183 protein-coding genes, 1 tRNA gene, 1 pseudogene and 1 riboswitch (1 of these 186 cut by a window edge) are annotated in these 230,686 nt (G+C 68.7%); of the genes and pseudogenes, 107 read left to right on the top strand and 78 right to left on the bottom strand.

Going from position 1 to position 230,686, the window contains the following annotated elements; genetic code table 11:
- Window positions 1–307, top strand: the end of a protein-coding gene (locus NA3_RS02535; RefSeq protein WP_062961945.1) for a phytoene desaturase family protein. 1,112 nt of this gene lie to the left of the window's left edge; 307 of the gene's 1,419 nt are visible here — the last part of the coding sequence; its start codon lies beyond the left edge, outside the window; it ends in the stop codon at window positions 305–307.
- Between the two features lie 25 nt (window positions 308–332).
- Here the strand turns inward: NA3_RS02535 and NA3_RS02530 are convergent, their stop codons facing one another.
- From NA3_RS02530 to NA3_RS02490, 9 genes are all read right to left on the bottom strand, one after another.
- Window positions 333–1,019, bottom strand: coding sequence for a DUF1345 domain-containing protein (locus NA3_RS02530; protein WP_062961944.1), 687 nt, complete (start codon window positions 1,017–1,019; stop codon window positions 333–335).
- Between the two features lie 120 nt (window positions 1,020–1,139).
- Window positions 1,140–2,018 (bottom strand): DUF1295 domain-containing protein, encoded by an 879-nt coding sequence (locus NA3_RS02525; protein WP_062961943.1) that lies wholly within the window; start codon window positions 2,016–2,018, stop codon window positions 1,140–1,142.
- Between the two features lie 46 nt (window positions 2,019–2,064).
- On the bottom strand, window positions 2,065–2,808 hold the full coding sequence (locus NA3_RS02520) for an enoyl-CoA hydratase/isomerase family protein (RefSeq protein WP_062961942.1): 744 nt from the start codon (window positions 2,806–2,808) through the stop codon (window positions 2,065–2,067).
- Between the two features lie 6 nt (window positions 2,809–2,814).
- Window positions 2,815–3,477, bottom strand: a complete 663-nt coding sequence (locus NA3_RS02515; RefSeq protein ID WP_062961941.1) for a TetR/AcrR family transcriptional regulator — start codon at window positions 3,475–3,477, stop codon at window positions 2,815–2,817.
- A gap of 73 nt (window positions 3,478–3,550) precedes the next feature.
- Window positions 3,551–4,699: an acyl-CoA dehydrogenase family protein gene (locus tag NA3_RS02510; RefSeq protein ID WP_062961940.1), complete on the bottom strand. Its 1,149-nt coding sequence runs from the start codon at window positions 4,697–4,699 to the stop codon at window positions 3,551–3,553.
- Window positions 4,700–4,710: 11 nt separating this feature from the next.
- On the bottom strand, window positions 4,711–5,898 hold the full coding sequence (locus tag NA3_RS02505) for an acyl-CoA dehydrogenase (protein ID WP_062961939.1): 1,188 nt from the start codon (window positions 5,896–5,898) through the stop codon (window positions 4,711–4,713).
- Complete coding sequence (locus NA3_RS02500; protein WP_062961938.1) at window positions 5,895–7,538, bottom strand: class I adenylate-forming enzyme family protein; 1,644 nt, start codon at window positions 7,536–7,538, stop codon at window positions 5,895–5,897. Before NA3_RS02500 ends, NA3_RS02505 begins: the two co-directional genes overlap by 4 nt.
- A 27-nt stretch (window positions 7,539–7,565) precedes the next feature.
- Window positions 7,566–8,300 (bottom strand): SDR family NAD(P)-dependent oxidoreductase, encoded by a 735-nt coding sequence (locus NA3_RS02495; RefSeq protein WP_062961937.1) that lies wholly within the window; start codon window positions 8,298–8,300, stop codon window positions 7,566–7,568.
- A 13-nt stretch (window positions 8,301–8,313) separates the two neighbouring features.
- On the bottom strand, window positions 8,314–9,123 hold the full coding sequence (locus NA3_RS02490) for an enoyl-CoA hydratase/isomerase family protein (protein ID WP_062961936.1): 810 nt from the start codon (window positions 9,121–9,123) through the stop codon (window positions 8,314–8,316).
- 202 nt (window positions 9,124–9,325) lie between these two features.
- On the opposite strand from NA3_RS02490, the gene NA3_RS02485 reads away from it, so the two are divergent.
- Window positions 9,326–9,505: a hypothetical protein gene (locus tag NA3_RS02485; RefSeq protein WP_036497946.1), complete on the top strand. Its 180-nt coding sequence runs from the start codon at window positions 9,326–9,328 to the stop codon at window positions 9,503–9,505.
- Between the two features lie 66 nt (window positions 9,506–9,571).
- On the top strand, window positions 9,572–10,327 hold the full coding sequence (locus NA3_RS02480) for a polyprenol monophosphomannose synthase (protein ID WP_062961935.1): 756 nt from the start codon (window positions 9,572–9,574) through the stop codon (window positions 10,325–10,327).
- Window positions 10,328–10,376: 49 nt separating this feature from the next.
- Here NA3_RS02480 and NA3_RS02475 read toward each other — a convergent pair whose 3' ends face one another.
- Together NA3_RS02475 and NA3_RS02470 are read right to left on the bottom strand one after the other, a co-directional pair.
- Window positions 10,377–11,825, bottom strand: coding sequence for an HAD-IB family hydrolase (locus tag NA3_RS02475; protein ID WP_062961934.1), 1,449 nt, complete (start codon window positions 11,823–11,825; stop codon window positions 10,377–10,379).
- Complete coding sequence (locus tag NA3_RS02470; protein ID WP_084490900.1) at window positions 11,822–14,200, bottom strand: glycerol-3-phosphate 1-O-acyltransferase; 2,379 nt, start codon at window positions 14,198–14,200, stop codon at window positions 11,822–11,824. Before NA3_RS02470 ends, NA3_RS02475 begins: the two co-directional genes overlap by 4 nt.
- Before the next feature lie 177 nt (window positions 14,201–14,377).
- Here NA3_RS02470 and NA3_RS02465 point away from each other — a divergent pair, with 177 nt between their 5' ends.
- Window positions 14,378–15,766 (top strand): salicylate synthase, encoded by a 1,389-nt coding sequence (locus tag NA3_RS02465; protein ID WP_227995392.1) that lies wholly within the window; start codon window positions 14,378–14,380, stop codon window positions 15,764–15,766.
- 118 nt (window positions 15,767–15,884) lie between these two features.
- On the opposite strand, the gene NA3_RS02460 is transcribed toward NA3_RS02465, so the two are convergent.
- Window positions 15,885–17,531 (bottom strand): (2,3-dihydroxybenzoyl)adenylate synthase, encoded by a 1,647-nt coding sequence (locus tag NA3_RS02460; RefSeq protein ID WP_062961933.1) that lies wholly within the window; start codon window positions 17,529–17,531, stop codon window positions 15,885–15,887.
- Window positions 17,532–17,696: 165 nt separating this feature from the next.
- Between NA3_RS02460 and NA3_RS02455 the strand changes: the two genes are divergently transcribed.
- From NA3_RS02455 to NA3_RS02445, 3 genes are all read left to right on the top strand, one after another.
- On the top strand, window positions 17,697–18,578 hold the full coding sequence (locus NA3_RS02455; protein ID WP_062962039.1) for an oxidoreductase: 882 nt from the start codon (window positions 17,697–17,699) through the stop codon (window positions 18,576–18,578).
- 121 nt (window positions 18,579–18,699) lie between these two features.
- Window positions 18,700–19,170, top strand: a complete 471-nt coding sequence (locus NA3_RS02450) for a carboxymuconolactone decarboxylase family protein (RefSeq protein ID WP_062962038.1) — start codon at window positions 18,700–18,702, stop codon at window positions 19,168–19,170.
- Window positions 19,171–19,458: 288 nt separating this feature from the next.
- Entirely contained in the window at window positions 19,459–20,547 is a 1,089-nt protein-coding gene (locus tag NA3_RS02445; protein ID WP_062961932.1) for a 3-deoxy-7-phosphoheptulonate synthase, read from the top strand.
- Between the two features lie 61 nt (window positions 20,548–20,608).
- Here the strand turns inward: NA3_RS02445 and NA3_RS02440 are convergent, their stop codons facing one another.
- Window positions 20,609–21,778, bottom strand: a complete 1,170-nt coding sequence (locus tag NA3_RS02440; RefSeq protein WP_062961931.1) for a pyridoxal phosphate-dependent aminotransferase — start codon at window positions 21,776–21,778, stop codon at window positions 20,609–20,611.
- 229 nt (window positions 21,779–22,007) lie between these two features.
- Here NA3_RS02440 and NA3_RS02435 point away from each other — a divergent pair, with 229 nt between their 5' ends.
- On the top strand, window positions 22,008–22,208 hold the full coding sequence (locus tag NA3_RS02435; RefSeq protein ID WP_062961930.1) for a hypothetical protein: 201 nt from the start codon (window positions 22,008–22,010) through the stop codon (window positions 22,206–22,208).
- Between the two features lie 35 nt (window positions 22,209–22,243).
- On the opposite strand, the gene NA3_RS02430 is transcribed toward NA3_RS02435, so the two are convergent.
- Window positions 22,244–23,185, bottom strand: a complete 942-nt coding sequence (locus tag NA3_RS02430; RefSeq protein WP_062961929.1) for a sigma-70 family RNA polymerase sigma factor — start codon at window positions 23,183–23,185, stop codon at window positions 22,244–22,246.
- Between NA3_RS02430 and NA3_RS02425 the strand changes: the two genes are divergently transcribed.
- From NA3_RS02425 to NA3_RS02410, 4 genes are all read left to right on the top strand, one after another.
- On the top strand, window positions 23,147–23,842 hold the full coding sequence (locus NA3_RS02425) for a GNAT family N-acetyltransferase (RefSeq protein WP_084490964.1): 696 nt from the start codon (window positions 23,147–23,149) through the stop codon (window positions 23,840–23,842). The genes NA3_RS02430 and NA3_RS02425 overlap by 39 nt on opposite strands.
- Before the next feature lie 151 nt (window positions 23,843–23,993).
- Window positions 23,994–25,652 carry a DNA repair helicase XPB gene (locus NA3_RS02420; RefSeq protein ID WP_062961927.1) on the top strand — a complete coding sequence of 553 codons (1,659 nt, stop codon included), beginning with the start codon at window positions 23,994–23,996 and terminating at the stop codon, window positions 25,650–25,652.
- A 70-nt stretch (window positions 25,653–25,722) separates the two neighbouring features.
- Complete coding sequence (locus NA3_RS02415; RefSeq protein ID WP_062961926.1) at window positions 25,723–26,388, top strand: DUF3239 domain-containing protein; 666 nt, start codon at window positions 25,723–25,725, stop codon at window positions 26,386–26,388.
- 86 nt (window positions 26,389–26,474) lie between these two features.
- Window positions 26,475–27,905, top strand: a complete 1,431-nt coding sequence (locus NA3_RS02410; RefSeq protein ID WP_084490897.1) for a M1 family metallopeptidase — start codon at window positions 26,475–26,477, stop codon at window positions 27,903–27,905.
- Between the two features lie 44 nt (window positions 27,906–27,949).
- Here the strand turns inward: NA3_RS02410 and NA3_RS02405 are convergent, their stop codons facing one another.
- Window positions 27,950–28,738, bottom strand: coding sequence for a hypothetical protein (locus NA3_RS02405; RefSeq protein ID WP_062961925.1), 789 nt, complete (start codon window positions 28,736–28,738; stop codon window positions 27,950–27,952).
- Between the two features lie 276 nt (window positions 28,739–29,014).
- Between NA3_RS02405 and NA3_RS02400 the strand changes: the two genes are divergently transcribed.
- The gene (locus tag NA3_RS02400; protein ID WP_128145062.1) at window positions 29,015–29,533 is read left to right on the top strand and encodes an LppU/SCO3897 family protein; all 519 of its coding nucleotides are present in this window, start codon (window positions 29,015–29,017) and stop codon (window positions 29,531–29,533) included.
- A gap of 18 nt (window positions 29,534–29,551) precedes the next feature.
- On the opposite strand, the gene NA3_RS02395 is transcribed toward NA3_RS02400, so the two are convergent.
- Window positions 29,552–31,906 (bottom strand): helicase-associated domain-containing protein, encoded by a 2,355-nt coding sequence (locus NA3_RS02395; protein WP_062962035.1) that lies wholly within the window; start codon window positions 31,904–31,906, stop codon window positions 29,552–29,554.
- A 41-nt stretch (window positions 31,907–31,947) separates the two neighbouring features.
- Between NA3_RS02395 and NA3_RS02390 the strand changes: the two genes are divergently transcribed.
- Window positions 31,948–32,136, top strand: a complete 189-nt coding sequence (locus NA3_RS02390; RefSeq protein WP_030513263.1) for a hypothetical protein — start codon at window positions 31,948–31,950, stop codon at window positions 32,134–32,136.
- Window positions 32,137–32,355: 219 nt separating this feature from the next.
- On the opposite strand, the gene NA3_RS02385 is transcribed toward NA3_RS02390, so the two are convergent.
- Entirely contained in the window at window positions 32,356–32,997 is a 642-nt protein-coding gene (locus NA3_RS02385) for a resuscitation-promoting factor Rpf1 domain-containing protein (RefSeq protein ID WP_062961924.1), read from the bottom strand.
- A gap of 9 nt (window positions 32,998–33,006) precedes the next feature.
- Window positions 33,007–33,158, bottom strand: a riboswitch (cyclic di-AMP (ydaO/yuaA leader).
- A gap of 321 nt (window positions 33,159–33,479) precedes the next feature.
- Window positions 33,480–33,713, bottom strand: coding sequence for a hypothetical protein (locus NA3_RS02380; protein ID WP_062961923.1), 234 nt, complete (start codon window positions 33,711–33,713; stop codon window positions 33,480–33,482).
- A gap of 206 nt (window positions 33,714–33,919) precedes the next feature.
- On the opposite strand from NA3_RS02380, the gene NA3_RS02375 reads away from it, so the two are divergent.
- Window positions 33,920–34,348 carry a cold-shock protein gene (locus NA3_RS02375; RefSeq protein WP_174553987.1) on the top strand — a complete coding sequence of 143 codons (429 nt, stop codon included), beginning with the start codon at window positions 33,920–33,922 and terminating at the stop codon, window positions 34,346–34,348.
- 7 nt (window positions 34,349–34,355) lie between these two features.
- On the opposite strand, the gene NA3_RS02370 is transcribed toward NA3_RS02375, so the two are convergent.
- From NA3_RS02370 to NA3_RS02360, 3 genes are all read right to left on the bottom strand, one after another.
- Window positions 34,356–34,895 (bottom strand): DUF2771 domain-containing protein, encoded by a 540-nt coding sequence (locus NA3_RS02370; protein ID WP_062961922.1) that lies wholly within the window; start codon window positions 34,893–34,895, stop codon window positions 34,356–34,358.
- Complete coding sequence (locus tag NA3_RS02365; RefSeq protein WP_062961921.1) at window positions 34,892–36,622, bottom strand: MFS transporter; 1,731 nt, start codon at window positions 36,620–36,622, stop codon at window positions 34,892–34,894. The genes NA3_RS02370 and NA3_RS02365 overlap by 4 nt, the downstream gene beginning before the upstream one ends.
- 91 nt (window positions 36,623–36,713) lie before the next feature.
- Complete coding sequence (locus NA3_RS02360; protein ID WP_062961920.1) at window positions 36,714–37,493, bottom strand: glutaminyl-peptide cyclotransferase; 780 nt, start codon at window positions 37,491–37,493, stop codon at window positions 36,714–36,716.
- Window positions 37,494–37,510: 17 nt separating this feature from the next.
- Here NA3_RS02360 and NA3_RS39185 point away from each other — a divergent pair, with 17 nt between their 5' ends.
- Together NA3_RS39185 and NA3_RS02350 are read left to right on the top strand one after the other, a co-directional pair.
- Window positions 37,511–39,163 (top strand): DUF3027 domain-containing protein, encoded by a 1,653-nt coding sequence (locus NA3_RS39185; RefSeq protein WP_308189564.1) that lies wholly within the window; start codon window positions 37,511–37,513, stop codon window positions 39,161–39,163.
- Window positions 39,164–39,189: 26 nt separating this feature from the next.
- Window positions 39,190–42,024 (top strand): sacsin N-terminal ATP-binding-like domain-containing protein, encoded by a 2,835-nt coding sequence (locus NA3_RS02350; protein ID WP_227995391.1) that lies wholly within the window; start codon window positions 39,190–39,192, stop codon window positions 42,022–42,024.
- 12 nt (window positions 42,025–42,036) lie between these two features.
- Here the strand turns inward: NA3_RS02350 and NA3_RS02345 are convergent, their stop codons facing one another.
- Together NA3_RS02345 and NA3_RS02340 are read right to left on the bottom strand one after the other, a co-directional pair.
- Window positions 42,037–42,663: a TetR/AcrR family transcriptional regulator gene (locus NA3_RS02345; protein ID WP_063917263.1), complete on the bottom strand. Its 627-nt coding sequence runs from the start codon at window positions 42,661–42,663 to the stop codon at window positions 42,037–42,039.
- An 87-nt stretch (window positions 42,664–42,750) separates the two neighbouring features.
- Window positions 42,751–42,987, bottom strand: a complete 237-nt coding sequence (locus NA3_RS02340; RefSeq protein WP_227995390.1) for a DUF2530 domain-containing protein — start codon at window positions 42,985–42,987, stop codon at window positions 42,751–42,753.
- 36 nt (window positions 42,988–43,023) lie between these two features.
- Here NA3_RS02340 and NA3_RS02335 point away from each other — a divergent pair, with 36 nt between their 5' ends.
- On the top strand, window positions 43,024–43,488 hold the full coding sequence (locus NA3_RS02335; protein WP_062961917.1) for a MarR family winged helix-turn-helix transcriptional regulator: 465 nt from the start codon (window positions 43,024–43,026) through the stop codon (window positions 43,486–43,488).
- A gap of 13 nt (window positions 43,489–43,501) precedes the next feature.
- Here NA3_RS02335 and NA3_RS02330 read toward each other — a convergent pair whose 3' ends face one another.
- The 5 genes from NA3_RS02330 to pdxH form a co-directional block, all read right to left on the bottom strand.
- Window positions 43,502–43,891, bottom strand: coding sequence for a YccF domain-containing protein (locus tag NA3_RS02330; RefSeq protein WP_084490958.1), 390 nt, complete (start codon window positions 43,889–43,891; stop codon window positions 43,502–43,504).
- Window positions 43,892–44,113: 222 nt separating this feature from the next.
- Window positions 44,114–45,316: a GNAT family N-acetyltransferase gene (locus NA3_RS02325; protein WP_062961915.1), complete on the bottom strand. Its 1,203-nt coding sequence runs from the start codon at window positions 45,314–45,316 to the stop codon at window positions 44,114–44,116.
- A gap of 407 nt (window positions 45,317–45,723) precedes the next feature.
- Window positions 45,724–47,079, bottom strand: coding sequence for a citrate synthase (locus NA3_RS02320; protein ID WP_084490894.1), 1,356 nt, complete (start codon window positions 47,077–47,079; stop codon window positions 45,724–45,726).
- 183 nt (window positions 47,080–47,262) lie between these two features.
- A complete protein-coding gene (locus NA3_RS02315; protein ID WP_062961913.1) occupies window positions 47,263–48,558 on the bottom strand; it encodes an MFS transporter in 1,296 nt (431 codons plus the stop codon).
- 143 nt (window positions 48,559–48,701) lie between these two features.
- On the bottom strand, window positions 48,702–49,475 hold the full coding sequence (pdxH, locus tag NA3_RS02310) for a pyridoxamine 5'-phosphate oxidase (protein WP_084490891.1): 774 nt from the start codon (window positions 49,473–49,475) through the stop codon (window positions 48,702–48,704).
- Window positions 49,476–49,649: 174 nt separating this feature from the next.
- Between pdxH and NA3_RS02305 the strand changes: the two genes are divergently transcribed.
- Both NA3_RS02305 and NA3_RS02300 read left to right on the top strand, forming a co-directional pair.
- Window positions 49,650–50,792, top strand: coding sequence for a citrate synthase 2 (locus tag NA3_RS02305; protein WP_062961912.1), 1,143 nt, complete (start codon window positions 49,650–49,652; stop codon window positions 50,790–50,792).
- An 81-nt stretch (window positions 50,793–50,873) separates the two neighbouring features.
- The gene (locus tag NA3_RS02300) at window positions 50,874–51,764 is read left to right on the top strand and encodes a polysaccharide deacetylase family protein (protein WP_227995388.1); all 891 of its coding nucleotides are present in this window, start codon (window positions 50,874–50,876) and stop codon (window positions 51,762–51,764) included.
- A gap of 20 nt (window positions 51,765–51,784) precedes the next feature.
- Here NA3_RS02300 and NA3_RS02295 read toward each other — a convergent pair whose 3' ends face one another.
- Window positions 51,785–52,621, bottom strand: coding sequence for a hypothetical protein (locus tag NA3_RS02295; protein WP_227995387.1), 837 nt, complete (start codon window positions 52,619–52,621; stop codon window positions 51,785–51,787).
- A gap of 138 nt (window positions 52,622–52,759) precedes the next feature.
- Between NA3_RS02295 and serC the strand changes: the two genes are divergently transcribed.
- From serC to NA3_RS02280, 3 genes are all read left to right on the top strand, one after another.
- Window positions 52,760–53,887 carry a phosphoserine transaminase gene (serC, locus tag NA3_RS02290; protein ID WP_062961911.1) on the top strand — a complete coding sequence of 376 codons (1,128 nt, stop codon included), beginning with the start codon at window positions 52,760–52,762 and terminating at the stop codon, window positions 53,885–53,887.
- 306 nt (window positions 53,888–54,193) lie between these two features.
- A complete protein-coding gene (gene sepH / locus NA3_RS02285; RefSeq protein WP_062961910.1) occupies window positions 54,194–55,276 on the top strand; it encodes a septation protein SepH in 1,083 nt (360 codons plus the stop codon).
- Between the two features lie 354 nt (window positions 55,277–55,630).
- Window positions 55,631–56,362 carry a DUF6928 family protein gene (locus tag NA3_RS02280; RefSeq protein ID WP_063917275.1) on the top strand — a complete coding sequence of 244 codons (732 nt, stop codon included), beginning with the start codon at window positions 55,631–55,633 and terminating at the stop codon, window positions 56,360–56,362.
- Window positions 56,363–56,390: 28 nt separating this feature from the next.
- On the opposite strand, the gene NA3_RS02275 is transcribed toward NA3_RS02280, so the two are convergent.
- A complete protein-coding gene (locus NA3_RS02275; RefSeq protein ID WP_062961908.1) occupies window positions 56,391–56,681 on the bottom strand; it encodes a DUF2537 domain-containing protein in 291 nt (96 codons plus the stop codon).
- Window positions 56,678–57,481 carry a TrmH family RNA methyltransferase gene (locus NA3_RS02270; RefSeq protein ID WP_062961907.1) on the bottom strand — a complete coding sequence of 268 codons (804 nt, stop codon included), beginning with the start codon at window positions 57,479–57,481 and terminating at the stop codon, window positions 56,678–56,680. The genes NA3_RS02275 and NA3_RS02270 overlap by 4 nt, the downstream gene beginning before the upstream one ends.
- 140 nt (window positions 57,482–57,621) lie before the next feature.
- Here NA3_RS02270 and NA3_RS02265 point away from each other — a divergent pair, with 140 nt between their 5' ends.
- Window positions 57,622–57,984 carry an FKBP-type peptidyl-prolyl cis-trans isomerase gene (locus NA3_RS02265; protein WP_062961906.1) on the top strand — a complete coding sequence of 121 codons (363 nt, stop codon included), beginning with the start codon at window positions 57,622–57,624 and terminating at the stop codon, window positions 57,982–57,984.
- A gap of 8 nt (window positions 57,985–57,992) precedes the next feature.
- Here NA3_RS02265 and NA3_RS02260 read toward each other — a convergent pair whose 3' ends face one another.
- The 5 genes from NA3_RS02260 to NA3_RS02240 all read right to left on the bottom strand — a co-directional run bounded on the left by NA3_RS02260 (window position 57,993) and on the right by NA3_RS02240 (window position 64,051).
- The gene (locus NA3_RS02260) at window positions 57,993–59,156 is read right to left on the bottom strand and encodes a YhgE/Pip domain-containing protein (protein ID WP_062961905.1); all 1,164 of its coding nucleotides are present in this window, start codon (window positions 59,154–59,156) and stop codon (window positions 57,993–57,995) included.
- 66 nt (window positions 59,157–59,222) lie between these two features.
- Complete coding sequence (locus NA3_RS02255) at window positions 59,223–60,605, bottom strand: sensor histidine kinase (protein WP_062961904.1); 1,383 nt, start codon at window positions 60,603–60,605, stop codon at window positions 59,223–59,225.
- A 37-nt stretch (window positions 60,606–60,642) separates the two neighbouring features.
- Window positions 60,643–61,347, bottom strand: a complete 705-nt coding sequence (locus tag NA3_RS02250) for a response regulator transcription factor (protein ID WP_372464252.1) — start codon at window positions 61,345–61,347, stop codon at window positions 60,643–60,645.
- A 76-nt stretch (window positions 61,348–61,423) separates the two neighbouring features.
- A complete protein-coding gene (locus tag NA3_RS02245; RefSeq protein ID WP_062961902.1) occupies window positions 61,424–61,804 on the bottom strand; it encodes a hemophore-related protein in 381 nt (126 codons plus the stop codon).
- 135 nt (window positions 61,805–61,939) lie between these two features.
- The gene (locus NA3_RS02240) at window positions 61,940–64,051 is read right to left on the bottom strand and encodes an AMP-binding protein (protein ID WP_062961901.1); all 2,112 of its coding nucleotides are present in this window, start codon (window positions 64,049–64,051) and stop codon (window positions 61,940–61,942) included.
- 318 nt (window positions 64,052–64,369) lie between these two features.
- Here NA3_RS02240 and NA3_RS02235 point away from each other — a divergent pair, with 318 nt between their 5' ends.
- From NA3_RS02235 to NA3_RS02210, 6 genes are all read left to right on the top strand, one after another.
- Window positions 64,370–67,966: an ATP-binding protein gene (locus tag NA3_RS02235; protein ID WP_063917273.1), complete on the top strand. Its 3,597-nt coding sequence runs from the start codon at window positions 64,370–64,372 to the stop codon at window positions 67,964–67,966.
- Window positions 67,963–68,376 carry a roadblock/LC7 domain-containing protein gene (locus NA3_RS02230; RefSeq protein WP_011207200.1) on the top strand — a complete coding sequence of 138 codons (414 nt, stop codon included), beginning with the start codon at window positions 67,963–67,965 and terminating at the stop codon, window positions 68,374–68,376. The genes NA3_RS02235 and NA3_RS02230 overlap by 4 nt, the downstream gene beginning before the upstream one ends.
- A 7-nt stretch (window positions 68,377–68,383) precedes the next feature.
- Window positions 68,384–68,758 carry a DUF742 domain-containing protein gene (locus NA3_RS02225; protein WP_025347064.1) on the top strand — a complete coding sequence of 125 codons (375 nt, stop codon included), beginning with the start codon at window positions 68,384–68,386 and terminating at the stop codon, window positions 68,756–68,758.
- Window positions 68,739–69,341, top strand: coding sequence for a GTP-binding protein (locus NA3_RS02220; protein ID WP_174372252.1), 603 nt, complete (start codon window positions 68,739–68,741; stop codon window positions 69,339–69,341). The genes NA3_RS02225 and NA3_RS02220 overlap by 20 nt, the downstream gene beginning before the upstream one ends.
- A gap of 93 nt (window positions 69,342–69,434) precedes the next feature.
- Complete coding sequence (locus tag NA3_RS02215) at window positions 69,435–70,949, top strand: carboxyl transferase domain-containing protein (protein WP_062961900.1); 1,515 nt, start codon at window positions 69,435–69,437, stop codon at window positions 70,947–70,949.
- A gap of 101 nt (window positions 70,950–71,050) precedes the next feature.
- Window positions 71,051–71,905, top strand: a complete 855-nt coding sequence (locus NA3_RS02210) for an aldo/keto reductase (protein WP_062961899.1) — start codon at window positions 71,051–71,053, stop codon at window positions 71,903–71,905.
- A gap of 13 nt (window positions 71,906–71,918) precedes the next feature.
- Here the strand turns inward: NA3_RS02210 and NA3_RS02205 are convergent, their stop codons facing one another.
- Window positions 71,919–73,145 carry an NAD(P)-binding domain-containing protein gene (locus NA3_RS02205; protein WP_062961898.1) on the bottom strand — a complete coding sequence of 409 codons (1,227 nt, stop codon included), beginning with the start codon at window positions 73,143–73,145 and terminating at the stop codon, window positions 71,919–71,921.
- Window positions 73,146–73,222: 77 nt separating this feature from the next.
- Here NA3_RS02205 and NA3_RS02200 point away from each other — a divergent pair, with 77 nt between their 5' ends.
- From NA3_RS02200 to NA3_RS02185, 4 genes are all read left to right on the top strand, one after another.
- Window positions 73,223–73,948, top strand: a complete 726-nt coding sequence (locus NA3_RS02200) for an enoyl-CoA hydratase (RefSeq protein ID WP_062961897.1) — start codon at window positions 73,223–73,225, stop codon at window positions 73,946–73,948.
- The gene (locus tag NA3_RS02195) at window positions 73,948–75,099 is read left to right on the top strand and encodes an MBL fold metallo-hydrolase (protein ID WP_062961896.1); all 1,152 of its coding nucleotides are present in this window, start codon (window positions 73,948–73,950) and stop codon (window positions 75,097–75,099) included. Before NA3_RS02200 ends, NA3_RS02195 begins: the two co-directional genes overlap by 1 nt.
- A gap of 32 nt (window positions 75,100–75,131) precedes the next feature.
- Window positions 75,132–75,416, top strand: a complete 285-nt coding sequence (locus tag NA3_RS02190) for an antitoxin (protein ID WP_063917262.1) — start codon at window positions 75,132–75,134, stop codon at window positions 75,414–75,416.
- A 112-nt stretch (window positions 75,417–75,528) separates the two neighbouring features.
- The gene (locus NA3_RS02185; RefSeq protein ID WP_062961895.1) at window positions 75,529–77,820 is read left to right on the top strand and encodes an ATP-dependent DNA ligase; all 2,292 of its coding nucleotides are present in this window, start codon (window positions 75,529–75,531) and stop codon (window positions 77,818–77,820) included.
- 137 nt (window positions 77,821–77,957) lie between these two features.
- Here NA3_RS02185 and NA3_RS02180 read toward each other — a convergent pair whose 3' ends face one another.
- The 9 genes from NA3_RS02180 to NA3_RS02140 form a co-directional block, all read right to left on the bottom strand.
- Window positions 77,958–78,626, bottom strand: coding sequence for a DUF8020 domain-containing protein (locus tag NA3_RS02180; protein ID WP_227995386.1), 669 nt, complete (start codon window positions 78,624–78,626; stop codon window positions 77,958–77,960).
- A gap of 225 nt (window positions 78,627–78,851) precedes the next feature.
- Window positions 78,852–79,589, bottom strand: coding sequence for an energy-coupling factor transporter transmembrane component T family protein (locus NA3_RS02175; RefSeq protein WP_062961894.1), 738 nt, complete (start codon window positions 79,587–79,589; stop codon window positions 78,852–78,854).
- A complete protein-coding gene (locus NA3_RS02170) occupies window positions 79,586–81,880 on the bottom strand; it encodes an ABC transporter ATP-binding protein (protein WP_084490882.1) in 2,295 nt (764 codons plus the stop codon). The genes NA3_RS02175 and NA3_RS02170 overlap by 4 nt, the downstream gene beginning before the upstream one ends.
- Window positions 81,881–81,959: 79 nt before the next feature.
- A complete protein-coding gene (locus NA3_RS02165; protein WP_062961893.1) occupies window positions 81,960–83,438 on the bottom strand; it encodes a flavin-containing monooxygenase in 1,479 nt (492 codons plus the stop codon).
- Window positions 83,439–83,519: 81 nt separating this feature from the next.
- A complete protein-coding gene (locus tag NA3_RS02160) occupies window positions 83,520–84,299 on the bottom strand; it encodes a metallophosphoesterase (RefSeq protein WP_062961892.1) in 780 nt (259 codons plus the stop codon).
- A 187-nt stretch (window positions 84,300–84,486) separates the two neighbouring features.
- Window positions 84,487–85,263: an RluA family pseudouridine synthase gene (locus NA3_RS02155; RefSeq protein ID WP_227995385.1), complete on the bottom strand. Its 777-nt coding sequence runs from the start codon at window positions 85,261–85,263 to the stop codon at window positions 84,487–84,489.
- A gap of 71 nt (window positions 85,264–85,334) precedes the next feature.
- Complete coding sequence (locus NA3_RS02150; protein ID WP_062961891.1) at window positions 85,335–87,134, bottom strand: acyl-CoA dehydrogenase; 1,800 nt, start codon at window positions 87,132–87,134, stop codon at window positions 85,335–85,337.
- A 114-nt stretch (window positions 87,135–87,248) separates the two neighbouring features.
- The gene (locus NA3_RS02145; protein WP_062961890.1) at window positions 87,249–87,815 is read right to left on the bottom strand and encodes a TetR/AcrR family transcriptional regulator; all 567 of its coding nucleotides are present in this window, start codon (window positions 87,813–87,815) and stop codon (window positions 87,249–87,251) included.
- Between the two features lie 70 nt (window positions 87,816–87,885).
- Window positions 87,886–89,103 (bottom strand): cytochrome P450, encoded by a 1,218-nt coding sequence (locus NA3_RS02140; RefSeq protein ID WP_062961889.1) that lies wholly within the window; start codon window positions 89,101–89,103, stop codon window positions 87,886–87,888.
- 153 nt (window positions 89,104–89,256) lie between these two features.
- On the opposite strand from NA3_RS02140, the gene NA3_RS02135 reads away from it, so the two are divergent.
- From NA3_RS02135 to NA3_RS02125, 3 genes are all read left to right on the top strand, one after another.
- On the top strand, window positions 89,257–90,693 hold the full coding sequence (locus NA3_RS02135; RefSeq protein ID WP_062961888.1) for an amino acid permease: 1,437 nt from the start codon (window positions 89,257–89,259) through the stop codon (window positions 90,691–90,693).
- 289 nt (window positions 90,694–90,982) lie between these two features.
- Window positions 90,983–91,462 (top strand): C40 family peptidase, encoded by a 480-nt coding sequence (locus NA3_RS02130; protein ID WP_372464272.1) that lies wholly within the window; start codon window positions 90,983–90,985, stop codon window positions 91,460–91,462.
- Window positions 91,463–91,605: 143 nt separating this feature from the next.
- Entirely contained in the window at window positions 91,606–91,878 is a 273-nt protein-coding gene (locus NA3_RS02125; protein ID WP_062961887.1) for a hypothetical protein, read from the top strand.
- Window positions 91,879–91,912: 34 nt separating this feature from the next.
- On the opposite strand, the gene NA3_RS02120 is transcribed toward NA3_RS02125, so the two are convergent.
- The gene (locus NA3_RS02120; RefSeq protein ID WP_227995384.1) at window positions 91,913–92,794 is read right to left on the bottom strand and encodes an MHYT domain-containing protein; all 882 of its coding nucleotides are present in this window, start codon (window positions 92,792–92,794) and stop codon (window positions 91,913–91,915) included.
- Between the two features lie 355 nt (window positions 92,795–93,149).
- Between NA3_RS02120 and NA3_RS02115 the strand changes: the two genes are divergently transcribed.
- From NA3_RS02115 to NA3_RS02105, 3 genes are all read left to right on the top strand, one after another.
- The gene (locus NA3_RS02115; protein ID WP_218021760.1) at window positions 93,150–93,593 is read left to right on the top strand and encodes a nitroreductase family deazaflavin-dependent oxidoreductase; all 444 of its coding nucleotides are present in this window, start codon (window positions 93,150–93,152) and stop codon (window positions 93,591–93,593) included.
- Window positions 93,594–93,658: 65 nt separating this feature from the next.
- Window positions 93,659–94,147 (top strand): MarR family winged helix-turn-helix transcriptional regulator, encoded by a 489-nt coding sequence (locus tag NA3_RS02110; RefSeq protein ID WP_062961886.1) that lies wholly within the window; start codon window positions 93,659–93,661, stop codon window positions 94,145–94,147.
- A gap of 146 nt (window positions 94,148–94,293) precedes the next feature.
- Window positions 94,294–95,523 carry a fatty acid desaturase family protein gene (locus tag NA3_RS02105; RefSeq protein WP_062961885.1) on the top strand — a complete coding sequence of 410 codons (1,230 nt, stop codon included), beginning with the start codon at window positions 94,294–94,296 and terminating at the stop codon, window positions 95,521–95,523.
- 15 nt (window positions 95,524–95,538) lie between these two features.
- On the opposite strand, the gene NA3_RS02100 is transcribed toward NA3_RS02105, so the two are convergent.
- The 3 genes from NA3_RS02100 to sigJ all read right to left on the bottom strand — a co-directional run bounded on the left by NA3_RS02100 (window position 95,539) and on the right by sigJ (window position 97,971).
- Window positions 95,539–96,765 carry a cytochrome P450 family protein gene (locus NA3_RS02100; protein ID WP_062961884.1) on the bottom strand — a complete coding sequence of 409 codons (1,227 nt, stop codon included), beginning with the start codon at window positions 96,763–96,765 and terminating at the stop codon, window positions 95,539–95,541.
- 149 nt (window positions 96,766–96,914) lie between these two features.
- Complete coding sequence (locus tag NA3_RS37500; RefSeq protein ID WP_501193617.1) at window positions 96,915–97,070, bottom strand: hypothetical protein; 156 nt, start codon at window positions 97,068–97,070, stop codon at window positions 96,915–96,917.
- A 13-nt stretch (window positions 97,071–97,083) separates the two neighbouring features.
- Window positions 97,084–97,971 carry an RNA polymerase sigma factor SigJ gene (sigJ, locus tag NA3_RS02095; protein WP_062961883.1) on the bottom strand — a complete coding sequence of 296 codons (888 nt, stop codon included), beginning with the start codon at window positions 97,969–97,971 and terminating at the stop codon, window positions 97,084–97,086.
- Between the two features lie 171 nt (window positions 97,972–98,142).
- Here sigJ and NA3_RS02090 point away from each other — a divergent pair, with 171 nt between their 5' ends.
- Complete coding sequence (locus NA3_RS02090; RefSeq protein WP_128145063.1) at window positions 98,143–98,916, top strand: hypothetical protein; 774 nt, start codon at window positions 98,143–98,145, stop codon at window positions 98,914–98,916.
- A 17-nt stretch (window positions 98,917–98,933) separates the two neighbouring features.
- Here the strand turns inward: NA3_RS02090 and NA3_RS02085 are convergent, their stop codons facing one another.
- On the bottom strand, window positions 98,934–100,700 hold the full coding sequence (locus tag NA3_RS02085; RefSeq protein ID WP_084490876.1) for an ABC transporter ATP-binding protein: 1,767 nt from the start codon (window positions 100,698–100,700) through the stop codon (window positions 98,934–98,936).
- A 424-nt stretch (window positions 100,701–101,124) separates the two neighbouring features.
- Here NA3_RS02085 and NA3_RS02080 point away from each other — a divergent pair, with 424 nt between their 5' ends.
- Window positions 101,125–102,387 (top strand): diguanylate cyclase domain-containing protein, encoded by a 1,263-nt coding sequence (locus NA3_RS02080; RefSeq protein WP_062961880.1) that lies wholly within the window; start codon window positions 101,125–101,127, stop codon window positions 102,385–102,387.
- 1 nt (window position 102,388) lies between these two features.
- Here NA3_RS02080 and NA3_RS02075 read toward each other — a convergent pair whose 3' ends face one another.
- The 7 genes from NA3_RS02075 to NA3_RS02050 all read right to left on the bottom strand — a co-directional run bounded on the left by NA3_RS02075 (window position 102,389) and on the right by NA3_RS02050 (window position 107,144).
- Window positions 102,389–103,594: an FAD-dependent monooxygenase gene (locus NA3_RS02075; protein WP_062961879.1), complete on the bottom strand. Its 1,206-nt coding sequence runs from the start codon at window positions 103,592–103,594 to the stop codon at window positions 102,389–102,391.
- A gap of 106 nt (window positions 103,595–103,700) precedes the next feature.
- Window positions 103,701–104,030 (bottom strand): hypothetical protein, encoded by a 330-nt coding sequence (locus NA3_RS35670; RefSeq protein ID WP_128145064.1) that lies wholly within the window; start codon window positions 104,028–104,030, stop codon window positions 103,701–103,703.
- A 238-nt stretch (window positions 104,031–104,268) separates the two neighbouring features.
- Window positions 104,269–104,526: a hypothetical protein gene (locus tag NA3_RS02070; RefSeq protein WP_062961878.1), complete on the bottom strand. Its 258-nt coding sequence runs from the start codon at window positions 104,524–104,526 to the stop codon at window positions 104,269–104,271.
- A gap of 36 nt (window positions 104,527–104,562) precedes the next feature.
- The gene (locus NA3_RS02065) at window positions 104,563–104,823 is read right to left on the bottom strand and encodes a hypothetical protein (protein ID WP_062961877.1); all 261 of its coding nucleotides are present in this window, start codon (window positions 104,821–104,823) and stop codon (window positions 104,563–104,565) included.
- Between the two features lie 188 nt (window positions 104,824–105,011).
- Entirely contained in the window at window positions 105,012–105,845 is an 834-nt protein-coding gene (locus NA3_RS02060; protein ID WP_084490871.1) for a PucR family transcriptional regulator, read from the bottom strand.
- An 81-nt stretch (window positions 105,846–105,926) separates the two neighbouring features.
- Window positions 105,927–105,999, bottom strand: a tRNA-Arg gene (locus tag NA3_RS02055).
- A gap of 170 nt (window positions 106,000–106,169) precedes the next feature.
- Window positions 106,170–107,144: an Acg family FMN-binding oxidoreductase gene (locus NA3_RS02050; protein ID WP_062961875.1), complete on the bottom strand. Its 975-nt coding sequence runs from the start codon at window positions 107,142–107,144 to the stop codon at window positions 106,170–106,172.
- A 136-nt stretch (window positions 107,145–107,280) separates the two neighbouring features.
- Here NA3_RS02050 and NA3_RS02045 point away from each other — a divergent pair, with 136 nt between their 5' ends.
- Window positions 107,281–108,135, top strand: coding sequence for a universal stress protein (locus NA3_RS02045; RefSeq protein WP_062961874.1), 855 nt, complete (start codon window positions 107,281–107,283; stop codon window positions 108,133–108,135).
- A 74-nt stretch (window positions 108,136–108,209) separates the two neighbouring features.
- Here the strand turns inward: NA3_RS02045 and NA3_RS02040 are convergent, their stop codons facing one another.
- A complete protein-coding gene (locus NA3_RS02040) occupies window positions 108,210–109,070 on the bottom strand; it encodes a TIGR03564 family F420-dependent LLM class oxidoreductase (protein WP_227995383.1) in 861 nt (286 codons plus the stop codon).
- Between the two features lie 140 nt (window positions 109,071–109,210).
- Between NA3_RS02040 and NA3_RS02035 the strand changes: the two genes are divergently transcribed.
- Window positions 109,211–111,448, top strand: coding sequence for a M20/M25/M40 family metallo-hydrolase (locus NA3_RS02035; protein WP_084490868.1), 2,238 nt, complete (start codon window positions 109,211–109,213; stop codon window positions 111,446–111,448).
- 14 nt (window positions 111,449–111,462) lie between these two features.
- On the opposite strand, the gene NA3_RS02030 is transcribed toward NA3_RS02035, so the two are convergent.
- Window positions 111,463–112,929 carry a flavin-containing monooxygenase gene (locus tag NA3_RS02030; RefSeq protein WP_062961872.1) on the bottom strand — a complete coding sequence of 489 codons (1,467 nt, stop codon included), beginning with the start codon at window positions 112,927–112,929 and terminating at the stop codon, window positions 111,463–111,465.
- Between the two features lie 458 nt (window positions 112,930–113,387).
- On the opposite strand from NA3_RS02030, the gene NA3_RS02025 reads away from it, so the two are divergent.
- The 3 genes from NA3_RS02025 (at window position 113,388) to NA3_RS02015 (ending at window position 117,639) form a co-directional block, all read left to right on the top strand.
- Complete coding sequence (locus NA3_RS02025; RefSeq protein ID WP_062962024.1) at window positions 113,388–115,022, top strand: long-chain fatty acid--CoA ligase; 1,635 nt, start codon at window positions 113,388–113,390, stop codon at window positions 115,020–115,022.
- A gap of 248 nt (window positions 115,023–115,270) precedes the next feature.
- Entirely contained in the window at window positions 115,271–115,756 is a 486-nt protein-coding gene (locus NA3_RS02020) for a YiiD C-terminal domain-containing protein (protein ID WP_062961871.1), read from the top strand.
- Window positions 115,757–116,004: 248 nt separating this feature from the next.
- Window positions 116,005–117,639, top strand: a complete 1,635-nt coding sequence (locus tag NA3_RS02015) for an acyl-CoA synthetase (RefSeq protein WP_062961870.1) — start codon at window positions 116,005–116,007, stop codon at window positions 117,637–117,639.
- Between the two features lie 45 nt (window positions 117,640–117,684).
- Here the strand turns inward: NA3_RS02015 and NA3_RS02010 are convergent, their stop codons facing one another.
- Together NA3_RS02010 and NA3_RS02005 are read right to left on the bottom strand one after the other, a co-directional pair.
- Window positions 117,685–118,077, bottom strand: a complete 393-nt coding sequence (locus tag NA3_RS02010; protein WP_030513337.1) for an SCO5389 family protein — start codon at window positions 118,075–118,077, stop codon at window positions 117,685–117,687.
- 57 nt (window positions 118,078–118,134) lie between these two features.
- The gene (locus NA3_RS02005; RefSeq protein WP_174561038.1) at window positions 118,135–119,178 is read right to left on the bottom strand and encodes a nitronate monooxygenase; all 1,044 of its coding nucleotides are present in this window, start codon (window positions 119,176–119,178) and stop codon (window positions 118,135–118,137) included.
- 202 nt (window positions 119,179–119,380) lie between these two features.
- Here NA3_RS02005 and NA3_RS02000 point away from each other — a divergent pair, with 202 nt between their 5' ends.
- The 6 genes from NA3_RS02000 to NA3_RS01975 all read left to right on the top strand — a co-directional run bounded on the left by NA3_RS02000 (window position 119,381) and on the right by NA3_RS01975 (window position 148,455).
- Complete coding sequence (locus tag NA3_RS02000) at window positions 119,381–120,247, top strand: M23 family metallopeptidase (RefSeq protein WP_062961869.1); 867 nt, start codon at window positions 119,381–119,383, stop codon at window positions 120,245–120,247.
- A gap of 53 nt (window positions 120,248–120,300) precedes the next feature.
- Window positions 120,301–121,278: a helix-turn-helix transcriptional regulator gene (locus tag NA3_RS01995; RefSeq protein ID WP_062961868.1), complete on the top strand. Its 978-nt coding sequence runs from the start codon at window positions 120,301–120,303 to the stop codon at window positions 121,276–121,278.
- 214 nt (window positions 121,279–121,492) lie between these two features.
- Window positions 121,493–128,854: a non-ribosomal peptide synthetase gene (locus tag NA3_RS01990; protein ID WP_062962022.1), complete on the top strand. Its 7,362-nt coding sequence runs from the start codon at window positions 121,493–121,495 to the stop codon at window positions 128,852–128,854.
- A 105-nt stretch (window positions 128,855–128,959) separates the two neighbouring features.
- Window positions 128,960–145,870: a non-ribosomal peptide synthetase gene (locus NA3_RS01985; RefSeq protein WP_439956163.1), complete on the top strand. Its 16,911-nt coding sequence runs from the start codon at window positions 128,960–128,962 to the stop codon at window positions 145,868–145,870.
- 195 nt (window positions 145,871–146,065) lie between these two features.
- Window positions 146,066–147,094 carry an alpha/beta hydrolase gene (locus NA3_RS01980; protein ID WP_062961866.1) on the top strand — a complete coding sequence of 343 codons (1,029 nt, stop codon included), beginning with the start codon at window positions 146,066–146,068 and terminating at the stop codon, window positions 147,092–147,094.
- A gap of 113 nt (window positions 147,095–147,207) precedes the next feature.
- Complete coding sequence (locus tag NA3_RS01975; RefSeq protein ID WP_062961865.1) at window positions 147,208–148,455, top strand: Nramp family divalent metal transporter; 1,248 nt, start codon at window positions 147,208–147,210, stop codon at window positions 148,453–148,455.
- A 6-nt stretch (window positions 148,456–148,461) separates the two neighbouring features.
- Here the strand turns inward: NA3_RS01975 and NA3_RS01970 are convergent, their stop codons facing one another.
- Window positions 148,462–149,328, bottom strand: coding sequence for a polysaccharide deacetylase family protein (locus NA3_RS01970; RefSeq protein ID WP_062961864.1), 867 nt, complete (start codon window positions 149,326–149,328; stop codon window positions 148,462–148,464).
- 65 nt (window positions 149,329–149,393) lie between these two features.
- Between NA3_RS01970 and NA3_RS01965 the strand changes: the two genes are divergently transcribed.
- Window positions 149,394–149,768: a MerR family transcriptional regulator gene (locus NA3_RS01965; RefSeq protein ID WP_062961863.1), complete on the top strand. Its 375-nt coding sequence runs from the start codon at window positions 149,394–149,396 to the stop codon at window positions 149,766–149,768.
- 27 nt (window positions 149,769–149,795) lie between these two features.
- Here NA3_RS01965 and NA3_RS01960 read toward each other — a convergent pair whose 3' ends face one another.
- The 4 genes from NA3_RS01960 to NA3_RS01945 all read right to left on the bottom strand — a co-directional run bounded on the left by NA3_RS01960 (window position 149,796) and on the right by NA3_RS01945 (window position 153,281).
- The gene (locus NA3_RS01960) at window positions 149,796–150,212 is read right to left on the bottom strand and encodes a hypothetical protein (protein WP_062961862.1); all 417 of its coding nucleotides are present in this window, start codon (window positions 150,210–150,212) and stop codon (window positions 149,796–149,798) included.
- A gap of 278 nt (window positions 150,213–150,490) precedes the next feature.
- On the bottom strand, window positions 150,491–151,357 hold the full coding sequence (locus tag NA3_RS01955) for an ABC transporter permease (protein ID WP_258562121.1): 867 nt from the start codon (window positions 151,355–151,357) through the stop codon (window positions 150,491–150,493).
- Window positions 151,354–152,163, bottom strand: a complete 810-nt coding sequence (locus NA3_RS01950; protein ID WP_062961861.1) for an ABC transporter permease — start codon at window positions 152,161–152,163, stop codon at window positions 151,354–151,356. Before NA3_RS01950 ends, NA3_RS01955 begins: the two co-directional genes overlap by 4 nt.
- Window positions 152,160–153,281 carry an ATP-binding cassette domain-containing protein gene (locus NA3_RS01945; protein WP_084490865.1) on the bottom strand — a complete coding sequence of 374 codons (1,122 nt, stop codon included), beginning with the start codon at window positions 153,279–153,281 and terminating at the stop codon, window positions 152,160–152,162. Before NA3_RS01945 ends, NA3_RS01950 begins: the two co-directional genes overlap by 4 nt.
- A 477-nt stretch (window positions 153,282–153,758) precedes the next feature.
- Between NA3_RS01945 and NA3_RS01940 the strand changes: the two genes are divergently transcribed.
- Window positions 153,759–155,222 (top strand): aldehyde dehydrogenase family protein, encoded by a 1,464-nt coding sequence (locus NA3_RS01940; RefSeq protein WP_084490939.1) that lies wholly within the window; start codon window positions 153,759–153,761, stop codon window positions 155,220–155,222.
- A gap of 23 nt (window positions 155,223–155,245) precedes the next feature.
- On the opposite strand, the gene NA3_RS01935 is transcribed toward NA3_RS01940, so the two are convergent.
- A complete protein-coding gene (locus NA3_RS01935; protein ID WP_062961858.1) occupies window positions 155,246–156,505 on the bottom strand; it encodes a TetR/AcrR family transcriptional regulator in 1,260 nt (419 codons plus the stop codon).
- 141 nt (window positions 156,506–156,646) lie between these two features.
- Here NA3_RS01935 and NA3_RS01930 point away from each other — a divergent pair, with 141 nt between their 5' ends.
- A complete protein-coding gene (locus tag NA3_RS01930) occupies window positions 156,647–157,441 on the top strand; it encodes an enoyl-CoA hydratase (protein ID WP_062961857.1) in 795 nt (264 codons plus the stop codon).
- 35 nt (window positions 157,442–157,476) lie between these two features.
- On the opposite strand, the gene NA3_RS01925 is transcribed toward NA3_RS01930, so the two are convergent.
- Window positions 157,477–158,724 carry a lycopene cyclase family protein gene (locus tag NA3_RS01925; RefSeq protein ID WP_062961856.1) on the bottom strand — a complete coding sequence of 416 codons (1,248 nt, stop codon included), beginning with the start codon at window positions 158,722–158,724 and terminating at the stop codon, window positions 157,477–157,479.
- 230 nt (window positions 158,725–158,954) lie between these two features.
- Between NA3_RS01925 and NA3_RS01920 the strand changes: the two genes are divergently transcribed.
- Window positions 158,955–159,953, top strand: a complete 999-nt coding sequence (locus tag NA3_RS01920) for an alpha/beta hydrolase (RefSeq protein ID WP_062962020.1) — start codon at window positions 158,955–158,957, stop codon at window positions 159,951–159,953.
- Between the two features lie 3 nt (window positions 159,954–159,956).
- A complete protein-coding gene (locus NA3_RS01915) occupies window positions 159,957–160,901 on the top strand; it encodes an esterase/lipase family protein (RefSeq protein WP_084490862.1) in 945 nt (314 codons plus the stop codon).
- Window positions 160,902–160,916: 15 nt separating this feature from the next.
- On the opposite strand, the gene NA3_RS01910 is transcribed toward NA3_RS01915, so the two are convergent.
- Entirely contained in the window at window positions 160,917–161,393 is a 477-nt protein-coding gene (locus tag NA3_RS01910; protein ID WP_062961855.1) for a hotdog fold domain-containing protein, read from the bottom strand.
- Window positions 161,394–161,858: 465 nt separating this feature from the next.
- Between NA3_RS01910 and rpsJ the strand changes: the two genes are divergently transcribed.
- The 13 genes from rpsJ to NA3_RS01845 all read left to right on the top strand — a co-directional run bounded on the left by rpsJ (window position 161,859) and on the right by NA3_RS01845 (window position 169,400).
- Complete coding sequence (gene rpsJ, locus NA3_RS01905) at window positions 161,859–162,164, top strand: 30S ribosomal protein S10 (protein ID WP_003938093.1); 306 nt, start codon at window positions 161,859–161,861, stop codon at window positions 162,162–162,164.
- 14 nt (window positions 162,165–162,178) lie between these two features.
- Complete coding sequence (gene rplC, locus NA3_RS01900) at window positions 162,179–162,868, top strand: 50S ribosomal protein L3 (protein WP_062961854.1); 690 nt, start codon at window positions 162,179–162,181, stop codon at window positions 162,866–162,868.
- Window positions 162,865–163,536, top strand: a complete 672-nt coding sequence (rplD, locus tag NA3_RS01895; RefSeq protein ID WP_036498167.1) for a 50S ribosomal protein L4 — start codon at window positions 162,865–162,867, stop codon at window positions 163,534–163,536. The genes rplC and rplD overlap by 4 nt, the downstream gene beginning before the upstream one ends.
- A complete protein-coding gene (rplW, locus tag NA3_RS01890; RefSeq protein WP_030513360.1) occupies window positions 163,533–163,838 on the top strand; it encodes a 50S ribosomal protein L23 in 306 nt (101 codons plus the stop codon). The genes rplD and rplW overlap by 4 nt, the downstream gene beginning before the upstream one ends.
- 33 nt (window positions 163,839–163,871) lie before the next feature.
- Window positions 163,872–164,702: a 50S ribosomal protein L2 gene (gene rplB / locus NA3_RS01885; RefSeq protein ID WP_030513361.1), complete on the top strand. Its 831-nt coding sequence runs from the start codon at window positions 163,872–163,874 to the stop codon at window positions 164,700–164,702.
- A 14-nt stretch (window positions 164,703–164,716) separates the two neighbouring features.
- Complete coding sequence (gene rpsS / locus NA3_RS01880) at window positions 164,717–164,998, top strand: 30S ribosomal protein S19 (protein WP_030513362.1); 282 nt, start codon at window positions 164,717–164,719, stop codon at window positions 164,996–164,998.
- Window positions 164,995–165,402, top strand: coding sequence for a 50S ribosomal protein L22 (gene rplV / locus NA3_RS01875; RefSeq protein ID WP_025347178.1), 408 nt, complete (start codon window positions 164,995–164,997; stop codon window positions 165,400–165,402). Before rpsS ends, rplV begins: the two co-directional genes overlap by 4 nt.
- Entirely contained in the window at window positions 165,403–166,200 is a 798-nt protein-coding gene (gene rpsC / locus NA3_RS01870; RefSeq protein ID WP_039776445.1) for a 30S ribosomal protein S3, read from the top strand.
- Between the two features lie 3 nt (window positions 166,201–166,203).
- Window positions 166,204–166,620 carry a 50S ribosomal protein L16 gene (gene rplP / locus NA3_RS01865; RefSeq protein ID WP_030513364.1) on the top strand — a complete coding sequence of 139 codons (417 nt, stop codon included), beginning with the start codon at window positions 166,204–166,206 and terminating at the stop codon, window positions 166,618–166,620.
- Window positions 166,620–166,859, top strand: coding sequence for a 50S ribosomal protein L29 (rpmC, locus tag NA3_RS01860; RefSeq protein WP_025347181.1), 240 nt, complete (start codon window positions 166,620–166,622; stop codon window positions 166,857–166,859). The genes rplP and rpmC overlap by 1 nt, the downstream gene beginning before the upstream one ends.
- Window positions 166,856–167,152, top strand: a complete 297-nt coding sequence (rpsQ, locus tag NA3_RS01855) for a 30S ribosomal protein S17 (protein ID WP_030513365.1) — start codon at window positions 166,856–166,858, stop codon at window positions 167,150–167,152. The genes rpmC and rpsQ overlap by 4 nt, the downstream gene beginning before the upstream one ends.
- A 164-nt stretch (window positions 167,153–167,316) precedes the next feature.
- Window positions 167,317–167,976, top strand: coding sequence for a YdcF family protein (locus NA3_RS01850; protein WP_062961853.1), 660 nt, complete (start codon window positions 167,317–167,319; stop codon window positions 167,974–167,976).
- Window positions 167,977–168,122: 146 nt separating this feature from the next.
- The gene (locus NA3_RS01845) at window positions 168,123–169,400 is read left to right on the top strand and encodes a flavin-dependent oxidoreductase (protein WP_062962018.1); all 1,278 of its coding nucleotides are present in this window, start codon (window positions 168,123–168,125) and stop codon (window positions 169,398–169,400) included.
- On the opposite strand, the gene NA3_RS01840 is transcribed toward NA3_RS01845, so the two are convergent.
- The 5 genes from NA3_RS01840 to NA3_RS01820 form a co-directional block, all read right to left on the bottom strand.
- Window positions 169,361–170,665, bottom strand: coding sequence for an acyltransferase (locus tag NA3_RS01840; RefSeq protein WP_167354945.1), 1,305 nt, complete (start codon window positions 170,663–170,665; stop codon window positions 169,361–169,363). The genes NA3_RS01845 and NA3_RS01840 overlap by 40 nt on opposite strands.
- 196 nt (window positions 170,666–170,861) lie before the next feature.
- A complete protein-coding gene (locus NA3_RS01835) occupies window positions 170,862–172,613 on the bottom strand; it encodes a hypothetical protein (RefSeq protein WP_128145066.1) in 1,752 nt (583 codons plus the stop codon).
- 308 nt (window positions 172,614–172,921) lie between these two features.
- Window positions 172,922–173,680 carry a CPBP family intramembrane glutamic endopeptidase gene (locus tag NA3_RS01830; RefSeq protein WP_062961850.1) on the bottom strand — a complete coding sequence of 253 codons (759 nt, stop codon included), beginning with the start codon at window positions 173,678–173,680 and terminating at the stop codon, window positions 172,922–172,924.
- Between the two features lie 100 nt (window positions 173,681–173,780).
- Window positions 173,781–174,722 (bottom strand): RluA family pseudouridine synthase, encoded by a 942-nt coding sequence (locus NA3_RS01825; protein ID WP_062961849.1) that lies wholly within the window; start codon window positions 174,720–174,722, stop codon window positions 173,781–173,783.
- A gap of 145 nt (window positions 174,723–174,867) precedes the next feature.
- Window positions 174,868–175,332 (bottom strand): MTB12 C-terminal domain-containing protein, encoded by a 465-nt coding sequence (locus NA3_RS01820; protein WP_062961848.1) that lies wholly within the window; start codon window positions 175,330–175,332, stop codon window positions 174,868–174,870.
- A 216-nt stretch (window positions 175,333–175,548) separates the two neighbouring features.
- On the opposite strand from NA3_RS01820, the gene NA3_RS01815 reads away from it, so the two are divergent.
- The 8 genes and pseudogenes from NA3_RS01815 to NA3_RS01780 all read left to right on the top strand — a co-directional run bounded on the left by NA3_RS01815 (window position 175,549) and on the right by NA3_RS01780 (window position 191,934).
- A complete protein-coding gene (locus NA3_RS01815; RefSeq protein WP_062961847.1) occupies window positions 175,549–176,850 on the top strand; it encodes a SidA/IucD/PvdA family monooxygenase in 1,302 nt (433 codons plus the stop codon).
- A gap of 33 nt (window positions 176,851–176,883) precedes the next feature.
- Window positions 176,884–177,825: a methionyl-tRNA formyltransferase gene (locus tag NA3_RS01810; protein WP_062961846.1), complete on the top strand. Its 942-nt coding sequence runs from the start codon at window positions 176,884–176,886 to the stop codon at window positions 177,823–177,825.
- Window positions 177,822–180,947, top strand: a pseudogene (locus tag NA3_RS01805) (non-ribosomal peptide synthetase); the annotation flags it as partial. The gene NA3_RS01810 and the pseudogene NA3_RS01805, both read left to right, overlap by 4 nt.
- Before the next feature lie 94 nt (window positions 180,948–181,041).
- Complete coding sequence (locus NA3_RS01800; RefSeq protein ID WP_062961844.1) at window positions 181,042–182,043, top strand: ABC transporter substrate-binding protein; 1,002 nt, start codon at window positions 181,042–181,044, stop codon at window positions 182,041–182,043.
- 13 nt (window positions 182,044–182,056) lie between these two features.
- Window positions 182,057–183,757 carry a condensation domain-containing protein gene (locus NA3_RS01795; protein ID WP_084490855.1) on the top strand — a complete coding sequence of 567 codons (1,701 nt, stop codon included), beginning with the start codon at window positions 182,057–182,059 and terminating at the stop codon, window positions 183,755–183,757.
- Window positions 183,754–188,283: a non-ribosomal peptide synthetase gene (locus NA3_RS01790; RefSeq protein WP_227995382.1), complete on the top strand. Its 4,530-nt coding sequence runs from the start codon at window positions 183,754–183,756 to the stop codon at window positions 188,281–188,283. Before NA3_RS01795 ends, NA3_RS01790 begins: the two co-directional genes overlap by 4 nt.
- Before the next feature lie 22 nt (window positions 188,284–188,305).
- Entirely contained in the window at window positions 188,306–190,207 is a 1,902-nt protein-coding gene (locus NA3_RS01785; RefSeq protein ID WP_062961843.1) for an ABC transporter ATP-binding protein, read from the top strand.
- Entirely contained in the window at window positions 190,204–191,934 is a 1,731-nt protein-coding gene (locus tag NA3_RS01780) for an ABC transporter ATP-binding protein (RefSeq protein ID WP_062961842.1), read from the top strand. Before NA3_RS01785 ends, NA3_RS01780 begins: the two co-directional genes overlap by 4 nt.
- Before the next feature lie 85 nt (window positions 191,935–192,019).
- Here NA3_RS01780 and NA3_RS01775 read toward each other — a convergent pair whose 3' ends face one another.
- Window positions 192,020–192,718: a siderophore-interacting protein gene (locus NA3_RS01775; protein ID WP_062961841.1), complete on the bottom strand. Its 699-nt coding sequence runs from the start codon at window positions 192,716–192,718 to the stop codon at window positions 192,020–192,022.
- Between the two features lie 145 nt (window positions 192,719–192,863).
- Between NA3_RS01775 and NA3_RS01770 the strand changes: the two genes are divergently transcribed.
- The 12 genes from NA3_RS01770 to NA3_RS01715 all read left to right on the top strand — a co-directional run bounded on the left by NA3_RS01770 (window position 192,864) and on the right by NA3_RS01715 (window position 217,035).
- On the top strand, window positions 192,864–196,349 hold the full coding sequence (locus NA3_RS01770; protein ID WP_062961840.1) for a non-ribosomal peptide synthetase: 3,486 nt from the start codon (window positions 192,864–192,866) through the stop codon (window positions 196,347–196,349).
- A gap of 51 nt (window positions 196,350–196,400) precedes the next feature.
- Window positions 196,401–202,574, top strand: coding sequence for a non-ribosomal peptide synthetase (locus tag NA3_RS01765; RefSeq protein ID WP_062961839.1), 6,174 nt, complete (start codon window positions 196,401–196,403; stop codon window positions 202,572–202,574).
- Between the two features lie 23 nt (window positions 202,575–202,597).
- A complete protein-coding gene (locus NA3_RS01760) occupies window positions 202,598–203,350 on the top strand; it encodes a thioesterase II family protein (RefSeq protein ID WP_062961838.1) in 753 nt (250 codons plus the stop codon).
- Complete coding sequence (locus NA3_RS01755) at window positions 203,347–204,645, top strand: beta-ketoacyl [acyl carrier protein] synthase domain-containing protein (protein ID WP_062961837.1); 1,299 nt, start codon at window positions 203,347–203,349, stop codon at window positions 204,643–204,645. The genes NA3_RS01760 and NA3_RS01755 overlap by 4 nt, the downstream gene beginning before the upstream one ends.
- A complete protein-coding gene (nbtC, locus tag NA3_RS01750) occupies window positions 204,638–207,685 on the top strand; it encodes a nocobactin polyketide synthase NbtC (protein ID WP_062961836.1) in 3,048 nt (1,015 codons plus the stop codon). The genes NA3_RS01755 and nbtC overlap by 8 nt, the downstream gene beginning before the upstream one ends.
- A 72-nt stretch (window positions 207,686–207,757) precedes the next feature.
- Window positions 207,758–208,735 carry an ATP-binding cassette domain-containing protein gene (locus NA3_RS01745; RefSeq protein WP_227995381.1) on the top strand — a complete coding sequence of 326 codons (978 nt, stop codon included), beginning with the start codon at window positions 207,758–207,760 and terminating at the stop codon, window positions 208,733–208,735.
- Complete coding sequence (locus NA3_RS01740) at window positions 208,732–209,517, top strand: ABC transporter permease (protein WP_062961834.1); 786 nt, start codon at window positions 208,732–208,734, stop codon at window positions 209,515–209,517. Before NA3_RS01745 ends, NA3_RS01740 begins: the two co-directional genes overlap by 4 nt.
- Complete coding sequence (locus NA3_RS01735) at window positions 209,514–210,341, top strand: ABC transporter permease (protein WP_227995380.1); 828 nt, start codon at window positions 209,514–209,516, stop codon at window positions 210,339–210,341. Before NA3_RS01740 ends, NA3_RS01735 begins: the two co-directional genes overlap by 4 nt.
- A gap of 404 nt (window positions 210,342–210,745) precedes the next feature.
- The gene (locus tag NA3_RS01730) at window positions 210,746–211,819 is read left to right on the top strand and encodes a lipase family protein (RefSeq protein ID WP_062961833.1); all 1,074 of its coding nucleotides are present in this window, start codon (window positions 210,746–210,748) and stop codon (window positions 211,817–211,819) included.
- Window positions 211,820–211,920: 101 nt separating this feature from the next.
- Window positions 211,921–213,237, top strand: coding sequence for a lipase family protein (locus NA3_RS01725; protein ID WP_128145068.1), 1,317 nt, complete (start codon window positions 211,921–211,923; stop codon window positions 213,235–213,237).
- 266 nt (window positions 213,238–213,503) lie between these two features.
- Window positions 213,504–214,658 (top strand): alkane 1-monooxygenase, encoded by a 1,155-nt coding sequence (locus tag NA3_RS01720; RefSeq protein ID WP_062961831.1) that lies wholly within the window; start codon window positions 213,504–213,506, stop codon window positions 214,656–214,658.
- A gap of 268 nt (window positions 214,659–214,926) precedes the next feature.
- On the top strand, window positions 214,927–217,035 hold the full coding sequence (locus NA3_RS01715) for an amylo-alpha-1,6-glucosidase (RefSeq protein ID WP_062961830.1): 2,109 nt from the start codon (window positions 214,927–214,929) through the stop codon (window positions 217,033–217,035).
- 18 nt (window positions 217,036–217,053) lie between these two features.
- Here NA3_RS01715 and NA3_RS01710 read toward each other — a convergent pair whose 3' ends face one another.
- Window positions 217,054–219,096 (bottom strand): M13 family metallopeptidase, encoded by a 2,043-nt coding sequence (locus tag NA3_RS01710; protein ID WP_308189562.1) that lies wholly within the window; start codon window positions 219,094–219,096, stop codon window positions 217,054–217,056.
- Between the two features lie 406 nt (window positions 219,097–219,502).
- Between NA3_RS01710 and rplN the strand changes: the two genes are divergently transcribed.
- The 13 genes from rplN to map all read left to right on the top strand — a co-directional run bounded on the left by rplN (window position 219,503) and on the right by map (window position 226,950).
- Window positions 219,503–219,871, top strand: coding sequence for a 50S ribosomal protein L14 (gene rplN / locus NA3_RS01705; protein WP_030513395.1), 369 nt, complete (start codon window positions 219,503–219,505; stop codon window positions 219,869–219,871).
- A gap of 1 nt (window position 219,872) precedes the next feature.
- Window positions 219,873–220,187: a 50S ribosomal protein L24 gene (rplX, locus tag NA3_RS01700; protein WP_036498213.1), complete on the top strand. Its 315-nt coding sequence runs from the start codon at window positions 219,873–219,875 to the stop codon at window positions 220,185–220,187.
- Between the two features lie 2 nt (window positions 220,188–220,189).
- On the top strand, window positions 220,190–220,762 hold the full coding sequence (gene rplE, locus NA3_RS01695; protein ID WP_062961828.1) for a 50S ribosomal protein L5: 573 nt from the start codon (window positions 220,190–220,192) through the stop codon (window positions 220,760–220,762).
- A 4-nt stretch (window positions 220,763–220,766) separates the two neighbouring features.
- Entirely contained in the window at window positions 220,767–220,952 is a 186-nt protein-coding gene (locus NA3_RS01690) for a type Z 30S ribosomal protein S14 (RefSeq protein ID WP_025347225.1), read from the top strand.
- Between the two features lie 436 nt (window positions 220,953–221,388).
- Entirely contained in the window at window positions 221,389–221,787 is a 399-nt protein-coding gene (rpsH, locus tag NA3_RS01685) for a 30S ribosomal protein S8 (protein WP_062962014.1), read from the top strand.
- A 14-nt stretch (window positions 221,788–221,801) separates the two neighbouring features.
- Window positions 221,802–222,341 (top strand): 50S ribosomal protein L6, encoded by a 540-nt coding sequence (gene rplF / locus NA3_RS01680; protein WP_062961827.1) that lies wholly within the window; start codon window positions 221,802–221,804, stop codon window positions 222,339–222,341.
- Between the two features lie 3 nt (window positions 222,342–222,344).
- On the top strand, window positions 222,345–222,752 hold the full coding sequence (gene rplR, locus NA3_RS01675; protein ID WP_062961826.1) for a 50S ribosomal protein L18: 408 nt from the start codon (window positions 222,345–222,347) through the stop codon (window positions 222,750–222,752).
- A gap of 49 nt (window positions 222,753–222,801) precedes the next feature.
- Complete coding sequence (rpsE, locus tag NA3_RS01670; protein WP_039776501.1) at window positions 222,802–223,446, top strand: 30S ribosomal protein S5; 645 nt, start codon at window positions 222,802–222,804, stop codon at window positions 223,444–223,446.
- A 1-nt stretch (window position 223,447) separates the two neighbouring features.
- A complete protein-coding gene (gene rpmD, locus NA3_RS01665; protein WP_030513404.1) occupies window positions 223,448–223,633 on the top strand; it encodes a 50S ribosomal protein L30 in 186 nt (61 codons plus the stop codon).
- A complete protein-coding gene (gene rplO / locus NA3_RS01660; protein WP_030513405.1) occupies window positions 223,630–224,076 on the top strand; it encodes a 50S ribosomal protein L15 in 447 nt (148 codons plus the stop codon). Before rpmD ends, rplO begins: the two co-directional genes overlap by 4 nt.
- 194 nt (window positions 224,077–224,270) lie before the next feature.
- Window positions 224,271–225,590 carry a preprotein translocase subunit SecY gene (gene secY / locus NA3_RS01655; protein ID WP_062961825.1) on the top strand — a complete coding sequence of 440 codons (1,320 nt, stop codon included), beginning with the start codon at window positions 224,271–224,273 and terminating at the stop codon, window positions 225,588–225,590.
- A complete protein-coding gene (locus tag NA3_RS01650; protein WP_039776504.1) occupies window positions 225,587–226,144 on the top strand; it encodes an adenylate kinase in 558 nt (185 codons plus the stop codon). The genes secY and NA3_RS01650 overlap by 4 nt, the downstream gene beginning before the upstream one ends.
- Window positions 226,145–226,149: 5 nt before the next feature.
- The gene (map, locus tag NA3_RS01645) at window positions 226,150–226,950 is read left to right on the top strand and encodes a type I methionyl aminopeptidase (protein WP_062961824.1); all 801 of its coding nucleotides are present in this window, start codon (window positions 226,150–226,152) and stop codon (window positions 226,948–226,950) included.
- Window positions 226,951–227,011: 61 nt separating this feature from the next.
- Here map and NA3_RS01640 read toward each other — a convergent pair whose 3' ends face one another.
- Window positions 227,012–227,209 carry a hypothetical protein gene (locus tag NA3_RS01640; RefSeq protein WP_030513409.1) on the bottom strand — a complete coding sequence of 66 codons (198 nt, stop codon included), beginning with the start codon at window positions 227,207–227,209 and terminating at the stop codon, window positions 227,012–227,014.
- Window positions 227,210–227,445: 236 nt separating this feature from the next.
- Here NA3_RS01640 and NA3_RS01635 point away from each other — a divergent pair, with 236 nt between their 5' ends.
- The 3 genes from NA3_RS01635 to NA3_RS01625 form a co-directional block, all read left to right on the top strand.
- Complete coding sequence (locus tag NA3_RS01635) at window positions 227,446–228,249, top strand: DUF6585 family protein (protein ID WP_062961823.1); 804 nt, start codon at window positions 227,446–227,448, stop codon at window positions 228,247–228,249.
- Window positions 228,250–228,283: 34 nt separating this feature from the next.
- Window positions 228,284–228,799 carry a YbaB/EbfC family nucleoid-associated protein gene (locus NA3_RS01630; RefSeq protein WP_062961822.1) on the top strand — a complete coding sequence of 172 codons (516 nt, stop codon included), beginning with the start codon at window positions 228,284–228,286 and terminating at the stop codon, window positions 228,797–228,799.
- A gap of 6 nt (window positions 228,800–228,805) precedes the next feature.
- Window positions 228,806–230,686 (top strand): WXG100-like domain-containing protein (locus NA3_RS01625; RefSeq protein ID WP_501193616.1); only part of this gene is annotated, 1,881 nt, incomplete at its 3' end.

Below are 230,686 nucleotides of genomic sequence, written 5' to 3'. Positions count from 1 at the left end.
CGAGGCGATCATCGCGCAGATCGAGCGGTTCGCGCCCGGCTTCCGGGAACGCATTGTGGGACAGGCGGTTCGCTCGACGACCGAGATGGCCGTCTACAACCCGAACTACGTCGGCGGCGACATCATGACCGGCGCCAAGGACATCCGCCAGCTGGTGTTCGGGCCGCGAACCACATTGTCCCCCTATAGTCTCGGCGTTCCCGGCATGTACATCTGTTCGGCGGCAACCCCACCCGGGCCGGGAGCGCACGGGATGTGCGGCGCCAATGCGGCCGAGCTCGCGCTCGCCGAGGTGGGGCGCGGGTAGCGGCCGAGGCGCCTGCCCCGCCCGATCACTTCAAGACGTTGACCGCCCGCGCGATGACCAGCGCCGCGGTGATCAGCGACAGCGCGGATTCGGCCATCATCAGCGTCTTGGCCCAGCGCGACATCGGCATCACGTCGGTGGGGCTGAAGGCGGTGGCATTGGTGAACGACAGGTAGAGGTAGTCCACGAATTCCGGTTCCCAGTCGGCGGGGGAGAGTCCGGGATTCTGCATCTGGACGAACAGGAAATCGGGTAGTTGTTTGCGAGCGTGCGCTCGCGCTGCCGGGCCGCCGCGATCGAGTTCCCAGAACCAGAGCGCGAAGACGGTGACGTTGGTCAGCCAGATCGCCGCACCCGAGCCGAGTAGCACGGGCGGATCATTGCTGAGGGTGCCGTCGATGAGCCCGGCCACGAGGCGGAACACCGACCACGCGGTGGCGATGCCGAGCAGCGCCGACAATCCCAGACCGCACCAGCGCAGCCAGATCTCCTCCCGGTTCAACCGCACCGGGCTGCTCACCACCAGCACAACCAGCAGCACTGTTTCCAGCATCGGCAGCAGCCAGACCGGGCGCAGCTGAAAGTGGCCGGGTAGCAGCAGTTGCAGGACGATGATGCCCACCATCGCGGCGGTGGCCGCCCAGCGTGATTCGCCGGCCGTGCGGCGCGCCCACGCCGGAACGTCGTCGGTGTCGTTCTCGGAACCGCTCACCCGTGCAGTATCGCCCGCTCCGCGCCCGCCGGCAGCGTGGCACGCGCTCGGGTTGCTACCTGCGCTCAGCGGGGCCGGACCCCGGTATCGCCCGGTCCGCCAGGACGACCCGCGGTGCCGTCAGACCGCTCGTTTCCGGGGTGGCAGGGGTACGAAGGCCGAAACCCGCTGCACCACATCCCGATACGCGGGCCGCCTCTGGAGACTGCGCTGCTCCATCATCGGAATGCTGACGCCCACGAACATCGCCACCATGGTCACCACACCCGTGAGAACCCACCAGCTGTCCGGGGCGGCGGAGAGTCCGAACAGGCCGAACGACAGCCAGACGCCGCACTCACCGAAGTAGTTCGGATGCCGCGACCACGCCCACACTCCGCGGTCCATGACCTCGCCGGGAGATTTGGTGGCGGCGAAGCGATGCATCTGCAGGTCGGCGACGGCTTCCAGCGCCACCGCGCCCGCGCCGATCACGAAGGCGACGACGTCGAGCACGCCGAACGGTTCGCCGGCTCGCGTCGCCACCACGTACACCGGAATCATCCCGGCGAACACCTGCAGCGTCGGAAAGACGTGAATGCCGAACAGATCCGCGGCGAAGGCGAATCTGCCCGCGCGTTCGCGCACCATCGGGTAGCGCCAATCCTCGTGGTGCATACCGGGAAAGGTCGATATCCAGTTGGCGGTGAGCCGCACCGCCCACACCAGCATGACCGCCATCATCAGCCACCAGCGAGCCGTATTCGACGGCTCGTCGCTGCGGATCCACCAATAGAAGGCCAGCAGCGGCGGGATCACGCTCCAGTACGGGTCGTAGAAACTGGAATTCTCGTAGATCCGGCTGAAGACGAAGACCACGACGGTCGCGATCAGATCGGCGATCAGCCCGTCCAGCCACAGCTGCCCGGTGCCCGGACCCCACAGCAGCCACACCAGTGCGACCGCGACGGCGACCACATAGGCCGCCGTCACTCGAATCAGGGAGCCCGTTCTGCTCATGTGCGCACTCTATGCACCATGCGGCTGGGCCGAGCGGGAATTCGCCCTAGCGGGACACGAACCGGTCCAAGCGGCGGGCGGTTTCCGCAGTGTGGAGCAGTGCGCCGATCTCGGTGCGCTCCAGCGCATATCCCTCTTCGGTGTGCGCCGCGTCGATACATCGTTTGGCGGCGGCGTAGGCGTCCCCGGGGAGATCGGCCAGGCGTTCGGCGAGTGCCATCGCCGTAGCCGCGGCATCGTCGACCGACCGGTGCACCACGCCGAGCCGTTCGGCCGTCGTCGCGTCGATCAGCTCCGCGCCGAGAATCAGCCGATACGCGGTGGCGGGCCCGGCCAGGCGGGTCAGCCGCTGGGTGCCGCCCGCGCCCGGTAGCAGGCCGATCCCCACCTCGGGCAGGCCGAGCCGGGCCGTCCCGCGTGCGACGCGGAAGTCGCAGGCCAGAGCCAGTTCGAAGCCACCGCCGGTGGCGGCGCCGTCGATCGCCGCGATCGTCGGTTTCGGCAGGTCCGCCAGGGCGGCGAACGCGTCCTGCAACAGCTGGCAGAAATTCTGCAAGCGTTGTCCGCGGTCGGGCAGTTCCCGCCAGGAATCCATCATCGCGATATCGGCGCCCGCGCAGAACACCTTCGCCGCACTGCGCACCACGACCGCACGCACCGCCGTATCGGCGCCGAGTTCGGCCACCGCCGTGGCGAATTCGCGAGCCTGCTCCTCGTCGAAGGCATTGACCGGCGGGCGGTCGAGGGTGAGGACGCCGACGGCGCCGGTACGAGACAGCGTGACCGACAAGGTATTTCACTCCATGAGATGTCGATACGCGTCCACGGCACCGGGAGTGAGCAGAGTGGGCAGCACGAAACGCACCTGTGCCCGGATGTACTGCTCCACGGTGTAGCGCGGCGCGAAATGCCAATGTTTGAGGGCCCAGGCGTGGGCGAGCATCATCAGATTGAAGACGACGAGGTCCGGATCGAGGTCGTTCATCAGCCCGGCCGCGATACCCGCCTCGACGGCGTCCCGCAGCGGTGCGGAGGTTTCGACCTCGAGCTCCTTGATCCGTTCGCGGCCTTCCGGATCGAGGGTGCGGCTCTCCCGGTAGGTCAGGACCACGGCATCGAGGTTCTCGTCGACGATTTCCACATAGTGGCGGAAACCGGCGACGAGCCGCTCCACCGGATCCGCGCCGGCCGCGTCCATGGCCGGAGCCAGTTCGTCCCGGAAGGCATCGAGAATATCGACGATGGCCGCGAGCAGCAGGTCTTCCTTACCGCCGAAATACTTGTAGATGAGCCCGACGCTCACATCGGCCCGATCGGCGAGCGCCTGCATCGACATCTGATGAAAGCCCGTGGTCTGCATGACGGCGACGGCCGCGTTGAGGAGTTGACGCCGGCGCGAGCTGGTTCGCACCGCGCGCACCGCCTCCTCGAGTTCCATCGGTGCGGATCGCTTCGCCATCGGGCATACCCTTCCGTATCTGCGCAGTCGAATGAACGACGGTTCACTCAACTCTAGAGTGGTCCATCGACGATCAGATGCCCAGTTCCTTCGCGATGATCGTCTTCATGATCTCGGTGGTGCCGCCGTAGATGCTCTGGATGCGCGCATCGACGAAGGCCCGCGACACCGCGTATTCGCGCATATAGCCGTAGCCGCCATGCAATTGCAGGCAGCGGTCGGCGACCCGCATCTGCAATTCGGTGGTCCACCATTTCAACCGGGCGGCGCGGTCCGCGGTGAGGCCGCCGGAGATGTGTTCGGCGAGGCAGTCGTCGAGGAAGGTGCGCGCGATATCGAGTTCGGTCGCCAATTCCGCGAGCACGAATCGCGTGTTCTGGAAGCTCGCGATCGAGGTGCCGAAGGCCTTGCGTTCGCGCACGTAGTCCAGCGTGTGCGCGAGCACGCCCTCGGCCGCCGCGACCGCGCCGACCGAGAGCGACAGCCGTTCCTGCGGCAGATTGCGCACCAGCTGATAGAAGCCCTCGCCCTCCGCGCCGAGCCGGTTCGCCACCGGCACCCGCATCCCGGTGAAGGTGAGCTCACTGGTGTCCTGGGCGTGCAGGCCGATCTTCTCCAGGTTGCGGCCGCGGCCGAATCCCGGTGTCCCGGCCTCGACGACCAGCAGCGTCAACCCCTTGTGCTTGTCCTCGCCGGTGCGGACCGCGACCACGAACAGATCGCCGTTCTGCCCGTTCGAGATGAAGGTCTTGCTGCCGTCGACCACGTAGTACTCGCCGTCGCGGACGGCAGTGGTGCGAATACCGGTGAGATCGCTGCCCGCACCCGGTTCGGTCATGGCGATCCCCAGGACGGTCTCACCGGTGACGACGCCGGGCAGCCAGCGGGCCTTCTGCTCCTCGTCGGTGAGATCGGTCAGGTAGGGCAGCACCACATCGTTCTGCAGGGAGAACGCGATACCCGCCGCGGCCGCACCCGCCCGCGTGATCTCCTCGATCACGATGGCGTGGTAGCGGAAATCCTCGACCCCCGGCCCGCCGAAACGTTCCGGGACCGGGAAGCCGAGCAGTCCCAGCTTGCCCGCCTCGGTGAACAACGACCGGTCCAGGCGGCCGGCGTGTTCCCAGTCCTCGTGGGCCGGGGCGACCGTCTGCCGTACGAAATCGCGGACCACGGAACGGAATTGGCGGTGTTCGGAGTCGTACTCCAGTCGTGCGTTCATGGGACCTCTTGTCAGCGGAAGGCGTTCTGGCCGGTGAAGGCCTGGCCGAGCACGAGTTGATGCATCTCCGGCGTCCCCTCGTAGGTGAGGACGGACTCGAGATTCACCATGTGCCGGATGATCGGATATTCGAGCGAAATACCGTTGCCGCCCAGGATCGTTCGCGCGGTGCGGCAGATCTCGATCGCCTCGCGGGTGTTGTTGAGTTTGCCGAAACTCACCTGTTCGGGCCGCAGTCCGACCGAATCCTTGAGCCGGCCCAGGTGCAGCGAAAGCAGCTGGCCCTTGTGCAGTTCGACGGCCATATCGGTGAGTTTGGCCTGGGTCAGCTGAAATCCGGCGATCGGACGGCCGAACTGGTTGCGCTGCATCGAATAATCGCGGGCCGCCTGCCACGCCGAGCGCGCCGCGCCCATCGAACCCCAGATGATGCCGTAGCGCGCCTCGGACAGACTCGACAGCGGCGCCTTCACCCCCCGGCCCTCGGGCATCATCGCCTCGGCGGGCAGGCGCACGTCGTCGAGGACCAGTTCGCTGGTGATCGAGGCGCGCAGCGACAGCTTGTGTTCGATGGTGTGCGCGCTGAATCCCCGGGTGTCGGTGGGCACGATGAAACCGCGGATGCCCTCGTCGGTATCGGCCCACACCACCGCGACATCGGCGATCGAGCCGTTGGTGATCCACATCTTGCGGCCGTTGAGGATCCAGTCGTCACCGTCGCGCTTGGCGCGGGTCTGCATGGCCGACGGATCGCTTCCGACATCCGGTTCGGTGAGGCCGAAGCAGCCGATGATCTCGCCCGCGGCCATACCCGGCAGCCACCGCTGCTTCTGTTCTTCCGAACCGTTGTTCCAGATGGAGAACATGGCCAGCGAGCCCTGGACCGAGACCAGGGAGCGGATACCGGAATCGCACGCCTCGAGTTCCAGACAGGCCAGGCCGTAGTGCACGGCCGAGGCGCCGCTGCATCCGTAACCCTCGAGATGCATGCCGAGTAGGCCGAGCCTGCCGAATTCGCGGGCCAGATCGCGCGCGCCGGGCAGATCGCCCGCCTCGAACCAGTCGGCGATATGCGGGGTGATGTGCTCGGCGCAGAAGCCGCGCACACTGTCGCGCACCGCCCGCTCGTCCTCGGACAGCAGCGAATCGATGGCCAGTGGGTCGAGTGCGTCGAATGCGGGGGGACGTTTCGCGCTCATGTTCTTTCCTTGTCCGGATAGGTGAACAGGCCGGCCGCGGCGTCGTCGCGGGCCTGTTCGGTGAGTTTGTAGTGCAGTTTCTTGCCGGTGGCCGACACCGGCAGCGAATCCACGAAGCGGTAGGCGCGCGGGCGTTTGAACGCCGAGAGCATGGGATGAGTGCGGCAGTGCCGATCCAGCTCTGCCACGCCCACTCCGGGCTCGGCCGCGACCACATAGGCCACCACCACCTGCCCCCAGCGCTCGTCGGGAATGCCCACCACGAGGCAGTCGTCTACGCCGGGATGTTCGTTGAGCGCCTCCTCGACCTGGACGGGATGGACGTTCTCGCCGCCGGACAGCAGCATGTCGTCCTTACGTCCGACGATGGTGACGAATTCCTGCTCGTCCCAGGTGGCGAGGTCACCGATATACAACCAGCCGCGATGGAACTTGCGGGCCTCCTGGTCGGGCGAGTCGACGTAGGCGCCCGCGCCCTTCGGGGAGCGGACGATGACCTCGCCCACTTCCGTCCCGTCCTTGGCGACGGTCTCCTCGGGCTCGGCCCGCCGGCCGTCGAATACCCGCACCACCGCCACATCGTCGTCGATGCACGCGCGCCCGGCGGTTCCGGCCATGGCCGGCAGATCGGCCGGGCGCAGGAAGGTGTTCCAGAATCCCTCGGTACTGCCGTATCCGTTGAAGATATTGGGATTCAACACCTTCTGATAGCGCAGCGCTGCCTCGCGTTCCAGCGGAGCGCCCATCGTGACGATGCCGCTCAGGCTCGACAAATCGCGGCGCCGGGCCTCCTGTGCCTGGGCGAGCATGGCCAGATTGGTCGGCGCGCCGATCAGGAAGGTCAGGCCGTAGCGCTGCACATGATCCAGGGTGGTGTCGGCGTCGAAGGCGCGCATCGGCACCAGGGACGAACCGAGGTAGAACGTGGGATTCGGTCCCGCGCAATACAATCCGCCGCGGTGGAACCACGGGGTCATGTTGAGCGTCTTGTCCTCGGGCGACAGCGGGAAGTGCATGATGACGTCGTGTGCGCTGAAGATCTCCACCAGGCTGTTGAGCGGGACGCCCTTCGGCATCCCGGTGGTGCCGGAGGTATAGAGGCGCGTGGTCTCGTCCCACACCGTGCGCTGGGTGTCGAGCGGCCGCGCCGTCGCCGCGAACAACTCGTCGAAGCGGAGCGCGCCCGGTAGCGGCTCGCCCGGGCCCGAAGCCACCAGCAGTGCGGGACGAAACTCGCTGCGCTCCAGCGCGTCTCGCACCATCGCCGTGAGGTCGGTGTCGTAGACGAAGACCCGCGGACGGTTCGACGCGAGGATGTAGGACGTCTCACCGGCGGCGAGCCGGAAGTTCATCGGCGAGCCGACGGCTCCGGCGGCCTGCGTCGCCAGATAGAGCGCGGCGAACTCGACCCCGTTGAACAGCTGATACGCCACGACGTCACCCGGCTCGACGCCGGCGTCGGCGAGGCCGGTGGCCAGCCGGTCGACCCGGTCGCCCAGTTCGGCGTAGGTGACGGTGGTCCCGGTCGCCGGATCCTCGATCGCCGGGTGGTGGGCGTAGCGGTGGACGTTGCGCCGGAAACCGTTGAGATAGGTGAAATCGTGTTCGAAGTACTGCCGGTAGGCATGCGCGTCGTACATCTGGTCCTCCGAAGGTCGGCTCGGCGCTCAGCCGGCCATGGTGAGTCCGCCGCTGACGCTGAGCACCTGACCGGTGATGAACGACGCGTCGGGGGAGGCGAAGAACAGGGCCGGGGCGGCGACCTCCTCCGGCCGGGCGAGGCGGCGGAACGGAATCGCCTTGATCAGCGCCTCTTTCAGCTTCTCGTCCTGAGCCTGGAACAGCGGGGTGTCGGTCGGCCCGGGGCAGATGCAGTTGACGGTGATGGAGTAGCGGGCCATCTCGCGCGCCAGTGATTTGGTCAGGGCGATCACTCCACCCTTGGCGCCGGCGTAGATGGTCTCCCCGGAGCTGCCGACCCGCCCGGCGTCGCTGGCCAGGTTGACCACCCGCCCGCCGCCGGCCTCCACCATGCCCGGCAGGAACGCGCTGCACATGTGCACCGGTCCCAGATAGTTGATCGCGACCACCTTCTGCGCGAATTCCGGTGTGGCGTCTAGGAACTTGTCCGTGCGATCCCAGCCGGCGGCATTGACCAGGATGTCCGGCACATCGACCTCGGCGTGCACCTGATCGCGCAGGGCCGCCACCTGCGCGGCGTCGGCGATGTCGACCTTCATCGCGACGATGCGATCGGGTTGCTGTTCGGCGGTGCGCTTGGCGGCGTCGAGATCCAGATCGGCGGCCACGACCCGGTCGCCGCGTGCGGCCAGGGCCAGGGTGATCGCCCGGCCGATGCCCGAGCCGGCTCCGGTGACTACCGCAATGCTGTTGTCGCTCATGGTGTCTCGGTCCTCAGTTGGCGTTCGCGCGGGCGGAGGGGAAGTTGGGGGCGCGCTTCTCGCGCAGGGCGGTATAGCCCTCGGTGACGTCGGGGCCCATGAAGCAGAGCATTTCGTAGGCGGCGGACTGGTCGAAGATCGGACCGGCCTGCTTGAGCCAGTTGTTGAGCGCCTTCTTCGTCCACCGGATGGCCAGCTGGGAACCGGCGGCCAGTTTGTTCGCGACCGCCAGCGCGTCGTCGAGCACCTGTTCGCGCGGCACCGCGCTGGTGACCATGCCGATGCGCTCGGCCTCGGCGCCGGCGACCATCTCGCCGGTCAGCAGGTAGTACTTGGCCTTGGCCATACCGGACAGCAGCGGCCAGAGGATCGCCGCGTGATCGCCGGCGGCCACACCGAGCTTCACATGCCCGTCGCCCAGCTTCGCGTCTTCGGCGCAGATCGAGATGTCCGAGAGCAGCGCCACCACCAGCCCCGCACCGACCGCGACGCCGTTGATCGCGGCGACGACCGGCTTCTCGCAGTTGATCATGTTGTAGACCAGGTCGCTCATCTCCTGCAGCATGTTCGCCACCCGCTCGTGGTTGCCGGCCATGCGCTCGACCATCGCCAGGTCACCGCCCGCGGAGAACGCCTTCCCGGCGCCGGTGATCACCGCCACCCGGGTTTCGGGATCGGCGGAGACATCCGTCCAGACCCGGGCCAGCTCCGCGTGCATCTGCTCGTCGGCGGCGTTGTATTTCTCCGGCCGGTCGATGGTGATCAGCAGGACGCCGTCGTCCGGGCGTTTGAACGTGAGCTGCGAGTAGGTCGAGAAATCCATGGCGCTTCCTTCTGTTCCGGCGAGTCGGCGAGCGGATCACCGGCGAATGAATGAGTGAACTGGCATTTGTTGTGAATGAACGTACATTCAATGCGTGGGTGTGTCAAGGACCACAGGCGGGACTCGGTGGCGGCGGGGCGGTCCGACGTGCGGATTCGCCGGTTTCCTGACAGGGCGGGCGCCGGGTGCGACGATGATCGGCATGGGCGACTCCGACGATCAGTGGTACTACTGCCTCAAACACCACCGCGCCGAACAGGGCAAGCGGTGCTGGTTCGCCGACCGGATGGGGCCGTATCCGGACCGTGCCACCGCCGAGCGGGCGCTCGAGATCGTGCGTGAACGCAACGCCCGCGAGGATGCCCGCGACGGGAGAGACTGAGCCGCTCGTGCCCTCTCAGGTGGGTGGGCTACGGTTCTCCAGAGCACGTCGTGCCCGGATCCGGGCATGCGCAGTCAGGTCGAATCGAGTGGAGGGCGACTTGTGAAGGTGACCGTGGTGGTGCCGACCTACAACGAGCGGGAGAACCTGCCGGTGGCGGTGGAGCGGCTGACCGCACTACCGGTCGCCGATCTGCACGTTCTGGTCGTCGACGACAACTCGCCGGACGGTACCGGTGAGGTCGCGGACAAACTGGCCGCCGAGCTCCCGTCCGTGGTGGATGTGCTGCACCGGACCGAGAAGGACGGTCTCGGCCGTGCCTACATCGCCGGCATCACCGCGGCGCTCGACCAGGGCGCCGACGTGGTCATCCAGATGGATGCCGACCTCTCCCATCCCGCCGAGGTGATTCCGGCCATGCTGGAGAAGCTCGAGACCTCCGACGCCGGTGTGGTTCTCGGCTCGCGCTACGTCGAGGGCGGCTCCACCGCGGCCGAGTGGAAGTGGTACCGCAAGGCCCTGTCGGCCTGGGCGAACTTCTACGTCAACGCGATCCTGCGGCTCGGCGTCAAGGACGCGACCGCCGGATTCAAGGCGTGGAAGGCGGACACGCTGCGTGCCATCGATGTGGCCTCCATCCACAGCAACGGCTATTCGTTCCAGGTCGAGATGAACTACCGCACGATCAAGCAGGGTATCTCGATCGCCGAGGTGCCGATCCGCTTCGAGGAGCGCACCAAGGGCGCCTCGAAGATGAGCCTGAAGGTGCAGCTCGAATCGGCGCTGATGCCGTGGAAGCTGCTGTTCGGCCGTCGCGTCTAGCGGCCAGGGCGTCCGGGGTCAGGGCACCGGCGGTCAGGGGCACCGGGGATCAGGGCACTGCCTCCACGGCCGCGTCGACCGGCCAGTCCCGCAGCGTGTCGATGAACAGTTGCCGCACGCGCGCGATGTCGGCGTCCATGTCCTGCGGATCCCAGCCACTCACATCGATCGGCGCCAGGACCGCCACATCCACCGTGCCCTTGCGCACGATCGCCGAATTGCGCCAGGCGATCTCGCCCGCGTTGCGGATGACGAGCGGGATGATCGGCACCCCGGCCTCGATCGCGATATGGAAGGCGCCCTTCTTGAAGGGACCGATCCGCGGCGTCATCGAGCGCGTGCCCTCCGGCGCCACCACGAGCGAGAGCCCGCCGCGCAGGGTGTCCACGACCGGTTCCAGCGCCGCCTTCGCACTGGTGGTGTCGGAGCGATCGATGAAGGTGGCCTCGGCGAACCGCAACAGCGGGCCGAAGACCGGGTTGGTGGTGACCTCCTTCTTCACCACCGCGGTGAATCCCGAGCGCAACACCGCGGCCAGTACCACCATGTCGAACTGGCTCTGGTGATTGAACAGGAAGACCGCCGGACGCGGCTGCCGGGCGTGTTCGGCGCCCACCACCCGCACCCGCACGCCGGTGGTGCGCAGGGTGGCGTCGGCGGCGGTGGCGATCATGGCGTCGGCCATCGCCCGGTGGCGGCGGGTCGCAGCGCGGGAGGCGACCCCGAAGGCGGCGCCGCTCAGCAGCCCGGTGAAACCGACCGCGGTGCGCGCGAAGTCGGTGATCCCGGCCGGTTCCCGCGGTTTGAAGGTGAGGGTCGGCCAGTCGCGTTCACCGGCGGTCATCGACATGCGTGGTCCCGGATTGACCGCGACCGGATGGCCGACCGCTTCCAGCAGCGGAACATCCGGAGCCGCATCGGCATAGGCGTAACTGTCGGCGAGATCGATATCGTGTTCGGCGGCGAAGCGCCGCACCGCCGCGGCCTTCTCGGTGCGCCACAGCGGTTTTCCCTCGGTGAAGCCGGTGAGGACGCCGTCGGCGGTGGCCATCGCGGTGTAGAGCACGTGGTCCACGCCGAGTTCCCGGGCCACCGGCAGCACCTGGAAACGGGTGAGGCTGGTGACGATCACCACCGTGTGCCCGGCCGCCTGGTGCTCCCGGACGAGGTGCCACGCTTCGGGATACACGTGCCCGTAGACGGTCTTGCGGAACAGCTGTTCGCCGAGTTCGGTGAGCTCTTCTTCGGTCCGGCCCGCCCACACCCGGGCGACGCGCTGCAGGAAGCGCTCGTACTCACCTTCGGTCCGCGAACCGCGAATGCTGTAGAGCAGCGTGTCGACCAGGGCCTGCCGCGAGTCGCGTCCGCGCAGCAGGCGCAGCGGTGCGGCGGCGGGGGCGAAACCCGCGACCACCGTTCCGCCGAAGTCGAATACGGCCGCCACGCGAGGGCCCTGGGGCCCGGTCCGGATGGCGGAGATCGCTTCGGAAAGGTTCACACTGTCCCCTGCGGTGCGCGGTTGGACGGGTCGAGGGCGGCCGCACGGGAGATGCGGATGCCGATGGTGCGCAGTTCGTCGGCCAAGTCGCGGCGACGCTGCGCGAGATCCGGGGTGCCGGGATCGAGCAGACCGTGGTTCTCCGCGAGTTTCAACGCGCTGGAGAACAATTCGGATGATACCGACTCGGTGCTGTGCAGCCGCTGCTGCAGCAGCATCTGGCGTCCGACGGCGAGGCATTCGTCGATGAACTGCTTGCGGTCCAGCGGTGCGGCCGGATCGGCGGCGGCCAAGCGCTCGGCCACCACGAGCTGCGCATCGAAGAACGAGCGCACCACGCGGTGCGCCATGATGAATCCGGAGTCGGCCAGCGCGCAGACCAGTTCCGCGGCACTGCCGCGCTGCTCCCAATCGCGGTCCAGCAGAAGCATTTCCGCGCTCATCGCGGCCGCGAATTCGATCCGGTCGGGGAAGAAGAATTCGAATTTGAGCAGATCGCGCAGCCGGTAGGCGGCCTCCCAGATGACCTCGATGCCGGGTGCGGCGCCGGCCTGCTGGTCGGCCACCTCCAGAATCGCCAATTCCAGAATCGCGCGGTTCACGAACCAGTGCACGGCGCTGTTGCGATAGAACGCGGCTTCCAGATGGGCGCCCGCCTCGATCGAATACACCGGTTCCAGCCCGCCCCGGTACACCGTCACCACCTTGGCCAGCGACAGCTGTTCCAGAACCACCGCCAGACCCTGATCGTCGCTCAGCGTATCCAGTTCGCCGGTCGGCAGCGCGCGGCGTGAGATGTATCCGCAGACCGGCTCCAGCGTCCGACGCACCTCGCCGAGGGTGAGCGCGCGCTCGTGCACACCGAGCAGGGTCAGCGTCACCAAGGCGTTGACCGTGACCGGCGTGACCGCGTTGATGCCGACCGCCACCTCGAAGGCCAAGCGCTGCACGGCTTTTCGCTGCCGGTCCGACACTTCCTCCGGATCCGGGGCCAGGGATTCCGTGATCGGCTGCATCGGATCGCCGTGGGCGGCCAGCCGGTCGCGCGCCGACAGCGGTGCGCCGAAGCGGACGTAGACTCGCCCCGCGGAATGCTGCTGGCTGCGGATGTAGCGGGCCAGCCAGGTCAGTCCCTCGGGTTTCTTGGTGCCGCCGACCTGCTCGGTCGCAATGGATCCCAACTCGTTGAGCCGCTCGTAGGTGATCGAGACCGGCACCAGCATCACATCGTCGATGCGCCGCGAACGGATGGCCGAGGCCAGGTAGTTCAGCAGTCCGAACCGGGGCGGGCGCAACTTTCCGGTACGGGTGCGCCCACCCTCGAAGTACCACTCCAGATTGAAGCGCTTGGCGAGCAGATAGGCGAAGTACTCCTCGACCACGGCCTTGTAGATCTCGTCGTCGCCGAAGCTGCGCCGAATGAAGACGGTGCCGGTGCGGCGCGCGATCGGCCCCATCGGCCAGAAGCTGAGGTTGGCACCGCCGATGACGTGGTTGGGGGGAAAATCGTTGCGGGCCAGTGCGTCACCGAGGACGAAGGCATCCATATAGGAACGATGCGAGGGCAGGAACACCAGCGGATAGTTGCGATTGAGCCGCCGCAGTGCCGCCAGCCCGGACCGGTCGCAGTCGATCTTCCAGGCCGAGGCGTGCACCGGCCGCATCGCCTGGGTGAACAGGTCCGAGATCAGCCGGCTCTGCGCGGCCACGAGTTCTCGCAGCGCCTTCTCGGCCCGGCGGTACACCTCCCGGGGTTCGGTTCCGGTCTCGGTGGCGATGGTGTCGAGGCGGCGCAGGAAGTCGGGGGAGTCGAGAATCTCCTCGACCACCATCCGGGGGACCTTGTACCGGTCGCCGATCACGGATCGTTCGGCGCGTTCGAGGGCCACCGTGCCCGCGCGGACGATCGCGCGCGCGAACGGTTCCGAATTCTCGGCGGCGCCGGGGTTGTTCGCGCGCAGATCGCTGAGCCGGGCGGGCTGTCCGGTGAGGATGAGATGCCGGTCGGGCGCCTTGTTCACCAGCCGGCGCTGCAACAGCCGGTGCGGCCGGCGCGGATCGCTCAGCAACGCCAGGTCGGCGAAGGTGGTGCGCCGCACGCCGTCTCGTTCGGGCGGCAGCCACAGCACCCGGATCGGGATCACCAGCGGGTCGTCGCGACGGCCGACGAGCCGGGCGGCGATGGCACTGGCGTCCAGGTCGATCTGTGTGACGGGAGCGTCGATTCCGAGTTCGGCGGCGATCCCGCCCTCGGCGAGCCAGCCGCCGATCAATTCGCGTTCCACCGGCGACACCGCGTCGACCAGGGCGACCGCCGAGCGCGGCAGATCCTTCGCGGTACTCGGAGCCGGATTCCCGGCGGCGTGATCGATCATGGCGGGCCCCTCCTCGACGGCGCTCCACCATTCAAGCTCGCGGAAGCGCCTTCGCGCAGGAAGTTGACCATGACGCCGGCAAAGCGAGTCCGATGTGTGCTCCGGCACAAGACCGAAAAGGGCAGGTAATGCTAACCTCACCTCGGATAGTTAGGTAAGCATAACCTTGGAGGAACGGTGTCGACCACGGACGAGCGGGTGCGAAACGGTTACGGGGACGGTCCGAGGGCGACGGGGCAGCTGGTAGCGGAGACGGAGGTGACGGGCCCGGCGCCGGCGATCGCACCCGCCGACGCCATGGCGGCCCTCGCGGCGGCCGACCGGTTCGGCGAGTACGTCGGCTACGAGGGGCCCGACGGCTGGGTGTTCGCCGCCGATCCGATCGGCAGCATCGAATTGGATTCCGGCGAACTGCGTGTCGAATGGGAGGGCCGGGCCACCGCCGAGTCGTGGCAGGGCCGCCCGGCCGCGGTGATCGACGCGGCGCTGGCCGCGCTGCCGCTGCGGGGGCGCAACGCCTACGGCTGGATCGGATTCGAATTCTGTGCCTGGGCGCTGGGCGCCGCCGCGCACGTGCCGGCCCGAACCACCCTCGCGCACCTGATGATTCCGCGCATCGAGGTGCGCATCGACGCCTCCGGCGTGCGGGTCTCCGGTGCGACGCCCCGCGAGACCGCGGAGATCCACGACCTGATCGCGCGGGCGAGTGCGGCGCCTCCGGCGTCGTCGCGGCCGGTGGACGTCACCATCGATCCCACCGACTACCGCGGCCGGGTCGCCGAGGCGGTCGACGAGATCCGGGCCGGGCGATATCAGAAGGTGATCCTGTCACGAAAAGTGGATCTGCCGTTCCCCGTGGACGTTCCGCAGACCTATCGGCTCGGGCGCGCCAACAACACGCCCGCGCGCTCGTTCCTCTTGCGGCTGGGCGGCCTGGAGGCGGCGGGATTCAGTCCCGAGCTTGTGGCCTCGGTCGACCGTCACCGGGTGGTGACCACCGAGCCGCTGGCGGGCACCCGCGCCTTCGGCCGCGGCGAGACGGCCGATGCCGCCGCGCGCGAAGAGCTGGTCGGTGATCCGAAAGAAATTGTCGAGCACGCCATTTCGGTGCAGACCTCGTTCGGCGAGATCGTCGCGGTGGCCGAGCCGGGCAGCACCGCCGTCTCCGATTTCATGGCGGTGCGTGAACGGGGCAGTGTGCAACATCTGGCCTCGACCGTGCGGGGCACCCTCGCCGCGGACAAGAGCGCCTGGGACGCGCTGGAAACGCTGTTCCCCTCGGTGACCGCCTCCGGCATCCCCAAGCGCACCGGCGTGGACGCGGTGTTCCGCCTCGACCACGACCCGCGCGGCCTGTATTCCGGTGCGGTGGTGACCGTTTCGCCGGGCGGTGCCCTGGAGGCCACGCTGGTGCTGCGGGCGATCTACCAGACCACGGAGGGCGCCTGGCTGCGCGCCGGAGCCGGCATCGTCTCCCAGTCGCGCCCGGAGCGTGAATTCACCGAGACCTGCGAAAAGCTGGGCAGCGTAGCGCCTTACGTGGTGGAAGCCGTCGTCGAAGCCTGAGCAGGACCGAGCCCGGCGGGAAGTGTTCCGCCGGGCTCTGCTGTACCGCCCCCGCGGGGACGCCGGGCCGGGTCCGGGTGCGCCCACCGCGAACCCGGTTGTCGAAGGACGCGGCGAGTCAGCCGAGGGCGGTCGCGGTATCCGATTCGTACCGGGCCCGCAGAACCTTCTTGTCGATCTTGCCGACGGCGGTGAACGGCAGCGCGTCGGTCTGCTCGAGGATGTCGGGCAGTTTGTAGGTCGCCAGGCCGCGGGCGGTGAGGAATTCCTTGATCTCGGCCAGGCTGGGCATCTCGCCGTCGATCACCAGGACGGCACAGACCTTTTCGCCGAGGGCCGCGTCCGGCAGGCCGACCGCGGCCGCGTGACGCACCGCGGGGTGGGCGAGCAGGTGTTCCTCGAGTTCGTCGCAGGAGATGTTCTCGCCGCCGCGATTGATCACGTCCTTGATCCGGCCCGAGACGATCAGATGCCCGCTCGGCAGTTGCCGCACCAGATCACCGCTGCGGTAGTAGCCGTCGGGGGTGATGGCGCGGGAATTGTGTTCCGGCGCACGGTAATAGCCGCGAATGGTGTACGGCCCGCGGGTGAGCAGTTCGCCCTCCTCGCCGGGGGCGACGTCGTTACCCTCGCCGTCGACCACGCGGACCTCGTCGGCGGGGGAGACCGGGCGGCCCTGGGAGATCAGGATCAGGTCCTCGGCATCGTCGAGGCGGGTGTAGTTGACGAGTCCCTCGGCCATGCCGAATACCTGCTGCAGTGTCGCGCCCAGCGCCGGCGTCACCTCACGGGCATTGACCTCGGCCAGTTTCGCGCCACCGACCTGCAGCAACCGCAGGCTGGACAGGTCGGCCTCCTCCCATTCCACGGCGGCACACCACAATTGGGCCAGCGGAGGCACCACCGCCGTCACGGTGACACGGTGGCGTTCGATGGTCGCGAACGCGTTCTCCGGGCTCGGGTCGGCGAGCATGACGATCGACGCGCCCGCCGCGATCGCACCCAGAATGCCCGGGCAGGCGAGCGGGAAGTTGTGCGCGGCGGGCAGTGTCGCCATGTACACGTCATCGGAGGTCAGCGCGCAGATCTCCGCGCCGGCGCGGGCGTTGTAGTGGTAGTCGTCGTGGGTGCGGGCGATGAGTTTCGGCAGACCGGTGGTGCCGCCGGAAACGAGCATCAGCGCGATACCGGACGCGTCGACGTCCGGCAGCGAATCGCCGTCACGCGCAACCGCTCCCAGATCGACGTGGTCGCCGGGATCGCCGAGCACGAAGATCGTGCGCAACGACGGCACCCGCTCGGCCACCGCGGCGGCCAGTTCGCGGTAGTCGAAGTCGCCGACCTTGTCGGCCACGATGTAGCCGGCGGCGCCCGACAGCCGGGTCAGATGTTCGATCTCGGCCTGCCGATGCGCCGGCAGGGCCAGCACGGGCACGATTGCGGCGCGCAGCAGCCCGAACAGCACCTCCACGAATTCGTTCACATTGGGCAGTTGAACCACCACGCGGTCGCCGGGCTCGAGTCCGGAGGCGAGCAGCCCGTAGGCCGTGCGGTCGGCGCGGCGATCGAGTTCGGCATAGTCGATCGTTCCGCTGTCGGTGTGCAGGGCGGGACGCCGGGGCCCGGTGCGGGCGGCGTTGCGCAGCAGGTCGCCCAGCGGTTCGCCGATCCAGTAGCCCGCGGCTCGGTACCTGTCGGCGAGGTCGGCCGGGAACGGTACGAAACCGTCGAGCAGGTCCTGCTGGGCGGGGGATATCGAAGTCACGGGTATGGCCTCACGGGTCGAGCTGCGCAGTATCGAGCTGTCTTAGATAGGTTAGGCAACCCTATATTAGACGCGCGGGTGTCGCGTGGCCGGTGGCCCGAAACGCCAGGGCCAGGCTCGGCCACAACAGCGCGTAGCGGCCGGTGCCCGCCTAGACTCGTGCGGGTGAGCGGTTGGAACACCACCGATATTCCGGACCAGAGCGGGCGCACGATCATCGTGACCGGCGCGAACAGCGGACTGGGCGCGGCCACCACCAGGGCCTTGGCGCAGGCCGGCGCGCACGTGATCATGGCCTGCCGCGACGAGGTGAAGGCCCGTGCGGTCGCCGACACCATCGGCGAGCGGGTACAGGTGCGCCGGCTGGACCTGGCCGACCTGTCCTCGATCCGCGACTTCGCGCGCACGATCGAGGGCGCCGATGTGCTGATCAACAACGCCGGCGTGATGGCCCTGCCGCTGCGCCGCACCGCCGACGGCTTCGAAATGCAGTTCGGGACCAACCATCTCGGCCATTTCGCGCTGACCGGGCTGTTGCTCGACAAGATCTCCGACCGCGTCGTCACGGTATCCAGCGGCGCCCACATGATCGGCCGCATCGACCTCGCCGATCCGAACTACCAGCACCGGCGCTACGAACGCTGGCGCGCCTACGGTCAGTCGAAACTGGCGAATCTGATGTTCGCCTACGAACTCCAGCGCCGCCTGTCCGCGGCCGGTTCGCCGAAGGTCTCGGTCGCGGCCCATCCCGGCTACGCCAGCACCGAACTGCAGTCGCACACCGAGTCGTTCCTGGACGCGATCATGGCCCTGGGCAACCGGATTCTCGCCCAGTCGGCCGAAATGGGCGCCCTGCCAAGCCTTTACGCCGCCACCGCGAAGGTCGAACCCGGCGCGTTCTACGGCCCGACCCGTCTCGGCGGCCTGCGCGGCTACCCCGAGCGCTGCGGTTCCTCGGCGGCCTCCCGCGACGAGGTCACGGCCCGCCGTCTCTGGGACCTGTCCGAACAACTCACCGACGTGACCTACTCGTTCGCCCGCCGCTGAGCCCGCTCGAATCGGTGTGATCGGCATCACTCGAGCGGATGTCACACCCGGTGGGTGCTGTGCCGTCATCTCTGTGTAGCGACGCCGCGGAGCGCGGCTCACTGTGTACAGGAGGATGGTCATGGAACCCCGTTTCGCTCTGTTCAGCAACGAGATCGCCGCCAAGTTCGTCAAGCGGGTGGGTAACGCCGGGCAGGTCGTCGACAACTCGCCGTTGCCCAAGGCGACGCAGGAGTTGGTCAAGCTGCGCGCCAGCCAGATCAACGGGTGCGGCTTCTGCACCGATATGCACTCCAAGGACGCGGCCGCCGCGGGCGAGACCTCGGTGCGGCTGAACCTGGTCGCCGCCTGGCGCGAGGCGATCGTCTTCACCGAGGCGGAGCGGGCCGCGCTCGCGCTGACCGAGGAGGGCACCCGCCTCGCCGATGTGCACCGCGGCATCAGCGAGGAGACCTGGCAGCAGGTGCGCAAGCACTACGACGACGATCAGATCGGCGCCCTGATCTCGCTCATCGCGCTGATCAACGCCTACAACCGGCTCAACGTCATCGCCGGCACCCCGGCGGGCACCTACGAGCCCGGCATGTTCTGACGGCCGCACGCGAATTCGGGCCCGGCACAGGATCGTTCGATCCCGTCCGGGCCCCGGCGCATCCACGGTGGCTGTGGGGACCGTCACCTCCGCCCACCCGGTCGAACCCCTCCGCGGCACGCCCCTGGTACAGTCGCCCTCGTGCAGCGCGCGTATTTCTGGTTTACCAAGCCGGCCCCGGGTGGGTCGGTCGGTGACCCGCGCTGACCTTCTCCCACCCCGAGCCGGACTGCAGACCGGCTCCACGGGATCTCGTTCGGTGGGTCGGCCTGAGAAAAGGAACCCATCATGACCACCGCAGCCGATGTCGATGCCTCACACAGTGACCTCGACGATCAGCGCACGCTGAGTATCAGCCCCCTGCTCTCGCCCGCCGAGGTTCGCCGCGAGCATCCGATCGACGATGCGCTCGCCGATACCGTGCGGGCCGGTCGCGCCGCCACCGTCGAGGTGCTCGACGGCGCCGACGACCGCCTGATGGTCGTCGTCGGCCCGTGTTCGGTGCACGACCCCGCGGCCGCCCTCGACTACGCGCGCCGCCTGGCCGCCAAGAGCGCCGAACTCTCCGATCGCCTGCACGTGGTGATGCGCGTCTACTTCGAGAAGCCGCGGACCACGCTCGGGTGGAAGGGCCTGATCAACGATCCGCACCTGGACGGTTCGTTCGACGTCAACACCGGTCTCGGGCTGGGGCGGCGGCTGCTGGTCGACATCACCGGTCTCGGCCTGCCGGTGGCCTGCGAATTCCTCGATCCGATCACACCGCAGTACATCGCGGATCTGGTGTCCTACGGCGCGATCGGCGCCCGCACCGCGGCCAGCCAGGTGCACCGGCAGCTCTCCAGTGCGCTGTCGATGCCGGTGGGGATCAAGAACGGCACCGACGGCGATGTGCAGGTGGCCGTGGACGGAGTACGCGCGGCCGGGGCCAGCCACGTCTTCCCCGGCACCGACCTCGACGGTCGCTCGGCGCTCATCCGCACCAGCGGCAATCCCGACTGCCACGTGATCCTGCGCGGCGGCAGCGCCGGCACGAACTACGACGCCGCCTCCGTCGCCGAGACCTGCCTGCGCCTGGAGAAGGCCGGGTTGCCGCAGCGGGTGGTCGTCGACGCCAGCCACGGCAACAGCAACAAGGACCACAACAAGCAGGTCGACGTGGTCACCGATATCGCCGAGCGCATCGCCGCCGGTGACCGCTCGGTGGTGGGTGTGATGATGGAGAGCTTCCTGGTCGCCGGCCGTCAGGACCTCACCCTCGGCCACGCCGACGATCTGACCTACGGCCAGTCGATCACCGACGCCTGCCTGGACTGGGAGACCACGGCGGCGCAGCTGGACCGCCTCGCCGACGCGGTGGCCCGGCGTCGCGGCTGAGACACGGTAGCGGTCACCTTCGCTCGCGGCTCGGGACGAAGGTGACCGCGCGATCGTGCGGTCACACGTGGGCCGCGTGCAGGCGGCGGACCGCCTCGTCGAGTGTGTCGTCCCGCTTGCAGAACGCGAAGCGCACCAGGCGGTTCCACGATTCACGGTCGTCGGCGAACACTTCGATCGGGACCGCGACGACGCCGAGCCGCTGCGGCAGCTCCCGGCAGAAGACCAGGGCGTCGGCCGAGCTCAACGGGCTGATATCGGCGCAGACGAAATAGGTCGCATCGCTGCGCTTGACCCGGAATCCAGCGTCGGCCAATGCCTGCGACAGTCGAATGCGCTTGTCGGACAGACTGTTACGGAGATCGGCGACCCACTGCTGCTCGTGTTCGAGGGCGTAGGCGACCGCCGGCTGGAACGGTCCGCCGCCGACGAAACTCATGAACTGTTTGGCGGCCAGCAACCCGTCGATCAGCGGTGCCGGGCCGCACGCCCATCCGATCTTCCAGCCGGTGACGCTGAAAGTCTTCGCCGCACTGGAGATCACGATCGTGCGCTCGGCCATGCCGGGCAGCGTCGAGATGCTGATGTGGGTGTTGCCGTCGTAGACGAGATGTTCGTACACCTCGTCGGAAACCACGATCAGATCGTGCTCGCGGGCCAGCTCCGCGATCGCTTCCAGGTCGGCCCGGGGCAGAATCGCCCCGGTCGGGTTGTGCGGCGAATTCAGCAGCAGCATCCGGGTTTTCGGAGTGATCGCCGCGCGCAGGCTGTCCAGGTCGAGCACGAATCCGTTGCCGTCGGGCACCAGCCGCGCGGTGCGGCGGGTGGCGCCGGCCAGGGCGACCACCGCGGCGTAGGAGTCGTAGTACGGCTCGATCAGCACCACCTCCTCGTCGGACTCCACCAGTCCGAGTACCGCCGCCGCGATCGCCTCGGTGGCGCCGACGGTGACCACGATCTGCGATTCGACGTCGTAGTCCACGCCGTAGCGGCGTGTGCGGTCCGCCGCGATGGCCCGGCGCAGAACGGGCATCCCGCGCCCGGGCGGGTACTGGTTCAGCCCGTCGGCGATGGCGGTGCGGGCCGCCTCCAACATCGCGGCCGGGCCGTCCGTATCGGGGAATCCCTGGCCGAGGTTCACCGCGTCGTGGCGCACGGCCAGTTCGGTCATCTCCGCGAAGATCGTGGCGCGGAACGGGCGCAGGCGGGCGACGGTGGGGATGGCTGACATGGTCCCAACGTAGCGATAGCGCCGCCGGGCCCGCGGCGCACACCCCGGGCCGGGGACCGGGGTCGCGCTTGCCGCTCGTTCGCTACGGTTGCGGCGCGATAGCGAAAGGCTATGTTTCACATTTCATTCGGGCTTCTGACCTGCATGGTTGTGCGGTTTCCCGGTGGCAGCTAGCCTCCCCGTGTTCTATCTCACAACCACTTCGGTGGTGGCTCGAAAGGGGCGGTGTATGGCCTCCTATCTCGACCTTCTGCTGCATCCGGCAGCGGGGACGGTCCTCGGATACATCAACGACACCCTGCACAACATCTTCAGCAACGATTGGGGCTGGGGTTCCTCGACGCCGAACTGGGGTACCGGATCGTCCACGGGGAACTGGGGACTCGGTTCGAGCACCCCGAACATGTGGACCGGTTCGTCCACTCCGTAGTCCGGGCCGCCGGGACGCTCGATGCGTTCCGGCGGCTACGCCGGATCCCGGGGCAGGCGAATGCCGCCGAGCTTCGCGGGATTGGCGACATCGTAAGTGCCCCAGACCAATCCGTCGCGGACGGTGAAGCCGACCACCCGCGGTGGTGAGCCCGGCGCACCGTTGCGCGGGGCGCGCTCGTGCAGCAGCAACCCGAGTTGTCCGTTGACGCCGACGAATTCGAACCCATCGGAGTCGGTGGGCGAGAGTTCGGCCTGTTCCACCTGATACATCCGGATGAGTCCGAGGACGAACCGCGCGATCTTGTCCGCGCCGACGATCGCCCGCGCCGCGGTCTTCGCGGTGCCGCCGGTATCGCCGATGAACACCGAATCCGGGTGCAGGGCCGCGACGACCGCCGCCACATCGCCGGAGTACAGGGCCTCGAGCAGACGCTGGACGGCAGCCAGATGTTCGGTGTCCGATACCGGTTCCGGGGCCGCGGCCAGTGATTTCCGGGCTCGCACCGCGAGCTGCCGGGCCGCCTCCGGCGTCACCTCGAGCAGTTCGGCGATCTCGTCGAACGGCACCGAGAACCCGTCGTGCAGCACGAAGGCCACCCGCTGCGCCGGTGTCAGGGTGTCGAGGACCACCAGCGCCGCGAAACGGCAATCCTGTTTGCGCACCACCGTTTCCAGCGGATCGGGCAGAGTCGAAGGCGTCACGCCGGTCACGACCGGCTCCGGAAGCCATTGTCCCACATAGTTTTCCCGCCGGACGGCCGCACTGCGCAGCCGATCGAGGCAGATCCGGCTGACCACGGTCGTCAGCCAGGCGCGCAGGTCCTCGATCTCGGACTGATGGGCGGTGGCCAGCCGCAGCCAGCTCTCCTGCACCGCGTCCTCGGCGTCGGCCACGCTGCCGGTCAGCCGATAGCCCACCGAGAGCAGATGCGCCCGATGGGATTCGAACAAATCGGCGAGCAACGCGGCAACCATTGGCCCGATTCTACGGTCGCCGGAAATCCGCTGGGCCACCGCTGGGTCGCGTGCCAGCATGAAGCGGTGGAGGACTGTGTACTGACCGACGGGACGGTGTGGTTGTCGCGCCCGGCCGAGGCCGATGTCGACGCGATCGTCGCGTGCTGCCGGCAGCCGTCGATCCCGGAGTGGACGACGGTGCCGGTGCCGTATCGGCGGGCCGACGCGGTGGGATTCCTGACCGATATCGTCGCGCCCGGGTGGGCGGCGCGCAGCCCGGTCTGGGCCGTGCGCACGGCAGCGGACGGACCGGTGGCCGGCATGGTCGGCCTCGACGCCGGCCCGCAGGCCGGGGCCGCCGAGATCGGCTTCTGGCTCAGCGACGCGGTGCGCGGCCGGGGGTTGATGACCCGCAGCGTCCGGTTGGTCTGTGATTTCGGTTTCGCCGCCGGCGGGCTCGGCCTGACGCGCATCGAGTGGCGGGCGTTCGTCGGCAACCTCGCCTCCGCCGCGGTGGTGCGGCGGACCGGCTTCCACTACGAAGGCCTGCTGCGTGGGGCCGGTGTGCAGCGCGGCGTGCGCAGGGATTCCTGGGTGGCCGGGCGGCTGGCCTGCGACCCGCCGGAGCTGGCCACCGACTGGCCGGCCCTGCGAGGGGCCGGGCCGGCGCGCTGACCGGTTCCGGCTGCGAGTGCGCTCACAGCGAACATCTGCCCAGCTCGCGTAGGGTTGATGAAGGTTTGTCGGGGGTCCCGGCAACAATGTGGGACGTATTCCCCGAGCGCAGGGGGCGCAGGGGGCCGCCCGAGAATCTGGAGGAGGTGCCGTGACGGACGGACCGCTCATCGTGCAGAGCGACAAGACCCTGCTGCTCGAGGTCGACCACGAGCAGGCCGATGCGGCCCGGCAGGCGATCGCGCCGTTCGCCGAACTCGAACGCGCGCCCGAGCACGTGCACACCTACCGGGTGACACCGCTGGCGCTGTGGAACGCGCGGGCGGCGGGACACGACGCCGAACAGGTCGTCGACGCGCTGGTCAGCTATTCGCGTTATGCGGTGCCGCAGCCGCTGCTGGTCGACGTGGTCGAGACCATGGCCCGCTACGGGCGGTTGCAGCTGGTCAAACATCCCGCTCACGGCCTGGTGCTGGTCAGCCTGGATCGCGCGGTGCTGGAAGAGGTGTTGCGGCACAAGAAGATTCAGCCGATGCTCGGCGCCCGCATCGACGACGACACGGTCGTCGTGCACCCGTCCGAGCGCGGGCGGATCAAACAGATGTTGTTGAAGATCGGCTGGCCGGCCGAGGACCTCGCGGGCTACGTCGACGGCGAGGCTCATCGCATCGATCTGGACTTCGCCACACACGAATGGCATCTGCGCGACTATCAGGAACTGGCGGCCGACTCGTTCTGGGCCGGCGGTTCCGGTGTGGTGGTGCTGCCCTGCGGGGCGGGCAAGACCATGGTGGGCGCCGCGGCGATGGCCAAGGCCCAGGCGACGACGTTGATCCTGGTCACCAACACCGTGGCCGGCAGGCAGTGGAAGCGGGAACTGCTCGCGCGCACCTCGCTGACCGAGGACGAGATCGGGGAGTACTCCGGCGAGCGCAAGGAGATCCGCCCGGTCACCATCGCCACCTATCAGGTGATCACCCGCAAGACCAAGGGCGAATACAAACACCTGGAACTGTTCGACAGCCGCGACTGGGGCCTGGTCATCTACGACGAGGTCCACCTGCTGCCCGCTCCGGTGTTCCGGATGACCGCCGATCTGCAGTCGCGGCGCCGGCTCGGGCTCACCGCCACGCTGGTGCGCGAGGACGGCCGCGAGGGCGACGTGTTCTCGCTGATCGGCCCGAAGCGCTACGACGCGCCGTGGAAGGACATCGAGGCCCAGGGCTGGATCGCGCCGGCCGACTGCATCGAGGTGCGGGTCACGCTCACCGACGCCGAACGCATGGCCTACGCCACCGCGGAACCGGAGGAGCGCTACAAGCTCTGCTCCACCGCGCGCACGAAACTCCCGGTCGTCGAATCCATCCTGGCCAGGCACGGCGACGCGCCCAGCCTGGTGATCGGGGCCTATCTCGATCAGCTCGACGAACTCGGCGAACATCTCAACGCTCCCGTGATCCAGGGCTCGACCCGCACCAAGGAGCGCGAGGCCCTGTTCGACGCGTTCCGCAACGGCGAGATTCCGGTGCTCGTGGTCAGCAAGGTCGCGAACTTCTCCATCGATCTGCCGGAAGCGTCGGTGGCCGTTCAGGTTTCGGGCACCTTCGGTTCCCGTCAGGAGGAGGCCCAGCGCCTGGGCCGGCTGCTGCGCCCGAAGTCCGACGGCGGTCAGGCGCATTTCTACTCGGTGGTGGCACGTGACACGCTGGATGCCGAATACGCTGCCCACCGCCAGCGTTTCCTGGCCGAACAGGGGTATGCCTACCGCATCACCGATGCGGACGACCTGCTGGGCCCGGCGATCGGGTAGGGCAGCCGATCGGGCCGCGGTGGGCGCGCCGCTGGGTTACCGCTGCCGGACAGATGTGAGGATTTGAGACGTGCGACGCTTCGAATTCGCGGTCGACCGCGACCATGCCCGGGCGGTGAACGAAGTCGTCCGCGATATCCGGCGGCTGCGGATCCTGGCCTTCACCGCGGCCATCGTGCTCGGCCTCGGCACCGCCGGGCTGATCTGGCTGAATCACCCGTATTCGTTCCTGCTGGCGGTGGCCTTCGCGTTGGCGACCATCAGCGCGTTGTTCGTGGCGCTGTGGACGCCGTACCGCTCGCGCATCGAGAAGTTGTATGCCGAGGGCGAGCTGGTTCCGGCCGTCGTATCCGGACGGCACCCGAAAGGGATCACGCTGCTCGCACTGGTGAACCTCGCCAAGCCCGGCGCCGTGCCGCGCTACGCGCTGATCACCCGCGTCGTGCGTGCCCTGCCGGGGCACGATACCGACGCCGGGGAACAGGTTCCGGCGGTGACCGTACGGGCCGATCGCGCGCCGCGATCGGTCGGCGATCTGCGCCAGCCGGTGAGCGCCATGCCGATCGCGTGGGGCACCCGCGACCTCGGCGTGATCGAGCGCGCCCGCGCCGCGATCAGCGATGTGGAATGGAAGTTGCTGGCCGACAATCTGGGCCTTGCCGAGAAGGTGGGCCGTGTCGATTCGCAACGGCTGCTGCTGGATCCGCAGCAGCTCCCGGAGGAACTGCGCGGTTGACGCGTGTGGCGGTTCCGGCCCGCAGCGGGGCCGACTAGCATCGGCTGATGGTCGGCACGCCGTGCCGCGAAAGGGGTGGAGGGTCGATGAAGTCGCATGCCTGGGCACGGTGTCTCACGGCGGGAGCGTTGTGCGGGGTGGCGCTGATGGTTCCCGCCCAAGTGCAACCGATGCCGGCGCAGGCCCAGCCCGCCGCCGATCCGTTCATCGGATCGCCCGGCCTCGGCGACCCCTACTATCCCGACGACGGCAACGGCGGCTACGACGTGCAGCACTACGACGTCGCCATCGATTACGACCCGCCGACCAGGCATCTCACCGGTACGGCGCGGATCGACGCGGTGTCGACACAGGCGCTGCGCGCGTTCAACCTCGACTACGCCGGCCCCGCGGTGGCGAAGGTGTCGGTGAACAACCTGCCGGCCGGTTTCACCACCGGCGGCGAACACGAACTGACCGTCACGCCGGCGCTGCCGGTGCTGCCCGGGCTGCCGTTCACGGTGACGGTCGACTACGCGGGCAACGAATCCGACGACCCCGATTCCGGCTGGACCATCTCACCGAGTGGCGGCGCCTTCGCCGCCGGTGAACCGCATTCGGCCACCACCTGGTACCCGCTCAACGACACGCCCTTGGACAAGGCGACCTTCGATCTGCAGGTGACGGTTCCGCAAGAGTGGCAAGCGGTTTCGAACGGGCTGCGGGTCAGCGATACCGTCGCCGGCGACAAGCGCACGGTGAAGTGGAGTTCGGCACATCCCTCGATCGGCTATCTCACCACCGTCGCGATCGACCACTTCGATTTCCTCGAACAACGCCGGGCGAACGGGACTCCGCTGATCAGCGCCTTCGCGCCGGGCGCGGACAAGGGCAGGGCGCTCGAGCAGCGGCTGCCGGAGGTGCTCGATTTCCTCGAATCCCTCTACGGCCCGTATCCGTTCGAAAGCGGCGGCGGCATCTACGTCGACACCGACCTGCACTTCTCACTGGAGACCCAGACCCGGCCCATCTACGCGCCGTGGACCGATTTCAACACCGTCGTGCACGAGAACACCCACCAATGGTGGGGCGATTCGATGTCGGTGCGGAACTGGTCGGATATCTGCCTCAACGAGTGTTTCGCCAGTTATACCGCCGACTATCTGTGGCCGGAGCGGAAAGAGGGTAAGGATGTCGACGCCCTCTACCGCAGCACGATCGCCAAAACCCTCGACAAGCCGGGGTATTGGGAGATTCCGCTGCAGAATCCCGGGGCCGGAAACGAATTCACCACGGTGTATTCGCGCGGACCGCTGTTCCTGCACGCCCTCCGCCACGAACTCGGCGACGACGTGTTCTTTCCCGCGGTCGCGCAATTCGTGCGGTCACATGCCTACGGCAACGCTTCCATGCCGGAATTCCGCAGCTTCATCCAAACGAAGACCGCAACGGATCTGAGCGGATTCTTCACCGCCTGGCTCGACACCACCACCCCGCCGCCGGACCAGTACCTGTACCCGGGTTCGTTGCGCGGCTGATCCGCTCGCCTCCGAAGCACTTCGGCGGCACCGTGTTTCGCCGTTCAACCCAGATCGTTCACGCGCTGCTGCGCCCGCTCCAGTTCCGTGTCGGCTCGCCGCAACGCCGCTTCGGCGGACTCCACCCCGGCGGCGGCGAATCGGCGGGATTCCTCGGCCTGGGCGAGTTCGTCGCGCAGCGCGGTGATCCGCTCGTCCAGGGCGGCCACCTCGGAGCGCTGCCGGTCGAGAGCGGTGGCCGCCGAATCCCGTTCCGCCCGAGCGGCTTCCAGAGCTTCCCGGGCGGCGGCCGGGTCGTCGGCACCGGTGTCGGCGGGTTCCTCGGCCTGTTCGGCCGGGACGGCGGCCAAGGCGGGCCCGGCCGGGCCGAAACCGGCGTAGTCGACCGCGGCGGTCAGCACGCCGGCCCGGACCTGGTCGGTCACCTCCGGGTCCGCCAGTGCCGCATTGAGGGTCTGCGCGACCTCACGCAGCACCGGTTCGGTGAGCTTCTTCCCGGCATCGGAGGCGAGGCGAGCGGCCTTGTCCGTCAACGCGTTCACCGCTGTGCGGCGTTGGCCGGCGAGGGTGCGCATCCGGTCGGCGGACAGGGTGCGCTGCGCCTCGCGCAACGCCTCGCCGAGATCCAGCAGTGCCCCCAATTCCTGGGTTGCCTTGTGCGCCAGCAGATTCACCGCCCACGCCGCGACGGTCGGACGTCGCAGCCCCGATATCGCCGTGGCCAGCTGTTTATCGCCGTTCGCGCGCGCGGTGCGGGCCGCTTCGTTGCGAGCGGCCACGAATTCGGCGGGGTCGAGGGCATAGAGCTCTGCGGTTGTCTGCTCGAGCTTCATGCTGCCGAGCGTAACGATTCGAGCGACGATATCGACTACAGATCGCGCGTGTGCGGCTGCACTCGCGGATTGTCGAAAGGTGTATCGGATCGTGAATTCCTTCGGGCTCCTGCTACTCAACCACCTGCTGCCCAGCATCGTGAACTATTCGCTGATGGGTTTGTACGGCATGCACTCGCTGCACATGTGAGGCAGGACCCGCCCGGCAGGGCGGGCGGGTATCCTCCCCACCACGTTCGCCATAGGTGAGCGGCTCGGCGAGAAAGGTTTTCGTAGGTGAAGTTCGCAGGACCGAGACCGGTCAAGGGTCTCGTGCTGGCGCTCATGGCGGTCGCCGCCCTGACTGTGACCGGCTGTTCGATGTTTTCCGATGCGGCAAAATCCGACACCGCCCGCGCGAAGGTCGGTGACTGCATCAATGTGCTGGAGGGATCGCCCGCAGATTCCAAGACCGAGCCGGTGGATTGCTCCTCGGCCAAGGCCGTCTACACGGTGAAATCGACCTCTGACAAGAAGCAGGACTGCGGGACCGAATACTCCTCGTACGAGGAGACCTTCAACGGCGGTACCACCGCATTCCTGTGCCTGGCTCCCAATCTCAAACAGGGCAGCTGCTATCACGAGGACAAGACGACCGGATATTCCTACGCCGAATGCGACTCGGCCGACGCGACGGTCAAGGTCGTCAAGCGGGTCGACGGTCAGAACGACGAATTCCTGTGCGATGCGAATTCGACCTTCCTGACGCTCTCGGAGCCCAAGACCACGTTCTGTCTGGCCAACCCCAAGAGTTAGCTCGTTTCGAGCCGTGGTTCACGGCTCGACCAGGGCCACCGACGCGATCCGGTGCAAAGTGAAGTGCCGGATCGCGCCGGTGTCCGGATCGGTGGCGTCCAGCTGACCGCCGGCCACCCGCACCGGTTCCACGATGCGCTGGGTGGCCACGCCCTGGGCGTCGACATAACCGATATGCACCGGGCGGCGCACCCGCACCGCCAGTTGCAGCAACGCCAGCGTGGCCGCGGTACTCGTGCGGGTGCCGTCGCTGCGCACTCGCTGCCCGGGCCGGCTGCGGGCGGCCTTCTCCCCGGCGCGCAGTTCGCCCACCAGCAGCCGCAGTTGTTCGGCACTGGGTGGGGTGGGCCGCCAGGCGTGGCGTTCGTTCGGGCGGGTGGACAGCCGCGCCCCGCGCGGGCGCAGATCCACGATCGCGCCCGACGAATCCTCGCCGGCCGGGCTGAACCCTGCCGCGCGCAGCTGTTCGAGCACCTCGCCCAGCGGCGCCTGCGAGATCGCCACCGTCGGCGCGACGGCCCGCAATGCCAGCTGTCCGGCCACGGGTGCGGCCAGCACCTCGGCCAGCAGCGCCGGATCCTCACTGCGCACGAACGATTGCGCCATCCCGGCGCGCAAGCGCCCGTGCCGGCGTGCCACATCGTCGATCAGGTACGTCAGCGACTGCGGAACCGGGGTGCGCGAATGGGCGGTGAACAGCTGATGCAGTTCGGCGGCGGTCATGCCGGCGTCGAGCGCACGCCGCACCGACCCTTCGCCGATGCGGTAGACGGTGGCCGCGCCCGCGGATTCGATATCGGCGACCAGGGCGATGCGTTCCCGCAGTTCCGGCACGAGCGGTCCGGGAGCGACCACGGTCAGATCGGCTTGCACCAGTACGTGATCGACCGGTTCGGGTAGCGCCGCGTCCATTTCGGCCTCGGCGTCGGCGACGGTGCCGTGCAGCAGCGCCCGGCCCGCGGAGGTCAGCGCGCCGCGGCCGACGACGCCCAGCGCCGCAGCTTCCGACAGCGTGCGCTCGACCGCCTCGATGCGGAAATGTCTGCGCCGTCGCGGCATTCGCCAGCTCAGCACCCGCGCCACATCGGCGGCGGTGATCGCCGTACCCGGTGGGAACTCCGCGGTCACCGCCAGGATCGCGCGACGGTCGGGGACCGCGTGCGCGGTGCGCAGCTCCGCCGAGAGGGCGGCCAGCGGCTTGTCGTTCACATCGCGCAGCCCGATCATCCACGGGAATCGGTCCAACTCCAGCCAGGCGTGCGCGAGCACCGCCCATCGGCGCGCCGACGGGCCCTCCAGCCAGCCGTCCGAGGCGATCGTGGGGGCCCAGTAATCCTCACCGGCGTCGGTGTCCGGCGGCGGCTCGGGAATTCCCTTGTCCAGCAGCCGCGCCGCGGCCAGCACCTCCACGAGCAGCCCTACCCGCGCCTCGTCGAGTCCGGTCTGCTTGGCGATGCGCCGCAGTTCCCGCACCCCCAGGCCGCCCGCTCGCAACACCGGCGCGGGTACCTGGGAGAGAACCTCCAGGATGTCGCCGGCGTGGCGCAGCAACTCGCCGACCTCACCGGCGGCCGCGGCGTTCACGTCGGTGGCCGAGTGCTCGCGGATCTGCGGCTGCGGGGGTGTGAGCGCGTGGGGATCGGTGACCGGCTCGCGCCGCAGCACCTGGCCGACGGCCGGGGGAAGTTCGACGGTCTCGTCGTCGATCCAGATCAGCAGCCGGCGGGCCAGGAGCCGCTGGATGGGCCGCTCCGGATCGGTGCCGGGCGCGGCGTCGCGGGTGCGGCCGCGGGGGCCGGTGGTCGCGAGCTTGTCGAGCAGAGCGCGTTCGGGGCCGCCGATCTCGCGCAGCGCCGTCTCGATCTCGGGTTCGGTCAGTGCGTCGGGGAGTTCCGTGGTGGCCCCCATCGGCCACGGCAGTGCCTCCGGCGCGGCCGGCACGACGAACAGTTCGTCTGTGCCCCACACCAGCGCGCGCTCGATCAGGCGCCCGAGCGCGGCGTCGACGGCCGCGGCGGATACCCGATCGGCGAGCAGTTCGTGCAGGCGCCGGCGGGGCAGCGGGCGTTCCTGGCGGCCGCCGCCGAATGCGTTGTGCGCGGCGAGGGTTTCGATCACGGCGAACTCGAGGGTGTTCAGATCGTCGGCGGCGCGCAGCACCGACGCCCGCTGTTCCGCGCGGGCGGCCAGCACGGTCATCGAACCGGGCAACGGCACGGCGAGATCGGGGCGCAAACCCAGCAGCCGGACCAGATCGTCGTCGCTGCGGGAGCTCAGCCAGTCGGTGAGTGTGCCGAGCTCGGCGGGTCCGGCGTCGGCCCCGGAGTGCGTCCCGGCGCCGTCGTCGGAGGCTCGGGCATCGGTCGTGGTCATCCAATCCAGACTACGGCGAGCGAACATGCCAGAATGAGGCCGTGGTGAACAAATCGAAGAAACCCTACGTCGACAACGGCTGGCCCCAGGTGGACCACGGTGACCACGCGGTTACCGAATTGTCGTCGACCCGTTCCGGTGGCCTGTCGCCCTACGGCGAGGACACCGAGTTTCCGGTGCCGGCTGACACCCTGCCCTACGTGCATCCGCACACGGTGGTCAACCGCTGACGCGAACACGAAGAAGGCCCGCGTTCCTGCGATAGGGATGCGGGCCTTTTTCGTATCCGGCTTCGTATTCGGGGCAGGCATCGCCGAGCTCGCCTCGCAAGCACGCCACCGACCGGCAGCACACTGCTCGGCACGCACACTGTGTGGCCCGGAAACGCAGGGAAGGCCCGCATCGCGAGATGCGGGCCTTCCCTTGCAGGGGGAACCTATGTGAGCGGTCTAGTTGGGCAGCAGGCCCTTGTTCGCCTCGTAGAAGTTCACGATCGACGGATCGAGTTTGGCGCCACTGGCTTTGAAGGCGTTGTACGCGTCGAGCGCCGGCTGCGGCAGCTGCACGCCCTGCGCCTGTGCGGCGGTGACGGCCTTGTCGACGGCGGAGAACACCTGCTGGTTGCCATCGGCCGGGGCCTGGGTCGAGGCTTCGCTCTCGGCGGCACCCGGCTGCCAGCGCGGGCTCTGAGCGGGCGAAGCCGGCACATCGCGCTGAGTGGCGCTGCCGTGCAGGCCGAGGCTGGAGGAGCAGGAAGGCCACGCGCCCCAACCCTGGGTCGCGAGCACCTTCTCGGCGACCGCGATCTGCTGGTCGCGGCTGGCCTGGTTGGCGGAGGGAGCGTACTGCGTGCCGCCGTGAGCGGCCCACGTCGACTGCGAGAACTGCAAACCGCCCTGGTAACCGTTGCCGGTGTTGATGCCCCAGTTACCACCGGATTCACACTGTGCGAGGCGGTCCCACTCCGAGTCGGGAGCCGCGGCGGCGTGTCCAGCGAGAGCCACACCCGCGCCACCCATGATCGCGGTGGAGACAGCGACCTTGGCGACGGTGCGACCGGTGTTGGTCTGCTTGCGATGGCGTCCACTCATATCGGGTTCTCTTCCTCTCGTACGCGCCTGCGAGGTGAGCTGTCGGGTTCGGACTGAGAGGCCGTCCGGTCCCGGCTCGCCGGGACTTCACCCCAAGGGATCGGTCGTTGCCGGCCGTTCCCGCTTCCTGCGGAAGCTTCGAAACTCGGTTGAGCTCCGAAAACCTCTGTGGGAACGTGGGTTCCCCGCCCTCGCCCCTGCTTCCGTCGGGGTCCGTACCCGCGGGGCGAGGCTCGGTGCGGCGGGCCGGTGGTGCCGGGATGTCCCGGCTGCGATAGACGGTACGACGATCCGGCTGAAAAATCACTATTTGGTAACCGGCGTGTATGGCCGGTCGTGCTGTGCCGCAAGACCTTCCGAATCCGCGTCTGCGCAGGTGAGTGCGGTGTGTCACTGTCGAGTGCGGGTCGTGACCGCGGCGTTATCGCGTCGTTATGTGATGAAGGTCACACGTGTAATTGCCCGGCGTGTTGGGGAAGCGGTCAGCGGGCACGCCGTCCCGACCACAGCGCGAACGCGATCGCGAGCAGCAGGCCGAGCGGAGTCGCCGCCATCGCTACCAGATACAGCCACAGCGGCGGGCCCGCGTCGGTCAGGATCGGCGTGAGGAAAATGGCGACGATCGCGAGCAGGCCGACCGCGAACAGGCCCACGGCCACGCGCAACAGCACGTCGCTGGAGCCCCGGGGCGCGCGGGGCGAGGAGGAGTCCGGCATGGGTGCACCGTAAAACGGATGTGCTCGCCCTATCCCCACCGGGGTAGACTCGAACCAATCGCGTCCTGCATAGCTGTGTGGGGCGCGTTCTTTTCGCACAGAGATAGGTTCCGGTGTTTCGCCGGAACCTACGTCCGTGTCCGGGGTCGTCTGCGACCCTGCTGGATTCGGACGGACCGGACAACGATGACGAACGGGTGAGCGCAGTGCCGACCGGCAAGGTGAAGTGGTACGACGTCGACAAGGGCTTTGGCTTCCTTTCCCAGGATGAGGGTGAGGACGTCTACGTTCGGTCGTCCGCCTTGCCCAAGGGTGTCGAGGCGCTCAAGCCCGGCCAGCGCGTGGAGTTCGGGATGGCCGCCGGTCGCCGCGGCCCGCAGGCGCTGAGCCTGAAGCTGCTCGATCCGCTGCCCTCGGTGCGCAACGCGCAGGGCCGCAACGACCGGGTGCGCAAGGAAGCTCCGGCCCATCCGCGCAAGGCGCCCGACGACCTGCACGGGATGATCGAGGACATGATCACCCTGCTGGAGGCGACGGTGCAGCCGGAGCTGCGCAAGGGCAAGTACCCCGATCGCAAGACCGCGCAGCGGATCGCCGAAGTGGTGCGCGGCGTGGCCCGCGAACTCGATCACTGAACCGCGGTCACGCCGCCTTGATCGACCACGCCTGATACGGAGAGAACGCTTCGTTGCCGGCCTCGTCGCGCACGAGCAGCAGCAGCTGCACCTCGACGCCGATCAGGCGCAGGTTCGGTTCCGGATGGCTGGCCACCGTCACGGCCCGGGTGCCCTGCGGGTAGTCGCGGTAGGACGCCAGGTGCTGCACGGTTTTGCCCGGATTGTCGATCTGCTGGTACTCCAGCACCATCACCCAGGGCGCGTCGGCGATGTGCCGGGGTAGCGACAGCTGCACGGGGTAGCCCAGCGGCGGATTCAATTCCGCGGTGATCTCGGTGCGCTTGCAGTCGGGGGAGACGCGGCCGTGCGGATCCGGTTCGCCGATCGTGCAGTACAGGTAGGGCGGAACCGTGACGGTCCGGCCGTGCGCGTAAGCGGTGACCGTCGGATCGGCCTCGTGCGCGTTGTGCACCGCCACCGCCACGATGCCGGCGACGGCCGCGGCGACGACCAGAACTGCCGCCAGGGCCAGCGCGAGGATCGTGCGGGTGCTGGGCTTGGTCACTGTGGCTGTTTTCCTGTCGCTAGGGGGACTTCCTGTTTGACGTGCTGCGGACGGTTACCGCCCAATCCGGGGAGCAGCGAATGCCCACGGTAGCTCACGAGGGTTTGCGCCAGACCGAGCGCCAGGACCGCGGTGACCACCGCGAAACCCTCCCAGTACACGGTCGGCAGCAGCACGCCCCCGGCGCCGCCGACCACCCAGGACAGCTGCAGCACCGTTTCCGAGCGCCCGAATCCGGAGGCGATCGATTCCGGCGGCAGATCGTCTTGGATCGAGGCGTCCAGCGAGACCTTGGCCAGTGCGCTCGCACAGGCCGCCACCAGCGCGGCGACGGCGGCGCCGACCAGGTTGTCGAGCAGCATCGCCAACACGGCGACGGCGGTACACGCCACAGTGCACTCCACCACGATCAGCGAGGGCCGCCCCAATTTCAGCCGGGCGCCGGTCGCGTTGCCGACGAAGTTGCCGATCGCCGCGGCCGCGCCGACCAGTCCGAGCATGGCGGCCTGCTGCACCGGGCGGTGTTCGGTCGATTTCGCGACGAAGGCCACGTAGAAGGTGAGGAAGCCGGTCAGCACCCGGATCGCGCTGTTGCCCCACAGGCCGGTGACCACCGAGCGGCCCAGCGGCTGCCGGCGCCGGCTCGGTTTCACCGCCGATTTCTCGCCGCGGTCCAGCACCTCGGTGCCGCCGTCGTGGCTGTGGTAGCCGAGGGTCGCCGGCACCTCGCCCTCGGTGACCTCGACCCAGGACGGAATGCGCAGGCTCAGATAGGCACCGGCCGCCGCGATCAGCGCCGCGAACACCAGGGCGCCGACAGAGCCGGCCACCGCGGCGACCGCTCCGGCCACCGCGCCCGCACCGAGCGTCCCACCGACCAGGCCGAAGACGGTGAGCCGGGAATTGGTGCGGACCAGATCGATGCCCGGCGGCAGCACCCGTGGCGTCACCGCGCTCTTGAGCACCGCGAACGACTTACTCGAGATCATCATGCACAGCGCCAGCGGATACAGCGCCCAGCTGTCGAAATTGAAGATCAGCAGGATCGCGAAGACCACCCGGATCGCGAACGACGCCGACAGCGCGAGTCTGCGCCCGCGTTGCAGCCGGTCCAGCAGCGGGCCGATCAGCGGCGCGATCACCGCGAACGGCGCGATCGTGATCAGCAGATACAGCGCCACCTTGGTCTTGGATTCGGCGGTGGCACTGGCGAAGAAGAGCGTATTGGCCAGCGCCACCGCGATCGCGGCGTCGAGGGCGAAGTTGGCCATGGTCGCGTAAACGAGTGCGGTGAGCCCGGATTCGCCCGCACCGTCGGCCCGTGCCGCGCGCTGGAAGGTGTGGAAGCCCTTCTCGGTGAGGTTCCTGGTGCGCATCGCCATCACCCGCGTCACGGTCATCTTGCGGGGGACACGTTGGCGTTCGGCGATTTTCGCGTCCTTGGGTCGCGGGCGCTCGGCCGCGCTCGGCGCCTCGGCGGAACGGTCGTCGCCGTGCGATCCGCGCGGTGGAAGGGCCCGCGGTGGCTCGCCCGTCGCCATGCGCCGGGTCACGAATTCGGGCACGTCCGGCTCACCGCTGCGGCGTGGCAGCGGGGGCAGCGGCGTGGACGACGGGGTGTTCGGCGGCGGGTAACGGTCGTAGCCGGGATGCCGCCGGGTAGCGGGATACTCCTCGCCGTCCCACGGACCGGGTTCGGTGCCGGAGGGTTCGCGGGAGGCAGTCACATGTCGATTCTCTCGCACTCGGCCGGTGCGTGGACATCGGCCGGGCTGTGATCCGATGCGTGTCGGCCGCCGTCGTGGTGACCCGGCGGTTTCACATCGGGACGAATCGGACCTCGAACATGGTGGGCCAGTATTTTCCGGTGATCAGGAAGCGGTCGGTACCGGGGAGCTGGGCGATGCCGTTGAGGACGTCGGCTCCGGTGCGCTCGGTGGGGCGCAACAGGCCGCCGGCGTCGATCTCGGCGAGTACCGCGCCGCCGACCGGGTCGATGTGCAGGATCTGATCGGTCGGCCAGACGTTGGCGTAGATCGAACCGTCTGCGGCGCAATCGAGTTCGTTGAGCCGGGCCTCGTGATGGCTGGTGAGCCGGACCGTGCCGGTGGTCGCGAAGGTGGTCGGATCACGGAAGGTGAGGGTGTCGCTGCCGTCGCTCATCACCAGGCGGTCGCCGCGGGTGCACAGGCCCCAGCCTTCGCCGTCGTAGTGGACTCGGCGGCGTTCGGTGAGCGTGCGCGGATCGCGGGCGAAGGCGGTCCCGTTCTTCCAGGTGAGTTGCCAGACGGTGTCCCCGGCGCGGGTGACGCCCTCGCCGAAATAGGCGTCGGAGAGTTTCGCGGTGGCGATCGGCGCGCCGGTGGCGAGGTCGGTCGCCCGCACTTCGGAGTCGCCTTCCATCCCGGTGCTCTCGTAGAGAACCGTGCCGTCGACCTCGAGTCCCTCGGTGAACGCGGTGCGGTCGTGCGGGCGGGTGGCGACCACGTCGACCCGCAGGCGCGCAGTGTTGTCGTCGCGCTCACAGGCCGCGGCGGACAGCATTGTGGACGCCGCGATCAGCACTGCTGCGGCCGCCGCACGGCGTTGGCATTTCATACGGCAAAATGTAGGACGTGAGCGCAGTGTCTGTTTCGGAGTCCGGTGTGCGACCGATCCTTGCGGAGGCGGTCGACCTGGCTCGCCGTGCGCTCCTGGAGTTGCAGCCCACGGGTGTGGGCGAACATCTGGGCGTCACCGGCGAGAACGAGTGTGCGGCCACCCATCACTTCGCGGCGACCCTGCCTGGGTACCGCGGCTGGCGGTGGGAGGTCGTGGTCGCGGCCGCGCCCGATGCCGACTACGCGACGGTCAGCGAATCCGCGCTGCTGCCCGGTCCGGACGCGCTGGTGGCGCCGGAATTCGTGCCGTGGGAGCAGCGCATCCGCCCCGGCGATCTGGCCCCCGGCGATCTGCTCGCCCCGCGCGTCGACGATCCGCGCCTGGTGCCCGGATATCTGGAGACCGGCGACCCGGTGGTCGACGAGGTCTGTGAGGAGGTCGGCCTCGGCCGCCGCCAGGTCCTCAGCCGGGAGGGCCGCCTGGAGGCCGCCGAGCGCTGGTACTCCGAATTCGGCCCCGACACCGAGATGGCGCGTTCGGCCCCCGGAACCTGCGGAGTCTGCGGCTTCTTCGTGCCCCTCGCCGGCGCGCTGCGTTCCGCCTTCGGCGTCTGCGCCAACGCGATGGGCGCCGACGGCCGGGTGGTCCACGTCGAATACGGCTGCGGCGCCCACTCCGACACCGAACTGCCCACCGGTGCCGGCTCCCCGCTCTACGAGGCCTACGACGATGCCGCGTTCGAAATCGTCCCGGCCGAGGAACTGACCACGCGGGACGGGTCCCCCGATGCGGAACAGCCCGCCGCCACGGAATCTGGTCCGGAGGAACCCGCCGCCGTGGCCGAATCGCCGTCGCACCCGGCGGGCGACGCTGACGTGACGGGCGACACCGGAACGGCTGCCGAAGCACTGCCCTCCACCGGCGCGGACGCGCACGAGAATCCCGGCACCGATCCCGCACCGGAAGCCGTTGCCGCCGAAGCCGATTCGAGTGGTACCGAATCGCCGTCGCCCACCGTGGACGACGTCTCCGCGACCGGCGGCAGCGGAAGCGCCGAGGCGTCGCCTGCCGGGGGCGCTCCTGCTCACACGGACGCGGTCCCGTCGGCCGAGGCCGCCGAGGACGCTCCAGCCGAGACTGCGGGGACGAGCGCGACGGCTGACGTGACGAACGCTGCCGATGACGCGGCAGATACTGACGCGGTGGCCGGGGACGCGGCGACGGGTCACGAGCCCGCCGCAACGGTTTCGGCTGCCGACACCACAGTTGCGCGTGAGCCGGCCGAGTCTGCTGTAGCTTCCGAATCTGCTGTGGCTTCGCCCGAAACAGCTTCGGACTCTTCGGCTTCGGCCGCCGAGGCGCAGGAATCGGGCACCGCGGCAACCGGCGGCGATGGCGAGGGTGCTGCGGCGGGTGTCGAAGCCCCATCTGCCACCGCAGATGCTGCTGCCGCCGACGCGGAAGAAGAGTCCGCGAAGCCCGCCGCGCCCGCCGCGCCCGCCGCGCCCGCTGAGCCCGATGCGGCCGTCGAGCCTGCCGCGGGCGAGACGGATCACTCCACCGGTGAGCGCGTGGCCGATGCCGGGCCGGTTCGTTACAGCGATGCCTGGGCGGTGTCCGCGGTGCGGGTGCAGCCGGATGAGACCGGGGCGGCGGAGGAGAACTGACGAGCGCGAGCGGGGGAGCCGTAGGGGTGACACAGGATCCGTTCGGCACCGCGGACTTGCGTGCGGGAGTACTCACCGCATGGCGGAATTCGCCGACTCGCCTGCGCGAGGACGCCGCCACCGAGGCGGATCTGGTCCGAGCCGGATATCGCGATCGGCTGCTGACCGAGCTGGCGCAGAACGCCGCCGATGCCGCGGTCAAGGCCGGGATCCCCGGACGGGTCTCGGTGCGGCTGCGTGGCCGGGCCCTGCATATCGCCAATACCGGTGCCCCGCTGGATCTTTCCGGTGTGCACGCGCTGACGGCGTTGCGGGCGTCGGGCAAGACGGGTACCGCGGTCGGCCGGTTCGGTGTCGGGTTCACGGCGGTGCTCTCCGCCGGTGACGAGGTGGAATTCCGCTCCACCACAGGGTCGTTGCGCTTCTCCCGCGCGCAAACTCTGATCGAACTGCGCGACAACGGGATCGAAATCCCCGCCGGTGCGGACGGTCCCGCCGTCCCGGTGCTGCGCTTGGCCTGGTCGGTCGCGGTCGCCCCGGAGGCCGGTTTCGACAGCGAGATCGTGGTCTGGTTGCGCGAGGACGTCGACGTCGCGGAACTGCTGGCGGCCATGCGGGCCGAGGTGGTGGACCTGCTGCTGGAACTGCCGGGCCTGCACTCGATCCGGATCGAGGACGACGAATCCTGGCGTGCGGTGGAGGAGATGGGCAACGGCCTGCAGCAGGTCGGTATCACCGCCCCGTCCGGCGAGGACTTCCGGTGGTGGCAGTACACCACCGAGCGGGCGCGCTGGCTGCTTCCGCTGCGTGACGGCCGGGCCGTAGCGGCGCCACCCGATGTGCTGCGCGCACCGACCCGCACCGATGAGGAATTGTCCCTGCCGGCTCTTGTGATCGCCGATATCGCGCTGCAACCGGATCGGCGCCGCCTGATGCCCGGCGCCCGGGTGGCCGAATTGGCCGAGGGCTATGCGGATTTCGCCCGTGCCCTGCCGCCGGCGGATCGGCTCGTACTCGTTCCGGCGCCCGGCTTCGCCCGCAGCGAGGCCGACGGCCTGCTGCGCGAGGCGCTGGTGCGTCAACTGCGCGAAAACCCGTGGCTGCCGGTGCTGGCCCCGGCCGGCCCGGGCGACGACCCGGCCGATATCGGCGTCGCGCCGCCCGGGTTCGGCGACGCGGGCACTTCCGGCGACGACGCGGCTGCCCCGGTGCGGACCGATGCGGCGCCGTCGCGTGCCAGTGTATTTCTCGGTGTCACAGCCGAACTCGCCGATCTGCTGGCGACTCTGCTGGGGCCGCTGGTGGTTCCGGAGTTGTCGGGCCGCGCCACCGCCGACCTGCTGGGGGTCCTGGACGTGCATCGCATCGGCCTGGCCCGCGTCGCCGAACTGACCGGAAGCGTGCAGCGTCCGCCGCAATGGTGGTACTCGCTCTACGACGCGCTGGAGCCGTTCGTCACCGACCCGCTCGCCGCCGAGGAATTGGGGGCGCTGGCCGTCCCGCTCTCCGACGGCCGGCTGGTCACCGGCCCCCGCACCGTGGTGCTCGACGATCAGCTCGAGGATGCGGTGGCGGTGCCGTGGGCACGGCTGGTCCATCCGGAGGCCGCCCACGAGCTGCTGGGCCGCCTCGGCGCACAACAGGCCGGTGTGGAGGATCTGCTGACCGACACCGCGCTGCGCGCGGAACTGGATCACCGCCCCGACGACGAGGAGCTGCGCGAAGCGGTGCTCGGTCTCGCCGCTCATCTGCCGGCCGGCACCACACTGCCGACCTGGCTCGGCGCACTCGAACTGCCCGACACCACCGGCGAACTGCGCCCGGCCGACGAACTGCTGCTCCCGGCCGCCCCGCTGGCCGAGGTGCTGGTCGAGGATTCGCCGTTCGGCACCCTCGACGCGGAGGTCGCGCAGCGCTATCCGGCCGCGGCGTTGCGCGCGATCGGCGTCGGCTGGGGGTTCACCGTCGTCACCGAGACCGATCCCACCGGTCCCGACCACGATCTCGACGACGAGGATCGCTGGTGGCAGGGGTTGCCCGAAGATCCACCGGAGTTCGCCGCGGTCCGGGATCTGGATCTGGTCGCCGACGACGCCTGGCCGCAGGCGCTGCGGCTGCTGCTGGCCGAACCGGCCACTCGCGGCCTGCTCGCCGACCGCGACGGTTACACCGCCTGGTGGTTGCGCCGGCATGCGCGGGTCGACGGCCGCCCCCTTGGCGTGTATCGGACCGTATCCGATCCGGTGTTCGCCGATCTACTGCCCGAACTCCCGGGTTTCACCGCGGCCGACACGGCGGCCCTCGATGCGGTGCTCGCCGACTCCGCGAACATCACCGCGCCCCTGGCCGTGGCCCTGCTCGAAGCACTGGCCGATCCGGCGAAAAGGCCCACCCCGGAAGCGGTTTCGCAAACCCATCGCCTGCTCGCCACGGCCGTGCCGCATCTGGATCTCGACGAGATCGGCGTGCCGGAGCGGGTGCGTGCGCTGTCGGGAGCGGTGATCGATCCGGATCGGGCGCTGGTTCTGGACCGCCCCTGGCTCGGTCTGGCGCTGCCGCCGGATCGGCTGGTCGCCGGCGATATCGAGCATGCGGGCGAACTCGCCACGCTGCTCGACGTGGCCGCTGCCTCCGAGGCGGTCCATGCCGAGGTTCTCGGCGCCGGAAAACACACGACCTGGGCGGACGAGCCGCTGGGCGTGCTGTTACGGCTGCAGTTCGGCCTGCCACCGTTGGCGGGTGAGCTCGTCCTGCACGATCGGCTGGAAGTCCGGCTCACCGGCGCCTACGAGGCCACCGTGGCCGTGCCGTGGTGGCGCGCGGGCGATACCACGCACGTGCAGCGGCAGCCGAGTTCGTAAAACGCGGCGCGGCTATTTCGCGTAGGTGGTGATCATTTCCGCCAGCACGTCGAGCTGGGTGCGGACCGCGGCGCTGTCGTCGTCGACGAGCCAGCGCAAAACGATTCCGTCGATGACATTCAGGGTGAATCGGCTCAAGGTCTGAACCGGAATTCGCCATTCGGTTCCGGTGGCCACGCGCCCGTGCTCGAGTACATCGGCGACGGTGGCGTCGTTGAACAGATACTGCTCGCGCGCGATCGCGAGTTTCGCTGGGGTCTGCTCACTTTCACGCAAAGCGTAGGTGGTGGTTTCGTAGGTGAGCAGTTGTCGTTGCGGTGACGACTCGATGTTCAGCCAGAGCAGTTCCAGGCTGGCGCGAACCAGATTTTGAAGGGATTCTTTTCCACTTCCGACCTGCTGCCAGACCGTTTCATTGGTCTCGACGGAATCGCGCAATTCCATCGACAATGCTTTGACCAGTTCGGTCATCAGCGCATCTTTGTTCTCGAAACAGTAGTGCACCACACCGAGCGAGACCCCGGCCGCCTGCGCGACATCGCGCGTAGTTACCCCGGCGACGCCCTTTTTCTCGGCGAGGCCGATGGCGGCCTCGATGAGGTGGGCTCGTCGTTCTTCGACGCTCAATCGGGAGGACACGGAAGCGAGTTAAGCCGCCAGGACGCGATGAGTCAATTCGCACACTGTAAAGTCGGCGCGCTCGGGCGTGGCGCGCGTCGGCCGGTGTCACAGCCCTTTCTGCGCGCCTTTGTCGCCCCGGCGGGCGCCGCGGCGCTGAATCACGAAAATGCTGTAGCCGAGCAGTCCGACCCCCAGCCCCATCAAACAGATCGGCCGCGCGTCGGCCCAGCTGTCGTTGCACCAGACCACGACCGTCGCGACCAGCCACACCAGCGAGCCGACGGCCAGAACGGGACGCGGATCGGTCAGCCGCGGCGGAATCTCGGGCACGTCGGGGGTCACGAAGTCAACGATAGCGGCGGGAACGGCGGACCACATATGTGGTGTCACGTATCGTTTCGCTCTGTGACAACGCCTTCCGATATCCGTGCGCTCGCCGGTGAACTGTCCCTGGCGGTCGTGCGGCTGACGCGCCATCTGCGCGGCCGTCGTGTCGACGCGCAGATTTCGCTCACCCAACTGTCGGCTCTGGCGACACTGGCCAGGGACGGGGCGATGACTCCCGGCATGCTCGCCGCCAAGGAACGGGTGCAGCCACCGTCGATGACGCGCGTGATCGCCTCGCTCTCGGAGTTGCAGCTGGTCAAGCGCGATCCGCATCCGACCGATGGCCGCCAGGTCATCGTCTCGCTCTCCGATGCCGGCAAGGCACTGATCCAGGACGAGAACAACGCCCGCGAGGCCTGGATGTTCGATCAGCTGTCCGGGTTGACCCCCGATCAGCTGCGGGTGCTCGACGCCGCGGTCGCGATCATGAAGCAGCTGGTCGCCGACTCGGAGTAGTACCGTCCGGCACTCAGGCCACGAAAGCGTGGTCGCTGGAGACGATTTCGCGCCCCAGCGGCATCAGCGAGACCGGGATGAGTTTCAGGTTCGCCCAGCCGAACGGAATCCCGATGATCGAGACGAACAGCGGAATGCTGGTGACCAGGTGCCCGATCGCCAGCCAGAATCCCGCGAAGATCACCCAGATGATGTTGCCGATCAGTGAGGGAGCGCCCGCGCCCGGCTTCGCCACCACCTCGCGGCCGAACGGCCACAGCACATAGGCCCCGATCCGGAACGACGCGATCCCGAACGGGATGGTGATGATCAGGATGCAGCAGAGGATTCCGGCCAGGAAATAACCCACCGCCAGCCAGAACCCGGCGAAAATCAACCAGAGCACATTCAGTACGAACCGGATGAGGGTCACGTATCCAGCATGCCAGGGCGGTGCCGTACCCACCAGAGATGACGGCACTTCCCCTGGGAGCGTGCGTGCTGCCCGGCACCGGCGCGAGCGGATCTGCGATCGGCGCGTGACCGGCGGCTTCGTCCCGCCGCGGAATCGGGCAGCGTCGAAGGTCGCGACGGCCGCCCCGGACCGAGCCGGTGGCGTTGCCGGGCCGCAGCGGTGGGCGGCAGCTCAGAAGAACCAGCCGAGGACCGGTTCGCGTTCGGCCCGGAAAGCGCGGTCCACATCCGCGACGATCCGGGAGTTCTTCGCCCGCAACCGGTTCGCGACGGCGAAGGTGCGGGCGGAGTAGGCGCCGAGGTAGAGGCTGCCCAGGACGTCGATGCCGAGTTCGAGGTCGGGAGCGCGGGTGGTGGGTTCGCATTCGGCCCGTCCGTCGCGCACCCGCAGGGCGAAGGTGCCTCCGGCGTGACGGAACGGGTCGTCCACGGCGACAACGACATCCAGATCCGTCTCGTAGTCGCGGGCGGACAGGGCGGCGGGGACGTCCATCGGCCGGGCCCACAGGCCGTCGTGACGGCTGACGGTGCGGACCAGGCGGGAGTCGGTGAGCAGGTGGGGCAGCGGGTCGTCGTCGCCGATGGTGGCCGTGACGGTGTCCACCAGATCCAGCCCGAGCAGGGCACGCCACAGGGCCGCATGCGCCTCGGCGGTGACCGCGCGCAGTTCCACCACCTCGGCGGTGAGTGTGCGCGGCGCGGAGGTGTCGTAGCGGTAGAGCGCGTACCCGTCGGGATGGGTGAGCGCGAACAGGGCGGCCTGGCCTCCGCTGCCGACCAACTGGATCAACCACGCCGAATGCGGGCGGGCCTGGGCGCCGGGCACCAGCCGCCGCCAGCGGTCGTAGATGTCCGGCGCCACGGTGATCGCGTCGTCGAGCGAGCTCAGTGTCACGCCACCGGGATCGGGCGCGGTGGGCCGGAATTCGGCGAAGCGCCGGTCGATGGTGACGCGGTTCTCCACCACACACGGCCCGTACCCGAACCGTCCGTAGATGGTGGCGCTGCTGGCGGTGAAGATGGTCAGCGGCAGTCCCGCGGCCTCGGTGCGCTCGTGCAGTTCGGTGTACATCGCACGCAGAATGCCGCGACGGCGATGGGTCGGCGCCACCGCGACACCCGCCACACCGCAGACCTCGACCGGATGCGGGCCGGGCACCGTGAGCGTCATCGTGGTGTCCCGGGTGTGCCCGACCACGCGGCCGCCCGCCACGGCCACGAGCGCACGCTCGATCGGGAACAGCTTCAGCCGCTGCGCGCTGACGACCGGATCCTCCCTGGGCGAAGCGCCGAAGGCGTTCGACAGCAGCAAGCCGATGCCGGGAAGGTCCTCCTCGGTCGCGGGCCTGAGCGTGACCTCCGATTCGATCGCCATACCTCGACCATCGCACGCCGGCACGATCCGGCGCACCCGTATTTTCATGACGCGCCATGTGCCGTGCTCACGCCGTGCCATCCCGAGACGGTGCACCCTGACGGGTTTCGGCCCAGGGGGCCGAAACCCCGCCGAAGCGAAGCGAAGGCAGAAGATCCAGATCCCGGGCCTGCCGTCCCCTCCGAGGCAGGCCCGGATCCGGTGCCCCGGCGTCACACTTCCGGGCCGCGACAACGATGCTGCCGGGCAGCGCCTGCGAGCCACTCGACGTGCGCTTGTCACGGTGCGCGAATCCGCTTGCGGCGCAGCGTTCATCGGTGCGCGATGGTGAAAAGCCATGCGCGGCAACACCCCGACATGCGCGAAGCCCGCCTTCCGGACGGAAGGCGGGCTTCGGATCAGGAAATTCAGCGACCGGCGATATCGCCGTAGTCGCGCGCACCGTAGCCGGTGTAGATCTGGCGCGGGCGGCCGATCTTCAAAGGCTCGCTGTGCATTTCGCGCCAGTGCGCGATCCAGCCGGGGAGCCGGCCCATCGCGAACAGCACGGTGAACATGCGGGTCGGGAAGCCCATCGCCCGGTAGATGACGCCGGTGTAGAAGTCGACGTTCGGGTACAGGCGGCGATCGACGAAGTAGCTGTCGGTCAGCGCGGCCTCTTCCAGCGCCTTGGCGATATCGAGCAGCGGGTCCTGCACGCCCAGCTTGCCGAGGATCTGGTCGGCGGTCTTCTTGACGATCGTCGCGCGCGGGTCGTAGTTGCGGTAGACGCGGTGTCCGAAGCCCATGAGCTTCACCCCGTCTTCCTTGTTCTTGACCTTGCGGATGAAATCCTTGACCGCGGCATCGACGGTGCCGCCGTTGATGTTCGCCTTGATGTCGTCCAGCATCTCCAGCACGGCCTGGTTGGCGCCGCCGTGCAGGGGACCCCACAGCGCGTTGATGCCGCCCGACACCGAGGTGAACAGGTTGGCGTCGGAGGAGCCGACCAGGCGCACGGTCGAGGTGGAGCAGTTCTGCTCGTGGTCGGCGTGCAGGATCAGCAGCATGTCCAGCGCGGCGGCGACCTCGGGGTCGACCTCGTAGGGTTCGGCCGGGAAGCCGAAGGTCATGCGCAGGAAGTTCTCCACCAGGCTCAGCGAGTTGTCCGGGTAGAGGAACGGCTGGCCGACCGACTTCTTGTAGGAGTAGGCCGCGATGGTGGGCAGCTTGGCCAGCAGGCGGATGGTCGACAGCTCGACCTGCTCGGGATCGCGCGGGTCCAGCGAGTCCTGGTAGTAGGCCGAGAGCGCGTTGACCGCCGAGGAGAGCACCGGCATCGGGTGCGCGTTGCGCGGGAAGCCGTCGAAGAATCGCTTCAGGTCCTCGTGCAGCAGCGTGTGGCGGCGGATCCGGTCGGTGAAGTCTTCCAGCTGGGCCTGGGTCGGCAACTCGCCGTAGATGAGCAGGTAGCTGACCTCGATGAAGTTCGAGTTCGCGGCCAGCTGCTCGATCGGGTAGCCGCGGTAGCGCAGGATGCCGGCCTCACCGTCGATGTAGGTGATCGCCGACTTGGTGGGCGCGGTGTTGGTGAAGCCCGGGTCGTAGGTGACGTACCCGGTGCTGGCCAGCAGCTTGCCCAGATCGATTCCGTCGTTGCCTTCGACGGCCTGGGCGACAGTCATGGCGTATTCGCCGCCAGGGTAGGAGAGTACCGGCTTGGCGTCGCCTGCGCCGTCGGCGTCCGAAGGCGTTTGCGCGACTTTGATGTTCTCAGCGGGCACGGAAGGATCCCTCTCAGGCTAGAACCGTAGGCGTCGGGCGCGGTCGGCGTCCGGCGCACTTACCTCAACGCTAGCCGCTCACCGGTAGCGCCGATCCGTGAGGGTCGGCATCTGCTACCTCACGGTCACCTGTGTGCGATGTGAGCTCGCGGGTCCGATCGTGCTAATGGCCCGCGCGGGTGCTCACGAGTGCTGATCGGCCGGAATCTCGGCGTGGACGCGGGGAACCCGGTAGCGGACGAAGGCGGGGAAGACGGCGGCGGCGATCAGCACGCCGATCACCACCAGGAGCCCACCGCCGGCCGCCGCCACGGCGGTACCCATGGCCGCGGCCGTGAAACCGTGGGCAACATCACCGATTCGGGGCCCACCTGCCACGACCACGGTGAACACGCCCTGCAGCCGCCCGCGCATGTCGTCGGTGGCCACCTCCTGCAGCATGCTGGTCCGCAGCGCGGCGGAGAACATGTCGACCGCACCGCCGAAGGCCAAGCATGCCAGGGCGATCCACAGGCCGGCTCCGACGCTCAGCCGATGCCCGGTCGCGCCGACGGCGAGTCCGAAGCCGATCATCGCCGCACCCCACAGCGCGATGCACACCACCACCGCCATGCCCTGGCGTCGCACGTGGCCGAGCCACCCGGAGAACACGCCGCCCGCGACCGCACCCGCCGACATCGCGGCGAAGAGCAGGCCCAAGGCGACGCCGCCGGTCACCGGATCCCCGAAGGTGTCGTGCGCCATCTGCGGGAACAGTGCGCGCGGCATGCCGAACACCATCGCGATGATGTCGACGGCGAAGGAGGCCAGCAGGATCGGCTGGGTGGCCAGGTAGCTGAATCCCTCGACGACCGTGCCCAATCCGGCCTTGCGGGCCACCCCGGTCGGCGGGACGGCGGGCAGCCGCCACACCGCCCACAGCGTGGCCAGCAGGGCGATCGAGTCGATCAGATACAGCGTCGACAGTCCGGTCACCGGAATCAGCGCACCCGCGAGCACCGGCCCGGCGATGGCGCCGAACTGCATGACGGTCATGTTCAGCGAGTTGGCCGCCGGCAGCAGATCACCCGGCAGCAGTCGCGGAATGATCGCCGCGCGGGTCGGCTGATTCATCGCGAAGAAGGCCTGCTGCACCGAGAAGAGCCCGAGGACCAGCCAGACGTTGTTCACCCCGGCGGCGGCCTGCAACCAGAACGCCACGGAGGTCAGCCCGGTGCCGACGCTGGTGATCAGCAAGAGGGTGCGCCGGTCCATGACGTCGGCGACCGCCCCGCCCCACAGGCCGAAGACGATCAGCGGCACCAGGCCGAAGATGCCGGCCAGGCCGACATATCCGGAGCTACCGGTGATTTGGTAGATCTGCTGCGGAACCGCGACCACCGAGAGCTGGGCTCCGATGACGGTGACGATATTGGTGACCCACAGCCGCCGGAAATCGATGTCGCGCAGCGGTGCGACATCGGCGAGAACTTTCACCATGGCCGGGCTTTCACCATGGCGCGGCGCCGGTCCGCGCGGACGATGCGGCCGGCGCCCGTCTTCGAGAAATCATCCCATGAATATAACGGGTCGCGGCCGATCCGCGACTCCGGCATCTCGCCCGTCGTGGCGGCGATTCCGGGTCAGGGTTGCAGGCGTTCGATGCGTGCCGAGCCGATCGCGGCCGGTCCGTCCGGCAGCGTCACCCGGATGCGGTTGTGCAGCCGGCTGCGCCGGCCCTGCCAGAATTCGATCGTTTCCGGACGCAGGATGTAGCCGCCCCAATTGGCCGGGACCGGAATCTGTTCCACGCCGTCGAAACGGGCCGTGACATCGGCCAATGCCCGGTCCAGATCCTCCCGCGAGGCCACCGGGCGGGATTGGTGCGAGGCCCACGCGCCCAGTTGCGAATTGCGCGGACGCGAGCGCCAGTACGCCGTGGTCACCTCCGAGGAGACCTGACCCACCCCGCCTCGGAGTGTCACCTGCCGGCCCACCTTCGGCCAGGCGAAGGTGGCCGACGCATACGGCACCGCGTGGAGTTGATCACCCTTCGCGGAGTCGTAATTCGTGTAGAAAGTCACACCCTCGGCGGACACTCCCTTGCACAGGACCGTGCGCGAGGCGGGGCGCGGGCCGGCGTCGGTGAGCTCGACCGTCGCCAGCACCATGGCATTGGGTTCGGTGATGCCGGCGTTGGTGGCGAGCTCGATCCAGTTGCGTAGCAACGGTTCCCAGCCGTCGGCCGGCCAGCTCTCGGTCAGGTCCGGATCGCCGCCGTATTCGGCACGCATCGCGGCGATGTCGACATCGACGCGCGGTACGGCGCCGAAGCGGTCCGGCAAAGTCGATGAATTCGCGGTCGGAAGACCCGTATCGCCCCCCGCTGAGCCCGGTGAATTCTGCTCCTCGCGCATGGTCCAGACGTTACTCCCCAGTACTGGGGGGATAAGGTTGCAGGTGATCGGCCGGAGTGGCATACGGCCGCATCCCGGCCGACCCGGGAAAGCACCGCCCCGGCCGAGCCGGGACAGCACCATCGCGCGGCCGCCCACAGATCGTGCGGCCCGATTTGCAAGGAGAGTCACAACATGACTACCAGCGCTGCGGCTCCTACTGGTCCGGCCGTACCCCCCGATTTCGTCAGTGGCCTGGAAGGCGTGGTGGCGTTCACCACCGATATCGCCGAGCCCGACAAGGACGGCGGCGCGCTGCGCTACCGCGGTGTCGATATCGAGGATCTGGTCGGTAACCACGTCACCTTCGGTGACGTCTGGGCGCTGCTGGTGGACGGCCGCTTCGGGCAGGGGCTGCCGCCCGCCGAGCCGTTCCCGCTGCCGGTGCACACCGGCGACGTGCGCGTCGACGTGCAGGCCGGTCTGGCGATGCTCGCCCCGATCTGGGGCTACCAGCCGCTGCTGGATATCGATGACGCCACCGCCCGCGAGAACCTCGCGCGCGCGTCGGTGATGGCGCTGTCCTACGTCGCGCAGTCCGCCCGCGGCATCTACCAGCCGGCCGTGCCGCAGAAGGAGATCGACGAGGCGAGCACGATCACCGAACGCTTCATGAAGCGGTGGAAGGGTGACCCGGATCCGCGCCACGTCGAGGCCATCGACGCCTACTGGGTGTCGGCCGCCGAGCACGGCATGAACGCCTCCACGTTCACCGCGCGCGTCATCGCCTCGACGGGCGCCGACGTGGCCGCCAGCCTGTCCGGCGCGATCGGCGCCATGTCCGGCCCGCTGCACGGCGGCGCGCCCGCGCGGGTGCTGCCGATGATCGAAGAGGTCGAAAAGACCGGCGACGCACGGGCTCTGGTGAAGGGCATCCTCGATCGCAAGGAGAAGCTGATGGGCTTCGGCCACCGGGTCTACCGGGCCGAGGACCCGCGCGCCCGGGTGCTGCGCGCCACCGCGAAGCGACTGGACGCACCGCGCTACGAGGTCGCCGCCGCGCTCGAGCAGGCCGCGCTGGCCGAACTGCGCGAGCGTCGCCCCGACCGCGCCATCGAGACCAACGTCGAGTTCTGGGCCGCCGTGATCCTGGACTTCGCCGAGGTGCCGGCGCACATGATGCCGGCGATGTTCACCTGCGGCCGCACCGCGGGCTGGTGTGCGCACATCCTCGAGCAGAAGCAACTGGGCAAGCTGGTGCGCCCGGCCGCGATCTACACCGGACCGGCGCCGCGCACCGCGGAATCCGTGCCGGGATGGGAGACCGTCGTCCGGTAGTCCGGCCCGTCCCCGTTCGAGCGCCTTCGCAATTGTCGTTGCGGAGGCGCTCGTCGCTTCTCTGACGTAGCATCTGCTCGCGTGGGTGGAGCAGAACTGTCGCGACGTCGGCTTCTGGCAGCGGGCGCGGCGGTAGCCGCGGGTCTCGCCGCCTCGGGATGCGCTACGGCCAAAGGGAATTCGTCGGTCAAGACGATCATCTCCACGGCCCCGCCCGCGCCGGCCCGCACCTCGGTTCCGCCGGTGGCGAGTCCGGCGTCGGCCGCGCTGCCGGCGCAGGCCGATCCGGCGGCCGTGGCCGCGCGCTATGCCGGACGGCAGCCCGCCGGATGGGGGATGGACCTGCCCGGCATCATCACCTCGATCCCCGCGCAGGGTAAGCAGATGGCGCTGACCTTCGACGCCTGCGGCGGGCCGGACAACGACGAGATCAACACCGAGTTGATGAATTACCTCGTCGCCCACAACATTCCGGCGACGCTGTTTCTCAACAAGCGCTGGATCGACGCCGACCCGGGCCGGGCCGAGCAGCTGGCCGCCAATCCGCTGTTCGAACTCGCCAACCACGGCACCCGGCACTGTCCGCTCTCGGTCACCGGCCACGCCGCCTACGGCATCGCGGGCACCGCGTCCCCGCAGCAGGCGATCGACGAGGTGTGGGGCAATCACGAGCGGCTCACCCGGCTGCTCGGGCATCCGCCGCGATTCTTCCGCGCGGGCACCGCGCACTACGACGATGTGGCGGTCGCGATCGTGCGGGATCTGGGGGAGACGCCGGTCGGTTTCAGCATCAACGCCGACGCCGGTGCGACCTTCTCGGCCGCGCAGGTTCGCACCGCGATGTCGGCGGCGGAGCCGGGGGCGATATCGATCGCCCATATGCACCGCCCGAAATCGGGAACCGCCGAGGGGATGTCGGTGGTGCTGCCGGTATTGCGTTCGCGCGGTTTCGAATTCGTCAAACTGCCCTGAGCCGGTCGCCCGGACCGGATTCACAGTTCGGCCGAGGCCTCCCAGTCCACCGCCACCGACTCCCCGCGGTCCACGGCGAAGAACGCGACCTCGAGATGCCTGCCCAGATCGACCAGTTCGATCGCCGGCAACGGCACCGGCTGCACGATCCGCACTCGCCACGGCCGCGGTTCGTCCCAGGCGCGCAGTTCCAGATCCAGCCGCAGCACCGGATCGTCGCGACCCGAGTAGTCGGCGGCGATCGGCGTGGCCGCCAGGACGGTCGCGTCGGCGCGCCGGCCCGCGGACAGGATCTTGGAAATGCTCACCCGCGTCGCCTCCGTGACGCCCGGCACGTACAGGACGAGCCGCTCGCGATCACCCGGATCGACGCGGCAGCCGACCACGTCGCCCGGTTGCATGGACTCCCGGTCGGCGTCGCTCACTCGTTGCCGGACCCGGGTCTCGTACGGCGGCACACCGTCGAGCTGGATGCGGACCCAGAAGCGACAGCCGGGTTCGATCCGGCCCGCGGCATCCGCCCGTTTCCGTATGCCGCCGAGGGGCGAGGCGGCGGATGCGGAATTCCGGCAGGGCCGGACCCCGAGAATCGTCGCCGTTCCGGGTAGGCCGCGCAGCAGCAACTCGTGGCGCGCCCCAGCGGACAGCATGCCCGCACGCAGCACGATCCCGGCCCGCTCGAGTCTCGTGGCCAGGCGCGCGCGCAGCCCGGGCCGGCCGTTGGCGGGCCGGGCCGATGCGGCGGCGTCGTCCGAGGGGCCCGTGGTCGATCCGGGAGCAGCGGATGCGGCGGAGATGCCCGCGGATTCCGGTACCTCCCGCCCGGCGTCCGGTATCTCCCGCCCTGCCATACTCATTGCCCAACGGTAACCGTCCGCTGGGCGCCGACACGGTGATACGGACATATGCCCGGTTTCGGCGAGCCTGTCGCATCGGTCCGCGCAACCCCGACCCACCCACGCGCGAGACCCACATCACGCTCTAGGCTTGAGCCCATGACCGCTGCCTTTCCGAGCATTCCCGACGATCTGAAGCCCGCCGACGGACGGTTCGGCTGCGGCCCGTCCAAGGTCCGTCCCGAACAGCTGCGCTCCCTCGTCGAGGTCGGCGCGTCCGTGATGGGCACCAGCCACCGTCAGAAGCCGGTCAAGGAAGTCGTCGCGCGCGTCCGCACGGGCCTGCGCGACCTGTTCTCGCTGCCCGAGGGCTACGAGGTCGTGCTCGGCAACGGCGGCACCACGGCGTTCTGGGACGCCGCGGCCTTCGGCCTGATCCGGGACCGTTCGCTGCACCTGACCTACGGTGAGTTCTCCTCGAAGTTCGCCGCGGTGGCCAAGCGCAACCCGTTCATCGGCGATCCGATCGTGGTGTCCTCGGACCCGGGCACCGCGCCCGAGCCGGTCTCCGATCCGGTCGCCGATGTGATCGCGTGGGCGCACAACGAGACCTCCACCGGTGTGGCGGTTCCGGTGCAGCGGCCCGCCGGCTCGGACAACGCCCTGATCGCCATCGACGCCACGTCCGGCGCGGGCGGTCTGCCGGTGAATATCGCCGACGCCGACGTGTACTACTTCGCGCCGCAGAAATGCTTCGCCTCCGACGGTGGCCTGTGGGTCGCGCTGATGAGCCCGAAGGCGCTGGAGCGAGTCTCCGAAATCAAGGATTCGGGTCGTTACACCCCCGAATTCCTCTCGCTGCCGATCGCGATCGACAACAGCACCAAGGATCAGACCTACAACACCCCGGCGCTGGCCACGCTGCTGTTGTTCGCCGATCAGATCGAGTGGATGAACAACAACGGTGGCCTGGACTGGACCGTCAAGCGGACCCTCGATTCCTCGTCGCGGCTGTATTCCTGGGCCGAGTCCAGCGAATTCGCCACGCCGTTCGTCGCGGAGCCGGCGCACCGCTCGCAGGTGGTCGGCACCATCGACTTCGACCCGTCGGTGGATGCGGCGCAGGTCGCAAAGGTGTTGCGCGCCAACGGCATCGTCGACACCGAGCCCTACCGCAAGCTGGGCCGCAACCAGCTGCGCGTCGGCATGTTCCCGGCGATCGACCCCGAGGACGTGTCGCAGCTGACACGCTGCATCGACTGGGTGGTGCAGCAGATCAGCGCCTGATCACGACGGCGCTCGGATAAAACTCGCGAAAGTCGCGGAATTTCGTCACCGAAATCCGCGGCTTTCGCGTTTACGCTGTTGTGGTGTGCGCCAACCGAAATTGTGCCGGAAGTTTGCCAGGGCACGGGCCGGTGAGCGTGGAAACAGAGCAGATTAGTCGTCCCCGGCACCGCGGCGGTAGATTTCAGGCCGCGTGTCTTGCCACACGAATCTCAGAAGTGCACTACTGTTCCAGAACGTGGGCGGTGTCGCGAGCTAGTTGGTGCTCGGCGCAGCTGTGATCGACGCAGCGATAAGGAGGTAACGGTGCGTGAACTTCGAGTGATCGGATTGACGCCCGATTCCGCGCACATCGTGTGCGTCGATGCCGAGACCGGTCAGAAGTACCGGCTCGCCGCCGATGAGAAGCTGCGTGCCGCCGCGCGTGGAGACCTTGCCCGATTCGGCCAGATCGAGATCGAAACGGAGGCGACCATGCGTCCTCGCGATATCCAGGCTCGGATCCGTGCCGGTGCGTCGGTGGAGCAGGTCACCGAGGAGTCCGGCATGCCGGCCAGCCGGGTGGAGCGTTTCGCCTACCCCGTGCTGCTCGAGCGTGCGCGCGCGGCCGAACTGGCGCAGAAGGCGCATCCGGTGCGCAAGGACGGTCCGGCGGTGGAGACGCTGATCGAGATCGTCTCGGCCGCCTTCGCCGAGCGCGGGCACAACATCGATATCGCCGAATGGGACGCCTGGAAGGACGAGAAGAACTACTGGGTCGCCCAATTGCAGTGGCAGGCGGGCCGTTCGGTGATCGCCGCGCACTGGCGCTACCAGCCGGACGCGCACGGCGGCTCGGTGGTGCCGCTCGACGACCCGGCCTCGGACCTGATCGATCCCGATTTCGGTCGCGCCCTGCGCGGACTGGCCACCATCCTCCCGGAGCCGACGCCCGAGCCCGCGCCGGTGGTCGAACCGGTGTCGGCCGGGCCCGCCCAGACCACCGCGGTGGCCGAGACCGGCCAGGCCGGTTTCGACGAATACTTCGAGCAGCGGGCCGCCGTGGGCGGCACCGCGGTGCCGGTCGGTGCCAAGAGCGCCGTGGCGGCGAATCCGTCGGGCACGACGCCCGCGGCGACCGCCCCGGCGCTTCCGGCCGCACCGGCCTCCTCGGCTCCGGCCACCCCGGCCGAGCCGTCCGAACCCGCCGCTCCCGCCGCGGATCCGGAGCCTGCAGCCCGCGCGGAGCCGGAGCCGGCGCCGGCCGCGAAGTCCACCGCCGCGGCGGCGAGCGCCAAGCCCGAGGACGCCAAGCCCGCGCCGCAGAAGCCGGCCCGGGCCAAGCGGGGTAAGGCGCCGATGCCGTCCTGGGAGGATGTGCTGCTCGGCGTCCGTAGCTCCGGGCACTGAGAGAGTTCCGGGCACCGAGAGAGCTCCGGGCACCGAGAGTCTGCCGGCGGGACCGAAACCCGTCCGGCCGTATCGAATTCGCGGCGGAGGCCATGGGTCTCCGCCGCGAATTCCGTTCCGGGGTGTTTACCGTGGCTCGGGCGTGTCGCCGCCGGAATGTGTGAAACGGGGGTTGACACGCGCGGCAGAAGTCCGAAGCGCCGGTGTTTCCGCTGTTGGGGGAGTAGATTTTTCGTATGCGCCCGATTCTCGTTGGGCGCGCAGCGAGCAGGCCGCGGCGGCGGATGTGGTTCGGCTCCCGCGGTTGCTCGGGAGTAACCACGCTTACCCGTTCGAGCTCGGGAGGTGTCGCAGGTGCCATCCACAGCCTCGTCGATCTGGTACGTCGACGACCCCGATCCGGCGGCGGTCCTGCGCTCCCACCCCGATCCCGATCCGGAGGCCGCCCTCGCACTGGCCAAACAGCTCAATCCCGGCCACGATGTGGTGCCCGCCGCCTCCGGGAGCCTGAAGGTCTGGGCCGGGCCGGATCCCGGCTCGATCTACATCGGCTGCTTTCCGGGGGTCACCGTGGTCTGCACGGTGCAGGCGGCGCGCAGCCATCCGACCCGGCTGCCGGAACTGCTGATCCGGCCGCTGGCCTCCGAGCACACCTATCTCGTGTCGTACGACGTCCCACTGGGCTGGGGTGCGTTCGCGCATTGGGAGCGCGGTGAGTTCCGGCGCGCCTTCAGCGCCACCCGGGTGAACATCGTCGAGGACGAGGGGCTGCCGCTGGTGTGGGAGCGCTCGTACTGGGCCGGCGACCATCCGATCCGGCTGCGGCCGGGCGACTATCCCGATCCCCAGATCCTGCCGTTCGACCCGCCGGAATTCGCCGACGCCGCGAACGAGGAGTGGCTCGGATTCCGTTACCGCGCGGGGTCTTCCGACGACGCCCTGCATCCGGACCGGATCGAGGTGTGCGGATTCAGCCTCTACCCGGCGGGGCAGGCGCCCGCACCGGCGACGCGGGAGACGTCGGTGACGATTCCGGCGAGTAAGCGCTGGTTCGGCTGGCTGCGCGGACGCGACCACGTGCTGTGATCGCGAAATCCGTCGAGGGCTCGAGACGTCAAGACGCGGCATCGATCAGCAGAACGAGCCAGCCGATCAGTACTCCCGCGCCCAGCCCGGCGAGCACCCAGCGGGTGACCGGGGTGTAACGCCAGCGCCACGCGGTCGGTGCGGTCCCGGCGACGGCGATCACGTTCACCGCCACCGCGAGCGTCCAATGAACATGTGCCAGTGCGACACCGAACGAATACACTCCGGCGGCGGTCAGCGCGGCGACGAAGACCGAGACCGCGATACCCGCCGCCCACGGTGTCGGTTCGCTGCCGGGGCGGCCGAGCGGTCGATTCACGATGTCCGCACCCTTTCGTAGAAGGCCATCGCCGCCGCGGTCGCGACATTGAGCGAATCGGTGCCGGGGGTCATCGGAATCCGGGCGCGGATATCGGTGGCCCGCATCGCCGCCTCGGTCAGGCCGGGGCCTTCCGCTCCGAGCAGCAGTGCCACCCGGTCGCCGGTCATCGCGGTCGCCAGATTCACCGCCGCGGGATTCGGCGTCAGCGCGATGATGCGGAAGCCGAGTTCGCGCAGGGTGTGCAGGCCGTCGGGCCAGGTCGGCAGCGAGGCGAAGGGCACCCGCAGCACGTGGCCCATCGACACCCGTACCGCGCGCCGATACAGCGGATCGGCGCAACGGTCGCCGAACAACACCGCGTCGGCGCCGAGTCCGGCCGCGTTCCGGAAGATCGAGCCGATGTTCTCGTGATCGTTCACGCCCTCGAGCACCGCGACCGTGCGAGCGGTCCGCAGGATCTCCTCCGGCAGCAACTCCGGCGGGCGGTAGGCGGCGGCGAGAACGCCGCGATTGAGATGGAATCCGACGATGTCCGCCATCACCTCGGCGCCGACGCGGTAGTACGGGACGTCCACACCGGCGAGGTCGGGGGCGAGCTGATCGAAGCGGCGGCCCACCCCGAGCAGGGCGAACGGTGGGAAACGCGAGGCCAGCATGCGCTGTACGACCACCACGCCCTCCGCGATGACCAGCCCTTTCCCGCCCGGAAGGTCGGGACGCCGGTCGGCCGAGTTGAGGTCGCGGAAGTCGGCGACCCGAGGGTCGCCGGGGTCGACGATATCGATCACGTGGGCCACGGCAACCTATCCTGCACCCTGGCCCCGAATTCGGCCGATCCAACTGTCGTGTGGAACACGGTTTGGCAAGCAACGCTATGGTGAACTCTTTATTGGTTTATCCACAGAACGATTTATCCATCGCAAACGGAAGAGGACGCATGACCAAGCCGGAAGTCGAGTTCCAGGAAGGCCCCGCGCCCACCACGCTGGAAGTGCACGATCTGGTCGAGGGCGACGGTGCCGAGGCCGTACCCGGCGGCACCGTCGAGGTGCACTACGTGGGCGTCACCTACGACACCGGCGAGGAATTCGATTCGTCCTGGAACCGCGGTGAATCCATCACCTTCCCGCTGCGCGGCCTGATCCAGGGCTGGCAGGAAGGTATTCCGGGGATGAAGGTCGGTGGCCGCCGCCAGCTGACCATTCCGCCGGAGCTGGCCTACGGTCCCGAGGGTTCGGGCCACCCCCTGTCGGGCAAGACGCTGATCTTCGTCATCGATCTGCTGAACGTCGTCGAATAGGACGCCGATCACCGCCGGACGATCTCGACCGGATCGGACAGGTTCGTCGCCAGGACGGACTGCTGGGATGTGCTGTGCGCCGGTAGCGCGGTGAGGGCCTTGCCGGTCTGATCGGTCAGATTCGCCGAAATCTGCTGCATCTGGGTGACCCCGCCGGTCACCGCTTGCAGTGCACCGTGCAGTTGCGCGGTCGCCTGATCGGTGAGCCGCGGAATCTGCCCGGCCAGGGCAGCGCCCTGGTCCAGCTGGGCGGAGGCGGAGGTCAGCCGGTTCGCGGCATCGCGCAGGATGGTGCCGAGGCCGGTGCCGGGATCGGTACTGCTACCGGTCAGCCGGGCCACGCCCGCCAGTTGAGTGTCGGTCTGTCCGGCGATCGAGCGCAGTGCGTCCAGCTTGCCGATGATGTCGGTGACCTGCGGGTCCGCCGCGAACGGCAGCGTTCGCAGCAGCGGCAGGACTTGGTCGAGCCCGGTACTCATCGCATTCGCACCCGCACTGATCTGCCCGAGGGTGAGCCCGGTGGCATCGAACGCGCCGGCCATGTTCTCGGCCTGATTCGTCGCCTGACCCAGGGCGTCGTGTACCTGGCCGAGCTGCGACGTCAGCGTCGCCGCACCGGATTTCGCCGAATCCAGGAAGCCCAGCATCTGCTGGGCGCCGCCGGTGAACTGGCCGGCGGCGTCCGAGGCCGTCCGTACGCCCGCGTCGAGCAGCTGGGAGGTGAAGGCGGCCTGCTGCATCGAACCGCGCGCGTTCGCGACCGCGGCCAGGGTCTGATCCACGCCGGCTGCCGCGATTCGCCGCGTCACCGCCGCGACCGCATCATCGACCGCGGCGGTGTCCGCGTGCTCGTTGGTGGCCACGGTCAACTGCGCCCGATGCGGCTGCGCGGTGGCGAGGGTGGCCAGCGACGACGTGAGGTCGGCGGGCAGGGTGATCACCGCGGCGTGATCGGCGGTACGCGCCCCGGGTTCGGCCACGGTCCAGGTGTCGCCCTCGGCTTGCAGGGCCTTCACGATGCGGGCACCGGCGGGCCCGGTATCCGCGTTGACGATCGCGATATCGGTCGGTGCGGCACCACCGCGGGTGACGGCGATCACCCCCGTCACCGCACCGGCGACCGCCAGCGTCACGACACCGAGCACTGTCCAGCGAAAACGTCTACCTGCCACGCCGTTCGACGGTAGCGGCGGTGAATGCGCAAGTACTGGCGGATATCTGAGGGTTCTGTGAGGGACTCAGCTCTCCGGCGGCGGCGCCGCCGGCATCGGACGGTCCGGCAATTCCAGCACCAGGCGCACGCCGCCCAGGATCCCGTCGTCGAAATAGGCTCGGCCACCGTGCAATTGGGCCTGCTGCGCGACCAGTGCCAGGCCCAGGCCGGAGCCGCCCTTGGTGGCATTGGCGCCGCGGGTGAAGCGGTCGAAGACACTGCGCCGTTCCTCGGCCGGGATGCCCGCCCCGTTGTCGTCGACCGAGATCACGATCCAGCCGTCGGGGCGGCGATGCGCGGACACCAGCGCCTGGGTCGCGCCGCCGTGACGAGCGGAATTGGTGAGCGCGTTGTCGACCGCCAGGCGCAGTCCGGTCGGCAGGCCGCGGGTGATCAGTTCGGGATCGGTCTCGATGCGGACGGTGAGATCTCCGAAGTGGCGCATCGCATCGTGGGCGGCGTGGTCGACCAGATCGCCGACATCGGTTTCGACATGGTCGCGTTCGTCGGTCAGCTCGCCCGCGGCCAGTCGCTCCAGCGCGGCCAGCGTGGCCTCCACCCGGCCCTGACCGCGCTGCAGATCGTCGAGGATCTCCGCGCGCTGCTGCTCGTCGAGGTCCAGGGTGCGCAGCACCTCGAGGTCGGTGCGCATCGCGGTGAGCGGGGTGCGCAGTTCGTGCGCCGAGACGGCGGCGAAATCGCGGGCCGTCTCGAGTGCCGCCGCGGTTTCGGCCTGGGCGAGTTGCACCCGCTCCAGCAGTGAATTCACTGCCTCGGAAAGCTTTTCGGCCTCCCAGACACCGGATCCGTCCACCCGGACCTCGGCCGTGCTGGTGCCGCTGCGCGCGCTCACCTGCCGGGTGAGATCGCGGATCGGGCGCACCGCGCCGCCACCGAACACCCAGCCCAGCCCGGCCGCCGCGGCCACCGCCAGGCCGGCCGCGAACAGCACCCAGCGCCGCTGCTCGGACATGGTGCGATAGGCGTCGGTCAGCGGGATCGCGATCGAGACGGTCCGCCCTTCGGGCTGATTCTCGGTCGTGGTCAGTACCCGGAACGGGGTGCCCTCCAGCGTGACCGTATGCGAACCCGGGTCCTGGGCCGGCAGGCGCACGCTGGTGGAGGCGATGATCTCCCCGTGGTCGCGGACCGTCACCGCCATATCCTTGTTCGGCGTCACCAACGACAGCACCCCGACCGCGATGAGCGGCTGCATCAGCACGATGCGCGAGGCGATGTTCAATTCCTGGTCGGCCTGGGCGAGATTGTTGCGGCCCAGTGCCACCACCGACACCCAGCTCAACACCGCGGTGATGATGATCGCGCCCAATGCCGCCGCCCCGGCGACGCGAGTGCGCAGCGAGTAGGAGTGGCGCAGTCCGAAGCGCCGCCGTTCCGGTTCGGTCATCCCGCACCAGCACGGATCGATTCGGCGTGGGCGCCGGTCATTTCGGCATCCGCAGGACGAAGCCGACGCCGCGAATGGTGTGCAGCAGCCGGGGCGTGCCGTCGGCCTCCAACTTGCGACGCAGATAGCCGACGAAGACGTCCACCACATTGGTGTCCGCGGCGAAGTCGTAACCCCACACCAGCTCCAGCAGCCGCTCCCGGCTCAACACCACCCCGGCGTTGCGGGCCAGCGTGGACAGCAGCTCGAATTCCCTTTTGGTGAGCTCGATTTCGTTACCGTGGAGCAGGGCGCGATAGCCGGCCACATCGATTTCCAAGGGGCCCACGGTGATCGAGCCCGGCGCCGTGGCGGGGGTGGTATCGGTGCGCCGGCGCAGCAGCGCCCGGATTCGCGCCACCAATTCGGCGAGGACGAACGGTTTCACCAGATAGTCGTCGGCGCCGGATTCCAGTCCGGCGATCCGATCGCCGACCGAACTGCGTGCCGAGAGCACACAGATCGGCACCTCGTTGCCCATCGCCCGCAGCGCGGTCACCACGCCGGCGCCGTCGAGCACCGGCATGTTCATATCGAGCACGATCGCGTCGGGCGCCTGTTCGGCCACGCTGCGCAGGGCCGCGGCCCCGTCGCGGGCGATGACCACCCGGAACCCGGACAGCCGCAAGCCGCGCTCCACCGAGGAGAGCACATCCTCGTCGTCGTCGACCACCAGCACCGTCGGATTCTCGCTGCTCGCCACGGTGTGCAGTGTAATTTGACCGCGCGGCCCCGGGGGTGGCCCGAGGCCCGCGCGAGTTGCGGATCCGGCGCCCGGATCAGTAGTTGTGGCAGGAATCGGCGACTTCCTGAATGGTCTGGCTCAGCCCGGCGGCCCGTGGGTCCTGCTGGGCGCGCTGCGCCTCGTCCGGGTGCTGGGCCAGATACTGCTGGAATTCGGCGCGGCGCTGTTCCACCGGCTGATCGAATTTGGCCTTCAGCTCGGCCTTCTGGTCCGGGTTGTTGTCCAGGATCGAGGCCAGCTGCGGTGCCTTGTCGTGCAGGGCGGCGTCGACCTGGGCGAAGCTGCAGGTCGAATTCAGCAGCGGCGCAACCAGTTCGGTCGGACCCGCCGATGCGGTGGCGGGGACCAGCAGGGCGGCCCCGGCGGCCAGGCCCGCGGCGGTGAGGGTGGTTGCGGCAAATCCGCGAATGCGCATGATTCTCTCTCCCTGTGCGTCGGCACGTACGTGTCCGGCACGGTATCGCCGGAGTCTGGGGCGTGCGTGAACCGATCCTGAGAAGACTCTGAACCGGCTGCTCGAAGCGCGCGCCCCACGCTCGACGTGCCCCCCTCAGGAACCGATACTCGAGCCGTTCGTACTCGCCGCCGGATCGGCCGTGTTCTCGGCTGCCGGGTCGGCGGTCGGATCGGTTCCGGCGAGCAGTTGATCCTCCAGCGCGATGAGCACCGCCGGATCCTCGATGGTGGCCGGCATCTCCCAACTCTCACCCGAGGCGATCTGACGGATGGTGCGGCGCAGGATCTTCCCGGACCGGGTCTTGGGCAAGGCCCGCACCACGGTGACGTCGTGTAGCGTCGCGATCGCGCCGATCTGCTCCCGGACGCGGGCGATGATCTCCGCGCGCAGCTGCGCCAGCTCGATGTCGACGCCGTTCTTGAGCACCACGTAGGCGATCGGGAGCTGGCCCTTCAGTTCGTCGGGCACTCCGATCACCGCGGTTTCCGCGACCGCCGAATGTCCGGAGATCGCGGCCTCGATGCCGCCGGCCGAGAGCCGATGCCCGGCCATATTGATCACATCGTCGCTGCGGCCGAGCACGTACAGATAACCGTCCTCGTCGAAATAGCCGGAGTCGCCGGTGAGGTAGTGCCCGGGATAGGCCGAGAGATAGGAGCGGGCGAAGCGCTCGTCGTCGCGCCACAGGCCGGTCAGCGAGCCGGGCGGCAGCGGGAGGCCGATCACGATGTTGCCCTCCGCGCCCGTCGCCACCGCATCGCCTTCGTAATCGAGAACGCGCAGCCGGTAGCCGGGAACCGGAACCGAGGCCGAGCCGGGTTTGATCGGCAGCTCCTGTAAACCGAGCGGGTTGGCGCATACCGGCCAGCCGGTTTCGGTCTGCCACCAGTGGTCGACCACCGGACAGTCGGGCAGGTCGGCCAGCACCGTCTCCCGGGTCCACTCGTAGGTGGCGGGGTCGAGCCGTTCACCGGCGCAGAACAGCGCGCGCAGCGAGGACAGATCGTGGCGGCGGGCGAGCGCGGCCTCGGGATCGGCGCGGCGGATCGCGCGCAGTGCGGTGGGCGCGGTGAACATCACATGCACCCCGTACTGCTCGACCAGCCGCCAGTAGGTGCCCGAGTCCGGCGTACCGATCGGTTTGCCCTCGAACAGGATGGTCGTCGCACCGACCAGCAGCGGGGCGTAGACGATATACGAATGGCCGACCACCCAGCCGATATCGGAGGTGGTCAACATCACCTGGCCGGGGGATACGTCGTAGATGTTGCGCATCGACCAGGCCAGCGCCACCGCGTGGCCGCCGTTGTCGCGCACCACGCCCTTGGGCTTTCCGGTCGTGCCCGAGGTGTAGAGGATGTAGAGCGGATCGGTCGCGGCCACCGGCACCGGGTCGGCGGGTTCCGCGTCGCGGATCATGTCCTCCCAGTCCAGCCAGCGGGCCGCGACGGTGGCGGTGGAATCCGGCAGGGTGTCGGTGGCCGGCTGCGGGGCGGCGAACCGGATGGTCGGAAAGCCCTCGCGCTGCTTCACGACCACATTCCGCGGCGCCGTGGTCCGCACCTGGTCGAGAGCCTGCAGCACGATCGGCGGGTATTCGAGGCGCTTGTTCGGTTCCAGGCCGCCGGAGGCGGTGACGATCAGGACGGGTTCGGCGTCGTCGATGCGGGCGGCCAGTTCGTGCGCGGCGAATCCGCCGAAGACCACCGAATGCACCGCGCCGATGCGGGCGCAGGCCAGCATCGCGATCACGGCCTCGGGGATCATCGGCATGTAGATCACGACGCGGTCGCCGGTACGCACCCCGAGCCGGAGCATCGCACCGGCGAACCGGGCGACCTCGGCGAGCAACTCGGCGTAGGTGTAGACGGCTGTGGCGCCCGTCATAGCGGAGTCATATATTAAGGCGGGCTGGTTCGCGCGACCGCCCGTTTTTGCGGAAATGCCCGTTTCGGCGGCGGTATCGGTATCGTCGTCCGTCGAGGTGGGTTCCGCTGTGAGATCCCGCACATGTCGATCGAGGGCGTTGTAGGAGGTGTTGAGGCGAGCATCGGGAAACCACCGAGCCGTCGGCCGTGCTGTGGTGTCGAGAATCTGTTCGGGCGCAACGTCCCAGCTGATCGCCTCGGCCGCGCTACGCCAGAAGTCCGACGGGTCGACCAGGCTGGTCTGGTAGGTGGGCCGGTACTCCTGCTTCGCGTTCAACCGTATGACTCCCTGCCTCGCATCGATGCCCGCCTCGATAGATCAGCCTGATTGTGGCAGACTTCACGCGACGTCCGGGCGGCCGCCGCGACCTTTGATTTTGGCTGGAACAGCCAGGTCAACGGCTGGTGGTTGCCAAGAGGTCACACAAGAAGTTATTGATCCGTTAGAATCGCATGTCACCTATTTCGGCCGTCATGGACGCAATTTCTCGGCCAGCCGCAGTTCCCGGCCCGTTCTGCTTATCGAGCCGCGCGTGCGATCGTGGAGGCTCGCCGATGGCGCGTGGCTGGGGCCAGTTTGGAAAGTGAGTTGGAGATGCGTGACGCCGCTAGGCCCGTTGGGAAGCGCTGGGCGCTCGGCAACTGGGACCTGCGCTGGAAGGTCACGGCCGTGCTGGCCGTGCCGCTGCTCGTCGCGGTGGTGCTCGGTGCTTCCAGGATCGCGTCCGAGTTCAGTGACTCGAGCCACCTGGATCAGGCGGTCGAGCACGTCGAGGCGATTCCGGCCGTCACCGGCCTGAGTGGTGCCGCGGCCACGGTCGCCGGTGGCCAGATGGCCGCGATCAGCCCGACCCAGTCGCTGGTTCAGGACGCGGACCTCACGAGACTGGACGGCGCCATCCAGACCGCGCAGAAGGCCACGGCCAAGCTGGACGGCGTTCCGGGTGCGCGCGATGCGATCGAGCAGATGATCAAGGGCGCCCAGGCGGTGCGCGATCAGGGCACCAAGCCCTCGCCGGTGCTCGCCGACGCGATCGCCCAGGAAGAGGCGATTCGCCAGAACAGCGTCCGCACGGTCGAGGAGATCGTGTCGACCGTCTCCGACCCCGGCGTCGACGCGGCCAAGCTCCGCCTGGTCGACTCGCTGAACACCCGCGCGGTGATGGTCCAGGAGATCGCGGCGTCGGCCAAGACCCTGACCGGTGACGCCAAGGGTGGTCTGCACGACTTCCAGGTCGCGGCCAACACCGAGAAGTACATGCTGGACCTGCTGGCCAAGCGTCTGCCCGAGAACGATCCCACGATCGCCGAGCTGAACGGCTTGCTGCAGAACCGGATCAACATGACCAGCGGGCCGAACGTCGATGTCGGCCAGCTGCCGCTGATGGATATCAAGCAGTCGCTGGTCGACAGCTTGAACGGCTACACCAAGATCGTCGGTTCCTCGACCCAGGACATCACCTCCCGAGTGAACGACCTGGCCGGCAACGCCCGGGCCGGCGCGATCCAGTACGCGGTCATCGTCGTCCTGACGATTCTGGCCGCGCTGATCTTCGCCGTGCTGGTCGCGCGGGCCATGATCGTGCCGCTGCGCAAGCTGCGCCTGGCCGCGCTGCGCGTCGCCGAACACGACCTCGGCTACGAGGTCTCGCGCCTGCGTGACGGCGCCAGCCCCGAGGATGTGCCGCTCGAGCCGATGCCGGTGCACACCGAGGAAGAGGTCGGCCAGCTCGCTCGCGCGGTCGACGACATCCACGGTCAGGCGCTGCGCCTGGCGGCCGATCAGGCCTCCATGCGTACCCAGGTCAACGACATGTTCGAGACCCTGGCGCGCCGGTCGAAGTCGCTGGTCGACCATCAGCTCTCGCTGATCGAGGCGATGGAGTACGACGAGAAGGACCCGCGCCTGCTGGAGAACCTCTTCCGGCTCGACCACCTCGCCGCCCGTATGCGCCGAAACGGCGACAACCTGCTGATTCTGGCCGGTACCCGGCAGCGGCGCAGCAAGTCCGCGCCGGTCGAGATCGCCGACGTGCTGCGTGCCGCGATCTCCGAGGTCGAGGACTACGAGCGCGTGAAGCTGGGCGCCACTCCGCGCGGCGCCATCACCGAACCGGCCGCCTCCGACCTGGCGCACCTGTTCGCCGAGCTGCTCGACAACGCGCTGCGCGCCTCGCCGCCGGAGACCGACGTCAAGTTCACCTTCGCCCAGGCCCACGATCAGGGTCTGCTGATCGAGGTCGCCGACCGCGGTATCGGCATGCCGCCCGCGGAGATGGCATCGATCAACCGGCGCTTGGAGACGACCGCCGAGGTCGGTGCGGACACCGCGCGGCACATGGGTCTGTTCGTCGTCAGCCGGCTGGCCGAGCGGCACGGACTCAATGTGCGCCTGCGCCCGACCTTCGACACCGCCCGCGACCCCGGCGTCACCGTCACCGTGCACGTGCCCAAGGCGATCATCGTGGCGCCGTCGGGCGGAACGGTCTCGCTGCCGGACCAGTCCGGTGAGCAGATGTCGGTACCGACCCAGCGGCCCTCCGCGGCGTCGTCGATGCAGATGCGCGGCGTCACTCGCACGCCGAGCGGCAACATGATGGTGACCGTGGACCCCGGGGTGAGCGGGCCGATCCCGATCACGCCGGCCGCGGATGCCGGAGACGATCGCACGGCGCGCACCAACGGCGCCGCCGCGGCGAACGGTTCGCTCGCGGGTGGACTCCCGCAGCGGCAGCCGGGTGGTGCGGTTCCGGGCGGTCTGCCGCAGCGTCAGCCGGGCGCCAGCGGACCGAACGCGCGTCATCCGCTCGCCGATGCCGAGCCGGGCACGGGCTTGCCGCAGCGTGAGCCGGGTGCCAACGGACCGCAGGCGCCCAAGGCGCAGCCGAACGCGAACCTACCCCAGCGCGGCGGCGCCGCTCCGGCGCAGCCGACCTCGGGTCTGGCCGCCAATATGCTCAAGCGTCAGCCGGGTGCGGCGGGTCAGCCGCCGCGGCCGGGCCGTCCGACCGGACTGCCGCAGCGGCCGCCGGGCGGCGGCAACGGCGTCCCGCAGCGCGAAGGCGGTCTGCCGCAGCGTGATTCGGGCTCGAGCCTGCCGCCGCGGGAAGGTGGCCTGCCGCAGCGCGGTGGGTCCGGCCTGCCGCAGCGTGCGCCCGCCGGTGAGGACCGTCCCGCGGCGAGCCCGCCTGCCCGCGAACTCGGCGCCAACGGACTGCCGCAGCGGACTCCGGGCACCAACGGCGCACCGTCGCGTGAGGGTGGCCTGCCGCAGCGGGAATCCGCGAACGGTGGTCTGCCGCAGCGGGAATCGTCCAACGGTGACCTGCCGCAGCGCGGTGCCGGAGGCCTGCCGCAGCGGACCCCGGGTTCCAACGGCGTGCCGTCGCGCGAGGGTGCGCCCACCGGCCTGCAGCGAGACGCCGGCAGCGGTCTGCCGCAGCGGGACGCCGGAAGCGGCCTGCCGCAACGGGATTCGGGCAGCAGTCTGCCGCAGCGCGGTGGCGGACTGCCGCAGCGCGAGGGCATCGGCGGTCTGCCGCAGCGCGATGCCGGTAGCGGCCTGCCGCAACGAGAGTCGAATGAGGGTCTGCCGCAGCGTGCCCCGGCCGCGGGCGGTCTGCCGCAGCGGCAGCCGGGTGCCGGTCTGCCGCCGCGGCCGGAACCCACCCCGGGTCTGAGTCTGCCCGGACGTCATGCGCCGCAGCGGGACAGCGCCGCCGCGGACGCGAATGCGGAATCCGGTGAGGGGCGCGAACGCGGCCGTCACAGCTACCGGTCGAATCCGCAGAAGACGGCATCGTTCTTCCAGACCCGGCTGCAGCCCGCAGCCGACGCCGGCCCGTCGGAAGGGGGGAGTCCGATCTTCGCCGAGATGATGTCGGCGTGGCTCGCGGACCCCAACCCGGACCGGTCCCAAGTCGCCGCCTCCTTCGAATCCCCAGGTGACGAAGGCTGGCAGGCTGCCCGGCGGGCGGTGGAAACCTCGTCGGAGAAGCGGACGGCGGCCGGATTGCCGCAGCGCGATCCCGGTAATCGGCTGGTTCCCGGTGGTGTCACCGGGCGGGCCGATCGCAGGCCGAGCCGCGACCCAGAGTCGATCAGGTCAAGTCTGAGTCGTCACCAGCAGGGCGTCCGGGATGGCCGCGCAATGGGAGCAATGAACCTAACCGGAGATAAAGGAGACCGATGAACCCCGATCTAGGTGGTACGAACCGTCAGCTGGATTGGCTGGTTTCGAACTTCGCCAACGAGGTTCCGGGCGTCGCTCATGCCGTGCTGGTTTCGGCGGACGGCCTGTTGATGGCCGCGAGCGCTCAATTGCCCGTCGACCGAGCCGAGCAGTTGTCCGCTGTGACCGCGGGTTTGGCCAGCCTCTCTGTCGGCGTTTCGAACCTGTTCGAAGGCGGCACGGTACTGCAGTCCGTGGTCGAGATGGAACACGGTTACCTACTGCTCATGGCGGTCGGTGACGGGTCCTATCTGGCCGTGCTGACGAACACGTCCTGCGATATCGGCCAGGTGGGCTACGAGATGGCTCTGCTGGTCGAGCGGGTGGGCCAGACAGTCCAGGCCACACCTCGCGTCACGATGGGTTCCTGATGGTGGGATGGACATAGACAACCAGCACGTGGGGAGCGCCGAGCCCAGCCTCGTCCGTCCGTACTCGCTGACCGCCGGTCGTACGCGGCCGACGGTGGAGTTGGCATTGGAGGCGCTCGTCGCATCGCATCCGGTCGCCCTGGAGCGGCAGTTCGAACTGACCAACATCGAGACGTCAATCGTGGAGTTGTGCAGAGAATCGCCATCAGTTGCGGAACTTGCTGCCCGACTGGGTATTCCGATCGGGGTGGCTCGAGTGCTCGTCGCCGACCTCATCGAGGCGGGACATGTTCGAGTTTCGGCGACTTTGAAAGACGATTCGAGCGACGATGAACGTCGCGAGCTGATCGAAAGGGTTCTCAGTGGACTCCGGCGTATTTGATTCGACGGCCCAGGTCGATACCCGCAACGCCAAGCCGACCTCCGCGAAGATCGTGGTGGCCGGTGGCTTCGGTGTGGGTAAGACGACCCTGGTCGGTGCTGTATCGGAGATTGTTCCGCTGCGCACCGAGGCTTTGGTGACCAACGCCAGTGTGGGCGTCGACAGCCTGGCCGCCGTGCCGACGAAGGCCACCACCACGGTGGCCATGGACTTCGGCAGGATCAGCCTCGCCGACGATTTGGTGCTTTATCTGTTCGGCACACCCGGCCAGTACCGCTTCTGGTTCATGTGGGACGACCTGATTCGTGGCGCCATCGGGGCGGTAGTGCTGATCGACACCAGACGGCTCGAGGATTCCTTCGCGGCCGTCGACTACTTCGAGGCTCGGGGGCTGCCGTTCCTGGTGGCCATCAACGAGTTCGACGACGCACCGCGGTACCCCCTGGAGGACATCCGCCAGGCGCTGGCCGTCCCGGCGGACGTGCCGATCATGTCGATCGACGCGCGCCGCCGCGAGCCGGTGAAGCAGGCGCTGGTCTCGGTCACCGAGTACGCGTTGCGCAAAGTGGTTCAGGGTTACTGATACGCCGACGACCGGCCGCCCGACGCGGCCGCGTCGGCGCGCGGTGGCCCCGCGACCGCCGATCGCCCGCTCCGGCGCGGTTACGCTCGGGGCGTGAAGATCTCGGCGCGCGAGTTTTTCGACGGTGTGCTCGATCCCGGTTCGTATCGCAGCTGGGATCGAGAACCGATCGAGGTCGCCACGTCGCCGGCGTATCGCGCGGAACTGACCGCCGCGGTCGAACGCAGCGGCACCGACGAATCGGTGCTGACCGGTGAGGGACGGTTGCGCGGGCGGCGCGTCGCGGTGATCGCGTGTGAATTCGGCTTTCTGGCGGGATCGATCGGCGTGGCGGCCGCCGAGCGGATCGTCACCGCCGTCGAGCGCGCCACCGAACTGGGTCTGCCCCTGCTCGCCTCGCCCACCTCCGGCGGAACCCGCATGCAGGAGGGCACGGTCGCCTTCGTGCAGATGGTGAAGATCGCGGGCGCGGTGGCCGCACACAAGTCGGCCGGCCACCCCTACCTGGTGTATCTGCGCAATCCCACGACGGGCGGCGTGTTCGCGTCCTGGGGTTCTCTGGGGCACATGACCTTTGCCGAACCCGGGGCGCTGATCGGATTCCTGGGTCCGCGAGTGTACGAAGCGCTCTACGACCGGCCGTTCCCGGAAGGCGTGCAGACCGCGGAAAATCTGTATCGGAATGGAGTGATCGACGGCGTCGTCCCGGTTCGGTTCTTCCGCCGGATCGCGCACCGCGTGTTGAACGTCGCGGTTCCTGTTGCGGGACAGGCGAATTCGCTACCCGTCGCTGCGTCGGCGCCACAGGAAGATTCGAGTACCGGGCAGCCTGCTGCGGAGACACCGGCGTGGGAGTCGGTGCTGATCTCCCGCGATCCCCGGCGACCCGGTATTCGCGAGTTGTTGCGGCAGTCGACCGATCGGGTGCCGTTGAGCGGCACGGGTCAGGGCGAATCCGACCGCACCGTCGTCCACGCCCTGGCCCGGCTGCGCGGCGAACCGTGTGTGATCTTCGGTCACGACCGGGCCGGTCAGACCGGTGAGAACACCATGGGTCCGGCGGCGTTGCGGGAGGCCCGCCGTAGTATGCACCTCGCCGCCGAACTGCGCATTCCGTTGGTCCTGGTCATCGACACCGCGGGTGCGGCACTGTCGCGGGAGGCCGAGGAACGCGGTCTCGCTCCCGAAATAGCCCGCTGCCTGGCCGATTTGGTCACGCTGAATACGCCGACCGTCTCGGTTCTGCTCGGTCAGGGCACGGGCGGCGGCGCACTCGCGCTGCTTCCCGCCGATCGGGTCCTCGCCGCGACGCACGGCTGGCTGGCCCCACTCCCGCCGGAGGGCGCCAGCGCCATCGTCTTCCGTGATACCGAGCACGCCTCGGAACTCGCTGCCGCCCAACGAGTCCGGGCCGCGGACCTGCTCACCGACGGCGTCGTCGACCGCATCGTCGCCGAACATCCCGACGCAGCGCGCGAACCCGTCGATTTCTCCCGGCGCGTGGTCGCCGCGATCGCCGGGGAATTGGCCGCCCTGCGCACGCAGCCCCCCGCCGCCCTTCGGGCCCGGCGGCAGAGCCGCTACCGCCGCCTGGGAGTTCCCGGCTGAAGAAGCACCGGTCACCTCGCTGTCGTAAGTAACCGCACATGATCCGAACACGCAGGTCCGCGTCGTTGACGGCTCGGCAAACCGCTTCTACGGTCGGAACGGTGACCTTTCGCAGCGAGAGCAGCACAGTACCGTCGGTGATCCTCAACGACGGCCATCTGATCCCGAGGCTGGGCTTCGGGGTTTTCCAGGTGCCGGAGGGACAGACCTTCGACACGGTGACCGCCGCCCTCGAGGCGGGATATCGCAGCATCGACACCGCGGCGGCGTACGGGAACGAGGCCGAGGTGGGGCGCGCGATCGCCGAATCGGGGCTGGCGCGCGACGAGGTCTTCATCACCACCAAGCTGTGGAATGCCGACCAGGGGTACGACTCCACCCTGCGCGCATTCGAAGCGAGTATGGAACGGCTGGGGTTCGAGTACCTCGATCTGTACCTGATCCACTGGCCGGTGCCGAGCGCGGACCGTTACGTCGACACCTTCCGCGCCTTCCAGTCACTGAAGTCGCAGGGGCGTATCGGTTCGATCGGCGTCTCGAACTTCCAGCCGGAACAGCTGCGGCGACTGATCGGTGAGACCGGTGAGGTGCCCGCCGTGAACCAGGTCGAACTGCATCCGGCGCTCGCGCAGAACACCCTGCGGGCCTTCCACGCCGAACACGGCATCGCCACCGAGGCGTGGAGTCCGCTCGGCCAGGGCGCCGAACTGAAGGATCCCACGGTGGGCGCGGTCGCCGAGCAGGTCGGCCGCACGCCCGCCCAGGTTCTGATCCGGTGGCACCTGCAGTTGGGCAATATCGTCATCCCGAAGTCGGTGAATCCCGAGCGCATCCGGGAGAACTTCGATGTGTTCACCTTCGAACTCGACGCCGAGCAGATGACCACCCTCAATGCGCTCGATACCGGCACCCGAGTCGGCCCGGATCCCGACACGTTCACGATGGGGCTCGACTGAGGCGCTGCGGCACTCAGGGCAGCCCCAGGTAGCGCGTGAGCTCGACGGCAGCGGCGCGCCCCGCTCGGTTCGCGCCGATGGTGCTGGCCGACGGGCCGTAACCGATCAGATGGATACGGGGGTCGGCGGCCACCTGGGTGGCGAGCCGGCCCGTCATCGTGATTCCACCGCCGGGCCCGCGCAGTCGCAGCGGTGCCAGGTGGTCCAGCGCGCTGCGGAAACCGGTGGCCCAGAGGATCGCGTCGGCGGCCTGAAAGCTGCCGTCGGACCAGCGCACGCCCTCGGGCTCGATGCGGGCGAACATCGGATGCCAGGTCAGCACGCCGCGCGCGCGAGCGGCGCGAATCCGGTTGTCGACCGGCAGACCGGTCACCGACACCACCGACCGCGGCGGCAATCCCCGACGCACCCGATCCTCGACCATCGCGACCGCACGGCGGCCCTCGTCGGCGCTGAACGGTCCCTCCCGCCAGCGCGGCTCCGTCCGCGACACCCACGTCGTGGTGGTGACCCGGGAAATCTCGTCGAGCAGCTGGACGGCCGAAATGCCGGCGCCGACCACCACGACGTGCTTCCCGGCGAACTCCGCCGCGCTGCGGTAGTCGTGGGCGTGCAACTGCCGTCCGGCGAAGGTCTCCGCGCCCGGATAGTACGGAATGAACGGCTTCTCCCAGGTGCCGGTCGCGTTGATCACGCCGCGCACGCGGAGCGTCTCGCCGGTGGCACCCGGTGACCCGGTCGGCGCTGCCGCGGCGGAAGCCTCTGCAGCCGAAGCGCTTTCGCCGACGACGGTCTCGGCATGCAACAGCCCGTCCACCAACGCGTCCGGACAGGTTGCGGTGCCGGCTCGATCGCACACCACCCGCACCGATACCGGTCGGCGAACCCGCAGGTCGAAACGCTTCTCGTACAGTTCGAAATAGTGCGGCACCGCGGTCGCGGCGGGTACGGAATCCGAGCCGGGCGGCAGGGTTTCGGTGAACGACATCCCCGGCAGGTCGTGTACCCGATTCACCGTGCTCAAAGTCAGTGAGGGCCAGCGGAATTGCCATGCCCCGCCGGGGCCGGGGGAGTGGTCGACGATGAGGAAGTCGACTCCCGGTGTCAATCCGAGCCGCCGCAGGTGATAGCCGGCCGACAGTCCGGCCTGGCCGGCGCCGATCACCACAATCTCGAAATCGGGTGCGGTCACCGCCGTCACAGTACGCGTCGGGTGCGCTGCGGCAACTGTCCGCCGCATACAGTGGAGTCGATACCGACCGGCGGGTGCGGTGAGGTGGCCCCCGGAAGAGAACCGCGCGAATGGGGAGAGGTCAGATGCTCGCAGTGAGCCGGGATGGTGACGTGGTCACCATCGAATTGCAGCGCCCGCAGCGCCGCAACGCCCTCAACGACGAGTTGGTGGCAGCGTTGCGGGAGGCCGTCACGTCCGCGGCGGCCGACGCGCGGGTGATCGTGCTGACCGGTCAGGGGCCGATTTTCAGTGCCGGCGCCGATCTGTCCGGTGTCTATTCGCCGGATTTCCTCGACGGACTGCTCGGTCTGTTGCGCACCATCGAAACGGTCCCGGTGCCGGTGATCTCCGCCATCAACGGCGGCGCGCTCGGCGCCGGGGTGCAACTGGCGCTGGCCTCCGACCTGCGGGTGATGAGCCCGGATTCCTATATCGCCATTCCGGCCGCGAAGCTGGGCATTTCGGTGGATCGCTGGACGGTACGCCGCCTGGTCTCGCTGATCGGCGGCGGCCCGGCGCGGACGGTGCTGATGGGTGCCGAAAGTGTCTCCGCTTCCGACGCATACACTTTCGGCTTCGCCAACCGCCTCGGCACGCTGGCCGACGCGCAGGAGTGGGCCAAGTCGATCGCCCAGCTCGCCCCGCTCTCGCTGCGCCACCTCAAGCTGGTGTTCAACGACGACGACACCCGCGGCGAGGACACTCCCGAACAGCGCGCCGCCCTGGAGGCAGCCTGGCGCAGTGCCGATGCCGAGGAGGCGCGGCTGGCGCGGCAACAGAAGCGCGCGGCGAAGTTCGTGGGGCGCTGATGGCCGGCACCGAGATCGTCGCGTCCGCCCGCCGAGCGGCCCTGGCCGCGGCCGGGCTGGCCGGATTGCGCTGGGTGGCGCGCGCGGCGTGGCGGATTCCCGCGGAAATGGGGGCTTCCGCCGCCGCCATCGCCCCGCTGGCGGCGCGGTCGGCGAGCTACCGCGACCGGCAGTTCCACAACACCGAACCCAGCAGCCAGATCACGCCCGGATCGGGCGCATCCCTGCTGGTCTCGGCACTCACCCGTCGCGATGTGGGGCGGCCACCCGCGGATATCCCGCTGGCGAGTGCCGAACATCCCGAACAGCCGGCCGATCTGGCCGTGACCTGGTTCGGCCACGCCACCGCGCTGGTCGAGGTCGACGGCTACCGCATCCTCACCGACCCGGTCTGGAGCGAGCGGGTCTCGCCGTCGCCGCTGGTCGGCCCGGCCCGGCTGCACCCGGTGCCGGCGCCGCTGTCGTCGCTGCCGGCGCTGGACGCGGTGGTCATCTCGCACGATCACTACGACCACCTGGACCGCGAGACCGTGCGCGCCCTGGTGGCCGGTCAGGACGCCCCGTTCGTGGTGCCGATCGGGATCGGCGCCCATCTGCGCAAATGGCAGGTGCCGGCGGACCGCATCATCGAATTGGATTGGAACACGTCCACGTCCCTCGCCCGCCCGGGTCTGGACGAGCTCACTGTCACCTGCACCGAGGCGCGGCACTTCTCCGGCCGCGGCCTCAGCCGCAATACCACGCTGTGGGCGTCGTGGGTGTTCGCGGGGCCGCGGCGGCGGGCCTATTTCGGCGGTGACACCGGATACACGAAGGCGTTCGCCGAAATCGGCGCGACCCACGGTCCGTTCGATCTCACGCTGTTGCCGATCGGCGCCTACGACGTGCACTGGCCGGATGTGCACATGAATCCCGAGGAAGCGGTACAGGCCCACGCCGACGTGTGTGTCGGAGACGCCGAGTACGGCGTGTTGGTGCCGATTCACTGGGCCACGTTCAACCTGGCCTTCCACGGCTGGTCCGAGCCGGTGCACAGACTTGTTGCGGCGGCGCGTGCAGCGGGTACCCGGGTAGCGGTGCCGCTTCCCGGCGGGCGGATCGATACCAATGCGGTATCACCGCAGGTCTCCTGGTGGGAGGATGTGCGCTAGAAACGCAGTCGACGAGTGAAGGAGTGGGCTTCATGAGTTTGATGGATACGCTCAAGGGGTTGGTGGGTAAGGGCCGCGACGCGGCCTCGCAGAACGCGGAGAAGGTGCACGGGGCTGTCGACAAGGCCGGCGGCTTCGTCAACGAGAAAACCGGGGGCAAGTACTCCGGTCACATCGACAAGGGCACCGAGGCCATCAAGAAGAACATCACGCCGCAGGGCGGCAACACCCCGCCGCCGGCTTCCGAGCCGCCCGCCGCGCCCCCGCAGACTCCGCCCGCCACCCCGCCGCAGGCGCCGCAGCCGCCGGAGGGCTGAGGGGCCGAGGCGAAATGCCCGGTACCGCCGGGCCCACTCGCCGATCGAACGACGGGCACCGGCCGGAGGTTCACTCCTCCGGCGGGGCCCGTCTTCGCTTTACACTGCGACTATGGCGGCGCGCCGCGAATTCGGGGGCATCGAGGTCGGTCTGACCAACCTCGACAAGGTGCTGTACCCGGCGACGGGCACCACCAAGGGCGAGGTGATCGACTACTACACCGCCATCGCACCGGCTCTGCTGCCGCATATCGCCGACCGTCCGGTGACGCGGAAGCGCTGGCCCAACGGGGTGAGCGAACCCTCGTTCTTCGAGAAGAATCTGGCCTCGCACGCGCCGAAATGGATCGAGCGCCGGCCGCTGGATCATTCCGATCGCCGGGTGAACTATCCGGTCATCGATTCGGTGGCGGGCCTGGCCTGGCTCGGGCAGCAGGCGTCACTGGAAATCCATGTGCCGCAATGGCGTTTCGCCGACGGATCCCGCGGTCCGGCCACCCGCATCGTCTTCGATCTCGACCCCGGACCGGGAGTGCAACTGGCCGATTGCGCCACGGTCGCGTTGTGGATTCGCGATACCGTGCGCGACGCCGGTCTCGACGCCTATCCGGTGACCAGCGGCAGCAAGGGAATTCACATCTATGTACCGCTGGACCGGGAACTGAGTCCAGGGGGTGCCTCGACCGTCGCGAAACAGCTGGCGACCGGACTGGAGAAGCTGCATCCCACACTGGTCACGGCGACGATGGCGAAGGCCGTGCGGCCGGGCAAGATCTTTCTGGACTGGAGCCAGAACAACCCCGCGAAGACCACCATCGCGCCGTATTCGCTGCGCGGGCGCGAGCAGCCGACCGTGGCGGCGCCGCGTAGCTGGGACGAGATCGCCGATCGAAAGCGCCTGCGCCAGTTGCGCTTCGACGAGGTGCTCGAACGCTGGCGTTCCGACGGGGATCTGCTCGCGGGTCTCGATCCGCCACTGGGGAGTGCCGGTGTGGCGGATCCGCTGCAGACCTACCGGTCCATGCGTGATCCCGCCCGCACTCCGGAACCGGTTCCGCCCGGCCCGCCCGACCCCGGTGCGGGGGATCGCTTCGTGGTGCAGGAACATCACGCGCGGCGACTGCACTGGGATGTGCGACTCGAACGCGACGGTGTGCTGGTGTCGTGGGCGGTGCCGAAGGGGCCACCGACCTCGCCGTCGCAGAACCGGCTGGCCGTGCACACCGAGGATCATCCCCTGGAATACCTGCAGTTCCACGGCACCATCCCGCGGGGTGAATACGGTGCCGGGCAGATGACGATCTGGGACACCGGCACCTACGACACCGAGAAGTGGCGTGCTGACGAGGTGATCGTCCAGTTCCACGGTGAGCGCCTCAACGGCCGCTACGCCTTCATCCGCACCGACGGCAAGCAGTGGTTGATGCACCTGATGAAATCCCAGGTCGCCGAGCCGGAAGACGATGAGGGGCAGGGCGGTTCGAACGACGGGCAGCGCGGCGGGCCGCCGGACCGTGCCGCCGAGTTCCCGCGCGGACTGTCGCCGATGCTGGCGACCTCCGGTGAGGTGGCGAAACTCGGCGCCCGGGACTGGGTCTTCGAGACCAAATGGGACGGGTTCCGGGTCATCACGGAAATCGACGACGGCCACGTGGTGATCCGCAGCCGGGCGGGCAATACCGTCACCGACCGCTATCCGCGAATCGCCGAGCTGGGACGGCAACTGCGGGGGCATCGGATCGTGCTCGACGGGGAGGCGGTGGTCTTCGACGCCGAGGGCGCGTCGAATCTGGCCCTCCTGCAGGCAGATCCGGCACATGCGGAACTGGTCGCCTTCGACGTGCTGTATCTGGACGGCACCTCCCTGCTGCGCAAGCGCTACGCGGATCGCCGGCAGGTATTGGAGGCGCTGGCGGAGGGCGTGCCGTCGCTGCTCGTCCCGCCGCGCCTGGAGGGGTCGGGTGCGGACGCCCTGGAATACAGCCGCGAGCATCGGCTCGAGGGAGTCGTCGCCAAACGCAAGGATTCGGTCTATCTGCCCGGCAAGCGCGGCCAGTCGTGGATCAAGACCCGCAACTGGCGCACCCAGGAGGTGATCATCGGTGGCTGGCGGCGCAGCGCCGCAAGAGAATTCGCCTCCCTGCTGGTCGGCGTCCGCCACGAGGGCGAGCTGTATTACATCGGCCGGGTGGGCACCGGCTTCAGCGACCGCGAGATGTCGGGGCTGACCGCGCGCCTGCGCCCCCTACGCCGCAAGACCAGTCCCTTCGCCAACGAGCTGACCGCCGACGAACGTAAGGACGCCGTCTGGGCGACGCCGAAAATCACCGGCACGGTGCGATATATGAACTGGACCGAATCCGGGCGGCTGTGGCATCCGGCGTGGGTGCCGGACGAGAAGTAGGTTCTGTCACAACCGGTTTCGCGATCACGCACCAGGCGGTCCGGTTGCGCGCGGCGACCCGTTTTCACCGCGCGTCTCGACGGCCTGGCGCCACGAGATGTCGGCGCCAGACCCTCCGCGACGTCCGGTTGGCCGAGTCAGTTCGTGGTGGCGGTGTACCACTTCGTGGTGCCCGCCGGAGCGCTCAGCGTGCTGATGAGATCGATCGCGGCGACGATCAGCGTGGGTCCGCCGACCACCAACGAGCCGATGATCGCGCCCGCGGTGGCACCGGTGATGAATCCCGGAATCGCTCCCACACCGCCTGCCGCAGCGCCGACGACCAGGCCGATCACTCCGCCGATGGCAGTACCGATGAAGCTGCCGATCGCGGTGCCGAGCCCGAATTGCGTTGCGAACGCGTTCATCGCGCTCTGATTCTCCAGCGGCGACGCCACCGGCGTCACCGGCGCGGGCCGCGCCGCCGCGGCGTCCTTCACCACGGTCAGATCCAGGACCCGGGCGTCGTCGCGCACCTGGTGGGGCATCGGATACTCCACGCCGTCCTGCCGGAAGGACAGCGGAAGTGTGACGAGCGCGCGGCCGTCGGCGTCGGTGACGTCGACGGTGCGCCCGTCGGCGTCGACGCGGAAAAAGCCGCCGTCGAGGGTGGTTTCGACGGTATTGCCCGTCAGATGGGTTTCGTAGCGCACCGTGGGTGCGCCGGTATCGGCATGGACGGTACCTGCCCCGAGGGCGACGGCCACTACTGCCGGAAGGGCAAGAGCGGCGAACTTGCGCAGAAACATTCCGGTTCCAATCTCCATCAGGAAGACACTCGGCAGCCGAAAACGACGCGCGCTGAGAACCCAATACCCCCGACGTATCTCAACCCCTGCGCGTGGAGCCGCGGTCCGGCTAACTCATGGAAGTAACCGTACCTTCACTCGGTCGCAAAGTGTGGCGAATTCGATCGCCTGACTTGGTATTTCGCTAGGGAAAACCGTTTGCCCATTTCGACACGAGATAGCTGAAGCTTTGCTACGGCGAGTTCACAGAAACACGCCGATCGCCGCCGCGCCTCCGCATACCACCACCGACAGAACGAGAGCGAGGTAATCGGCCCGGCGGGGACCCGCCGGATGGGCGGTCAATTCGCCCGTCCCGCCGCGGGCCGTGATGGCCTCACCCAATTCCCCGGCGCGGCGGGTGGCGACGGCCATGGCCGCGGTGAGAATGTCCACGAGCGGATTCGCGGCTCCGCGCGCCATGGACCCGTCCTTGGGGCGGAGCCGGCGCGCGGCGCGCAACACCCGGATCTCGTCCATCAGCAGCGGCAGCCCGCGCAGGGTCAACGCCACGACGACCGCCCATTCGTCCACCGGAATCCGCAGAAACCGCAGCGGCGCCCCGAGTTTGGCCAGGGCGGGCGCGATCTCGCTCATCGGGGTCGTCCAGGCGATCAGGAACGAGGTGGTCAGCAGGACCAGCCCGAACAGCGTGACCTGGACATACCGCAGGACGGCGGCGCCACCGGTGGGAATGGTGATCAGTCCGCCGAGCACGATCAGTGCCCAGAACCACCACGGCAGCCGCGGCAGCGTGCCCAGCGGCAGCCTGGCTACCAGGCCGATCACGACCAGGAAGGCGACCACCACGCCGAGGACCGGCCACGCGGGCTGCAACATCAGCAGCACACTGATGAAGAACGCGACGATCATCTTGGTTCCGGCCCAGAGCCGGTGGATCGGGCTGTCGACCGGAACTTCGCGCAGCAGCACCATACTCATCGCGCACCTCCGAGGGCGTCGCCGTGCCGGCCCCGGCTGTGGCGCTGGGTGCCCCGAGCTCGATCGGGGTCGGGCCGGCCGCCGTCCGTCGCACCGTTCGTTCCCGGCTGAACGGGTTCGGATCGCGGGCCCGCGATCCCCGCTTCCCCGCGCCCGTCGCCGTCGGCCGGCGGGCCGAAGACGGGTTCGGCCGGTCCCGGGGCCGCCACCGCCGGGGCGCCGGCGGCATCGGCCGGGCTGTCGGCGGCGGCCGCGACGGCCGGCAGGCTTTCCAGGATGAGACCGGATTGCAGGTGGACCGTCCGGTCGCAGACACTCTCCATATCGGCCACATCGTGCGAGATGACGATCAGCGTCAGCCCCGAATCCCGCAGCCGGGCGAGCAGTTCCACCACCTCCGCGCGGCCCTGCGGATCGAGTCCGGCCAGCGGTTCGTCGAGCACCACGACCTGCGGGCGGCTGGCGACGATCGCGGCGAGGACCACCCGCTTGGCCTGACCACCCGACAATTCCTCGATCGAGCGCGAGGCCATCGCCCGGTCCAGCCCCACCGCGTCGAGAGCGCGGCCCACCGCCCCGGAACCGGTGCCGTGCCCGCCCCAGTCCTCGATCTCGGCGCCGACGGTCTGACGCTGCAGTTGCAGCCGGGAATGCTGGAAGGCCAGCTCGACCGCGCCGATGCGCTTGTGCACCGGACGCGACCCGGTGTAGTCGCACAGCCGGCAACTGCCGGTGGTCGGCACGACGAGGCCGGCCATGATCCAGGCCAGGGTGGATTTTCCCGATCCGTTGCCGCCGACCACGAGCAGCGTCTCGCCGCGGTGGACGGTCAGATTCACCCCGCGCAGTGCGGTCGCCGCCCACGGCGTGCCGCGATTGTAGGTGTGGCGCACGTCCCGCAGTTCCAGCAGCGGTTCGCCGATCGGGCGGCGCCGCAGCGTGCGCGCCGGACGCGGCCACGCCGGCAGATGGTCGACCTGGCGGCCACCGGAGAGATGGATGACCCGGTCGGCCGCCGCCGCGTCGGCCTCGTGGTGGGTGACCAGGACGACGGCCATCCGGTGCCGGGCGGGCAATCCGGCGAGCAGCGCGACCAGTTCGCGCCGGCCGTCCGGATCGATCATCGAGGTGGCCTCGTCGGCCACGAGCAGCGCGGGATCGCGAGCCAGGGCGGCCGCCACCGCCAGCCGCTGTTGCTGGCCGCCGGACAGGGTCGCGGTCTCCGCGCCACCGAGCCCGCTCAGCCCGACCTCGCACAGCAGCGCCTCGACGTCGACCGCCCGCGCGGCCTCGGCGGGCAGACCCCACACCACGTCGTCGGCAACCAGCACGCCGAGTGTCTGACTCTCGGGCCGCTGCAACACCAGCGCGGTGCCGCCGATCACGCCGAGCCCCGCCGAACCGGGACGCTCGACCGTGCCGCCGGTGGGCGGAAGTCCGGCCAGCAGCCGGGTCAGCGTCGACTTGCCGGAGCCGTTGTGACCGACGACGGCGACGAATTCGCCGACCTCGACGGACAGGTCGATATCGGTCAGCGCATCGGCACGCGCTCCCGGATAGCGGAAGGACACGCCGCGCAACCGCACCGGAACCGGTGCGACCGCGCGCGTATCGGCCGGCGCGTCCAGCCGATCCCGCCCCGGCAGCCACTCCAGCCGATCCAGGACCGATCCGAGGACGAACCAGGAGAACACCGCGGTGAACACCACGCCGAGCAAGACGCCGCCGCCGATGTAGAGCCACCACCAGGCCAGCACACTGTCGGTCACCGAGACGACACCGTTGCCGAGCGATTCCAGCTGTGGCTGCCGGGAGAGCATGTGATCGATGCCCGCGGCGATATTGCGCACGTTGTCGAAGACCAGCCGGCGCGAGGCGGCGAACAGGTAGAGCATGCCGACCGAGAAGGCCGCCCAGATCAATCCGGCCAGCGACGACAGGCACAGGACGGTGATCAGTCCGCGTCGCCGCCGTTTGACGGTGCCGATGATCCCGCCGATGGTCGCCGCGCTGACCACGGTGGCCGCCGGAACCAGGCCGGCCGCGACGAAACTCACCAGGGTCGAGGCCACGGTCGCGCCGAGGATGGCGCGCAGCCGGTAGCGCTGCGCCAGCAGACCCATGGGCACCGCGGCGACCAGATTGAGGGCCGCCGCGTAGGGCACCACCGAGCCGATGGTCACCAGCCCGACGGTCACCCCACCGAGGACCGCCGCGGTGGCGAGTTCGACGGGGCGCAGCGGGCCGTGAGCGATTCGCGGCTCGGCGCCGGCGGAGGGAGGCGCGGTCACGGCTCAAGTCTGCCAGCACCGGCGGACTGCGGGACGGCCCTCGCCGGGGCGCCGGCCGCACGCGGACCACGTCTGCTGGTCATGACGTATGGACCGGTTCCGGTGCGCGCAGCACGTAGTCGTCGGGATTCAGCGACCGGGTGCGCATGCGGTACGCGGTGACGGTGCCGGGCCAGTTGTTGGTGATCCGCCCGGCGGCATTGCGGTACCAGCTCGAGCACGCGGTCCACGGCGTGCGCAGCAACCGGCGCTGGGTGTGCGCGTCGAAGGCGGCCGCGGTCTCGGGCTTCACCTCGAGACAGGAGCCCGGATGGTCGCTCAGATAGGCCACGGCCTGCCGGATGTAGCGGGCCTGACATTCGATCATGTAGATGATCGAGCCGACGCCGAGATTGGTGTTGGGCCCGTACATCAGGAACAGATTCGGAAATCCCGGCACCGTCATCCCGAGATAGGCCCGGGCCCCCTCGGCCCACACCTTCTCCAGTTCCGCGCCGTCGCGCCCGGATATCCGGATCGGCCAGAGGAATTCGCTGCCCTTGAAGCCGGTGCCGTAGACGATCACATCGGCCGGGTGCACCGTCCCGTCCGCGGTGCGCACGCCCTCGGGCACCACCTCGGCGATCGGCTCGGTCACGACGTCCACATTCGGCCGCACCAGCGCCGGGTAGTACTCGTTGGAGAACAGCACCCGTTTGCACAGCACCGGATAGTCGGGGGTCAGCTTCGCGCGCAAGTGCGGATCGGGCACGTCGTGGCGAAGCGCGCGGGTGCCCAGCCAGGTCGCGATGCGCCGGATCGGCGGAAAGGCGGCCAAGCCCAGGGCGAAGAACTCCAGGAAGCACCACACCCACAGGCGTTGGGCCAGCCGCAGCCCGGGGACGTGTTCGAACAGCGCGTGATGGATCGGCCGGTACTCGCGATCGGTGCGCCGCACCACCCAGGCGGCGGTTCGCTGGAAGAGCGTCAGCTGCGCCACCTCGGGGGCGATGGCGGGCACGAATTGAATTGCGCTGGCGCCGGTTCCGATCACCGCGACCCGCTTTCCGGCGAGGTCGACATCGTGATCCCACTGCGCGGAATGGAACGACGGCCCGGTGAACGTCTCGATGCCCGCGATATCGGGCAACCGCGGGCGCGACAGCTGTCCGACCGCGCTGATCAGCACGTCGGCGGACCGGATGTCGCCGTCGGCGGTGCGGACCGTCCAGCGCCCGGCGTGCTCGTCGAAGCTCGCCTCGGTGACGTCGGCATCGAATCGGATCCGCTCGAGCAGCCGATGTTTCATCGCCACCGCATGCAGGTAGCCGAGGATTTCGGTCTGACCGGAGTAGCGATGCGGCCAATCCGGTTTCGGTTCGTAGGAGAACGAGTACAGCGGTGAGGGCACGTCGCAGGCCGCGCCCGGATAGGTGTTCTCCCGCCACACCCCGCCCAGGTCGCTCGCCCGTTCCAGAATGGTGATGTCGTCGAAACCGTTGCGCTGCAGCTCGATTGCCGCACCGAGTCCCCCGAACCCGGCTCCGACGATGATGATCGACGGCTTGGTAGCGGGCATGCGCGCGCTCCTCGAATCGAGAACAGTATCTCCACTGTAGGCGCGTGCCGCCGCCTCCGAACCCCGTTCCGGAAACCCTGCTCAGCGCGGTTGTACGCGGATTCGCCCGCCCATCGGCACGGTGCGGACGATCGAGGTCAGCCGCCGGTCGGCGACGGCGTGCAGCACCACGGACGGATCGGGCGCGTAGTCGATCGGAACGTCGCCGGGCTCCTCGACCTCCCACGCCCCGCCGATCGCCGAGGCCACGCTGGGCGCCACCACCAGCGGCCGCCCGCCGAACAGCGTCGTGCCCATGGCGTGCATATGTCCGGTGAGCACGCCGAGGATCCGCGCATCACCGGCGACGGTGCGCTCCAGCCGTTGCGGATCGGCGAGCCGGATGGGATCGACCACCGTCGAGTACATCGGCACCGGCGGGTGGTGCATCGCCACCAGCACGGAGGAGTCCGCGGGCGTGGCGGCCAGCAGCCGGTCCAGCCACGCGTAGGTTCGCTCGCCCAGTTCGCCGCCGCCCGAACCGGGAATCGTGGAATCGAGCAGTGCCACGGTGAGCCCGCCGATATCGACGGCCTGATTGATCGGTCCGTCCTCGGCGGGGCCGTCGAGCAGCGTCTGCCGCAGATTCGCGCGGTCGTCGTGGTTGCCGGGCAGGACGTACAGCGGGATGTCGGTGGTCAGCGATTTGCGCGCCTGTTCGTACTGGGCGAGGGTGCCGGATTCGGTGAGGTCGCCGGTCACGAGGATGGCGTCGGGCCGGCGCGGTAATCGGTCGAGGTAGCCGAGGACGGCGGCGACTCGGTCGGCGTTGCGCGGATCCAGGTCGAAGTGAGTATCGCTGAGCTGTGCCAACAGAATCATGGCGTCCGCTTTCTCGTGGGATCGCACCGTTGCGCCCGTCGCCGGGAACGACCTGTGCGAGCCCGTGTGGAATCGGCCCCCGGGTGTGATCGCTTCGGCCGCATGCGTGCCGATACGGCACTTGTCCAGAGTAGAAGGTCCTCAGCGTGCCGTCTGCGTGACGGAGGCCACCTTTTATAGCGAACCGCTATTCTACGGCGATCTGCGCGAGCAGGGCGGCCGGATCGTCGATGATCGGCCGCGACCCCGTCGAGAAGAAGTCCGCACCCGGTGTGGCGGTCAACGCGAGTTCGGCATCCGCCCGCCACGGCGCCTCCACTCGCAACGACAGCGAGTGCAGATGAGTGCGCGCGTACTCACCCGACTTGTCGAACAGCGGATCGCCCGCGATCGGATAGCCGATCCAGGCCAGGTGGACCCGGATCTGGTGACGCCGACCGGTGATCGGCCGGGCCAGCAGGACCGTGTGCCGATCGGTCCGGGCCACCGTGGTGAACTCGGTCCGGGACGGATAGTTCTTACCGGCCAGCAGATCGCTCTCGTCGACCGTCCATACCTGCCCCTCCCGCCGGATGGTGTCGCGCGGTGCCGCGATCCGCACCCGGTTCTTGCGCCCGACACTCAACGGCAGGTCGATGACACCGGTATCGGGCAGATCGGTGGCAGCGGTGACGACCAGATACCGCTTGTCGGCCGTGCGCTTGGTGAACTGCCTGGTCAGTCCGCCGTGTGCGGCCAGATCCTTCGCGAACAGCACCAGGCCCGAGGTGACCTTGTCGATGCGGTGCACCGGGTAGAGGGTGATCCCCTCGGCCGCGGCCAGCTCGACCAGATCGGTGTCGTGGCGCTCCCCGGTCACGGCGATCCCGGCGGGCTTGTTCAGCGCGATGATCGCCTCGTCCTCGTCGACGAGGCACTGCTGCGCCAGCTGCTGCCAGCCCATCTCCACCGGGTGCGTCTCCACCGGGCCAGATTAGTCGGCGGTTCGATGGCCGAATATCGCCAGGAGGGGTCGGCGCCGCCCGGCCCGGTGTGCTAGAGCCAGGCGTCGTCGAGGTCGGTCGTGGTGCGATCCATCGCGTCGAGCAGATCGAAAAGCGGTGCGGTACGGGGCAATTCCCAGTGGAAGAAGTACCGTGCCGCGACCCGCTTACCGCGGTGGAAGTCCTCGGATCCGCGCGCGGCGGCCACCGCCTGCTCCAGCCAGATCCAGGCCAGCACCACATGCCCGAACGCCTCCAGGTAGGCGGACGAATTCGCCAGTGCCGCTTCCGGATCGGCGTCGCGCCACACCGTGGCGGTGGTGGTCGCGATGCGTCCGGCCGCCGCGGCCAGCGCATCGGCGAAATCGCCGAGTTCGCCGTCGCCGGTCGCGCGCGCCCGGTCGACCGTTTCGCCCATGGTGTCGAGCAGCAGGGTCAGTGCCGCACCGCCGTCCGCGACCACGGCCCGGCCGAGCAGGTCCAGGCTCTGAATGCCGTGTGTCCCTTCGTGAATCGGATTGAGGCGGTTGTCGCGGTAATGCTGTTCGACGTCGTAGTCGCGGGTGTACCCTGCGCCGCCGTGCACTTGGATGGCGAGGTCGTTGGCGGCCAGGCACCACTGGCTCGGCCAGCTCTTGGCGATCGGCGTCAGTACCCGCAGTAACAGGGCGACGCGCTGCGCCTCGTCGGCGTCCACGGCGCTGCGCTGGCGGTCGATCAGCGTGCCGCAGTACAACTGCAGGCCGAGCGCGCCCTCGGCATAGGCCTTCTGCGCCAGCAACATCCGGCGAACGTCCGGGTGCTGCGCGATCGGGACCTGCGGGCTCGCCCCGCCCTTCACCGTCACCGGGCGGCCCTGCGGCCGGTTGCGGGCGTAGTCGAGGGCCTTGAGGAAGCCGGTGTAGCCCAACGCGGTAGCCGCCAGGCCGACGCCGAGGCGCGCCTCGTTCATCATGTGGAACATGTAGGTCAGTCCGCGATTCGGCTCACCCACCAGATAGCCGACCGCGCCCGGTGCGCCGCCGGGCGTGAACGCCCCGTCGCCGAAGACCGGCGCCGTGTTCACCGTGCCGCGCCAGCCCATCTTGTGGTTGATCCCGGCCAGCACCACATCGTTGCGCTCACCGAGCGAACCGTCCTCGGCGGGAAGGTATTTCGGCACGATGAACAGCGAGATGCCGCGGGTTCCGGCATCCGATCCGGGTATGCGCGCCAGGACCAGATGCACGATGTTCTCCGACAGGTCGTGGTCACCGCCGGAGATCCACATCTTGCGCCCGAACAGCCGGTAGGTGCCGTCGTCCTGCGGAACGGCCTTGGTGGTGATGTCGGCCAGCGAGGAACCCGCCTGGGGTTCCGACAGTGCCATCGTGCCGAAGTAGCGCCCGGTCAGCATCGGCCGCACGAAGCGGTCGAGCTGCTGCGAATCCGCGTGCGAGGCGAGCAGGTTGGCGTTGCCGATGGTCAGCAGCGCGTAGCTGGCGGTCGCCACATTGGCGGCGTAGAACCACGCCATGCAGGCGGTGAAGACCGTATGCGGCAATTGCATACCGCCCACTCGCTCGTCCATCGCGGCACCGACGAATCCGGCCTCCGCGAAGGCCGACAGCGCCGTCGCCACCTCCGGAATGATGTGCACCTTCTCGCCGTCGAAGGTCGGCTCGTGCAGATCGCCCCGGCGGTTGTGCGGGGCGAAGTACTTCTCGGCCAGCTCCCGGCTCAGCGCGAGCACCTGATCGAAGGTCTCGCGGCTGTGTTCCCGGTAGCGCTCGCGCTCGGTCAGCCCGGTCACGTCGAGCCACTCGTAGAGCAGGAAATCGAGGTCGCGAGCGGACATGATGAGCGAATCCATATCCCCAGACTGCTGGGCGACGCCCGCGCGCGCAAGGTGCGCGGGCGTGCCGTCGCCGGGACGGCTCCGGCGTGGCATGGCCGGGGCTCCGCGGGTGGCGCCGGGGAAGCGGGGTCAGCCGGCCCGGGCGACGAGCGGGGCGATGAAGCGCTCCAGCATGTCGCGCTCCTCGGCCTCGTCCCGGCCGGGCACTGTGAGCAGAGAGACGATTATCCGGGTCAGCCAGCGGGCCAACTGCGACCGATCATCATGTGCCGAGGGCGTTTCCGGGGCGAACAGCGAGCGGGCGAGGGCCTCGATCACCTCGGAGGTCTGGGCGATCTGCAGGGTCGCTCCGGCGTCGCCGGGCCGGAACCACGCGATCAGCAGCGGGTCCGAACGTACCGCGCGGAGGCTGGCCAGCACTGCGGCGACGGCGCGTTCGCCGGGGTCGGCGATCATCCCGATCTCGGCGGTGACGCGGGCGCCCACCCGCCGCGCCTCGCGATGCACATACGCCAGCTGCACCGCCTGCCGGCTGTCGAAGTAGCGGTACAGCGTCGCCCGCGAGCAGCCGGCGGCCTTGGCGATATCGCCCATCTGGGTCGCGTTCACGCCGCGTTCGGAGAACAAACTCGCCGCGGCGTCCAGGATCCGCTCGGCGGCCTGCAGGGAGCGCGGATGCGCCAGCCAGTCGCTCATGCTGTGCCTTTCGTCGGCATGAGCGGGCGCTGCGTGGTTACGCTTCGCTCCCGCCTCCGCGCCTGATCGCTCATGCCGGCACGAAGGGGACGTTGACCGGCCAGCGCACGTAATTGCCCTCGGTGTATCGGACGCCGTCCGGATCGACGCTGAAGTCCGGGCAGCGGGCCAGCAGTTCCCGCAGCGCGATGGTGGCCTGCATGCGGGCGGCGGCCGCGCCGAGGCAGTGGTGGTTGCCGTTGCCGAAGGTGAGAATGTTCTTCGGATTCCGCGTCACGTCGAGTTCACTTGCGTCCGAACCATATTCGCGCTCGTCCCGATTGGCCGACGCGTACAGCATCAGCACCCGCCGGCCCGCCGGGATGGTGACGCCCTCGATCTCGACATCGCGGGTGGTGGTGCGGGCCAGACCCTGCACCGGCGAGGTCATGCGGAGAAATTCGTCGACCGCGCCCGGTATCAGGCCGGGATCGTCGAGCAGACGGCGGCGCTGCTCGGGGTAGCTGGTCAGCAATTGCACCGCGCCACCCAGATTTCCGGTGGTGGTGTCGTTGCCGCCGGTGATCATCGTGAACGCGAAGCCGATGATCTGCAGGATTTCGCCGAAGTCGCCGTCGGCGCCCAGTCCGGAGGCCACCAGATGGGAGACGGTGTCGTCCGCCGGTTCGAGTTTGCGCTTCTCGATCATCGCGATGAAGTACTGGCTCAGCTCACCGACCGCCTCCTGGGCATGCTCGATGCCGCCGGTCGCCGAGGCTGCCACGATCGCCTCGCTCCACCGATCGAACTGCGCCCGGTCCTCTTCCGGCACACCGAGATAGTGCGCCACCACCATGGTGGGCAGCGGTTTGAACAACTCCACCGAGATGTCACCGCCACCGGCCGCGCGCAGCTTCTCCACCCGCTCGATCACGAACGCCTCGACCGCGGGCCGGATCTCCTGGACCTGCCGCGGCGTGAACCCCTTGGCCACGCGGCGCCGGAAGACGGTGTGGTCGGGCGGATCGGTGAAGACGAACGGCCGGTTCTCGCCGAGCCCGATCTCGCTGAGGTTGTTGTAGTCGACCGTCAGACCCTGGGCCGAGGAGAACGTCTCCGGATCGCGCACCGCCGCGTAGATATCGGCGTAGCGCGAGAGCACGTAGTAGTCCTCGTGCGGGCGGTTCTCGGGAACGACGTGGTGCACCGGATCGGATTCGCGCAGGGCGGCGTACATCGGCCACGGGTCGCGCCAGGAGTCGCCGGAACGCAAGGTGAAGCGTGCCTCGTGAGACATCGTCTTGCTCATGTTTCGACGGTAAGACAAAACGCCACGCATGTCTAGAACGTGTTTCATCGAGTGGCGGTCCGTCCCTCGCTCACCGAAGCCGATACCGGGCGACCCGCAGGTGAGATCGGTACTGTGGGCTCACCAGCGCCGCACCTCGGACAAGGAGCGCCCATGCCAACCGGTCCCGCTCTGCGAGAGTTCTTCCGGCGCAAGCCGATCGACCAGATTCAGGACGAATCCGCCACCACCCTCCATCGCACGCTGGGGCTGTGGCAGCTGACCGCCATCGGGGTGGGCGGGATCATCGGCGCCGGCATCTTCACCCTGGCCGGTGCGGTCGCGAACCAGACCGCCGGCCCGGCCGTTCTCGTGTCCTTCCTGATCGCCGGTGTCGCGAGCGCCGCCGCCGCACTGTCCTACGCCGAATTCGCGGGGCTCATTCCGCGCGCCGGTTCGGCCTACACCTACGGCTACGCCGTACTCGGCGAGCCGGTGGGCTGGTTCATCGGCTGGGATCTGCTGCTCGAATACACCGCGATCGTGTCGGTGGTGGCGATCGGCATCTCCGGTTACATCCAATTCCTGTTGGGGCAGTTGAATTTCGAGCTCCCCGAATGGATGCTGGGTGCGCCGGGAACCGGGCACGGCCACGTGGTGGATCTGTTCGCCGCGCTGCTGTGCCTGCTCATCGCCGCCCTGTTGAACCTGGGTATCCGGGCCGCGGCGCGATTCGAAACCTTCGTGGTGGGCCTGAAGCTCGTGGTCGTCGTGGTGGTGATCGCGGTCGGGTTCTTCCACATCGATTCCGCCAACTACCACCCGTATTTCCCGTTCGGAATGTCCGGCGCGGTCACCGGGGCGGCGACCGTCTTCTTCGCGGTCTTCGGCTACGACGCGATGTCGACCGCCGCCGAGGAGTCGGTGGACGCCAAACGCCATCTGCCCAAGGCGATCCTGCTGTCGCTGGCGGTGTCGATGGTGCTCTACGTGCTGGTCTGCCTGGTCCTCACCGGAATGCAGCGCTACACCGACATCGACCCGGAGAGCGGGCTGTCGACCGCCTTCGAATCCGTCGGCCTGCCCGGGCTGGGCAGTCTGATCGCGGCCGGGGCCATCGTCGGCATCATGACGGTGCTGTTCACCTTCATGCTCGGCGTGACCCGCGTCTGGTACTCGATGAGCCGGGACGGCTTGCTGCCCCAATGGTTTGCCAAAACCCATCCGGTACGCCAGGTGCCCACGCGGATCACCTGGATCGTCGGTGTCGCGTCGGCGGTGATCGCCGGGCTGCTGCCGATCGGCCAGGCGGCCGAGCTGACCAATATCGGCATCCTGCTGGCCTTCATCGTGGTCTGTGCGGCGGTGATCGTGCTGCGCTATCGCAGTCCGGATCTGCCGCGCGGCTTCCGCACGCCGGGCATGCCGGTGGTGCCGCTGCTCGGCATCGGCTTCTCGATCTGGCTGATCACCTATCTGCAGCCGGTGACGTGGTTGCGCTTCGCCGTCTGGTTCGCCGTCGGCGCGATCGTCTACCTGACCTACAGCCGCCGCCATTCCCTGCTGGCGACCGGCTCGGATGCGCCCGAAACCCCTGCTGCGCGGCCGTAGGGATTGTATCGAGATACCAGCGATATCTGCGGTATTTCGTGAATTTATCGTTTTGTTATTCGAATTGGTGTGTTTCGTATTTGGTTTCGTCCCGACCGTGGCGAATCATGGCTCCCCGGATCCAACGATCGATTGATCACCGTGGTGTTTCGGAAATCTGCTCTCGCTACGAGATTCGGAGGAACGCATCATGGCAGGAACCGAGGCGGGTCGATGTACCCGCTTTCTGGGTCGTAAGGCCTGGTCGACCGCGACGACGCTGGTCGTTCTGTTCGGCGCGGCGGGCACGATGGTGGCGACCGCCGGCCCGGCGCACGCGGACTCACCACCACCCGCCCCGGTCGTACCGGGAATTCTGCTACCGCCGCAGTTCATCATTCCCGGGCTCTTCCCGGAAATCCATCCGGCCCCGCCGGAGCACATGAAATCGGTCGGTGAGCGCGCACTCGAGGCCGCCGAGTCCAAGATCGGCTCGGCCTACCGCTCGGGTGCCGCGGGACCCGACGACTTCGACTGCTCGGGTCTGGTGCAGTGGGCGTACCGGCAGGTCGGGGTGGACCTGCCGCGGACGAGTTACGACCAGCTGTCCGCCGGTACGCCGGTCGACCTGGACGCACTGCAACCGGGCGACCTGGTGTCGTTCTACGGCGGCGGACACTCCGCCCTCTACGCGGGTGACGGCGCGGTCGTGCACGCCGCGACGAGCGGCGAGGGTGTCATCCGATCGGCGATCGCGCAGATGCCGGTGACCGGCGCCCGCCGCTTCTGACGCCATCGGCGGGTGCCACGCGGCTCGCCGATCCAGGGGTTCGAATCCGCCGCGAGGATATGTTGCGCGACAATGTGGTCGAGATCGGGTAATCGAGATCGACCAGCATGGGACTGCAACGTGAATCGCGGAGGAGGGGGCCGGTGGCCGAGACTCGGGCGAATGCCGACGAGCCGTTCGGGCCGGTGCGCCCCTCGGATGCGGTCGACGGCTGGGAGTTGGCCGGTGACGGCACCCGTTGGTGGCTGGTCAAGGCATTCGGCGATGCTCGCGGTCTGGTGAAGCCGACCACGCGGACCACCTGCGCGTGGCGTATCGAAACCGCCGACGGCCGGATGTTGCGCGAGGTCAGCGCACGATCGGTCGCGGAGGCGAAAGTCGCTGCGGAAGAATGGATCCGGAAGACGATCGGCTGAGCGTTCGCTCGGCCGATCGTCCGGACGGCCTGCGCTATCGGCGGCTCGACTGCCGCTTCGACATCGCCTGCAGGCTGAATGACGCGGCCGGCTGAGCGGGTGCGGGGGATTCCTCGGTGTAGGCGCGCGGCCACGCACGCCCGCTGTCGGCGAGATCGAGATCGCCCGTGTCATCGGCATCGTCGCGACGCGAAGGTCCGTCGACCTCCGCGAGTCCGACGAGTACCACGAGCATGATGGTGACGAGCGTGACCACCATGATCAGCGGGGTGAGCAGCTGCACCGAGTCGACACCGCCGGTCGGCTCGGACATGGTGTCCATGCGGTGCGCCGTCATGGATGCCATTCCGGTGTAATGCATTCCGCATACCGCGAGACCCATGATGAGCGCCGCGCCGATGGTGGCGGAGAACCCACGCACGTGCAGGACGAACCACAGGGCCGCGGTCGCGGCCACCACGGCGATCAGCAGCGACAGGGCCACCAGCCCGGTGCTGTATTCGATGTGGGCGCCGGCGTTCATGGCGTGCATGCCGAGGTAGTGCATGGCCGCGACGCCGAAGCCGGTGATCATGCCGCCGAGGGGGAGTGCGATCACCTCCCGGTGCCCGCGCACCACGATCGACAATCCGGCCCACACCACGACGATCGCGATGGCCGCGCTGAGCAGCGTCATCGGCACGTTGTAGCGGATGGTCGTGCCATGGATCGAGAAACCGAGCATGGCGGTGAAGTGCATGACCCAGATGCCGGCGCCGCCGAGCGAGACGGCCGCGGCGATCAACCAGCCGCCCGGCCAGCGCGAGGCCCGGGCGTGGGTGGCGCAGCGCAGCGCCAGAACGGATCCGATGACGGACATGACATAGGCCAGGACCGGGGTCACCCAGCCATGGCTGAAATGGTCGAGCTCGAGCACGAGGTCTCCCGAAGCGAAAGAGGGGTTATCGATTCGTGACCGGACGATAGTTCACATTCCTCATGATCGTTACTCGCGCCCGTTCGTATCCGGGCGCGGTCGAGCTTGCGCGTCGCCCGGCAAATACGCAGGTGACACAGGTTCACGGGGTGTGTGCACGGGATTTGCCGGACTGTCGCCCGATGGACACCGAGCCGGAGGTGTGTTCTGGCGCACTTGCGCCACCTCGGGGACCTATGGCCCTTGACAGGTTTATCGGACGAATCCGGACGTTCAGGACTACCGCAATACGTTACGGTTCAGATATGATACGAAAATCATAGGATATGTTTTCGGAAGTACTGGAGGTTCCGGGATGGATGCGCAGCGGTATCGGCGGATGGTCAATCGGGTCAATCCGATCGTGGTCGGGCTGCAGCGGCTGGGAATCGGTTTCGGCCCGATGCAACTGCTCACCGTCACCGGTCGGCGCAGCGGGCAACCGCGCACCTTCCCGATCGCGGTCAACGAGTTGAGCGGGGCGCTCTACATCGTGCAGGCCTATCCCCGGGCGGTGTGGGTCGCCAACGTGCGGGCCGCCGATTCGGTCACGCTGACGCGCGGGCGGAAATCCACGATCGCGCGACTGGTCGAGGTTCCGGTCGGGCAGCGCGGGGCGCTGCTGCGGGAATTGGTCGGATCCGGGCCCGCCAGTGTCGGAAACCGTTTCGTCACAACTGGTTTGGCCGATGCGGCAACGCCCGACGGGGTGGCGGCGGCGGCCGGGCGCATCGCGGTGTTCCGGGTCGAACCGCACTGACCCGCCGGGGGCTGTCCGCGCCCGGATATCATATGAAAACCGTATGAATCGACCGGAGGGTGCCGATGAGCTCGGAGACGGATCGCGCGGCCGCGCAGCAACGGCGCCGGCTGGCCGTCGACGTCAAGGATGCGCTGCGCGACTTGAACATTCAGCTCGCGCTGCTGAATCGGCGGTTCGGCGGCCGGATCGAACTCCGTGACGTGGACTGGACCTGCCTGGACCTGATCAACCGGCGGGGTCCCGTCTCGCCGACCGCCCTGGCCCGGCTCACCGGCCTGCACCCGGCCACACTCACCGGTGTCCTGGACCGGTTGCAGAAGGGCGGCTGGATCGTCCGGGAACGTGACCCGGAGGCGAGCGACCGGCGCGCGGTCACCCTGCGCGCCGTCCGCGAACGCAATTCCGAACTGTTCCAGGTGTTCTCGGGCATGAACCGGCGCATGGACGAGGTGCTGGAGCGGTACTCGGAGACGGAGCTGGAGGTGATCGCGGACTTCCTCCGGCAGACCGGGACCGCGGGGGCGGATTCCGCGGCAGAGCTCGGCGCCTGATCGGCGGCGCGCGTCCGCGCCCGGCCGGTGCCGGTGGCGCCGGCCGTTCATCGAGTACGAGTAGGCTCGGGTGATCGGCGGGTCTCCGCATATGTCCTCGTCGGTGGGCGTTCGCGCCACCACACACCAATCCGAGGATGTAGGTCATGGCTATTACCGAGATCGGCGCGTACGCACATCTCAGTCCCGCCGATATCGAGGCGCTGGGTCGTGAGCTCGACCGGATTCGCGCCGATGTCGAGGCCGACCTGGGGACTCGCGACGCGAACTACATTCGCCGGACGATCGTCTTCCAGCGCACCCTCGACGCCGCCGCGCGACTGATCATCCTCGCCGGTCGCGGCCGCCTCGCCTGGGCGCTCGGCGCGGCGGGCCTGGCGACGGCCAAGAGCGTCGAGAATATGGAGATCGGGCACAACGTCTCCCACGGTCAGTGGGATTGGATGAACGACCCGGAAATTCACTCCAACACGTGGGAGTGGGATATGGCCGGGCTGTCCGCGCAGTGGCGCTACGCCCACAACGTCCGCCATCACCTCTACACCAACGTGCTGGGAATGGACGACGATATCGGCTTCGGCGTGATGCGGGTGACCAGGGACCAGCGCTGGCGGCCGCGCCTGCTGCTGCAACCACTGCAGAATGTGCTGCTGGCGGCGACCTTCGAATGGGGTATCGCCTGGCACGACCTGGACTCCGTCCACGACCGGGTGACCGATACCGCCGAGCGGGCCGGCCAGACCCGCGCCTTGCTCGGCAAACTCGTCCGGCAAGCCGGCAAGGATTACGTGCTCTTTCCGGCGTTGAGCGGAAAGCGATGGCGGCGCACGCTCGTCGCGAATCTCGGCGCCAACGTGCTGCGCAACCTGTGGGCATACCTGGTGATCTTCTGCGGCCATTTTCCCGACGGTGCGGAGAAATTCACTCCGTCGGTGCTGGACTCGGAAACCAAGGCGGAATGGTATCTGCGCCAGATGCTGGGCACCGCGAACTTCGACGCCGGGCGGGTGCAGGCCTTCATGAGTGGCAATCTGTGCTACCAGATCGAACATCACCTGTTCCCGGATCTACCCAGCAACCGGTACCGGGAGATCGCCACTCGCGTGCGTGCGCTGTGCGAAGAATTCGATCTGCCGTACACCACGGGTCCCCTGCTGCGGCAGTATGCGCTCACGCTCCGGACGATCCACAAATTGGCACTGCCGGATCGCTTCCTCACCGCCACCTCCGACGACGCCCCCGAAACCGCCTCGGAGCGAAAGTTTCTCGGACACCGCCCGTTCGCGGCCGCCGAGGGCACACCGTCCCGGTCGCGACGGGGGCTGCGCACCGCACTGCGGGTGGTGGCGGCGCAGGCCGCGCTGCCGGCCGGATGACCCGGCGGGCTCACCTCATCCGTGTGGCCGCACCGGCAGTTCGGTGAGTCCCCGCATGAGCAGGCTCGGCTGCCACCGCGGCGTGAACCACGGCGCCAGTGCCAGCTTCGGAAAGCGATCCAGCAGAGCGGTGAAGGCGACAGCGGCCTCCATCCGGGCCAGGGGAGCGCCGACGCAGAAGTGAATTCCGTGGCCGAAAGCCACATGGCCGGACGGTTTCCGGTTGATATCGAGGGCCTCCGGTGAATGGTATCGATCGGGATCGCGATCGGCCGCCGAGAGCGCGACATAGACCAATTCGCCTGGGGGGATGACGGTTCCGCCGATGTCGACGGGTTCCTCGGTGTACCGGACCGTGGCCCAGCCGACCGGGCCGTCGAGTCGCAGGAACTCTTCCACAGCGGCGGGGATGCCGTCCGGGTCCGCCCGCAGCGCCTCGAATTGGGGCCGGTTGCGCAGCAGTGCGAAGGTGCCGTTGCCGATCAGGTTCACCGTCGTCTCGTGTCCGGCGACCAGTAGCAGAAAAGCCATCGCCACCATTTCCTGATCGGTGAGGCGGTCGTCTCCGTCGTGTTCGGTGGCCAATCCCGACAGCAGGTCGTCGCCGGGCCGAACGCGTTTGTCCGCCAGCAGCGCCGTCAGATATCCGCCCATATCGGCGGATGCGCGGTCGCGGTCCGCCAGATCTCCGGCGGCGCCCACCAGAATCTTGGTCCACAGTTGGAAATCGTCGCGATCGGTGAAGGGAACGCCGAGCAATTCGCAGATCACGGTGACGGGCAGCGGGGTCGCGAACGCATGGAGCAGATCGACCTCGTCGTGCCCGCCCACCTCGTCGAGCAGTCCCGCGGTGATCTCCTCGATGCGAGGACGCAAGGCCGCCACCCGCCGCGGCGTGAAGGCCTTGTTCACCAGCTTCCGCAGCCGGGTGTGTTCCGGCGGATCGGTATTGAGCATATGGGTGCTCAACGCCTGCGCGTCCGAATTCGACAGCACCGCAGAGCCTTTGCGCCGGAACAGTTCGATGGTGCCGGCCGAGTTCTTCCGCAATCGCGGATCGGCCAGTGCCGCCCGCGCTTCCGCATGGCCGACGACGACCCAGCACGGAATCCCGAGCTCGTGCGTGAATCGCACGTGGTGCACCGGCCCCCGCGCCCGCCAGTGCTCGTAGTACTTGTGCGGATCGTCGTGGAAGTCCCGTTCCACCAGTTCGATCTGCTCGGATACCTCGGCCTCGGCCATACTGTGCTCCCTGCTACCGGCGCCGAACGGCGCTCCCCACGGTGTCAGCCCAGTCGTAACGGTGACCGTATCCAAAGTACCGAAAATCGCGCCGGAGCGCGGATGACCGATTCGCGTAGAAACCGTTCCGCCCGAACCGCTTTCGCCGGTCACCGGCGAACATATCGGGTGACGACGCCGAGCAGGCGCGGGACGACCACGTACACGGCGGCCGGGACCACGAATGCGGTGAGAACGAGCGCGCGCAGCACCGGAGGCCAGCCGGCCGTGAACGGCGCCATCGCGGTCATGCCGAGGGCCACCATGGGGAAGTGGCAGTCAGCTTTCCGTCCACTGCCGCAGCTTCTCCGGATTGCGGATCGCCCAGATCCGGGTGATCCGGCCGTCGGCGATGTCGAAGGCGTAGACGGTCGCGATGGTCCCGCCGATCTGTGCCACCAGGCCGGGCTGGCCGTTGACGGTCCGCTCGAGGAGGGTGACTTCCGCGGCGCGGGAGGCGATCTCGATCCATGCGCGTGCGATCTGCTCACCACCGGTGATCGGATGACGGAAGGCCACCACCCGGCCGCCGCTGTCGGCGGTCGCGACGGCCCGTGGATCCAGGATCTCGATCAGTGCCTCGATATCCTTGGTCTCCCAGGCGCGTTTGAAGTCCCTGACGACCTCGGCCCGCTCGTCCCGGGACGGACGTGCCGAGGTCTGGACGCGACGGCGTGCGGAGGAGGCCAGCTGGCGGCAGGCCGCGGGCGTGCGGCCGACGATGTCGGCGATCTCGGCGAAGGAATACCGGAAGACATCGTGCAGGACGAAGGCCACCCGCTCGGCCGGCGTCATGGAATCGAGCACGACCAGGAACGCCATACTGATCGATTCGTCGAGCGTCACCCGGTCGGCCGGATCGGCCGGTGCGGGCGCACCCCATTCGCTGCGGTCCGGGACCGGCTCCGGAATCCACTCCCCGACGTAGCGCTCGCGCCGCGCCCGCGCCGAACCGAGCAGATCCAGGCAGATGCGGCTGGCCACGGTCCGCAACCAGCCACCGGGTGCCGCGACGGCCCGCTGTTGTTCCGGGGACATGGCGTACCAGCGCGCATAGGTCTCCTGGACCACGTCCTCGGCCTCCGCGAGGGAGCCGAGCAGCCGGTAGGCGAGGTTGAGCAGTGCTCGCCGCTCACTCACCACCGCGCTCGCTTCCGGATCGGTCATGGTCTCGCTCCCTCGCTCGGTAAGGTCCGTCCACTGTTGGACGAAACAGCGCGGCGAAATGTGAGATTATGCGCGTCGCCGCGAGCGAGGTGCCGGCCGTCGGTTACTCCCGAGCGCGGGTGTCGAGGTTGTATGCTGCCGTTCGCCGGTGACAGTCGGGGGGAGTGCCCAGTGAAAAACGCGATGTGGGTGGCAATCTGGGTCGGCGTGGCGGCGCTGTCGGCTTGCGGTACGGACGATGCCGGTCATGGACGAGTCGCGGCCTCCTCCGAACCGGTTGCTCAGCAGGTCACCGAATCGCCCGGTCAGCAGGCCGGATGCCCGCAGTCGCCCGCGCCCTCGGCGGGGCCGTACACCGCCACCACCGTTGCGGTGCGCGAGCAGACCGCGACGCTGACGACCGACGTCACGCTGCCGCAACTCGAGGGCGGTGACGAGGCGGTTCGCGAGAGGTTCAACGCGGCGATGCGCGCCTCGCTGGCCGACCTGCGTGGGGGCGCGGCGGACGGTGCGCTGCACGACGCCCGGCTGCGCTGCGGGGAAACCAGCCGCGTCACCCGGATAGGGGCGCATGTCGTCGCGGGCGTGTTGATTACGGATCACACCTGGGAGGGCGGTCCGCACCCGGTCAACCAGATCGGCACCGTGGTGCTCGACACCGGCACCGCCCAACCCGTCCTGCTGCCGACCGCCCTGCGCGACCCGGATCGGAGCTGGAACGCGCTCGCCACGACGGCCCAGAGCCTGGTGCCCCCGGACGGGCCCACACTGTTCACCCATGCTCCCGGCAGTGACGATTTCGCCAACTGGGTCCCTTCCCCGGAAGGGCTCACCGTCTACTTCCCGGTCGCGCACGCGCGGGGCGACTACTACCCGGTTCAGCTCCCGTGGAACCGAATTCGGGATCTGTTCGACCCGGCCGCGTTGACGACACTGTCGAGCTGACAATCCGCGGTACGCGATCACATCTTCGCTCCGACGAGCTGTCGATAGTCGGCATTGCGGGCGACCAGTTCGTCGTGTGGCCCGCTGTCGACGATCCGCCCATCCCTCAGGAACAGGACGGTGTCGGCCTCGCGGATCGTGGACAGGCGATGGGCGATCACCAAGAGCGCGCATTCTTTTCGCACATTCTGGATGGTCACGTTCAGTGCCTTCTCGGTTTCGGCGTCGAGCATGGCGGTGGGTTCGTCGAGCATCATCAGGACCGGCCGGCGGATCAGCGCTCGGGCCAGTGCCACCCGTTGGCGCTCGCCGCCGGAGAGCAGGACCCCGTGCTCGCCCACGGGAGTGTCCAGCCTGCGGGGCAGCCGGGAGACGAGATCGGCCAGCCCGGCGAGCTCTATCGCGCGCCGCAGGTCGTCGTCGCCGAGGCCCGGCTGCCGGTAGGTCAGGTTGTCTCGGAGGCTGCCGAACAGCAGTGGCGCGTTCTGCTCCAGCAAGCTGATCTGCGAGCGCCACGCCCGGCGCGGGCGACCGGCGTAGGACCGGCCGTCGAGCAGGATGTCTCCGCCGTCCGGATTATAGAACCGGCTGACCAGGGAGAATACGGTGGATTTTCCGGCACCCGAGTGCCCGACCAGTGCCACGTGTCCCTGCGGAGGTACCGCGAAACTCACGCCGTCGAGAATCGGCCGCTCGTCGTAAGAGAAACGCACGTCTCGGAATTCGAGTGCGGGACGCCCGGTCCCGGTGTCGAGCGCCGAATCACCGTCGACGCTGTCCTGCGGGATCTCGTCGACATCCTCGGCCGGCAAACCCAGCGTCGATTCGATCCGGCTCAGCGCGCCCAAGGCCTTCTGCAATCCGACGGAGCCGTTGAACAGATCGCCGACCGGAATCAGCAGATTCATCGCGAGCAGCATCATCGTGACGAGGCCGCTCAACTCCATCTGATGATTCGCCACCCGCACGCCGCCGACCAGCAGGGACACCACGAACGACCCGGTCACCGCCAGGTGCATGGCCGGATTGCCCAGCGCCTTCAGCCGGGCCGCGCGCACGCCGGCGGCGAACGCCGCGCCGGCCAGTTCGGTCAACCGCTCGTGTTCGCGGTCCTCGGCATTGTTGACCTTCACCGTGCGCACGCCGTTCAGCGCGCGCTCGATATCCGCCGACAACGCGCCGACACTCTCCTGCAGGCGAACCGAAGCCACTTCGATTCGCGTCATGACAAGCAACATCGCACCCGCGGCGACGCCCACGGTGACGAAGACGATCGAGAACAACAGCCAATCGAGATAGATCATCAGCGCCACGGTTCCGGCGAGTGTGATTGCGCCCGTGACTATTTGGACGAGACTGCTGCCCACGGCATTGCGGATCACAGTCGAATCGAGCGTGACGCGGGAGATGAGATCACCGACCCGCTGTGACTCCAGAGTGGGAATTCTCAGCCGCAGCAGATGCCCCACCAGGTGATTGCGCAGGGACAGGAGGACGGATTCGCTGGATCGCTCGAGCAGGTAGCCGCCGCCGGTATCGGCGACGGCATACAGCAGGTAGGCCCCCACCAACGCCGCGAGCGACCACGCGATCGGCGCGCCGGAGGACGCATCGCGGACGACCTGTCCGGCCAGCAGCGGTTGCGCCAGCGACAATCCGGTGCCGCCGAGAAGCAGCGCAGTCGCCGCCAGCAGCGAATGACGTTGTGGTGCGAGAATTCCGAGAAGTGCGCCCACCCGGCGCGGCCAGGAATCGCGCGCTCGAGCCCCATCGTCGTCTGACATCGTTCCCCCACTCGTCCGAGCCGACCGCTGTCGTCCAGCTCAACGTAGTCGCAACCGGCCAGATGCCACGCCGATCGAGAGGGTTCCCGAAACTCCCTCCGATGCAAGAGTTCCGACCCGAACCGAGCACGAAGACCGATGTGCCACGCACGGAATGCACGAGCGGTGCATTCCGGACATTCCGATGCCGAGCGGAGGCGTTACTCTCCCGCGATCGGGGGTAGTTCCCGAGTGGATCGGACGACTACCTCGTGTCGTCGTACGGCGCCCTGCCAGGGTGCCGACTCGATCGGGGGCGTCGGTAGTGCGGCCGGTCCGCCGTCACACACGGCAGCGCGGTTGTTTCGTATGCTCGTTGGTAGCCAATGGGGAGGGTCGTCGGTGCCGGGCCCGCGGGTCCGGTGATGGAGGAAGGTCCTCGCGGATGGACAGGCGCGAGGTTGCCGACATAGCGCGGGACTGGTCGGCGGCCCTGGTCGATTGCGGTGGCGTGCCGACCTCTCTGCCGGACGTCCAGCAGTTGACCGGGTGGATCGTCGAACTGGAAGCCGCCATGGCGGCCGAGCCGTTCGATCCGTCGCCCGCCTACCGAGTCGGGGTCGAGATGGTGCGGTGGAAGTTGACCGACCCCGCCTTGATGACCCCGTCCGCCACGGTGCTGGCCGGTGTGCTGGACCGATCGCAGCGGCCGGATCGAACGCAGCGGTTCGGCGCGCTCCTCGGCGAACTCGGCCGCGGCTACAGTGCCGAACTCTTGAAGGTTCACGCGGACAGCCAGGAGATAGCCGACCAGCGTTTCCGGGTGGTGTTCGACAACGCCGCGGTGGCGATCGCCCTCTACGACAGCAACGGCATCACGCTGGAGGCCAACCCGACCACGGCCCGGATGGTGGGGATGAAGCCGGAGGAACTGCCGGGGGTGGCGGGTCTGGATCTGATGCATCCCGAGGATCGCGGCAAGCTCCAGCAGGTGGTCGTCGATCTGTATCAGCGCAGGCATGGCACGGTGCACTTCGAAGGCCGCTTCTGCCGCCCCGACGGCACCGTCTGCTGGGGCTCCTGGACGATGACGCTGGTGCGCGGGGCGGGTGGTCGCGATCTGCGACTGCTCGCCGTCGGAGAGGACATCACCGAGCGGCGGGCGATGGAGCGCAAACTGTGGTGGCAGGCGCGCCACGATCCGCTGACCGGTCTGCCCAATCGGCACTGCCTGCTCGAGCAGTTGGAGGCCATCGTCGCGACGGCCGGTCCCGACGACCACATCGGTCTGTGCTTTCTCGACCTCGACGAGTTCAAGCTGATCAACGACCGCTACGGCCACCGCGCGGGCGACAGCGTCCTGGCCGAGGTCGGTCGCCGGCTCGACGCGACGATGACCTCACCGGCCGTCACGGTCACCCGCATCGGCGGAGACGAGTTCGTCGCGCTGCTCGCACCGCCCTGTGACGAGAAGACGGCGCACGCCGCCGCCGAGGCCATGCTCGCGACACTGCGGGAACCGGTTCCGGTCGGTCCCACCGATCTGCTGGCGATGTCGGCCAGTATCGGCGCCGTCGTCGCCCCGGTCGCCGGCGCGAATGCCGAGAAGCTGTTGAACGACGCCGACGTGGGCCTGTACCGAGCCAAGGCCGCCGGCCGTGGCACCTGGGTGCTGCATCGCGACGAGAGCAGTCGCGCCGCCGAATAGATCAGCGCCGGGTCATCGCGAGTTCTCCCCGTCGGGCAGCTCGCCACCATCGTTGCCCGGAATCGAGACCCCGGCGCATCGTGCGCACGGCGGGAACCTGTGAGAGCAGGTGCATCTGATAACGCCACGGCATTTGCAGCCCGTGCCGGACCGCCATCGCATAGGCGAACTGCACGGCGTTGCGATCGAGATACCGGTCGGCGTGTTCGAACCAGGTCATGCTGGCACGGGCGGCGGCCTGTATCGGGCGCATCGCCGCGCGCCGCTGTGCGTCGTAATCCTCCAGCGCGCCGGCGATCTCGTCGTGTTCGTACAGACTTTGTGCGAGCACGATGGCGTCGATGATCGCCAACCGGGTGCCCGAACCGATGGTGAAGTGCGTCGTGTGCGCGGCATCGCCGAGCAGCACCACATTGTCGTGATACCAGGATTTGTTGGTCACCTCGGGAAAGCAACTCCACCTGGCGAATTCGCCTCGCGTCTTGCTGATCAACGAATGTCCGTCGAGAACGCGCGCGAATATCTTTTCCAGCAGACGCACATTCGCGGCGTTGTCCAGAGAATCGAATCCCGATTCGTGCCACGTCCGCGGTTGGCACTCGACGATGCAGGTGCTGATCTTTCCGGCGATCGACGGGTAGGCGTGGAACCAGATCCAACCGGCCGGGGTGTGTTCGAAGGCGAAGGTGAATCGGGTGAAAACCTTGTCGGTGCCCAGCCAGATATAGCGATTCTCGCCGAGTGTCACCGACGTTCCGAAGCGATGATCGTCGAGCTGGCGCACCCGGCTGTTGGCGCCATCGGACGCGAGGACGAGATCGGCGTCGTCGAAGCCGGACAGATCGTGGATCTCGCGGCCGTGCTGGACATCGACGCCGAGGTCGCGCGCCCGCCGGGACAGCACATCGAGCAATGCCGCTCGCCCCATGCTGAATCCGTACCCCGGGAAATATGCGGTCCCCTCGTCGCCCACGTGGATCGCCTGTTCGCGCCAGAGGACCGATCCGGCCCGCACCGCCCGGGCGCTGTCGGGATCGTTCCGATACAGGACGTCGAGCAGGTCGTCCCAGTACACGACGCCCCAGCCATAGGTGGACCCGGGAGGATCCCGGTCTATCACCGTGACGGCATGGCCCGGGTCGCGCCGCTTCATCGAAATGGCGAAGTACAGTCCGGCCGGCCCGCCACCGATACACACGATTTTCATTCGGTCACCAGTCCCAGCGCGGTTGGTCGATCCCGGCCGTCACATGAACGGTCTCGGATGCGACCGAGCCCGGCACGCTGTGCGTGTCCGGGCTCGGTTGTCGGCACTAGAAGCTTCCCCAGCCGCCGCCGAATGGGTTCCACCAGTTGCTGCCCCAGCCGCCGCCTCCCCAGCCGCCGCCTCCCCAACCGCCGTTACCCCAGCCCCAGCCGTTGCCCCAACCCCAGCCGTGGCCCCAGCCCCAGCCGTGACCCCAGCCGCCGCCGTTGCCCCAGCCGGGGCTGTCGACAGGTTGGGTGGCGGATGTGGGCGTCGCTGTTTCGGTGGCGGACGCTTGCGTCGCGGCCGCGACGACCGGAACCGCAGCGACCGCGGCTATTCCGGCTGCTGCTGCCAACCGAGCGAATTTGGTGTGTGAATTCCTTTTCTTGATCATGATGGGCTCCAGATAGCTGTCCCGACCTGCTGGAATTCTACGCGTTTTCGCCGAATGCAAAAGTTGCCGAAACAACCTGTTTCACAAACTCGGCCCGCCGGATTCCGCCACTGTCGCCGGGTGATCGGCGACGCGGATCCGTTCAGGCTGCCGCGTGGTCAGTGCGTAGGTGACCGGCCACATCATGCCCCGGCCGAGGCGCGTGGTGTCGTTGTAACCCACTGTCGCGTAACGAGTTTCAATTTCGCGGCCGACGGTCGCTGCTGTCGACCTCGAAGTCGGTGACGGACTCGGGCTGCACGTCGATCACCGGTGGTGTCGCGACGGCGCCGGTGAGCTCGGCGTAGAACTCCTCGGCACCGACCGGCCAGCCGTCGTCGCCCACGAAGGACCATGAGCCGTCCTCGTGGTGGAGGTAGCTGCCCGGTCCGGCCGTCGGCGCGGGCACCCGACCGGGGGCTTCCTCGCCGCCGTCCCACAATTCGGGTGTACCCACAACTGGTCCTCCTCGTAGGCTCCGGAGCGGCGAGAACTAATCGTCGGCGCCCACCCGCGCGGGCTCGTCTTCGAAGCAGTTGGAAACGATGCGCCAGAATGCCGATGCGGGCATGGCCTGAAAGTTCCAGTCATCGGTCTGCTGGTGCACGGTCGTGACGATCAAATCGATGTCGAAGTCATCTCGTGTTGCCGCGCCGGTGGATTCGACCTTGTCGATGACGAATCGCTTCGCAACTTCGCGCGAATGGCCGCTGAGTCGTGACCCGGCCCGGCCGAGAGCCGATGACTGCATCATTGTGCACACCCTGTCGTAGAACTGCGGGTGAGCCCGGCGGTCGCTGCACCGAGCTCACCCAACGGAGTATCGATGATTCACCGAAAACGCTTGACGCAGAAAAGCTTAGGGCCCGGCGGCCAATGTCCGGTTGTAGCCGAAAACACAATTCGGGGCGAAGGATTGTCGCCACACCAAAACCGGATGAGTCAGGCTCCGATCGGCCTGCTCGGCAACGGGGACGCTGCCCTGCCCACCGCGGACTCGTCGGCCGGGTGCGAGGCGAGGTCGGGGAATGTGTTGATCGCCTGCAGAGCGGCGACGAATTCGGCGAGCCGGGTCGGGCTCGACAGTGAGCAACCCAGCCGCTCTTCCAGTCGGCGCATGCGATATCGAACGGTGTTCTCGTGGCAGTACAGGGTGCTCGCGGTCTGCGCGGCCGAACCGTCGGCGTCCAGCCAGGCGCGGGCAGTGGCGAGGTGGGTGCCGCGTTCGTCGTCGGGCAGGGTGAGCACGCCACCGAGGACCCGCCAGACGAATTGCCGTGTCGAATCCAGATTGGCGATGACCAGAGCGCTGATCGGCGTATCGGAGATCTGGTTCACGCCGACCGTGCCGGCGGGCATCGTCTCGAGGGCGGTGCGGGCGAAAGGAGCCGCACGCGAAGTCATATCGAGTCGTTCGAACTCCGGACTCACACCGACCCGAGCGGCCGCAGTGGCGGAGACGACCTCGAGAATTTCGGCAAGGGTTTGGCCGCTGCCACGGTAGATGATGCCGATCTCACGATCGGGCTGCGACCGCCATGCCGATGCGGTACCACGCCGACGGAGGACGTCTTCCAGATGGACCTTCGCCTTGTCGGCGATCGGGGTCGACTCGGCGGCGACAACCACGAATGCCCCTTCGAAAGGCAGTCCGAGAGTCTGCGATCCTCGGCCACCATGAGTGCGGTCATCTGATCCCGGTAGGCCTCGGTCACTGCTGTCGAGAATTCCAGGTTCAGCAGCCACAGAGGTCCTCGGCGGTGCCCGCGAGGACATGGAAACGGGACTTACCTGCGACTTCCTGTTGGGAAGGGTAGTCGAAGCCGACTGTCGGCTGTGGAACTCGAATGTCCACAGTGCCCTCGGCAGGATTCGAACCTGCGACACCCGCTTTAGGAGAGCGGTGCTCTATCCCCTGAGCTACGAGGGCGTAGACCGTGCGCGACAGTGTGAAAGATCCCGCTTCACAACGGGTTTCGCACTTGCCTCGCAGTGATCCACGATGCCTGTGCCTCCCGGGGGTGACGATCAGGCGTGGTCAGTCTAGCGTGTGGCGGGCCGGTGGCCACCTCGCCATGGCGGCGACCGATTTGCGGCGTCTCAGCGCGGCAGGGAGAGGAAATCCTCGACCGGTCGGCGCGGGGTGGGCGGGACGAAGGTGTCGTGGGGTGCGGTGCCCAGGCGGATGAGTACCTGGGGGATGCGAGCGGGGTCGGGCAGCAGGGTGCGGATCGCGCGGACGGCCGCCGGGATTTCGGTGATGTGGGTGAGGGGGCAGGTCGCCAGTCCGGCCGCAGTGGCCGACAGCAGGGCGGTGGACAGGGTTTCGCCGGTCGCCAGCCAATCGTGCGGGGTGTTCTCGGCGGTGCTGAGCACCACGAGGGTGGCATGGTCGGGCTCGCCGGTGCGGTGCGGATCTCCGGGCGGGATCGGAAAGTCGCGGCCGACATCGACCAGTGCCGCCTCGGGGGCGGTGGGCAGAGCGTAGGACGGTATCCCTTCTGGGACGTCGAAATTACCTGTCCACCAGCGTAATTCGTTCTGATACGGGGTGTCGAACTGTTGCAGGGAGGCGGTCTGCTCGGAGGCGGCGGCGAGCCGGGGACGCACCGAATCGTCGACGGCGTTCAGGTGCACACCGTCCACCTCGGACACCTCGCGCAACTGTCGCACCAGCTCCGGCCGGTCGGGCGCCGACATCGGGAGCCGGTCGGTGCGGCGTGCGCGGATCGCGGCGGCGAGGGCGCGTTCGCGATCCGACGGTGGGCGCGGCGGCTCGAATTCGGCGACGGCCAGCAGGTCGTGCAGCCCTTCCTCGGGAACATAGGACACCGCGATGGGATGCCCCTGCTCGGCGAAGGCGACCCGGGCGTGGTGCAGGTTGGCGCCGCAGCTGATCACCTCCTGCCGCCCGCTCGGATCGGCCACCTTCAGTTGCCGGGTGGAATCACTGAACAGGTGCAGACGGGCCCCGTCGAAATCCCACCGCCAGGGCTGGGTGTTGTGCACGGACGGGGCGCGGGCCGCCAACTGCAGGGCCGCGACGATGGTCGAGCGGTCGGGAACGTGCTGCATGATGCCTCCCAGAGCGATATTTCGTCGGGTGCATTCGCCAGAGTATTGCCAGTATCGCAGTTGTCACCATTCCGGCCGGTAGGGTGGGGGTGTCTTCGCCCTGGAATGCTCGTGAACCGCTCGGAAGGTGGGACGCATGGCCTCGAAGGCGCCCGTGGTGGTGGGAGTCGACAGTTCCGACGATGCGTTGCGGGCCGCGCGCTGGGCCGCCGAAGATGCTGCGCTGCACCGGGTTCCGCTGGAAGTGGTGTCGGCGGTGCCACCGGTTCCGGAGGACCGGGCCGGGGACGAGGGAGTGTGCGCCTACCACGAGCGCACCCGCGAGCAGGCCCAGCGCGCCGTCGCGGCGGCCGCCCGGGCGGCGGCCGATATCGCGCCGAAAATCGACATCGACACCGCCGTCATCGATGCGCCGATCATTCCCGCGCTGCTGTCCCAGGCCGACGAGGCCCGTCTGGTGGTGGTCGGCGCGCGCGGGCTCGGGGCCTATCAGCGCAGCCTGCTCGGCTCGGTGAGCACCGCATTGGTGCGGCACGCGCGCGGCCCGGTCGCCGTGGTGCCGGCGGATCCGCTGCTCGGGTCCGAGCGGCCGGTGCTCGTCGGATACGACGATTCCCCGTGCAGCGCACAGGCTCTCGCGATCGCCGTCGACGAGGCGCGGCGGCGCCGGACCGATCTGGTGGTGGTGCACACCTGGCAGCGGTTCGGCGATTACCCCTCCCCGGCGGCCCTCGAAGAGGAGGGGAATCGGCTCCTCGACGCCGCCCTGGCCGCGCACGAGGATCCGGACGAACCGCTGTCGGTGCGGCGGGTCGTCGTCGAGGATCGGCCGGTGCGGCGCATCCTCGGCGAATCCGCCGCGGCACAGCTGGTCGTGGTCGGCAGCCACGGTAAGGGCGGATTTCCCGGGATGACGCTGGGCTCCACCAGTCAGGCGCTGATGCACAGCGTCGAGTGCCCCATCATCATCGCCCGGCCCCGGAGCGAATGATCAGGCGGTGAGCTCGGCCAGCAACTTCCAGGTGCGCAGCTGATCGTCGTCGCCGCCGATGTCGCTCTGGTGGATCAGCAGTTCGGTGGCGCCGCGTCGACATACGCCCGCAAGCCGCGGGTGACGTGGTCCTCGTCGCCGATCAGCGCCAGATCGACCGCGTGCGCGACCCCCTCGCGGTCGAGAACCGCGCGATAGGAGTCGAATTGCTCGTAGAACCCCAGCGCTCGCGCCGCGGTCTCGCGCACCTGTTCGGCGCGATCGGTGACGACCACGACCACACCGGCGACCACCTGCAGCGGCCGCACCGGATTCGCCGGGCGGGCCCGCTGCAGCGTGGGCACGATATGTGATTCCAGCGTGCGCGGCCCGGCGAGGAACGGAAGGACGCCGTCGGCCGATTCGCCCGTGGCCCGCAACGCCTGCGGGCCCATGGCGGCCACGAGCAGGGGAATATTCCCGCCGCCGCGCACCGTCGTGGGGATCGGCGGCCGGGCGTGCACCCGCTCGCCCTGGACATCGACGGTGCCGTCCTCGATGGCCTGGCGCAGCGCGATCAGATATTCGCGCAGCCGCCGCACCGGTTTGTCCTCGCGGATGCCGAACGCCGCCGATTCCAGTGGGGGAGCGCCCAATCCGATGCCCAGGCGGAAGCGTCCGCCCGACGCGGCCTGCGCGGTCTGGGCCTGGGACGCGACCACCAGCGGATGGCGTGGATTGATCGGCACGACGGAGGTGCCCACCTCGATCTCCGGGACGGCGAGACCGACCACCGCCGCGAGGGTCAGCGCATCGAGATCGAATTTCTGCCCGAACCACACCGACCGCACACCCGAGCGCTGCGCCGCGGTGGCGAGTCGGAGGACCTCGTCGACGTCGTTGGCCGCATCGGGCCGCGGCCACACCGAAACCCCGATCGGAACTGAAAGGCTCATCGGATCGAGGCTAATCCGCGCATCGGGCGATCCCACTGTTGCGCTCGAACGGATCGAAACCGTTGCCCTGGCCGCGATGTGCGCGTCGCCGGCACTCGGTCTGCCCGATTTCTGCGGTTTTTCCGGGTTACCATCGCAGGATGGGGCGTCGTGTATCGGGTGTGCTGGCCTTCACTGTCCTGGTCCTGATCGCGATCGCGACGGCCTGGGAGCAACAACCGCACGGATATCGCGACGCCGCGGCTCCCGCTACGGATTTCAGTGCCGAGCGCGCGCTGGCGACGATTCGGGAGATCGCCTCGCGGCCGCATCCGGTCGGCACCGCCGAACACGACCGGGTGCGCGAACATCTCGTGGAAAAGCTGCGAGAACTGGGGCTGGACACCGAGGTTCGGTACGGAGTGGGCAAGTATCCGGTGGATCCGCATCGTGCGGTAGCGGTGCTCGGGCAGACCGGAAATATCGTCGCCCGCTGGCCGGGACACGCTGCGACCGGCACGATCTACCTTGTCGCGCATTATGATTCGGTGCCCTCCGGCCCCGGCGCGAACGACGACGGGGTCGGTGTCGCCACCATCCTGGAAGCCGTGCGTGCGCTGCGAGCGAGCGGACTGCAGCCGCGCAACGACCTTGTGGTGCTGCTCACCGACGCCGAAGAGGTGGGCCTGCTCGGCGCCGAGGCCTTCGCGACCTCCGGCGGCGCCGACCCGCGCGGCGGCGTGGTGATCAATCACGAGGCGCGTGGCGCCGGCGGTCCGCCGATGCTGTGGCGGATCAGTCGTCCCGACGCCGATCTGATCAGCGTGGTCACCGGCGTGCCGCATCCGAACACCGATTCGCTGTCCACGGCCCTGGGCGGTGATCAGACCGGGAGCAATACCGATTTCGCGGCGCTCGACCCCCACGGCTTCCGGGTGCTCGACTGGGCCTTCGCCGGTCGGAATGCCTACTACCACAATCCGTTCGACGATCCGGGCCACGTCGATCTCGCCACCGTGCAGCAATTCGGCGACAACACCACCGCCGGGGCGCGCGAATTCGCGGGGCGGGATCTGCGGAGCGCGGCCGATCAGCCCGACCGCGCGTATTTCCCGCTGCCCTTCGGCGTACTGGTCGTGCTGCCGCTGTGGGTGGTGGTCGTGGCCGCGGTGGCCTCGGTGCTGCTCGTGGCCTGGGTCGTGTGGCGGATCCGCCGGACCGGGGAGGCGACGATCGGCCGGACTCTGGGCGCGGCGGCCACCGCGCTGGTGGCGGTTCCGATCGGAATGGGCGTCGTCTACGGGGTCTGGAAAGCGATCACCGCGATCCGGCCGGAGTATCGCGTGCTGTTCGTCGATCCGTACCGGCCCCAGTTCTACGGCGCGGCCCTGGTGATGGCGTGCGTGGCGGTACTGGCCGCCTGGTATGCCCTGTCGCGGCGGCTGTTCGGGCCTTCCGCGACCGCCGTGGGCGTGCTGGGCGCGGTGACGGCGATCGGTGCGGTGGTCACGGCTCTTGCGCCGGCCGCGGGTGTGATGGTGGTGATTCCGGCGCTGGCCGCCGTCGTCGGCGTCGTGCTGAGCTTCCTGGTGCCCGACCGCCTGCGGTTGCCGGTGCTCACCGCGTTCCTCGTCCCGGCGGCGGTCTTCGCCGGTGGCACCGCGTACGCGGCGCTGCAGACCGGACTCGCCGCGGCCGCGTATCTCGCCGCGCCCGTGGTGCTGATTCTGGGCGGATTGTTCACCCTCACCCTGACCGATGCGTGGCCGAGCCGGCGCGGCGCCCTGATCCCCGCGGCGGCGGTGGTGCTCACGGTCGCGCTCGCCGCGGCCGGGACGGTGGTCGACCGGTTCGACGCGCGGCATCCGCTGATGTCGCAACTGTCCTACGCGCTCGATACGGACAGCCGCGAGGCGCAGTGGATTTCCGCCACGGCGCCGGACCGATGGACCCGCGGCTTCGTCGAATCCGGCGCTCCGCACGGGGCATTCGCGGAGCTGTGGACCGACGCGTCGGCCGCCGGTGCCGCCCCGGCGCACGATCTGCCCGCCCCCGCCGCCGACATCCTGTCCGATCGCACCGAAGCGGATCTGCGCACCGTGCGGCTGCGGCTGCGATCCACCCGTGGCGCCACCTCGGTCGCGCTGCGATATACCGGGCAGGTCCGCTCACTGACGGTCGCGGGACGCGACATCACGCCGGTGCCCGCCCAGGGGGTCCGTTTCTACGCGCCGCCCGCCGAGGGGGTCGAGGTCGAGCTCACGGCGCCTGCCGGACCGCTCACCCTCCGGGCGGTCGATTACAGCCCGCTCCCCGATGCCCATCTCGCCGACCCTCCGGCGGATATCTACTACCGGCAGGACAGCACGGTCGCGGTGTTCACCACCATCCGGTTGTGAACCGCGGTGGCGCATCAGGATCCGGCCACGCCTTCGGCGTAGTCGGCCGGGTCGAAACGCCGTGTCTTCCACCGGAAGAGCAGCGTGGCGCCGGGCCAGTTGTTGGTGATGCGGCCCGAGGCGTTGCGGTACCAGCTGGAGCAGAAGTTCCACGGCGTATCGGCCAGGCGCTTGCGCAACCAGTCGTCCCAGGCCTGTTCGGCGGCGGGCTGCGCGGCGAGGAAATGTCCGGGTTCGGCGGACAGATACTCCACCACCTGCCGGATGTAGCGGGCCTGCGATTCCAGCATGTAGATGATGGAGCCGGAACCCACATTGGTATTGGGCCCGTACATCATGAATAGATTCGGGAAGTCCGGCACCGACATGCCCAGGAACGCGCGCGCACCCTCCGGCGCCCATTCGTCGGACAGTTTGCGACCGCCGAGGCCGTAGATGTTCATCGGCGCGAGGAATTCGGTGCCCTTGAAGCCGGTGCCGTAGATGATCACGTCCACCGGATGCTCGACGCCGTCGGCGGTGCGGATTCCGTTCGCCGTGATCGCCTCGATCGCGGTGGTCTCCACACTGACATTGGGCTGGGTGAGGGCGGGGAAATACTCGTTGGAGAACAGGCCGCGCTTACAGCCGGCGGCGTAATCCGGAGTGAGCTTGGCGCGCAATTGTTCATCGGGTACGGAATCGGCGCGATGGCGGTCGGCGATCGCGATCACCGGATGTTTGATCCACGGCACATCGGTCAGGGCCAGCGCCATGACCTCGAAGAAGGTCCAGATGGCGAAGCGTTCGGCCCACCGGCTGGGCGGAAAGTACTTGAACAGCGCGTGGTGCAGGCCGGTGTATTCGGTATCGAATTTCGGCAGCACCCAGGCGGCGGAGCGCTGGAACAGGGTGAGATGCCCGACCGTCGGCTGAATGGCCGGAATGTATTGGATCGCACTGGCGCCGGTGCCGATGCACGCCACCCGCTTACCGGTGAGGTCGACGCTGTGGTCCCATTCGGCGGAGTGGAAGGCGGGACCGGTGAAGGTGTCGATGCCGGGGATATTCGGCATCGCCGGGCGCGAGAGCTGGCCCACCGCGGGGATCAGCACGTCGGCGGTGAGGGTTTCGCCGTCCGCGGTGCGCACCTGCCAGACACCGCGGGCGGGATCGAATTCCGCATCGGCGACCTCGATGCCGAAGCGGATCTTGCGTGGAAGATCGTGCTTCTCGGCGACCGCGCGCATATACGCGTGGATATCGCGCTGCTGCGAAAAGCGGCGCGGCCAATCGGATTTGGGTTCGAACGACCACGAGTACAGCGGCGAGGGCACATCGCAGGCCGCGCCCGGATAGGTGTTCTCGCGCCAGACGCCGCCCAGATCCCCGGCCTTCTCGACGATGGTGAAGGTGTCGATACCGGCGCGCTGCAATTCCAGCGCCATGCCGAGGCCGGCGAACCCGGCGCCGATGATCAGGATGGACGGCGTGGCAGTCATAGTCGAAGAGTAGAGGGCCGGGCGGTCGTTTCCGAGAGATCAGCGGCCAAAGAATCCACATTTCCGGCCATGTCGCGGCTGTCGCGCCCGACCGGACAGCCGGCTCCGCTGGACAGTTCCGGCCCGTCGAATTTACTATCTATAGCAGTTCCTCTTCAAAAAGCCTGTCCCGGTGGGCATTTGACGTTTTCGACGGCGCTGCAGGGGGTGTCGTCGCGCGTCCGGCGGCCATCCGGGACGGATCTGCCGTATCCGGGTGCACCCGGGACGGCAGGGACGGCTGCACGTGGCGATCAGGGGTTCGCCACGTGCAGCCGATTCATCCCATGTCTGTGCTGTTCGTGCCGCGTGTCGCGGAAAAATGGACCATCCGGTCGGCCCGATGATCGCTTCGTCCGGTTTCGGCTATCCTCGCGGCAGGTGTGACGTCGTTCACCGGTGAAGGAGTGCGGGTACTGATGTTGAGCACGATGCAGGACGATCAACTGTCGCTGGCCACCCTGCTGCGATATGCGTCCACGTTCCACGGCGATGCCACGGTGTCGACCTGGACGGGCGATGGGGTGCGCACCATGACCTATCGGGAATTGGGTGCGGAATCGGCGCGGCTGGCCAATGCGCTGCGTGGGCTGGGGATCGACGTGGGCGACCGGGTCGCCACGTTCATGTGGAACAACAACGAACATATGGTCGCCTACGCCGCCGTGCCCGCGATGGGCGCCGTGCTGCACGCGCTGAACCTGCGGCTGTTCCCCGAGCAGGTCACCTTCGTGGCCAATCACGCCGAGGACAAGGTCGTGATCGTCGACGGTTCGCTGCTGCCGATGTTCGCCGGCTATCTGCCGACGCTGAAGACCGTCCGCCACGTCATCGTGGCCAACGGAAACGCCGCGGATCTGACCGCGCCCGAGGGTGTGCAGGTGCACTCCTACGCGGAACTGCTTGCGGGACAGCCGGATACCTACGACTTCCCGGTCATCGACGAACGCTCCGCGGCCGGGATGTGCTATACCTCCGGCACCACCGGCGACCCCAAGGGCGTGGTGTATTCGCACCGGTCCAATGTCCTGCACGCCATGCAGGTGCTGACCAACGCGAGTATGGGATTCACCTCCTCCGACATCGTGCTGGCCATCGTGCCGCTGTTCCATGCCAACGCCTGGGGTCTGCCGTACGCCGCGCTGCTGTCGGGGGCGAGCGTGCTGATGCCCGACCGCTTCCTGCAGCCGGCGCCGCTGCTGGAGATGATGGCCGCGGTGCAGCCGACCTTCGCCGCCGCGGTGCCGACCATCTGGGGCGGCGTGCTGGCGCAGTTGGAAGCGAAGCCGCAGGACATCACGCATCTGCGCGAGGTGGTCGTCGGCGGGTCCGCGCTGCCGCCGGCGATGATGCGGGCATTCCAGGAAAAGCACGGCGTACGACTGCTGCACGCCTGGGGAATGACCGAGACCTCTCCGCTGGGCAGCGTCGCGCACCCGCCGAAGGGTGTGACGGGCGAGGACGAATGGGAGTACCGCTACACGCAGGGCCGGTTCCCGGCCCTGGTCCAGGCGCGTCTGGTGGGCGACGACGGTTCGGTGCTGCCCAACGACGGTGAGGCCGTGGGCGAACTCGAGGTGCGCGGCCCGTGGATCGCGGGGGCCTATTACTCACCGGAGGGCGCGTCCGTCGACCCCGACAAGTTCGACGACGGCTGGCTGCGCACCGGTGACGTCGGCAAGATCACGCCCAACGGCTATCTCACGCTGGTGGACCGGTCCAAGGACGTGATCAAATCCGGCGGCGAATGGATCTCCTCGGTCGATCTGGAGAACGCGATCATGGGCCATCCGGCTGTCGCGGAGGCCTCGGTGATCGGAGTGCCGGACGAGAAATGGGACGAGCGGCCGCTGGTCGCCATCGTCCTCAAGGAGGGCGCCAGCGCCGAACCGGCCGAGTTGCGTGACTTCCTGGCGGACAAGTTCGCCAAATGGCAGCTGCCCGAACACTGGACCTTCATCGACGAGGTGCCCAAGACCAGCGTCGGCAAATTCGACAAGAAGCGGTTGCGGGCTCGCTACGCCGACGGCGAACTGAGCGTCACGACGCTGTAATTCCGAGCGTCCCGACGCTGTGATACCGAGCGTCTCGACGCTGTGATACCGAGCGTCCCGACGCTGTGAACGAATCCTGCGGCCGCGGCCGGAACATCCGGTCGCGGCCGCGGTGTGCGTGGGGTCCGACGGTGCCCGCCCGGGCCGGTCGGCGGTATCGCGAACCTGTTGGCGCTATGTCAACAACGTGTCGTAGGCTGAGCACCGACGTCCGGTGGGCGTCCGATCACGTGCAGAAAGGGTTGGCGATGACCGAGACGAGCAGCGCCGAGACGAACAACGACACCCCCGCGTTCGCGGATGTGGTGAACGGCGCGCTGGAGTTCACCATCCCGATCGCGCACAAGATGGGTGTGCGGGCACTCGAGGTGCGGCCCGGTTTCGCGGCCACCACCGTGCCGATCGAGGGCAACGGCAACCACTTCGGCGTCATGTACGCCGGTGTGCTGTTCACCGTCGCGGAAATCCTCGGCGGTGCGATTCCGATCGCCACCTTCGACAGCGCCGAGTACTACCCGCTGGTGAAGGACCTGCAGATCTTCTTCCGCAAGCCGGCGAAAACCGATGTGCGCGCCGAGGCTTCGCTGTCGGAGGAGGAGATCGCGCGGGTGATCGCCGACGCCGAGGCCAACGGCAAGGCCGACTTCACCCTCGAGGCCACGGTCACCGACGCCGACGGCGTGGTCGTCGCCGAGACTCGCGGGCTCTATCAGTTGCGCGCGCACGGAAAGTAGCGAGTCCGGCGGGAGCGATCCCGCCCGCACGGTTGCGGTCGACCGATCGTGTGCGGCGGGGTTACGGTGAGGGCGCGTACCGTCGAAGGGGCGGTGTCGTATGCGCCCGACAGGGGTGCCCGTGGGGCCACGCAGCCGTAGCCTCCTCGCGGACCCCGGCTCCACCGGGCGGGGACAGAGAGGTCCGGCGTAATGGGCGTGCACCGCCATCCGATGCGAGACAGTCGGCGCGGCAGGGGGATTCGAGCATGACGGTGAATCTGTTACGCACGCTGATCGCTCGGGCGTGGTCCGAACTGGAATATCTGCGGCTCGCGGTCGGCAGCGGTGTGGTCGGCATCGACTCGCCGTTGACGTTGCTGTCCGCGGGTGACGCGCTGCTCCGCCACGGCGCGCTGCCCGCGCTGCTGCGGCTGGCCGCCGCCCGCTACGGCGATCGCGCCGCCGTGATCGACGAACTCGGCACGCTGAGCTATCGGGAACTCGAGGACCGCTCCAACCGGCTGGCCAACGAATGGCGCAAGCGCGGGCTGCGCACCGGCGAGGGCGTGGCGATTCTGGCCCGCAACCACCGCGGGCTGCTCGACGCGGTCTTCGCCGCGGCCAAATGCGGGGCCCGAATCATCCTGTTGAACACCGATTTCGCCGGGCCGCAACTGCGCGATGTGGCCGCCCGCGAGGGGGCGGATCTGCTGGTGTACGACGAGGAGTACGAATCCATCCTGGGCGATCTGAGCCCGCGGCGCGGGGCTTATCGGGCCTGGTCCGAGACCGGGCACACCTCCAGCCTGGAGTCGCTGATCACCGCCGGCTCGCCCGCCACGCCGCCGTTCTCGCGCTCCGGCGCCAAGATCGTTCTGCTGACCAGCGGCACCACCGGTACGCCCAAGGGCGCGCCGCGGTCGGAGCCGCGTTCCCTCGAACCGCTGGGCGCGATTCTCAGCAAGGTGCCGTTCCGGACCCGCGAGGTGACCGAATGCCCGGCGCCGCTGTTCCACACCCTCGGCTTCGCGATGTCGTTGCTGGCCATCGGTTTCGGCTCGACGCTGGTGATCCGGCGGCGATTCGATCCGCAGCGGGTGATCGACAGTCTGGCCGAACATCGCGCCACCGCGCTGATCGTGGTGCCGGTGATGCTCGCGCGAATCGTAGAACTGGGCCCGCAGGCGGTGAGCGAGCGGGATCTGTCGGCGCTGCGCATCGTCTTCGTCGCCGGATCGCAGCTGGGCGCCGAGCTCTGCCGGCGAGTAACCGCCATTTTCGGGCCGGTCGTCTACAACCTGTACGGGTCCACCGAGGTGGCCTACGCCACCATCGCCACCCCGGAGGATCTGGCGGAGGAGCCGGGCTGTGTGGGCTCCCCGGTGGCGGGCGCGGTGATCGAGATCCTCGACGAGCAGGGCGAGCCCGTGCCGCCGGGGACTTCCGGACGGATCTTCGTCGGCAACGCGATTCCGTTCGACGGCTATACCGGTGGCGGCGGTAAGGAGCAGATCCGTGGCCTGATGGCCACCGGCGATGTCGGCCATTTCGATTCCGCGGGAAGGCTTTTCATCGACGGCCGCGACGACGACATGATCGTCTCGGGTGGGGAGAACGTGTTCCCGGCCGAGGTCGAGGAATTACTCGACGCCCATCCGGACGTGCGAGAGGCCGCCGTCATCGGCGTGCCCGACGACGAATACGGCGCCCGGCTGGTCGCTTTCGTCGTCCGCACCACCGAAACCCTCGGCGCGGAGGAGATCAAAGCGCATGTGAAGTCGAACCTGGCGCGCTACAAGGTGCCTCGCGAGGTGGTCTTCATCGACGAACTGCCGCGCAATCCCACCGGCAAGGTCCTCAAACGGCGGCTGCGGGAATGGGGATCCGGCGCCGGAGCGTGACGCCGGGCCCGGCGCCGGACACAGCCGGCGCCGGAACCGTACAGATCAGCAGTTACGCAGTTCCGGGCTCTGATTGAGCAGTTGAGCGCGGGTGGAGATGAAGGTGGAGTAGGTGTCGCCGCCGACGGCCGACAGCGGGAAGGCCGCCACCCGATGGCAGTTCTGGAAGGCGAGCTTGATGCCGAAATGCCGCTCCAGGCTGCCCCGGATCGAATCCGACGCCATCGCCCGCAGCAGTTGGCCGCGGGCCGTCTCGTCCGGCGGGGGAACCTGATTGTCCGCGAATTCGGCTGTGCCGGAACGCAAGTCGGCGGCCACACGGCTGACGACCTCGTAGGCGTAGGGCAGTGAGGTACGAACGCATTCGACGAATTCCTCGTCGCTGACCGGACCGCTTTCGGCGCGTTCGAGCAGTGCGGCTGGGACATCCAATGACATGACGCTCTCCTCGTGGGATGGCGGGTGATGTCCCACGAGTCTAAACGACAAACGTTGTCAACAAGAACCGATTGGCCGCGAAAGTGCCGAGTGCAGAGCGGCTTTCGTCTCCTCGGTGAGCTTGCGCACCAGGTCGGCGGCGGGAACGGCCTCCGCGAGGGTGTGTGCTTGCCCGGCCCACAGGTTCACCGCGTCGGGGTTGTCGGCGGCGCGGGCCTGGGCGCGCAACGGTCCGGTGGCGTAATGGATTTCGGGGTAGGCCGCCGGCGCGTCGGGGTTGTCGAGCATGAACTGATTGCGCAGGCCACGCGCCCGGCGGCCGCTGAAGGCGCGGGTCAGCATGGTCGGCGTCTCGATCGCGAGCGCATCGCGGTGCAGCGCCCAGGTGCCCGCCTCCGGACAGCGGAGGAAGGCCGTGCCCAGCTGTGCGGCCACGGCGCCGGCGGCGAGGACCGCGGCGATGCCCGAGCCGGTGGCGATGCCGCCCGCCGCGACCACGGGCGTCGGGACCGCCGCGCGCACCAGCTGCACCAGTGCCAGGGTGGTGAGCGGATCGATGCCGTCCTCCTCGGGCCGGTCGGCGAAACCGCCGCGATGCCCGCCGCCCTCGGCGCCCTGGGCGACGAGGACATCGGCACCCGTCTCGGCGGCGACCCGGGCCTCCGGCACCGAGGTCACCGTGACCCACACCTCGGACCCGGCGCGATGCAGGCGCTCGATCTCTGCCTCCGAGGGGCAGCCGAACGTGCACGAGACCACTGCCACCGGCTCGGCGGTGAGCAGGTCGAGCTTCTCGTCCCAGGCGTCGGCGTCGAAACGCGCCTCGCCGAGCGGGAAATGGCGGCTCACCCGGTCGAGGTAGGCCGCGAAGTGGTCCGGCGGCGTGGGCGCGCCCGGAACGAACAGGTTCACGCCGAAGGGCGTCTCGGTGAGCTCACGCAGCGCCGCGATGCGCGCGGCGGTATCGGCGGCACTCAGATATCCGGCGGCGAGGAATCCCACTCCGCCCGCATCGCCGACAGCGGCGGCGAGTTCCGGGGTGGACGGGCCGCCGGCCAGCGGCGCCAGCACGATCGGGGTGCGCACGGTGTCGAGGATCATCTCCTCAGTCTGACCCCGGCCGCGCACGTCGGTAACGGCGCCTGCGGCACCAAGATCAGCCCTCCACCTGCGAATTCCTCGCGGGAGGTTGCGAAAAGGTCACGACGGAGTACAGTTTCCGTCACAACAGATGCCGAATCGTTACCGAATGTCAGGTTTCGACCCGGCGTCGCCGCCGAGTTGATCGACGCTAGGACGAGCCTTGCCGCAGCACCGTGAGACAGCCAGTTCCGTATCCGTTCAGGACCTGCTCGGTGAGATCTCCGCCGGTAGCGGCGCGGCCGAGCGTCCCACCCGCCATCGCGCCCAGCCGCGCACGGGCGACCGGATGAAGCTCGCCGCCAGCGCCGCCGTCGCGACCGGCGCGCTGATCGGCACCGCCACCCAGTTCGCGCACGCCGCGCCGCTGCTGCCCGGCGGCCACAACGACACTCCGGAACCGGTCGCGCTGAAGTCGGCCTCCGAACCCGCGCACGAGGCCGAGCAGGCCGCACCCGTCGCCGCCCCGGTCGCCGCCGAGACGCCGGCCGCGCCGCAGGCCCAGCCGGTCGCCGCGCCCGCGCCGTTCGGTCTGCAGAATCTGCCGCCCGAGGTCGCCGGTCCGCTCTCGCACGCCGAAGAGGTGCTGAAGGGTATTCAGCAGCAGCTGGCGCCGGCCCAGGCCGTCCGGCCGGTGGCCGGGGTCGTCAGCTCCGGCTTCGGATCCCGGTGGGGCGCCATGCACTACGGTGTCGACTTCGCCGACGCGATCGGTACTCCTATTCATTCGGTGGAGAACGGCACGGTGATCGATGCCGGTCCCGCCTCCGGCTTCGGGCTGTGGGTCCGGGTGAAGCAGGACGACGGCACCACCGCGGTGTACGGCCACGTCAACGACATCCTCACCCATGTCGGCCAGCGCGTGAACGCCGGCGATGTGATCGCCACCGTCGGCAACCGCGGCAACTCCACCGGCCCGCACCTGCACTTGGAGATCTGGGATCCCAGCGACGTCAAGATCGATCCGGCTCCCTATCTGGCGAGCAAGGGCGTCGTCCTGTCCCAGCAGTCGTGGGGGGCGGGCGAATAGCGCCCGCGCTGTCGTCGGCCGCCCGGCTCGGCCGGCCGCGGGGGGTTGATGCCTTGACTGGTTTGTACGAGCTGTTCGATTCCGGATCCGTGCACGGCCGCGCCTATACGGCTCTGGTGCAGCATCCGCGGTCCAGCCTGTCGGAGCTGGCGCAGTATCTGGAGTGCTCCCGCGAGTCCGTGGGGGCCGCCCTGGACGAACTCTGCGAGATGCAGGCCGTGGTCCGCATCGAGATCGGTGACACCGTCCGCTGGGACGCCCATGCCCCCGAGGCCCTGTCGGAAGCCGAATCCCGCCGCCGCCAGGCCGAAACCGCGCGCATGCACGAGGCCGCGGCCCGGCTGGGCGAGACCTTCCGCTCGGTGCGGCGCACCGCCCGCGGCGACGGCACCGTCGTGCCGATGTACGAGGCCCGCGAGGTGGTCGCCGAATTCGAGGATCTGCAGCGTGCCGCGCGCAGCCGGGTCCGGATGATCGACCGGGGCCCGTATCTGTGCGAGGGCGAGCGTGCCGCGCGGCTGTTCGACCTGCGCTCGGCGCGGATGTCGGCGGGCGTGCGCTATCAGACGCTCTATCAGGACACCATCTATCAAGACCCCGATCGGCTGCGCTTCGCGCTGCAGGCCAACAGCGCCGGGGCGCAGGCGCGCACCCTGCCCGATCCGCCGTTCAAGGTGATCATCGCCGACGACGACCGCGCGGCGCTGATGCTGCACCACGACGAACGCCGCGGCGATCCGATGGGCCTGCGCATCGCGGCCTGCCCGACGCTGGACGCGATCGTGCACACCTTCGAGGTGCTGTGGTCGCTGGCCGCGCCGATCTCGGTGAATCCGGACCAGCCGCTGGACGAACGCGACCGGGCCATTCTGACCCTGATGGGCCTGGGCGCGACGGACGACACCATCGCCCGGCGGCTGGGCATGTCACGGCGCACGGTGGTGCGACGGACAGCCAGCCTGCTGGAGCGACTGGGTGCCAGCACCCGGTTCCAGGCGGGCGTGCAGGCGATCCGCCGCGGCTGGCTGTGACAAGCTGGGACCTGTTGTGACCAGTGCCACGGAAGTCGACACGAAGCGCAACATCGAGGCACCCTGGCAGCGATGAGTAGTAGGAGTACCGGCGGGTCACCAGTTCGATCCGGCGCACTACGCCGTGCTTGCCATCCTTATATGATTGCTCGGACCGCGCGAGGGGGTGTTCGACCGTGCGGACCTGCTGGACGCGAGAGGTGAAGACACTCGAATGGATACTGCCCGCCGTTCCGCTCGTGGAGGTCGTCGCCGCAGGTCGGGCAGCCCCCTTTTCGGCCAGCTGCTGACCGCTGCGGTCGAGTCCTCCGCCGATGCGGTCGCGATCCGGTTCGCGCCCACCGACGATCCGGCCGACGCGCGGCAGCTGACCTATCGAGAGCTCGACGAGGCATCGTCGCGCCTTGCCCGGGAACTGATCTCCCGCGGCATCGGCGCCGGCGACGTGGTGGCTATCGGCATCGCCCGCTCGATCGAATCCGTCCTCGCGGTCTGGGCCATCGCCAAGGCCGGAGCGGCCTACGTTCCGGTCGATCCGTCCTATCCGCCCGAGCGCATCGCTCATATCGTCGCCGACTCCGGCGCCGTACTCGGCCTGACCACCGGAGCCCATCGCCGGGCGCTGGGGACGGGTGTGTACTGGCTCGAACTCGACGATCCGGTGGTCTCCGAGCGGATCGGCGCGCGCCCGGCCCATCCGATCTCCTACACCGACCGGATCCGCCCGCTCACCGAGGATCACCCGGCCTACGTGATCTACACCTCGGGCTCCACCGGCCGTCCGAAGGGCGTCGTGGTGACCCATGCCGGACTCGGCGGTCTGGTCGCGGCCGAGCGCGAGCACTACGACGTGACCGAGGATTCCCGTGTCCTGCACGTCTGTTCGCCCAACTTCGACGTTTCCATCCTGGAACTGCTGCTGACCTTCTCCTCGGGCGCGACCCTGGTGGTCTCGCCGCCGGAGGTGTTCGGCGGTTTCGAGCTGGCCGATCTGCTCCGCCGCGAACAGGTTTCGCACATGCTGATCACCCCCGGCGCGCTGGAATCGGTGGATCCGGCCGGATTGCCAGACCTCGAGGTCGTGGTCGTGGCGGGCGATAAGTTCGGCCCGGAGCTGGTGAGCCGCTGGGCGCGCGACGGGCGGCGCTTCTACAACGGCTACGGTCCGACCGAGGCGACGATCCTCGCCACCTCCAGTGCGGAAATGATTACCGGCGAGCCGATCACGATCGGCACCCCGATCGCCGGCGTCGGCGCGTTCGTGCTGGATTCGCGGCTGCGGCCGGTGCCCGCCGGGGTGGTCGGCGAGCTGTACCTGTCGGGTCCGGCGCTGGCACAGGGATATCTGGGCCGCCCGGGACTCACCGCGGAACGATTCGTGGCCAGTCCCTTCGGCGCCGAGACCGGCAAGCCGGGGGCACGGCTGTATCGCACCGGTGACCTGGTGCGCCGCAACGAATCCGACGGCACCATCGAATATCTGGGCCGCTCCGATTTCCAGGTCAAGATCCGTGGCTTCCGCATCGAACTGGGCGAGATCGACAACGCGCTGACCGCGCATCCGGATATCGATTTCGCCGCGACCATCGGCCGCACGCTGCCCTCCGGCGCGACGGCGCTGGTGTCGTATGTGCTGCCGCGTCCCGGTGCGGCGCTCGATATCGCGACCCTCGACGATTTCCTCGCGGGCTCGTTGCCCGGGTACATGATTCCCGCGGCGATCATGCCGCTGGACGAGATCCCGCTGACCCCGGTCGGCAAACTCGACCGCGCCCGGCTGCCGGAACCGACCTTCGCCGCACGCGAATTCCGCGCTCCAGCGACCCCGGTCGAGGAGATCGTCGCCGAGGTGTTCGCGGCTCTGCTCGTCCCCGGCGAGGGCGACAATCCCGGCCGGGTGGGCGCCGACGACGACTTCTTCGAACTCGGCGGCAACTCGCTGCTGGCGGCGCAGGCGGCGGCCCGGATCGGCTCGGCCCTCGGTGCCCGGGTGCCGGTGCAGCTGTTGTTCGAGGCGTCGACCGTGGCCGCACTGGCCGAACAGGTGGAACGGCACGCCGGTACCGATACCGGTGAGCGGTTGCGGCCGATGCCGCGCCCCGAGCGCATCCCGCTGTCGTATGCCCAGCAGCGGATGTGGTTCCTCAACCGCTTCGATCCCGCCGGTGCGGTCAACAACATTCCGGTCGCGGTGCGGCTGAGCGGTCGCCTCGACGTGGACGCGCTGCGCTCCGCGGTGCGCGATCTGGTGGAGCGGCACGAAGTGCTGCGCACCATCTATCCGGAACTCGACGGCGAGGGCTACCAGCGGGTGCTGCCCGTGTCGGATCCCCGGGCGATCCCCGAGATTCCCCTGGTCGAAGCGGGCGAGGACGAGGTGCCCGCCCTGGTCGCCGAGACCGTGTCCGGCGGCTTCGATGTGACCGCCGCGCCGCCCGTGCGCCTGCGGGTGCTGCGGATGAGCGAGACCGAGCACGTCCTGGTGTGCGTGGTCCACCACATCGCCGGTGACGGCTTCTCGATGGGGCCCCTGACCCGCGATCTGATGACCGCCTACCTCGATCGCGTGCGCGGCGGCCATCCGGAATGGACGCCGCTGGCCGTCCAATACGCCGATTACGCACTGTGGCAACGGGAAACGCTGGGCAGCGAGGACGATCCGGAGTCGGTGCTCGCCGCGCAGATCGACTTCTGGCGCCGCGAACTCGCCGCCCTGCCCGAACAACTGGACCTGCCGGCCGATCGGCCGCGTCCGGCGGTCGCGTCCTATCGCGGCGCGACGCTCGACTTCGAGATCGATCCGGATGTGCACGCGGCACTGAACCGCCTTGCGCACGAACATCATTCGACGTTGTTCATGGTCGTGCACGCCGCGCTGGCGGTACTGCTGGCCCGGCTGTCGGGCACCCGCGACATCGCGATCGGCACCCCGGTCGCGGGGCGCGGCGAGGCGGCGCTGGACGATCTGATCGGCATGTTCGTCAACACTCTGGTGTTGCGCACCGAGATCGACCCGGCGCGCAGTTTCGACCAGGTGCTCGCCGATGTCCGCGGCACCGACGTGGCGGCGTTCGGCCACGCCGACGTGCCGTTCGAGCGGTTGGTCGAGATCCTGGATCCGGCGCGTTCGGCCGGGCGGCATCCGCTGTTCCAGGTGATGCTGACCTTCCAGAACCTGGCCCGCACCGAATTGGAGCTGCCCGGGCTGGCCGTCTCCGGTGTCGACCTCGACATCGAGCTGGCCAAGTTCGATCTGCAGCTGGCGATGGCCGAGAGGATCGACGAACACGGTGTGCCACAGGGTATTTCGGCCGCCTTCAGCTACGCCACCGACCTCTTCGACGAGGCGACGGTGCGCGATTTCACCGACCGGTTCACGCGCATCCTGAATGCCGTCGCCGCCGACGCCGCGGCCGTGGTGGGCGATATCGACGTGCTGGCCCCCGGTGAGCGGGAACTCGTTCTGCACGAATGGAATTCGCCCGGCGCACCGGTACCGCCGGTGACGCTGGTGGATCTGATCACCGCGCAGGTCCGGCGTCGGCCGGGCGCGGTGGCGGTCCGCTTCGGTGACACCACGCTGACCTTCGGCGATCTGCACCGGCGTGCGAGCCAGGTGGCCCGGGCGTTGATCGCCCAGGGCGTCGGGCCGGAATCGCTGGTGGCGGTGGCGGTTCCGCGCACCGAGGAACTGCCGGTCGCCCTGCTCGGCGTGCTGCTCGCCGGCGCCGCCTATCTGCCCATCGACACCGGCTATCCGGCGCAGCGGCTGGAGTTCATGCTCGGCGACGCCGCGCCGGCATGTGTGCTCACCACGGCCGAGCTGCGGGAGGCGGTGCCCGCCGCCGGCCTGGCGACGGTGCTGCTGGAGGAGACCGGCAACTTCGCCGGCGGCCCGATCGCCGACGCCGAGCGGCTCGCCCCGCTGCGGCCGGCCGATCTGGCCTACGTCATCTACACTTCGGGCTCGACCGGCGTGCCCAAGGGGGTGGGCGTCACCCATCGCAACGTGCTGGAACTGTTCGCCAACACCCAGCTGCTGTTCGATTTCGACGAAACCGACGTGTGGACGCTGTTCCACTCCTTCGCCTTCGACTTCTCGGTGTGGGAACTGTGGTGCTCGCTGGCCAACGGCGGCGCGGTCGTGGTGGTCGACCACCTCACCTCGCGGTCGCCGGAGCTGTTCCGCGAGTTGCTGATTCGCGAACAGGTCACCGTGCTGAACCAGACGCCCTCGGCGTTCTATCAGCTCGCCGAGGCCGACCGGGCGGCGCACAGCCACACCGGCGACGCCGCGGTGACGGTCGCGGCCAAATTCGCGCTGCGCTACATCGTCTTCGGCGGTGAGGCGCTGGATCTGCGGCAGCTCGCGCGCTGGTACGAGCGGCACGGCTCCGCTACGCCGCAACTGGTGAACATGTACGGCATCACCGAGACGACCGTGCACGTGTCGTTCCTGGCACTGGACGAGGGCCTGGCCGACCATCCGGCCAGCGTCATCGGCCGGGCGCTGCCGGGCCTGGAGACCTATGTGCTCGACGACCGGCTGCATCCGGCGCCGGTCGGCGTGGCCGGTGAGATGTACATTGCCGGACACCAGCTTTCGCGCGGGTATCTCGGGCGTCCGGGCTTGACCGCGGCGCGGTTCGTGGCCAACCCGTACGGTGCGCCCGGTTCCCGGATGTACCGCTCGGGCGATATCGGCCGCTGGGCCGGCTTCGACGGCGAGGCCGCGCTGGAATACGCCGGCCGCAGCGATCAGCAGGTGCAGCTGCGCGGCTTCCGCATCGAACTCGGCGAGATCGAGGCCGCGCTGCTGCGCTGCACCGGAGTCGCGCAGGCGGTGGCGATGGTCCGCACCGGTGAGCACTCCGGTGAGCGGCTGGTGGGTTACGTTGTGCCCGAGGCGGGTTCGTCGCTGGATCCGGCCGGACTGCGCACCGAGGCCGGCGCCTTCCTGGCCGGCTACATGGTGCCCGACGCGGTGGTCGTGCTCGACGCGCTGCCGCTGACGCCGAACGGCAAACTCGATCGTCGCGCCCTGCCCGAACCGGCGGTCGTCAGCGCGGCCGCCTTCCGGGCGCCCAGTACGCCGATCGAACAGGCCGTCGCCGACGTGTTCGCCGATCTGCTCGGTGTCGCCGGATCGGAGACGACCGGTGTCGGCCTCGACGACGACTTCTTCGCCCTCGGCGGCAATTCGCTGCTCGCGACCCGTGCGGTGGCTCGTATCAACGAGGCGCTCGACGCCAACCTCGTGGTTAGGGAGCTGTTCGAGGCCTCGACCGTGGCGGCGCTCGCGGCACGGATCGTGCCCGGTGCGGCCGCCGGTGCGGTGCGGCCGCGCCTCGAACCGGCCGCGCGCGGGGAGCGGATTCCGCTGTCGCCGGCCCAGCAGCGGATGTGGGTGATCAACCAGCTCGACCCGCAATCGCCGGCCTACAACATTCCGCTGGCGATTCGGCTCACCGGCGATCTCGATGTGGACGCGCTGCGTCAGGCCGTCGCCGATGTGGTGGAGCGGCACGAGGTGTTGCGCACGCGCTATCCGGCGAGCGGTCCGGGCGGGCTGCCGTATCAGGAGATCCTCTCGGTCCGCGAGGCGTTGCCGGAGGGCCTGCCGGTCGAGGACACCGCCGCGCCGATCGACCGTATCGCCGCGCTCATGGCGACCGGATTCGATGTGACCCAGCAGGTTCCGGTGCGCGCGCTGCTGCTGCGCAACGGGTCCGACCAGGTGCTGGCCCTGGTGATCCACCACATCGCCGGCGACGGTTCCTCGATGGCCCCGCTGGCCCGCGATCTGATGACCGCCTACGTGGCCCGCACCGGCGGCCGCGAACCGGGCTGGGCGCCACTGGAAGTGCAGTACGCCGATTTCGCGATCTGGCAGCGCCGGGCCATCGGCACCGACGACGACGCGGATTCGGTGGCGGCGAAACAGCTCGCCTACTGGCGGGATCGGCTCGCCGGGGTGTCGGGCACGCCGCTGCTGGTGCCCGACCATCCGCGTCCGGCCACGCCGTCGATGCGCGGCGAGTCGATCGGTTTCGCGATCCCGGCCACGGTGCACGAGGGCCTGGTTCGCATTGCGCGCGAACATAATTCGTCGCTGTTCATGGTGGTGCACGCCGCGCTGGCGGTGCTGCTCGCCCGGCAGTCCGGCACCGCGGATGTGGTGGTCGGCACGCCGATCGCGGGCCGCGGCGAGCGCGCGCTCGACGATCTGGTCGGCATGTTCGTCAACACGCTGACGCTGCGCACCGGTGTCGACACCACCGACACCTTCGACGCGCTGGTGGAAACCGCGCGCGACACCGATCTGGCGGCCTTCGCGAACTCCGATATCCCGTTCGAACGGGTCGCCGAGGTCGTGGCCCCGGGCCGCGGTGGCGCGCAGAGCCTGTTCACGGTGGTGCTGTCGTTCCAGAACACGCAGCAGCCGACGCTGGAACTGCCGGGCCTGACCATCGCCGCACTCGACACCGATGCCGTCGCGGCGAAGTTCGATCTGCAGGTGACGGTCGAGCCGCGCCACGAATCCGACGGCTCACCGGCGGAACTGGTCACGGTCTTCACCTACGCGCGGGACCTGTTCGATCCCGCGACGATGCGCACGCTGGGCGATCGATTCGAGCGCATCCTCGCAGCGGTGGCCGCCGACCCGCAGATCCTGCTCGGCGCGATCGACCTGCACGACGAGTCGGAGGTCGCGGCCGAGGCGGCCCGCACCGAACCGGCCGAGACCGGCTCCACCGTGGGCACCGCGCTGGCGCAGGCGCTGGCCGCCGCGGTCGAGGACGATCCCGAGGGACCGGCGCTGGCCTGGGGCGAGGAGGCGGTGTCCTATCAGGAACTCGACGCCCGCTCCTCCCGGCTGGCCCGGGCTCTGATCGGTCGCGGCTGTGGTCCGGGTACCGGCGTCGCGGTCCGGCTCGAGCGCGGTACCGAGTCGGCGGTCGCGGCCTGGGCGGTGCTCAAGGCCGGTGCCGCGCTGGTCCCGGTCGTGGACGGCGGCGAACTGCCGGCGGAGGTGGAGGTCAAGACCGGAGTCACCGTGGCCGCGGCCCGGCCGAAGGCGGGGCCGAACGGTATCGACTGGCTGGTCCTCGATGATGCGGCGGTCGCCGCCGAGATCGCGGGCGAGTCGGCGCGGCCGGTGACCTACGCCAACCGCACCCGGGCACTGCGCGGCGCCGATCCGGCCTTCCTCGGCGCGGAGGGCACCCACAGTTACGACGCGCTGGCCGCTGCGGTCGGCCGGCTGCGGGCCCGCACCGAGCTGGACTTCGAGTCCCGCACCTTCCGGCAGGGCCGGGCCGACGGCATCGCCGCACTGCTCGAGGTGGTCGGCGCGGGGACGACCGGCGCGTCGATGGTGGTGCCGGCCGAGGCCGGCACCGAGGGGCTCGCCGACGAATGGGTCACCCACCTGTTCATCGATCGCGCCGGTCTGGACCGGCTGGATCCGGAACCGTTGGAAGACCTGCGGGCCGTCGTGCTCGAGGACGGGCCGGCGCCGGCGGCCTTCGGTTCCGCCGAACTGGTACTGCTGCCGGACAATGTGCTTCGCTGAGCAACCGATGGCACGATCGCGGGAAAGTAACGCCCGCCGCGGCCGGAATCGATGGACAAGGGTGGCCTGCGTGCAGGCGCATGCGGCGACGACAGGCAGGATGAGATAGGTGGTACGGGTGGTCAGCGGACAGTACGCGCTGGAAGTGACGGCATGACGCGCCCCGCTCGGGTCCGGCCGACACGCACTCGCCGGCCACGCGTCACCACCCTGCCCCAGCTCATGGCCACCGCGGTCGAGGCCGACCCGACCGGTACGGCTCTCGTGTTCGCCGATGCCACCGCCACGCTGGCCGAGCTCGGTTATGCCGAGCTCGACGAGCGTTCGACCCGGCTGGCCCGGCTGCTCATCGCCCGTGGCATCGGCCCGGAGGACCTGGTCGCCGTCGGTATTCCGCGCTCGGTCGAATCGGTGGTCGCGGTGTGGGCGGTCGCCAAGACCGGTGCCGGATTCGTACCCGTGGATCCGAACTATCCCGCCGACCGCGTCGCGCACATGGTCTCCGACTCCGGTGCGAAACTCGGCCTGACGGTGTCGCCGGTGCGGATGGACCTGCCCGATTCGGTGGAGTGGCTGACCGTCGACGCCGGTGATGTCGCCGCGCGGCTCGAGGAGTTCTCCGGCGATCCGGTCACCTACGCCGATCGGTTGCGGCCGTTGCGCGCCGAACATCCGGCCTATGTGATCTACACCTCCGGCTCGACCGGCAAGCCGAAGGGTGTCGTGGTCACCCAGGCCGGGCTGTCGAGTTTCTGCGATGAACAGCGCGAGCGATACCGGGTCGGAAGCGACTCGCGCACCCTGCATTTCGCATCGCCCTCGTTCGACGCCTCGGTGCTGGAACTGCTGCTGGCCATCGGCGGTGCGGCCGCCATGGTGGTGGCCTCGCCGTCGGTGCTCGGTGGCGACGAATTGGCGAATCTGCTGCGGCGCGAACGGGTCACCCACGCCTTCGTCACGCCCGCGGCCCTGGCCTCGGTGGATCCGGCCGGGCTGGACGACCTGCGCGTCGTGGTCGCCGGTGGTGAGGCCTGCCCGCCGGAACTGGTGCGGCGCTGGGCGATCGCGATCGAGGGCGGCACCCGCGAGTTCTACAACGGGTACGGCCCGACCGAGACCACGATCATGACCAACATCAGCGCGCCGCTGGTGCCGGGGGAGACGGTCACCATCGGCGCGCCGGTGCGCGGCATCACCGAATACGTGCTCGACGACCAACTCGCGCGGGTTCCGCGCGGCGCGGTCGGCGAGTTGTACATCACCGGTGCGCAAGTGGCGCGCGGCTACCACCTGCGCCCCGGCCTGACCGCGGCCCGCTTCGTCGCCAACCCGTTCGACGCCAACGGTTCGCGGCTGTACCGCACCGGCGACCTGGTGCGCTGGACGGCCGCCGGCGAACTGGAGTATCTGGGCCGCAACGACTTCCAGGTGAAGATCCGTGGTTTCCGGATCGAGCTGGGCGAGATCGACGCGGTGCTGGCCGCGCACGACTCGGTCGACTTCGCCGTCACCGTCGGCCACACCCTGCACAGCGGCGCGACGATTCTCGTGTCGTACGTGCACGCCGCCGACGGCGCGAAGGTCGACACCGACGAGCTGAGCGAGCATGCGGGACAGAGTCTTCCGGCCCACATGGTGCCGACGACGATCATGGTCCTGGACACGATCCCGCTGACCCCGGTCGGCAAGCTGGACCGCGCGGCGCTGCCGGAGCCCGTCCTGGCCGCCCGCGAATTCCGCGCGCCCTCGGGTGCGCTCGAGGAGATGGTGGCGGCCGTCTTCACCGATCTGCTCGACCCGCCGGGGCCGGTGGGCGCCGACGACGACTTCTTCGAACTGGGCGGCAACTCGCTGATCGCCACTCAGGTCGCGGGCCGCCTGGGCGCCCAGATCTCGGCGCGGGTGCCGGCCCGGCTGCTGTTCGAGGCGGCCACGGTCGCCGAATTGGCGCAGCGGCTGGAACCGCTGAAGGGTGCGGGCGGGCGCCTGGCGCTGGCGCCGATGCCGCGTCCGGAACGCATTCCGCTCTCGCTGGCCCAGCAGCGGATGTGGTTCCTCAATCAGTTCGATCCGGAGTCGGCGGCCAACAACATCCCGTTCGCGATCCGGCTCACCGGCGCGCTGAACGTGGAGGCGCTGCAGGCGGCCGTCGCCGACGTCATCGAGCGTCACGAAACGCTGCGTACCGTCTACCCGTCCGCGGACGGCGCCGGACATCAGGTGATTCTGCCCGCGGCGCAATCGATTCCGGATCTGGCTCCGAAGCCGGTGACCGAGGACGAACTGCCGCAGTGGCTGGCCGGGTACCTGCTCGCCGGATTCGACGTGGCCGCCGAGGTGCCGCTGCGCATCGCGGTGGCCGAACTGGCACCCGACGACCACGTCGTGGCGGTGGTGGTCCATCACATCGCCGCCGACGGCGCCTCGGTGGCGCCGTTCATGCGCGATCTGCTGGCCGCGTTCCTCGCCCGGCGCAACAGCGCCCGGCCGAGCTGGCAGCCGCTGCCGGTGCAGTACGCCGACTACGCGCTGTGGCAACGGGCGCTGCTCGGCGACGAGAACGATCCGGATTCGCTCGCGGCCCAGCAGATCGACTACTGGCGTACCACCTTGGCCGGCATTCCGGACCGGCTGGATCTGCCCGCGGATCGCCCGCGCCCGCAGATCGCTTCCGGGCGCGGCGCGGAATACACCTTCGACATCGCGCCCGAGCTGCACGCCCGGCTCGAGGAACTCGCCCAGCGCACCGGCACCTCGCTGTTCATGGTGGTGCACGCGGCATTCGCGATCCTGCTGGCCCGCTCCAGCGGCACCGACGACATCACCATCGGCACCCCGGTCGCCGGTCGCGGTGAGGCCGAACTCGACGCGCTGGTCGGCATGTTCGTCAACACGCTGGTACTGCGCACCCGCATCGACGCCGCGACGACGGTCGAGCAACTGCTGGCTGCGGTGAAGGACACCGATCTGGGCGCCTTCTCCCACGCCGAGCTGCCGTTCGAGCGCCTGGTGGAGGTGCTCGACCCGGTGCGCTCGCAGGCGCATCATCCGCTGTTCCAGGCCGCGCTGTTCTTCCAGAACATGCAGAAGCCGCAGCTGCGGCTGCCCGGGCTGGTCGCCGAAACGGTCGAATTCGACGGCGCGGTGGCGAAATTCGATCTGCAGCTCACCGCGGTACCGCGAACCGACGCGGGCGCCCCGGCCGGCGTATCGGCCATGTTCACCTACGCGCTGGATCTGTTCGACGAGCCGACCGTGGCCGCCTACGCCGACCGGCTGGTGCGGGTGCTGGAGGGCATCGCCGCCGATCCGGCGGCTGCCGTGGGCGATATCGAACTGCTCGATCCGGCCGAGCGGCTGCGAATCCTGCGGGACTGGAACGACACCGCGCATCGGGTCGAACCGGAACTGCTGCTCGACGGCTACCGGCGGGCGGCACTGCACAATCCGGACGCGGTGGCGGTCACCTACGAGGGTGCGCAGCTGACCTACGCCGAATTCGACGCGCAGGTCAATCAGCTGGCCCGCCTGCTGATTTCGCGCGGTGTCGGCCCCGACGCCCTGGTCGGCCTGGCGATCCGCCGATCGCTGGATCTGGTGATCGGCATGTACGCGATCGTGGCGGCCGGTGGTGCGTACGTGCCGCTGGATCCCGATCATCCGGTGGACCGCATCGCGCACATTCTCGATACCGCGCAGCCGGTCTGCGTCGTGACCACCGTCGCCGATACGGTCGCGGTGCCCGCGCGGATTCCGGTGCTGCGGCTGGACACCATGGACCTCGGCCGCTTCGATCCGAGCCCCATCCGGCCCGGCGAACTGCTCGCGCCGGTGCGACCGGACCATCCGGCCTACGTCATCTTCACCTCCGGTTCCACCGGTCGGCCCAAGGGCGTCGCGGTCTCGCACGCCGCGATCAACAATCAGATCGAGTGGATGCTGGCCGCGTATCCGCTGGGCAGCGGCGACGTCTATCTGCAGAAGACGGCGACCACCTTCGACGTCTCGCTGTGGGGCTATTTCATGCCGCTGCGGGCGGGTGCGGAGCTGGTGGTGGCCACCCACGACGGCCATCGCGATCCGCTGTACGTCGCGGAAACGATTGCGGCGCATGGTGTTACGGTCACCGACTTCGTCCCGTCGATGCTCACCGTCTTCGCCGCGCACATCGCGCCGGGTAGCTGCCCGACGCTGCAGGACATCTTCGTGATCGGCGAGGCCCTGCCGCCGGAGACCGCCGACGCCGTGCACGCGGTGTGCGATGCGCGCATCCACAACCTGTACGGACCCACCGAGGCCGCGGTATCGGTCACGTACTGGCCGGTCGGCGAGGACGACCGCCCGAGCGTGCCGATCGGCCTGCCGCAGTGGAACACTCGCGTCTACGTGCTCGACGGCCGCCTGCATCCGGTGCCGGTGGGCGTGCCCGGTGAGCTGTATCTCGCGGGTGATCAGCTGGCCCGCGGCTATGTACGCCGCCCGGACCTGACCGCGGACCGGTTCGTGGCCAACCCGTTCGGCCACGGCGAGCGGATGTACCGCACCGGCGATCTGGTGCTGTGGCGCGAGGCCGACGAGACCCGGCCCGCCCGGCTCGACTACATCGGCCGCACCGACTTCCAGGTGAAGTTCCGCGGCCAGCGCATCGAATTGGGCGAGATCGAGACGGCGCTGCTGGCGCTGCCGGGCGTGAGCCAGGCGGTGGCGCTGGTGATGGGCTCGGCGCTGGGCGATCAACTGGTCGCCTACGTCGTGGCACAGCCGCGCGCCACTCTCGACCCCGAGCGCCTGCGCACCGGCGTGGCGGATTCGCTTCCGGCCTACATGGTTCCGGCGGTCGTGGTGGTTCTCGACGCCTTCCCGCTCAATCCCAGCGGCAAACTCGACCGCAAGGCGCTGCCCGAACCCACCTTCAGCAGCCGCGAGTTCCGGGCGCCGAGTACTCCGGTGGAGGAGATCGTCGCCGAGGTCTTCGGCTCGGTGCTCGGACTGGACCGGGTCGGCGCGGACGACGACTTCTTCGCCCTGGGCGGCAATTCGCTGATCGCCACGCAGGTGGTGGCCCGGCTCGGCGCCGCGGTCGGCGGCCGGGTGCCGGTGCGGTCGCTGTTCGAGACGCCCACGGTGGCCGGACTGGCGGCGACCCTCGATTCCCAGACCCACATCCGGCGCGGCGTGGAACTGGGTTCGATCGAACGCCCGGAACAGCTGCCGCTCTCGCTGGCGCAGCAGCGCATGTGGTTCCTCAACCGCTTCGACCAGGCCGAAACCGCAGAAGAGGCCGTGCATTCCGGTTCGGCGGCCTACAACCTGCCGTTCGCGCTGCGCCTGACCGGCAGCCTGGATGTGGAGGCGCTGGGCGAGGCCCTCGACGACGTGGTCGCACGGCACGAGGTGTTGCGCACCGTCTACCCGGAGACCCCCGAGGGGCCCGTGCAGGTGATCCTGCCGGCCGACACCCGGCTGGGCCTGCGGCCCGAACGCACCGCCACCGCCGCGGTCGCGGATGCGGTATACGGCCTGGCCGCAACGCCTTTCGATGTCACGTCCGAGGTTCCACTGCGGGTCCGGCTGCTGGAGATCTCCGATCTCGCCCCCGGTTCGCGACGCGAATACGTGCTCGCCGTGGTGGTTCACCACATCGCCGCCGACGCGTCCTCGATGGGCCCGCTGGTGCGCGATGTGATGACCGCCTATGCCGCCCGCACCTCCGGCGCGGCGCCGGACTGGGCGCCGCTGCGCGTGCAGTACGCCGATTACGCGCTCTGGCAGCGTGCCGTTCTGGGATCGGAATCGCAATCGGATTCCATTGCCGCCCAGCAGATTTCGTACTGGCAGCGTGAGCTGGCCGGCCTGCCGGACGTGCTGGAGCTGCCCACCGATCGCCCCCGTCCGCCGGTGGCGACACTGGCCGGTGCGCGCGTGGACGTGCGGATCGAACCCGAGGTGCACGCGGGCCTGGTCGACCTGGCCCGCGCCCACGGCGCCACGCTGTTCATGGTCGTGCATTCGGCGTTCGCGCTGCTGCTGGCGCGGCTGTCGGGCGGCGACGACATCGCCGTCGGCAGCCCGGTCGCCGGTCGCGGTGAGGCCGAACTCGACGATCTGATCGGCATGTTCGTCAACACCGTGGTCTTCCGGACCCGGGTCGAGCGCGGCGAGCCGTTCACCGAACTGCTGGCCCGCCAGCGCGAAACCGATCTGCAGGCCTTCGCCCACGCCGACATTCCGTTCGAGCGGCTGGTCGAGGTGCTCAACCCGCCGCGTTCCACCGCGCATCACCCGCTGTTCCAGGTGGGCCTGTCGTTCCAGAACGTGGCGCGCACCGAACTGGAACTACCCGGATTGAGCGTCGCCGGGGTGGACGCCGATCTGGACGTCTCGCAGTTCGACCTGCATCTGATCGTGGCCGACGCGTACGACGCGCACGGAAATCCCGCCGGCATCGGCGGTTTCCTCACCTACGCCACGGACCTGTTCGACGCCGCCACCGCCGCATCGATCGTCGAGCGGCTGTCGCTGCTGCTGGCCGGTGTGGTCGCCGACGCCGGTACCCCGGTCGGCGACCTCGACATCCTGACCGCGGCCGAGCGGGCCGAGCTGGAGCGTGCCGCGACCGGCGCGTCGCATCCGGTCGCTGCCGCGACGCTGCCGGAACTGCTGGCGGCGACGATCGCCGCGCGGCCGCACGCCGTGGCGCTCACGGCCGATGCCGACGAGCAGTTCGGCGGTACGCCTGCCGAGCTCACCTACGGCGAACTCGGCGAGCGCGTCCAACGCCTTGCCCGGCATCTGATCTCGCTCGGTGTCGGCCCGGAAGCCCGGGTCGCGCTGGCCCTGCGGCGCGGGGTCGATCTGGTGGTCGCGATGTACGCGGTCTCGGTGGCCGGCGGCGCGTACGTGCCGGTCGATCCGGATCAGCCCGCCGAACGCGTCGGCTACATCCTCGATTCCGCCGACCCGGTGTGCGTGCTGACCACCTCGGACATTCCGGACCTGCCCGGACGCAGCGCGCCCTCGGCAACGGCTGCGGCCACCCGGGATTGGCGCGGGCGCTCGCAGTCGATGCCCGCGCTGGCCGATTCCGGCCGGTCCGCGGCGCGCGAGGGCGTCGTGCGCCTCGACGAAGTGGATCTGTCCGGTCTGTCCGCGCGGCCCGTCACCGACGCCGACCGGATCGCACCGCTGCTGGCGCAGCACACGGCCTACGTCATCTTCACCTCCGGTTCGACCGGCCGCCCCAAGGGCGTCGCGGTGCCGCACGGCGCGATCGTCAACCAATTGGTCTGGAAGACCGCCGAATTCGATCTCGGCGCCGACGACGCGGTCCTGCTGAAAACCGCCGCGACCTTCGACCTGTCGGTCTGGGAGTTCTGGTCCGCGGCGGCCTCGGGCGGACGCCTGGTGATCGCCGCGCCGGACGGACATCGCGATCCGGCCTATCTGAACGATCTGATCCGGCGCAGCGGCGTCACCACCCTGCATGTGGTGCCGTCGATGCTGGACGCACTGCTCACCGAGGCCCGGACGAATACCGTGCCGGAGGTGACCAGCCCGCTGCGGCGAGTCCTCGCCATCGGTGAGGCGCTGCCCGCGGCGCTGGCGCAGCGGTTCGCCGCCGCCCATCCCGAGGTCGAGCTGTACAACCTGTACGGTCCGACCGAGGCCGCGGTCTCGATCACCGCGCACCGCGTCGGCGCGGCCGACGAGCTGTCGGTGCCGATCGGCGCACCCGAGTGGAACAGCAGTGTGTACGTGCTGGATTCGCGCCTGCATCCGGTGCCGGTGGGCGTTTCCGGTGAGCTGTATCTGGCCGGTGCGCAGCTGGCTCGCGGCTATTTCGGCCGGGCGGATCTGACCGCGGACCGCTTCGTGGCCGATCCGTTCGGCGAGGGCGGCGCGCGCATGTACCGCACCGGCGACCTGGTGGCCTGGACGGCGAACGGGGAGCTGGAATATCGCGGCCGCACCGACTTCCAGGTCAAGGTGCGCGGTTTCCGCATCGAACTGGGAGAGATCGAGGCGGCGCTGCTGCGCCTGCCGCAGCTCGCCCAGGCGGTCGTGGTGGCGAAGTCCGACCCGCGCACCGGCGATCGGCTGGTCGCGTATCTGGTCTCCGCGGACCGGGAACTCGATGTGGCGCAGGTGAAGTCGGCACTCGCCGCGGCGCTGCCGAACTACATGGTGCCCGCGGCCTTCGTGGTGCTCGACGCGCTGCCGCTCACCGTGAACGGCAAACTCGACCGGAAGGCGCTGCCGGAACCGGAATTCGAGACCACCGCCTTCCGTGCGCCCTCGACTCCGGTGGAGGAGATCGTGGCCGGCACCTTCGCCGAGGTGCTGGGTATCGACCGGGTCGGGCTGGACGACGACTTCTTCGCCCTCGGCGGTAACTCGCTGCTGGCCACGCAGGTGGCCGCGCGGATCGGCGCCGCGCTCGAGGTCCGCGTGCCGGTGCGCGCGCTGTTCGAGGCGGCCACTGTGGGCGCACTGGCCGCCCGGGTGGAGCGCACCGGAACCGAGCGGCCGCGACTGCCGCTGGTCGCCGGTCCGCGCCCGGACGCCGTTCCGCTGTCCTACGCTCAGCAGCGGATGTGGTTCCTCAACCAGTTCGACACCGCCGCAACGGTGTACAACATCCCGGTCGCCATCCGGCTGTCCGGTGCGCTCGATGTGGTCGCGCTGCGGCAGGCGGTCGCGGATCTGGTGGCCCGGCACGAGGTGCTGCGGACCATCTATCCGGAAACCGAGTCCGGCGGCGCGGTGCAGCAGGTGCTGGCGCCGAGCGCGGTGACCATCGATCTGGAACCGGTGCAGATCGGTGAGGAGCGGGTGGCCCACGAGGTGGGACACCAGGTCGCGAGCGGATTCGACGTGACCACCGAGATCCCGTTCCGGATCCGGTTGTTCCAGCTCTCGGCGAGCGAGTTCGTCCTCGTCTTCGTCGCCCACCACATCGCGGCCGACGGCTGGTCGATGGGCCCGCTGACCCGGGATCTGATGACCGCGTATGTGGCCCGGGCCGCCGGACAGGCGCCGTCGTGGGCGCCGCTGCCGATCCAGTACGCCGATTACGCGCTGTGGCAGCGCGCCGCACTGGGCGCCGAGGACGATCCGGAATCCCTGGTCAGCGCCCAATTGTCTTATTGGACAAGCGAACTCGCCGACCTGCCGGACGAGCTGCGGTTGCCCGCGGACCGGCCGCGGCCCGCGGTGCAGAGCTTCGCCGGCGCCAAGGTCGACTTCGCCGTCGATTCGCAGGTGCACGCGGGTCTCACCGCACTGGCGCAGCGGCACAATTCCACCGTGTTCATGGTGGTGCACACCGCCCTGGCGGTCTTCCTGGCCCGCATGTCGGGCACCGAGGACATCGCCATCGGTGCGCCCATCGCGGGCCGCGGTGAGGCCGAACTCGACGATCTGATCGGCATGTTCGTCAACACCCTGGTCCTGCGCAGCCGGGTGCGGCCGGGCAGCAGTTTCGCCGAACTGCTGGCCGACAACCGGGAAACCGATCTGCGTGCCTTCGCCCATGCCGACGTGCCGTTCGAGCGGCTGGTCGAGGCGCTGGACCCGGAGCGCTCCACCGCCCGGCATCCGCTGTTCCAGGTGGCGCTGTCGTTCGAGAATCTGGCCGCCACCAGTTTCGAACTGCCGGGCCTGAGCTTCACCGCGCTGGACCCGGCCGCCGACACCGCGAAATTCGATCTGCTGCTGACGCTGCGCGAACAGCGCACCGGATCCGGCGGTGAGGCCGGGATCTTCGGCGAGTTCACCTACGCCACCGATCTTTTCGACCGGGACACGGTCGTCGACTTCGGCCGGCGGCTGGGCCGGATCCTCGCCGCGGTGGCGCACGACGCCGATATCGCGGTCGGCGATCTCGACATCCTGGTCGGCTCCGAGAGCGAGGATCTCGCCGCCCGCACCGGGCTGCCCGCGGTCCCGCCCGCCACGCTGCCGGATCTGATGGCGGCCGCGGTCGCGGCGAATCCGGACGGTCCCGCGGTGGTCGTGGGCGGACGCGCGTTCACCTATGCCCAGCTGGATCTGGCGTCGACCAAACTGGCCCGCCGGCTCATCGAACTGGGTGCCGGGCCGGACAAGCATGTGGCGGTGGCCATTCCGCGCTCGCTCGAGGGTGTGGTGGCGCTGTGGTCGGTGGCCAAGTCGGGTGCGGCGTTCGTGCCGATCGACCCGACCTATCCGTACGACCGCATCGCGCACATGGTCGCCGACTGCCGCGCGGATTTCGGAGTCACCGTGCGGGCCGAGGTCGCGAACCTGCCGGACACCGCGGGCGGCTGGATCGTGCTGGACGATCCCGCTTTCGCCTACGAGGTCGATTCCCTGTCCGGCGCACCGATTTCCGATGCCGAACGACCGGTCCCGCTGCGCCCGGACAACACCGCCTACCTCATCTACACCTCGGGTTCGACCGGTCTGCCCAAGGGCGTCGTGGTCACCCACGCGGGCCTGGCGAACTTCAGCGCCGAACAGCGGGAGCGCTACCGGCTGGATCGCGATTCGCGGGCGCTGGCGTTCGCCTCGCCGTCCTTCGACGCCTCGATGCTGGAGCTGTTGCTGGCCATCGGCGCGTGCGGGGCGCTGGTGATCGTGCCGCCACGAACCTTCGGCGGTGAGGAACTGGCCGAGGTGATCCGCGAACAGCGGGTCACGCATGCCTTCCTCACCCCGTCGGTGCTGGCCTCGCTGGAATCGGACGCGCTGGCCTCGATGCAGGTCATCGTCGCCGGCGGTGAGGCCGTGCCGGCCGATCTGGTCGCGAAATGGGGTGGCGCGCCGGACGGTTCGGGCCGCCGGTTCCACAACGGGTACGGCCCCACCGAGACCACGATCATGACCAACATCAGCGATCCGCTCTCGCCCGGTGACGCGGTGACCATCGGCGGGCCGATCCGCGGCATGCGGGCGCTGATCCTCGACTCTCGGCTGCGGCTGGTGCCCGAAGGCGTCGCGGGCGAACTGTATCTGGGCGGCATCCAGCTGGCCCGTGGTTACCACGACCGGCCGGGCCTCACCGCCGCCCGGTTCGTCGCCGACCCGTACGGCCCGCCCGGGCAGCGGCTCTACCGCACCGGCGACGTGGTGCGCTGGCGCCGCGGCGAACCGGTGGTGGAATATGTGGGCCGCAACGACTTCCAGGTCAAGATCCGCGGTCTGCGCATCGAACTGGGCGAGATCGACAGCGCGCTGATCGATCAGCCCGGTGTCGACTTCGCGGTCACCGTGGGGCACCGCACCGCCACGGGCACGACGATTCTCGTCTCGTATGTGCGCTCGGCCGCCGGTGTGCCGCTGGATGCCGAGGCGCTGACCGCCGAACTCGCCGCGCGGCTGCCGGAGTACATGGTTCCGACCGCGATCGTGGTCCTCGACGAGATTCCGCTGACCCCGGTCGGCAAACTCGATCGCAAGGCGCTGCCGGAACCGGTCCTGGAGGCCAAGCGCTACCGCGCACCGCAGACCGCCACCGAACAGGTGGTCGCCGAGGTGATCGGCGAGGTGCTGGGCGTCGATCGAGTCGGCGTGGACGACGACTTCTTCGCCCTCGGCGGCGACAGCATCGTTTCCATCCAGGTCGTGTCCCGGGCGCGGGCCCGCGGTGTGCACTTCACCCCGCGCGACGTGTTCACCGCGCGCACGGTCGAGGCACTGGCCCGCGCGGCCACCGTCGAGGCGCCGGCCGCGGCCGAGCAGTCCGGGCCGATGCCGTTGCCGCCGGCCGCGATGCGCGCGCTGGAACTCGACCCCTCCGGTCGCGACCTCCGGGCGATCGCCCTCGATATTCCGGCCGACTGCGATCCCGAGCGGATTCGTGCGGCGGTGACGGGTGTCCTCGAACGGCATGCCGTACTGTCCGCCCGGCTCGATCTCGAGGCCGGCGCCCTGGTGATTCCGGAAACTCCGGTCCCGGCGGTCCTGCGGCAGTTCGTTCCCGGGCCCGACGCCGTCGACCTGGCGGTGCGATCGCTGAAGCAGGAGCTCGATCCGGCCGACGGGCGTACCATCGCCTTCGCGCTCATCGCGCCCACCGAGCCGGGTGAATCCGCCGGTGCCGCAACGAGTCTGGTCGTCGCGGCGAACGGTCTGGTGGTCGACGACACCTCCTGGCGCATCGTCGTCGACGAGTTGTCCGAGTCGTGGGCGGGCGGGCATTCCGCGCCCGCGGCCGTCGACGCCGGTCCGCTGGGCGTCGGTCGCGCGCTCGCCGCGAGTGCCGTAGCGCCCGAGACCGTGGCCCAGCTCGACTGGTGGCAGCGGCATCTCGCCTCCGCGCCCGCCGATGCGCCGGTCGAGGGCATCGATCTCACGGCGCGCGGGCGGGTCTCGCTGGTCATCACCGCCGAGGGCGCGGCCGCCGTGGACGCGGTCGCGCACGCCTATCACGCCACCATCGAGGATGTGCTGCTCACCGCCTTCGCGCTGGCGCAGGAGCGGGGCGCCCGTGCCGATGCCGGTGATCTGATCGGCACCGTGGTGCGGTTGGCGGCCGACGGCCGTACGGTCGCCGGTGCCGAATCCGCCGGTACTGTCGGTGGTTTCACCTCGACCTATCCGCTGCTGGTCGGCCTCACCGGTATCGACGTCGAGCAGGCGCTGCTCGGTAACCGCGCCGCGGGCGACGCCATCGCGCAGATCAAGGAGTTGCGGCGCGGGGTGCCCGATTCGGGTGTCGGCTACGGTCTGCTGCGGTATCTCAACGCCGACACCGCGCCCGCGCTGGCCGCGGCCCCGCAGGGCCGCACCGCGTTCCGCTACCGCGATCTGCGTCCGGCCCGGCCGTATCCGCACCTGCCCGCGGCCGATCTGCTGCTCGACATCACCGTCGACGCCACCGAGGACGGGCTGCTGGCGCGATTCGATTACGCGGCAGCCGTTTTCACCGTCGACCAGGTGAAGGAGTTCGCCGGGCTGTGGGTGCGGGCGCTGGGCGGTCTCGCCGAGCACGGAACCCATGCCGACGCCGGTGGTTTCACCGTTTCCGACTTCGAGCTGGTCCGCCTGGACGCCGCCGATGTCGCGAAGTTGTCGCAGGACTACCCGGATCTGGCCGATGTCTGGCCGGTGACGCCGCTGCAGTCGGGCATGCTGTTCCACGCCCTGCTGGCCGACACCTCGACCGACGTCTACATCACCCAGTTCACCCTGGATCTGGGCGGTGCGGTGGACGAGCGGCGGCTGCGCGCGGCCGCGCAGGCCGTGCTGGACCGGCACGACAATCTGCGGGTCGCCTTCGCCGCCGACGCCACCGGGAATCCGGTGCAGGTGGTGCTCGATCGCGTCGAGGTACCGTGGCGCAGTATCGATCTCAGCCATCTGGCGCCCGAGGCCGCCGAGGCGGAGGCGGTCCGGATGTGTGAACTCGACTACGGCCGGCGGTTCGCGATGGACCGGGCGCCGCTGCTGCGGTTCACCCTGTTCCGACTCGGCGCCGACTCCTACCGGCTGCTCGTCACCAGCCACCACATCCTCATCGACGGCTGGTCGACACCGCTGCTCATGCAGGATCTGCTCACGCTGTACGCGGTGGGCGCACGGTCGCGGCAGCTGCCGCCGGCCGGGTCCTACGGTGACTATCTGCGCTGGTTGATCGCGCAGGATCCGGCGGCCGCGCGGGCGCAGTGGCAGCGCGCGCTGGACGGGATCACCGAGCCGACGCCGCTGGCACCGGTCGACCCGAGCCGTCAGATCTCCGCGGGTGTGGGTGAGATCGGCTTCGAGCTGTCGGTCGCCGACACCACCGAGCTGACCCGGCTCGCCGCCCGGCTCGGTGTCACGGTCAACACCGTGGTGCAGGCGGCGTGGGGTCTGCTCATCGGCCGCAGCATCGATCGCGACGACGTCGTCTTCGGCGCCACGGTCTCCGGGCGCCCGCCCGCACTGCCGGGTGTGGAGACGATGGTCGGGTTGTTCCTCAACGCCATTCCGGTGCGGGTGCGCCTGGGCGCCACCGACACGCTGGCCGGCCTGCTGAGCCAGTTGCAGGCCGAACAGGCCGCGCTGCTGGACTTCCACTACCTGGGCCTGAGCGATATCCAGCAGGCCGTCGGGGTGGAAGGGCTGTTCGACTCGCTGGTGGTGTTCGAATCCTTCCCGGTCGACCGCGACGGACTCGACCGGGTCGGCTCGATCGACGGTATGCACGTCACCGGCATCGGCGCGGTCAACGGCACGCACTATCCGGTGACGGTGATCGTGGTGCTGGACAACCAGCTCCGGATCAGCCTGAAGTATCTGCGCGACGTCTTCGACGAGGCGGCGGCGCAGGCGCTGTCGCAGCGGCTCGCGGCGCTCATCGGCCGCTTCACCGATACGCCACAGGCCCGGGTCGCCGATGTCGACGCACTGCTCGACGGCGAGCGCGCCGCACTGGAGGCCCGCAACGCCACCGATGTGCCGCAGCTGCGCGATCAGGCGACGCTGCTGAGCCTGTTCGACGAGCAGGTGGCCCGCACCCCGCAGGCGCCGGCGCTGCACTTCGGCGACGTGACGCTGAGCTACCGCGAACTGGATCTGCGCTCGCGCGCCCTCGCCGCCGAACTGATCGGCCGGGGAGTGGAACCGAATTCGCTGGTGGCCGTGGCCATGCGGCGGTCGATCGATCTGGTGGTCGGCATCTACGCGGTGCTGCGGACGGGTGCGGGTTATGTCCCCGTCGACCCGGATCACCCGGCCGAGCGCAACGAGTTCGTGCTGGCCAACGCCCGTCCGGTGTGTGTGCTGACCACGGGCCGCGACGGCTTCGCCACCGACAGCGGGGTCCCGGTCGTCGACATCTCCGGATTGGACGGCGAGCCGGAATCCGTTGCGGCGCTGCGGTTCCCGTACGTCCATCCGGATGCGGTGGCCTATGTCATCCACACCTCCGGCTCGACCGGCCGGCCGAAGGGTGTGGTGATCACGCACCGGCAGATGACCAACCAGTTCCGGTGGGCGCAGCGGACCTATCCGCACGACACCGGCGACGTCGTCCTGCACAAGACGCCGATCACCTTCGACATCTCGACGTGGGAGTTGTTCTGGCCGTTGCAGACCGGTGCGGCGATCGTGATCGCCGAGCCGGACGGCCACCGCGACCCGGCGTATCTGTCGCAGGTGATCGAACAGCGCTCGGTGAGCACGGTGCACTTCGTGCCCTCCATGCTGGACGCGTTCCTGGATCCGGCCGCGAATGCGGCGGTGACGCGCGGTTATCCGTCGCTGCGACGGGTGTTCGCCGCCGGTGAGGCGCTGTCGGCGGAGACGGCGCAGCGATTCGGCGCCACCCTCGGGGAAGCCGAACTGGTGAACTGGTACGGCCCGGCCGAGGCCACCGTGGTCACCGCCTGGCCCGCCGGGGACGCCGACGGTGTTGCCGTTCCGATCGGCACACCGGTCGCCAACACCCGGGTATACGTGCTGGATCGGCAGCTGCGGCCGGTGCCGCCGGGCTCGCCCGGCGAGCTCTACGTCGCCGGTGTGCAGCTGGCCCGTGGGTATCTCGGCGCACCCGCGCTGACCGCCGAACGGTTCGTCGCCCACGAGGGCGGGCAGCGGCTCTACCGCACCGGCGATATCGTGCGCTGGCGCGACACCCCCGCCGGCGCCGCGCTGGAATATCTGGGCCGCAGCGATTTCCAGATCAAACTGCGTGGTCAGCGCATCGAGCTCGGGGAGATCGAGGCGGTGCTGGCGGGCTTCGCGCCGGTGCGGCACGCGGTGGTGTCGCTGGTGCGCAGCTCGTCGGGGGACCGCCTGGTCGCCTACGTGGTGCCCGACGCGGGCACGATCGAGGAGTCCGAGCTGCTGGCCTACGCGCGGGAATCGTTGCCCGCGTACATGATTCCGGCGGCCGTGGTGGTGCTCGACGCGCTGCCGCTCAATGCCAGCGGCAAACTCGATCGCAAGGCGCTGCCGGTGCCGCAGTTCTCCGGACGCCCCTACCGGGCGCCGTCGACACCGCTGGAGGAGGCGATCGCCGGGGTCTTCGCCGAGGTGCTGGGCGCCGACCGGGTCGGCCTGGACGACGACTTCTTCGATCTGGGCGGCAACTCCCTGGTCGCGACCCGCGCGGTGAGCCGGTTGCGCACGCTCACCGGCGTCGAGGTCCGGGTGCAGTGGTTCTTCCTCGGATCCACCGTCGCCGCGCTCGCGCAGCGCATCGTCGCGGCGATGAGCGACGAGCACGACTACGACCTGGAATCGGATGCGGCACTGGGTGTGCTGCTGCCGATCCGGGCGCAGGGCGAGGGTGAGACGCTGTTCTGCATCCACCCGATGTACGGATTGTCCTGGTGCTACGCGGGTCTGACCCAGTACGTCGCGGACCGGCCGATTCTGGGCCTGCAGTCGCCGGCACTGTCGGAGGACGGCTACCTGCCGGAATCGTTGCAGGAGATGGCCGATCGCTACGTCGCCGAGATTCGCGCGGTGCAGCCGCACGGCCCGTATCACCTGCTCGGCTGGTCGCTGGGCGGTGTGCTGGCCCATGCCGTCGCGACCACTCTGCAGGCGGCGGGTGAGCAGGTCGGCTCGGTGAGCATGCTCGACAGCCACGCCGAGATCGACGTCGCCGATTTCCGGACCGCGATCCGGGAAGCGCTGGCGGAGATCGGTATCGGCGCCGAGGCCCTGGTCGGCAACGGCGACATCCACGACCTCAGCGACGAGGCGGTGGCCGCCCTGCACGCCACCATCCCGCCGGATATGGCCGTGCTGACGCCGGACCGGGTACGCCGCATCTACCGCAGCGCGGTGCGGTCGGCGGAGTTGATCGCCGACCATCGTCCGGACGTATATCGCGGCCGCCTGGACTATTTCAGCGCGGCCGGACACGAAACGGCGGCGCAGAACTGGCGGCCCTACGTCGAGGGCGAGATCGCCGATCACCGGATCGGCGTATCGCACGACCAGATGACCTCGCCGCCCGCGCTGGCCGAACTCGGCCCGGTGCTGGCACGAGTGCTGGCGCGCGGGGCCGGTCCTCGCCCGGACGGGTCGTCTCCGGCATGATGGGGCGGCGCATACGTAACGGACCGGTCTGGTCAGACGACTAGACAGGCCGTAGGGTCGGGCGAAATCTCGACCGTCCGGGTGGCGCCTCGCCGGGCGCCCCGCGGAAGAGCTGAAACCGAATTCGAGCAGATAGCGAAGGTGTGAACATTGATTCGTCGACACTTCCGGCGTAGTGGCCTGAGAGCTGCTGCCGTGCTCGCGGCCACCGGGGTCCTCACAGGCGTCGTGGCCGGAGTCGGCGCAACGTCCGCCTCGGCGGACGATCCGGTCATCGCCTCGAAGTCTCTGTTGGCCGACCCGCAGTCGCCCGACGGATCGCGTATCGAGAAGGCCACCTACAAGGACGACCGCAGCATCCGGCTGTACGTCCACTCGGCGGCGATGAACCGCACCTTCCCGGTCGATGTGCAGCGCCCCGCCGACGCGTCGGTGCCGCGCCCGACCCTGTATCTGCTCAACGGCGCGGGCGGCGGCGAGGACGACGCGTCGTGGCAGAAGAAGACCGACATCGTCAACGGCTTCCTGTCCGACAAGAACGTCAACGTCGTGCAGCCCATCGGCGGTAAGTGGAGCTACTACACCGACTGGCTGAAGGACGACCCGAGCCTGGGCCGTAACAAGTGGAAGACCTTCTTCACCGAGGAGCTGCCTCCGCTGATCGACGGCGCGCTGGGCACCAACGGCGTCAATGCCATTGCGGGCCTGTCGACTTCGGGCACCTCGGTGCTGAACCTGGCGATCGCCAAGCCGGGTCTGTACAAGTCGGTGGCCGCCTACTCCGGCTGCGCGGAGAGCAGCACCGAGGTCGGCCGCGAAGCGGTGAAGCTCACCGTCAACACCTGGGGCGGCGGCGACGTGCGCAACATGTACGGCGAGGACGACAACCCGGCCTGGCAGGACAACGACCCGCTGCTGCACGCCGATCAGCTGCGCGGCGCGAACCTGTACATCTCCTCGGGTAACGGCCTGCCCGGCCAGTGGGACACCCTCAACGGCCCGTACGCCCTGCCCGGCGCCTACGGCCTGGGTAACCAGCTCGTCATCGGCGGCGTCATCGAGGCCGCGACCAACTACTGCAGCCACAACCTGCAGACGAAGCTGGACTCGCTGAACATTCCGGCGACCTACAACTTCCGTAACTCCGGCACCCACTCGTGGGGCTACTGGCACGACGACTTCCTCGACTCGTGGCCGGTGCTGGCCCGCGGTCTGGGCATCTGACCGCCCCGAACGAACCACCGAATCCGCCTCGATCGCCGCCGCGATCGGGGCGGATTCGCCGTTTTCCGGGGGCTGGCTCACTAAAAAGTTCGGTTGCCCGTAAACTATTTTTCATGAATGCGATCACCGTCGAGACCGGGCCGGGAAGCCGGAATCGGCTGCGTTCGCTCGCGGTTCTGCTGGGCCCGGCTTTCGTGGCGGCGATCGCCTATGTCGATCCCGGAAATGTGGCCTCCAACATCAGCGCCGGCGCGCAGTACGGCTACCTTCTGGTGTGGGTGGTCGTCATGGCGAATGTGATGGCCGCGCTGGTGCAGTATCTGTCGGCGAAACTGGGCGTGGTGACCGGCCGCTCGCTACCGCAGATCGTGCGCGAACGAGCGGGGCGCCCGGTCCGGCTGGCCTATTGGGGGCAGGCCGAATTGACCGCGATGGCAACCGATCTCGCCGAAGTCGTCGGTGGCGCGATCGCCTTGAAGCTGCTGTTCGGCCTGCCGCTGCTGCTCGGCGGTGTGATCACCGGTGTGGTGTCGATGGCCCTGCTGGCCGTGCAGAACCGCCGCGGGCAGCAGCCGTTCGAGCGGGTGATCATCGGCATGCTGGCGGTGATCGCGATCGGGTTTTTGGCCGGTGTGGTGATCTCGCCGCCCTCGCCCTCCGGGGTGGCCGGCGGACTGGTGCCGCGTTTCGACGGTTCGCAGAGCGTCCTGCTCGCCGCCGCGATGATCGGCGCCACGGTCATGCCGCACGCTATTTATCTGCACTCCGGCCTGACCCGGGACCGGCACGGCCGCACCGAGCCGGGCCCGCGCCGCAGTCGCCTGTTGCGCGCGACCCGGATGGATGTCGGCCTGGCGATGATCATCGCCGGTGCGGTCAATCTGGCGATGCTGCTGATGGCCGCCGCCACGCTCGGCGGCCGCGATGTCGACTCGATCGAGTCCGCCCACGCCGCGGTCCGCGACGCTCTCGGTCCCTGGGCCGCGCTGCTGCTGGCCGTGGCCCTGCTGGCCTCCGGCCTGGCGTCCACCTCGGTGGGCGCCTACGCCGGCGCGATGATCATGGACGGGCTGCTGCGCCGCAAGGTGCCGCTGCTGCTGCGCCGCGTCGTCACCCTGATTCCCGCTCTGCTCATCCTCGCCGCCGGCGTGGACCCGACCCGAGCGCTGATCGTCTCGCAGGTGGTGCTGTCCTTCGGCATCCCGTTCGCGTTGATCCCGCTGGTGCGGTTCACCGGTGATCGTGTCCTGATGGGCGCGGACGCCAATCGTCGGGCGACCACCGTGGCCGCGTGGCTGATCGCCGCGGTGATCAGCGCGCTGAACCTGCTGCTGATCTATCTGACCGTGGCCGGCCGATAGCGGCCGTCACGCCGTCGTCCGTCGGTAATGCGCCGCGATCTCGTCGCTGGTGGTCACCCATACGCCCGGATGGTTCACCACGTATTCGAGCGCCTCGTCCAGGTAGCGGTGCCGGAACGCCTGACCGGTGACGAACGGATGCAGGGCCAGCGCCAGCACCCGCCCGCTGTCGGCGGAGTCGGCGTAGAGCTGGTCGAGTTGGTCGCGGACCATGCGGACGAAATCGGGGCCGGTGAGGCCCTTGGTGACGAAGATGCCGATGTCGTTCAGTTCCACCGAATACGGAACACTCAGCAGCCCGGGCACATTCAGCCGATAGGGCTGATCGTCGTTGGTCCAGTCGAGGACGTATTCCAATCCCAGTTCGGCCAGTAGCTGGGGCGTGTGGAAGGTTTCGGTGAGGCCGGGCCCCATCCAGCCCCGCGGCCGGCGGCCGGTGGTCTTCTCGATGGTCGTGACGATATCGGTCAGAACTCGGCGCTCCTGCTCCAGCGACAGTCCGGTGTGCAGATGGCTGTTGCTGCTGCCGTGTGCGAGCCAATCCCAGCCGCGCTCCTTCCCGGCCGCGATGATCTGCGGATACCGTTCGCCCACATCGGAATTCAGCAGCGCGCTGGCCCGAATTCCGTACTTGTCGAGCAACTGGATCTGGCGCCAGATGCCCACCCGCGGGCCGTAGTCGCGCCAGCCGTAGTTCAGCGCGTCCGGCGTCAGCGCGGTGGTGCCCTCGTAGGTCGCGGTACCCGGCAGGTCGACGTAGAAGTGTTCGATATTGAGGCCGACGTAGAACGCGACGCGTTTACCCTCGGGCCAGTGGATCGGCTCGCGCTCGGTGATCGGGGAGTAGTCGTACAGTGTGATGTCCGTGCTCATGCCGGTATCGTCGAACCTTGACACAGATGTGAAGGTCAACCGAAAGTCGTTGTGAGGTAGAGCATATGCGAATCGGTGAGTTGGCGGCGCGGACCGATACCTCCCGGCGGCTGTTGCGCTACTACGAGGAGCAAGGGCTGATCCGGGTGCGCCGCTGCGCCAACGGCTATCGCGACTACGACGAGCGCCTGGTCGATCAGGTCCTGCACATCCGCGGGCTCCTGGACGCGGGCCTGCCCACCCGGATCATCAAGCAGATCCTGCCCTGTCTGGACGACCCGCGCGACATCCATTTCGCCGATGCCACACCGGAGATCATCGCCGCCCTCGAACATCAGCGCGACCGCCTGACCCAGCGCATCGACCTGCTCGCCCGCAACCGCGACGCCATGACCGCCTACATCGGCGAACTGCGCGGCTGCGCCCGCACGGCGTCGTAGACCGGCTCTCGGCACGTATCGGCGGACTCAGCTCGCCTGGGCCCGCTCACGTGCCTTGGATGCCGTCATCTGCCCGATCCGCTGGAAGGTGTATCCGGTCAGACTTGCGATGTCTCGCAAGGGAATTCCCTGCTCGGCGAGCTCGACGGCCAGCGCCTGCGCCTCGGCTTGGTTCTCCCGCTCGATGCGCTCGATTTCCGCCCGCCCGGCGCGGATACGCGCGGCGCGTTCGTTGATATTGCGCACGCCACCGAGGTCATCGATCACGACCTCGATATCGATCGTGGAGGGGGCCACGTCGAGGGTCACGGTGACATAGTCCCGTGCTTCGTCCGCGACGTCGTCGAGCCTCCGAGCCTGGGTCTGTGCGTCCTCGCCGAGCGCGGGAATGGTCACCGCCCACCACCGGCCCTCTCGACCGGTCACGTGTGCCTCGTATCTCATCGCGTCTCCTCTCGACAACTGCAGCCGTCGATCGCCTTCCGGATGCTGCGCACCACGCCGGCTCGGATCGTCGTATGCCCATCCGGAACAGTGACCGAATGTGCCCAGGCCGGGCACTGCCACACGCTGTGACTGCCCTTGCCCTGGCGCCTACGGCTCCATCCCGAACGGATGAGCTCGTGGAGGATCGTCCGGGTCGGCTGTTCGCTGATCACCAGTATTGTCTACTCATTGGACAATTGCAAGTCAAATGAGTAGACAATCGCTGGCTCAGCGGCTCAGGCTCCCGTCTCCGCGGCGCGGCGGTAGCCGCGCACGGCCGGGTAGCCGAAGACCACGATCATGCCGAGCACCCAGGCCAGGGTCTTCAGCAGGGGTTCGGCGACGGGGCCGTCCCAGCAGAGTCCGCGCATGGCGTCGATGGCGGTGCTCATGGGCTGGTTCTCGACGACGTTCTGCAACCAGGTGGGGTAGGCGAAGACCGGGACGAAGCCGGAGTTGAAGAACATCAGCAGGGTGTTGATGATGCTGACGATATTGACCAGCATCACGCCCTCGGAGACGGTGGCCAGCGCGGTCACCATCACCGCGAAGCCCACGCCGAACAGCACCGGGATGCCGATCATGGCCAGGGACGCCAGCGGGCCGTTCCAGAACCGGAAGCCGATGCAGACGCCGACCGCGATCACGAAGAGCGTGGTCACCAGGACGCGCAGCGCCTCGGCCAGCAGTCGTCCGGTGAGTCCCGCGGCCCGGTGGATCGGCATCGTCCAGAAGCGGCCGAGCAGGCCGGTGTACTTCTCGGTCTTGAAGCCCAGCGCACTGACCACCGCTCCGGACATCGCCGCCACCAGGGTGATCAGGGGGACCGTGCCGTAGACGCTGGGCATGCCGGTGGCGGCGCTGATCGAATCGCCGAGCACGATCCGGAACATCAGCAGCGTCAGGGCCGGGTAGATCAGCGTCTGAATGGTGGTCGCGGGGTCGCGCGCCCACACCATCAGCAAGCGCTTGCACTGGATCAGGCTGTGCCGTGCCCAGGTCGCGACGGACCGCTCCGATCGGGGCGCGATCGCCGGCAGGGGAGTCTTCCAGCCCAGAGCTTCTTCGGGCGCCTCGGTGGTATCGATGGTCAGACTGCTCACGATCGCCTCACACTCGCCCACACCGCCAGCGGTACGAACGCCGCCGCCAGACTGATCAACCACACCAGCGGCACCCACAGCACATGCCAGCTCACTCCGCCCGCGGCCATATCCCGCAGGGCGAACGAGAACTGGGAGACCGGCTGATTGCGGGCGAACGGCCGGATCCACGCCGGGAAGCCGGATTCCGGGACGAAGCCGCACGACAGCATGCCGAGGATCAGTGTCGGCAGCGTCAGCGCCTGACTCAGCGCCTCCGGACTCTTGGTGAAACTGCCCAGCGCGTCCGCGCCGATGGCCAGCACCGTGCCGACGGCCAGCGAGAACGCGCAGAACAGCACGGCCTGGCCGAGTCCGGCGGTGAACCGGAAACCGATCATGTATCCGAAGATCAACGCCGCGATCAGTGAGGTCACCGAACGCACCAGACCCGCGCAGATGCGGGAGACCAGCGGAACCATCGGCCCGATCGGCATGGTCTGCATGCGGGTGTGCAGCCCGGTCATCGATTCGAAGGCCGCGATCTGCGCATTCGACATCATGGTGAACGACATCGTCTGCAGCACGATGATCGGCATCACGAACTGCGCGTAGTCGATGCCGCGGAACTGCATCACATACCGCAGCGGCAGATAGAACCCGAGGGTGAACACCAGCGGCGTGATCACCGCGACGACCAGTTCTCCCTTGGTCGCCATCGTGCGCACGATCCGCCCGGTCAGCGCCCGCCACTGGGCGAAGCTGGAGATCCGCGCCTCGGGCATCTGTGCGAAGAGGCGGGCCTCGGCGGCCACCGGCGCGCTCATTGACGTCCGCCGGAATGACCGGTGATGGACAGGAACACGTCGTCGAGCGAGGGCCGCCGCAGCGCGATATCGGCAAGTTCGAGGCCCGCGGCGTCGAGGCGGCGCACCGCCTCGGCGAGGGTGCTCGCCCCGTCGGGGGCCGGGATGGAGATCCGGTCGCCGGCGAATTCGTGCCGCAGGGCCTCGGGCACCAGCTCGCCGAGGGCGGTCACCGCCTTGCGCAGCTGCGTCGGATCCAGCGGGACCACCTCGCAGTAGCTGCCGCCGGTCTTCTCCTTGAGTTCGTCGGCGGTGCCCTCGGCGATCACCGTGCCCTTGTCGATGACGATGATGTTGTCGCTGAGGACGTCGGCCTCTTCCAGATACTGCGTGGTCAGCAGAACCGTGATGCCCTGCTCCTTGAGCGCGTTGACCAGATCCCACACACCCTGGCGGCTGCGCGGGTCCAAGCCGGTGGTCGGCTCGTCGAGGAAGACCACCTCCGGGCGCACCACCAGCCCGCAGGCGATGTCGACGCGACGGCGCATACCGCCGGAGTAGTGCCGCACCGCGCGCTTACCGGCGCCGACCAGGTCGAATTCCTCGAGCAGGGTGTCGGCGCGGCGGCGGGCGTCCTTCTTGGGCAGACCCATCAGCCGGCCGAACAGTTCGAGGTTCTCGCGTCCGGAGAGGTTCTCGTCCAGCGCCGCGTACTGCCCCGTCATCATGATCGAGCGCCGCACCCCGGCCGCATCGGCGACCACGTCGTGCCCGGCCACCGAGGCGCTGCCCGAATCGGGCCGCAGCAGGGTGGACAGGATCTTGACCGTGGTGGTCTTGCCGGCGCCGTTGGGTCCGAGGATGCCCAGCACCGAGGCGCGGGCCGCGGTGAAACTGATGCCCTGCAGCGCCTGCACCTCGCCGAAGGATTTGCGCACATCATCGACCACGACGGCCGGATCGGCGCCGGAGGTGCGCACACCGGCACCGCCGGCCGCATCGGAGCCGGCGTGAGACGCTGCCGCGTCGGTACTTGCCCGAGACGCTGCCGCGTCGGTACCTGCCCGAGACGCTGCCGCGTCGGTGGCGCCCGAATCCTCACGCGGTGTGTGCGATTCTGCGTTGTCCAAACTCGGCATCAACTCTCCACTATCGGCCGGGCCGCGACCGGATTGTCCGGAACGCTGATCTTTGTCCCGGTTGATGGATACCTTCCACCGGGCGCGATGTTACTTCGTCCGACTGTGCTGCCGTCGCTGCCGCGGGGTCGCGCCCCCGCCGGGGCCTCGAAGTATTGCGTCGCGGTGGTTTTTCTACCGTGATTTGAAACAGGGTGTTGTCGGAATACTGCAGCGCGGCCAAACTGTGGCGTTGCTCACACTTCCGTCACCGAATCGGCCCCGATCACCATTGTCGCTGGTCCGGACGCGGACCGGGCGGTTCGTAGGATGTTCGCGGTTGTTGTCGCCCGCCCGCAGCGCACCATAGTCTGACGATCAGGGGAGCGGTATCCATTCGTCCGCACCCGCCCGCGGCATCGTCGCCCGCCCGCTGCTGGTGCACACGTCGAACGCATGCCGAGGTCTCCGCCGGCGAGAGGGTGGCCAATGGCCGAGATGCTGAAGTCCCACGATCCACGCACCGGCGAGCTCATCGGGGAATATCCGATCCTGGACGCGGCCGCCGTCACCGACGTCGTGCGCGCCGCCCGGTCGGCCGAGACCTGGTGGGCGGCAATCGGATTCGGCGGGCGCAAGCGCTGGCTGCTGGAGTGGAAGCGCAGTATCGCCCGCAATGCCGGCGAACTGGCCGAACTGATCTGCACCGAATCGGGTAAGCCGCGCGTCGACGCCGCGATCGAGATCATGCTCGCCGTGGAACATCTGAACTGGGCCGCGCGCAATGCCGAAAAGCTGTTGGGCCGAAGCAAACTCGCCTCGACCTGGCTCACCCGCAATCAGCGCGCGTCGGTGGGCTATCTGCCGCTCGGCGTGGTCGGGGTGCTCGGCTCACCGAACAATCCGGTCTTCACCCCGATGGGCTCGATCGCCTACGCGATGGCCGCCGGCAACGCGGTGGTGTTCAAACCCAGTGAGCTCACCCCGGGCGTCGGCGTGTGGCTGGCCGACAGTTGGGCGGCGCTGGCGCCGAACAAGCCTGTCCTGCAGGCGATCACCGGAACCAGCGCCACGAGTGCCGAACTGTGCCGCGCGCGGGTCGACAAGATCGCCTATGCCGGCTCGGAGGCCGGTGCGCGCGAGGTGATCGAACTGTGCGCGCCCACCCTGACGCCCGTCGTGGTCGAGAAGGCCGGCAAGGGCACGATGATCGTGCACGTCGACGCGAAACTCGACACCGCGGCCGAGGCGGCGGTGTTCGGCGCCATGTCCAATGCGGGACAGAGCCCGGCCGGTATCCAGCGGGCCTACGTCGCGGACTCGGTCTACGAACCGTTCCTGGAAAGGGTCGTCGCCCAGGCGCGTTCGCTGCGTCCCGGCGGTGACCGCAAGGCCTCCTACGGGCCGATGATCATGGACGCCCAGGTCGATGTGGTCCGCCGCCAGGTCAAGGATGCGATCGCACGCGGCGGCCGGGCGGTGGTGGGCGGCCTGGAATCGATTCGTGAACCGTATATCGAGCCGATCGTGCTGACCGACGTGCCCGAGGACAGCCAGGCGATCACCGCGGAGGCGGTCGGGCCGGTGCTGATCGTGAATCGGGTGGCGAATATCGACGAGGCCATCGACCGCATCAACGCCGCCGATCAGGGACTGGCGGTCTCGGTGTTCACCCGCGACGTGCGGGGTGTCGCCGAGTTCGCCGAACGCATCAGAACCGGTGTGGTGACGGTGAATTCGACCATGGCCTACGCCGCCAATCCGGCGCTGCCCTTCGGCGGTGTCGGCGAGTACGGGCAGGGGCACACGCACGGTGCCGCCGGATTGCGCGAATTCAGCCGGACGCTGGCCATCGCAGAGAAGCGCTACCGGGCGCCGGTGGATCTGTCGAGTTTCGACCGGCACCCGCGCCATCTGCGGCTGACGCGGGCGATCTTCCGGATCCGCCACAGCCGCTTCTAGCCGCGGCCGCCACGCCTGGACCGTTACGCCTCGGCCGGTTCGCCCTGCGCCGCCTCCGGCGGTGAATTCCAGCCCAGCAGAACCGCTTCCATCAACGCGCACACGCGGGCGACATGTTCCGGCCGATTCTCGAAGCGCACACGCCGCCCGACATCGACCACCTGGGCGATGGCGGCATGGACGCGGCAGCGCGCCTCGGCCGGGTCGTCGTCGAGCAGATGCGCCCACTCGAGCACGTTCTGTCGCTGCACCGAACGCAGTTTCTGCTGTTCGGCCGCGGGCAGATTCGAGAATTCGGCGAAGTAGACCGGCAGGATCTCCGGCGTCGAGAACGTCAGCCGAGCGAACCGGGCCGCGATGCGCAGCGCGGCATCCGAGCGGCTGGTCGCCTCCGCCAGTGCCTCGGAATTCGCGATCGCGACGCGTTCCCCGGTGCGGTGGAACGCGGCGGCCAGCAGATCGGATTTGCTCGCGAAATAGCGGTAGACGCTGGACGCGTTGATCCCGACCGCGGCGCCGATCTCCTCGATACTGGCCTCGTGATAGCCCTGGCGGCCGAAGATGCGGATCGCCTCGGTGAGCAGCTGTTCGCGTTTGGAACTCAGCGGCAAACCGCGCACGGGCGCCCCCGCGGCCGCCGGATCGGGCAGCGGCGGCAGGTCGGTGTGCAGCAGCGACCAGCACATATCGAGCATCAGATCGGTGAGCCGCGCGTTGGACAGTGCGGTGCGATGCGCGGTGATGCTGCCGATCACGCCCAGCATGCCGGTCGCGATCAGTTCGACATCGGCGGGCGGCGCCTCCGGACGCAGCGCGGCGACCGCGGATTCGATCAGATCCTGCAGTTCGTCGTAGATCACCCGGATGCGGGCGCGGTCCTCGCGCTCGAGGTAGCGGCGCTCCCAGCGGTACAGCCCGCCCTCGCGGCGGACATCGATGGTGTGTTCGGCCAGTGCGCGGATCAGCGCGGTGAGACGCGATTTCGGATCGAGCCCGGGTTCGTCGGCGGCCTTGGCGGCGTCGAGCAGTTGCTGGGCGCCGGCCTCGGCGGCGGCCACCAGGAGTGCGTACTTGTTGGCGAAGTGGCGGTACAGCGCCGGTCCCGAGATGCCCACCTCGGCGGCGATCTCGTCGACGCCGACCGGGTGATAGCCACGTTCACTGAAGGCCCGGGCGGCGACCCGCACGATCTGTGCCTTGCGATTCTTCGGCCGACGCCGGGGTGTCGTGGGCGTACCCGGTCGCGCGGATGCGAGCCCGGCCTCGCTGCGATCCGCGACCATACACCTCTCCTTCTGCATTTCGGCTCACCGTGCCGAGTGGTTGACAGCGCCGGACAAGTCAACATAAGTTAACCACAATTCGCAAAGTTAACCATCATTCTCGTCTCGTCGCCAGCGGCGGCGGCCCACCTGGGAGTAACCATGAGCGATCACGACCACACCCCCGGCCTCACCATCGTGCGGGACGATCGCGTTTTGCGGGTGACCATCGACAATCCCGGTCGCAAGAACGCCCTCAGCTACGACGCCATGATCGCCCTCGGTGACACGCTGGGCAACGTGGCGCGGGATTCGTCGATCCGCGTGGTCGTGCTGACCGGTGCGGGCGGTGACTTCTGCACCGGCGCCGATCTGGCCGCGGCGGCCGCCGAGAAGGAGCGGGGCATCACACCCGAGATGACCATGGACGGCGCGAACCGCATGATCCGCTCGATCATCGACGCGCCGGTGCCGGTCATCGCGCGAGTGCGCGGCGCCGCCGCGGGAATCGGTGTGGCGCTGGCACTTTCCGCCGATTTCACCTACGCGAGCGAGGAGGCCTATCTGCTGCAGGCCTTCATCAACATCGGGCTGATGCCCGACGGTGGCGCCGCCGCGCTGGTGGCCGCCGCATCCGGCCGGGCGCTGGCGGCGGAGCTGGCGCTGCTCGGGGAGCGGCTGCCGGTCACCGAGGCGTACCGGCGCGGGCTGTTGGCCGGGGTCCTGCCCGCCGGCGAACTCGACGCGAAGGTGGAAGCGGTCGCCGCCAAACTCGCCCACGGCCCGCGCCGCGCCCTCGAACTCACCAAGCGCGCCCTCAACCGCGCCGCGCTGGCCTCGCTGGACGAGGCGCTCGCCGCCGAGAAGGCCGGGCAGGCGGAGTTGCTGCGCGGACCCGATTTCGCCGAGGGTGCCGCGGCGATGCTGGGCAAGCGCAAAGCCGTGTTCGCGCACTAGGAGGCCCCGGCCGCACCTCCCGCCGGGAGCGGCCGTCAGCCGCCCACACTGTCGTCCTCCGGAAACGCCGGGTCGAGCGTGGCGTCGAATACCGGGTCCGACGTCGCCGCGGGATAGTCGTAGCCCACCCAGCGGTTGCGATTCGCCCATCCGACCAGGTCGAATCGCCAGCGGAACGGCCAGGTCCGCGAGACCGTCATGAACAGCACCGCACCCAGCGCCGCGTAGTCGTCGTGTGCCGACAGCAGTGCCCGCTGCTGGCGCGGGGAGGCGGTGAAGAACGCCTCGAACATCGAGATCGATTGCGCTGTCGTCAGCCGCCCCAAGCCGTAGAGGCCGCGCGTCCGCATCCAATACACCAGGCGCGCCTGCCACGGCCACAGCGCCGCGACCGGATCGGAGCCCGTGCGCACCGCCTCGACCAGCGTGTCGACCAGGGCGAACGAATCGGCGACGCTGTAGCCGGTGCACGGATGCATCATTCCGCCGCGGGAGCCGAACGGAACCGGGTCGTTTCCGCGCGCGGAACCGCGCATCGGCGGGGGTGGCTGATCCAGTGGATAGTGCGCGGCCTCGGACGGCTCGTCGCCGCGCAGCCGGATGCCGTGCGCGGCCAGCCGATGCAGGGTGCGCCGGCGCAGTTCGTGCTGCGGCATACCGCCGCGCAGGCCGAGACTGGTCTCCTCGAAGATCACCGTGCCGTCGCCGAGCGGGACCGCGTACAGGAACGAGGGCGGCTCGTCCGGACCGGCGCCGTTCTCGTCGCGCCAGTCCAGCAGCAGACCTTCGCCGTCGCCGATCATCGGCGCCGCCCGCTCGGCATCGACGAAGATGCCGTGGGCGCTGGCGGTGCGCCGTGCCCCCGGCGAAGCCAGCCCGCGGGTGTCCACCACCGTGGTGGCCGTGATCGTGCTGCCGTCCTGCAGGTCGACGCGATGAGCGTCGACGGAGGTAGCGCGACCGGCCAGCACGGTGGCATCGTCCAGAGGTAGCGCGTCCCGTAGCCCGGGCTTGGACAGCACGCAGTACGGCCTCTCGATTCGGTGCGGCGTCTGCGTCCAGACAGTGGGCGCCTCGATGCGCTGGGCGATCGCGCTGTGTGGCAGCCACGCGGGAAGTTCGTCGACCCAGCAGGAGAAGGTCGGCGGCCACAGCCGCTCGGGCCGCGGATCCACCGCCACCACGTCGAGCCCCGCTCGCATCGCGCGGTGTGCGACGGCACGGCCGGTCGGCCCGAGCCCGACCACGCACAGATCGGCTCGACGGACATGCTGCGCGCTCATGGCCGCATTCTCCCAGCCCGGCCCCGCATCGCCGCGCGGGCCGTGGATGTTACGCCCCGAAAAATCGTGGCGTAGCAATTCGCGTCGTGAAATGCGTTGGGGCAGTTCATAACCTGAGACCACGGGCGCCGTCGGGGGTGCTCGCGAACTGCTGGTGGGCCAGGGAGAACGATATGCGAAGGTTTCGAGACACGGGGCGGATCCCGCGGCACAGATCCGTGCCGCGGATGATGACGACGGCGGTGGTGGCGGCCGCCGCCCTGCTGCTGTGCCAGGGGAGCGGTGCCGCCGATCCCGCGCCGGCGCCCGGCCCGACCGGCTCGGACTCCGCGATCGTCCGGGTCCGCACCGACGATCCGCGCCATCAGTCGTTGTTCGTGCACTCCGCGGCGATGGGGCAGGACATCGAGGTGCAGGTGCAGCGGGCGGCCGACACCAGCGTCCCGCGTCCGGTGCTGTATCTGTTGCTCGGCGCCGGCGGCGGTCTCGACGGCTCGACCTGGGCCACCAAGACCGATGCGCTCAGATTCCTCGCCGACAAGAACGTCAACGTGGTGACGCCGATCGGTGGCATGTTCAGTTACTACGCCGACTGGCAGCGCGACGATCCGCACCTGGGTCACAACAAGTGGCGGACGTTCCTGACGCAGGAACTGCCGCCGCTTCTGAACACGTATCTGGATGCCAACGGCCGCAACGGAATTGCCGGCTATTCGATGTCGGCCACCACGACCTTGGCGCTCGCGGCGACCACCGGGGACCTGTTCTCCGCGGTGGGTTCCTACAGCGGATGTGCCCAGACCTCCGATCCGGTCGGACAGGAATTCGTCCGGCTCACGGTCGAGACGTGGGGCTGGGGCAATGCCGAGAACATGTGGGGACCGCCCGGCGATCCGGACTGGGTGAGCAACGATCCCTACGTGCACGCGGAGGGCCTGCGCGGCAAGGCCATCTATATCGCGAACGGCAGCGGACTGCCCGGGCCCTACGACACCTTGAACGGCGAATACTCGCTGCCCGGGGAATGGGGTTACGCCAATCAGCTCGTGCTCGGCGGCATCATCGAATCGGCGACGAACTACTGCGCCCACAATATGCAGGCACGGCTGAACTCACTGAACATCCCTGCCAGCTACGATTTCCGGCCGACCGGCACGCACTCCTGGGGCTACTGGCAGGACGACCTGAAGAAATCGTGGCCGGTGCTGGCCTCGGGCCTGGGACTGTGACCGATGTGCGGCGAGCGCAATCGCACTGCGCGCGCGGTACTCGCGCTGGTCCTGGGGGCGTTGATCGCCTGGGCCGGCGCCCGTGCGCCGCAGGCGGCCGCCTTTCCGGCCGAAGTGCCGAATGTGCCGGGCGCCAACGATTTCGGCTGCCGGACCACCGCGGACAAGCCCTATCCGGTGATTCTGGCCCACGGCGCGGCGACCGACGCCGGGCGCAGCTTCGCCGTACTCGCACCGCAATTGCACCGGCTCGGCTACTGCGTGTTCGCGGCCGATGTGGGACGACTGCCGTTGTCGAATCTGGGTGCCAACGGTGTGCCCGATCCGAAATGGGCGGGACTGGGCCCGGTGGCCGCGGCGGTGGAGGGCAACGGCATCTACGGCGTGGCCGATATCGCCACGCAGGCAACGGAATTGGGCGCCTTCGTCACACGGGTCCTGGATGTGACGGGAGCGGCGAAGGTCGTCATGGTCGGCCATTCCACCGGCGGCACCGATATTCGTGAGTTCGTGCGCCACCATCCCGAGCAGGTGGCGAGCGTGGTCACCGTCGGCACGCCCTATCGCGGATCGACCTTCGCCGGCCTGCCGGCGATGTTCCCCTTCTACGGCGCCCTGGGTATGGACGGACCGGCGGTCGCGGCGCAGGTCTTCGGGCCCGCCGGAGCCGAACAGGCGCCGGGAACCTCGACCCTGAACCGGTTGAACGCCGGCGGTGAGACCCAGCCGGGGATCCGCTACACCGCCATCGCCAGCCGCGACGACACGGTCATCACTCCGCCGGAGACGGCCCTGTTGAGCGATCCGCAGGGCGGCAACCGAAACATCTGGCTGCAGGACGGCTGCCCTGCCCTCGTCGTCGCTCATGACGCGATGCTGTCGGATCAGCGCGCGCTCGCCTACATCACCGCCGCCGTCGCGGGCACACCGCCGCCCCCGCCCTGCTGAACCCGGCCCGATCGGCTACTTCGGCGTCACCCAGGTGGTGATGTCGGCGTGCACGACCTCGACCCCGTGCTTGTCGTAGATCGACACCGGGACGACCACCTCGGTCCCCTCGGTGAGGGTCTCGAAGTCCGGGATCCGGTCGAGCTTCGCGATCGCGCGCAGCCCGGATTCGGCCTTGGCCAGGTATTGCACGTTCATCGCCTTGGGGATCCAGCGGTGGGTGGTCGGCACCGTCGCCTCGCTCAGCATGCCCATCGCGACCTCGGCCAGATTGCAGGCCGCGATCGCGTGGAAGGTGCCCAGGTGATTGTGGATCCCGAACCACTTGGGCGCGGTGACCTCGCACAATCCCGGTTCCAGCCGCACCACGTTCGGCACGACGGTGCCGAAATAGGGCACGCGGGCGATCATGCCGACCGAGAACAGTGCATGGCCGAGGCGGTTGTCGGGCAGCTTCTTCCAGCCGCGATAGGTGGCGGTCTCTTTCGTCATGTCAGCATCTTACTGTGGAGTAAGTTCGACGCGCCGCCGCATGGTCCGGTACCGTCCGACCAGGGCCGCGGCGCGTCCGACGGGGCGGACGACCCCCGATTTGGAGTGGGTGGGGGACCTCGGGCATACTGTTCGGGTTGCCTGCAGCGGTGGTGTGTGTCCATCGCCGGTAGGTGAGCAGGACCCACTGAGTATCGGCGTCGAGTCCGGCGCGGGTACGTCCGGGACGAAGTTCCGAGACCCACCAGGTGAAAGATGCCCGGGGTCGAAGAATGAGCGGAATGGCGACACGCCCGACCGCGTGGACCGGAAGAACCATGACAGATGAACAGCGGCGATGGATCGGGTGCGCCCCGGTCGTGTTGGTGGCTGATGCGTCTTCGTGTGTTCGGGCTGTGCAAATGAGGGTGGTTCGGGAGCGAAAGCTCCTGGGTCACAACGTAAGCGGAGAAAAGGACACTCAGCGTGGCGGGACAGAAGATCCGCATCAGGCTCAAGGCCTACGACCATGAGGCGATCGATGCGTCTGCGCGCAAGATCGTCGAGACGGTGACCCGCACCGGTGCCCGCGTCGTCGGGCCGGTGCCGTTGCCGACCGAGAAGAACGTGTATTGCGTCATCCGCTCGCCGCACAAGTACAAGGACTCGCGCGAGCACTTCGAGATGCGCACGCACAAGCGGCTGATCGACATCCTCGACCCGACGCCGAAGACGGTCGACGCGCTCATGCGCATCGATCTGCCGGCCAGCGTCGACGTCAACATTCAGTGACGGGGATTGCAGATATGACTGACAAGAAGCAAGGACCGGCGACTGACGCCAAGACGCGGCCCGCCGCGGGCATCCTGGGCACCAAGCTCGGTATGACCCAGGTGTTCGACGAGAAGAACCGCGTCGTTCCGGTGACCGTCATCAAGGCCGGGCCGAACGTCGTGACCCAGATCCGCACCGAGGAGCGCGACGGCTACTCCGCCGTTCAGCTCGCCTTCGGCGCGATCGACCCGCGCAAGGTGACCAAGCCCGTCGCCGGGCAGTTCGCCAAGGCCGGTGTCACCCCGCGTCGCCACGTCGCCGAGATCCGCGTCGCCGACGCCGCCGCGTTCGAGGTGGGCCAGGAACTGTCGGCGGATGTCTTCGAAGAGGGCACCTACGTCGACGTGACCGGCACCAGCAAGGGCAAGGGCTACGCCGGTGTCATGAAGCGCCACGGCTTCCGTGGCCAGGGCGCCGCCCACGGTGCGCAGGCCGTGCACCGCCGGCCGGGCTCCATCGGTGGTTGCTCCACCCCGGGTCGCGTGTTCAAGGGCATGCGGATGGCCGGCCGGATGGGTAACGATCGCGTGACCACGCAGAACCTCTCGGTCCACAAGGTGGACGCCGAGAACGGCCTGCTGCTGATCAAGGGCGCGATCCCGGGCCGCAAGGGCGGCATCGTGATCGTCAAGAGTGCTGCGAAGGGTGGTGCCCGGGCATGAGCACCGACACTAAGACCAACCTGACGCTTCCGGTCAAGGAACCGGGCGGCAAGACCAACGGCACCGTCGAGCTCCCCGCGGAGATCTTCGACGCGACCGCCAACATCGCGCTGATGCACCAGGTCGTCGTGGCCCAGCAGGCCGCGGCTCGCCAGGGCACGCACGCCACCAAGACCCGCGGCGACGTCCGCGGCGGTGGTAAGAAGCCGTACCGCCAGAAGGGCACCGGCCGCGCCCGCCAGGGTTCGACCCGCGCGCCGCAGTTCACCGGCGGTGGCACCGTGCACGGCCCGCAGCCGCGCGACTACTCGCAGCGTCTGCCCAAGAAGATGAAGGCCGCCGCCCTGCGTGGCGCCCTGTCGGACCGGGCCCGCAACGAGCGCATCCACGTGATCAGCGAACTGGTCGCCGGCCAGACGCCGTCCACCAAGGCCGCCAAGAACTTCCTGGCCGAGCTGTCGGACCGCAAGAAGGTGCTGGTCGTGGTGGGCCGCGAAGATGTCACCGCGTGGAAGAGCGTGGCGAACCTGCAGGGTGTGCACCCGATCGCGCCGGACCAGCTGAACACCTACGACGTGCTGCTCAGCGACGACGTCGTGTTCAGCGTCGAGGCGCTCAACGCGTTCGTGCACGGCCCGGCCGAGTCTGCACAGGAGGAAAGCAAGTGACCACCATCGCCGACCCCCGCGACATTCTGCTCGCGCCGGTGATCTCCGAGAAGTCCTACGGGCTGATCGAAGAGGGCACCTACACCTTCCTGGTGCACCCGGACTCGAACAAGACGCAGATCAAGATCGCCGTCGAGAAGGTTTTCGGCGTCAAGGTCACCAGCGTCAACACTGCCAACCGTCAGGGCAAGCGCAAGCGGACCCGCTTCGGTTACGGCCAGCGCAAGAGCACCAAGCGCGCGCTCGTGACCATCTCGGCCGACAGCAAGCCCATCGAGATCTTCGGAGGCCCGGTCGCCTAAGCGGTCGGATCTTCAGAAAGCAGAGAAGAACTCATGGCAATCCGTAAGTACAAGCCGACTACGCCGGGTAGGCGCGGGTCGTCCGTTTCGGACTTCGCCGAGATCACCCGGTCCACTCCCGAGAAGTCGCTGCTGCGCCCGCTCACCAAGTCCGGTGGTCGTAACGCGCACGGCCGGATCACCACCCGTCATCGCGGTGGCGGTCACAAGCGGGCCTACCGTCTGATCGACTTCCGCCGGTTGGACAAGGACGGCATCCCGGCCAAGGTCGCTCACATCGAGTACGACCCGAACCGCACCGCCAACATCGCCCTGCTGCACTACGCCGACGGCGAGAAGCGCTACATCATCGCGCCCAAGGGCATCGCCCAGGGCACGCGGATCGAGTCCGGCGCCGGCGCCGACATCAAGCCCGGCAACAACCTGCCGCTGCGCTCGATCCCGACCGGTACCACCATCCACGCGGTGGAGCTGCGTCCGGGCGGTGGCGCCAAACTCGCTCGTGCCGCCGGTATGAGCATCCAGCTGCTGGGTAAGGAAGGCGCCTACGCCGTCCTGCGTATGCCCTCCGGCGAAATCCGCCGCGTCGACGTGCGCTGCCGCGCCACCGTCGGCGAGGTCGGCAACGCCGAGCAGTCGAACATCAACTGGGGTAAGGCCGGCCGTATGCGCTGGAAGGGTCGCCGCCCCACGGTCCGTGGTGTCGTCATGAACCCCGTCGACCACCCGCACGGTGGTGGTGAGGGCAAGACCTCCGGTGGTCGCCACCCGGTCTCGCCCTGGGGTAAGCCCGAAGGCCGTACTCGTAAGCCCAACCGTCCGAGCGACAAGCTCATCGTCCGCCGCCGCGGCAAGAAGCGTTAAGGAGGAGGTTAAAGATGCCACGCAGCCTCAAGAAGGGCCCGTTCGTCGACGAACACCTCCTCAAGAAGGTGGACGTCCAGAACGAGAAGGGCACCAAGCAGGTCATCAAGACCTGGTCGCGTCGTTCGACCATCATCCCCGATTTCATCGGCCACACGTTCTCGGTCCACGACGGCCGCAAGCACGTGCCGGTGTTCGTCTCGGAGAACATGGTCGGGCACAAGCTCGGTGAGTTCGCGCCGACCAGGACGTTCCGGAGCCACGTCAAGGAAGATCGGAAGAGCAAGCGGCGATGAGCGAACAAGACACCACGCTTCAGAACCCGACCGCGCGCGCGACCGCGAAGCACGTTCGCGTCACTCCGATGAAGGCTCGCCGCGTCGTGGACCTGGTCCGCGGCAAGCGGGTCGAGGATGCGCTGAACATCCTGCGCTTCGCGCCGCAGGCCGCCAGCGAACCCGTCGCCAAGGTCGTGGCCAGCGCCGCGGCGAACGCCGAGAACAACTTCGGCCTGAACCCCGACACCCTGGTCATCTCGACGGCGTATGTCGACGAGGGCGCGACCATGAAGCGTTTCCAGCCGCGCGCCCAGGGCCGCGCGTTCCGGATCCGCAAGCGCACCAGCCACATCACGATCGAGGTCGAGAGCGTCGCCAGCGCCGCCCCGGCTCGTAGCCGCCGGAAGGGAGGGGCTAAGTAAATGGGACAGAAAATCAATCCCCACGGCTTCCGCCTCGGTATCACCACCGATTGGAAGTCCCGCTGGTACGCCGACAAGCAGTACAAGGAATACGTCAAGGAAGACGTAGCCATCCGCAAGCTGCTGAGCACGGGTATGGAGCGGGCCGGCATCTCGAAGGTCGAGATCGAGCGCACTCGTGACCGCGTCCGGGTGGACATCCACACCGCGCGTCCGGGCATCGTGATCGGCCGTCGCGGCGCCGAGGCCGACCGCATCCGCGCCGAGCTGGAGAAGCTCACCGGCAAGCAGGTTCAGCTGAACATCCTCGAGGTCAAGAACCCCGAGTCGGATGCGCAGCTGGTTGCCCAGGGTGTGGCCGAGCAGCTGTCCAACCGTGTGGCGTTCCGTCGCGCGATGCGCAAGGCCATCCAGTCGGCCATGCGTTCGCCGAACGTCAAGGGCATTCGAGTGCAGTGCTCGGGCCGCCTCGGCGGCGCCGAAATGTCGCGCTCGGAGTTCTACCGTGAGGGTCGGGTGCCGCTGCACACGCTGCGCGCCGACATCGATTACGGCCTGTACGAGGCTCGCACCACCTTCGGCCGCATCGGCGTGAAGGTGTGGATCTACAAGGGCGACATCGTCGGCGGCAAGCGTGAGGTCACCGCCGCCGCCGCGCAGCCCGAGCGTCGCGAGCGTCGGGAGCGGCCGAGCCGTCCGCGCCGGTCCGGTTCGGCCGGTACCACCGCGACCAGCACTGAGGCCGGACGGGCAGCCACCGCGGTGGCGGAGGCTCCGGCAGAGAATCAGGAGGGCTGACCCATGTTGATGCCCCGCAAGGTCAAGCACCGCAAGCAGCATCACCCCCGTCGTACCGGTATGGCCAAGGGCGGCACCTCGGTGGCGTTCGGTGACTTCGGCATCCAGGCTCTGGAGCCGGCGTACGTCACCAACCGGCAGATCGAGTCGGCGCGTATCGCGATGACCCGCCACATCCGTCGTGGCGGCAAGATCTGGATCAACATCTACCCGGATCGCCCGCTGACCAAGAAGCCGGCCGAAACCCGCATGGGTTCCGGTAAGGGTTCGCCGGAGTGGTGGGTCGCGAACGTCAAGCCGGGTCGCGTGATGTTCGAGATGTCTTACCCGAACGAGGAGACCGCTCGTGAGGCGCTGCGCCGCGCGATGCACAAGCTCCCGATGAAGTGCAGGATCGTGACCAGGGAGGAGCAGTTCTGATGGCTACCGGAACTCCGGCCGCAGACCTGCGCGAGCTCAACGAGGACGAGCTCGTCGCCCGCCTGCGTGAATCGAAGGAAGAGCTGTTCAACCTGCGCTTCCAGATGGCGACCGGCCAGTTGCAGAACAACCGGCGCCTGCGTGTGGTTCGTCACGAGATCGCGCGCATCTACACGGTCATGCGTGAGCGCGAGCTCGGCCTGGCCTCCGGTCCTGAAGGCAAGGGAGACGCGGCATGAGTGACGCCAAGGGCCCGGCCAAGACGCCGGCCAAGCAGGAGGAGCGTGGCTCGCGCAAGGTGCGCATCGGCTACGTCGTCTCCGACAAGATGAACAAGACCATCGTGGTCGAGCTGGAAGATCGTGTGAAGCACCCGCTTTACGGCAAGATCATCCGCACCACCTCGAAGGTGAAGGCGCACGACGAGAACGAGATCGCCGGTGTCGGCGACCGCGTGCAGCTGATGGAGACCCGTCCGCTGTCGGCCACCAAGCGGTGGCGGCTGGTGGAGGTCCTGGAAAAGGCGAAGTAAGCCTCTTCCCGGCCTCGGCTGTGTAGTCGAAATACGAAGGCCCGCTTTCCGAACGGGAAGCGGGCCTTCGTGCATTCGCAGCCGCCGAGCGCCCTGCCTTCGTCTTCCGAGGCGAGGTAACCACACCGGCAGGCGAATACTCGCCGCATTCGTAAGATCGTTGGATGCGGATTCCCGACTCCATCCGGGCCGATGTGCGCACCCTGTGGGATTACAACCTCATGGGGCATGATGTGCGGCCGGTGGATGTGGGGATCGGGCTGGGGAGTCATGACATCGGGGTGGCGACGTATGCGGCCGAGCTGTTTCGGCGGAGGATGTTCTCGACGATCGTGTTCAGCGGCGCGAACGCGCCGACGACGGTCGCCGAGTTTCCGGCGGGAGAAGCGGTCCACTATCGCGAACACGCTGTCGCGCTGGGGATTCCGGACGACGCTGTGCTGGTCGAGTCTCGGGCCACGAATACCGCTGAGAACGTCGACTTTTCGCGTGCGCTGCTGCGCGACTCGGGTCGCGTCGTGCATTCCGTTCTGCTGATCTGCCGGCCGTATCAACAGCGCCGCAGTTATGCGACCTGCCGGAAGCGGTGGCCGGATGTCGAGGTGGTGTGCGGGTCGCTGCCGGAATCGCTGGACGATTATGTGGAGCGGATCGGTGATGTGGAGCGGGTCGTCACGATGCTGGTGGGGGATACACAGCGCGTGTGGCGGTACGCGGCCGAGGGATGGGCGATCGAGCAGGATACTCCGGAAGGAGTTCGCGCCGCATTCGACCGGCTGGTGGCGGCCGGGTTCATCGGACGTCTGCTTCCACCACAGGGGTAGCCGGCCCGCGGCACATCCACCCGCGGTGAATGAGCGTCCTGCAACGCGCACCGCGAATCGGTAGATTGCTCGGGGTTTCGGGTCGTCGTCGGGAGGAGCGAAATCGTGGGTGGGGCGCTGGCGGTCGGCGAACTCGAGGTGTGCTGATGCGGGTGCTGATCGCAGGCGCCGGAATCGCCGGGTTGACCGCGGCGGCCTGCCTGCACCGGGTGGGGATCGAGGCTGTCGTGCTGGACGCGGTCGGTGAGCTTCGCCCGCTCGGCGTCGGAATCAATCTGCTTCCGCATGCGGTGCGCGAGCTCAACGAACTGGAACTCGGTGCGGCACTGGCCGATTGCGCTATCGCCACGTCCGCGGCGGTGCATCTCGACCGGTTCGGAAATCACATCTGGAGTGAGCCGCGTGGACTCGCCGCCGGGCATCCGTGGCCCCAATACTCGGTGCACCGCGGCGAATTGCAAGGGCTGCTCCTCGATCTGGTGCGCCGTCGGCTCGGGGACGATGCCGTGCGCGAAGGAATGGTGCTGCAATCGTTCGCCGAGGAGGCCGGCGGGGTGCGGTGCCAATTCCTCGACCGCGCCGCAGGCGCGGTCGTCGAAGAGACCGCGGACGTGTTGATCGGCGCCGACGGCCTGCACTCCACGGTCCGCGCGCAGTTGCATCCGGACGAGGGCGGGCCGCTGTGGAACGGCATTCGAATGTGGCGCGGCGTCAGCGAGATTCGCCCGTTCCTGGATGGGCGGACGATGGTGCTCGCGGGTTCCAATCGCGCCGCGAAATTCGTGATGTACCCCATCTCGGGTGGTGCGCACCGGCGTGGCCGATCGCTGGTGAATTGGGTCGCCGAGGTGCGCGTGCACGATACCGGCGTACAGAGCCCCGACTGGAATCGCGCCGGGCGGTTGGCGGATGTGCTGCCGCACTACGAAGGGTGGCACCTGGCCGGTGTCGATGTGCCGGCGTTGCTCCGCGCCAGTGCCGAAGTGCTCGAGTATCCGATGGTCGACCGAAATCCGTTGGCGCGCTGGGGTTGCGGACGCGTGACGCTGATGGGTGACGCGGCGCATCCGATGTATCCGGTGGGATCCAACGGCGGGTCGCAGGCGATTCTCGACGCTCGCGCCGTGGCTTCCGCGCTGGCCGCGGCCGCCGACCCGATCGCCGGGCTCGCGCGTTACGAGCAGGTCCGGCGGGAGGTGGTCAACGCCATCGTGCTGGCGAACCGGGATATGCCGATGGACCGCGTCCTGCACGCCGTGGCGCAGCGGGCGCCGAACGGCTTCGGCCGGATCGAGGATGTTCTCACCGCCGCCGAACTCGCCGCCCTGGCCGACGCGTACCGCCACACCAGCGGCGCTGCCCCCGACGGCGCAGACGCCGCGCGTTACGCCGCCGGCGCCTCGGCGGACGACTGCCGGCCGTAGGACTCCGAGAGTGTGTGCCCGGTGCCGAGGGCGGACACACGCTGTGGTGAGGCCGGGCCGATCGAGCGCAATCGGCGTCCGAGCGGTGTCATGCCGTCGATCCGCGGCCGGCCGGTGAGATAGATACTGCCGGGTGCATGGCGCACCACGCCGACCACCGCGAGGGTGACCGCCAGGACCGCGGCGAACAACAACACCGTCGCGCCCGCGGCGCCGACCGCGTCGTGGAGCCGGGGGTAGAGGGGGATCAGCAGTTCCAGCACGATCGGATGCATCAGGAAGACCGCGAAGGAGCGATCGGCGCCGTAGCGTGAGATGCGGCCGACGATGCGGTACTTCGGGCGCAGCCAGGACCACCAGGTGCTCACGGTGTAGAGGCCGACGATCAGCGCGACGAAATAGACGGCCATGTAGGGGTTGAAGACGTTGTCGGCTTCCCACGGTGTGGTGCCGCCCGCGACCGCGCGCCGATAACACCATTCGGCGCCCGCCCCACCCAGGACCGTGCCGGCGATCAGCAGCGGGCCGAAGCGGCGCACGGCGCGGTCGACGGTGCCGATATGCCATGCGGCGACCGCGCCGAACAGGATGTAGAACTGGTACGGCAGTACCGTGACGTAGAGGTGGTCCCACACGTGCGCCGCCATGCCGGTGAGCGTCGGCGGGTGCGTCAGCGCCCACAGCATGCCCAGTTGCACGAGTGCGCTCGTCCCCAGCACCCACCTGTGGTGGCCGGCCGTCCAGCGCACGAACCGGAGCAACAGCGGAAACAGCAGGTAGATCTGCATCGACACCAGCAGGAAGTACAGCTGATACCAGGCTTCGCCGGTCACCAGTTCGATCGCCAACCGGCGTACGGCTCCGGCAGCGGACTCCTGATGGATGCCGGCGACGACCGAATAGGCCCAATAGAACACCGACCAGATGACGTAGGGGATGCCGACCAGTGCGAAGCGCCGGCGCCAGAAGTGCGGCGCGTCGAAGGACCGGTCGGCGTATTGGTAGATCAGCACGAATCCGGTCAGCGTGAAGAAGGCCTCGCGGGGAAAGTGCAGCAGCACCATGGCCCCGTTCGCCGACACATTGTTCGGGTCACTGGATCTGTCGATCACGTGAACGGCGATCACACAGGCGAAGGTCAGGATCCGGAACAGGTTGACCTGATGCAGATAGGGCCGCGACGGCTGAGGCTGCGCGGCCGCTCCGGAGTCGGTCGTGGCGGAGGTGGGCTTACCGCGGACCGATGTCGCAATCGCCGTACTCATCGTGCCGTGATCCGTGGGCAGGAGCACCGTCCGTCGCGCGGCAAGGTCGCCGACGAATGCGCTCGCGGAAAGGTGTCGATCATCTGGTTCCTCGAGTCGGTCGTCGCACTCCATGATTACGACCGAGCCTGTGAGGTTCCTTATCGGCCCCTTCGAGGCGCCTGAACCGCCTGGTAGCGGGGGTGCGAATCGGCGCTCAGCCGCCGACCGCCACGGGCATGCTGATGCGGCGCGCGGCCTCCAGAATTCCCAGTATCCGGGAGCCAGGCAGGCCGATGGCGGCACCGATCGCGGCGGGAGTCCACGATTCGTCGGTGAGGGTCAGGATTTCGGCGAGCTGGTCGACCGACAGCTTGGACAGGCCGCGGCGGCGGATCTCGTGCGCGACCGAGCGGATGGCGACCTCACCGGTCGCGTCCTCCGCCGAATCGACAGCGACGGAATCCACAGCGACGGGATCGACAGCGACGGGATCGACAGCGACGGCTTCGATATCAGCGAATTCGGCCTCGTCCACCTCCGTGTCTTCGGTGTGGGAGAGGTCGTCCGTCGGCGTTGTGCGGTCGAGTTCGGCTGCCGCCGCAACGGGTCGCGGTGTTTCGGCGACCGGCTCGCCCAGCACCAACTGCACGGCGTCGTCCACGGCCCGCCGCGTGCGCGTCCGGCGCGGTTCGTCGGAGACGATCCGGAGCCCGGCACCGTGCGATCCCGACCGCTCATCGGAGGGCGCGGGCGCCTCGGCCTCCACGACGTCCGTCGGCGCCGGAGCTTTTTCCGTCGGCTCGTCGGCCTTACCGGTCGCCGCGTCGGCGGAGTCGTCGGTCGCTGTCGCGTCGGTGACCACCTCGTAGGCGGCGGCCGGCTCGGCGGGAGCCGGCTCGGCGGGAGCCGGGCCCTGCGTGGTCGACGATGCGTGTGCCGCGTCCGCCACCGCAGCCGGCGGCCGGCAACTCTCCACCGCGTCCGCGAGCCGCAGCGCGGCATCCCATCCCGCCATCGAAACCGGTTGCAGCGCAGCCGTCGACGGGAGCTGGGGATAACCGGGGAATTCCGCGGACCCGGCGCCGTCGGGCAGCGGACGTGCCGGCGCCCACTCCGGGAGGTCGTCCGGGCGGTAGCTCGGGCGGTACCCGGTCGGCGGGAGATCGGAGTCGATGTCCTCCATCGGGATGTCGTCGATGAGTTGCGCGTAGCGCGCGGAGACCCAGGCGTGCAACCAGATCACGACGCCGACCATGACCGGCGCGACGGCGGCTTCGGCGGCGCGTGCCGGTTCGCCCGCGACCAGATGCGGGCCGGCGTTGAGGGCGATGGTGACACCGAGCAGCGCGGTTTCCAGGAAGACGACCTTGCCGCGGTCGATGTCGCGGCCCCACCGGGCGGCGGTGGTGGCCACGACCATGATCGTGATGATCGGGATCGAGATCATCGCTTCGAAGCCGTAACTGAGCCAATAGAGCGGATCCGACATGTCGCCGCTGGGCACGAGGTTGTGCTGGACGTTCACCCCCGCCCAGACCATGCCGAGAACGACGACGCCGATCAGCGCGCGCGAGGACCATTCGGCGCGGCGGAACAGTTGCGCCAGGCGCGCATCGGGATTCGACACCCGCATGCGCGCCGCGCGGGCGCGCCGGTGCCAGCGGGCGTCCGCGTCGTCGGCCCGGCGCAAGGCCAGGGCGACGCGGCGATCGCGCTTCTCGGCGGCCAGCTGGGTCGTCACCGCGCGTTTGCGTTGCCGGCGGCGCTGGGTGCGAATCCATTCGGCGAGTTCGCGTTCGGCGGCGATCTCCCGATCGGACAGTTCGGCGAACAGTGCCGGGTCCGCTTGCAGGGGCAGCTTGCCTCGCGCGGTCGCCACCCGCCGGGCCAGCGCGTCGAGCTCCGCCCGCGGGGAGTGCTCGGGGGTGCGCCGGCGCCGGGCCGCACCCGTCGGTGGTTCCTCCACGGAGATCTCCCTGGCGTGCGCGTCTGCGGCAGTCCGTTCCGCGTCGCGGAGCGGGAGGTGCGCGGAGTCCGCCGGAGGGACGGCGGTCGTGGTGGTCGACTGCTCGTCGAGCATGGCGTGCCTTTCCCGGCAGCGGCCGCGCTACCGAGGTCGATTACCCGAGTACTCGAACATATGTGTGATCGAGGTGAGAGAGTAATCGCCGACCATCGACGCGGTCAACGCTTTCACCGAACATCAGTTCGGGCGAATAGGCAAATGGGCTGTTCGGCGCGGCGATTTGCGAATTCGGCTGGGACAGCGGAATTTCAGTGCATCGCGGTGTGCCAGACAATGGCCGCCGCGAGCGCGCCCGCGCCGTTGAGCGACCAGTGCAGGGCGATCGGCGCCAGCAGACTTCCGCTGCGCCGGCGCAACCAGGTGAAGATCACACCGGCGGCCGCGGTGGCCAGGACGGCCAGTGCGATTCCGGCGATCTGCCCGCCGGCATCACCGCCGAGCAGCGTGCTCAACCCGCGATTGCCACTGGTCAAGCCGAGCGACGAGGCGATATGCCAGAAGCCGAAAAGAAGTGACCCGACGAGGAATACGCCGCGCGCGCCCGTCGCCCGATCGAGGGCGCCGTGCAGGACGCCGCGGAAGGCGAGTTCCTCGGGAATCACCGTTTGCAGCGGAATCACGATCATCGAGGCGATCAATGCGCCGGACAAGGTCGCATATCGATTGGCGAGAAAGAAGGGCCGCGTAATGGGCAGTAGTGCGCCGATCACCACGGCGCCCACGACAATCGCGACCGCGCCCAGCGCATACAGCGTTCCGCGGCGCCACTGCCGCGGTGAAAGTCCCAATTCCGCCCAGCCGAGCCCGCGTTTCCGCATCAACAGCACGAGAATCACCGCGGCCGCGGGAACGGTCGCGATATTGGCCCATTGTGAGGTGAAATGCGCAACGAGATTGGTGCCGGCGAGCACCGCCACCACGACGGCGACGTCGAGGTAGGCGTGTAACCGGCGCCCCGGGCCGACCGGGGCCGAGGACTGCGCAACCCCGTTATCGTTTCGAGACATCGTCGCCAGTCTACGTTCATCCGGGCGGGCGTGCCGTGTTCGGCGTGTCACGATCTCCGCGACGCCGGTGCCAGTGCCGCGGCTCGAACGTGTCGCGCCGCTATCCGGCCCGTCCGGCGCTCCAGCCCGCGTAGTCCGTCCACGCCTGCAGCGTCCGTGTGGTGTCGAACACCCGCTCGGCCCCGCTGATCGGGTCGGTGAAGGCGAGCCGCGCGGCCAGCAGCTGCAGCGGCCGCGTGAAATCGTCCACCGGGCGATCGGTGAGGTCGGGATAGAAGTCGTCCCCGAGGATCGGGATGCCGAGCCCGTTCATGTGCAGTCGCAATTGATGGGTGCGGCCGGTGTGCGGGCTCAGCCGGTAGCGGCCGAGGCCGTCGCGGTGCTCGATCAGCTCGACCAGCGTTTCCGCGTTGGGTTCGCCCTCGACCTCGAACGCGCGAAGGACGGTGCGCTCCTTGACGATCCGGCTGCGCACCGTGCGAGGGAGGCTGAGTTCGGGATCGTAGGGTGCGATCGCCTCGTACTGTTTGTGCACCCGGCGCTTGTGGAACAGGGTCTGATACGCCCCGCGCCGCGCCGGATCGACGACGAACAGGATCAGTCCGGCCGTGGTCCGGTCCAGTCGGTGCGCGGGCACCAGATCCGGGAGGTCCAGATCGCGCCGCAACCGGACGAGCGCGGTCTCGAGGATGTGCTGTCCGCGCGGAATCGTGGACAGGAAGTGCGGTTTGTCTACGACCAGCAGATGGTCGTCGCGATACACCACGGTGACGTCGAAAGGTACCGGTGTCTCGACGGGGAGATCGCGGTGGAACCACACCGCGCCCCCGGGAACATAGGGTGCGTCCGGCTCGATCGGGCCGTCGAGATCGACGATGTCGCCCTCGGCGAGCATCTCGTCGATGCGCGCGGCGGGGACCCGGGGGAGCCGATGGACCAGATGGTCGCGAATGGTCGCCCAGGTTCCGTCTTCGGGTAACCGCAGCCGCGCCGGATCGAGTCCGTGACGCTTCGGCAGCGGCGGCTGTTGCCGGCGTCGCACCCATCGACCCTAACGACAGCGGCGCGGAGTCCGGATCGGAGGTCGCTATCTGTGCGTCCTCCGAGCGGGCGGAGCTGTCGGGCGGATCGCTCCAGCGTCCGCGGTGGCGGTCCCGGGCGACGGCTGCCCGGGACCGCATGGCGCACTAGACGGTGCAGGGCAGGTTCGCGTAATAGGCGATCGTGCACTCGGATTCGCGGGTCAGCTTCCAGGTGCCGTCGATGTCCTTCCACTTCAGCTCGATGTACATGGCATCGAAGCCGGGGACGTTGATCTGCAGGTTGTGGGTGAGGGTGTCGCCCTGCACGTTCACCGGCGCGACGGCCTGCCACTGGAATCCGGGCACGGAGGCCATTACGCCGCCGACCTGGTCGACCAGACCCAGTCCGGCCTCGCCGGCCTCCAGCTCGTTGGCGCGGGCGGAACGCGAGCCGTTCGGGTCGAGCACCAGCTCGAGCTTGCTCTGCAGCTCCCCGACGCCCGGGGCGGCGGCGTGGACGGGGGCGGCGATCGGCGCGGCGACGGCCGGGGTCACGGAGGCGACGCCGCCGGCGAAGATCACGGCGGTCAGCGAAAACGCCGCAACGGCACGGGTTTTGATCTTGATCATGGTCGTATCCGATCAGTTGTGGGACAGGAGTGCCGTGCCTCGCAAACGTTCCGCGAGGGCTGGCACCGGTAAGCAATATAAGGTAAGCCTATGCAAAGGTAGGTAATACTCAGTCGACTTCGGGAGGATTCGTTCTTCCCGATATGTCGGATCTGCGCAGCTGAACGCCCCGGCAGTCGGCTGAGCGGTGGCTGGAATCACAGAACGGGAGTACCAGTGAAGACGCTTCTCGTGGTCGGGGCCGGGCCGAAAGCGATGGCAGTGGCGGCGAAGGCTCGGGTGCTGCGGGACCTGGGGCTACCCGCTCCGCGCGTGGTCGTGGTGGAACCGCATGCGGTGGGCGGCAATTGGCTGCCCACCGGCGGATGGACCGACGGCCAGCACCGGCTCGGCACCAGCCCCGAAAAGGATGTCGGCTTCCCGTACCACTCCACCTGGGCGCCCGGCCACAACCGCGCGATCGACCGGGCGATGATCGCCTACAGCTGGAATTCCTTCCTGGTCGAGAACGGCACCTATGCCGAATGGATCGACCGGGGCCGGCCCAGTCCGCACCACCACGTCTGGGCCAACTATCTGCAATGGGTCGCCCGCAAGGCCGAGGTCGAGATGGTGCTGGGTGCGGTGCGCCGGATTCGCCCCGCCGCCGACGGCTGGCTGGTCTCGGTGGCCGACAGTTCCGGTGTGGAGACCGAAATCGACTGCGACGGACTGATGATCACCGGACCGGGCGACAGCCGGCGCGCGCTGGCCGAACACCCGAAGGTGCTGAGCATCGCCGACTTCTGGGATCTCGCGGGCAAGCGCCGGCTGCCGGTCTCCTCGCGGGCGGCGGTGATCGGCGGCGGTGAGACCGCGGGCTCGGCGGTGGACGAACTGGTCCGCCACGACGTCCTCACGGTCTCGGTGATATCGCCCGCGGCCACCATCTACACGCGCGGCGAAAGTTATTTCGAGAACTCGCTGTTCAGCGATCCGGCGAAGTGGCGTGCGCTGAGCCTGCAGGAGCGCCGCGACGTCATCCGCCGCACCGATCGTGGCGTGTTCTCGGTGCGGGTGCAGGAAAACGTGCTGGGGGACAATCGCGTTCATCATCTGCAGGGGCGCGTGGTCCGGGTCGCCGAGCGCGGTGAGGGCGTGGCGCTCACGCTGCGCAACGAATTGCGTCCCGATCAGGTGCACGCCTTCGATCTGGTGGTCGACGCCACCGGCGGTCAGCCGCTGTGGTTCCTGGATCTGTTCGATTCCGATGCCTCGGATCTGGTGGAACTGGCGGTGGGCGGGCCCGTCACCCGCGCTCGGCTGGAGGCGGCGATCGGCCACGATCTGGCGGTGTCCGGCCTCGACGCCAAGCTCTACCTGCCGAATCTCGCGGGGATGGCGCAGGGGCCGGGGTTTCCGAACCTCAGCTGCCTGGGCGAGCTTTCGGATCGCGTGCTGGGTGAGGTGCCGGCCCGCGCGGCCGCCGGGGCGGCCCGGGTCGCGGCCGGCATGATCAGCCAGCGCACAATAGGCTAGGCTACCCTTAGTTTGAGGGAAGAGGTTCGGTTCATGCGTATCGTGTCGTTCGGTTATCAGACCTGGGGTCGTAAGACGCTGCAGGCTCTGATCGATTCGGAACATGAGGTGGTGCTCGCGGTCACCCATCCCGCGAGTGAACACGCCTACAAGGGCATCTGGTCCGATTCGGTCGAGGAGCTCGCCCGCGAACACGGCATTCCGGTTCACCTCACCGAGCGCGCCGATGCGGAGACCATCGATCTGGTCAAGCGCGCCGAGCCCGACATCATCGTGGTCAACAGCTGGTACACCTGGATGCCGCAGGAGCTGTATCTGATGCCGCCGCACGGCACGCTGAACCTGCACGACTCGCTGCTGCCGAAGTTCACCGGTTTCTCGCCCGTGCTGTGGGCGCTGATCAGCGGCGAATCCGAATTCGGCCTCACCGTGCACCGCATGGACGACCAGCTCGACACCGGCGACGTCATCGTGCAGCGTTCGCTGCCGATCGGCCCGACCGCCACCGGAACCGAACTCGTCCTCGCCGGAATGGAATTGATTCCGGGTGCGCTGCGGGAGGCGCTGAACGCGATCGAATCCGGCACCGCGGTCTGGCGGCCGCAGAACAAGGCCGAGCGCACCTATTTCCACAAGCGTTCCGAGCGTGACAGCCGCATCGATTGGCGCTGGGACGCAGCGGATCTGGAGCGGTTCGTGCGGGCGCTGTCCGAGCCGTACCCGCGGGCGTTCTCCTACTATCGAGGCGAGAAGGTGGAGATCACCGCCGCCGCGCTGTCGCAGGCCCGCTACGGCGGAACCCCGGGCCGAGTCGTCGTGCAGGAGGGCGGGGGCGTGGTGGTCTGCGGACCGGACGCACACCGTGGCGGCAATCTCGGTCTGGTCGTCACCCGCGTGCGCACCGCCGACGGCACCGAACACGACGGCGCCGAATTCTTCGCTCGCGGTGGTTATCTCACCGACGCCCCGCGATGACCTCACTGTCGGCGCAGGAGCCGGCCGCGGGGGAGCTGTCGGCGGCACAGCGCCGGATCTGGTTCCTGCAGACCCGCGATCCGGAGGACACCACACTCAACTGCTGTGCGGTCTACCGCCTCGAGGGTGCCGTGGGCCCGGCCCGGTTGCGGTCGGCGATCACCGGAACCGTCGCGCGGCACGAGGTTCTGCGCACCATCTACATCCCTGATGAAGACGACGAGCCGCGGGCGGTCGTGCGATCGGACGCGACGCCGTCCTGGCAGGAGGTGGATCTGCGCGATCTCGGCGCTGCCAGTCGCGAGCGCCGGGCCGAGGTGCTGATCCGCCGCGAGGCGGGACGTCCGTTCGATCCGTCGACCGAGACACCGTTGCGCTGCTTGCTGATTCGCACGGACGAGCGGCGCTACCTCCTCACTCTCGTGGTGCATACGATCGCGTGGGACGAGGACTCCTGGCAGATCTTCTTCGCCGAGGCCGGTGCGCGCTACGACGCGGCAACGGATCCGGCCGCGCCGGCGCCCCGCGGAGACGACCGGGTGCGCAGCCCCCGCGACGCCGAAGGCGGTGACGCCCCCGCGCCGGCGACCGAGGCCGCTCGCAGCTATTGGCGCAGCACGCTCTCGCCCTTGCCGCAGCCGCTGGAATTGCCGGGCCGCGTCGTCGCGACCGTGCCTTCGCTGCGCACCGCCCGGATCCGCGCCGGATTGCCGGCCGATGTGGCCGCGCGGGTGACGGAGTTCGCGCGCCGGGAGGGCGCCACGCCGTTCACGGTTCTCCTCGCGGCCTTCGACGCGCTGATCCATCGCTATACCGCCGCAACGGATTTCCTGGTCTGCGTCCCGACCGGCGTGCGGCACCCCGACGAGACCGGTATCGGGTACTTCGGCAATACGTTGCTGCTGCGGACGACGGTCGACCCCGCGGACAGCTTTCTCGACTGCCAGCGTGCGGTGAACGACCGCGCGACAGCGGCTTTCGAGCACCGCGGCACGCCGATCGACCAGGTGATCGCCGACCTCAACCCCGAACGCGGCAGTGGTCGCGACGGACTGGAGCAGGTGGCCCGCATCGAATTCGGCATCCGACGGACAGCGACGCTCACCCTGGAGGGTATCGCGGCGGAGGCGGTCGAGGTCGGCAGCCCGACGACCCGGATGCCGCTGTCGCTCACCGTGATCGCCGCCGCGGACGTGCCCGAGCACGTCGAAATCGTCTATCAGGAAGACGAATTCGACGCTCGCATCATCGAGCAGTTCCTCGCCCACTATGTACGCGTGCTCGCGGTGGCGACGGCCGAACCGGAGCGCCGCATCGGCGAGCTGGACATCTTCGGAGCCCGCGACCGGGAGGGAATCCTGGAGCAGTCGCACGGCGAACTCGTCGAGGTCGCCCCGACCACGCTGGTCGACCTGTTCGAGCGGCGGGTAGCGGTGAATCCCGAGGCGGTCGCACTCATCGATGCCCGTGACGGAGATCGCGAACTGAGCTACGACGACCTCGGCCGGCGCGCGAATCGCCTGGCGCATCATCTGATTCGGCGGGGTATCGGCACCGAGGACGTGGTGGCGCTGCGGCTGGGCACCTCGGTGGATTTCGTGGTCGCCGTCCTCGCGGTGCTGAAGGCCGGTGCGGCCTATCTGCCGATCGATCCGGCCTATCCGGCGGATCGGGTGGAATTCCTGATCGCCGATGCGCGGCCCGCACTGGTCCTGGACGCCGAGGATCTGCGGGCGGCCGAACGGGACGCCCGCACGTCGCCGCGGCACGATCCGCACGACCGCGATCGGGTGCGTCCGCTGCGGCCCGGCAATCTCGCCTACGTCATCTACACCTCCGGCTCCACCGGAACGCCGAAGGGGGTGGCGGTATCCCACGCGGCGATTGCCGAACATCTCGTGGGGTTCTGTGCGCAGTGGGGTGTGGACGCCGAGGATCGGCTGCTGCAATCGTCGTCGATCAGCTTCGACGCCTCGCTGCTCGACATCTTCGTACCCCTCACCCTCGGCGCCGGCCTGGTGATTCCGAAGGTGGACGCGTTCGATGACATACCGTATGTGGCGGAACTGATTTCGCGCTGCGGCGTGACCGTGCTGCATATGGTGCCGTCGATGCTCAGCACCTTGCTGATGCTGCCGGAGGTGAGCCGGTGGCGCGCGCTGCGCCATGTGCCGGTCGGCGGCGAGGCGCTCTACGGTGAGGTCGCCGACCGGTTCGCCGGCATCTTCGAGGCCGAACTCCGCAACCATTACGGGCCCACCGAGGCGGTCGTCTCGGCCACCCATCTGACCGTGGAGGGCCCGCAGGGAACCCGGATCGTGCCCATCGGCCGTCCCAACCGCAACGTCGCCCTGTATCTGCTGGACGAGCGGCTGCAATTGGTGCCGACCGGCGTGGTGGGCGAAATCTACCTCGGCGGTGCGCAGTTGGCGCGCGGCTATCTCGGCCGCGCCGCCGCCACGGCCGAGCGCTTCGTGGCCGACCCGTTCGCGCCCGGCCGGCGGCTCTATCGCACCGGAGATCTGGCGCGTCGCAACGGAAACGGTGAACTCGAATTCCTCGGCCGTGCCGACGAACAGGTCAAGGTGCGCGGCCACCGCATCGAACTGGCGGAAGTACAGGCCGCCGTCGCCATGCATCCGGAGGTCGCGCACTGCGTGGCCGCCGCGGTGACCGACGAGGTGCTCGGCACGGTACTGGCCGCCTACCTGGTGCCGGCACGCCACGAAAGTGGCGGTGCCGCAGTCGATACGGAAGCAGTGCGAGCGCATGCCGCGGCCGTGCTGCCGCCGTACATGGTTCCGGGCGCCTTCGCGGTCATCGACGAGATTCCGCTCACCGAACACGGAAAACTCGACCGCCGCGCCCTGCCGGCGCCACAGCGGTCGCCGGTGGAGCTGTATCGGGAGCCGAATACCGCGGTGGAGACACGGATCGCGGAATTGTTCGTGCGGATGTTCGGCCGCGAGCGGATCGGCGCCGAGGATTCGTTCTTCGAACTCGGCGGTCATTCCCTGCTGGCGGTGCGGCTACTGGCCTGGATCCGAGCCGAATTCGGCGTGCGGATCGGCGTGCGCGCCCTGTTCGACACTCCGACGGTGGCCGGACTGGCGGCCCGAGTCGAGGCATCGACGACCAATGTTAGCTTAGCCTAAGCTACGATCCGAGAGAGCCGGGATCGCGAGTCGCCCGGAGCGAAGGACAAGGAGCTGTGCAATGAACCCAGGTCGAACATCGGCGCGTCGCCGAGTGCGCGCATGCGGCGCGGTGCTGCGAACCACGGTGCTGGCGCTGACCCTGGGTCTGGTGACGGCCGTGGCCGCCTGTGGATCGGGCGCGGACGACGCCGATTCCGGTGCGGCCGTGATGATCAAGCACACCATGGGCGAAACCACCGTCGACGGCACGCCCAAGCGCGTGGTGACCCTCGGCCCGGCCTGGCTGGACGCGGCCGTCTCCCTCGGGGTCACCCCGGTCGGCTATCTGGTGCCCGGCGCCGGGGCCGGGATGACCGTGCCGTGGCTGCCGCAGCAGTTGCCGCAGCAGTCCAAGGCCCTGAACATGGGCGGCGATGTCGTCGAGCAGATCGCGGCGCTCGAGCCCGATCTCATCGTGGCGCCGGGCTACATGATGGACAAGGCCATGTACGACAAGCTGTCCAAGCTGGCCCCGACCATCGGCCCGCTGACCTCGGCACAGATCGATCCGTGGGAGGACCAGGTGCAGGCCCTCGGCAAGGCGCTGCACAAGCAGGACCAGGCCGAGAAGGTGGTCGCCGACGTGCACGGCAAGGTCGACGCGGTCGCCGCGAAACATCCTGGCCTGAAGGGCAAGACCTTCCTCACCTGCATGCTCACCACGCCCACCCAGCTGATGGTGCTGGCGGATCCGAAAGACGGTTCCGCGCAGGTGTTCACACGGCTCGGGATGACGATGCCGGCGAAACTGGTCGCCGAGGCCCCCTCGGGCGGACGGCTGGCGCTCTCGCCGGAACGGCTCGGCGATCTGACCTCCGATCTGCTGGTGTGCGGCGCGGCGCCGGGCCTGCAGGAGAAGTTCACCCAGCTGCCCGGCTACGCGGATCTGCCGTCGGTGCGCCAGGGCGGAATCTCGTTCGTCGACATGATCACGATCAACGCCATCAACCAGCCGACCGCACTGTCGGTGCCGTATCTGCTCGACAAGCTCGAACCGACGCTCGCTACCGTCGGCAAGTAAGGACTGAGTATCCATGTCTGATTCGCCCGTGCCGACTACGACCGCGCCGGCCACGATTGCTCCGAAAACCGCTGCGGCCGTGACGGAGTCGCGAACGGGCGGGCGGGGTATCCCGTTGTCCCCGGCTCAGCAGGCGGCCCTGCTGCCGGAACGCCTGCGCGGCGTCGCGGCGACGAATCTGTTTCTAGCCCTGGAGATCACCGGCGACCTCGACCCGGGCGGCCTGGACCGGGCCGCGGTCGCCGCGGTGAGCCGGCACGACATTCTGCGCACGGTCTATCCGGACGATCGCCGGATTCCGTACCAGCGCGTCGTCGACGCGCCCCAGACGGTGGTCGAGACGGTCGAGACCGCATCCTCGGAACTCGACGCCGCGCTGCGCTCCGATGCCGCGCACCGCATCGATCCGGTGCGCGAGCTGCCGATCCGAATCAGACTGCACCGCACAGCCGATCGGGACATCCTGGCCATCACCGCCCACCCGGTCGCCGCCGACGACCGCAGTATCGAACTGCTGGCGGCGGAACTGCTCGGGGGAACGACAACCGAGCCGGTGACGCAGTACCGCGGCTACGCGATGGCGCAGATGAAGTCGCTCGTCGCCGATGCCGCCGCCGACCCCGACCTCGGGTACTGGCTGGACCGGCTCGCCGATCTGCCGGAGCGGGCGACCCTGATCGCGGCCGGTAACTCCGGCGCGGAATCGGAGCCGGCCGCCGCCGCGACCCGCACACTGCGAGTTCCGGCAGCTGCCTTCGGTGACCGCGACGTCGAACTGTCCGTGGTCGCCGCGCTGGCCGCGGTGCTCGGTGCGGCGGGCCTCGGTGGTGATGTGCCCGTCGGCATCGTAGACACGGGACGCGCTGGGGCACAGTATGTTTCAGCCCTCGGCGCCTACGCGAACCATCTGGTACTGCGCATCGACACCGACGCGGCGCCCAGCGCACGGGCGTTGCTGGCGCAGGTCGCGGAGCTGGCCGTCGCCGCGCGCGCCCATGCCGCGGCCCGGATCGAGCGGATCACGCATCAACTGCGCGGGGCCGCCGCCGTCGCCGCCGGTGCGCCCTTCCAAGTACTGGTCACCGTTCGAAGCGAGGTGTCCGGCCCGAATGCGCGCGAGATCGCCCGAAGGGTGGCGCGGCCGCACGGAGTCGACATCGTCGCCGATGTCGTCAACGGAGCCGACGAGGTGGCGGTGACGCTCGAATTCCCGGTGGCACTGGCCGGGAGCACCGACATCGATGCGCTCTCGAGCGCGATCGAGCGGTGGCTGCTGAATCTCGCTGCCGAGCCGGAGACCTCGCTGCGCGCGGACGAGCTTCCCACGGTGTTCGAACGGAGCGCGGCGTATGCGGGCGGCACCGGGCTCGGCGGAAAGCCCAGCACCGATGCCGAACGGCTGATCGCCGACACCATTCGTGAGGTGCTCGAACTCGACGAGGACGACGACATCGGCCGCGCCGACACCTTCTTCGCCCTCGGCGGTGACAGCATCGCCGCGCTGCGCATGGTCACCCTGCTCGGCGAGCGAGGCTACGTGCTCGACGTGCAGAAGGTGTTCGAATTCCCGGCCGTGCACGACATGGCCGCGCAGTTGACCGAGGCCCCGGCCGCCCCGGTCGCCGAACAGAGCGCACCCGTCGCGCCGATGAGCGCCTCGGGCCTGGATCCGGCCGCGCTGGCGGCACTCGGCAAGAAGTTCGCCGCGCGGTGAGCGAGGTGGAGATTCTCGACGTCGTCGCGCTGTCACCGCTGCAGCGCGGGCTGTATTCGGTCAGTTCGATGGCACAGGGCATCGATCCCTATCTGGTGACCTTCGCGGTGCGAGTGGAAAATCTGGCCGATCCGGCGGGGCTGCGCGCGGCCTTCGACGGCGTCCTGGGGCGCTATCCGCATCTGGGCGCGGCCGTACTCGCCGAGGATGTGCCGCATCCGGTACTGGTCATCACCTCGGAGGGGCGAATCGGCTGGCGCGAGGTCGATCTGCGCTCGGCCCCCGACCCCGAGGCGGCGGCGCGGGATCTCTACTGGCAGGAGGCGCGCCGGCGGCTCGACCTCGACCGCGGCCCGCTGTTCCGGGTGGTCGCGGCCCGCGTCGGCGAGCGCGATTACGAACTGGTCTGCACCGCACACCATATCGTCGTCGACGGCTGGTCGATTCCGCTGCTGTTCTCCGATCTGATCGCCCTGCATCGCGGGGAGGGCGCGGCACTGCCCCCGGCTCCGCCGCTGCGGGAGCACGCGGCCTGGCTGGCGAGCCGCGATACCGAGGCCTCGGCCCGGGCGTGGACCGCGGCGCTCGACGGGCTGGCTCCGATGCCGATGCTCGGGCCACCGGCGCCGGCGGATCTCGATCTGCCCGTCGTGGGCGAGGCGCGCGTGGACGCGGCGGGGACCGACCTGCTCCTCACCTGGGCGCGAGCCCATGGCCTCACCCTGAACACCGTGCTCCAAATGGCTTGGGCGCGAATACTGTCCGGGATCACCGGCCGCGACGACGTGGTGTTCGGCCAGACCACCTCCGGCCGCGACGCCTCGCTGCCGAATGCGGAACGCCTGGTCGGCGCGCTGGTCACCACGATTCCGGTGCGAGTCCGGATGGACGACCGCGCGCCCGCGCAGGTCGGCGCCGAACTGCAGCGCTCGGTGGCGCGGTTGCGGGCGCACGAATATCTGGGCATCGCGGAGATCACCCGCCACGCCGGGGCCGGGCAGCTGTTCGACAGCCTGCTGGTCTTCGAGAACTCCCCGGTCGGCGCGGTCGCACCGCGAATGCCGATGGGCGGCGGCGCCACCATGACCGCACGCCGCGTCGACTCCCCGAGCCACTATCCCCTCGCCGTCGTACCGGTGCTGGAGCACGGCGAGCTGATCTGCCGCGTCGAAACCCGCCCCGACCTGCTCACCACCTTCGACCCGGATCGGATGGCGCGCCGGCTTCTCGCCGTCGCCACCCGGATCGTGACGGCGCGGCGGTGCAGCGCGGTCGATGTGCTGCTCGAAGACGAGCCCGCCGCGCTGACGGACGACGATGCCGGTGGCGCAAGCCGGGCGAGTTCTGCCGCCGGGTCCGCGCAGGCATCGCCGAGCGGTGCGGCGAGTTCTGCCACGGTGCCGGAGGCGTTGCTCAATGCCGCCGATGCGGCCGCCGATCGGATCGCGGTCGTCGACGCGACGGGCGAGCACACTTTCCTCGAATTCGGTTCCGCGGTCCGCACATTGGCCGCCGAGCTGGCTGCGGCGGGGATCGGTTCCGGCGACGCGGTGGCGGTCATGCTGCCCCGCGACCGCCGAGTCCTGCACGCACCCTTCGCCGTCGGCCTCGCCGGCGCCACCTGTGTCCATGTCGATCCGGCCACCCCGGCCGACCGCGTGGCCTATCTGCTGAGCACCAGCGGCGCGCGCATCGTGCTCGCCGACGCGGACCGCGCCGATGCCCTGGCCGAGGTCCGCGCCCAGGGTGTGGACTGCCGCCACGCAATCCCCGACACCGACGGGAGTCTCGTTTTCCCGGCCGCCGATGCGATCGATCTCGCGGCCGCGCATGGGTGGCCGGGCTCCGGCGAGACGCGCGCCGCACGGCCCGTCCCGCCATGCCGGGTACCCGCATCGGAACGCAACGGTGTTTCGAGCCGGACGACGGACATTGTGCCGCAACGGCTCTCGGACGCGCCGTTCTACGTGGTGTTCACCTCCGGCACGACCGGCAGGCCCAAGGGAGTCGCGATATCGCATCGGGCGCTGCTGAATCACTGGGCCAATCACGAGCGGCGGATCTTCGCGCCGATCGCCGCCGCCACCGGGCGCACGCTGCGCATCGGCCACGGCTGGTCCACCGGATTCGACGCCGCGTGGCAGCCCACGGTCGCGCTGCTGAGCGGCCACACCGTGGTCCTGCTGGGTGACGAGGTGCGCACCGACGCCGAGCGCATCGTCGGCGCCATCGGCGAATTCGGGATCGACATCTTCGACACGTCGCCGTCCATGCTGAACCGGCTGATCGCCGCCGGACTGTTCCGCACCGATCCCGGGACCGGCGCCGAGCGCTGTCCGCTGGCCGTGCTCGCGCTGGGCGGTGAGGCGATCAGCCCGGACACCTGGCGGCGCCTGCGGGGATTGGCGACCACCCGGGTCATCAACTTCTACGGCCCGACCGAGACGACCGTCGAGGCACTGATGGCCGATGTGCACGATCACGCCGCGCCGACCATCGGCCGTCCGTTCGACGGAATGACCGCCGAGGTGCTCGATCACCGGTTGCGGCCGGTGCCGCCCGGTGGGCAGGGCGAGCTCTACCTTTCCGGGCCGCAACTCGCGCTCGGTTATCTGGGACGGCCCGCCGCCACCGCGGCCGCCTTCGTCGCGGGCAATGACGGCGGAAGGCGTTATCGCACCGGCGATCTCGTGCGCCGCGCCGACGACGGCACCGTCGCCTACGAGGGCCGGGTCGACCGGCAGGTCAAGATCAACGGATACCGCGTCGAGCCCGATGAGGTCAGCGTGGTGTTGCGCGAGCTCGACGGTGTTCGCCACGCCGCGGCGCTGGCCTTCACCGAGAACGGACGGACCCGGCTGGGGGCACTGGTGGTCGGCGACGGCACCGTCGCACGCGTGCGTTCCGCTCTCGCCCGCCGGCTGCCGCAATTCCTGGTCCCCACCCGCATCGTGTTCGTCGACGAGATTCCGTTGAACCGCAACGACAAACTCGACGTGCACGTGGCGACCGAACTGCTGGCCCGCCCCGCCGAGACCGGCGCCCGCGCCGAACCGCGGACCGAGACCGAGCGCACCCTGCTGGCGCTGATCGAGGCGATGAGCGCCGGCGCGGGGACGCGGATCGGCATTCTGGACAGTCTGGTGGACCTCGGTATCGACAGCATCGGCGTCATCGATCTGGTATCGCGGCTGCGCGGCGCCGGCTACCGAATCTCGGCGCGAGAAGTGCTGGCGGCGGCCGATCTTCGTGACCTCGCCGCGTGTCTGGACGATCCGTCCGAGGACGTGCCGGGCGATGCCGGGGTCACACCCGCCGGAACCGTACTACCGCTCACCGACCTGGCCCTCGAGATTCTCGGCTACGGTGACTACCGCTATCTCGCACAGTCGCAGGTGCTCTCGCTGGACGGGGAGATCACGCCCGAGGCGATCGTGCGGCGGCTCGAGGAATTGGCCACCGCTCATCCCACACTGCGTTCCCGCCTGGAGACCGGCGCCGACGGCCGGCCGGTATTGATCGCGCAGGACCGCTCGAGCGCGGCCGCGTCGTTCGTCGTCGCGGAGCCGGGCGAAAGCCCCAGTGCGGCAGATTATCTCGCGGCAACCGTGCAACGGCTGGATCCGGACGCCGGTCGCATGGTGGCCGCGACCCTGGTGCCCGGTGACCGGCCGCGACTGGTGCTGTCCATCCACCACCTGGCGGTGGACGTGGTGTCCTGGCTGATTCTCGTGGATGATCTGCGCCGCCTCGACCAGGGAGTGGACGCGGTGAACGAGTCCGGACCCGAACGGATTGCGGACTCCGGCACCCGCGCGGCGCTCGGCATTCCACCCACGCTGGGCACACCGCTCGGCGGCCGCTACACCGATCCGCGCCGTGATCGGGCGGGCAAGGCGATCCAGCGGATGGTCGAACTGGGCCCCGACGACACCGAGGCACTGCTCGCCCGGTGCGCGGAAAACGATGTGCCCCTTGATGACCTGCTGCTGACCGCCTGCGCACGGTTGGTCGCCGATACCGCCGACGCGACCGGCCGCATCGCGGTGACCCGGGAATCGCACGGCCGCGACCCCGGCGACGACACCCGCCGCGTCGGCTGGTTCACCGTCGAGGAGACGGCGCTGGTTCCGGTGTCCGAACTCGAGACCTGGACTCCGGCGGCCGGCCGAGCGCCGGTCCACCATCGAACCCTGAACGCGCGCGGGCAGATTCGCCTCAACCACCTGGGCCGCTTCGACATGCTGCACTTCGGTAGCGGCCCGTGGACGCCGGTGCCGCTACCGGACCTCACCGCCGAATTCGGTGTGGCCGGACATCCGGATCTGCCGCTGCGCTTCACGATCGACCTCAACACCGCGGTGGTCGCGAAGGATTCGCGCCCGGTTCTCATCGCGCATATCGACGTGAACTCCGCGGTGCTGGACGAGGCCGGCGCCGACGCGCGGGCCGAGCGCTGGCGCGCCGTACTGTGCGATTTCGCCTCCGGAATGTCCGAAGTCAGCGCCCAGCGACAGGCAGGGTGACAGCTATGGGAGGGAAGGACCGATGACGGTTCAGACCGTGGATCCGGCCGAGCCGGAGGCAGCGCGGCCGGTGCCGCGCACCACGCCCGGCGCGCCGCTGGAACCGGACCGGGTCGCGCTGAAACAGCAGCGCCGCGCCGACGGCCTGGCCCGCAAACAGGTGCTCGCGCCGGTGAACGGCGCGTTGTCGCTGGCGAGCCTGGTCGTCGTGGCCTCCTCGATCTGCGCGGTGGTGCCGTTCATCCTGATCGTCGAGGCGTGCCGGGAACTGCTGTCCGCCCCGATCGACAAGGATCGGGTGTGGACGCTGGTGATCGCCGCGGTCGTGGTGCTGGTGCTGCGCGGCCTGTTGCAGGCCGCGGCGCTGGTCTGGACCCATCTGGTCGATGCGAGATTCCAGCTCTCGCTGCGACAACTGCTGGCGGCCAAGCTGAGCCGGGTGCCGCTGGGCTGGTTCACCGACCGCAGTTCCGGTGAGGTGAAGAAGTTCCTGCAGGACGATGTCGAGGCCCTGCACTATCTGGTCGCGCACGCCCGGCTCGAATTCGTCGGCGCGGTGACGGTGCAGGTGGTGGCGCTGATCTACTTGTTCACCGTCGACTGGCGGCTGACGCTGATCCTGCTGATTCCGCTGGTGCTCTACACCCGCGGCCTGGCGGCCATGATGGGGAAGGCACATCAGGAGCGCTTCGCCGTCTTCGACGCGAACGAACGCGCCATCGAACAGTCCATCATCGAATTCGTCGACGGCATTCAGGTGGTGCGGGCGTTCGGCCGGGCCCGCAAGGCGCACAGCACCTTCCAGCGAGCGGTCGACAACACCGCCGCGAGCCTGCTGGCCTGGAAGACGCCGATGACCAGACTGCAGTCGGCCGCCGAGATCCTGCTGACCCCGGTCCTGCTCATGCTGGTCGTGGTGGTGGCCGGCGTGGGCTTCGCCGATCTGGGCTGGACCGATCCGGTCGACATCCTGCCGTTCTTGCTGCTCGGCATCGGCCTGGGGAGTGCGTTGCTGGGCATCGGGTTCGGCGGGCAGGCGCTGCGCGAGGGTGGCGCCGCGGCGTTGCGCCTGCACCAGCTGCAGCAGCTGCCCGAACTCGAGGTGCGGGCCGACGGCGACGAGGCTGCCGATGTGGCCGGTGACGCTGCCACCACGGGGCTCGCGGTCCGGTGCGAGCGGGTGAGCTTCGGTTATCGCGCCGATCGCGCCGTCCTGCGCGAGGTCGACTTCGCGCTCGCGCCCGGTTCCATCACCGCACTGGTCGGCCCGAGCGGTTCCGGCAAGTCGACCCTGGCCCGGCTGCTGCCGCGCTTCTTCGACGTGACCGCGGGGCGAATCACGATCGGAGGCAAGGATGTCCGCGAGTTCTCCACCGCCGAGCTCTACCGCACCGTGGGCTTCGTCCTGCAGGACGTGCGGATGATTCGCGGGACGATCCGCGACAACATCGCGCTGGCCCGGCCCGACGCGAATGCGGCCGCGATCGAGCGGGCCGCGCGCGCCGCCCAGATCCACGAGCGGATCCTGGAACTGCCGCGCGGCTACGACTCCGAAATCGGTGTCGACGCGGTGCTGTCCGGTGGTGAGGCGCAGCGCCTGTCGATCGCCCGCACGCTGCTGGCCGACACCCCGGTGCTGGTACTGGACGAGGCCACGGCCTTCGCCGACCCGGAATCCGAGGCCGCGGTGCAGGACGCGCTCGCCGTCCTGGTCGCGGGCCGCACCGTGCTGGTGATCGCGCACCGGCTGCACACGATCACGGGAGTCGACCGAATCCTGGTGCTGGACAACGGCGAACTCGCCGAAACGGGGGACCACGCGACGCTGTCGGTGGCCGGCGGGCTCTATCAGCGCCTCTGGGAACAGAATCAGGCATCGGCGGGCGCGGCGGCCGGTTCCGACTCCGAAGGAGAACTGCGGTGATCAGGAAGATCTTCGCCCTCGTCCCGCCGGAACTGCGCCGCTACGTGCCGCGCCATCTGGCCCTCATCGGCGCCGGCGCGCTGGGGCAGATCGCGGCCTATCTGCTGCTGATTCCGGTGCTGCAGGCGCTGTTCGACGGTGATTTCGGCCGCGCGTGGCGCTGGACCGCCTGGCTGGCGCTCGCGGTGGTCGTCGCCTCGGTGTGCTCGTACCAGCAGTTGCTGGTGGGCCTGCGGATCGGCGTGGGCATGCTGCGCGGCGTGCAGACCCGGCTGGGCGATCATCTGAGCACGCTGCCGCTGGGCTGGTTCGCCACCGCCAACGCCGGATCCCTCTCGCGGATGGTCGTCGGCGGCGTGCGCGAAATCCTCAGCGTGGTCAACTATCTGCTCGCACCCGTGCTCACCGCGGTGCTGGTTCCGGTGGGTGTCGCGATCGGCGTCGCCTTCGTCGACTGGCGGATCGCGCTGGTCATGCTGATCAGCCTGCCGGCACTGCTGCTGGTGAGCCGCTGGGCGAACAACAGCTACACGCGTGCCGACCGCCGGCTCGATGCCGCTGCGGCCGAAGCCAATTCGCGGGTCGTGGAGTTCGCGCAGGCACAACCCGTGCTGCGCGCCTTCGGTGCGGTGGGCACCGGCAACCGGGCACTCACGCGCGCGCTGCGCGAACAGGAGGCCGCCGCCAAGCGCTTGACCGTCGCCAGTGTGCCGGGGCTGATGGTGTTCGCGCTGTGCGTGCAGATCGTCTTCCTGACCGTGGTGTCGGTGGTGGTGGCCCGCGGGACCGGCGGCGACCTCTCCATTCCGGCCACGATCGCGCTGATCGCGGTGACCTCCCGGTTCATCGAACCGATCAACCGGGCCGCGCAGCTGAGCACCGCGATCCGCAGCGCCGCCGACGCCGCCGACCGGATCACGGACTTCCTCGCCGAGCACGATCTGGCCGAGGCCACCGAACCCGTGACCCCGGGTGCGCCCGAGATCGTCTTCGACAACGTCGGCTTCGGCTACCGCGAAGGCGAAAAGGTCATCGACGGCGTATCTTTCACCGTGCCGAGCGGAACCACCACGGCCATCGTGGGCCCGTCCGGCGGCGGGAAGAGCACGCTGCTCAAACTGGCCTCCCGGTTCTACGACGTCGGTTCCGGCAGCATCACCGTCGGCGGCCACGATGTGCGCCGGCAGCCCTCGGAAATCCTGCTGCGCCAGGTGTCGCTGGTCTTCCAGGACGTCTATCTGTTCAACGAGACCATCGCCGACAACATCCGCATCGGAAATCCGGACGCCACGGCCGAGCAGGTGCGCCGGGCCGCCGAGATCGCCCGGGTGGACGAGATCGTCGACCGGCTGCCCGACGGCTGGGATTCGGCGGTGGGCGAGGGCGGCGCGGCGCTGTCCGGCGGTGAGCGCCAACGGGTTTCGATCGCCCGCGCGCTGCTCAAGGACGCGCCGATCGTGCTGCTCGACGAGGCGACCAGCGCCCTCGACCCGCACAGCGAGGCGGCGGTGGTACGCGGCATTCACGAACTGACGCGGGACAAGACGGTCGTCGTGGTGGCGCATCGGCTCGACACCATCGCCCATGCCGATCAGATTCTGTTCGTGGAGGCCGGCCGGATCGTCGAACGGGGCACGCACGCCGAACTTCTCGTACTCGGCGGGCGCTATGCCGGATTCTGGTCGGAGCGGTCCCGCGCGACCGGCTGGCATCTGGTGTCGGCTTAGGGTTTTCGCACCGTGCGGGCGGCGGTCACGGATCGATGCCGTGTCCGCCGCCCGGTGCGTGGTGGCTCCGGTGGCCGTATGTGGGTCACCGCCAATAGCCGCGCGCGGCGATATTGTGTTTCGGCAGTTTGGCTTTCAGCGATTTGGTGACCGCGCGGGTGGTGGCCGCATCGCAGGCGGCCCACGCGAAGGCATCGGGGGAGCAGGTCACCGAGTCGGCCGCCTGCCGCAGCAGTTGGCCGTAGTTGACTCGCTGCACCCACGTCACCTCGGTCTTCGGGCCGGTGCGCACCGGTAGCGACTGCTCGGACTCCTCCTGCCATTCCAGCCAGACCCGGGACGGCGTCTCACCGATCGCGTCCAGCAGCGAATTGATCGCCGGCAGCGAGGCACTGTCGCCGAAGATCAGGAATTCCGACGGAACCGGTTCGGGCACCGCGAATTTCGAGCCCATGACGGTGGCGTCGATCTCGTCGCCGACCGCGGCCCGCGCGGCCCACCGCGAGGCCGGGCCGCCGTGCAGCGCGAACTCGATATCGAACGCGTCGTTGCCGGGATCGGGGTCGACGAGGGTGTATCCGCGCTGTTGCAGGGTGCCGTTGTCGTCGGGGAACCAGATGCGGATCCACTGCGTGGGATGCACGGGGTGGTCGGCCAGCAGCCCGCCGCCGGTGAAGCCGAGCCGCAGATATTTGTCGCCGATCTGCCGCACCGAGGTGACGGTCAGCCGGTAGTCGTCCGCGCGCAGTGCCTTGAGGATGACGCCGTTGATGCCTTTGCCCATGGGGCTAGGGTAGCTGGGTTAGGTTAGCCAAACCACACCCCAACGACAGTGGGGGTCGGTGGGCTACTATGCTCTAAGGTTAGGCAAGCCTAGCCTTTGAAGTAGGTGGTGAGGCCCGATTTCCGGCCGGTGAGGAGTTTGTCTGATGCTCGGCAAGGCTGACGTTCGTGACATCGTGGCGGCGGAGCTGGGCGTCCGAGCCGAATCGATCGGATACGACGACGATCTCGTCGGCCTGGGCATGCATTCGATGAAACTGATGCGCCTCGCCGGTCGCTGGCGCAAACAGGGCTACGAGGTCCGCAGTTCCGAACTCGCGCTCTCACCCACGATTGCCGCCTGGGCCGAATTGCTCGGGGCCACCCCGGAACCGGCCCCCGCGTCCCGTGCCGACGGCGCCGGCGACTCTGCCGAAGGCGCGGCCACAGTCACCGACGGTGAGGAATTCGCCCTCGCCACCATGCAACACGCGTACTGGGTCGGCCGCCGCCAAGACCAGCAGCTCGGCGGTGTCGCCGCCCATCTCTACGTCGAATTCGACGGTCGCGGCCTGGATGTCGATCGGATGGGCCGCGCGGTCGACCGCCTGGTACGCCGCCATCCGCAGCTGCGGGTGCAGTTCACCGACGCCGGCACGCAGCGGGTGCTGCCCGAGCCGCTGCTCCCGGTGTTCCGGGTGGAGGATCTGCGTGCGGCCACCGATCCGGACCGGGAACTGGAACGCCTGCGCCAGGCCAAGAGTCATCAGCGGATGGATGTCGAAGCCGGCCAGGTCGTCGACATCACCCTCACCCTGCTGCCCGACGGCGCCCACCGCGTGCACGTCGATGTGGACATGCTCGCCGGAGATGCGTTGAGCTACCGGCGAATTCTCGACGATCTGGCCGCGTTGTACGACAGCGACGCCGATCCGGCCGATACCGTCGGCTACACCTTCCGCGAATATCTCGACGCCAGAGCCCGCCAGGCGCCGGACAATTCGGCCGCCAAGGCCTGGTGGGAACAGCGACTCGCCGACCTCCCCGATATCCCCTCGCTGCCGGTGCTGGCCGAGGACGAGCGCGCCGATCCCAGCCGCAGCATCCGGCTGCACCACTGGTTCGAGCCCGAGGCCAAGGCCGGTTTCGAGGCACTCGCCCACAGCCACGGCGTCACCCCGGCGGTGGCGCTGGCCACGGTGTTCGCCGAGACCATCGCGCGCTGGTCGGCGCGGCAGCGCTTCCTGCTGAACGTCCCGCTGTTCGACCGGGAGCCGCTGCACGACGACATCGACCGCGTGGTGGGTGATTTCACGAATTCGGTACTGGTCGACGTCGATGCCCGCCGGCCGGAATCGATGGTCGACCGCGCCAAGCGCCTGCAGCGCGAATTGCACACCTGCGCTGTGCATTCCGTATACGAAGGACTGGACGTGCTGCGCGATCTCGGAAGATCGCGCGGCGGCCCGGTGACGCCCTCGGTGGTGTTCACCTCGGGGCTGGACCTGGGTGAGCTCTTCTCCGATCGGGTCGCCGCGCTGTTCGGCGAGCCGGTGTGGATTCTGTCGCAGGGCCCGCAGGTCGATCTCGACGCGCAGGTCGCCGAACTGGGCGGCGGTCTGCTGGTGAACTGGGACGTGCGGCGCGACGCCATGCCCGAGGGTGTGGTCGCGGCGATGTTCGCCGAGTTCCGCCGCCTGCTGCTGGCCCTCGCCGAGCCGGGTGCGGACTGGAACGCACCGCTGACGATCGATCTGCCGGCGCGGCAGCGCGCGGTGCGCGCACGGGTGAACGACACCTTCACCGACTGGCCGGCGCGCACGCTGCACGGCGAATTCTTCGAGCGGGCCCACCGCAAGCCGGAGGCCGAGGCCCTGCGCTGGCGTGGCGGCGCCTGCGACTACGGCGACCTGGCCGATCAGGCGCTCGCGGTGGCCGCCGCGCTCATCGATGCCGGCGTGCGTCCGGGCGACACCGTCGCGGTGATCGTTCCCAAGGGGCACCGGCAGATTCCGGCCGTACTCGGTGTGCTGGCAGCGGGGTCGGCCTACGTGCCGATCGGCACCGGTCAGCCGCCGGCGCGACGCGACCGCATTCTGGCCCGCGCGGGCGCCCGGGTCGCGCTCACCGACGCGGCGCTCGAGCTACCGGACGATGTCACCGCCATCGGTCTGACCACCGCGCTGTCCGGCCGTCGCCTCGACCGCGCCTACGTGAGTGATCCGGACGGCGTCGCCTACGTGCTGTTCACCTCCGGATCCACCGGTGAGCCCAAGGGCGTGGAGGTGAGTCATCGGGCCGCCGCCAACACCGTCGACGCCCTCGCGGCTCATTTCGGCCTGGACGCGCACGCTCGGCTGCTCGGCCTGTCGTCGCTGGAATTCGATCTGTCGGTCTTCGACATCTTCGCCCCGCTCGCACTGGGCGGTGCGCTGGTGTGCGTGGACGCCGAGATCGAGCGGGACGCCCAGGCCTGGGCCCGGCTGATCGCCGAACACGAAGTGAGCGTGCTCAATTGCGCGCCCGGCTTGATCGCGATGCTGCTGGACTCCGCCGACGCGCGGGCTCTGCACACCCTGCGAGTGGTCGTCACCGGCGGTGACCGCGTCGGCACCGAACTCGCGCATCGCCTGCGCGCCCTGGTGCCCGGCCTGCGTTTCGCGGGTCTGGGCGGAGCCACCGAGGCCGCGATTCACTCGACCGTCTGCGAAGTGACCGACGACTTCCCGGCCGACCGCGCCACCGTGCCCTACGGCATGCCGCTGGCGAATGTGGCGATGCGGGTGGTGAACGAGCGCGGCGAGGACTGCCCGGACTGGGTGGTCGGCGAATTGTGGATCGGCGGAACCAGTGTGGCCGACGGCTACCGCGGCGATCCGGAACGCACCGCGCAGCGTTTCGTCGAATACGGCGGCCTGCGCTGGTATCGCACCGGCGACCTGGCCCGCTATCTGCCCGACGGCACCGTCGACTTCCTCGGTCGCGCCGACCATCAGGTCAAGATCCGCGGCTACCGGGTGGAACTGGGCGAGGTCGAAACCGCACTGACCACACTGCCGTCCGTCCAGCAGGCCGTCGCGCTGGTGACCGATTCCGGCCGGCTGGCCGCCGCGGTGCGGGCGGATGCTGCGGACACCGCCGACGAACTGCGGGCCGCGTTGCGGGATCTGCTTCCCGCCCACATGATTCCGGATCTGATCGAGATCGTGGCCGAGATCCCGCTGACCCCCAACGGGAAATTGGACCGGGCGGCGATCCGGCGGCGGGTGGAGGCCGGCGCGCCCGATGCCGCCGCATCCGCGGTGCCGCCGGCGAACGAGGTCGAGGCGGCGCTGGCCTATATCGCGGCGCAGATTCTCGGCGTCGAGACCGTCGGTGTGGAAACCGATTTCTTCGAGGTCGGCGGCAATTCGATTCTGGCGACCACGCTGACCGCCAAGGTGCGCGGACTGCTCGCGGTCGAGAAATTCGGTGTCACCGCCGTGTTCGGCGGACGGACCGTGCGTCGCATCGCCGCGCGGTTGCAGGCCGAGGAGACCACCCCGGGCCGCTTGGCGCAGGTGTCGCGAATTCTGCTGGAGCTGGCCGAAGTTCCGGTGCCGCACACCGGTTCGGCGCGGTCGGATTCGGCCCTCGCTCCGGCGGGCGACTGAGCACCGCAGCACAGGCCCCCGAGTTTTCTCGTAGACAGATTGGTTCGTCAGATGCGTTCGCTGGAAGACCTGCAGGTAGCGATGGCGGCTCGGCTCGCCGAGGAGGGTTTGGCCACCGCCGCGGCCGTGCCGGTACGCCGGAACCCGGAGCGGGCGCCGCTGTCGTTCGGACAGCGTTACGTGTGGGCGCATCAACAGATTTCGCCCGGCAGCTCCGCCTACAACCTGTGCCTGGCGCTGACGTTCACGGCTGCGGTGGACGCCGCGCCGGTCGATTCGGGAGCGCTGCGCACGGCCTTCGCAGCGCTGGTCGAGCGGCACGAGGTGCTGCGCACCACCTACCACACCGATCAGGACGGTGAACCCTACCAGCGGATTCATGCCGATCTGCCGCCTCGGCTGGTGGAGGAGGATCTGTCCGGTCTCGCCGAGGAGCAGGTCCGGCAGCGGTTGCGTGAGCTGACCGAGGCCGCGGCCCGCGAGAGCTTCGATCTGACATCGGAGTCCTCGCTGCGGGTGACCCTCGTGCGCATATCCGCCCGCGAGCTGGTCGCCGTAGTGGTGATTCAGCACATCGCGTGGGACGGTATGACACTGCCCGCGCTCTCGCGCGATGTGGAGAACTTCTACCGGCAGGCACTGACCGGCCCGGTCACGGTGGAGCCGCTGCGGTTGCAGGTCGCCGACTTCGCCGAATGGGAGGCCGGCCGGTTCGCCGCCGACGACCATGCCGAGGATATCCGCTTCTGGCAGAACAGCTTCGACGGTGAACTGCCGGAACTGCAGCTGCCCTACGATCGCCGCCCGGTCGCGCCCACCGAACGCGGCGCCCGCTGCGATCGCCCGCTGAGCACCGCCGCCGACGCGACGCTGCGGCGCCTCACCGCCGACCTGCGCACCACCCCGTTCTCGGTGTTCCTCGCCGCCTACTACGTCGCGCTGCGCGAGATGACCGGGCGCACCGACATGGTCATCGGCACCACCGTGGCCAACCGCGAAGAGTCCGGGATGGAGCTGCTGATCGGCAATCTCAGCAATATGCTCCCGCTGCGCATCGGCGGCCGCGACGATCAACGCTTCGCCGAGCTGGTCGAGCAGGTGCGTGGCGTGATCACCGATGCGTTCGGGCACAAGCATTTTCCGCAGGAGGGCATCGTCCGCGCGGTGAACGCCGCGACCGGCAATGTCGGCTCCCAGCTGTTCGACACGATGGTGCTGTTCCTGCACCAGAAGATCGACGGCCCCCAGCTGCCGGACGCCACCACCAGCTGGGAGCTGATCGACAACGGCGCGGCCCTGCTGCCGCTGGTGGTGGAGACGTTCATGCACGGTGATCGGACCGATGTCCAGATCACCTATCGCACCGACCTTTTCGATCCCGTCACCATCGATCGCCTGCACGAGTACATCGATCTCGTGCTCGCCGCCGCGACCCCCGACGCCGAGGTGTCCGAGCTGGCCACACTGTCGCCCACCGATCGCAGGGCGCTGGCGCAGTGGTCGCACGGCGCCGCGGTGCCGATCGAGGCGGACACCGCCGACGCGATGATCCGTGCCTCCGCGCGCACCTACCCGGACCGTACGGCCGTGGTGTTCGGCGATATCGAACTGACCTATCGCGAATTCGATACCCGGGTGAACCGGCTCGCGCGTCTGCTGCTGGCCGACGGCGTGCGGCCCGGCGATCGAGTCGGCGTCTACGCCGAACGCAGTGAGCGGCTGCCGATCGCGTTCGCGGCGGTGCTGCGCGTCGGCGCAGTGTATTTCCCGATCGACCCCAGCTATCCGCTCGACCGCATCGAGTACATGCTCGGCGATGCCCAGCCGGCGCTGCTGCTGACATCGGCGGGCACGAAGTCGATCCTCGAAACCGATGTTCCGGCAATCGATCTCACCGACCCGGCGGTGATCGAACGCCTGTCCGCGCTGGACGGCTCGGAACTGTCGCCGGACGAGCTGCCGCGGCCCCTGCATCCGCTCGACCCCGCCTATCTGCTCTACACCTCCGGCACCACCGGCCGCCCCAAGGGCGTCGTGATCCATCACCGCGGCATCGCCAACCACGTGCAATGGATGCGCGACTACCTCGGCTTCGGCGAGGAACGCATCCTGCAGAAGGCGCCGATCGGCTTCGACGTCTCGGTCTTCGAGCTGGTGAACGCGCTGTGCACCGGATCGGCGACGGTGCTGCCGCCGCCGCAGTGGTGGCAGGCCGATGTGGAGGCGCTCGCCGATATCATCCACCGGCACCGCATCACGCAGATCTCGTTGGTGCCCAGCGTGGTTCGCGCATTCATCGATGCCGGTCCCGATCCCGCGCGGCTGCGATCCATGCGCTACGTGTACCTGGGCGGCGAGGCGGTGCCGCCGGCGCTGGTCGAGGAATCGAGCCGCTTCTTCGGCGGTACGGTGCTCGGTCTCTACGGCCCCACCGAGGGCTCGATGGATCTCATGCATGAGGACTTCGCCGGGCGGACGAACACCGAAGGGCCCGCCGGCACCGCGCTCGAACCGGCGCTCATCGGTGTGCCGGAATGGAATTCGTCGGTCTACGTGCTGGACGAGCGGTTGCGGCAGGTCCCGCCCGGGGCGATCGGGGAGCTCTACCTCGGCGGGGTGCAGCTCGCGCAGGGCTACCACCGCCGCCCCGATCTGACCGCCGCGGCCTTCGTGGCCTGCCCGTTCGCCGGTGAGCCGGGAGCCCGGATGTATCGCACCGGCGATATCGTGCGCTGGAATTCGCGGGGTCGCATGGAATACCTGGGCCGGGTCGATGATCAGGTCAAGGTGCGCGGACATCGCATCGAGCTGGGTGAGATCGGCACGGTGCTGCGCCGCGTACCCGGTATCGCCTCCGCCGTCGCGATCACCGTGCCGCAGGGCGGGCAGGGCCACGCCCTGGCGTTGGTGGCCTACTATGTGCCGGAGGCGAATTCGGAGTTCGCCACCGGGGGCGACGCCGAGAATTCCGAGCGCATCAAAGCCGCACTCGCGCAACGCCTGCCGGAATACATGGTCCCCACCGCACTGGTGAAACTGGCGGCACTACCGCTGACCGCCAACGGCAAACTCGACCGCCGGGCCCTGCCGCAACCGGATCCGGGTGGCAGCACCGGGCACGGGCGGGACCTGCGGGCGGGCACCGAAGCCGCGGTCGCGGAGGTGGTGCGGTCGGTTCTGCACCTCGGCGCGACCACTCCGCTGGCGGCCGACGACGACTTCCTGGCCCTCGGCGGCGATTCCATCAGCGCGATCCGGATGGCCGCGGCCCTGAAGAAGCACGGATTGCTGATCACGACCAGCGCGCTGTTCGACGCGCGCACGATCGCCCGGATCGCCACGGCGTGCGAGCCGATCGTCGAGAGTGCCGGTCCGGCGCTGGTCGACGCGGACAGCCCGGCCGCCTGGATTCCGCTCAACCCCATCGCGGCCCAGCTCATCGAACAGTCCGACGACTACCACGCCTATACCCAGGCCACGGCGGTCGTCGCCCCCGCGCACAGCACGCGCGAGCAGATCGCCGAGGTCGTCTCGGCGCTGCCCGCGCGCCATCCGATGCTGCGTGCCCGGCTCGGCACCGATCCGCAGGGCGCCACGGCCTACTACGTCCCGGAACCGGACGAGCCGACCGCCGCGCCCACCCTCGCGGAGGTCGTGATCGATGACGAGAACTGGGACCGCAGCGCGGGCGCGCGGCTGAACCAGCAGCTGGCCGAGCTGAGCGCGCAACTGGAACCCGGTGCGGGCCGTATGCTCGCCGCCGCCTGGGTGCACTCCGCCGACGGAACGCAGGGGCGGCTGCTGCTGGTCGTCCACCACCTGGTGGTCGACGGCGTGTCCTGGCGGGTCCTGCACGACGACCTGCGTGGTCTGTGGGGTGTCGAGGCCGCGACGGTCGAGCCGCAGCCGGGGACCTCGGTCAAGACCTGGAACACCGGCCTCGTGCGGGTGGCGAACAGCGACGCCGTCGTCGCGACGCTGCCGTACTGGCGCGCGGCCGCCGAAGCGGTGGATCCGCTGCTCGGCAGTCGCGCCCTCGATCCGGCCGTCGACACCGTCGCGACCGTGCGCGAGGTCACCACCACCCTCGACGCGGACGACACCGCATTCCTGATGAGCGCGGCCACCACGGCCTTCGGCTGCGATTTCCTCGACATCCAGGTCGCCTCGCTGGCGGTGGCGATCCACCGCTTCCGCCGCCGCCGCGACCGGGACGCCGATGCGGTCGCGGTGACGATGGAACGGCACGGCCGGGTCGAAACCCTCTTCAGCGGTGTGGATCTCGCGAACACTGTCGGCTGGTTCACCACCGCCTACCCGGTGGCGCTGCGTATCCCGGACGCGGGCGAACAGGTCGAATCCGCGGTGAAGGCGGTCAAGGAGCAACTGCTCGCGGTGCCCGAATCGGGGATCGGCTGGGGCTTGCTGAGCCGGCTCAACCCGGAAACCCGCGCCGCGCTGGCGGGTTCGCCGTCGCCGCAGGTGAGTTTCAACTACATGGGCCGCTTCGCCGCGTCCGGCGCCGCGGACCGCGAATCGGTCCGAACCTGGGATGCCGCACCGGAATTCGGCTACCTGGGCGGTCACGCGGATCCGGCCATGCCGGCCCCCGCGCTGCTGGACGTCAACACCGTGGCATTGGCCGACGGGGACAGTGTGCGGTTGCATGCCTCCTTCCGGTTCCCGGCAGGGCCGCTGTCCGAGGACGAAGCCGGCGAACTGGCCCAGCTGTGGAGCGAGGGCCTGGGCGAACTCGTGAAGAGCGTGCGCGACAATCCGATTCGCCGCCTCACGCCCAGCGATGTGGTCGCCGACGAGGTGACCCAGCTGGACCTGGACCGCTGGCAGGCGCTGTATCCCGGCTGCGTGGACATCTATCCGCTGGCGCCGCTGCAGGCCGGTCTGTACTTCACCGCCCTCGGTTCGGCGGGCAACGACGTCTACAACGTGCAGACGCTCATCGGGGTGCGCGGCGAACTCGACCTACCGCTGCTGTCCGCGGCCTTCGACACCGTGCTGAACCGCTACCCCAATCTGCGCGTGTCGATTTCGGTATCGCATGCCGGACAGCCCTATGCGGTGGTCGCCGACCACATGCGCATTCCGGTGCGCGAGATCGACTTCGCGGACCTGCCCGACGCGCAGCAGCGCCTGCACGAATTCTTCCGGGCCGATCAGGCCGAACATTTCGACCTCGCCCAGGGGCCGCTGCTACGGATCACCGTCGTGCATCTGCCCGGCAACCGGCACACGGTCCTGCTGACCTCGCACCATCTGCTGACCGACGGCTGGTCCGGGCAGTTGCTGCCGCGCGAGATCTTCGCCGAATACGCCGGTCGCGGGGGAGCGCCGCTCGGTGATCCGGAGACCTTCGCGCGCTTCCTGCGCCTCACCCGGGACCGGGAGGAGGCCACCGAGGCGGCCTGGCAGAGCTATCTCGAGGATGTGCGACCCTGCCTCGTCGCCCCGGCCCGCACGCCCGACCGTGGCGGCGTACCGGAGGGGCGCACGTTCGTACTCGACGACGAGACGGTCGCGCGCGCCACCGGGCTGGCCGCGGAGCAGGGCGCCACCTTCAGCCTGGTCTGCCAGCTCGCCTGGGCCAACGCGCTGCGTTACGTAACCGGCGAGCAGGCAACGGTTTTCGGTGAGGTGGTGTCGGGCCGGCCCGCCGATCTCGACGGCGTCGACCATGCCGTCGGCTGCTTCGCCAACACCATTCCGGTCGCGATCGACCTGGCCGGCGACCGGACCTGGCGCGACCATCTCGCCGAGATGCAGCGGCACCGTGTCGATCTCATGGAGTACCACCAGTACCGGCTCACCTCGGCGATGCGAACGGCGGGTCGGTCGGGCCCGGCGGCGCGCAAGCTGTTCGACAGCATGTTCGTCTTCCAGTCCTATCCGCCGGGCCGCGACGAGCTGGAAATCTCGGTGCGCGAGGGCGGTTTGGAGCTGGTGTCGTTCGAGGGCGGCGGCGCCACCGACAACGCGCTGCTGCTGATGATCTTCCCGGCCAATTCCCTGCTACCCGGCGATGCCGTGCAGGCGGTGGTGTTCTACGCCGAGGACTGTTTCGAAGCCGACGATGCCCGCATCATCGAGACCGCCTTCCGGAATACGTTGCGCGCCATCGCCGAACAGCCCGACCGCGCCGTCGCCGACACCACGGTGATCGACGACGAGGACCAGGGCCTGCTGGTGATGCGGCGGATGTGGCAGTGACAGATATGAGGAGTCTGACGAGCATGGCAGCAGCACCCGGGTGGATCCGGCAGTTCCACGCACCGCGTGGGGCGAGCGCACCGCTGATCATCTGCCCGCACGCGGGCGGCGGCGCATCGACCTACCGGCCCTTCTCGAAGCAGTTGCGCGAACATTTCGATGTCGGTGTGCTGCAGTACCCCGGCCGCCAGGACCGCGCTCGCGAGGCCGCACTGCGGACGCTGCCGGAACTCGCCGAGGGAGCCTTCGACGAATTCGCGCTCTCACCGTGGAATCGCGACGAGCCGATCACGGTGCTGGGCCACAGCATGGGATCGATCGTGGCCTTCGAATTCGTCCGCATCGCCGAATCCGAAGGTGTGCCGGTGCGATTGCTGGCGGTCTCGGGTGCGGTTTCCCCGGGGCGGGTGGCCGAAATGCCCGACCATCCCACCGAGGACGAACAGTTGCTCGACCATATGGCCGGACTCGAGGGCACCGGCTCGGATCTGCTGGGCAATCGTGACCTGATGCGGATGGCGCTCCCGGCGTTGAAGGCCGACTATGCCGCCTTCGACCGCTACTCGTGCCCCGAGGACGTGCGGGTGCAGGCTCCCATCCAGGCGATGGGCGGCAGCGACGACGAGTACGTCACCATGGGCGACCTCTACGGGTGGCAGCAGCACACCGACTCGCACGTGTCGGTGTCGATGTTCGACGGTGGCCACTTCTACCTGCACGACCACGTCGAGGGCATCGCGGAGCTGCTGATCGCGGAACTGGAGACCACATCATGAGCGAGGCGGATCCCATCGTCGTCAGCGGCCTCGCCGTCGAGGCGCCCGGTGGCATCGAGACGCCCGGCCGGTACTGGGCGGCGCTGTCGCAGGCCCGCGATCTGACCGGGCCGTTCCCGCGCGACCGTGGCTGGCCGCTCGCCGAACTGCTGAACCTGTCGCGCCACGAAGGCTGGGCGGCGGTCTGCGATGCGGGCGGGTTCCTCGCTCGCGCATCGGAATTCGATCCGACGTTCTTCGGCATCACACCGCGCGAGGCGGTCGCGATGGACCCGCAGCAGCGGGTGGCACTGCGGGTGGCCTGGCGGGCACTGGAGAACGCCGGCATCAATCCCGCGGCCGTCGACGGTGATGAGGTGGGCTGCTATATGGGTGCCTCGCCGACCGAATACGGGCCACACGCCGCCGAGGTCAACGACTACTCGGGGTACCGCGCGGCCGGTGCCGCCCTGGGAGCGGTGGCCGGGCGGATCTCGCACTGCCTCGGCCTCGGCGGCCCGTCGATCGTGGTCGACACCGCCTGTGCCTCCTCACTGTCGGCGGTGCACATGGCGGCGGCGGCGATCCGCGCCGGGGAATGCGACTGGGCGCTGGCCGGTGCGGTCTGTGTGATGGGTTCGCCCGCCGCGTTCTTCGAATTCTCCAAGAACAACGCGCTGGCCGCGGACGGGCAGTGCAAACCGTATTCCGATGCCGCCGACGGCACGCTGTGGGGCGAGGGCGCGGGTGTGGTCGTGCTGGAACACGAATCGCGGGCTCGCGCGGCGGGTCGCCGGATCTACGGGCGATTGCTCGCCACCCGTATCAACCACAACGGCGCCGGGGCGCCGATCGCCGTGCCGAGCAGCCGCGCGCAGGAACGGCTGATCCGCGCGACCGTTGCGGCGGCGGGTATTTCGCCCGAGGTCGTCGGCATGATCGAAGGCCACGGCACCGCGACCGCGGTCGGCGATCCACTGGAACTCGAGGCACTGGATCGCGTCTACGGATCGGGGTCCGCGCGCCTGGGCTCGGTGAAATCGAATCTGGGCCACGCACAGGCGGCGGCGGGCATGCTCGGGCTGATCAAGGTGCTGCTCAGCGGTCTGCACGGACAGATCGCGCCGACCCGCTTCGCCGACAATCCGACCGGCAGGGTGGATTGGGACGCGACCGGCTTGCGGCTGGCCGCGAAACTCGAGGACTGGCAGCCGCACGACGGCGTGCGCTACGGGGCGGTGTCGTCGTTCGGGGTCTCGGGCACGAATGCCCATGCGCTGCTGGCCATTCCGGCCGAAGAGGAGAGTCATGTCTAGCTACCGCCTGCCCGACGGCAGCGTCCCGATCCTGCTGTCCAGCGACAATCCGGACCTGGTGGGACGAGAGGCGGCCGCAGTCGCGGACTACCTGGCCGACCATCCCGACGTGACTCCGGACCGCGTGGCCGACATGCTGTTTCGTACCCGGTCGCCGCGCCGCCACCGCGCCCTGGTCATGGCCGACGCGCAGACCGATGTGATCGCCGCGCTGCGCGCCGTGGCCGACGGCCGACCGCATCCGGCGGTGGTGCGATCGGAGCGCGCCGCGACCGCGCAGCGCGTGGCGTACGTCTTTCCCGGCCAGGGCAGCCAGCGCCCCGGCATGGGCGCGATGCTCTACGAGCACTCGCCGGCCTACCGCGATGCTGTCGACCAGTGCGACAAGGTCTTCCACGATCTCTACGGCTGGTCACCGCGCGTCTATCTGCTCGAGGCCGAGCAGGCGGCCGACGACAAGGCGCTGACCGTGCAACCGGCGCTGTTCGTGCAGATGGTCGGCGTGGCCGCGATGTGGCGGGCCGCCGGGGTCGGCCCGGGTATGACGGTGGGACATTCGCAGGGTGAGATCGCCGCCGCCTACGTCAGCGGGGCGCAGACCCTGCGGGACGCGGTCCGGATCGTCACCACCCGGGCGCGTATCGTCGACGACCGCAAGCTCAGCGGTTATTCCATGGCGGTGCTGGGCATCGACCGCGACGAGTGCGAGGACCTGATCGCGCGGCAGGCCGACTTCGTGGAGTTGTCGGTGATCAATTCCCGCCACATCATCGCGATCTCCGGTGAACGCGACGCCGTCGTCCGCATCGTCGAATCCTTCACTTCCGCAGGAAAATTCGCGAAGGAAATTCGCGTCCGGTATCCGGCGCACACCTCCTATGTCAGTACCGGGCGCGACGTGCTGGCTGCCACGGTCGGTCCGGAGATGGACAACCACGCCTTCATCGACACCGAGATCGACTGTATCGGCGCCACCATGGGCGACCGCATCCATTCCGGCCTGTCGATCGTCGATTACTGGTATCTGAACCTGCGTAATCGGGTGCGTTTCGACCTGGCGATCCGGAAAGCCGCGGAGGGCGGCGCGAGCACCTTCATCGAAATCTCCGAACATCCGACCCTGATGCTCGCGATTCAGGAGAATCTGGGGGAGATTCCGGGGCAGCGGGAATTCCAGGCGCTGGGCACCTCGCGCCGCACGGCCGAGAATCTGCGGGAGTTCACCCGGAATCTGGCGACCGTCGCGGTGCACGACGCGAATTATCGGTGGGAGGCGCTGCGCGAATCCGGTGACGGCGGTGTGCCCGCGCTACCGCTGCTCGATTTCCCCCATACACAGATGAGCGCCAAATCGCTGTGGGCGCCGTTCGACTACGCTCGCACTGTCGAAGAGGCCACCGCGGAAACGGAATCCGGTGGTCCGACGGCCGCGCCACAGCGGGTGGTCGAGACCTGGACCAGATTGCAGCGGCGCATGATGGTGCCGCCGCGGACGCTCGCGCTGGTCGATCCCTCCGGCGCACACGCCGAACTCGCGGCCGCCGTTCGCGCGGCCGCGCCGCGGCAGGGCGCCACGGTGGTCGAGCCGGGTACCGATGCCCGGCCGGACACCCTGGTGGTGCTGGCCCCGCCGCCGTCGCCGGACGGTCCGGTACACGATGTATCCGAATTCCTCGGCGGGCGAGGCTGGTTGGGCGAGCTCGACGGCATCGGCGACATCTGGCTGGTGACCAGTGGCGGTGAGCACGTCGTCGACTCCGATCTGCCGGATCCGTTCCATGCCGCCGCGCAGGCCGGATTCCGTTGTCTGGCGGCCGAACACGTGGGCGTCGCCTTCCGCCACGCCGATCTGGGCGCCGGGACCGATGCCGCCGCGGCGGCGAAAGCGCTGCTCGGTGCGATCCATATCGCGGGGGAGCCCGAAGTGGCCGTGCGCGAGGGCGCCTACTACGGGAAACGGCTGATCCTCGACGACACCGCCGGTGATATTCCGCCGCGCGGGGAGGAACTGCGCGAGGTCGTCATCGTCGGTGGCACCGGCAAAGTCGGGCTCGACTGCTGCGAGCGGTTCGCCGCCGCGGGCGCGGGCCGGATCACGGTGATCAGCAGGACCGGGGGTTCGGCCGCCGGCGCGGCGCGCATCGCCGAGATCGGCGCCCGATACGAATCGGAGATCGTCGCGCGCCGCTGCGACGCCGGTGACGCCGACGCGCTCGGCGATCTCGCGGCGGAGTACGCCGCGAGTCCGGCGACCCTCATCGTGCACGCCGCCGTGGACTACGAAGCCGCGGCCGCCGATCCGAATCCGGTCACCATTCGCGCCGCGGCCGGCGCCAAATCCGGAGTGCTGCACAATCTCACGCGTATCTTCCCGCGCACCGTCGACGGTCGCATCGTGGTGTGCTCGTCGCTGTCGGCCACGCTGGGCGGGCGCGGGCATATGGTCTACGCCGCGGTCAACCGGATGCTGGACGCGCAGGCCGCGCACTATCGGGCCGAGGGCATCCGATGCTCGTCGGTGCAGTGGGGGCTGTGGCGGGCGGTCGGCGCCGACCACGCCGAAGCGCTGGCCCGCATCAGCGGCACCGGTTTGCTGCCGATGGACCCGGCGGTGGCGGTCGCCGCCGGCTTCGCGCCGCGCGCGGGCACCGTCCTGGTCGCCGCCGCACAGTGGGGTCGCATTCGAGATCTGTTCTCGGTGTTCGGTTTCGCGCCGCTGTTCGCCGAACTACCCGACGACGAGCCGGAGCCGGTAGTGGTCACGGTCGCCGAGCCGGTGGCCGCACCCGAGCCCGCCGCCGACACCGCCGCAGCGCCGCGCGGTACCGCCGACACCGTGCGCGATGCCCTGCGGGTGGTGATGGGGTTGGAACCGGACGAGGCCGTCGACGGATCGGTACCGCTGGTGGCGCTGGGCCTGGATTCGCTACAGGCGCTCGACCTCCGCAAGCGGGTCGAGTCGGAATTGCGGCGGGATCTCCCGGTCACCGCCATTCTCGGTGGCGCCTCCCTCGACGAGGTGGTGGCGCTGCTCGGCTGAGGCCGAGACGGTGGAATTTCGTCGAATAATCAAGTCAGCCTTACCAAGTGATGGGCGCTCGGACGGAGAGCTATGGTGTCGAATTCAATGGGTGGTCCGGCGGATACGGACAACGCGATCGTCGTCGACGGTGTGGAGAAGACCTTCGGCGCGGTGCGCGCGTTGCGAGGTATCAGCTTCAGCGCCCCCGCGGGCAGTGTGCTGGGCGTGCTCGGGCCCAACGGCGCGGGTAAGACCACCACGGTGTCGGTGTTGTCGACGCTGATCCGTCCCGATGCCGGCAGTGCGCGGGTAGCCGGCTTCGACGTCGTCACCCAGGCCGCCCAGGTCCGGTCCTCGATCATGCTGACCGGCCAGTACGCGGCGCTCGACGAAATGCTCACCGGCCGTGAGAATCTGGTGCTCTTCGCCCGTCTGATGGGCCTGCGGCGCAAGGCCGCCGCGCAGCGCGCCGAGGAACTGCTGGAACAGTTCGCGCTCACCGAGGCAGCGGAACGCCGGGTCGGCCGGTACTCCGGTGGTATGCGCCGGCGCATCGACATCGCCTGCGGATTGGTCCGCACGCCGCGCGTCGTATTCCTCGACGAACCCACCACCGGGCTGGACCCCGTCAGCCGCCAGAGCTTGTGGGCGCTGGTGCGCTCGCTCAAGGAACAGGGCGTGACGATTCTGCTCACCACGCAGTACCTCGAGGAGGCGGATGCGTTGAGCGACAACATCATCGTCGTCGACAAGGGCACCGTGATCGCCGAGGGTACCGCGGATCAGCTCAAGGCTCGCTCGGGCGACAGCTACTGCGAGGTCGTCCCGGTCGATGCCGCGAATGTGCCGGCCGTGGCCGCCGCGCTGGCGAGTCTGGGCGAGGTCACGATCGCCGAATCGCGAGACCGGGTGTCGGTGCCCGCGCCCGGCGGCGCGGTGACGCTGTCGGAGGCACTGGATCGGATCAACGCCGCGGGAATCGCATTGATCGACATCGCGTTGCGCCGCCCCTCCCTCGACGAGGTCTTCATCCAGCTGACCGAACCGGCCGAAGAGGTCCCGGCATGACCGCGGCGACCGCCGAAACTCCCGAACTGTTCCGGGTTCCGGCCGGTGTGCAGTGGAGTGCGTTGAGCGGCCGCATGATTCGCACCGCGCTCCGTGAAGGCGATCTCGTGCTGGCCTTCGCCGCGCCCGTGGTGTTCTTCGTCTGCTTCTACGTGCCGCTGCGGCATTCCATGGAGGCCGGCGGTATCGACTACGCGCAGTACCTGCTTCCCCTGATCGCGGTCTTCGCCATGTTCTTCACCTCCATGTTCGCCGGTGACCGGGCGGCACGAGAGGTCGTCGGCGGCATGGCCACGCGGCTGCGGGGGATGCCGGTGCCGCCGTGGGTACCGGTGACCGCGCGCATGTCGGCGAATCTGGTGCGTGCCGTCGCCGCCTTCACCGGGGCGCTGGTGATCGGCACCCTCTTCGGATTCCGGTTCCACAGCGCGGATTCCGCGCTGGTCTTCGTACTGGTGGTCCTGGCATTCGGCGCCACGCTCGTGATCGCCACCGATGCGCTCGGCACCATCACCCGCAACAGCGAACTCAGCGGCACCGTCCTGTTCGGCCCGCAACTGCTGCTGGTGATGACGTCCACCGGATTCGTTCCGGTCCAAGGCTTTCCGGGCTGGATCCAGCCGTACGTGCGCAACCAGCCGGTCTCGCAGACCACCGACGCGCTGCGTGGACTGGCCGCGGGGACCTACGGCTCCGCACTCGGCGTGGCCGCGATCTGGATCGCGGTGCTGCTGGTGGTCGCCGTGGTCCTGGCAGTGCGAGCGGAAGGGCACCGGGCATGAGTGAGGTGATCGAAGTCGCCGGCATGCGGAGCGGCGATTCTCCCGTGCTCGGCAACCGGATCGGCGATCTGGGATCGCAAACTCTGGTCGAGACCGGTCGCCTGCTGCGGCGCTGGTCGCGGCAGCCGGAGGTGGTCACCAGCACGCTGGTGCTGCCGATTCTGCTGCTGCTCATGTACGACCTGGTGCTGGACAAATCCCTCGGCGCCGCCGGTGGTGCCGACCCGATCTACGGTTTCGTCCCGATGATCGCCGTCGCCGGGGCGATGTACGGCGCGATGGGTACCGGCATGTCGTTGTACGCCGAGCGGGAAAGCGGTCTGCTGCGCCGGTTCTGGGTGCTCCCGATGCATCGCTGGGCCGGAATGTCCGGCCGGCTCGTCGCCGAATGCGCTCGCGCGCTGGCCGCGACGGTCGTGGTCGTCGCCGTCGGGATGGGCCTGGGCCTGCGGTTCCAGCAGGGCTGGGGCGGTGCGATCGGTGTCCTGCTGGTGCCGGTGATCGTGATCGCCGGATTCACCCCGCTGGTTGTCGCGGTCGGGGTGAGCAGCGCCGGCGAGAAGGTGGTGCAGCTGTTCGCGATCGTGGTATTGGTCGGCATGTTCTTCAATTCCGGATTCGTGCCGGTGCGGAACTACCCGGGATGGTTGCAACCGGTCGTGCGGGCTCAGCCGATGAGCTGCGCCATCGAGGCGATGCGCAACTTCACTCTCGGTGGACCGCTGCTGGTTCCGGTATTGCAGACCGTGGCATGGTCGGTGGGCCTGATTGTGGTTTTCGGTGCCGTGGCCATTCGCGGTTACCGTCGCGCCGCCCAGAGTTGACCAGTCCTCCGCCGCCTCCGGACATGCCATTAGCTCGAAAATAGCGAGACACGCCGACTGTCATTCTGATTCCCAGAATATCGATCCGTCTTTTTCGGTACTGTCGAGATCCGTTTGTTCGTTCCGATAGGCATCCCGAAGCTCAGGAAGGACGAATCGTGCGGAGCCGGATACGCAGTTGTACCGCTGTCTTGTTCGGAGCTCTCATCGCCGTCGCGGGCGGAATGGTCTCCGCGCCGCATGCGTGGACGCAGCCGCCGGCGCAGGCCGCCGCCGATGATTTCTATGTTCCCCCGGTGCCGCTGCCTCCTGGTCCTCCTGGAGCCATCGTACGAGCTCAGCCCGCATCGCTGATACTGTCGGCGCCGGGGCAACCCGGCGTCGTCCCGGCGATCTCGACACGCATGATGTATCTGAGCAGCGACACGCACGACGCGCCGACCGCGGTGACGGGAACGTATCTGCAGCCGACGCTGCCGTGGAACGGTCCCGGGGAACGCCCATTGGTCGCGTACGCGGTCGGCACGCAGGGGCAGGGCGATCAATGCGCGCCCTCGAAAGTGCTCTCGCAGCTCGTCCAATACCAGCCGCCGTTCGACATCATCGCCGAATACGATGTGTTGGCGCTGTATTCGCTGCTGTCGCGCGGGATGGCCGTCGTGGTCACCGATTACCACGGATTGGGCACACCGGAAATGCATGACTTCCTGAATCGGAAAGCGCAATCCTATGCGGTACTCGATGCGGCGCGGGCGGCGCAGCAGGTGCCGAACAATGGCCTGGGGCCGCGGCCGCCGGTCATCCTCTACGGCTACTCCCAGGGCGGTATGGCCTCGGCCGGCGCGGCGGAGCTGCAACCGAGCTATGCGCCCGAACTGAATATGCTCGGCGCCTACATCGGCGGCCCGGTGGTCGACCCCGAATACTTCATCGGGTTCAACGAGGGCCAGCCGAGCCTTTCCGGTGCGGTCGGCTTCACCCTCAACGGCATCGTCGCGGACTATCCCGATACCCGCCCGGAGCTCGACGCCGAACTCAACGACGCCGGTAAGGCGCTGATGCGCGACGCCGCGGGCAAGTGCGCCATCGCGGTGTCGGTGGACAATCCGCAGCAGCATACGGCCCAATTCACTTCCAGCGGACAGCCACTCACGACCGTGATCGACCGATCTCCGGCGTTGAGCCAGGCGTTCGCCGATCAGCGCATCGGCGGCGGCACACCGTCGGCGCCGGTGCTCATCGCGTCGGCGCGCAACGACGAGGGCGCGCCGTACGCGCCGATCCGAGATGTGGCCGCCGCGTGGTGCAGTCGCGGCGTGCCGGTGCAGATGGACGCGAATGCTCAGCTTCCGCCGATTTCCGGTGTCGTCGGCACCCACGATCTCGCGTTCTTCCCGTCTTTGGCGGCGTCGCAGATGTGGCTGACCGATCGGCTCGCGGCGGCGCCCGCGGCGTCCAACTGCGCCGCGCTGCCGTAGCGGCCGTGCCCGGATGGGGCGCGGACGCCGCCCCGGGGCACCGATGTTCGATCGCTCGACGAACGAGATACATCCGCTGACAACGCAGGGAAGGATCGATCGTGAGGGGCCTGATCCGCAGATGGAACGCAGTGTTGTTCGGCTCGCTCGTCCTGATCGGAGGCGCGGTGATGTCGGCGCCACCCGCGGTGCCGCAACCGGCTACGCAGGCCGCCGCCGATGATTTCTACATACCGCCGCCGGTACCGCCGGTGCCGCCGGGCGCGATCCTTCGTGCCCAACCGGCGGCGCTGGCGATGTCGGCGCCGGGCCAGCCGGGTGTCGTGCCGGCGGCGTCGACGCGAATGATGTACGTCAGCAGCGACACTCACGACGCTCCGACCGCGGTCGTGGCCACCTATCTGCAGCCGATGGTGCCGTGGACCGGCCCGGGTGAACGCCCGCTGGTCGCATACGGAGTCGGCTCTCAGGGCCAGGGCGATCAGTGCGCGCCGTCGAAGGTGCTCCCGCAACTGGCCCAGTTCCGGCCGCCGTACGACCTCATCGCCGAATACGACGTCATCGCGCTGGCGTCGTTGCTCGCGCGCGGCATGGCCGTGGTGCTGACCGATTATCACGGCCTGGGCACGCCCGATGTGCACGATTTTCTCAATCGGAAAGCACAGGCGTATGCCGTACTCGATTCCGCGCGTGCCGCATTGCAATTGCCGGGCACCGGACTGAATCCGCACTCGCCGGTCATTCTGTTCGGCTATTCTCAGGGCGGTATGGCCTCGGCCGGTGCCGCCGAGCTGCAATCGAGCTACGCGCCCGAACTGAACGTGCGCGGGGCCTATATCGGCGGGCCGATCGTCGACCCGGAGAATTTCATCGGCTACAACTACGGCCAACACGGTGTCGGATCCGCCGCGCCGTTCACCCTCAACGGCATCGCCGCCGACTATCCCGAAACGCGTCCGATTCTCGATGCCGAAATCAACGATGCCGGAAAAGGGCTGATGAACGACGCTCTGGGCAACTGCGCCATCGCGGCGTCACTCGACATTCAAATACGACGAATTACGCAAATCACCACCAGCGGAGAACCTCTCACCGCTGTCATCGACCGGTCGCCGGCCCTGAAAGCGGCATTCGACGAGCAGCGCATCGGAACCATGGCGCCCTCGATGCCGGTACTCATCGCCTCGGCCGTGAACGACGAGGGCACACCGTATCCACCGGTTCGCGCCGTGGCCGCCGGGTGGTGCGCCGGTGGCACTCCGGTGCAGCTGGACGCGAATCCACAACTGCCCGCTGTCACCGGTATCGTGGGTACTCACGACCTGGCCTATTTCCCGTCGCTGGCGGCCGCTCATTCCTGGATGACCGATCGGCTGGGCGGTCTGCCCGCGCCGAGTAATTGCGGCGCCCTGCCGTAGCGAGCCCGACAGACGCCGCCCGCCGACCGGGGTGGGCGGCGTCGCGTCGTCTCCGATCGGAAACCCGGGCCCGAAAATTGCGGTCATACCTTGGCGGTTTCGGGGTATCTGCACGTCCGTAGGTCTTTTTCGCTGATCTCTGGACAGCCTGGCACGAACGGCTACTCTGAATATTTCAGGGCCTACGCCGCTTCAAGTTTCAGGCCGGCGCCGCTTCGCGCGGCCGCATTCTCGATCTGGTGTCACTTCTGGATAGCGAGAAGTACATGGCGATCTTCGAACAATCCCGAGCCCGCGACCCCAAGCGCTACCTGTGGATGCTGGGGTTGATAGCACCGGCTTGTGCCCTGCTCCCCGGTCCGCTGGTGGTCCTCACCGGATCGCCGGTGTTCTGGTGGATCGGGCCGATCATCGTCTTCGTGGTCATTCCGTTGCTGGACTGGGCGATCGGAAACGACGGCAGTAATCCGCACGACGAGGACTACGAAGCGCTCTCCAACGACCGCTACTACCGTTGGTGCACTTACCTGTTCCTGCCGATGCAATTCTTCGGCCTGTTCGTCGCGGGTTATCTGTGGGCGGACAACGTGCTGTCGTTCGTCGACAAACTCGGTCTCACCATCACACTCGGGGTGGTGTCCGGTATCGGAATCAATGCCGCGCACGAACTCGGCCACCGGTCCGAGCATCTGGAACGGTGGCTGTCGAAGATCGCGCTCGCGCAGTCCGCGTACGGGCACTTCTTCGTCGAGCACAACCGCGGCCACCACGCCCGTGTCGCGACACCGGACGACCCGGCCAGCGCCCGCTTCGGCGAGTCCCTGTGGGTGTTTCTGCCGCGCAGCATGTTCGGCGGGCTCCGCTCGGCGTTCCGGCTCGAACGGGACCGGCTGGCACGCAGGGGCAAACGGTGGTTCAGCCACGAGAATCACCTGCTGCAGGCTTGGGCGATGAGCGTCGTGCTGTTCGGCGGCATGATTCTGTACTTCGGCCCGCGGGTGATCCCGTGGCTGGCCTTGCAGGCGTTGATCGGCGCCCTCCTGCTCGAGACGGTGAACTACGTCGAGCACTACGGCCTGCTGCGCGCCCGGCGCGCCGACGGCAGCTTCGGGCGCTGCTCGCCGCGCGACAGCTGGAACAGCGACAGTCTGGTCACCAACATCTTCCTGTTCCATCTGCAGCGCCACAGCGACCACCACGCGAATCCCGGGCGCCGCTACCAGACCTTGCGCAGCGTCGAGCAGGCGCCACAGCTTCCGATGGGGTATGCCGGGATGGTCCTGCTGGCCGCGGTGCCGCCGCTGTGGCGCGCCGTGATCGATCCTCGGGTGCTGGCCCACTACGGCGGCGACCGCAGCCTGGTCAACGTCAAACCGCCGCGCAAACGGCCGTTCGAGAAGGCCGGCGAGCGCTCACGCTGAGTTCCGCCCGCGATTCGCCGTGCCGTGCACAGCGCGGATTTGCGACGTGGTCGAGGGATCGGCCGTGCCGAACACCGTTCAGCGGTTACTCTCGATGATCGAGACGTTCTCGTGCGAACGTCGTCGGATAGGCCCATGCAAACCTCGAGCCGGATCGGTGGTCGCCGGTGATCAGGGAGGAGCCGTTCGCGATGGTGATGTTCGAGTCGACGAAACGATCTACCGCGCCCGGCGGGGCGCCACGACACCCCCGCGGGGGTGATGCGCGATGACCGGGCCCTCACCTCTCAACGGTGGCGAACCCGCCCTGCTGAACGGTTCGGTGACGCTGGTCGAGGGCAGCACCTTCTGCCTGTCCGACCGGGTCGGCGACGTGGAATCGGGAACCTCGCAGGGCCTGTTCTATCGCGATGCCCGAGTGGTGTCGCGCTGGGAGCTGCGGGTGGACGGGCAGCGGCTCGAACCGCTGTCGGTGCTCAGTCCCGAGGCCTTCACCGCGCGCTTCATCCTGCGGCGGCCGCCGCGGTCCGGCGCCGCCGATTCCAGTCTGCTGGTGGTGCGCGAACGACTCGTCGCCGACGGTATGCGGGAGACGGTCATCCTGGAGAATCTCGGCCGCGAACCCACGGCCGTGGTGCTCGAACTGCGGGCCGACGCCGACTTCGTGGATCTGTTCGCGGTGAAGGAGGGCCGGGCCGGGCACGGACGCGCGGAAATACTGGTCACCGACAACGAACTGCTGCTCAACGACCGCTCCGATCGCGCACGCGGCCTGGCGGTCTCCTCCTCGGAACTGCCGACCGTGCTGCCCGGCTCGCTGACCTGGCGCATCGTCGTGCCCGCCACCGGGCGCTGGCAGACCGAGATCCTCGCGCAGCCGACGGTGGCCAATCAGCGGGTGCATGTCGCGCTGCGCCCCGGCGAGCACTATCGCAGCAGCGAACCGGGCCGCAAGATGGCCGCGTGGCGCGATACCGCCACCAAACTCACCACCGGCGATCCGCAGCTCACCGCCATTCTGCAGCGCACCGAAAGCGATCTGGGCGCACTGCAGATTCGCGAGGAACGCCGGCATCGCACCTTCGTCGCCGCCGGCGCGCCGTGGTTCATGACGCTGTTCGGCCGCGACTCGCTGCTCACCGCGTGGATGGCGCTGCCGCTGGACTCCTCGCTCGCACTCGGCACCATGCAGCAATTGGCCGAAATGCAGGGCCAGCAGGTCGACGCGCTCACCGAGGAGGAGCCGGGCCGCATCATGCACGAGATCCGCCGCGGCCCGGCGGGCGGACTGGCCCTGGGCGGTGAGGTGTACTACGGAACCGTCGACGCCACACCGCTTTTCGTGATGCTGCTGGCCGAGACACGGCGGTGGGGTGCGTCGCCGGACGCCGTGCAGACACTGCTGCCGGCGGCCGACGCCGCCCTCGATTGGATATCGCACTTCGGCGACCGCGACGGTGACGGCTTCGTCGAATATCAGCGCGCGACCGACCGCGGCCTGATCAATCAGGGCTGGAAGGACAGCTTCGACGGCATCAACGACGCGGCCGGACATCTCGCCCAAGCGCCGATCGCATTGTGCGAGGTGCAGGGCTACGTCTACGCGGCGATCCTCGCCCGCGCCGAACTGGCCGAGGAATTCGGGCAGTCGGACAAGGCGGAGAAGCTGCGCGAACAAGCCGCCGAATTGCGGACGAAATTCTCTGAAGCCTTCTGGATTCCCGAAAAGGGCTGGTATGCCGTCGCTTTGGACGGCAACAAGCGCCGCGTCGATGCGCTCACCAGCAATGTCGGGCATTGCCTGTGGTCGGGGATCGTGACCGACGAACACGCCGAACAACTGGTGCACCATCTGGCGACCGCGGAGATGGATTCCGGATTCGGTTTGCGCACATTGGCTTCCGGTATGGGCGCGTTCAATCCGATGAGTTATCACAACGGTTCGGTCTGGCCGCACGACACCGCCATCGCCGTCGCCGGTCTGCTGCGTTACCGGCACATCCCGGGCGCGGTCGGGCTGGCTACCCGGCTGTCCAACGGATTACTCGACGCCGCAACCGCTTTCGGTGGTCGCCTGCCCGAGTTGTTCTGCGGTTTCCAGCGTTCGCGCTTCTCGGCGCCGGTGCCGTATCCGACCTCGTGTTCCCCGCAGGCCTGGGCCAGTGCCGCGCCACTGCTGCTGGTCCGTTCGTTCCTCGGGCTCGAACCCGACGTGCCGCATCGCACGGTGACCGTCCTGCCACACGTTCCCGCGCGCTGGGGCAGAGTGGAGCTCACCGATCTGCGCCTCGGCGGAACGGCGGTGGATCTCGCGGTGGACGGCGAGCAGGTGATCGCCACCAACCTGCCCGAGGATTGGCGACTGATCACCCACTGAACCTCACAGGGCTGAACCTCACAGGGCGACGCGCTGGTCCTCGGGAAGGAAGAGTTTGTCCGACGGCTGGACGCCGAAGGTCGTGTAGAACTCCGGCAGGTTGCGCACCACCTGGTTGCAGCGGAATTCGCCGGGGGAGTGCGGATCCGTGGCGACCTGCTGTTCGAGCGACTGCTGGGTCCGCTTCTCCCGCCAGTTGCGGCCCCAGGACTGGAACATCGGAGTGTAGTCCGGGGTGTGGCGGCCGTTCTTGGCTTCCTCGATGCGGAAGGCGGCCAGCGCGATCATCAGTCCACGCAGGTCGGCGAGGTTTTCGCCGACGGTCAGCTGGCCGTTGACGTGATCGCTGGGCGGCAGTCCCTCGGGCACCAGCGCGTTGTACTGATCGATCAACTGTTTCGTCTTGGCGTCGAACGCGGCCCGGTCCTCCGGGGTCCACCAGTCCTCGCGATTGCCCTCGCCGTTGTACTTCGAGCCCTGGTCGTCGAAGCCGTGCCCGATCTCGTGGCCGATGGTCGCACCGATCGCGCCGTAGTTCACCGCCGGTTCGGCGTCGGTGTCGAAGAACGGGGCCTGCAGGATCGCGGCGGGGAAGTTGATGGAGTTGGAGGTGGTCTCGTAGTAGGCGTTGACGGTCTGCGGCGACATGTCCCATTCGGCCTTGTCCACCGGCGTCCCCAGCTTGGCCATCGAACGCTTCGCCTCGAAAGCCTCGATGGCGAGAAGCGATTCGACCAGCCGGCCGCGGGTGACCTTCAGCTTCGAATAGTCCACCCACTTGTCGGGGTAGCCGATCTTGACCGTGATCTTGTCCAGTTTAGCGATCGCGGCCTCGCGCGTCCGTGGCGACATCCAGGAGGAGTTGCGGAAGTTGTCGCGGTAGGCGGCAAGCAGATTGTCGACCAGTTCCTTGGCACGCGTCTTCGCCTGCGGCGGAAAGTATTTCGCCACGTACAACTTGCCCAGCTGCTCACCGAGACTGGCGTCGACCACCGCGACCGCCGACTTCCACAGCTCCGGGCGCTGCGCGATTCCGCTGGTGGCCTTCAGGTAATCGAAGTTCGCGTCCGACAGTTCCTTGTTCATGTACTTGGCGTATTTGCGCAGAAGGCTGAGCTTCAGCCATTCCCGCCAGATGGTGATATCCACCTCGGTCCACAGCTGCCCGGCCGCGGTGACGAACGACGGCTCGCCGACGACCATCGTCCCGAACAGCTCCTTGGGCCGGTCGGTGCTGCCGGCCAGCCACGGCTCCCAGTCGAAACCCGGTGCCAGCGTGGTCATCTCGTTCCACGCCATGAGGTTGTAGGTGGCATCGGAATCGCGGGTGCGCACGTTGTCCCAGTAACCCGCGGCGATGCGCTTCTCGAGATCCAGGGTGCGCTCGGCCGCGCCGTCCGGGTCGGGCAGGCCGGCGCCGGTCGCCAGTTTGTGCAGCAGCGTCTGGTACGCCGAAAGATATTGCGCGAATTCGGGTTTGCGGTAGTACTGCTCGCTCATTCCGAGACCGGATTGGCTCACCGAAGGAATGTAGGCGTCGGAATTCTTGCGGTCGATACTCACGCCCAGCCCGATCAGCCCGCCCAGCGGCAGCTCGCCCATGACCTTCGCCAGGTCGGCCTTGGTCTGCGCCCCGTCGATCCGCGCGAACAGCGGTTGCAGCGGGGTGGTGCCGAGCTTCTCGAGTGTGTCCAGATCCATCCGGGCGTCGTAGAGGTCGCGGATCTGCTGGCCCTCCGACCCGTCCTTCGGATCGTGGATGCCGTCGATGACCTCGCGCAGCTGTCCCTCGATCCGATCGGACACCTCGGCGAAGGTGCCGTAGGAGACCTTGTCCGGCGGCAGCTGGTAGGTGCGCAACCAGGTGCCGTTGATATTGCGGTAGAGATCGTCCTGCGGCCGCACCGCGGGGTCGAGGCCCGACAGGTCGGGGCCGGTGAGGGGTTTCGGCTTCGCGTCGTCGCTGTTGCACGCCACCAGGGCGGTGGCCACCGGCACCGCGCCGAGGGCGATCAGGAACGAGCGGCGACCCAGGCGGACCTGGCGACCGGACGATGTCACAGAAAATCCTCTCCCCGACTTCATCGTGCACCTGCGCGACGCCCATCACGACGGCTCCGCCCGGAGGCGGGGCCGGTTGCGTCGGTGAGAGGCTAACCGAACCCGCTGAGTAACGCCTGAGTTCGGCCGCCACGCGTGGGGTGGCCACCCCGCACTCTCGGCTCGGCCCCGATTTGGGTGCGACCTGCGGCTTCGCTACACTTGACCGGTTGCCTGCGGGCATTGTGCCCGCACTTCGGCCGCGAACCCACAGTGGTTGATCCTTCCGATCATGCAAAACCGCTGGCAGGCGCTGCCCCGCTGAGCTTGCGGGAGCGGGCCGTCAAGGTCCGTCGAAGGGCAACTGACCATGCCCGTCGGGTCGGTAATCCGGCGTGCATTACGTCCAGGTCTAGGAGGAGCTGAAGTGATTCAGCAGGAGTCGCGACTGCGCGTCGCCGACAACACGGGTGCCAAGGAGATTCTGTGCATCCGCGTGCTCGGCGGGTCGTCGCGTCGCTATGCCGGTATCGGCGACGTCATCGTCGCCACCGTCAAGGACGCCATCCCCGGCGGCAACGTCAAGAAGGGTGACGTCGTCAAGGCGGTCGTCGTGCGCACCGTCAAGGAGCGTCGTCGTCCGGACGGTTCGTACATCAAGTTCGACGAGAACGCCGCGGTGCTGATCAAGGCGGACAACGATCCGCGTGGCACCCGCATCTTCGGCCCCGTCGGCCGCGAGCTGCGTGACAAGCGGTTCATGAAGATCGTTTCGCTGGCCCCGGAGGTGCTCTGACATGAAGGTGCACAAGGGCGACACCGTGATCGTCGTCTCGGGTAAGGACAAGGGCGCCAAGGGCAAGGTCATCCAGGCCTACCCGGCGACCGACAAGGTCCTGGTCGAGGGCGTGAACCGGATCAAGAAGCACGTCGCGAACTCCGCGAACCAGCGCGGCGCCAGCTCCGGCGGCATCGTGACCCAGGAGGCGCCCATCCACGTGTCCAACGTGATGGTTGTCGACTCCGACGGCAAGCCGACCCGGGTGGGTTACCGCACCGACGAGAACGGCAAGCGGGTGCGCATCTCCCGTCGCAACGGGAAGGACATCTGAGCATGACCACGGCAGAAAACACAGAGAAGATTGCTCCGCGTCTGAAGCTGCGCTACCGCGCGGAGATCAAGGACGCGCTGAACAGCGAGTTCAACTACGCCAACGTGATGCAGATCCCGGGCGTGGTGAAGGTCGTCGTCAACATGGGTGTCGGTGACGCCGCCCGCGACGCCAAGCTGATCAACGGCGCCGTCAACGACCTGGCCCTGATCACCGGTCAGAAGCCGGAGATCCGCAAGGCCCGCAAGTCCATCGCGCAGTTCAAGCTGCGTGAGGGTATGCCGATCGGCGCGCGCGTCACGCTGCGCGGCGACCGCATGTGGGAGTTCCTGGACCGCCTGGTGTCCATCGCGCTGCCCCGTATCCGCGACTTCCGCGGCCTGTCGCCGAAGCAGTTCGACGGCAACGGCAACTACACGTTCGGCCTCAGCGAGCAGTCGATGTTCCACGAGATCGACGTGGACTCCATCGACCGTCCGCGCGGTATGGACATCACGGTCGTGACCACCGCGACCAACGATGAGGAGGGCCGCGCCCTGCTCAAGCACCTCGGCTTCCCGTTCAAGGAGAACTGAGCATATGGCTAAGAAAGCTCTCGTCAACAAAGCCGCCGCGAAGCCGAAGTTCGCCGTTCGTGGCTACACCCGCTGCCAGCGCTGCGGCCGCCCCCGCGCGGTCTACCGCAAGTTCGGCCTCTGCCGCGTCTGCGTCCGTGAGATGGCGCACCGCGGCGAGCTGCCGGGCGTGCACAAGAGCTCCTGGTGAGCCGGCGCTGCTGAGGCAGCGCCCGCGCTGAGCGCGACAATCGAATCGAGAAAGGGTACGGACTCGGCCGAGTCCGTACCCTTTCTCGCGTCGGAACGAGGGTCCCGAACTCGGTGCGGGTGGTCGCACTCGCCGGATGTGAAACATGGTGCATCGCAAGGTCTTCGGACGCCGGCGTCGCTCCGATCGCGTGAACCGATCGGGATGCTGATCGGCGGCACTCACCCCGATTTTGGCTGCTGGAGCCGCTCGCCTACACTAGACCGGTTGCTCGGGCACCCTCGTGCCCATATGCGTGCGCATTGCTCCGGGTGACAGCATTCCAATCCGGTCGGCAATGGTGTCGGCCGGACCAGCCGAAATTGTCGTAGGCCCACGACCGCCCCGCGTGACGGTGCTGTATGGGAACCGCGGCGAGAAAGGTAACGGTCAACACATGACCATGACTGATCCGATCGCAGACTTTCTGACCCGTCTGCGCAACGCCAACTCGGCGTACCACGATCAGGTGAAGGCTCCGCACTCGAAGCTCAAGGCGAACATCGCCGAGATCCTCAAGCGCGAGGGCTACATCGCCGACTACCGCACCGAAGAGGCGAACGTCGGCCAGACCCTGATCGTCGACCTGAAGTACGGCCCGAGCCGGGAGCGCAGCCTGCAGGGTGTGCGTCGCGTCTCGAAGCCGGGTCTGCGGGTGTACGCGAAATCCACCAACCTGCCCAAGGTGCTGGGCGGTCTGGGCGTGGCAATTATCTCCACGTCGAAGGGCCTGCTCACCGACCGTCAGGCCAAGCAGCAGGGTGTGGGCGGGGAAGTCCTCGCCTACGTCTGGTAAGGGAGGTAGGAACAATGTCGCGTATCGGTAAGAAGCCGATCTCGGTTCCCGCCGGCGTCGAGGTGACCATCGACGGCCAGCAGGTGTCGGTGAAGGGGCCCAAGGGCACCCTCTCGCACACCGTCGCGGAGCCGATCACCGTCACCAAGGCCGAGAACGGTGAGCTGGAGGTGGCCCGTCCCGACGACGAGCGCCGCAACCGCTCGCTGCACGGCCTGAGCCGCACCCTGATCAACAACATGATCGTCGGCGTGACCCAGGGCTACGAGAAGAAGATGGAAATCTTCGGCGTCGGTTACCGCGTGCAGCAGAAGGGTTCGAACCTCGAGTTCGCCCTCGGCTACAGCCACCCGGTTCCGGTCGAGGCTCCCGAGGGCATCACCTTCCAGGTCGAGGCCCCCACCAAGTTCTCGGTGTCCGGCATCGACAAGCAGAAGGTCGGCCAGATCGCCGCGGTGATCCACGGCCTGCGCAAGCCCGACCCGTACAAGGGCAAGGGCATCCGCTACGCCGGTGAGGTCGTTCGCCGCAAGGTCGGAAAGACGGGTAAGTAAGCCATGGCACAAACTGAAGCTCAGAAAGCCGCCCGCAAGCCGGTCGGCAAGGATGCGTCGACTCGTCGCCGGGTGTCGAAGACCCGTCGGCATTTCCGTCTGCGCAAGAGGGTCCTCGGCACCGCCGAGCGTCCGCGTCTGGTCGTGTTCCGCTCCTCGCGGCACCTGCACGCCCAGGTGATCGACGACTCCGTCGGCAAGACCGTCGCGTCCGCGTCCTCGATCGAGGCGGATGTGCGCGCGCTCGACGGTGACAAGTCCGCGAAGGGCAAGAAGGTCGGCGAGCTGCTGGCCGCCCGCGCGAAGGCCGCCGGTGTGGAGGCCGTGGTGTTCGACCGCGGTGGCCACGACTACCACGGCCGCATCGCCGCTCTGGCGGATGCTGCTCGCGAAGGTGGGTTGAAATTCTGATGCAGATTCAGCTCATGGACCGAATGAACATGAACGGAAGGAACGTCTGATGCCGGGACGTCAGCGGCGTGACGGCGGCAGCGGACCCGCCGGACAGGGTGGCAGTGGCAACGAGCGCGATCAGCGCGGCGGCGGTCGCGACCGTCGCGGCGGCGGTGACCGTCGCGACAATGCCGCCGAGAAGAACCAGCTCGAGCGTGTCGTAGCGATCAACCGCGTCTCCAAGGTCGTGAAGGGTGGTCGTCGCTTCAGCTTCACCGCCCTCGTGATCGTGGGCGACGGCAACGGCCTGGTCGGTGTCGGATACGGCAAGGCCAAGGAAGTTCCCGCGGCCATCCAGAAGGGTGTCGAGGAGGCTCGCAAGGGCTTCTTCCGCGTCCCGATGATCGGCAGCACCATCACGCACCCCGTGCAGGGTGAGGCTGCCGCCGGTGTCGTCATGCTGCGTCCGGCCTCGCCGGGTACCGGTGTGATCGCCGGTGGTGCGGCGCGTGCCGTGCTGGAGTGCGCCGGTATCCACGACATCCTGGCCAAGTCGCTCGGTAGCGACAACGCCATCAACGTCGTGCACGCCACGGTGGCGGCTCTGAAGATGCTGCAGCGTCCGGAGGAGGTGGCCGCTCGCCGCGGTCTGCCGATCGAGGACGTTGCCCCGGCGGGCATGCTGCGTGCGCGTGCCGGACAGGGAGTCTGACATGGCACAGCTCAAGGTGACCCAGATCAAGTCCACGATCGGCGCCAAGAAGAATCAGCGGGAGTCGCTTCGCACCCTCGGCCTGCGCGGTATCCGCCAGACCGTGGTCCGCGAGGACAACGCCCAGAACCGCGGGCTGATCAACGTCGTGCGCCACCTCGTTTCCGTTGAGGAGGAAACCGCATGACCCCCATCAAGCTCCACCACCTGCGGCCCGCCCCGGGCGCCAAGACCGAGAAGATCCGTGTGGGTCGCGGTGAAGGCTCCAAGGGTAAGACCGCCGGTCGCGGTACCAAGGGGACGAAGGCTCGCAAGAACGTGCCGGCCCGTTTCGAGGGCGGCCAGATGCCGATCCACATGCGCCTGCCGAAGCTGAAGGGGTTCACCAACCCGTTCCGCGTCGAGTACCAGGTCGTGAACGTCGGCGATATCGCGCGGCTGTTCCCGCAGGGCGGCACCATCGGCAAGGACGAGCTCGTCGCTGCCGGTGCCGTGCGTAAGAACCAGTTGGTGAAGGTGCTCGGCGAGGGCGAGATCGGGGTGGCCGTCCAGGTCAGCGCCGACAAGTTCTCCGGCTCCGCCAAGGAGAAGATCACCGCCGCCGGTGGTACCGCCACCGAACTGGGCTGACAGTTACCGGTAATGCAGTCGGGGCGCCGGACGGGTGAGAGCCCGTCCGGCGTCGCTGTTAGAGTTCAAGTGTTGTCTGCCAACCAGTCTGCCCCGTTGTCGTGGCACAGGACCGGCCCCGCCCTGTAGGGCACCGGTATGTGCCGAGGTGACGGAAGTGGGCGTGACCCCCGTGTCGTCAGCCAGGAGGATCTGTGCTTTCCGCCTTCGTGTCGGCCTTCCGGACCCCGGACTTGCGGCGGAAGATTCTCTTCACGCTGGGCCTGATCGCGCTGTACCGCGTCGGCGCCTCGCTACCGTCGCCCGGCGTCGACTACAAGGCGATCCGTCATTGCATCGACGTCGTCTCCGGCGGTGACAATGCCGGCATCTACCAGCTGATCAACCTGTTCTCGGGTGGTGCGCTGCTGCAGCTGTCGGTGTTCGCGATCGGGATCATGCCCTACATCACCGCGAGCATCATCATCCAGCTGCTGACGGTGGTCATCCCGCGGTTCGAGGAACTGCGAAAAGAAGGCCAGTCCGGCCAGAACAAGATGACGCAGTACACGCGGTATCTGTCGATCGCGCTCGCGATTCTGCAGGCCACGGGTCTGGTGGCCCTGGCCGCGCGCGGTCAGCTGCTGCGCGGCTGCCCGCAGGACATCCTCGCCGACACCAGCATCTTCGGCATGATCATCATCGTGCTGGTGATGACCGCCGGCGCGGCGCTGGTGATGTGGTTCGGCGAGCAGATCACCGAGCGCGGTATCGGCAACGGTATGTCGCTGCTGATCTTCGCCGGTATCGCCGCCCGCATCCCGAGCGAGGGCAAGCAGATCCTCGACAGCAAGGGCGGCCTGATCTTCGGGCTGGTGTGTGTCGCCGCCTTCGTGGTGATCGTCGGCGTGATCTTCGTCGAACAGGGCCAGCGCCGGATACCGGTGCAGTACGCCAAGCGTGTGGTCGGCCGCAAGATGTACGGCGGCTCCTCGACCTACCTACCGCTGAAGGTCAACCAGGCGGGTGTGATCCCGGTGATCTTCGCCTCCTCGCTGCTGTATCTGCCGAACCTGGTCGCCCAGCTGACCCAGTCGACCAACTCCGACAGCTGGTGGCAGAAGATCATCCAGAAGTATCTGGTGAACCCGGGCAACCCGGTGTACGTCGTGATCTACTTCGCGTTGATCGTGTTCTTCACCTACTTCTACGTCGCGATCACCTTCAACCCGGAGGAACGCGCGGACGAGATGAAGAAGTTCGGCGGCTTCATTCCCGGTTACCGTCCGGGTAAGCCGACCGCCGACTATCTGAACTATGTACTGAGCCGAATCACCCTCCCCGGTTCGATCTATCTCGGTGCTGTTGCCGTACTGCCCAACCTGCTGTTGCACATCGGTGGTGGCGGCGGCGGTTCGAACTTCCTGCCGTTCGGCGGCACGTCGGTGCTGATCGTCGTGAGCGTCGGCCTCGATACGGTCAAACAGATCGAGAGCCAACTGATGAACAGAAATTACGAAGGGTTCCTCAAGTGAGACTCGTACTGCTCGGACCGCCGGGTGCCGGTAAAGGGACACAGGCCGAACTGCTGTCGGACAAGCTGGGTGTTCCGCACATCTCCACGGGGAATTTGTTCCGTGCGAACATCTCCCAGCAGACCCCGCTGGGCCGCGAGGCGCAGAAGTACCTCGACGCCGGCAACCTGGTGCCCAGTGACGTGACCAATCGCATGGTGGAGTCCCGCATCGCCGAGCCCGACGCCGTCAACGGTTTCGTGCTCGACGGCTACCCGCGCACGGTCGACCAGGCCGAGGCCCTGGAGAAGATGCTCAAGGAGTCCGGCCACGCGCTGGACGCGGTCCTGAGTTTCGAGGTTCCCGAGGAGACGCTCGTCGAGCGTCTGGTCGAGCGCGGCCGCACCAGCGGACGCACCGACGACAACGAGACGATCATCCGGAACCGGATGAACGTGTACCGCGAGGAAACCGAGCCGCTGCTCGAGCACTACGACGGTCTCGTGGTCGCCGTCGACGGTGTCGGTGAGATCGCCGAGGTCAACACCCGCGCGCTCCGAGCCCTGGGTCGCTGAGGCGAATGGTTTTCGGCCTCAAGCAGAAGAAGGTGGTGCCGTTCCGCACCGCCGGTGAGCTCGATGCCATGGCCGCGGCCGGCGCGATCGTCGGCCGTGCGCTGGTGGCCGTGCGCGCGGCCGCCAAGCCCGGCGTGTCGACCTTGGAATTGGACGAGGTCGCCGAGCAGACCATTCGCGAAGCGGGCGCCGTCCCGTCCTTCAAGGGCTATCACGGTTTCCCGGGATCGATCTGCTCCTCGGTGAACGACCGGGTGGTGCACGGGATTCCGTCGAAGGACGAGGTGCTCGCCGAGGGCGATCTGGTATCCATCGACTGCGGCGCGATTCTCGACGGCTGGCACGGCGATTCGGCGTGGACGTTCGGCGTCGGCGAGGTCATCGAGGCCGATCGGCTGCTCAGCGAGGCCACCCGGCTGTCGATGGACGCGGGGATCGCGGCCATGCTGCCGGGCAATCGCCTGACCGACGTCTCGCACGCCATCGAGCTGGGGACGCGCGCCGCGGAGAAGGAGCACGGCCGCGCCTACGGCATCGTGGACGGGTACGGCGGACACGGCATCGGCCGCCAGATGCATATGGATCCGTTCCTCGCCAACGAGGGCGCGCCCGGACGCGGTCCGAAACTGGTGGTCGGTTCGGTGCTGGCCATCGAGCCGATGCTGACCCTCGGCACCACGGAAACCACTGTGCTGGACGATGATTGGACCGTCGTCACCACCGACGGCAGTCGCGCCGCGCACTGGGAGCACACGGTGGCTGTCACCGAGGACGGTCCGCGGATCCTGACCGTTCGTCCCGAATAATTCGTTTCGCGACGCACCCGTGGCCTCGTCGGCGCGGGTGCGTCGTGCTGTCAGCGGGCTGTCACGCGGTGCGCCCGGTCATGGTGGTGAGCGGTACCACGCCGGTCCAGCCGCACGGGCGGTCGCAACTGGCGACGACGGTGGGCGCCCCGGCGAAGTCGGCCGAAGCCCGTGCGGGATAACCGCATTCGGGGCATTTGCCGAAGTAGTCGAGAACCTCGTGCATTCCGGGGTTCATGGCGATACTGCGTTCCGTCACGGGCCCTCCCTCCAAATCGGCGTACGGCGTCGAGACCGCACGTGGAGATGAATATTTGCTGGTCGTGAACCTAACTCGCGGGCCGGTCCGGTCGATCGGTTCCGGGTTGCGCATTGGACATCTCACAAACGGTGCGGCGAGGCGCTGCGGGTGTGCCACAGCTGTCCGGCGCCGCGCTCGCCCGTGCCGGGTCGATTAAGCTGCTCGACGGCGTAACCGTGTATCGAGGGGGGACTGTGGCCGGTTCGGTGATGGCCGAGGGTAGCGATCGGGAATTGGTGGCGGCGATCGGTGATCTGGCCGCGCGGTCCGGGCTGGGCCGGCATCACCGGACATATCTGCCCCGTCCGCCACGCACGGGCGGCAAGATCGTGCTGATCGTGCTCGCGATCGCCGGGGTGATCGCGGCGGTGGTGTCGTTCGCGGTGAGGCAGCCGGTCCTCGGAATTCTGGCCGCGGTCTTTCCGATCGTGTTGATACCGGCGCTGATTCGGGCATTCCGCTACACCCGCAGCTACGAGGGCGCCCGGCTGGACCTCTACGAGCGGGGACTGGTCGCGGCCCTGCTGGGCCGGTTGTGGGCGGTGCGTTACGACAGCACCACCGTGTATCAGAACATCGTGCGGCATATGCGCAACGGCCATCACATCGGTACCACCTACGCCTATACCCTCACCGATCTCGCCGGAACGAATTTCGTTGTCGGCGACGGGATTTCGGATCCGCAGCAGTGGGGGCCGGCGATTCAGCAGGCCGTCACCGAAGCGCAGTTGCCGCAGGCGCTGGCAGCCCTGCAGGCGGGACATCGGCTCGTCTTCGGCGAGCTGTGGATGACGTGGTACGAGGTCGGCTCACCGCGCAAGTCGGCGCCGTGGTCGCAGGTGAATCAGGTGTCGATTTCCGAGGGCCGGCTCAGCGTCGATGTGGCCGGGCGCTGGTTCGCGCTGACCTCCGCGATGGTGAGCGATATTCCGAACTTCCTGATCTTCGAGGCCCTGGCGACCCACCTGACGCGGGTGCACGGCGGCAGCCGACACTGAATTTCCTTGGGCGCCACCGGATATTCAATCTGGTGTGCTGTTGTTGCTACTGCGCGCGTCGACGGTGGAGGTGGCAGTGGTCAACGAACGGCTTCATGCCGACATGATGACGGTGCTCGAGGGGCTCGACGAGCAATTGCGCGGGATCGCGGAGATCCAGATGCGACGCTCCCGGCTGACGGCCACGGCGAGCACCTGTGAGCAGCGAATTCAGGTGACGGTCAATGCCGATGGACTGCTGATCGACACGAAGTTCGCCGACGACATCGCCGATCTGACCTACGACGAGATCGCCGCGGGGATGACCGCGGCGGTGCAGCAGGCCGCGGCGGAGGTGCTGCGACTCGGCGCCGAACTGATGCGGCCGCTGCGTGAGCGCAAGGCGCAGTTGCCGAAATTGTCGGAATTCGTCGAGGGCGCACCGGATCTCGGGCAGATGATGCCCACCGCGCCACCGGCGCCGACCCGGGTCGAGGACTATCGCGACGTTCCGCCCGCGCATCCGGTGGACGGCAGCGCGCACCGCTCGATGGTGTCCGACGAGGACTGATTCCCCGTGAGCCTGTACCTGCCCCCGCCCGTGCGTCCGATCGCCTGGGTCGCCGGCTCGAGCTGGCCCGACGGTGACGAAGACAAGATGTGGGCGGTTTCGCGGGCCTGGGAACAGGCGTCGAAGGATCTCGCGGCGCAGGTCTCCGGTATCGAGAGCGCGAAAACGGCGGCGATGGCGGCATTTCCGGCCGGCGATGCCGCCGATCAGATCGGCAAGTTGTTCGATGCCTTCCTGCAGGGTGACCAGTCGCTCGCGACCCTGGCCGAATCGTTCAAGACCATCAGCGATTCGACCTTCGATGTCGGTACCGAACTGCAGTCGGCGAAAATCAACATCATCGTCTCGTTGTGCCTGCTGCTGGTCGAGATCGCCTGGGCGTGGCTGTTCCCGCCGACCGCGCCGGCGGTGGAGGCCGCCGCGATCGGCACCACGCGATCGATCGTGAAATATATCGCCGACGCGCTGCAGAACGCACTCGAGCGCGCATGGGCGAAACTGGGTTTCGCCACGCGCGGTGAACTCAACGGCGCCTCCCGTTACTGGTTCAAGCACATCCTCTCGGCCGATACCTGGAAGGGGATGAAGGGGCAGACCTGGAAGTACAAGGCCAAGACGATTCTGCCCACGGCGAAGGGCATGGGTGTCTACACGCTGAAATTCGGTGAGGGGGCGCTCTGGGGCCCGGTGACCAACGCGATCGTGCAGGGCGCGCAGATCGCCGACGGTAAGCGGCACGGATTCAACTGGAAGGAATTCGGGGCATCCTGGGCGGCCTCGGCATTGAGCACCATTCCCGGTCGCGAACTCGGTCGCTACATGGGCTTCGGGATCGGCAATCTCGACAAGAAATTCGGCGGCGCGATCACCAATATGCCGTTCCGGTCGGGGATGTTCCTGCAAGGGGCGACCATCGGTGCCACCGCCGGTGTATTCGGCAACATATTCGGCAATCTCGGCGCGGGTGCGGTGACCGGCGATATCGCGGGTGCGTTCGCGGGGCCGGAAGGCTGGGTAGGTAGTGCGGCCCGCGGTGGAATGGTCGGCGGTATGCGCGGTCTCGGCACGAAGACCACCACCAATACCCAGGGCGACCCGAGATTCAACCTGTGGATGAATGCGAAGGCGCCGTGGGCCCCGCCGAAGACACCGCCCCCGAACAACCCGCTGGCGCCGCGACCGGTGGCGGGGGAGACCGGGGCGGCGTCGACGCACTCGGGTGGCACGACGAATACCGCGACGACGAACTCGGGGGGAAACCACCAGCAGGGCGGTGGTTTCCGCGACCCGTCCGATCCGAATTACATGACTCCGTCGCGCCCGGCTCCCGTCGCGCCGACCCGAACGGCCGGTGTCAGTGGTGGCGGCAACCATTCGGGCACACCGGGTTTCGGTGGACACCACCAGTCGACGTCCGGTGGGGGCGGTGGTGGTTTCCGTGATCCGTCGGATCCGAATTACATGACGCCGTCGCGTCCGGCGCCACCGTCGCCGGTGAATGGTGGGCACGGTGGTGGTTTCCGTGATCCGTCGGATCCGAATTACATGACGCCGTCGCGTCCCGCGCCACCGCCGCCGGTGAACAGTGGGCAGGGCGGTGGTTTCCGCGACCCGTCGGATCCGAACTATATGACTCCGTCGCGTCCGGCGCCGCAGCCGCCGGTGAACGGTGGGCAGGGGGGCGGTGGGTTTCGCTCACCCTCGGATCCGAACTACATGGTGCCGTCGCGTCCCGCGCCACCGCCGCCGGTGGGCGGTGGCGACGGATCCGCGCCGCATCCGGCCGGCAGCTCCGCGAATGCAGCCCCGGGCTCTCGCCCGGCGCCGACAGTCAACGCCGCCCCGGGAGGGAATTCGAATAATCCGCCGAACTTTTCCCGGCCGTTT

The organism is Nocardia africana NBRC 100379 (assembly GCF_001612635.1).
GTDB lineage: Bacteria > Actinomycetota > Actinomycetes > Mycobacteriales > Mycobacteriaceae > Nocardia > Nocardia africana.
Note: the sequence above shows the minus strand (reverse complement) of the source record. Positions and strands in the feature narration are given on the sequence as shown.

What these genes read in the sequence shown, in the direction of transcription:
- NA3_RS01965 (WP_062961863.1), top strand. Translation starts at nt 149,394, where the DNA reads ATGCGAATCGGTGAGTTGGCGGCGCGGACCGATACCTCCCGGCGGCTG.
- NA3_RS02100 (WP_062961884.1), bottom strand. Translation starts at nt 96,765, where the DNA reads ATGGCCGAGGCCGAGGTATCCGAGCAGATCGAACTGGTGGAACGGGAC.
- NA3_RS02150 (WP_062961891.1), bottom strand. Translation starts at nt 87,134, where the DNA reads ATGGATTCGCTCATCATGTCCGCTCGCGACCTCGATTTCCTGCTCTAC.
- rpsQ (WP_030513365.1), top strand. Translation starts at nt 166,856, where the DNA reads ATGAGTGACGCCAAGGGCCCGGCCAAGACGCCGGCCAAGCAGGAGGAG.
- NA3_RS01960 (WP_062961862.1), bottom strand. Translation starts at nt 150,212, where the DNA reads ATGAGATACGAGGCACACGTGACCGGTCGAGAGGGCCGGTGGTGGGCG.
- NA3_RS02265 (WP_062961906.1), top strand. Translation starts at nt 57,622, where the DNA reads ATGACCAAGCCGGAAGTCGAGTTCCAGGAAGGCCCCGCGCCCACCACG.
- NA3_RS01820 (WP_062961848.1), bottom strand. Translation starts at nt 175,332, where the DNA reads ATGATCAAGATCAAAACCCGTGCCGTTGCGGCGTTTTCGCTGACCGCC.
- NA3_RS01755 (WP_062961837.1), top strand. Translation starts at nt 203,347, where the DNA reads ATGAGCGAGGCGGATCCCATCGTCGTCAGCGGCCTCGCCGTCGAGGCG.
- NA3_RS01830 (WP_062961850.1), bottom strand. Translation starts at nt 173,680, where the DNA reads ATGTCTCGAAACGATAACGGGGTTGCGCAGTCCTCGGCCCCGGTCGGC.
- NA3_RS02295 (WP_227995387.1), bottom strand. Translation starts at nt 52,621, where the DNA reads ATGAGTATGGCAGGGCGGGAGATACCGGACGCCGGGCGGGAGGTACCG.
- NA3_RS01730 (WP_062961833.1), top strand. Translation starts at nt 210,746, where the DNA reads ATGATGTATCTGAGCAGCGACACGCACGACGCGCCGACCGCGGTGACG.
- NA3_RS01800 (WP_062961844.1), top strand. Translation starts at nt 181,042, where the DNA reads ATGAACCCAGGTCGAACATCGGCGCGTCGCCGAGTGCGCGCATGCGGC.
- NA3_RS02500 (WP_062961938.1), bottom strand. Translation starts at nt 7,538, where the DNA reads ATGTACGACGCGCATGCCTACCGGCAGTACTTCGAACACGATTTCACC.
- rplX (WP_036498213.1), top strand. Translation starts at nt 219,873, where the DNA reads ATGAAGGTGCACAAGGGCGACACCGTGATCGTCGTCTCGGGTAAGGAC.
- NA3_RS01740 (WP_062961834.1), top strand. Translation starts at nt 208,732, where the DNA reads ATGACCGCGGCGACCGCCGAAACTCCCGAACTGTTCCGGGTTCCGGCC.
- NA3_RS01945 (WP_084490865.1), bottom strand. Translation starts at nt 153,281, where the DNA reads ATGCCGAGTTTGGACAACGCAGAATCGCACACACCGCGTGAGGATTCG.
- NA3_RS01915 (WP_084490862.1), top strand. Translation starts at nt 159,957, where the DNA reads ATGTGCGGCGAGCGCAATCGCACTGCGCGCGCGGTACTCGCGCTGGTC.
- NA3_RS02495 (WP_062961937.1), bottom strand. Translation starts at nt 8,300, where the DNA reads ATGAGCGACAACAGCATTGCGGTAGTCACCGGAGCCGGCTCGGGCATC.
- NA3_RS01735 (WP_227995380.1), top strand. Translation starts at nt 209,514, where the DNA reads ATGAGTGAGGTGATCGAAGTCGCCGGCATGCGGAGCGGCGATTCTCCC.
- rpsS (WP_030513362.1), top strand. Translation starts at nt 164,717, where the DNA reads ATGCCACGCAGCCTCAAGAAGGGCCCGTTCGTCGACGAACACCTCCTC.
- NA3_RS02480 (WP_062961935.1), top strand. Translation starts at nt 9,572, where the DNA reads ATGCGCAGTCAGGTCGAATCGAGTGGAGGGCGACTTGTGAAGGTGACC.
- rplC (WP_062961854.1), top strand. Translation starts at nt 162,179, where the DNA reads ATGACTGACAAGAAGCAAGGACCGGCGACTGACGCCAAGACGCGGCCC.
- rplD (WP_036498167.1), top strand. Translation starts at nt 162,865, where the DNA reads ATGAGCACCGACACTAAGACCAACCTGACGCTTCCGGTCAAGGAACCG.
- NA3_RS02075 (WP_062961879.1), bottom strand. Translation starts at nt 103,594, where the DNA reads ATGAAAATCGTGTGTATCGGTGGCGGGCCGGCCGGACTGTACTTCGCC.
- NA3_RS02325 (WP_062961915.1), bottom strand. Translation starts at nt 45,316, where the DNA reads ATGGCGATCGAATCGGAGGTCACGCTCAGGCCCGCGACCGAGGAGGAC.
- rpmC (WP_025347181.1), top strand. Translation starts at nt 166,620, where the DNA reads ATGGCTACCGGAACTCCGGCCGCAGACCTGCGCGAGCTCAACGAGGAC.
- NA3_RS01810 (WP_062961846.1), top strand. Translation starts at nt 176,884, where the DNA reads ATGCGTATCGTGTCGTTCGGTTATCAGACCTGGGGTCGTAAGACGCTG.
- NA3_RS02145 (WP_062961890.1), bottom strand. Translation starts at nt 87,815, where the DNA reads ATGAGCGACTGGCTGGCGCATCCGCGCTCCCTGCAGGCCGCCGAGCGG.
- NA3_RS02110 (WP_062961886.1), top strand. Translation starts at nt 93,659, where the DNA reads ATGAGCTCGGAGACGGATCGCGCGGCCGCGCAGCAACGGCGCCGGCTG.
- rpsE (WP_039776501.1), top strand. Translation starts at nt 222,802, where the DNA reads ATGCCGGGACGTCAGCGGCGTGACGGCGGCAGCGGACCCGCCGGACAG.
- NA3_RS02450 (WP_062962038.1), top strand. Translation starts at nt 18,700, where the DNA reads ATGGAACCCCGTTTCGCTCTGTTCAGCAACGAGATCGCCGCCAAGTTC.
- NA3_RS02020 (WP_062961871.1), top strand. Translation starts at nt 115,271, where the DNA reads ATGACCGAGACGAGCAGCGCCGAGACGAACAACGACACCCCCGCGTTC.
- NA3_RS02105 (WP_062961885.1), top strand. Translation starts at nt 94,294, where the DNA reads ATGGCTATTACCGAGATCGGCGCGTACGCACATCTCAGTCCCGCCGAT.
- sigJ (WP_062961883.1), bottom strand. Translation starts at nt 97,971, where the DNA reads ATGACCGATCCGGAAGCGAGCGCGGTGGTGAGTGAGCGGCGAGCACTG.
- rplR (WP_062961826.1), top strand. Translation starts at nt 222,345, where the DNA reads ATGGCACAAACTGAAGCTCAGAAAGCCGCCCGCAAGCCGGTCGGCAAG.
- serC (WP_062961911.1), top strand. Translation starts at nt 52,760, where the DNA reads ATGACCGCTGCCTTTCCGAGCATTCCCGACGATCTGAAGCCCGCCGAC.
- NA3_RS02405 (WP_062961925.1), bottom strand. Translation starts at nt 28,738, where the DNA reads ATGAAGCTCGAGCAGACAACCGCAGAGCTCTATGCCCTCGACCCCGCC.
- NA3_RS02395 (WP_062962035.1), bottom strand. Translation starts at nt 31,906, where the DNA reads ATGACCACGACCGATGCCCGAGCCTCCGACGACGGCGCCGGGACGCAC.
- NA3_RS02195 (WP_062961896.1), top strand. Translation starts at nt 73,948, where the DNA reads ATGGCCGGCACCGAGATCGTCGCGTCCGCCCGCCGAGCGGCCCTGGCC.
- NA3_RS01785 (WP_062961843.1), top strand. Translation starts at nt 188,306, where the DNA reads ATGACGGTTCAGACCGTGGATCCGGCCGAGCCGGAGGCAGCGCGGCCG.
- NA3_RS02135 (WP_062961888.1), top strand. Translation starts at nt 89,257, where the DNA reads ATGCCAACCGGTCCCGCTCTGCGAGAGTTCTTCCGGCGCAAGCCGATC.
- NA3_RS02175 (WP_062961894.1), bottom strand. Translation starts at nt 79,589, where the DNA reads ATGAGTATGGTGCTGCTGCGCGAAGTTCCGGTCGACAGCCCGATCCAC.
- NA3_RS02385 (WP_062961924.1), bottom strand. Translation starts at nt 32,997, where the DNA reads ATGAGTGGACGCCATCGCAAGCAGACCAACACCGGTCGCACCGTCGCC.
- NA3_RS02180 (WP_227995386.1), bottom strand. Translation starts at nt 78,626, where the DNA reads ATGGAGATTGGAACCGGAATGTTTCTGCGCAAGTTCGCCGCTCTTGCC.
- NA3_RS02505 (WP_062961939.1), bottom strand. Translation starts at nt 5,898, where the DNA reads ATGAGCGCGAAACGTCCCCCCGCATTCGACGCACTCGACCCACTGGCC.
- NA3_RS02380 (WP_062961923.1), bottom strand. Translation starts at nt 33,713, where the DNA reads ATGCCGGACTCCTCCTCGCCCCGCGCGCCCCGGGGCTCCAGCGACGTG.
- NA3_RS01720 (WP_062961831.1), top strand. Translation starts at nt 213,504, where the DNA reads ATGGCGATCTTCGAACAATCCCGAGCCCGCGACCCCAAGCGCTACCTG.
- NA3_RS02050 (WP_062961875.1), bottom strand. Translation starts at nt 107,144, where the DNA reads ATGCAGCACGTTCCCGACCGCTCGACCATCGTCGCGGCCCTGCAGTTG.
- NA3_RS02235 (WP_063917273.1), top strand. Translation starts at nt 64,370, where the DNA reads ATGCGTGACGCCGCTAGGCCCGTTGGGAAGCGCTGGGCGCTCGGCAAC.
- NA3_RS02060 (WP_084490871.1), bottom strand. Translation starts at nt 105,845, where the DNA reads ATGTCCTCGCGGGCACCGCCGAGGACCTCTGTGGCTGCTGAACCTGGA.
- NA3_RS01920 (WP_062962020.1), top strand. Translation starts at nt 158,955, where the DNA reads ATGACGACGGCGGTGGTGGCGGCCGCCGCCCTGCTGCTGTGCCAGGGG.
- NA3_RS02140 (WP_062961889.1), bottom strand. Translation starts at nt 89,103, where the DNA reads ATGAGCAAGACGATGTCTCACGAGGCACGCTTCACCTTGCGTTCCGGC.
- NA3_RS01990 (WP_062962022.1), top strand. Translation starts at nt 121,493, where the DNA reads ATGGATACTGCCCGCCGTTCCGCTCGTGGAGGTCGTCGCCGCAGGTCG.
- NA3_RS02160 (WP_062961892.1), bottom strand. Translation starts at nt 84,299, where the DNA reads ATGATTCTGTTGGCACAGCTCAGCGATACTCACTTCGACCTGGATCCG.
- NA3_RS02190 (WP_063917262.1), top strand. Translation starts at nt 75,132, where the DNA reads ATGAGTTTGATGGATACGCTCAAGGGGTTGGTGGGTAAGGGCCGCGAC.
- NA3_RS02035 (WP_084490868.1), top strand. Translation starts at nt 109,211, where the DNA reads ATGGGGCGTCGTGTATCGGGTGTGCTGGCCTTCACTGTCCTGGTCCTG.
- NA3_RS01840 (WP_167354945.1), bottom strand. Translation starts at nt 170,665, where the DNA reads ATGAGTACGGCGATTGCGACATCGGTCCGCGGTAAGCCCACCTCCGCC.
- NA3_RS02115 (WP_218021760.1), top strand. Translation starts at nt 93,150, where the DNA reads ATGGATGCGCAGCGGTATCGGCGGATGGTCAATCGGGTCAATCCGATC.
- NA3_RS01970 (WP_062961864.1), bottom strand. Translation starts at nt 149,328, where the DNA reads ATGAGCACGGACATCACACTGTACGACTACTCCCCGATCACCGAGCGC.
- NA3_RS01925 (WP_062961856.1), bottom strand. Translation starts at nt 158,724, where the DNA reads ATGAGCGCGCAGCATGTCCGTCGAGCCGATCTGTGCGTGGTCGGGCTC.
- NA3_RS02080 (WP_062961880.1), top strand. Translation starts at nt 101,125, where the DNA reads ATGGACAGGCGCGAGGTTGCCGACATAGCGCGGGACTGGTCGGCGGCC.
- NA3_RS02510 (WP_062961940.1), bottom strand. Translation starts at nt 4,699, where the DNA reads ATGAACGCACGACTGGAGTACGACTCCGAACACCGCCAATTCCGTTCC.
- pdxH (WP_084490891.1), bottom strand. Translation starts at nt 49,475, where the DNA reads ATGCGCGAGGAGCAGAATTCACCGGGCTCAGCGGGGGGCGATACGGGT.
- NA3_RS01765 (WP_062961839.1), top strand. Translation starts at nt 196,401, where the DNA reads ATGCGTTCGCTGGAAGACCTGCAGGTAGCGATGGCGGCTCGGCTCGCC.
- NA3_RS01940 (WP_084490939.1), top strand. Translation starts at nt 153,759, where the DNA reads ATGCTGAAGTCCCACGATCCACGCACCGGCGAGCTCATCGGGGAATAT.
- NA3_RS02245 (WP_062961902.1), bottom strand. Translation starts at nt 61,804, where the DNA reads ATGCGCATTCGCGGATTTGCCGCAACCACCCTCACCGCCGCGGGCCTG.
- NA3_RS02200 (WP_062961897.1), top strand. Translation starts at nt 73,223, where the DNA reads ATGCTCGCAGTGAGCCGGGATGGTGACGTGGTCACCATCGAATTGCAG.
- NA3_RS02490 (WP_062961936.1), bottom strand. Translation starts at nt 9,123, where the DNA reads ATGGATTTCTCGACCTACTCGCAGCTCACGTTCAAACGCCCGGACGAC.
- nbtC (WP_062961836.1), top strand. Translation starts at nt 204,638, where the DNA reads ATGTCTAGCTACCGCCTGCCCGACGGCAGCGTCCCGATCCTGCTGTCC.
- NA3_RS02525 (WP_062961943.1), bottom strand. Translation starts at nt 2,018, where the DNA reads ATGAGCAGAACGGGCTCCCTGATTCGAGTGACGGCGGCCTATGTGGTC.
- NA3_RS02335 (WP_062961917.1), top strand. Translation starts at nt 43,024, where the DNA reads ATGTGGTGTCACGTATCGTTTCGCTCTGTGACAACGCCTTCCGATATC.
- NA3_RS01795 (WP_084490855.1), top strand. Translation starts at nt 182,057, where the DNA reads ATGTCTGATTCGCCCGTGCCGACTACGACCGCGCCGGCCACGATTGCT.
- NA3_RS02360 (WP_062961920.1), bottom strand. Translation starts at nt 37,493, where the DNA reads ATGAAATGCCAACGCCGTGCGGCGGCCGCAGCAGTGCTGATCGCGGCG.
- NA3_RS01930 (WP_062961857.1), top strand. Translation starts at nt 156,647, where the DNA reads ATGAGCGATCACGACCACACCCCCGGCCTCACCATCGTGCGGGACGAT.
- NA3_RS01850 (WP_062961853.1), top strand. Translation starts at nt 167,317, where the DNA reads ATGCGGATTCCCGACTCCATCCGGGCCGATGTGCGCACCCTGTGGGAT.
- NA3_RS02185 (WP_062961895.1), top strand. Translation starts at nt 75,529, where the DNA reads ATGGCGGCGCGCCGCGAATTCGGGGGCATCGAGGTCGGTCTGACCAAC.
- NA3_RS02425 (WP_084490964.1), top strand. Translation starts at nt 23,147, where the DNA reads ATGGGATTCGAACAAATCGGCGAGCAACGCGGCAACCATTGGCCCGAT.
- NA3_RS01910 (WP_062961855.1), bottom strand. Translation starts at nt 161,393, where the DNA reads ATGACGAAAGAGACCGCCACCTATCGCGGCTGGAAGAAGCTGCCCGAC.
- NA3_RS02205 (WP_062961898.1), bottom strand. Translation starts at nt 73,145, where the DNA reads ATGCGGCGGACAGTTGCCGCAGCGCACCCGACGCGTACTGTGACGGCG.
- NA3_RS02015 (WP_062961870.1), top strand. Translation starts at nt 116,005, where the DNA reads ATGACGGTGAATCTGTTACGCACGCTGATCGCTCGGGCGTGGTCCGAA.
- rplV (WP_025347178.1), top strand. Translation starts at nt 164,995, where the DNA reads ATGAGCGAACAAGACACCACGCTTCAGAACCCGACCGCGCGCGCGACC.
- NA3_RS01690 (WP_025347225.1), top strand. Translation starts at nt 220,767, where the DNA reads ATGGCTAAGAAAGCTCTCGTCAACAAAGCCGCCGCGAAGCCGAAGTTC.
- rplP (WP_030513364.1), top strand. Translation starts at nt 166,204, where the DNA reads ATGTTGATGCCCCGCAAGGTCAAGCACCGCAAGCAGCATCACCCCCGT.
- NA3_RS02045 (WP_062961874.1), top strand. Translation starts at nt 107,281, where the DNA reads ATGGCCTCGAAGGCGCCCGTGGTGGTGGGAGTCGACAGTTCCGACGAT.
- rplE (WP_062961828.1), top strand. Translation starts at nt 220,190, where the DNA reads ATGACCACGGCAGAAAACACAGAGAAGATTGCTCCGCGTCTGAAGCTG.
- NA3_RS02305 (WP_062961912.1), top strand. Translation starts at nt 49,650, where the DNA reads ATGACTACCAGCGCTGCGGCTCCTACTGGTCCGGCCGTACCCCCCGAT.
- NA3_RS01950 (WP_062961861.1), bottom strand. Translation starts at nt 152,163, where the DNA reads ATGAGCGCGCCGGTGGCCGCCGAGGCCCGCCTCTTCGCACAGATGCCC.
- NA3_RS37500 (WP_501193617.1), bottom strand. Translation starts at nt 97,070, where the DNA reads ATGGTGGCCCTCGGCATGACCGCGATGGCGCCGTTCACGGCCGGCTGG.
- rpsC (WP_039776445.1), top strand. Translation starts at nt 165,403, where the DNA reads ATGGGACAGAAAATCAATCCCCACGGCTTCCGCCTCGGTATCACCACC.
- NA3_RS02255 (WP_062961904.1), bottom strand. Translation starts at nt 60,605, where the DNA reads ATGACCGAACCGGAACGGCGGCGCTTCGGACTGCGCCACTCCTACTCG.
- NA3_RS02225 (WP_025347064.1), top strand. Translation starts at nt 68,384, where the DNA reads ATGGACATAGACAACCAGCACGTGGGGAGCGCCGAGCCCAGCCTCGTC.
- NA3_RS02030 (WP_062961872.1), bottom strand. Translation starts at nt 112,929, where the DNA reads ATGACTGCCACGCCGTCCATCCTGATCATCGGCGCCGGGTTCGCCGGC.
- NA3_RS02005 (WP_174561038.1), bottom strand. Translation starts at nt 119,178, where the DNA reads ATGATCCTCGACACCGTGCGCACCCCGATCGTGCTGGCGCCGCTGGCC.
- NA3_RS01760 (WP_062961838.1), top strand. Translation starts at nt 202,598, where the DNA reads ATGGCAGCAGCACCCGGGTGGATCCGGCAGTTCCACGCACCGCGTGGG.
- NA3_RS02040 (WP_227995383.1), bottom strand. Translation starts at nt 109,070, where the DNA reads ATGAGCCTTTCAGTTCCGATCGGGGTTTCGGTGTGGCCGCGGCCCGAT.
- NA3_RS02010 (WP_030513337.1), bottom strand. Translation starts at nt 118,077, where the DNA reads ATGTCATTGGATGTCCCAGCCGCACTGCTCGAACGCGCCGAAAGCGGT.
- NA3_RS02130 (WP_372464272.1), top strand. Translation starts at nt 90,983, where the DNA reads ATGGTGGCGACCGCCGGCCCGGCGCACGCGGACTCACCACCACCCGCC.
- NA3_RS02445 (WP_062961932.1), top strand. Translation starts at nt 19,459, where the DNA reads ATGACCACCGCAGCCGATGTCGATGCCTCACACAGTGACCTCGACGAT.
- NA3_RS01745 (WP_227995381.1), top strand. Translation starts at nt 207,758, where the DNA reads ATGGTGTCGAATTCAATGGGTGGTCCGGCGGATACGGACAACGCGATC.
- rpsH (WP_062962014.1), top strand. Translation starts at nt 221,389, where the DNA reads ATGACCATGACTGATCCGATCGCAGACTTTCTGACCCGTCTGCGCAAC.
- NA3_RS02430 (WP_062961929.1), bottom strand. Translation starts at nt 23,185, where the DNA reads ATGGTTGCCGCGTTGCTCGCCGATTTGTTCGAATCCCATCGGGCGCAT.
- NA3_RS01845 (WP_062962018.1), top strand. Translation starts at nt 168,123, where the DNA reads ATGCGGGTGCTGATCGCAGGCGCCGGAATCGCCGGGTTGACCGCGGCG.
- NA3_RS01775 (WP_062961841.1), bottom strand. Translation starts at nt 192,718, where the DNA reads ATGGGCAAAGGCATCAACGGCGTCATCCTCAAGGCACTGCGCGCGGAC.
- NA3_RS02315 (WP_062961913.1), bottom strand. Translation starts at nt 48,558, where the DNA reads ATGGTGAAAGTTCTCGCCGATGTCGCACCGCTGCGCGACATCGATTTC.
- NA3_RS35670 (WP_128145064.1), bottom strand. Translation starts at nt 104,030, where the DNA reads ATGATCAAGAAAAGGAATTCACACACCAAATTCGCTCGGTTGGCAGCA.
- rplO (WP_030513405.1), top strand. Translation starts at nt 223,630, where the DNA reads ATGACCCCCATCAAGCTCCACCACCTGCGGCCCGCCCCGGGCGCCAAG.
- NA3_RS02025 (WP_062962024.1), top strand. Translation starts at nt 113,388, where the DNA reads ATGTTGAGCACGATGCAGGACGATCAACTGTCGCTGGCCACCCTGCTG.
- NA3_RS02470 (WP_084490900.1), bottom strand. Translation starts at nt 14,200, where the DNA reads ATGATCGATCACGCCGCCGGGAATCCGGCTCCGAGTACCGCGAAGGAT.
- NA3_RS02515 (WP_062961941.1), bottom strand. Translation starts at nt 3,477, where the DNA reads ATGGCGAAGCGATCCGCACCGATGGAACTCGAGGAGGCGGTGCGCGCG.
- rpmD (WP_030513404.1), top strand. Translation starts at nt 223,448, where the DNA reads ATGGCACAGCTCAAGGTGACCCAGATCAAGTCCACGATCGGCGCCAAG.
- NA3_RS02230 (WP_011207200.1), top strand. Translation starts at nt 67,963, where the DNA reads ATGAACCCCGATCTAGGTGGTACGAACCGTCAGCTGGATTGGCTGGTT.
- NA3_RS02440 (WP_062961931.1), bottom strand. Translation starts at nt 21,778, where the DNA reads ATGTCAGCCATCCCCACCGTCGCCCGCCTGCGCCCGTTCCGCGCCACG.
- NA3_RS01715 (WP_062961830.1), top strand. Translation starts at nt 214,927, where the DNA reads ATGACCGGGCCCTCACCTCTCAACGGTGGCGAACCCGCCCTGCTGAAC.
- NA3_RS02065 (WP_062961877.1), bottom strand. Translation starts at nt 104,823, where the DNA reads ATGATGCAGTCATCGGCTCTCGGCCGGGCCGGGTCACGACTCAGCGGC.
- NA3_RS02435 (WP_062961930.1), top strand. Translation starts at nt 22,008, where the DNA reads ATGGCCTCCTATCTCGACCTTCTGCTGCATCCGGCAGCGGGGACGGTC.
- NA3_RS02485 (WP_036497946.1), top strand. Translation starts at nt 9,326, where the DNA reads ATGGGCGACTCCGACGATCAGTGGTACTACTGCCTCAAACACCACCGC.
- map (WP_062961824.1), top strand. Translation starts at nt 226,150, where the DNA reads ATGGTTTTCGGCCTCAAGCAGAAGAAGGTGGTGCCGTTCCGCACCGCC.
- NA3_RS01770 (WP_062961840.1), top strand. Translation starts at nt 192,864, where the DNA reads ATGCTCGGCAAGGCTGACGTTCGTGACATCGTGGCGGCGGAGCTGGGC.
- NA3_RS02085 (WP_084490876.1), bottom strand. Translation starts at nt 100,700, where the DNA reads ATGTCAGACGACGATGGGGCTCGAGCGCGCGATTCCTGGCCGCGCCGG.
- rplB (WP_030513361.1), top strand. Translation starts at nt 163,872, where the DNA reads ATGGCAATCCGTAAGTACAAGCCGACTACGCCGGGTAGGCGCGGGTCG.
- rplF (WP_062961827.1), top strand. Translation starts at nt 221,802, where the DNA reads ATGTCGCGTATCGGTAAGAAGCCGATCTCGGTTCCCGCCGGCGTCGAG.
- NA3_RS02165 (WP_062961893.1), bottom strand. Translation starts at nt 83,438, where the DNA reads ATGCCCGCTACCAAGCCGTCGATCATCATCGTCGGAGCCGGGTTCGGG.
- NA3_RS02410 (WP_084490897.1), top strand. Translation starts at nt 26,475, where the DNA reads ATGAAGTCGCATGCCTGGGCACGGTGTCTCACGGCGGGAGCGTTGTGC.
- NA3_RS01975 (WP_062961865.1), top strand. Translation starts at nt 147,208, where the DNA reads ATGAATGCGATCACCGTCGAGACCGGGCCGGGAAGCCGGAATCGGCTG.
- NA3_RS01935 (WP_062961858.1), bottom strand. Translation starts at nt 156,505, where the DNA reads ATGGTCGCGGATCGCAGCGAGGCCGGGCTCGCATCCGCGCGACCGGGT.